The organism is Microbaculum marinisediminis, assembly GCF_025397915.1.
Classification (GTDB): domain Bacteria; phylum Pseudomonadota; class Alphaproteobacteria; order Rhizobiales; family Tepidamorphaceae; genus Microbaculum; species Microbaculum marinisediminis.
The window spans coordinates 115,344-339,505 of the sequence record NZ_JALIDZ010000004.1; the positions used below are offsets into that span (position 1 = coordinate 115,344).

The following is a 224,162-nucleotide window of genomic DNA, read 5'->3' on the forward strand; positions in this document are numbered from 1 at the left end:
TCCAGTCCATCAGTTCGTGCACGGTATCGGAGTCTATGACGATCATGCCGCGGCCACCTTCCTGTCGTTCAATGTCGTTTCAGGCGGCGGCAGGATAGGCGCCCGGATCGCGCCGGGACAAGAGAGACCGGCCGTGGCGTGGACCGATGACGGCATTCGCGCGTCATACGAAATTGTTAAGGTCCAGTCGGGCATAGCGGGGCGACGACTATTCGGGGAGAATCGTAATGACGACACGCCGCCGGCTTCTTTTCGGCATCCTTTACGCGACCACATTCGGCCTGTTTCCAGGTTCGCTCCTGGCCCAGGAAACCGCCGACAAGATTTTCCTCGGCGGCCCGATCCTGACGATGAACGACGCCCAGGCGCGCGCAGAGGCCGTCGCCGTGAAGGACGGCCGCATCCTCGCGGTCGGCGCGGAGGCCGACGTCCTGAGCCACAAGGGTGCGGACACCGAGACGGTCGATCTCGGCGGAAAGACGATGCTGCCCGGCTTCGTGGACGCCCATGGCCACGTCTTCGCCATCGGCATCCAGGCGCTGTCGGCGAACCTGCTGGCCCCGCCGGACGGCAAGGTGACGGATATCCCCAGCCTGCAAGCGACCTTGAATGACTGGGCCGAGGCCAATCCGGAGCGGGTGAAGGCGATCGGCGCGATCGTCGGTTTCGGCTACGACGACAGCCAGCTCGCCGAGCAACGCCATCCGACGCGCGAAGACCTCGACGCGGTGTCGACTGACGTGCCGGTCTACATCATCCATCAGTCTGGACACATCGGCGTGGCCAACTCGAAAGCGCTCGAGGCCGTCGGCTTCAACGCGGATACCAAAGAGATGCCCGGCGGCGTCATCCGGCGCGAGGCGGACGGCGAGCCCGACGGCGTGCTCGAGGAAACGCCGCACTTCTTCGCCCTGACCAAGCTGCTCGGCAACGTCGACGCCAAGGGCTCCGCCCATATCTTCAAGGAAGGCACGAAGCTGATCACCAGCTACGGCTATACGACGGCGCAGGAAGGCCGGTCGATGCCCGGCCAGGTCAAGCTCATGGAGGCCGTCGCCGACCGCGGTGAGCTGGACATCGATGTCGTGTCCTATCCGGACGTTCTCGTCGCCAGGGACCTGATCGCGGAGAAAGCGAGCCGCGAGTACAAGAACAGGTTCCGCGTCGCCGGCGCGAAACTGACGATCGACGGGTCGCCGCAGGGCTTCACCGCCTGGCGCGACCGCCCGTATTACGACCCGCCCGCGCACTACCGCGCCGACTATGCCGGGTATGCGGCGGTCAAGCCGGACGAGACCTTCGACGCCATCGACTGGGCCTTCAAGAACGACATCCAGATCCTCACCCATTCCAACGGCGAAGCGGCGACCGATCAGTTGCTCGCGGCAATCAAGACCGCCGAAGAGAAATACGGTCCGGCCGACCGGCGCCCGGTGCTGATCCACGGCCAGTTCCTGCGCGAGGACCAGATCGATACCGTGAAGGATCTCGACATCTTCCCGTCGCTGTTCCCGATGCACACGTTCTACTGGGGCGACTGGCACCGTGACCGCACGGTCGGCCCGGAGCTGGCCGACAACATCTCGCCGACCGGCTCGGTCCGCAGACGCGGCATGATCTTCTCCAGCCATCACGACGCCCCCGTCGCCTTTCCGGATTCCATGCGCATCCTCGATGCGACGGTGACGCGGCGGTCCCGGTCCGGCGACATCATCGGCCCAGACCAGCGCGTCGACGTGGTCACGGCGTTGAAGGCGATGACGATCTGGCCGGCCTATCAGCACTTCGAGGAAGGCCGGAAGGGCTCCATTGAGGTGGGCAAGCTCGCCGACTTCGTCGTCCTGTCGGACGATCCGACCGCCATCGATCCGGAAACGCTGGATACGCTGACGGTCCAGGAGACGATCAAGGAAGGCCGGACGGTGTACACCAGGCCGCAATAGGCGCGGCCGCCACAACAACACCCGATCGGGGGCTGCGGCGCGGACGACCGTTCGAGCCGACAGCCCCTGCGGGCAATGGACGCATCGCCGTCACCGAGTCATAGTGCGCCGGCCGGGGGCGGCCGGTTTTTTTGGGAGGCACGCATGTCGTTTTTCCAGGTAACGGTCGTTTCACTTCTGACGGCCCTGGTGACGGGGCTAGGTCCCGCAAACGCCCAGGCCCAGCAGACCGAACGGCGGATCGTCGCCGTCGAGGACGCCGACTACTACGGCCACGACTACGCGACCCTGAAGAACGTCACGCTGGAGGCCTGCGAGGCGGCGTGCATCCGCGATACGGCCTGCCAGGCCTTCACCTACAACACGTCCGCCCAGTGGTGCTTCCTGAAGAGCGGCGTCGGCGCACTCAATACCTTCGCCGGCGCGGTCGCCGGCAAGGTGGTCCAGGTCGCGGTCCAGACCGAGGCCATGCCCGCGCCCGATCTTTCGTTCGTACAGGACTGGCTGATCGAGGACGCCGGCCGCTTCGCGACGCGGCTTGCCGCGCGCAAGCCGCAGAACGCCAGTTTCGACATGCTCGTGTCGCGCGGTCAGAGCGCGCTCGCCCAGGGCGACGCGGGCACGGCCGCGCGGGCCTTTCGCGGCGCGGCGGCGCTGAACAGCGACGGCGGCGAAGCCTGGCTCGGCCTTGCCCAGGCGGTGCTGGCGATCGAGCCCGCGGACGACTCCGAGCGCTACCGGCTGCGCGACGAAGCGGTCTCGGCGGCGATCGAGGCGGTGAGGACGTCGAAGGCGACGGCAACGCGCGCCGCCGCCTATGCCGCGCTCGCCGACGCCCTCGAACGGCGCGACCTGCATCGCCCCGCCCTGCAGTCCTACAAGGCAAGCCTGGCGTTGGTCGCCTCGCCCGATGTCCAGGCCGCCTTTGACGCGCTGCATGAGCAGTACGGCTTCCGCGTCGTCGACTACACAGTCGACTCCGACGCGGCCGCGCCTCGGATCTGCGTCCAGTTCTCCGAGGAACTGGAAGCCGGGCGGTTCGACTTCACGCCCTATGTGACGCTCGACGGACAGACCCCGCCGGCGGTCACCGCGTCGGGCGAACAGCTCTGCGTCGATGGCGTCGCGCATGGCGAGCGCTATCAGGTCACCGTACGCGCCGGCATCCCCTCCGTCGTCGACGAGACGCTGGAGAAGGCCTCGACCTTCGACATCTACGTGCGCGACCGCAGCCCCTCGGTGCGCTTCTCGGGCAACGATTTCGTGCTGCCGCGCGTCGGCTCCAAGGGTGTTCCCGCCGTCACCGTCAACACCTCCGAGATCGAGATCGCGCTCTATCGCATCGGCGAGCGCGGCCTGGCTGGCGCCGTCGGCGACGGGCCGTTCCTGCGCCAGCTCGACCAGTGGGACGCCGAACGACTCGCCGAGGATACCGGCGTGAAGATCTGGTCCGGCACCATGGCGGTGAAGAGCGCGCTCAACGACGAGGTGACCACGATCTTCCCCGTCGACGACGCGCTGCCCGAACGCCGGCCCGGCGTCTACGTGATGACGGCGAAGACCACGGACGGCAAGCAGGAGTACTGGGAGCCGCTCGCCACGCAGTGGTTCATCGTCTCCGACATCGGCGTCACGACTCTGCTCGGCAACGACGGATTGCACGTCTTCGCCCGCTCGCTGGAAACGGCGGAGCCGCTCGAAGGCGTCGCCGTGCAGCTGATCGCGCGCAACAACGAACTGCTCGGCGAGGCCGTCACCGACGCGCGCGGCATGGCGGACTTCGGCGCTGGCATGACGCGCGGCACCGGCGGCCTGGCGCCGGGCGTGCTGACCGCGGCGGTGGCGGACACGGACTTCACCTTCGTCGACCTGACGCGTTCCGGCTTCGACCTGTCCGACCGCGGCGTCGCCGGCCGGCCGGCGCCGGGTCCGCTCGACGTGTTCCTGTACACCGAGCGCGGCGTCTATCGCCCGGGTGAGACCGTCTATCTCACCGCGCTCGTTCGCGACGACACCGCCGATGCCGTCTCCGGCCCGCCGCTGACGCTCGTCGTCAAACGCCCTGACGGGGTGGAGGACCGGCGCATCGTCAGCCGCGAGGACTCGCTCGGCGGCCACGTCTTCAACCTGCCGATGATCGGCGCGGCGATGCGCGGCAGCTGGACGGCGGCCGCCTACTCCGATCCGAAGGGCAAGCCGGTCGCCGAGATCGACTTCCTGGTCGAGGACTTCGTGCCCGACCGCATCGAGTTCGACCTGACGACGGCGGCGACGGCGCTGCCGGCCGAACAGCCGATCGACGCCAGCGTCGACGGCCGCTTCCTCTATGGCACTCCGGCCGCCGACCTCAGGCTGGAAGGCGATATCACCGTGTCGCCGACGTCGACGCTGCCGGCCTGGCCGAACTATCGCTTCGGCCTCGACGACGAGGAGGTGACGCCGGTCCGCGAAACCTTGACCGGGCTACCGCGTACCGACGCCGACGGCAAGGCGACCTTCCCGGTCGCCGCCCCCGCGCTGCCGGAGACGACGCGGCCGCTGGAAGCCAAGATTGCCGTGCGCATGCGCGAGGCTGGTGGGCGCGCGGTCGAGCGCGACCTGACGCTGCCGATCACCCAGACCGGCCCGATGGTCGGCGTGCGGCCGCTGTTCTCCGACGACAGCGTGCCGGAGCGGTCGACCGCCAGCTTCGACGTGATCGTGGTCGGCGCCGACGGTGGCCGTGTCGCCGAGACCGGCCTGCGCTGGGAACTGACGCGCATCGAGCGCAGCTTCCAATGGTATCGCGGCGACGGACGCTGGAGCTACGATCCCGTCACCTATTCGACGCGGATCGCCTCGGGTACCGTCGACGCGACGACCGACGGGGCCGCGCGCCTCGCCGCCGATGTCGACTGGGGCCGCTACCGGCTCGAGGTCGCCTCGGCCAGCGCCGCCGGACCGGTGACGTCGATCGAGTTCACCGCCGGCTGGTACGTGGAAACAAGCGAGGCCGACAGCCCCGACACGCTGGAACTCAGCCTCGACAAGCCGTCCTACGCGGTCGGCGACACCGCGACGGTGACCATCGCGTCGCGCTTCGCCGGCAAGGCGATCGTCAACGTGATCGGCGAGACGCTTCTGGAAACGCGCGAAATCGACGTCACAGACTCCGGCACGACCGTCCAGCTCACCGTCGGCGAGGACTGGACGCCCGGCGCCTATGTGACCGCCACCGTGATCCGGCCGATGAACCAGGACGGCACCCACATGCCGGCTCGCGCCATCGGGTTGTCATGGCTCGAGGTCGACACCGTCGAGCGGACGCTCGACGTTGCGCTCGACCTGCCCGAGGTCGCCCGGCCGCGCGAAACCCTGACGGTTCCCGCATCCATCGCGGGCCTCGAGGCCGGCGAACAGGCCTATTTGACGGTTGCCGCCGTCGATGTCGGCATCCTCAACCTCACGAGCTACGAGCCGCCGGCGCCGGAGGACTGGTACTACGGCCAGCGCGCGCTCTCGACCGAGATCCGCGATATCTATGGATCCCTCATCGACGGGCTCAACGGCGAAACCGGCCGGATCCGCTCCGGCGGCGGCGAAGCCGGCAAGGGCCTCGAAGGCTCTCCGCCGACACAGGAGCCGGTGTCGCTGTTCTCCGGCATCGTCACCGCGGATGCCGACGGCAAGGCGACCGTGTCCTTCGACATCCCCGAGTTCAACGGAACGCTGCGGGTGATGGCGGTTGCCTGGTCGAAGGACGAGGTGGGCCACGGCGTCAAGGACGTCATCGTCCGCGACCCGGTGGTGATGGTTTCGAGCCTGCCGCGCTTCCTGGCGCCCGGGGACGATTCGCGCCTGCGCCTTGACATCGACAACGCCGACGGGCCGGGCGGGTCGTGGCGTCTCGAGGTCGCGTCGGCCGGCGTCGTGACCGCGGGAACACCCGAACCGGCGACCATGTTCAATCTGGCCGAGAAGGCGCGCACCGCTGTGACGGTGCCGCTCGCCGCCTCGCGGATCGGGCAGGACCGGCTGACCGTCTCGCTTGTTCACGAGAGCGGACTGACAATCTCGCAGAACCTCAACATCGGGGTTCGCGGCGGCGAACCGCCGGTCGTGGAGCGGCGTGTCGTGTCGCTCGAGCCGGGCAAGTCGCTGACGCTCGACGGCGCGCTCGTCGCCGACCGAGTGGCTGGCAGCGGGTTCGTCAACCTCTCGATCACGCAGGCCGGCGCGCTCGACGTGCCGTCGATCCTGGCGGCGCTGGACCGTTATCCCTATGGCTGCGCGGAACAGATCACGAGCCGCGGCATGCCGCTGCTCTACCTCTCCTCGGTCGCCGGCGAACTCGGCCTGAGCACCGAGCCGGAACTGCGCGAGCGGGTAGAAAAGGCGATCGCAGGGGTGCTCGCCAAGCAGTCGGGCTCCGGCAGCTTCGGCCTGTGGGGTCCCGGCCAGGGCGACCTGTGGCTGGACGCCTATGTCACCGAGTTCCTGACGCGGGCACGGGAAGCGGGCTACTCGGTTCCCGATCTCGCCTTCACCCAGGCGCTCGACAGCCTGTCGAACACGCTCGCCTATACCGACAACATCGAGGACCAGGGGTCGTCGATCGCCTACGCGCTCTACGTGCTGGCGCGCAACAAGCGGGCGGCGATCTCGGACCTGCGCTACTATGTCGACACGCAGCTCGACCGGTTCTCCTCGCCGCTCGCCCAGGCGCAGCTCGGCGCAGCGCTTGCCTTCTACGGCGAGAACGGCCGCGCGCGGAACGCCTTCGACGCGGCACTCGGCGTCCTGGAGGCGAACGCGGATTCCGACGGCTACCGCACCGACTACGGGTCGCGTCTGCGCGACGGCGCGGCGACGCTGACGCTGATCGCGGAGAGCGGCATCGATCCCGAACCGATGCCCGCGTTGATCCGCATCGTCGATGCCGAGCGGGCCGGCCGCCGCTACACCTCGACGCAGGAAGACGGCTGGATGCTGATGGCCGCGCATGCGCTGCTCGCCGAAACCGCCTCCCTTGAGCTCGAGGAAGACGGCGTCGCCGTCGACGGCAACCTGATGCGCCGCTACTCGGGCGAGCGCCTCGACGGCCAGCCCGTCACCGTCACCAACAGGGGCGACCGGGCCATCGACGCGGTGATCACCGTGTCCGGCGTTCCGCTCGCTCCGCGCGGCGCCGAAGCGAACGGCTTCACCATCTCGCGGACCTACTACGACCTCGACGGCAACGCGGTGCCGGTCGGATCGGTCGCCCAGAACACGCGTCTCGTCGTCGTCCTCGACGTCACCGAGCAGAACGCGTGGCCAAGCAGGGTGCTGGTCGTCGACATGCTGCCGGCGGGCTTCGAGATCGACAATCCGAACCTCGTCAACAGCGCCGATCTGTCGGCCTTCTCATGGCTGCCGGAGGACGTCAATCCGGCGCATGTGGAGTTCCGCGACGACCGGTTCGTCGCCGCCTTCGCCGAGGATTCGCGGTCCGAGCGCGGCTACAAGCTGGCCTATGTGGTGCGGGCCGTATCGCCCGGCGCGTTCGTTCATCCTCCGGCCTATGTCGAGGACATGTATCGGCCGTATCTGAACGCGCGCGGCGAGGGCGGACGGATCGAGGTGCTCGGAGCGCGGCCGTAGGCGGGGCCGGATCGCTGCACCGGATAGTGCCGGGTGCGTCGCGTGGCCGGGCCTGACCCGGCCCCCATGGGGTCGGACGACTGGCAGCCACGTCTGCGGACGACATGCGGATGAAGGATCGGCAGAACCAGGAGATATCGGCGCCGCAAAGGACACGGCGCCGCGATATCGTCAGATCGGTTGCCGGCGCGGTCTTCGCGGTCGCGCTGGTTGGTGCCATCGTGGGCGTCGGCGGATTCCTCACCTCCCGCGACGGCGCTGCCGTCATCGAGCGCGCCCGCGCGATCGACGTGTCGCGCGAACTGACCGACCGCGACGGCACGCTGCTCAATCCCTTCGCCATCGAGGACGGCCGCTGGCGCCTGAAGGCGGATCTCGCCTCCGTCGATCCGCGTTTCGTTCAGATGCTGGTCGCCTACGAGGACAAGCGCTTTCGCGACCATGCCGGCGTCGACCCGCTGGCGCTCGGCCGCGCCGCCTGGCAGCTCGCGACCAACGGACGGATCGTCTCCGGCGGCTCGACGCTGACGATGCAGGTCGCCCGGCTGCTCAGTCCGCGCGGAGAGCGCAGCCTCGGCGCCAAGCTCAGGCAGATGCGCGACGCGATCCGTCTCGACCTCGCCTTCAGCAAGGACGAACTGCTCAGGCTCTATCTCACGCTCGCGCCCTACGGCGGCAATCTCGAAGGCGTGCGCGCGGCCTCCCTGGCGTATTTCGGACACGAGCCGCGCAAGTTCAGCCTCGCCGAGGCCGCGCTGCTTGTGGCGCTGCCGCAGTCACCGGAAGCGCGCCGCCCGGATCGCGATCCGCAGGCCGCGCGGGCGGCCCGCGACCGCGTGCTCGACCGGCTGGTGACGGCCGGCGCGATCCAGGCCGACGAGCTTCAGCCCGCGCTTGTCGTTCGCATTCCTGCCGCGCGGCAGGACATGCCGAACCTCGCCCCGCATCTCGCCAGGCTGGTCTCGACCCAGACACCGGACGCGCCGGGCTGGCAGGTCAGTCTCGATGCGCGCCTGCAGGCCGACCTCGAAGCGCTGGCCCAGGACAGCGCGACGGCTCTCGGGCCGGTCCAGTCGGTGGCGATCCTGGTGGCCGATCACGGGACCGGCGAGGTGCTGGCCGAGGTCGGGTCGGCCGATTTCTTCGATGAACGCCGCGCCGGACAGGTCGACATGGTGCGCGCGATCCGCTCGCCCGGCTCGACGCTGAAGCCGCTCATCTACGGCCTCGCCTTCGAGGCGGGTCTAGCCCATCCCGAGACGCTGATCGACGACCGACCGACGAACTTCGGCGGCTACCGGCCGCGCAATTTCGATTTCGGCTATCAGGGCACGGTCAGCGTGCGCGAGGCGCTCGAGATGTCGCTCAACGTGCCGGCGGTCCGTCTCCTCGAAGCGGTCGGGCCGACGCGGCTGGTGGCGCGGCTGAAGCGCGCCGGCGCCGACCCGGTGCTGCCGCGCGGCGACAAGCCCGGCCTGCCGATCGGGCTCGGCGGCGTGGGACTGAGCCTCGACCAGCTCGTCACGCTATTCGCGGGCCTCGCCGAGGGCGGCGCCCCGGTCTCCCTGCATCGCACGCTCGAATCGCCGGCACGCGCATCCGGCGAGTTCCTCGATGCGCGGGCGGCCTGGCAGGTCGGCGACATCCTCGAAGGCACGCCGCCGCCGGCCGGCCACGCCTCGGGCGGCTTCGCCTACAAGACGGGAACCTCCTACGGCTATCGCGACGCCTGGTCGGTCGGCTACGACGGGCGGCACGTGATCGGCGTCTGGGTCGGCCGGCCGAACGGCGCGCCGATTGCCGGCCTGTCGGGGCGCATCACCGCCGCGCCGATCCTGTTCGACGCCTTCGAGCGGCTCGGCCCGAAGCGCGTGCCGCTTCCCTCCCCGCCGAAGGGGACGCTCATCTCGCGCGCGGCGGACCTGCCGCCGGCGCTGAGACGCTTCGCACCCGGCGAGACATTGACGGGCGGAGCGACGCGCGAGCCGCCGCCATCGATCGTATTCCCGCCGAATGGTGCCCGGGTCGCGCTGGAGGAGGATGGCGAAGGCCACCTCCGCCCGCTTGTGGTCAAGCTCGATGGCGGACGGCCGCCGTTCCAGTGGTTCGCCAACGGCGCTCCGATCGACGGCGCGGACCGGCGGCGCAACGCGACCTGGCAGCCGGACGGGCGCGGATTCTCGACGGTTTCGGTGATCGACGCGGACGGCCGCTCGGCCAGCGTGACGGTGTTCGTCGAGTGACGGCGGCAACTGCCGGTACGGATCGTTAAGGTTTACGCGAAACTCAGTCCCGGTCTTAACCAACCTTTGAAGGCGGCCGTGGTCGAATGCATCCAACGAATTGGGACGTCAACAGGCCACTTCCATGTCCGCGAATGCAGGCTCCGCCGCGCGCGTCAACGAGACGCCCGTCAGCGAAATCCCGGTCCCGCTGGTTCTCGACCTCGACCGCAGCCTGATCCGCTGCGACATGCTGCACGAGACGGCGCTGGCTTTCCTGCGGCGCAACCCGCTGGGCGTGTTCAAGCTGATGCGCTGGCTGATGCAGGGCCGTGCCGCGCTCAAGCGCAAGCTCGCGGAAGCCGTCACCGTCGATGTCGATTCCCTGCCGGTGAACCATGAGCTGGCCGACTATGCCGCCGCCGAGAAGGCCAAGGGGCGAACGGTCGTGCTCGCCACCGCCTCCGACCGGTTCGTCGCCACCCGGATCGCCAAGCGCTTCGCCTTCATCGACCGCGTCGTCGCCTCGGACGGCGTGACCAACCTGAAGGGCGCGGCCAAGGCCGAGACGCTCTGCAAGCTGTTCCCCGACGGCTTCGCCTATGCGGGCGACTCCGCGGCCGACCTCGCGGTGTGGAAGAGGGCGGCTTCGGTCGTCGTCGTCGAGGCGAGCCCCGCGGTCGCGCGCAAGGCGGCGCGCCTCGGGCCCGTCGAAGCCTCTTTCCCGCGTCCGAGTGTCACCCGCGCGATGGTGAAATCGGCGCGGCTGCACCAATGGGCCAAGAACGCGCTGGTGTTCGCACCGCTTGTGCTCGGCGGCCAGTTCGCCAATCCCGCCGCCTGGGCCAATGCCGCGCTCGCCTTCGTGGCGATCGGCGTGCTCGCCTCCACCACCTATCTTTTAAACGACCTGTTCGACCTGCCCGACGACCGCAAGCACTGGTCGAAACGCAAACGTCCACTGGCGAGCGGGCGGCTGCCGGTCGTCACCGCGGTCGCGGCGCTGCCGGTCGGCTTCGCCGTGGCATTCGCGCTGGCCGCATTGGTCGGCATGAAGGCCGTCGGCGTGCTCGCGGTCTATCTCGTCGTCACCGTCGCCTATTCGATGCAGCTGAAGCGTCAGCCGATCGTCGACGCGTTCACCTTGGCCGTCCTGTTCACGCTGCGGCTCGGCCTCGGCGTCGTCGCCGCGAGTGTCGTGGTTTCGCCCTGGCTGATGGTCTTCTCGATGTTCCTGTTCGCCTCGCTGTCGTTCGCCAAGCGGCACACGGAAGCGGAGCGGATGGCCACCCTCGGGGAATTGCGCATCGCCGGCCGCGGTTATCTGTCCAGCGACGGGCCGCTGATCCTGTCGATGGGTGTCTCCAGCGGTCTCGGCGCGGTCATGATCATGGTGCTCTACCTGATCAACGACGCCTTCCCCGGCGGGCTCTACGCCAATCCGGTGTGGCTGTGGGCATTCCCGCCGATCCTGTTCCTGTGGATCGGGCGCATCTGGCTCCTGTGCCAGCGCGGCGAGCTCAACGACGATCCGGTCGCCTTCGCGGTGCGCGACCGTACCTCGATCCTGCTGGGCCTCGGCATCGTCGCCGCCTTCCTGGCCGGCTGGTACGGGATCGGCGCATGATCCGTTTCATCGCCGGCTCGCAGGTCTTCCGCTTCCTGCTGCTGGGCGGGCTGGCGGCGGCGATCAACTGGCTGGTGCGATTCCCGCTGTCGCTGGTCCTGCCGTTCTCCTGGGCGATCCTCGTCGCCTACGCGATCGGCATGACGGCGGGCTTCACGCTCTATCGGGCCTACGTGTTCCCCGGCTCCGACCGGGCGATCGGGCCGCAGGTCGCGATCTTTCTCGCCGTCAACCTCATGGGCGCGGTGATCGTATGGAGCGTGGCGATGGCGCTGGTCGAACGGCTGTTCCCGGCGATCGGCTACACGTTCATGCCGCTCGCCACCGGCCACGGCATCGCCATCGGCGTCGGCGCGGCGGCCAACTTCGTGGGCCACAAGTTCCTGACCTTCCGGATCAGCCACGCCGCCAGGGCGCCGTCGGCCTGACGAACTCCGTCTTTCTGGTCACACCTTTCTTGGCGCCATCCTTCGAGACGCGGCTTCGCCGCTCCTCAGGATGAGGACAGGTGGGTGTGGTCGCGGCGGCGACCCGGGAAAACCTCACGGGTGAGGAGGGCTCAATAAGCCCGAAGCCGAGGCCCCAAACGACCGCGTCACCCGCCCGTCGTCAGCGCCAGCATGACCATCGTCACGACATTGAGCCCGATCGCGTAGGTGACCAGCACCTGCAGCGCCGGGCGCAGGCGATCGGTCAGCGCGAAGGCGAGGATCACGAACAGGATCGGCAGCCAGTCCAGCGCGTAGCGCTGGACGTTGTACTGGGAGAAGCCGTTCGAGTGATAGAACAGCATCGGCACGGCCATCACCGCGATCATCACAAGGCCGATCACCACGGCGCGGCGCATCGGCGCGAAGACGGCAAGCAGCACGAACGGGCTTGCGGCGAGCAGAGAGGTGCCCGCCGAGTCCATCGCTTCGGGCACCGTCAGGGTCTCACCGCCGAACTGCAGGTGGAAGCCCTGGACGAACAGGTACAGCGCGTTGAACAGCACGTAGGCCGAGCTGAACAGGCCGTATTCGTCGATCCGGCGCGTCGACATGGTCTCGGCACCGGCAGAGGGTGGCATCATGTAGCCGTAGCCGGTGTCGGTCGGGCTGCCGAAGCGGACATAGTTGTAGGCGAAATAGATCAGCACGGCGGCGGCGACAGGCAGGCCGAGCGCGAGCGCCCGGCGCCAGTGCGGCCAGCGGAACGAGATCAGCGGCTCCTCGGAGCGCAATGCCAGCGCGAACAGGAACGGCAGCATAAAGATCGACATCTGACGGCTGAGAAACGCCACGCCGATGGCGACGCCGGCCAGGACCAGGCTGCCGCCGCGCACGGTCTCATGGATCGCGACGGCGATGCCCAGGAAGGCGACCGTCTGGGCGAAGAACCAGACGCCGTCGCCGCGGATCGTGACGTAATAGAGCGGCGTTGCGAAGGCGAGGGCGAGGACAAGCCAGACGGCGGTTTCGCGGTCGAGTCCCAGATGACCGAGGATCCGCCACCAAAGGGCGAGCGAGATCCCCGTCAAAAGCATCGCCAGCAGTATGAAGCCGGAAAATCCAGGTCCGAACAGCGCGACGAAGGGCATGACCAGAACCGCGGGGGCCGGCGGGAAGATCACCCACATCCTGTCGGCGTAGATCGCGCAGTCCTCGTCGAAACAGCCGCTGACGTCGAGCCGACCATTGAGGAAAGCCTCGGCGAGCAGCGCGTAGGTATTGGCTTCGCCCGCCTCGCCGAGGGCGCGCATGGCAAGCCCGGCGACCAGCAGGGCCGCCATCAGCGCGGCGAAAGCCAACAGTACCAGGCCGCGACGGCGCAGAAGGCCGTCGCCCGCGGATTTCAGATCGGTGATCGCGCTCATGGGAAAACCGCCATAGAAGTCTGCCTGATCGCCCGGACCTTACCGGTGCCGGGTTACCAAGCGTTTGAGATCTTCCGCGGGGCAGTTCAGTAGCCGGGCAGCACCAGCACGGTCGGCTGCACAGGCAGGGAATCGCGCGACAGCGTGACGGACGGCGTGTCGCTCAGCACCACCTCGTAGTGGTCTCCCATGCGGGTGAGGAAACGGTTCAGCGTCGTCGGCCCGAAATAGTGCATAGGGATCACCAGCGGCACCTGCAGCTTCTGCAGGGTCTCGATCATGCCCTCGACATCGAGGGTATAGCTGCCGTCGACCGGGGCGAGCACCACGTCGATACGGCCGAGCGCCTTCAGATGATCGTCGGTCAGGACGTGGTGGAGATGGCCGAGATGCAGGATGCAAAGGCCCGCCACCTCGAAGACGAACATGGAATTGGCGTCCCGGGTGACGCCGGCCGCGCCGCCACGGATATTGGTGGTGACGTTCCTGAGCCAGACGTCGTCGACGGTCAACTCCCACTTCGCCGGCTCGCCGTCCTGGCCCCAGCCGGGCAGCAGGTGTTCGATGCCCGGATCGGGACTGTAGGAGCGATGCGAGGAATGGGCGATGTTCATGGTGGCGATGCGCGGGGTCACCGGCGGACGTACGCCGTCGTTGTAATCCGTGGCGATGGTCACGCCGGCGGGGCTTTCGATGAAGAACGTGGAATGGCCGACATAGGTAAGCCGCACCGTGCTTTCGCCCTGCTCGGTGCCCTGCGCCAGCCGGAGCGCGGCGGGAACGACCGGCAGCGCCTCGAAGGCGATCAGGCGCGGACAGCGTTCCGGCTCCGTGTCCTGTGCGAGCGCCCCGGAAACGGCACCCGAGAGAATCACGAACGCGGCGAACCCCTTCGCGACGAAACCCAGCGCGAACATCGCGCGCTCCCTGTCGGTTGGCCCGGTACCCGCCGCAGTGTCTCACGCGATCTTCGCCCGGGCCATCCCGGCATGGTGAAATTCCCGTGATCCCTGGGGTTTCAGGCACTGTTGCCGCAGTGCCACGCATCCCGGTTCAAAGACGGATTGCCATTTTCTCAACCTTAACTCGCCCTTAAGCGGCCGAAATTAGCTTGCCATTTGCGTGCGGATGCAGCCGGCTGATGTTCGGTAGTGCGTTTCGGCCGGCAGCACCCGCACCATACCGTTCCCTCTGAAAAGCGAACGGGTATCGGGCGTACTCGACCCTACTGAACTGCCGTGCCCGTCGGGGCGCGATCGACAGGACGCGCATGAGCCCCTACGACCTCAGACTGAGCCCCGAAGACCGGCCCGGCGGACCGACCCATCGGTCGAAGCCGAAGTCGTCGAAAAAATCCGGGAAGGCTCCGGCATCCACCCGCCGCGCCAAGCCGCGCAAGGCCAAAAAGACCAAGCGCGCCGCGGCCCGCGGCGGCATAGGCCGCACGATCGGCCGGATGGCCTACTGGACCGCGGTGCTTGGCGTCTGGGGTCTGATCGCCGTGATGGGCGTCGTCGGTTATTTCGCGATGACCCTGCCGCCGCCGGAGGAACTGGCGGTGCCGGACCGCCCGGCCAACGTCATGGTGGTCGCCGCCGACGGCACGGTCCTTGGCAATCGCGGCGAGACCGGCGGCGAGGCGGTGCGCCTGTTCGAACTGCCGCCCTATCTGCCACAGGCGGTGATGGCGATCGAGGACCGCCGCTTCTATTCCCATTTCGGCGTGGACCCGATCGGGCTCGCCCGCGCGGCCGTCACAAACTTCACCGCCGGCGGCGTGGTGCAGGGCGGCTCGACGCTGACCCAGCAGCTCGCCAAGAACCTGTTCCTGAAGCCCGAGCGCACCATCCGCCGCAAGGTGCAGGAGGTGCTGCTGGCGCTGTGGCTCGAGCACAAGTTCTCGAAGGACCAGATCCTCGAGATGTACCTGAACCGCGTCTATCTGGGCGCCGGCGCCACCGGCGTGGAGGCCGCGGCGCGGACCTATTACGGCAAATCGGCGCGCGAAGTGACGGTTTCCGAAGCCGCGACCATCGCCGGCCTGCTCAAGGCGCCGTCGCGCTATGCGCCGACCAGCAATCCCGATCTTGCCGAACAACGGGCCCAGACCGTGCTGAGCGCCATGGTCGAGGCCGGCTACCTCACCGACGACGAAGCCAAGCTCGCGCTGATCAGTCCGGCCGAGGTGAAGCCGCGCACGCCGGGCGAATCCGCCGGCTACGTCGCCGACTGGATATGGGAACAGGTGCCCTCGTTCATCGGTGAGCTGCGCGGGGACGTGGTCGTCGACACCACCATCGACATGCGCATGCAGGAAGCCGCCGAGGCCGCGCTCGTCAAGGTGATCGACGAGCATGGCAAGGAGAAGGGCGTCTCGGAAGGCGCGCTGGTCGCCATGGACACCAGCGGCGCCGTGCGCGCCATCATCGGCGGCCGCAACTACACGAAAAGCCAGTTCAACCGCGCGGTGAAGGCGAAGCGCCAGTCCGGCTCCTCGTTCAAGACATTCGTCTATGCCGCCGCGATCGAGGCGGGCCTCTCGCCCGACACGTTGCGCACCGACGGACCGATTTCCTTCGGCAACTGGTCTCCGGGCAACTACAACGGCAAGTATCGCGGTCCGATCACCCTCACCGAGGCTCTCAAGGACTCGATCAACACGGTCGCCGTCAGGCTGACGTCGGAGGTCGGGGTCGACAAGGTCATCGACGTCGCCCACAGGATGGGCATCCGCTCGGACATCCCGGAAAACATGTCGATCGCGCTCGGCACCTCGGACGTCACGCCGCTGGAGCTGGTCGGCGCCTATGTGCCACTCGCCTCGGGCGGCTACGGGGCCGTGCCCTACGTGATCCGCCGCATCCGCACCGCCGACGGCAAGGTCCTCTACGAGCGCAACGGCGACGGTCCCGGCCAGGTCCTGTCGTCGGAGACGGTCGGCGCCATGAACTACATGCTGAAGCAAACCGTCGAGAACGGGACCGGACGGCGCGCGGGCTTCGATGCCTGGCCGGCGGCCGGCAAGACCGGCACCAGCCAGGAATACAAGAACGCCTGGTTCATCGGCTACACCGCCTATCTGGTCACCGGCGTCTGGCTCGGCAACGACGACGGCAAGCCGACCAAGAGGGTGACCGGCGGCAACCTGCCGGCAACGGTCTGGCACGACTTCATGGCCGATGCGCACGAAGGGCTCGCCATGGCCGACCTGCCCGGCGAGTACATCCCCGGCACCGGCACGCAGTACGCCGTCGACGAGACGCTGCCGTGGCTGCAGGGCAACCCGGGTCCTCAAGGCCCGACCTACGATCCGAGCAGGCCGGTGCAGGCGCAAGCGCCCCAGCAGGGCGGTGGCGGCGGCCTGTTCGGCCAGAACGGCTTCTTCAAGAAACTGTTCGGCGGTTAGCCGGGCCGGCTACTCGCCCGCGCGCGCGGCCGCGCGAACCTTCCAGCCGCCCAGATACACGGCCGCCGCGGCAAGACCGAGGGCAGCCAGGGCGACGGCGAGCGGCATCGCCTGGTTGGCGAACAACCCGGCGTCCAGGATGCCGGCGACGAGCACGCCGGCGAGCGCGGAAAAGGTCATCTGGCAGACCCCCATCAGCGAGGACGCCGCGCCGGCATTGCCCGGAAACGGCATCAGCGCGCCGGCCATCGACTGGGCCAGCGCGGCGCCCACGCCGGCAAACACGACCGTCGACATGCCGACGACCGAATAGACCCCGCCGACATCGGCAATCACGACCGCGAGCGTGGCGACGCCGCCGAGCGCCATCAGGGTGATGCCGACGGCGATGCCGGCGTCGATGCCGAAACGGCCCGTGACGTGGCGACCGGCGATCGTGCCGCCGATGTAACCGAGACTGCACAGGCCGAAGGAGACGCCGAATCCGATCGGCGACAGGCCGTAGAGGCCCTGCAGGATGAAGGACGACACCGAGATGAAGACGAAGATGCAGCCGTAGCTCAGGCAGACCAGCGACACGTAGACGAGGAAGCGCGCATCGCGGATCAGTCGGCCGAAGATGCGGATCATCCCGAGCGGCGTCGACGGCGCACCGCTGTCGGGTCGCGTCTCCGGCAGGCGCAGGGCGACGGCGGCGAACAGGATGAGGCCGATCGCGGCTGCCACGATGAACGTCGAGCGCCAGCCGAAGGTGATTTCGAGCACACCGCCGATCGCCGGGGCGACGGTCGGGACGATGCCCATGATCGAGGCCATCATCGCCAGCTCCTGGCCGGCCCGGCGGCCCGAATAGAGGTCGCGGGCGATCGCGCGAGCAAGCACGATCGGGCCGGAGGCGCCGAGCGCCTGGGCGAAACGCGCCGCGATCAACAGCGGCATCGACTGGGCGATCGCACAGAGAACGGTGGCGAGGACGAAGATCGACAGCCCGACGAGGAGCGCCGGGCGGCGACCGTAACGGTCCGACAGCGGGCCGTAGAAGATCTGCGTCGAGGCGAAGCCGATCAGAAAGGCCGACAGGGTGAGCTGCCCTTCCGTCGGCGTCGAGCCGAGCTCGGTCGTCAGCGACGGCAGCGACGGCAGATACATGTCGGTCGACAGCGGGCCCAGCGCGGTGAGCAGGCCGAGCAGGGCCGTAAGCGCGATCGTGTCGGGCCTGAACGTCATCGGACTCTACTCGCTGCGGACCGTATCAACGGGGCTCGTCGATCACGGAATTCGACAAGGTGCCGATCTCGGGAACGGCGACGGCGACGACATCGCCGGGCGTGAGCCAGCGCGGCGGATCGAAGCGGGCGCCGGCGCCGGTCGGCGTGCCCGTCAGGATCATGTCGCCGGGCTTCAGGGTCGCGAACGTGGTGATGTATTCGATCAGGCGGGCGAACGAATACATCATGTTTGCGGTGGTATCGTCCTGACGCAGTTCGCCGTTGACGGTGGTGGTGAGGTGCAGGGGCGCGGCCAGATCGATCGCGTCGGACGTCACCATCCACGGGCCGATCGCACCGGTGCGGTCGAAGTTCTTGCCCTGGGTGACGTTGAACTTGGCGTGGCGCGTCCAGTCGCGGATCGTGCCTTCGTTGGCAAGCGTCGCGCCGGCGACATGGGAGAGCGCCCTGTCGGCCGGGATGCGGCGCCCGGCCCTGCCTATCACCAGCACGATCTCGCCCTCGTAGTCGAGCTGATCGGAGACAGGGGGACGCTCGATCGGCGTGCCGTGGCCGACGAACGAATTGGGGAAGCGCACGAACATGCTCGGATAGGACTTCTCCTCCGCCCCGTCCTTGTACTCGGCGTTGCGATTGGCGTAGTTGACGCCGATGCAGAGGATCTTCTCGGGATCGGTGACGGGCGGCAGCAGCGTGACCGCGTCGAGCGCCAGATCCGGCGTGGCGCCCTCGAGGGCGGCGTGGGCCTTGTCGAGGGCGTCGGCTTCGAGCAGCGCACGAACCGTGGGAAACGCCGAAAGCCGCGCGGCCAGGTCGACGATGCCGCCATTGACGACGGCCCCCCAGGACATCCGTCCACCGGACGAGAAACTGACGATACGCATGACGGTCTCCAGATCGGTCCGGCGTACGGGCTGCGGCCGAGACCTCCGCTCGGGTCTGCGAGGCCTTCCCGGACACGCTTAGGAAACCGGCCCGCCCGCGTCAATTCGGTTTGCGAACAAACGATTTTGCCCGGCAGGGCGGTTTCCATACTCCACGCGGCGCTGCCGCCGGTGTATACACGGCCCGGAATTCGGAAGCGCCGACCACGTGAACCGGAGCGCACAATGGCCAAGCTGCTCGTCCCCGCCGCCACCCCCATCGACGCCGACAGGCGGATCGATCTGGAACGACTCGCCGCCCACTGCCATGCTTTGCTGGCCGACGGCGCCGACGCCATCGCCCTGTTCGGCACGACCGGCGAGGCCACCTCGTTCTCGGCGCCCGAACGGATGGCGACATTGGAAGGGCTGATCGCGGCGGGCATCCCCGCGGACAGGATCATGCCGGGCACGGGCTGCCCGGCGGTGACAGAAACGATCGCGCTGTCGCGCCACGCCTTCGAGCAGGGCTGCGAAACGGTGATGACGCTGCCGCCCTACTACTACAAGGCGGTCAGCGAGGACGGCGTCTTCGACGCGATGGCCTGGCTGGTCGAAGAGCTGAAGCCCCTTCATCCGCGCATCATCCTCTACCACATCCCGCCGGTCGCCCAGGTCGGCTTTCCGGTACCGCTCGTGCGGCGGCTGGCCGACGCCTTCCCCGGCATCATCGTCGGGGTCAAGGATTCGTCTGGAGACTTCGCCAACACCGAGGCGCTGCTTGCGGCCTGCCCCGACCTCGACATCTATCCGGGATCGGAGACCTTTCTGCTGCCGGGCCTGCGGAAGGGCGGGGCGGGCTGCATCACCGCGACCGGCAATCTCAACGCCAGGGCGATCCGCGCCGTCATCGACGAAACCGATCCCGGGCGCGCCGACGACCGCCACGCGGAAATCGTCGCCTATCGCAAGACCGTCGAGGCACGACCGCTGATCGCGGCAATCAAGGCCGTGCTGGCGGATCGCTACGGCGCGCCCTCGTGGCGCGCGGTGCGGCCGCCGCTGAGGGCGCTGCCGGACGACCAGATCAAGCCACTGCTGGAGGATCTGGAGAGGCTGTCGTCATAGCCGACATCGCGCACCGGCTGCTTTGGGAGGAAGCATGAAGAAGCAGGACAAAGTAATCATCACCTGCGCCGTCACCGGCTCGATCCACACGCCGACGATGACGCCGCACCTGCCGGTCACGCCCGGCGAGATCGCCGAGGCCTCGATCGGCGCGGCGGAGGCCGGCGCCTCGATCATCCACCTGCACGCGCGCGACCCGCAGGACGGCAAGCCGACGCCGGATCCCGACGTGTTCATGCAGTTTCTGCCGCGCATCAAGCAGTCCACCGACGCGGTGATCAACATCACCACCGGCGGCGGCCACGGCATGACCGTCCAGGAGCGCCTCGCCGCGCCCCTGCGCGCCAGGCCCGAGATGTGCTCGCTCAACATGGGGTCGATGAATTTCGGCCTGTATCCGATGCTCGACCGCTATCCCGACTTCGAGCACGCCTGGGAGCGGCAGCATCTCGAGAACTCGCGCGACTACATTTTCCGCAACACCTTCAAGGACATCGAATACATCCTGAAGGAGCTCGGCGACGCCCACGGCACCCGTTTCGAGTTCGAGTGCTACGATGTCGGCCACCTCTACAATCTCGCCCACTTCCTCGACCGCAAGCTCGTCAAGCCGCCGCTGTTCGTGCAGACGATCTTCGGCATCCTCGGCGGCATCGCCGCGGATCCGGAGAACGTGATGCATATGCGCCGGATCGCCGACAAGCTGTTCGGCGACGAGTGGTGCTGGTCGATCCTGGCGGCGGGCCGCAACCAGCTGCCGTTCTGCTCGATGGCCGCGACGATGGGCGCCAACGTCCGCGTCGGTCTCGAGGACTCGATCTATCTCGGCAAGGGCACGCTCGCCGAGACCAACGCCGCGCAGGTCGCCAAGATCCGCCGCATCATGGAGGATCTGTCGCTTCAGATCGCCACGCCGGAAGAGGCCCGCGTCATGTTGGATCTCAAGGGCGCCGATAGGGTCGGGTTCTAGGGTATTCCCCAGCTCACGCGGCCGGATTTGGGAACTTTCGGCCGTAGGTCGCGTTGTCCGGGCGGCCGCGTGGACGTCGGCGCGGACGTCTGTGCGTGTCCAGCTCCGTCACCCGCGGGCTCGCGCGCCGGGCATAGGAGCAAATGGGGCATAGGAGTAATTTAAGCCCGTTCGGCTATAATCACCGCCAATGCAGCGGCAAGGAACAAGGGAGTGTCGTCATGAGTGCCCAGAAGGCCAGCGCCGGCAGCAAATCGGCTTCGAGCGAATCGGTTGCCGAAAACTGGGATCGGCTGACCGACCGGCTCGCGCGGCTGCGCGAGGATCTATCCGAGATCAATTCCGCCGCCGGCGACCTCGCCAGGGCCGGCGCCGGTGAAGGCCGGGATCGCATTCTCAATGAGATCGACGAGCTGTCGCGCCGGGTCAACACGCTTGCCGAGGATCTCAGCGCGCGCGGCCACGATAGCGTTCGCCACGCCGGCGAACGCGCCAGCGCGATCGGCCACGAGCTGGAGAGCACGATCAATCGCAATCCGCTGACGGCCGTCCTGATTGCGGTCGGCCTCGGCTTCCTGATCGGCATGGCCTCGCGGGGCCGGAACTAGTGCCGATCGCCAGTCTGGTCAGGATGGCGACATCGACGGCCGTGGACATGGCCGCCGATGCCGCCCGTCCCGTGGTGCGCGATGCCGTCCGGCGCGCCGTGTTCCTCGGGATCGCCCTGGTCCTGTTCGCCGGCGTCATCGTGTTCGCGGAACTCGCATTCTATTTGTGGCTGCGCACCCAGACGGCACCGTATATCGCCGCCCTGATCGTCGCCGGCGTCACGCTGATCCTGACGCTGATCGCCCTCCTGATCGCGGTTTCCGGCGGTTCGCACAGGCATGGCCGTCCGGCGCGCACCTCGGATCAGGGTCGCGCGGCAGCAGGCTCGTCAAACCGCAATGCCAACGACGACATCGCACGGCTGGCGGCGGAGGCCGAGGCAGTCGGCGCGATTTTCGGCAAGGACGCAAAGGGTTACGAGCTGGTGCTCGGCGCCTTCGTCGTCGGCATGATGATGGGGCGGGGCAAGTAGCCCCCGGCCGTTCGGCCACCCGGGAAATCGCCTGACCGTCCTTGCAAGCCTAAAGTCGGTCCGTTCGCCTCTCAGCGGCTGTCCATGGCGATTTCGATGTGCCGGACCGCCCGTTGCAGGGCGGGAAGGAAGCGTTCGACCATGTCGTCGGCGGAGACGCGCGCGGCCTGCGCGGAGATGTTGATGGCGATGTTGGAGCGCGCGTTGCGGTTCCTTACCGGCACCGAGATCGAGCGCAGGCCGAGTTCTAGCTCTTCCGATACGATGGCATAGCCCCGGTCCTGCACCTCGTCGATGCGTTGGCGCAGAGCGGTCCGCGTGGTCAGGGTGTGCGGCGTGAGCGGCGTTAGCTTGGCCTTGCTCAGGTAGATCTCCAGTTCGCGCGGCTGCATCAGCGACAGAAGCGCCTGGCCCATCGACGTGGCGTGGGCCGGCAGGCGCGTGCCCAATCCCAGGCCGATGGTCATGATCCGGTGGCGGGCCGGCGCGCGGGCGACATAGATGATGTCCGTGCCGTCCATCATCGCCGCGGACGCGGATTCGTCAAACTGCTCCGACAGGCCGCGAAGCACATCCTGCACGATCTCCAGCTCACTCGCAGACGAGACGTAGGACTGCGCCAGCTCCAGGATCGCCGGCGTGAGCTCGTAATGCTTGCCGTCGCTCCTGGCCAGGCCGGTTTCGCACAGGGTGATCAGGAACCGGCGGGCGGCGGCGCGCGTCAGGCCGGTGCGGGCGGCGACATCGGTTATCGTCTGATGGCGATGACCGGCGTCGAAGCTGCGGATAACGGCGATCCCCCGCACGAGGGACTGAACGGTTTCGTCACGGACGGCCACGGCGCCTCCCATAAGTTCGGATGACGAACATATTATCGATATGCGAACTCGGCCGTTGACGCAACGGGTCGTCGGAAGCTCAAATCAGTTTGGCCATGTCGGCCGGAAAACTCGAGGGAAGATCCGTGGCTGCAATCACGTCTCTGTCCGAGGCGATACGAACAAACGTCCGTGACGGCGACAGCGTCGCGATGGAAGGCTTCACCCACCTGATCCCCTACGCGGCGGGACACGAGATCATCAGGCAGGGGCGCAAGCGCCTGACGCTGTACCGGATGACGCCGGACCTGATCTACGACCAGCTGATCGGAATGGGATGCGCCGACAAGCTGGTCTTCTCCTGGGGCGGCAATCCCGGCGTCGGCTCGCTGCATCGCCTGCGCGACGCGGTGGAGAACGGCTGGCCGCATCGCCTCCAGATCGAGGAGCACAGCCACGCGGCGATGGCGAACGCCTATGACGCAGGGGCGGCGAACCTGCCGTTCGCGGTGTTCCGCGGCTATGTCGGCACCGACCTGCCGAAGGTGAACCCGACGATCCGGCATGTCACCTGCCCCTATACCGGCGAGGAGCTCGCGACCGTTCCCGCGATCCGGCCCGATGTCGCCATCGTCCACGCGCTGAAGGCCGACCGGGAGGGCAACGTCCTGTTCGAGGGCATCGTCGGGGTGCAGAAGGAAGCCGTCCTGGCGGCGAAGCGTTCGGTCGTCACGGTCGAGGAAGTCGTCGACGATTTCGGCGATATCTCCCCCAATTCCGTGATCCTGCCGCGTTGGGCGGTCACGGCGATCGCCGAAGTGCCGGGTGGCGCCCATCCGTCCTATGCGCACGGCTACTACAAGCGCGACAATGCGTACTACAAGGCATGGGATCCAATCGCGCGCGATCGCGATACATTCCTTGCCTGGATGAAGGACAACGTTCTCGACAAGGGGCCCGAAGCCTATGCCCGCTACGCGGCCGACGGATCCACGGCACGGGGAGCCTGAACGATGGATCATACCGCGAACGAGATGATGACGATCGCCGCGGCACGGCCTCTGCGGAACGAGGACGTCTGCTTCGTGGGCATCGGCGCGCCGTCGGCGGCCTGCAACCTGGCCCGGCTGACCCATGCCCCGAACATCACGCTGATCTACGAATCCGGCACGATCGGCACGCGGCCGGACGTGCTGCCGCTGTCGATCGGCGACGGCGAACTGTGCGACACCGCGCTGACGACGGTCTCCGTGCCGGAGATGTTCCGCTACTGGCTGCAGGGCGGCCACATCACGCTCGGCTTCCTGGGCGGCGCGCAGATAGACCGCTTCGCCAACCTGAACACGACCGTGGTCGGGCCCTACGACGCACCGAAGGTTCGCCTGCCCGGCGGCGGCGGCGCGCCGGAGATCGCCGGCCACTGCGGCGAAATCTTCATCACCATGGCGCTGTCTCCGCGCGGCTTCGTCGATCACCTCGCGTTCATCACCTCGATGGGCCACGGCGAGGGCGGCGACCATCGCCAGCGCCTGGGCCTGAAGACCAAGGGTCCGACCAAGGTGATCACCGACATGTGCATCCTGGAGCCCGCCCCGGAGACGAAGGAACTGACCGTCGTCTCGATCCATCCGGGCGTCGCCAGGGACCAGATTACAGAGGCGTGCGGCTGGCCGATCCGCTTTGCGGAGACGGCTGTCGAAACGCCCGCCCCGACGGCAGAGGAACTGGAAACGCTGCGCGCGCTTCAGGAGCGCACGCGCCGCGCCCACGCCGCCTGACAGGCGTCCGGCCCGATATCGCCGGGGAACGATATCGGCCGCAACGAGGAGGAGCAGCAACCGATGAGCGACGCACCAGGATACCGCCTCATCACGCCGGACAGCGCGCCCGCGCATCCATTTCCGGACTATCGGTCGAACCCGCTGCGCGTGCCGAAGCGACCGTTGATGATCCTTCCGCACACGCTGAGCGAGATCACCGGCCCGGTCTACGGCCACGAGGGCGTCAGGCCGGAGGAGGCCGATCTCACCCGTCAGCACGGTGGGGAGCCGCTCGGCGAGCGGATCATCGTGCACGGTCGCGTCCTCGACGAGGACGGCCGCCCGGTGCGCAACAGCCTGGTCGAGATCTGGCAGGCCAACGCGGCCGGCCGCTATATCCACCAGCGTGACCAGCATCCCGCACCGATCGATCCGAACTTCACCGGCGCGGGCCGGTGCGTGACCGACGATGACGGCTATTACCGCTTCGTCACCGTCAGGCCGGGCGCCTATCCCTGGCGCAATCACCACAACGCCTGGCGACCCGCGCACATCCATTTCTCGCTGTTCGGGACGAGCTTCATGCAGCGTCTGGTGACGCAGATGTATTTCCCCGGCGACCCGCTGTTCCCGTTCGACCCGATCTTCAATTCGGTCACCGACGAACGGGCGCGGCAACGGATGATCTCGAGCTTCGACCTCGACGCCACCCAGCCGGAATGGGCGCTCGCGTTCAAGTTCGACATCGTGCTTCGTGGCCGCGAAGCCACACCGATGGAGGACTGACCATGTCGAAGACGACACCGTCGCAGACGGTCGGGCCGTTCTTCCATTTCGGCCTGACCGACACCTACGAGGCCGACGATCTGGCCGGAACCGAGTCCGAGGGCGAGCGCATCGTCATCGAAGGCCACGTCCTGGACGGGGACGGCGAGCCCGTGCCGGACTGCATGATCGAGATCTGGCAGGCCAACGCGGCCGGCAAATACGACCATCCCGAAGACGATCAGGACAAGCCGATCGATCCCGGGTTCCGCGGCTTCGGCCGCGTGGCCACCGATCCCGAAGGCCGCTTCCATTTCCGCACGGTGAGGCCGGGTCCGGTATCAGGCCGCGGCAACGCGCTGCAGGCTCCGCATATCCTGGTGCAGGTCTACGCCCGCGGATTGCTGAAGCAGCTCGTCACCCGGATCTATCTGGAAGGCGAACCGCTCAACGACACCGATCCGCTCCTCAACGTGATCGAGGACGCGGCGGCGCGGCACAGCCTGATCGCCAAGAACAAGGGCGACGGCCACTATCACTGGGACATCATCCTGCAGGGCGGGAACGAGACGCAGTTCTTCGAGGCGTAGGCGTCAGCCGAACAGGCGGACCAGCAGCGGCACGATCACCGCCGTCGCCAGCGCGTTGAGGCCCATGGCGATGCCGGCGAAGGCGCCGGCAAGCTCGCTGACCTGGAAGGCCCGTGCCGTGCCGATCCCGTGGGAGGCGACGCCGACGGCGAAGCCGCGCGCGGCGTAATCCTTCAGCCCCAACAGATTGAGCAGCGGCGTCGCGGTCATCGCGCCGATGATACCGGTCAGGATGACGAGCACGGCGGTCAGCGACGGCAGGCCGCCGATTTTCTCGGCGATGCCCATGGCGATCGGCGTCGTCACCGATTTCGGCGCCAGCGACAGCACGCTTTCGCGACTGGCGCCCAGCATCGCCGCGATGCCGACCGCACTGACGACAGCCGTGAGCGAACCGGCTAGGAGGGCGGCCGCCATCGGCAGGACGGCGCGCTTCACGCGTTTCCATTGCGAAAACAGGGGCACGGCCAGCGCCACCGTCGCGGGGCCGAGCAGGAAATGCACGAACTGGGCGCCGTCGAAATAGACGTCGTAGGCCGTGCCACTGACCAGCAGCACCGCGACGAGAAGAACGATGGCGACGGCGACGGGCTGTACCACCGGGTTGCGGCCGAGCCGGCCGAACAGCGTGACGCCGATCAGATAGGCGACAAGCGTCGCCGTCAGCCACAGGAGTGGAGTGGCGGACAGATAGACCCAGACGTCGCCGAGGGGCCCGGTCATCGGGGACCCTCGTCCTCGGGCGCATCGGCATCGGCGCCACCGACCATCCTCGCCACGCCGACGAAGACCAGCGCGGACACGGCGATCGTCGCCCAGGTCGACAGCAGGAGAGCGGCGAGCAGCGCCAGCCATTCCGTACCGATGCGCTCGAAATGCAGCATGACGCCGACGCCGGCCGGCACGAACAGCAGCGAGAGGTGCGACAGCAGGCCGGTCGCCGTTTCGCGCAGATCCTGCGGGATGCGACCTGTGACGCCGATACCGGCCAGAAGGATCACCAGTCCCAATACGGGGCCGGGAACAGGCAGGCCGGTCAGCCAGACGAGGACCTCCCCGGCGAGCTGGCAGGAGAGCAGGATGGTGAGGGCGGCGATCATGGCCCCGCCCCCAGCATCGGACTACACGTCCAGGTTCGACACGTTCAGGGCATTTTCCTGGATGAAGCGCTTGCGCGGCTCGACGACGTCGCCCATCAGCTCGGTGAAGATCTCGTCGGCGTCGGTCGCCTCGCGCACCTTGACCTGCAGGAGCGTACGGGCGTTGACGTCGAGCGTCGTCTCCCAGAGCTGATCCGGGTTCATCTCGCCGAGGCCCTTGTAGCGTTGCAGCGTGAGCCCCTTCGAACCAGCCGTCATAATCGCCTTGAACAGCGCCGTAGGCCCGCGGATCTCGCTCTCGGCGTCCTTGCGGCGGAAGACGGCCGCCTTGCCGAACACTTCCTGGAGGAAGCCGGTGTGGGCGTCGAGCCTTCGGGCGTCGGCCGAATTCAGCAGCGCCAGGTCGATAAAGGAGGCTTCCTTGACACCGCGGACCTCGCGTTCGAAGCGATAGCCGCCATCCTCGGTCGGAATGCCTATCCAGCCCTGCTCGGTCTCGTCGGAGAGAAGGTCGAGCCGGCGCGCGACATAGGCCGCGGCTTGCTGGCGCTCTTCCTCCGACTTCGCGGTGTCGGCGTTGAGGATGCCGGCGATGGCGGCCTGTTCGACCGTGGTACGGTGGTAGCGGCCGTGCAAACCTTCAACAGTCTTGGCGAGCGAACGCGCTTCGTCGACCGCCGCGCGCAGATCCGCGCCCGACCGCACCTCTCCGCTCGCCAGAGTCAGCGAGGCGTCGTCCAGGCCGCTGCCGATCAGATAGTCCTCGAGCGCGCGCTCGTCCTTCAGGTACTGCTCGGACTGGCCACGCTTGACCTTGTAGAGCGGCGGCTGTGCGATGAACAGATGGCCGTTCTCGATGATCTGCGGCATCTGCCGGTAGAAGAAGGTCAGCAGCAGCGTGCGGATATGGGCGCCGTCGACGTCGGCGTCCGTCATGATGATGATCTTGTGGTAGCGCAGCTTGGCGATGTCGAAGTCCTCGCCGATGCCGGTGCCGAGCGCGGTGATCAGCATGCCGACCTGGTCGGACGACAGCATCTTGTCGAAACGGGCGCGCTCGACGTTGAGGATCTTGCCGCGCAGGGGCAGCACCGCCTGGTTGGCGCGGTTGCGGCCCTGTTTGGCGGAGCCGCCGGCCGAGTCACCCTCGACGATGAACAGCTCGGACTTTGCCGGATCGCGCTCCTGGCAATCGGCGAGCTTGCCGGGCAGGTTGGCAATCTCGAGCGCCCCCTTGCGACGTGTCAGCTCGCGCGCCTTGCGCGCGGCCTCGCGGGCGGCAGCGGCCTCGACCACCTTGGACACGATCGTCTTGGCATCGGCGGGATGTTCCTCGAACCAGGTGCCCAGGGCCTCGTTGATGACGTTCTCGACGACCGGGCGCACCTCCGAGGAGACCAGCTTGTCCTTGGTCTGGCTCGAGAATTTCGGATCGGGAACCTTCACCGACAAGACGCAGGTCAGGCCTTCGCGGCAATCGTCGCCGGTCGGCGAAACCTTTTCCTTGCGCAACAGCCCGGAGGAATCCGCATAGCCCGTGACCTGGCGGGTCAGCGCGGCGCGGAGGCCGGCCAGATGCGTACCGCCGTCACGCTGCGGGATGTTGTTGGTGAAGCACAGCACGTTCTCGTGGTAGCTGTCGTTCCACCACATCGCCGCCTCCGCCACGATCCCGTCGCGCTCGCCACGAACGACGATCGGCGCTCCGATGAGCGGCGACTTGGCGCGATCGAGCCAGCGCACGAACTCCTCGATGCCGCCTTCGTAGAACATCTCCTCGCGCTTCGGCTCGACGCCGCGATTGTCGACGAGCGCGACGGTAACGCCGGAATTGAGGAACGCGAGCTCGCGCAGGCGATGCTCGAGCGTGTGCCAGTCGAACTCGGTCATCGTGAAGGTGGCCGGGCTCGGCAGGAAGGTGACCTCGGTGCCGCTCATGCCGTCGGCGTCGCCGACCACGGCCAGCGGCGCCTCGGCGGTGCCGTCGCGAAACACGATCACGTGCTCCTTGCCGCCGCGCCAGATACGCAGCGTCAGCTTGGACGACAGGGCGTTGACGACGGACACGCCGACGCCATGCAGGCCGCCGGAGACCTTGTAGGAATTCTGGTCGAACTTCCCGCCGGCGTGCAGCTGGGTCATGATGACTTCCGCAGCGGAAACGCCTTCCTCGTGCATCTCGGTGGGAATGCCGCGGCCATTGTCGCGGATCGTCGCGGACCCGTCCGGATTGAGGATCACGTCGACGCGGTCACAGTGCCCCGCCAACGCCTCGTCGATGGCGTTGTCGACGGCCTCGTAGATCATGTGGTGCAGGCCGGACCCGTCATCGGTGTCGCCGATATACATGCCCGGACGCTTGCGGACAGCCTCCAAACCCTTGAGAACCTTGATGGATTCGGCGCCGTAATCGGAACTGCGCTCAGTTCCGGGCTCGTTTTCCTGCATTCTTTGTTCCGTGTTCCTGTTCGGGGCGCTGTGCTTCAGTCGGCCTGAGCCGCGAGGCGCACCGGAAGGTGATTTAGAATCAATGACATCCTAGCATTTCGGGGGGTCGTTTGCCGAGCCCCGCCGGATGAAATTCGCTGATTGATATATGGGGATTCAGGCGGATTTCGGCAAACCCCCGGAACGCATATCGACGGGTTACGAGCGAGTCGCGATCGCTGCCGCCGCGCCCATCATGGTGACGCCGGCGACCCGGTTGAGGATGCGGCGGGCGGCCGGGCTCTCGAACAGCAGCCGGGCACGCGCGGCCAGCGCGGCGTAGCCGCCGATAACACCGAGCAGAACCACCGCCACGACCGCCGACAGCTCAACGAATCCCAGCGCCGTCAGGCCACCCAGATCGATGATGGTCGGCAGCAGGGCAAGGTAGAACAGGATCACCTTGGGGTTGCCGAGCGTGACGAACAGGCCGGCGAGGAAAGCCCCGGACCGCCGCCCGCCGCGGACCGGCAGCGCCCCGGCTTCCGGGCGGGCGAGAAACAGACGGATCGCCAGATAGACCAGATAGGCCGCGCCCGCCCAGCGGATCAGCGTGAACAGGCCACCGAAGGTCGCCGCGATGACGCCGAGGCCGAGAGCGGCAGAGGACAGATAGACGAGATCGCCTGCGATCAGGCCGAGGACCATAGGCACGGTCGGACGAAAGCCGGCACCGAGGGCGCGGGCGATCACGGCGGCGACGCCGGGCCCGGGAATGGCCGCGGCAAGCGCAAGCGCCGCGGCGAAGGTGAGAAGGCTCGTCCAGTCCATGACGACCTTGCTACAGCAAAATCCGTAGCCGGAGAAGCGCCACGGTGCCGTGGCGGGGTCGCGATGCCCCTATACCCCATGGAGGCAACCCCGGTCCCGGTCGGGAACCGGGGCGCCGTCGCCGCCCTGTCGGCGACGCCATCAGCCGCGCACGACACGCGCCGGCGGCCTATAGCGGACATCGCGGCTAGATTGCCGACAAGGCGCCGTTGGCGACCTCGAACCCCTGGGAGTCGGCGGCGATATCCGTGAACAGCGCGCGATCGGTGCCCGTCATCCAGGCCTGGGAGCCGAGCGCGAGGATCTCGGCGAACAGGGCGGCGCGCCGCATGTCGTCGAGATGGGCGGCGACCTCGTCAAGGAGAAGCAGCGGGGCGACACCACCGGAGGCCTCCCGCACCAGACGGGCGTGGGCGAGGATCAGGGCGATCAGCAGGCCCTTCTGCTCGCCGGTGGAGGCAAGCGCCGCGGGAACGTTGCGGGCGCGGTGGGCAACGGCGAGGTCGCAGCGGTGCGGACCGAGCAGCGTGCGGCCGGCCGCGGCGTCGCGGCGGCGGGCACCTTGCAGCGCCGCCCGGTATTCTGCTTCGACATCGACGGCGGCACGGCCGTCGAGGGTGGCCTCGAAGTCCCCCACGATGGCGATATCGGGATCGGGAAAGACGCCGCCGGCGCGTTCGTTCAGGGCGTCGGTCAGCCTTGCCATCGCCTGGGCGCGCGCGGTAGCGACCGCCACGGCGAGCTCGGCCATCGCCTGCTCGATCCCGTCGAGCCAGCGCGCGTCGGGACGCTGGTCCTCGAGGAGACGGTTGCGCTGGCGCATCGCCTTTTCGAAGTCGCCGACGCGGGAAGCGTGCCCCGGATCGAGCGTCAGAACCAGACGATCGAGGAAGCGGCGCCGGTCGGATGCCGGGCCGGTGAACAGGCCGTCCATCGACGGGGTGAGCCAGAGGGCGCGAACGAGCTCGGCAAGCGTGCCGACAGCGGGCGCGGGCTCATGATTGACGCGGGCGACACGGCCACTGTCGCCACGACGATAGCCGGTGCCGATGTCGATCTCGCCGGGTTCATCGGGACCGATGGGACGCGAAATCGTCGCGGCGACCGCGAACGCCTCGGCGCCCAAGCGGATCACGCTGTCGAGTTGGGCGCCGCGCATCCCGCGGCCGGCCGTCAGGTAGGATACGGCTTCGAGCAAATTGGTCTTGCCGGCCCCGTTGGCGCCGGTCAGCACGACGGGGCGAGGATCGAGGTCGAGCCGCAGATGCGCGTAGTTGCGGAAATCGGTGAGCGTCAGGCGGACGACCGCAACCCGGTCGCGGCCCGAACCGCTATCGGCTTCGCCCAAGGAGAATCCGGACGTCGAAAAACCTGAACTCGGCAGGGCCGGTGCCCTCTCTTCTGCCCGTTTCGGCGGGCGCTCCGGCGCTTGGCGTCAGGCCGCGCGCGCTTTTCGCCCGAAACGCGATGCGTTTCCTGCGCGATGCGGACCGCGCCTCACACCCGCATGGGCATCAGCACATAAAGCGACGACCGGTCGTCCTCGTCACAGATCAGCGTCGGCGAACCGGGATCGGCCAACTCGAAGCGGGCCTCGCCGGATTCGAGCTGCGAGGTGATGTCGAGCAGATAGCGGGCGTTGAAGCCGATTTCGATGGCATCCGCCGAATAGCCGACGGAAATCTCCTCGGTGGCGCTGCCCGAATCGGGGTTGTTGACGGTCAGCACCAGGCGCTCGTCGCCGATCGCGAGCTTGACCGCGCGGCCGCGCTCGCTCGACACGGTCGACACGAGGTCGACCGCCCGGGCGAACGACTCGCGGTCGACCTTCATGATCTTGTCGTTGCCGGTCGGAATCACGCGCCCGTAGTCGGGGAAGGTGCCGTCGATCAGCTTGGACGTCAGCACAATCTGGCCGATGGTGAACCGGATCTTGTTGGCCGACAACTCGATGCCGACCGTCTCTTCCGGGTCCTCCAGAAGCCGCTGCAGCTCCTGCACGGTCTTGCGCGGCACGATGATGCCCGGCATGCCGTCGGATCCGTCCGGCGCCTCGGTCTGGACACGGGCAAGGCGATGGCCATCGGTCGCCACCGCGCGCAGCATCAGGCCTTCGCCGTCGTCGACGGTGTGCAGGTAGATGCCGTTCAGATAGTAGCGCGTCTCCTCCTGGGAGATGGCGAACTGGGTCTTGTCGATCAGCCGCTTCAGCGCCGACGCCGGCACGACGAAGCGATGGCTGAAATCGCCGGCGGTGATGTCCGGGAAGTCGGATTCCGGCAGCGTCTGGAGCGAGAAGCGCGCATGGCCGGCCGACAAGACGATCGTGCTCGAATCCGGCCCCGATTCCAGCGCCACCTGCGCGCCGTCGGGAAGCTTGCGGACGATGTCGTAGACGACATGGGCCGGCACGGTGGTGGCGCCAGCCTGCGAGACGTCCGCGGCCGCCGTCTCGACCACCTCGATATCGAGATCGGTGGCCTTGAGCTGCAACGCGGCGCCGTCGCCTCGGATCAGCACGTTCGAAAGAATCGGTATCGTGTTGCGCCGCTCCACGACGCGGTGCACGTGACCGAGCGACTTTAGGAACGCGGCGCGTTCGAGCGTGACACGCATGATCAGGAATCCTGTCGTCTCGCCAACCGATCGGGAAACCGGCCGGCGTGTTCACCCCATGCCCCTACGGGGAAAGGGAAGTGAACTTGCCCAGAATGCGCGGCTTTTGCAAGAGCCGGAGAGGTAAAGGGAGGGCTTCAGCCCTCCCCGTCCTCGATCCGCCGCCTGAGCGACTCGATATCGCGGGCAAGCGACTGGTCGCGACCGATCAGGCCTTCGATCTTGCGGACCGCGTGCAGGACCGTTGTGTGGTCCCTGTTGCCGAAGCGGCGGCCGATTTCCGGCAGGGATCTCGGCGTCAGGACCTTGGCGAGATACATGGCGATCTGCCGCGGCACCACGATGGCGCGGGTGCGCCGGCTGGATACCAGATCGGAGCGGCTGACCTGATAGTGGACGGCGACGACCCGCTGGATGTCCTCGATACGGATCTGCGGACGCTCCTGGGCGGCGACGAGATCGCGGATCGCCCGCTCGGCGAGCTCGACCGTGATCGGCAACCCGGCAAAGCAGCTGTAAGCGGCCAGCCGGTTGAGCGCGCCTTCGAGCTCGCGGCCATTCGAGGCGACGTTGCGCGCCACGAAATCGAGCACGTCGACAGGCAGCTCGATCTTCTGGCCGCGCTCGGCCAGCGTGGTGACGCGGGCCTCGAGAATCTGACGCCGCAGCGGCAGCTCCTGATTGCCGATGCCGGCGACGAGCCCGCCGCCAAGGCGCGAGCGGGTCCGGTCGTCGAAACCGTCCAGCTCGGAGGGCGGCCGGTCGGCGACGATGACAACCTGACGGCAGCCCTCGATCAGCGCGTTCATGGTGTGGCCGAACTCGCGATGGGTGGCCTTGCCCTGCAGGAACTGCAGGTCGTCGATCAGCAGCAAGTCGATCGAGCGCAGCTTTTCCTTGAAGCCAATGGCCGAGTCCGAACGCAGCGCCGTGACGAAGCGGAACACGAACTGGTCGGCGGACATATAGAGGATACGGCGCCCGGGATTGGCCTCCGCGGCCTTCCAGGCGATGGCATGGAGCAGGTGCGTCTTGCCGCGACCGACGCCACCGTGGATGAACAGCGGATTGAACATCGACCCTTCGGCGCCGGACGCTGCGACGGCCAACGCCGTGTCGTGCGCGATCTTGTTGGAGACACCGACCGCGAAGGAACCGAACTGGAAGCGCGGATCGAGCGGGGCGCTCTCCAGCGCGCTCTCTGCGGCGGCCGAAACGGCGCCGAGCCGGGCCCCGGCGGCCTCGACGGGGCGCTCCTCCTTGGGCCGGCGCACCAGCGCGGGCATCGCCGGCTTTTCGCCGGGCTGAACGGTCTCCACGCCGCGCACCCGAATGTCGATGCGCTCGATGCCACCGTTCTCCGCGCGCCACAGCGCAAGCAGACGGTTGCCGTAGTTGGTTCTGATCCACATGCGCAGGAAGGGGGTGGGAACCGAAAGCACCACGGTCATGCCGGACAGCTCGACGAACGCCAGCCCCCGGAACCAGCTCCGGTAGATGTCTTCGCCGAACTCGGCGCGTAAACGCTGGACTATGCGCCCCCAGGAATCACCATGATCGCCGCTGCCCTTGCCCACAGTCCGCCCCTCGTCGCCGTTGTTGGATCCGTCCGCCCCCTCGAGAGCGACGCTGCCGGCATGCGCTGCCGGATGGTCGAACTCATCGACCTCCTGACGGCGCGCTGAGGCGCCACGTCCTCGCAAGTCCATCTTCCTTCCTTTCTCCAACCACACCCCAGAAATCGGGACCCTGTTATCCGAACGCCGGGCGTCCTCAGGATTGAACCCAAGGCAAACCCGAAGCCTTCCAGCCTTCTACGGCCCCGCGGTGCCGAGTTCCGTCGAGACGTCCCTCGAAACCGTCCGCCACATTGAAGCAGTTGCGGTAGCCGGCGGCCGTCATCGCCGCGGCAGCCGCCGCACTGCGACCGCCGGACCGGCACAGGAAATACAGTGCCGTGTCCTCACCAGCTCCGCGCCCGCCGAGCGCGCCGCGAAGCTGGGCAACGAATTCCGCGTTCCTCAGCATGCCGGGGTAACGCTGCCATTCGAGCAGGAGCGCTTCCTTCCCGATCGACGAAAGATCGGGGACACCGACAAACATCCACTCGGCCTGGCTGCGCACGTCGATGAGGAGCGCATCATGATCCTCGGAAAGCCTGCGCCAGACTTCGCTGGCCGGCACATCCGCCTGGTAACCGCCAACCGACATCCACACACAGCCCCGCATTCCACCGGAGAGGCAATCACGCCCCCGGCCTCGAACCACACTACCGATTTCAAGCAATACCCGTTCGGCGGATCGCCGGACGGGCCGATATCAGGCTAAAAACACGCCTGTTCCGCCCACACACTTGCTAGGCACAAATACTATCTCAACCGAAAGTATAGACACGACAAAAGCTCTCCGCCGCTTGTTTACCAAGCCCTTAATTCTTGCCAAAAAGGTTGAGTACTCTACGGCCGCCCCGATGACTTGGACTTTACACAGGGGGCCCGATAAGGGCAACCGCTGCGGCGTCAAAAATCTGCGGCATAGACGACGCATTCCCGCATGGCGCGCCACTGCGCCGAGACCAACCAACTGACGAGTCAGCGAAAACCGGACCGCCGTTACTTCGCGGCCACTACCGGAAAATTTGCCATCGCGCCCGTACCCGGCCATCGTTCCGCCACCCGGGCCTCAGCGGGAATCCGGCCCTGCCGACCGTCGTGTCGCCAAGCCCTTGAAATATCAACAGAACGACTGCGCGAAATGACGATGCCCGCTCTGCCACAATGCGCACGACGTGCGTTCCGCCATAAGGCATTGAAAAACCGGCCATCCTTGCGCCAGAGGCAATTGCCGACGCCAAATCCTGCCGCGCCGGCCGCATCTGGACAAAGAAAAAGGCCCGGCGATCGGCCGGGCCTCTCGATCCCACTGACCGCAGTGTCGGCGACGGCCTATCAGGCCGGCAGCGCCTTAACCCGGGCAGAAAGCCGCGACACCTTCCGGGACGCGGTATTGGCATGCATCACGCCCTTCTGGGCAGCGCGCATCAACTCCGGCTCGGCGGCGCGGAGCGCCTCGGTCGCCTTGGTGCGGTCGCCGGCGGCGATCGCCGCTTCGACCTGCTTAACGAACGTGCGCACGCGGCTCTTGCGCGTCTTGTTGATGGCCGTCCGTCGCGCGATCTTGCGCGCCGCCTTCTTGGCCGACGGGGTATTCGCCATAAAGCATCTCCGAAACTGGCCGGCTCGGGGTCTAGTCCCGCCACGCCGCGCCAAAAACACCAAAGGCGGCAGGCACGCAATCCCACCGCACGTCGGCGGGTGTATAAACGGTTCCCCTTCGCCCCGTCAACCGGGCTCAACGGTTGCGGAAGTTCGGGCTGCGCTTGTCGATGAAAGCCTGCATGCCCTCGCTCTGGTCCTCGGTGGCAAACAGCGAATGGAAGACCCGCCGCTCGAAGCGGACCCCCTCCGACATCGTGGTCTCGTAGGCGCGGTCGACCGACTCCTTGATCATCATCACGGCGGGAAGGGACATGTCGGCGATCTTGGCCGCCACATCCATTGCCGTGTCGACCAGCTCGTCGGCCGGTACGATGCGACTCACCAGCCCCGAGCGCTCCGCCTCAGCGGCATCCATCATCCGGCCGGTCAGGCACATGTCCATCGCCTTCGACTTGCCGACGAAGCGCGTCAGCCGCTGCGTGCCGCCGGCGCCGGGCATGACACCGAGATTGATCTCGGGCTGGCCGAACTTGGCGGTATCGGCGGCAATGATGAAGTCGCACATCATGGCGAGCTCGCAGCCGCCGCCGAGCGCGTAGCCGGCCACCGCCGCGATGATCGGCTTGCGGTTGCGCGAGACGCGCTCCCAGGGGGTTATCAGGTCGGTCAGGTAGGCTGTGACCGACGTGTAGGGCTGCATCTCCTTGATGTCGGCGCCGGCGGCGAAGGCCTTCTCGCTGCCGGTCAGGACGATGCAGCCGATGTTCTCGTCGGCCTCGAAGCTATCGAGCGCGGCGTTCAGATCGACGAACAGGCCGGAGCTCAGCGCGTTGAGGGCCTTGGGCCGATTGAGCGTAATCAGCGCGACGCGGCCGCGCGTCTCGACCAGGATGTTCTCGTAGGCCATTTTCACTCCCCGGGCTGACGTTGCGTTCGGGCGATAGCGCTACAGGAGCGCCAGCCCGTCTGCAACCCGACCGCTGGTCGCAGGCGAGGATCGCACGCTCAGCGCTGACAGCGGGGGCAGTAAAAGGTCGAGCGGCCGGACTGGACGATGCGCCTGACGGTGCCGGTGCAACCCGGCGTCCGGCAGGGCTCGCCCTCGCGATCGTAGACGCGGAAGGTGTGCTGGAAATAGCCGAGCGAACCGTCGGTATGGACGTAGTCACGCAGGCTCGAGCCGCCGGCTGCGATCGCTTCGGCGATGACATCGCGGATCGCCACAACCAGTCGCTCGGCGCGGGGCCCGGGCTTCTTCCTGGGGCGCGCGGAGGATAGTGTGCCGGCCGGGCGGGTCGGCGACAGGCCGGAGCGATGCAGCGCCTCGCACACATATATATTGCCGAGGCCGGCGATGATGCGCTGGTCGAGCAACGCCGCCTTGAGCGGCGTCACCTTGCCGCGGAAGGCGGTCTCCAGGTAGGCCGCATCAAGCGTATTGCCGACCGGCTCGACGCCGAGATTCCTGAACAGGGCGTGTTCCGTCAGTTCGGCCCGCGGGATCAGCGACATGAAGCCGAAGCGGCGCGGATCGTTGTAGGTGATCCGCGTTCCGCTCGACATATGAAAGACGACATGGTCGTGCGCGGTCGCCTTGGACCGGGCATGGTGGAAGGCGCCGGGCGTCGCCTCGTCTCCTTCCGCCTCGATGCGGAACGAACCGGACATGCCGAGATGCATGACCAGCACCTCGCCGTCGTCGAGATCGGCCAGCAGGTATTTCGCCCGCCGGCCCAGACCGACAACCGTCCGGCCCCTGAGGCGCGCGCCAAACGCCATGGGAAAGGGAAAGCGCAAGTCCGGGCGGCGCACCTCTATGTCGTCGATGCGCGCGGCGCTCATCGCCGGCTCCAGGCCGCGGCGCACTGTCTCGACCTCGGGCAGTTCGGGCATGGTCTTCTGTTCGCAGGATTTTCAGTAACCGATCAGGGTCGCGAAGATAGCGCGCGGCAAGGCCTTGCGCTATGGTCCGCGCCATGACGAGGCGAGGCACAGACGCGAGCATGGCCCGCGATACGCATTTCGGGTTCGAATCCGTCCGCGAGGACGAGAAGCAGGGCAAGGTCGACGCGGTGTTCGACCGGGTCGCCCGGCGCTATGACCTGATGAACGACATGATGTCCGGGGGCCTGCACAGGCTCTGGAAGGACGCGATGATCGCCTGGCTCAATCCGCCCAGGGGCGGCGCGGGCTGGTCGGTCCTCGACGTCGCCGGCGGCACCGGAGACATCGCCTTCCGCATCGCCGAGGCGGCGCCGGCCGCCGAAATCACCGTCCTCGACATCAATCCGAACATGCTGGACGTGGGCGCGGCGCGGGCTGAGAAGCGCGGGCTCGCCGATCGCCTCACGTTCGTGGAAGGCAACGCCGAGGATACGGGCCTGCCTGCTTCGAGCTTCGATGCCTATACGATCGCCTTCGGCATCCGCAACGTGACGCACATCGACCTGGCCCTCAAGGAGGCCTACCGGGTGCTGAAGCCCGGCGGGCGGTTCCTGTGCCTCGAGTTCAGCCAGGTCGAGATGCCGATGCTCGACAAGATCTACGACCTGTATTCGTTCAATGCGATCCCCGCCATGGGCAGGATCGTGGCGGGTGATGCGGACTCCTATCGCTATCTGGTCGAGTCGATCCGCCGCTTCCCCGACCGCGAAACCTTCGCCGACATGATCCGCGAGGTCGGTTTCGAGCGGGTGCAGTGGCGGGCGCTCTCGGGCGGCATCACCGTGCTGCATTCCGGCTGGCGGATCTAAGGGTCGCGTCCGGTGTTTTCTTCAATCGTGCATCTGAGCCGGCTCGCCCGGGCGGGTTGGGCCCTGACCCGCGAGGGCGCCTTCGCGCTGGTGGATCCGACCGACCTGCCCGCCGGACCGGCGATGGCGATCCGGCTGGGACGCCTCCTCGGGGCCGTCGTCGGACGGCGCAATCCGCAGGACGCCCGCCTGGCCGCAGCCTTCTCGCGCCTGGGACCGAGCTGGATCAAGCTTGGCCAGTTCCTGGCGACCCGGCGCGACCTGGTCGGCGACGCGATCGCCAGCGACCTGTCGCAGCTTCAGGATCGTCTGCCGCCCTTTTCTGACGCGGTTGCCCGCAACGCGATCAAAGCGGCGCTCGGCCGTCCGGTCGAGGACGCCTTCGACGAGTTCGGCCCGCCCGTCGCTGCCGCGTCCATCGCCCAGGTGCACAAGGCGCAAGCCGACGAGGGCAGCCTCGCGGTCAAGGTGCTGCGACCGGGCATCGAAAGGCGATTCCGCCGCGATCTCGATACCTTCTTCTTCGCCGCGCACACCATCGAGCGCATCGACCCCGAAGCCCGGCGGCTGCGCCCGGTCGATACGGTCGAGATCCTCGACCGCTCGGTGACGATTGAGATGGACCTCAGGATGGAGGCCGCCGCGATCTCGGAGATTGCGGAGAACACCGCCGAGGATCCGGGGTTCCGCGTGCCGAAGGTCGACTGGAGCCGCAGCGCCAAGCGGGTGATGACGCTCGAATGGATCGACGGCATCCCGATCGCCGACCGCGACGCGCTGGAGGAGGCCGGTCACGACCTGAAGCGCCTCGGTGCGCTGGTCATGCAGTCGTTCCTGCGCCATGCCCTGCGCGACGGCTTCTTCCATGCCGACATGCATCCGGGCAACCTGTTCATCGACGACGAGGGCAATCTGGTTGCCGTCGACTTCGGCATCATGGGCCGGCTCGGGCCGAAGGAGCGGCGCTTCCTGGCGGAGATCCTCTGGGGCTTCATCCGCCGCGACTATCACCGAACGGCGGAGGTGCACTTCGAGGCGGGCTACGTGCCCGACATCCATTCCGTCGACGATTTCGCCCAGGCGTTGCGCGCGATCGGCGAACCGCTGCGCGACCGCACCGCCTCCGAGATATCGATGGCGCGGCTGCTGACACAACTGTTCGAGGTGACCGAGCTGTTCGACATGAAGACACGGCCGGAGCTGCTGCTGTTGCAGAAGACGATGGTCGTGGTCGAGGGTGTGGCCCGCCATCTCGATCCCGAGCTCGACATGTGGACGACCTCGGAGCCGATCGTCGGCGAATGGATCCGCAAGAATCTGGGGCCTGAGGGCGCGCTGCATTCGGCCGCGGAGGGAGCCGGCAACCTAGGTCGCCTGCTGCTGGCCGCGCCGGAGTTGCTGGTGCGTGGGGAGCGGATTGCCGCCGGTCTCGCGACAATGGCGCGCGACGGCTTCCATCTCGACCGGGAAAGCGTCGAGGCGATCGCGGCGGCGGAAGCGCGGCGTACCCGCTCCGGACGGGTGGCGCTCTGGATTTCGGCCCTGTCCTTGGCAACGATTGCCGCGGCGTTGTGGTGGTGACGCCGCCATGGAAGGTTGGGCGCCCGGTCGGTAGACTGTACCCGACGGACCCAAACGCAGCGGGAAACGGATGAAACGCATCCTTCTCATCGTCGGCGGCGGCATCGCCGCCTACAAGTGCCTCGAACTCGTGCGCCGGGCGCGCGACAGAGGCATCGCCGTGCGTTGCGTGATGACGGACGCCGCACAGCAGTTCGTGACGCCGCTGTCGTTTGCGAGCCTGTCGGCCGACACCGTCTATACCGACCTGTTCTCCCTCAACGAGGAATCCGAGATCGGCCATATCCGCCTGTCGCGCGAGGCCGATCTCGTGGTGGTGGCGCCCGCGACCGCCGACCTTCTGGCGAAGCTCGCCAACGGCATCGCCGATAACCTCGCCGGCGCGGTGCTGCTGGCCACCGACAAGCCGGTGCTCGTCGCGCCCGCCATGAACCCGCGCATGTGGTCGCATCCGGCAACACGGCGCAATGTCGAGCGGCTCAGGGACGACGGCCTTCGTTTCGTCGGACCGAACCGCGGCGAGATGGCGGAATCGGGCGAGGCGGGCGAAGGCCGGATGGCCGAGCCCGCAGAGATCCTGGCGGCGATCGAAGCCATGCTGAGCGCCGACAAGCCGCTTGCCGGCAAACGGGTGATCGTCACGTCCGGGCCGACCCACGAGCCGATCGACCCGGTGCGCTACCTCGCCAACCGCTCCTCGGGAAAGCAGGGTCATGCCATTGCCGCGGCGGCGGCCGCCGCCGGGGCGCAGGTGACGCTCGTCAGCGGTCCGGTCTCGATTCCCGATCCGCAGGGCGTGACGACGATCCATGTGGAGACGGCTCGCGAGATGCTCGCCGCCGTCGAGGAGACGCTTCCCGCCGATATCGCCATCTGCGCCGCCGCCGTCGCCGACTGGCGGCCGGACAGCGAGGGCGCCCAGAAGATGAAGAAAGAGGGCAACAAACAGGCGCCCGAACTTTCGCTGGTCGAGAACCCGGATATCCTGCGGACCCTCGCGCAGCACCACACGTTGCGGCCGACGCTGGTCGTCGGGTTCGCGGCGGAGACCGAGACGGTGGTCGACCACGCCAGGGCGAAGCTCGAGCGCAAGGGCTGCGACCTGATCGTCGCCAACGACGTCTCGCACGCCACCGGCATCATGGGCGGCGACCACAATACGGTGCATCTGGTCTCGCCGGCCGACGTGGAGAGCTGGGAAGACATGCCGAAAACCGAAGTCGCCGCGCGGCTCGTCGCGCGCATCGCCGAGATCCTGAAGGCGCACCGCTAGAATGACCGTCACCGTCCGTATCAAGCGCCTGGCGCACGGCGCCGATCTTCCACTACCCGCCTACGAGACAGACGGCGCCGCCGGCCTCGACCTGCGCGCGGCGATCGCGACGCCGATGATCCTGGCACCCGGCGGCCGCGCCCTGGTGCCGACAGGGCTCGTCTTCGAACTGCCCGGCGGCCACGAGGGGCAGGTCAGGCCGCGGTCCGGGCTTGCCGCGAAGCACGGCGTCACCGTGCTCAACACACCCGGCACGATCGACAGCGACTATCGCGGCGAAGTGAAGGTGATCCTGATCAATCTCGGCGCCGAGCCGTTCGCGATAGAGTCGGGCAGCCGCATCGCCCAGCTTGTTGTCGCGCCGGTGACCCGTGCGATGCTGGTGGAAGCCGATGCCTTGAGCGACAGCGCCCGCGGCGAAGGCGGCTTCGGCTCGACGGGACGCTGATCCGGGCAGGAATGCGTTTTCGCCGAAGGCGCAATCGGCCGGCCGTCGAGAATTGGTTTTCTCTGAATCGTTCGTTTTCTAGGACTGCATTCCGCAGTACCGGTCAAATTGGAATGCGCAGGGCCTCGCGGGGAGACTGTGGGGCGACTACGTTGAGGACCGGTCCAACGAGTAAGCGGCGGCAGCCGCATCAAGACGCCAACGGAGCACATTCATGAGCCAGGCCACCGCCCCCAAGCAGGACCTCGACCGCCAGCCCGGTCGCGGCCGCATCTACGACTCCATCACCGACACCATCGGCGACACCCCGCTGGTACGGCTGGACAAGCTGGCCAAGGCGAAGGGCGTAAAGGCCAACCTGCTGGCGAAGCTCGAATTCTTCAACCCGATCGCCAGCGTCAAGGACCGTATCGGCGTCTCGATGGTCGATGCGCTTGAGGCCGAGGGCAAGATCGACAAGGACACCGTGCTGATCGAGCCGACCTCCGGCAACACCGGCATCGCGCTCGCCTTCGTCGCGGCCGCGCGCGGCTACCGGCTGATCCTGGTGATGCCCGAGACGATGTCGATCGAGCGGCGCAAGATGTTCGCCTTCCTCGGCGCCGAACTGGAGCTGACCGAAGGGCCGAAAGGCATGAAGGGCGCGATCGCGCGTGCCGAGGAGTTGCACAAGGAGATTCCCAATTCGGTGATCCCGCAGCAGTTCCAGAATCCCGCGAACCCGGCGATCCACCGCAAGACGACGGCCGAGGAGATCTGGAACGATACCAACGGCGAGATCGACGTGTTCGTTTCCGGCATCGGCACCGGCGGCACCATCACCGGCGTCGGCCAGGTGTTGAAGCCGCGCAAGCCGGACCTGCACATCGTCGCCGTCGAGCCCGAGGCGAGCCCCGTCCTGTCCGGCGGCGAGCCCGGCCCGCACAAGATCCAGGGCATCGGCGCGGGCTTCATCCCCGACGTCCTCGACCGCGACGTGATCGACGAGGTCGTCCAGGTTTCGAACGAGGAAGCCGTCGAGACCGCGCGCGAAGTCGCCCGGACCGAAGGCATTCCGGTCGGGATCTCGTCGGGCGCCGCCGTCGCCGCAGCACTCAAGGTGGCCTCACGCCCGGAAATGGACGGCAAGAACGTGGTGATCATCATCCCGTCGTTCGCCGAGCGATACCTCTCGACGGTGCTGTTCGAGGACCTCTGATTCGAGCATTCCGCGAACCCGTTCGCCGGCGGCAACCCCGCATTGCCGCCGGCGGATGGAATACTTGGTTCGACGGTTTTTTTGGCCTATCGTTTTCGCCAGGGACGGAGGCGAAGGAGGCTGCGCCATGAGTTCGAGCGCGCGAATTGGCCTTGTTCTGGCGCTACTGTCCAGTGTCGTTACGGCTGAGGCCGGCGACATCTCGGAGCATCGCATCCTCGGTTTCTCGCCCAACGGCAGTGTCTTCGCGTTCGAGGAATTCGGGGTTCAGGATGGCTCCGGCTTCCCCTATGCCAATATCTACGTCGTCGATACGAATACGGATTCCTGGGTGCCGGGATCGCCGGTGCGCGTGCGCATCGACGAGGAGACGGCACCGCTCTCGATGGCGCGCGCGCAGGCCCGTCAGCAGGCCGCGCCGATACTCGAACAGTTCGCGGTGGAAGACCGGGCGCTGACGCTTGCCGCCAATCCGCTCGGCGAACTGGGCGCCGATCCGGTCAGCGTCGATTTCGGCCAGCCGTTTCCCGCCAACCCGCTTCGCGACATCGACCGGCGCTACAATGCCAGCCTCGATATCTATGATGCCGAGACTCCCGGCGAGGCCTGCGAGACCTATATCGGCGACAAACCGAAGGGCTTTCGCCTGACGCTCAGGAACCTCGCGACCGGCGTCGAGACGGTGCTGCACGAAGACGTGCAGATCCCGCAATCGCGCGGCTGCCCGATCACCTACCGGATCGACGCGGTGACCGTGCCCGACGGCTACCCGGCGGATAAGGTCGCCGTCGTCATGAGCATATTCCAGCCGGGCTTCGAGGGACCGCAGCGCCGGTTTCTTGCCGTCACCGGAGACCTGCCGCGATAGACAGTTCAGGAGGCCAATCCCAGCCGATGCTCGTGCCGACGAAACTCAGTGATGAAGAACTGGAGCGCTATGCGCGGCACATCGTGCTTGCCGAGATCGGCGGGCCGGGCCAGCAGAAGCTGAAGCGTGCGCGCGTCCTGATCATCGGCGCCGGCGGCCTCGGGGCACCGCTCCTGCTGTATCTCGCCGCCGCCGGCGTCGGCACGCTGGGCATCGTCGACGACGACACGGTGGCCCTGTCGAACCTGCAGCGGCAGGTGATCCACGACACGGACGCGATCGGAGCAGCCAAGGTCGACAGCGCGGCGGCGGCGATCAAGCGCATCAACCCGCATGTCGAGGTGGAGACCTACCCGCTCAGGATCACGCCCGACAACGCACCGGGGCTCGTCTGCGGTTTCGACATCGTTGCCGACGGATCCGACAATTTCGCCACGCGGTATGCGGCGGCGGATGCCTGCGCGGCGTGGCGGCGGCCGCTGGTTTCCGCGGCAGTCGGTCGATTCGACGGCTCGGTCACGACCCTGAAGCCCTACGAGATCGGCAAGGACGACCGTCCCAATCCGAGCTATCGCGACCTTTTCCCCGCGCCGCCGCCGGACGGCATGCTGCCGACCTGCGCGGAAGCCGGAATCCTCGGCGCGCTGCCAGGTGTCATCGGATCGATTATGGCGCTGGAAGTGATCAAGCTGATCGCCGGTGTCGGCGAGCCGTTGATCGGCCGGCTCATGCTGTTCGACGGCATGTCCATGCGCGTCGAGACGATCGGATACAGCGCCGGCTAGCGCCGTACCCGATCGCCGGGATCCTGTTCAGGACTAGATCAGTAGTAGCCCGGCGGGCATTCGACGACGATGCGGTTCCCGTAACGGTCGCGGGCATAGCAATAGCCCGGACGATTGGCGACGGCACCGATGATGGCACCGGTCGCACCGCCAATGGCGGCACCGACCGCGGCGCTCGACGCCGAACCGCCGATGATCGCGCCGGCGACCGCGCCGGTTCCCGCACCGATCGCACCACCGGTGAGCGCACCGCGCTCCTGGGGCGTGGTCTGGCAGGCGGCGAGCAGAGCCGTCGACAGGACGATGGCAGGCAGTTTCCACATGAATTCGTTCTCCTCTTCGCTGCCATGCGATGATGAAGGCCACTTACTAAATAAAGAGACAAGCGGCAGATTGGTTCCGAAAAGCAGCGGGATTGGGGCGGGGACAGTCCCGGTTGCGCCGCAATCAGGACTTGAAACGGGTTACGACGCGCGCGTTGAAATCCGGCGCGCAACAGACAGATTGTAGTCGCGGATCCAGCCCGGAATCAATACTGCGTCGATCACCCACCACAGCGCCCAGAGGGCCCAGAACGCCCAGCCGATCAGGATCCACATGGTCAGCCAGCCGAGACCCCACAGTAGGAACTGAAGAATGCCCGACAGAACACGGGCGGAATACAGCCGATGCGCGCCGAGGAAACCGAGAAAGAACCACAGGATGTAGGCTAGCACTGCCGATTTCGACAGGGCGTCGTATTCCATCATCTGGCGGGACTGACTCGTGTCGGTCATGACTGTCCTGATCGGTTCACTGTGCTCGCCGTAATGTGCGTGCTCGGGTGCGCCGGCGCAAGGTCAACCGCCCGACGGCGCAGCCTTGCCGCAGATGTGGTCGACGGTGGCGGCGGCGAAGGACTCGAGCATTTCGCGGCTTTCGCCAAGGCGCGAGCGGATCGCGATGTAACCAACGACCGAGGCGACCATCCGGCCAAGCGTCGCGCAGTCCGTATCGGCAGGCAACTCGCCGTCGCTGACGGCTTTCGCGATCCGTTTCTCAAGCATCCGATCGAACCCGCGAAATGTCTCGGCAAGCAGCTGCCGAATGTCCGGGTCCGTCGCCGCCTCAGGCACAGCGGTCGAAATCATGAAGCAGCCGCGCGGCTGACCGTCCTCCGGGAAATAGATTGCGAGATAGAACGCGAAAAGCCGCGTCAGAGCCTCTCGAAGCGGGGCATCGGGGGCAAGCGCCAGCCGGACTTCGTCCCGCATCTGCTCCCGATAGCGTTCCAGCACGGTCCGGTAGAAGGCCCGCTTGTCGCCGAAGGCGCCGTAGAGGCTCGGCCGGTTCATCCGCGTTGCCGCGCTCAGCTCGTCGAGGGATGTCGCCGCAAAGCCCTGCACCCAGAAAACGTCCCGCGCCCGGGCCAGCGCCTTGTCGGGATCGTATGCGCGCGGCCGTCCGCGCTTTGCGGTCTTATTTTGTACCATTTCGCAAACAATCCTTGCCGCCGCCTATTTTCGTGCGATACGGTACAAATATCAAATCACGGAGGATCGCCCCCATGGATCTGTACTTTTCGCCGCTCGCCTGCTCGCTCGCCACCCGTATCGCCCTCTACGAATCCGGTACGCCCGCCAACTATATCCGCGTCGACCGTCTCTCGAAAAAGGTCGAGGACGGTTCCGACTATTACGCCGTGAACCCGATGGGGCAGGTTCCGATGCTGCGTACGGATTCCGGCGAGCAGCTGACCGAGACCTCCGCCATCCTGCAATATGTCGCCGATCTCGACGAGGACGCCGGCCTGGCACCGAAATCCGGACTGGACCGCTACCGCCTGCAGCAGTGGCTGAACTTCATCACCACCGAGCTGCACAAGGCAGTCTTCTATCCGCTGTTCTCGCCGGACAGCAACGACGGCGCGAAAGCCTTCGCGCTCCAGATCGCCGACAAACGGTTCGACTACGCGGACAAATACCTTTCCGGCCGGGCGTTCCTGCTCGATCGATTCACGGTGGCCGACGCCTATCTCACCACAGTTCTGGGCTGGACGCGGGCGGTCGGCATCGATCTCGACCGATGGCCAGCGCTCAAGGCCTACGCCTCGCGGATGCGCGCGCGTCCGGCGGTCGCCCGGGCGCTTGCCGAGGAGTACCCGCTCTACGAGGCACAGGCGGCCGGGCAGGGAACGGCGTAATCATTCGGGCAGATGGCAAACCGCCTCGATGCGGTTTCCGTCGGGATCGCACAGGAACGCCGCATAGTAGCTGTCGTGATAGTGCCGCCTCAGGCCCGGCGCGCCCTCGTCACGGCCGCCGGCGGCCAGCCCCGCGGCGTGGAACGCATCGACGTCGGCGCGGCTCCTGGCCTTGAACGCCCAATGGCGTCCCTGGATCCGGCCGGCATCGCCGACGCGGATCGACAGGTAGGTTCTGTCGGGATGGTCCGCGCTGGCGCGCTCGCCGTAGCCGAGCCGGTTCGGCCCGCGGACGACCTTGGGAATGCCCAGGGCGCCGAAAGCCGCATCGTAGAAGCGTTCGGCCCGATCGATATTCGAGACGGTTACGGAGACGTGGTCGAGCATGGCCGCGCCTCCACCCGGCTATAGCATCGAGGGCAGAACGCGGTCCGGCGGCCGGTGGCCGTCGGCGAAGGTCTTGATATTGATGATGACCTTCTCGCCCATGTCGACGCGGCCTTCGATCGTCGCCGAGCCCATGTGCGGCAGAAGCAGCACCTTGTCCGACTTGGCAAGCTTCGGATTGACCGAGGGCTCGTGCTCGAACACGTCGAGGCCGGCACCGGCGAGCTCGTCGGCCTCCAGCATCCGTGCCAGCGCATTCTCGTCGATCACCTCGCCACGCGCCGTGTTGACGATATAGGCCTCCGGGCGCAGCAGCTTGAGCCGGCGCGCCGACAGAAGATGGTATGTCGCCGGCGTGTGCGGGCAATGGACCGAGATCACGTCCATGCGGGCGAGCATCTGGTCGAGGCTGTCCCAGTAGGTCGCCTCCAGCTCTTCCTCGACCGCCGTGGGGACGCGGCGGCGGTTGTGGTAGTGGATCTGCATGCCGAAGGCGCGCGCGCGCCGGGCCACGGCCTGTCCGATCCGGCCCATGCCGACAATGCCGAGCCGCTTGCCGTTAATGCGATGGCCGAGCATCCAGGTCGGCGACCACCCCTTCCACTCGCCCGTCTCCATGACCCGGATACCGTCCGCCAACCTGCGCGGCACGGCGAGAATCAGCGCCATCGTCATGTCGGCCGTGTCCTCGGTGAGGACACCGGGCGTATTGGTGACGGAAATGCCGCGCTTCGTGGCGGTTTCCACGTCGATATTGTCGACGCCGTTACCGTAGTTGGCGACGAGTTTCAGCCGCGGTCCGGCCTGGGTGAGCACTGCGGCGTCGATGCGATCGGTAACCGTCGGCACAAGCACGTCGGCGTCGCGCACCGCCTCGATCAGTTCGGCCTGGCTCATCGGCCGGTCGTCGAGATTGAGGCGGGCATCGAACAATTCGCGCATCCGCGTCTCGACAACGTCCGGCAGCTTGCGCGTGACGATGACGTGCGGTCGCGTCTTTGGCATGGGCGACGATCTCCCTCTCGATGCTCATTTTCTCCCGGCGCCCCGGTTCACCGGTCGTTTACCACGAAGGTGATAGGGATCGGTCCGGGGATTCGGGCGGACTTCGCGGACTCTCTAGCAGACGGTCCGGCAAACACAAAGCAGATCGGCGCGGCGTCCTGTCCCGTTGACTTCGAATTGGCGTGATTTATGTGCATACGCCTCGGCGCCGAGGTTGCCATCGGGGCGCTGAGGATGCCATCGGAACAAATATGATCGCCTTACCGGTTCGTCAGCGCCTTGCGGTCGCGTGCCTCTTCGGAATCCTGAGCTTCGCGGTCCCGCACGCCCATGCGGCGGCGCAGGCGGGCGCAGGCGCGCCATCCGGCGCCCAGGCCGCGACCACCCAGACCGGCCCGAGTGGGCTGCCGCTTCCACGCTTCGTCAGCCTGAAGTCCGACCGGATCAACGTGCGCGCGGGACCCGGACAGGATCACCGTGTCGCCTGGATCTTCGCAAAGGCCGGGCTTCCTGTCGAAATCATCGCCGAATACGAGAACTGGCGACGAATCCGCGACAGCGAGGGGGCGGAGGGCTGGATTTTCCACTCTCTGCTATCTGGACGGCGCACAGCCGTGGTCGCGCCGTGGTCGGAGGAAGACACGCTGGCGCTGCGGCGCAATCCCGGCCAGAACGGCGGCCTGGCCGCACTCGTCGAGCCTAAGGTTCTGGTCGACCTCAACAAATGCGACGGCACGTGGTGCCGCGTCACGGTGAACGGCGTCTCCGGCTGGATCTCGCAAGAAATGCTGTGGGGCGTCTACCCCAGGGAAATCGTCGAATAGGCGGAATACCGGCGCGCGTTCAGCGCTTGCGCGCCTGCTTCACCCGAACGACGACATCGATATGGGTGATTTCCGTGCCTTCGGGGGTGTCCGGCAGGCCCGTCACCGCGATGCTGCCACCGGCGATGTCGATCAGCCGGTTTTCGTCCTCGAGATAGAAGTGATGATGATCGCGGGTGTTGGTGTCGAAATAGGACTTCGCACCGTCGACCGCGACCTCGCGCAGCAGACCTGCATGGGTGAACTGATGCAGCGTGTTGTAGACGGTTGCGAGGGACACGGGTACGGAGGCGCGAATGGCCTGTTCATGCAGCATTTCCGCCGTCACGTGGCGGTCGACGCCGTCGAAAAGCAGCGCGCCCAGCGACAGGCGCTGGCGCGTCGGGCGCAGGCCGGCCCCGCGCAACAGCTCGGTGACGTCGCGCTCGCGCTTCAGAGTGCCCGCGCGCGTGCCGTCAAACGGTCTTCCGTTCATCATGAAGATGATCCGACAATTCGTTGCATTCGCTACCAATATACGTAAGGCGCCTAGTAACGGCAAGCGCCGGAACGCTTCGGGAATAATGGTCTTTCGCGCCCTTTCGAGGCCGAAGAAGCTATGTTAGTTAAGCCTCCGGCGTTCGGGGACAATCCAGACGACGTCGCTGCCGTTCGGCGCAAACGGAATGGCATTCAGAAAAAAGAGTGAGGCGAATGACCGAACGGCGGTCCAGTTACGAATATGACGACCTGCTCGCCTGCGGGCGGGGCGAACTTTTCGGTCCCGGCAACGCGCAGCTGCCGCTGCCGCCGATGCTGATGTTCGACCGCATCTCGTCCATTTCAGAGGACGGCGGCGAGCACGGCAAGGGCGCGGTTCGCGCCGAGCTCGATATCAGGCCCGACCTGTGGTTCTTCCCATGCCATTTCAAGGGCGATCCGGTGATGCCGGGCTGCCTCGGGCTCGACGCGATGTGGCAGATGGTCGGCTTCTTCCTCGGCTGGTCCGGGGCGCCGGGCCGCGGCCGCGCGCTGTCGACGGGAAGCGTCAAGTTCTCCGGCATGGTCCTGCCGACCAACAAGGTCGTCGAGTACGGCGTCGACCTGAAGCGGGTGATCCGCCGCAGGCTTACGCTCGGGATCGCCGACGGCTGGGTCAAGGCGGACGGCGAGACGGTGTTCGAGGCGCTCGATTTGCGGGTCGGCCTGTTCACCACGGAGTCGGAAAGCGCGGCGTCGTAATCCGGCGGCGGAAAATCGCCTGATTTCGGCACTAGTCGCACACGCGATACAAGATTGTTCTTTCAAGAGGCTGCCATGAGACGCGTAGTTGTCACCGGCATGGGGATCGTCTCGAGCATCGGCAACACCACCCAGGAAGTGGTTGCGTCGCTGCGCGAGGCCAAGTCTGGGATCGTCAAGGCTGACGATTACGAGCGGCTCGGTTTCCGGTCCCGTATCCACGGCGCGCCGACGCTCGATCCGTCCGAACTCGTCGATCGCCGGGCCATGCGCTTCCACGGCGCAGGCACCGCCTGGAACCACGTCGCGATGGACCAGGCGATCCGCGATTCCGGCCTCGAGGACAGCGAGATCAGCAACGAGCGCACCGGCATCATCATGGGCTCGGGCGGCCCGTCGACGCGCACGCTGATCGAAGCCGCCGATATCGCGCGCGAAAAAGGCCCGAAGCGCATCGGGCCGTTCGCCGTGCCGAAGGCGATGTCGTCGACCGCATCGGCGACGTTGGCCACCTGGTTCAAGATCAAGGGCGTCAACTACTCGATCTCCTCGGCCTGTGCGACATCGTCGCACTGCATCGGCAACGCCGCCGAAATGATCCAGTGGGGCAAGCAGGACGTCATGTTCGCCGGCGGCTGCGAGGAGCTCGAATGGTCGCTGTCGATGCTGTTCGACGCGATGGGCGCCATGTCGTCGAAGTACAACGACACGCCGCAGACAGCGTCGCGGGCCTATGACGTCAATCGCGACGGCTTCGTCATCGCCGGCGGCGCCGGCGTGCTGGTCCTCGAGGAGCTGGAACACGCCAAGGCGCGCGGGGCCCGGATCTACGCCGAGCTTGCCGGCTACGGCGCCACCTCGGACGGCTACGACATGGTCGCCCCCTCCGGCGAGGGCGGTGAGCGCTGCATGCGCATGGCGATGGCCGATCTCAAGGAGCCGGTCGACTACATCAACCCGCATGCGACCTCGACGCCCGCGGGCGACGGACCCGAGATCACCGCGATCCGCAACATCTTCGGATCGGGCGACAAGTGCCCGCCGATCTCCGCCACCAAGTCGCTGACCGGCCATTCGCTGGGTGCGGCCGGCGTCCAGGAATCCATCTATTCGCTCCTGATGATGAACAACGGCTTCATGTGCGAATCGGCGAATATCGAGGAGCTCGATCCGGATTTTGCGGACATGCCGATCCTTCGCGAGCGACGCGACAACGCGGAAATCAATACCGTGCTGTCGAACAGCTTCGGGTTCGGTGGAACCAACGCAACCCTCGTGTTCCGCCGTCTCGACGGCTGAGAAAGCACCAAGAACCAGAGCCGGAAAGGCAGGATTACAGATGAGCGACGGGCTGTTGGCCGGCAAGCGCGGCCTGATCATGGGAGTGGCGAACGACCACTCCATTGCCTGGGGCATCGCGACGGCGCTGGCCGGCCAGGGTGCCGAGCTCGCCTTCACCTATCAGGGCGACGCCTTCGGACGGCGGGTCCGCCCGCTGGCGGAGTCCGTCGGCGCCAATCTGGTGCTGCCGTGCGACGTCGAGGATGTGGCGACCGTCGACGCGGTCTTCTCCGAGCTGCAGACGGCTTGGGGCAGCCTCGACTTCGTGGTTCATGCCGTCGCGTTTTCCGACAAGGCGCAGCTCAAGGGCCGCTACGCCGACACGACGCGCGAGAATTTCGTGCGCACGATGGTGATTTCCTGCTTCTCCTTCACCGAGATCGCCAAACGCGCCGCGGCGATGATGCCGGACGGCGGATCGCTGCTGACGCTCACCTATGCGGGGTCTACCCGCGTGATGCCGAACTACAACGTGATGGGCGTCGCGAAGGCCGCGCTGGAGGCGAGCGTACGCTACCTGGCCGCCGACTATGGCCCGCAGGGCGTCCGCGTCAACGCGATCTCGGCCGGCCCGGTGCGCACGCTGGCCGGCGCGGGCATCACCGACGCGCGGCGGATGTACAACTTCCACAAGACACACGCGCCGCTGCGGCGGGCGACGACCATCGAGGACGTCGGCGGATCGGCGCTCTATCTGCTGTCGCCGCTGTCGGCCGGGGTGACCGGCGAGGTCCATTTCGTCGATTCCGGTTTCCACGTGGTTTCCATGCCCAAGCCGGAAGACATGAAGGCCGATCTCGGCAATGGCGACGGGGAAAACCTGAAAGCCGCCGAGTAAGGCGGCCCCTTCCCCGAACGCGACGGCCTCGACTGCTCAATCCGCGATCCAGACGATCCCGGTCTGTTCGCTACGAACTGAGGCCGAAACACCCGACGTCCTGTCCGGGATGGCATCGTCCCGCGTTCGTCCCGTCCCGGTCGTCCTGCGACCGGGAGGCGACGGCATTGCGGCCGCTTCGTTTGGCATCGTAGAGGGCCCTGTCGGCGCGACGCATCAGCGCTTCTATATCGGCGTCGTCGCACTGCGCCGCGCTGACCCCGAAGCTGGCCGTTATCGCGGCGCCGCCGAGCAGGGGCATCGGCAACGAGATCATGCGTTGGCGCAACTGCTCGGCTATGGCCACGGCGTCGTCAAGCGGCGTGTCGGGCAGCATGATCGCGAACTCCTCGCCACCGATGCGCGCCAGGGAGTCGCGTCTGCGCAGCGCGGATGCCAGTAGGTCCGCAACCAGCTTCAGAACCTCGTCGCCGGCGGCATGGCCGTGGGTGTCGTTGATCCCCTTGAACCGGTCTATGTCGAGGATGACCAGCGACAGCGCCTCGCCGCTTCGGCGCGTGTCGTCGAGATCGCGAAGACCGCGCCGCAGGAAGCGCCGGCGGTTGGCCACACCGGTCAGGGGATCGGTTTCGGCGCGGTGCAGGAGGTCGGCGCGAACCATCTCCGCCGACACGATGGTACGGCCGATCTCGCGCATGAGCCGGCCGGGCTCGTCGTCGTAGTATCCCGGGAGCAGAGGCAGGCACCGATCGCGGCGATAGGCGTTCAACGCGTCGAGCGACAGACGCACCGGCTTCAGGGCCAGTCGCAGGCCGAGGAACATGAGGCCGATGCCGACGGCGTCGCCGACAAGCGCGGCGGCGAAGATGGTCGGCGTTTCGATCGGCCGGTCGTCCAGATATGCAACCAGACCGAGACTCGCGAACAGCGGCACGCTCAGCGCGACCGCACAGACGAGCAGCAGCCGGCCGAGATAGGTTCCAGGCCAGGAGAGGCTGTTCAGAAACCGGTAGAATCCCAATTCGCGCGGGCCATTCCGGTCAGCACCCAGTTGCGACGCAGGCATCGCAATCCCCTCGCAAACAGACCACGCGAACATCGCGGCGATCGTCACAACCTAATGGTGCGAGCCGTTTCGGGGTTCTGAAGAAATTGCCGAGATTTTTATGGAAGACGCCAACCGATTGAGCCGGCTTAAAAAGAAACGGCCCCGTGGTTATCCACAGGGCCGTTCCAAGCAGTAATCCGAGGGTCGGAGATCAGGCCGCCTGGCCCGCATCGTCCTCTTCGCCGGTTTCCTGATTGACGACCTTCATCGACAGGCGGACCTTGCCGCGCTCGTCGAGGCCGACCAGCTTGACGTAGACCTCGTCGCCTTCCTTGACCACGTCCGTGACCTTCTCCGGACGGCCCTTGGAGAGCTGGGAGATGTGGACGAGGCCGTCGCGCGGACCGAAGAAGTTCACGAAGGCGCCGAAGTCGACGACCTTCACGACCTTGCCGCGATAGATGGCGCCGACTTCCGGCTCGGCCACGATCGACTTGATCCAGTCGAGCGCTGCCTTGATGGCCTTGGCGTCGGCCGAGGCGACCTTGATGGTGCCGTCGTCCTCGACATTGATCTTGGCGCCGGTCTTCTCGACGATCTCACGGATCACCTTGCCGCCGGAGCCGATCACGTCGCGGATCTTGTCGACGGGGATGGTGATGACCTCGATGCGCGGGGCGTGCTCACCGAGCTCCGGCCGCGCCTGGGTGATGGCCTTCGACATCTCGCCGAGGATGTGCATGCGGCCACCCTTGGCCTGGTCGAGGGCGACCTGCATGATCTCCTCGGTGATGCCGGCGATCTTGATGTCCATCTGCAGCGAGGTGATGCCCGCGTCGGTGCCGGCCACCTTGAAGTCCATGTCGCCGAGATGATCCTCGTCGCCGAGAATATCGGACAGGACCGCGTAACGGCCGCCTTCCTCGAGGATCAGGCCCATAGCGATACCGGCGACCGGCCGCTTGAGCGGAACGCCGGCGTCCATCAGCGCCAGCGAGGTGCCGCAGACGGTGGCCATGGAGGACGAGCCGTTCGACTCGGTGATCTCCGAGACGGCGCGCAGGGTGTAGGGGAACTCGGTATGGTCCGGCAGGATCGGATGGATCGCCCGCCAGGCGAGCTTGCCGTGGCCGATCTCGCGGCGGCCGGCGCCGCCCATGCGGCCGGTCTCGCCGACCGAGTAGGGCGGGAAGTTGTAGTGGAGCAGGAACCGCTCCTTGTAGGTGCCGGACAGCGAGTCGACGAACTGCTCGTCCTCGCCCGTGCCGAGCGTGGCGACAACCAGAGCCTGGGTCTCACCGCGAGTGAACAGCGCCGAGCCGTGGGTGCGCGGCAACAGGCCGACCTCGGCGACGATGGGGCGAACCGTCTTCAGGTCGCGGCCGTCGATGCGATGGCTCGTCTCGATGATCGAGCCGCGCACGATCTTCTTCTCGAGCTTCTTGAAGACGTCGGCGACCTTCTGCTTGTCATGGCCCTCGCCGTCGGCGGCGTCATCGGGGCAGAGCGTCGCCATGACCATGTCCTTGACGGCGGCCACGGCGTCCTGGCGCTCGGTTTTGGCCGCGATCTTGTAGGCGGCGCTGAGGCCCTGGCCAGCGATCTCGGCGACCTTCGCCTCGAGGTCGGAATGATCGGCGGCGGCGAAGTCGCGCGGCTCCTTGGCGGCGCGCTCGGCGAGGCGGATGATTGCCTCGATCACGGGCTGGAAGCCCTTGTGGCCGTGCATGACGGCGCCGAGCATGACGTCCTCGGGCAGTTCCTGGGCCTCGGACTCGACCATCAGAACGGCGTCGCCGGTACCGGCCACGACCAGATCGAGCGTCGATTCCGGCATCTCGTCGAGCTGAGGGTTGAGAACGTACTCGCCGTTGATGTAGCCGACGCGGGCCGCGCCGATCGGGCCCATGAACGGAGCGCCCGACAGCGTCAGGGCGGCAGAGGCAGCAACCATCGCCACCATGTCGGGATCGTTCTCGAGGTCGTGCGACAGGACGGTCGCGATGACCTGGGTGTCACAACGGAAGCCTTCGACGAACAGCGGGCGGATCGGCCGGTCGATCAGGCGGGAGACCAGTGTCTCCTTCTCGGTCGGGCGACCTTCGCGCTTGAAGTAGCCGCCAGGGATCTTGCCGGCCGCGTAGTACTTTTCCTGGTAGTGGACGGTCAGCGGCAGGAAGTCGATGCCGGGCTTGGGCTCCTTGGCGGCGACGACCGTGGCGAGTACGGTGGTGTCGCCATACTTGGCGAAAACCGCGCCGTCGGCCTGACGGGCCATCTTGCCGGTCTCCAGGACCAGCGTGCGGCCGCCCCATTCAATTTCTTCGCGATGGATATCAAACATACCTATGTGCCTCATGGCTCGTGGGATGCAGGGCGAGCCATGGGCAAGATGGCGAGGCGCTTCGTGCCCGAAAACGTCCGGAGGTGAAGCGTCCGGCTATCCTCCCCATGGCCACCAAGCCTCCGGGGTGGTGCGCGGCGGCCTGAAGCCGCCGCGAAAAAGAACGTCAGCGGCGGATGCCGAGACGCTCGATGAGTTCCCGATAGCGTGCCTCGTCCTTCGCCTTCACGTAGTCGAGGAGCCGGCGGCGCTGCGAAACGAGCTTCAGGAGCCCGCGCCGGGAATGGTTGTCCTTCTTGTGCGTCTTGAAATGCTCGGTCAGGTTGGAAATGCGCTCCGTGAGGATCGCAACCTGGACCTCGGGCGAGCCGGTGTCGGCGGAGCCCTTGGCGTATTCCTTGATCAGTTCCTGCTTGCGTTCGGCAGTAATCGACATAGCGACATCGTCTCCAAATCGTTGCGCCCGGTTCCTATCCGGGCAGGTTGAACACGCGCTTCGGGTGCAACTCGCCGCGGTCCGCCTCGACGAGCGCGACAAGCTGTCCTTGCGTCGTCGCGTAAACCAGACCGCTCAGCACGGGTGCATCCCGCCCGCGCAGCAACACCGCTTGTCCATTCCTGAGGCGGGTTGCGTCCGTCCGGCTGATGGCCAGCGCCGGGATGTCGTCCAGCGCGGTCTCGACCGGTCGTAGGAAATCAGTCAGAGTCTCCCCGCAGGGTTCATCTGAGCCGGGGGCTCTATCGCACAACTCCTGTAATTTATCCAGAGGAATCATGTCCTCCTCGTCGAAGGGTCCGACGGCGAGGCGGCGCAGCGCGACGATGTGGCCGCGGCTGCCGAGCATGCGGCCGAGATCGCGGGCGATCGCCCGCACATAGGTGCCCTTGCCGCATTCGCATTCGAATTCGGTCTCGTCGTTGGCCGTCGGGCCGACGCGATCCAGCCGGAGGATCTCGACCTGGCGCGCCTTCAACTCGACCGCCTCGCCCTCGCGGGCGAGGTCATAGGCGCGCTCACCGGCGACCTTGATCGCGGAGTAGCGCGGAGGGACCTGCTCGATTATCCCGACAAAACCCGGCAAAGCCGCATCGATCTCGGCATCCGACGGCCGGACATCCGAGGTTTCGATAGCTTTTCCTTCAGAATCGTCGGTATCGGTCTCCACGCCCCACCGCACGGTGAACCGGTAGACCTTCAGCCCGTCGACGACGTAGGGCACGGTCTTGGTCGCCTCGCCGAAGGCAACCGGAAGGCAACCGGACGCGAGCGGATCGAGGGTGCCGGCGTGGCCGGCCTTGCGGGTGCCGAACAGACGTTTCAGCCGCGATACGGCCTGGGTCGACGTCAAGCCGACCGGCTTATCGAGGATCAGCCAGCCGTGGACGTTGGATTCGCGCCTGCGCCGTCCCATCAGACGATCGCCCCCATCAGTCGGCATCCTCGTCGTCGGGCCTTTCGAGATCGCGCGCGACCTCGGGGCTGCGCAGCAGCTGGTCGATGCGGTCGCCTTCCTCGAAGCTGCGGTCGATCTCGAAGCGCAGGTCGGGCATGTATTTCAGCGTCACCTTGCGGGCGAGTTCGCCGCGCAGGAATTTCTTGTTGCGCTCCAGCGCCTTGACGACTTCGTCGACATGCTGGCCGCCGAGCGGCATGACGTAGCAGATCGCATGGCGCAGATCGGGCGTCACCCGCACTTCCGGCACGGTGACGACGGCTGTCTCCAGCAGCGGGTCGGAGATGTCGCCGCGTTGGAGGACCTGCGCCAGCGCATGGCGCAGCATCTCGCCGACGCGCAGTTGGCGCTGGCTCGGTCCGTGACCGGCGGCGTGAGATTGGCGGCGGCTCATCGGCGCCCCTCCGCGTCCGGCGAAAAGACTATCGCAACGCGCCGACGCAACGGCGCGGGAGCCGGGCGGAAGGCCCGGCGACTGCCTGATGTCATCACGTAATCCTCGACGGTTCGGCGCGGGCTTGGACCGCGCCGGACTCATCTAGCGTTCGATCACAGCGTGCGCTGGATCTCTTCGACGTTGTAGCACTCGATGACGTCGCCCTGACGCATGTCCTGGTAGTTCTCGAAGGCCATGCCGCATTCCTGACCGGCCCTGACCTCGCGGACCTCGTCCTTGAAGCGCTTGAGCGTCGACAGCTTGCCCTCGTGGATGACGACATCGTCGCGGATCAGGCGGACGCTGGCACCACGCTGCACGACACCGTCGGTGACGCGGCAGCCGGCGACCTTGCCGACCTTGGAGATGTTGAACACCTCGAGGATCTCCGCGTTGCCGAGCATCTCCTCGCGCAGGGTCGGCGACAGCAGACCCGACATCGCCGCCTTCACGTCGTCCACCAGGTGGTAGATGACGTTGTAGTAACGGATCTCGACCCCGTCGCGCTCGGCCGCCTCGCGGGCCTGCCGGTTGGCACGGACGTTGAAGGCGAGAATGACCGCGTTGGAGGCGGCCGCCAGCGTCACGTCGGATTCGGTGATGCCGCCGACACCGGACGACAGAACCCGGGCGCCGACTTCGTCGGTGCCGAGCTTGTCGAGGGCGGCGACGATCGCTTCCGAGGACCCCTGCACGTCGGCCTTGAGCACCAGCGGGAACTCGGCGCGGCCCTGCTCCTTGAGCTGGGACATCATCTGTTCCAGCGAGGTTTTGGCACCGCCGCCGCGCGCCTGCAGGCGCTCGCGCTTCTTGCGCTGGCGATAATCACTGATCTCGCGGGCACGCGCGTCCGAGTCGACGACGGCGAAGCGATCGCCGGCTTCCGGCGTGCCGTCGAGACCGAGCACCTCGACCGGCGTCGCGGGGCCGGCGGACTGGATGCTGCGGCCGTGGTCGTCGACCAGGGCGCGCACCTTGCCGGGTTCGGCGCCGCACACGAGAATATCGCCGACATTCAGGGTGCCACGCTGGACCAGCACGGTCGCGACCGGGCCGCGGCCCTTGTCGAGCTTCGCCTCGATGACGATGCCCTCGGCGGGACGGTCCGGATTGGCCGTGAGCTCCAGAACCTCGGCCTGAAGCTGGATCGCCTCGAGCAGCTTCTCGAGGTTCAGGTGCTTGAGTGCCGAAACCTCGACCTCGAGCGTGTCGCCGCCCATCGATTCGACGACGATGTCCTGGCGCAGGAGATCGTTGCGCACACGGCTCGGGTCGGCTTCCGGCTTGTCGATCTTGTTGATCGCCACGATGATCGGCACTTCCGCCGCGCGGGCGTGATTGATCGCCTCGACCGTCTGCGGCATGACGCCGTCATCGGCGGCGACGACCAGCACGACGAGGTCGGTGACCTTGGCGCCGCGGGCACGCATCGAGGTGAAGGCCTCGTGGCCCGGCGTGTCGATGAAGGTGATGACCTGGCCGTCGGGCGCCTTGGCCTGATAGGCGCCGATATGCTGCGTGATGCCGCCGGCCTCGCCGGAGACCACGTTGGCCTCGCGGATCGCGTCGAGCAGCGAGGTCTTGCCGTGGTCGACGTGGCCCATGATGGTGACCACCGGCGGACGCGGCTTCAGGTCGGCGGGATCGTCGTCCGCGCCGTACAGGCCTTCCTCGACATCGGCTTCGGAGACGCGCTTGACCGTGTGGCCCATCTCGGTGGCGATGATTTCGGCGGTATCGGCGTCGATGACGTCGTTGATCTTGAGCATCTGGCCCTGCTGCATGAGCAGCTTGATCACGTCGACGGCGCGCTCGGCCATGCGATTGGCGAGCTCCTGGATGGTGATCGTCTCGGGCAGGACCACCTCGCGCGCGATCTTCTCGCCGAGCTCGCGCGGCCCGGCGGCACGCTTCTCGCGCTCGCGGCGGCGGCGCATCGCGGCCATGGAGCGGCTGCGCTCGTTCTCGTCGAGGGCGTTCGAAATGGTGAGACGGCCACGCCGACGTTCCTCGCCGCGGCGTACCGGCTTCTGCTCGGCCACCTTGCGCTTGGCCTTGGCGGCCTCGGCGGCCTCCTCGGCAGCTCGGGCTTCGCGCGTGGGCGCGGCCGACGCCGCCGCAGGCGCCGCCGACGCGGGTGCCGCCGCGGGCGCGGCAGCAGCTTCCGGCGCGCGCTTCGCTTCTTCCTGCTCGGCCTGCTCGCGCGCGGCTTCCTCGGCTTTGCGCCGCTCGTCTTCCTCGAGCTGGCGCTTCTCCGCTTCCTCGCGTTCCTTCTTCAGACGCTCCTCTTCGACGGCACGGCGCTTGGCTTCGCTCTCGGCGACGCGGCGCTCCTCCTCCTCGCGCACCTTCGCCTCGGCGAGCGCAAGGGCGCGGGCGTCCTTCTCCTCATTGGTCAGCGTGCGCAGCACGACACCGCCGCGCGCAGCCTCGGCCGGCGCAGGCTTCGGTGCGGGCGCCCTCTCGGGCTTCGGCTTGGGCGCTTCCTGAACCGGTGCGGGTTCGGGAGCCTGCGCTTCCGCCTCGCCGCCAACGATGGTGCGGCGCTTCTTCTTCTCGACAAGAACCGGCTTCGATCGGCCACGCGGAAAGTTCTGCCTGACCGTGCCCGACTCGACCGTGCGGCGCAGGCTGAGCGTCTTGCGCCCGCCAAGCGTCAGCGTCTTGTCGTCCGGCTGCTTCGTGTCGCTCATTCGGTCCTTCCTGCGAATTCGTCCGGTGACAGGTCCGCCGCCCCTTCGACTTCGCCAAAATAGCGGTCTACAAGGCGGCAACGCGCGATCACCGCGCCACTGGCGCCGCCCTTCTCAAGGGCAGCATGTATCACATTCCCACGGCCTAAGGCCAAACTCATTTCCGCCGAGGTGAATGCCCGGCATCGATAGGGCGCCTCAGCACCGGCCCTGGCCCCCGCGTACGCCGCCTGGTCGAGCTTGCGCACGCCGTCTGCGGCGGCGTCGGAGGCGTGCAGCACGAGTGCCGCGCGGCCGCCCCGCAGCATCGCGTCGACTTCGGCGAACCCGACCGCCAGCCGACCAGCCTTTCGCTCAAGGCCCAACCGGCCGAGCGCCAGGTCCTTCGCCTGCTTCCCGACGCTATCCGCGAGGTCGTCGGTCGTCCGCGACTCCGCCCGGAACGCCCGGGAAAACAGCTTCTTGCGCGCGGCCTCGGCAACCGCCCCACGATCCGCCGTCACCCATACGCCGCGGCCGGGAAGCCTGCGACGCAGATCGGGAACGACCGACCCATCCGGCCCGCGCGCGAACCGTATCAGATCATCGACCGGCAGCGACCGACGCGTGACGATACAACGGCGCTGCGGCGCCCGGTCCCGCGGGCCCGCGTCGGTGGCATCGGCGGCGACGTCGTCGACCGCCGTGTCCGCTTCGCGCGCATCAAGCCGATTCGCCAGTGTTATCCTCCTCGGCCGCCACCTCGGCGCCCTCCTCGGCCGGCTCTTCCTGCATCGCTGCAAGATCGGCCTCGGAGACCCAGCCCGCCTTGAGACGGGCGGCCATGATCATCGCCTCGGCTTCCTCGCGCGACAGGTCGAAACCATCAAGGAAACCGGCGAAGCGCTTGCTCTCGCCGTCGACGCGCTCGAACCAGCCGGTAAGGTCGTCGGTGGCGCAGCCGGCCAGATCGTCGACCGTCTTGACGTCGTTCTCGCCGAGCGAAACCAGCATCGCGGTCGACACGCCCGGCACCTCGGCCAGCGCATCCTCGACGCCGAGCTCGCGGCGCTTGGCCGTCAGCTCTTCCTCGAGACGCTGCAGATATTCCTTGGCGCGAAGCTGGATTTCCTCGGCCGTCTCCTCGTCGAAGCCCTCGATGCCGGCGACTTCGTCGATCGGCACGTAGGCGACTTCGTCGACGCTGGAGAAGCCCTCCGAAACCAGGAGCTGGGCGACGACCTCGTCGACGTCGAGCGCGTCCATGAACATTTCGGTACGCTCGGCGAACTCCTTCTGCCGGCGCTCCGACTCCTCCTGCTCGGTCAGGATGTCGATATCCCAGCCGGTGAGCTGCGAGGCGAGGCGGACGTTCTGGCCGCGACGGCCGATGGCCAGCGAAAGCTGGTCGTCGGGCACCACCACCTCGATGCGCTCGGCGTCCTCGTCGAGCACCACCTTGACCACCTCGGCGGGCTGCAATGCGTTGACGATGAAGCTCGCGGCGTCCGGCGACCACGGAATGATATCGATCTTCTCGCCCTGCAACTCGTTGACGACGGCCTGGACACGGCTGCCGCGCATGCCGACGCAGGCGCCGACCGGATCGATCGAGGAGTCGTTCGAGATCACGGCGATCTTGGCGCGCGATCCGGGATCGCGGGCGACCGATTTGATCTCGATGATGCCGTCGTAGATTTCCGGCACTTCCTGACCGAACAGCTTCGCCATGAACTGCGGATGGGTGCGCGACAGGAAGATCTGCGGCCCGCGCTGCTCCGAACGCACGTCGTAGACATAGGCGCGGACGCGGTCACCGGGGCGGTAGGTCTCGCGCGGGATCAGCTCGTCGCGGCGGATGATCGCCTCGGCGCGACCGAGGTCGACGATGACGTTGCCATATTCCACGCGCTTGACGACGCCGTTGACGACATCGCCGATGCGATCCTTGTACTCGTCGTACTGACGCTCGCGCTCGGCCTCGCGCACCTTCTGCACGATGACCTGCTTGGCCGACTGGGCGGCGATGCGTCCGAAGTCGAGCGGCGGAAGCGGCTCGGACATGAAGTCGCCGACCTGGGCGGCCGGATTGCGCTCGCGCGCGTCCTCGACCGAGATCTCGGCGGAGGGGTTCTCGAGCGTCTCGACCACCTCACGCAGGCGCGTCAGCCGGATCTCGCCGGTCTTCGGGTTGATCTCGGCCTTGATGTTGGTCTCGCTGCCGTAGCGCGAGCGGGCTGCTTTCTGGATCGCGTCTTCCATCGCCGAAATGACGATCTGGCGATCGATCACCTTTTCGCGCGCCACCGCGTCCGCGATCTGCAGAAGCTCGAGCCTGTTGGCACTAACAGCCGTCGCCATTTGGTTCTCCGTTGCTATTGCTCGGCGCTGTCGCGCCGGCGCGCCTTTTCGCCCTTCAGGGCCTCGGCAATCAATGAATCCGTCAGCACCAGCCGCGCCTCGGCGATATCGTCGATCGGGATCGCCACGAGCGCCGGACCGGTCTCGTCCTTGCCCTTCTCGAGAAGCTCTACCTGGATAGCGCCGTCGTCGATACCGACGAGGCGGCCACGGAACCGCTTGCGGCCGTCGACGGCAACGGCGAGCTCGATTTTGGCCTCGTGCCCCTTCCAGCGCTCGAAGTCGCGCCGGCGCACCAGCGGCCTGTCGATTCCGGGCGAGGAGACCTCCAGGTGGTAGGCCCGGTCGACCGGGTCCTCGACATCCAGCACCGGCGACAGGGCGCGCGAGAAATCGGCGCAGTCGTCGACCGTCATCTCGCCATCGGGGCGCTCGGCCATCACCTGCACGGTGCAGCCGTCCCGTCCGCTGACCTTGACGCGCACCAGATCGAAGCCGAGATCGGCGGCGACCGGTTCGGCGATCGCGGCAACCCGCGCGGCAAGGCCGGTCTCGCGCACGATGCGCGGATCTTCCCCGACCTCCGGCCCGTTTCCGGGCGCCTCGGTATCGTTCGCCGGATTCGCCTGCATGGACGCTCTGTCAAAGCCCTCGACTACGAGGCCGGTAGCACCTAAAGGAGCGGGCCCCCGAAGGACCCACTCTCAATCCGTCACCGACATCATGAGATTGGAATTACCCAAGTAAATATACGTGTGGCGGCATCTGCGCAAGGGTTACGCGGCGAATCATCCTTGCTGCGGCCTTCGGATCAGACCCGGCGGAATGTCAGATAGCACGGGAATCGGCCGGCCTTGACGGCCTTTTCCTCGTAGCGAGTCCCCGGCCAGGGCTGCCAGGGATTGCGCCAGTCGTCGCCGCGTTCGGCGGTCCACACGAAATCGTCGCGCTTCGCCAGCAGCCGCAGGGACCGGTCGGCGTAGTCGTCGATATCGGTGGCGAACCGCAGCTCGGCGCCGCACTTCATCACGCGGGCCAGCGCATCGAGGTTCCCGCCCGACAGGAAGCGGCGCTTGCGGTGGCGGCGCTTCGGCCAGGGATCGGGGTAGAGCAGCCAGACGCAATCGAGCGAACCGGCCGGCAGCCAGTCGATCACCTGACGGGCATCGTCGTCGTGGACGCGGATGTTGTCGAGGCCGCGCTCCTCGATCTCGACGAGCAGCTTGGCAACGCCGTTGACGAAGGGCTCGCAGCCGATGAAGCCGACGTCGCGGTTCTCGTCGGCACGGAAGCCCAGATGCTCGCCGCCGCCGAAGCCGATCTCCAGATGGACGGCCTCGACGGGCGCGGGAAACAGCGCGCGCGGGTCGGCCGGGCAGGGCCCGTCGAGCGGCAGCGCCAGGCGCGGCAGCAGCGTCTCGAGCAGTCCCGCCTGGCGGGGCCGCAGCTTGTGTCCCTTATGCCGGCCGTAAAGCAGCCGGCGTGCGCGATCTTCAGGCAAATGCGCTCTTGAGCTCGTCGGCGAGATCGACCTTCTCCCAGGAGAACCCGCCATCGGGCTCGGGCTCGCGGCCGAAATGGCCGTAGGCGGCGGTGCGCGCGTAGATCGGCCGGTCGAGCCTGAGGTGTTCGCGAATGCCGCGCGGCGACAGATCCATGACCTCGGAGAGCACCGTCTCGAGCCTGGCCTCGTCCACCTGGCCGGTGCCATGCAGATCGACATAAAGCGACAGCGGCTTGGAAACGCCGATCGCATAGGAGACCTGGATGGTGCACCGGTCGGCGAGACCGGCGGCCACCACGTTCTTGGCGAGATAGCGGCAGGCATAGGCGGCGGAGCGGTCGACCTTGGTCGGGTCCTTGCCGGAGAAGGCGCCGCCGCCGTGCGGGGCCGCGCCGCCATAGGTGTCGACGATGATCTTGCGTCCGGTCAGACCGCAGTCGCCGTCGGGACCGCCGATGACGAACCGGCCGGTCGGATTGACGTAGAATTCCGCCTCCGGGCACATCCAGCCGTCGGGCAGGACGTCGAGCACGAAAGGACGGACGATCTCGCGGACCGCCTCGGTGGACAGCGATTCGCCATGCTGGGTCGACACGACGATCGACGTGGCGCCGACGGGTTTGCCGCCGGCGTAGCGCAGCGTGACCTGGCTCTTGGCGTCGGGCTCCAGACCGGGCTGGGCGCCGGAATGGCGGGCGTCCGCCATCGCCTTCAGAATGTTGTGAGCGTAGTAGATCGGCGCGGGCATGAGCGCGGGGGTCTCGCGGCAGGCATAGCCGAACATGATGCCCTGATCGCCGGCTCCCTCGTCCTTGTTGCCGGCGGCATCGACGCCCTGGGCGATGTCGGAGGACTGCGAGTGGACATAGACCTCGACGGCGGCGTCGCGCCAGTGGAAACCGTTCTGCTCGTAGCCGATCTGCTTGACCGCCTCGCGGGCGATCTCCTCGAGATGGCTGTGGGTAATGGTGTCGGGACCGCGGACCTCGCCGGCGAGCACGATGCGGTTCGTGGTGACCATGGTCTCGACGGCGACGCGCGCGTCCGGCTGGGCGCCTAGATAGGCGTCCACGACGGCGTCCGAGATCCGGTCACAGACCTTGTCGGGATGGCCTTCGGATACGGATTCGCTCGTGAAAAGATAGTCGCTGCGCGCCACGGCCTGCCGGCTCCCTGTTATCGATACGGGACACACTCCGGGGAACGGTCCGCCCCCCGGCGACCGGTTTGTGACAGCCCGCCCCGATCCCGTCAAGCAAGACGGGGGAGCAGCGAGGAACGCCTAGTCGGTGTCGGTCGAAATCGCCTGAACCAGCTCGACGACCTTGCGACGCACCCGCGGATCGGAGATCCGCAGGAAGGCCTTGTTGAGCTGCAGCCCTTCGGCGGAGGAGATGAAGTCCACCACATAGCGCTCGGACTGGGTTTCCGAAAAGCCCTGATCCTCGGGGTTCTGGCCGGGGATGTCCTCGAAGAAGAACGAGACCGGCACACCGAGAACCTGCGCGATCCGATACAGCCGGCTGGAGCCGATGCGGTTGGTCCCCTTTTCGTATTTCTGGACCTGCTGGAAGGTGATGCCGAGCTGCTCGCCCAGCTTCTCCTGGCTCATGCCGATCAGGACGCGACGCAGGCGGACGCGGCTGCCGACATGGACGTCGATAGGGTTGGGTGCCTTACGATTCATCAGATCTTGTCTTTAGGACGGACGCGTTTGCCGCGCCGTCTGGTTTGGATCAAGACGCCGCCTTCGTTGGGTGGCGCCGGTTGCAAGTGCCACAGTCGGCGCACATTGCGCCAAGGGTGAACCGAGGTCAAATGACCGACCATCCAGCCTGCGGCAACAACGACCTTATAACGGATTCCCAGTCATTGTTAGCCGGTTTTGCGGCGCAGCACACCTAATGTGAACAACCCGATCAGGCCGAGTAGAATCCAGTTCCCGTAGGTAAGGAACGGCGTCGGCGGCAACGCCTCGGGCAATTTCGAATCGATGACGCCACGTACGTTCAGGCCCAGCCGCTTGACGAACCGGCCATACGGATCGATGACGGCGGAGATGCCCGTGTTCGCCGCCCGGACCACCGGCAAGCCTTCCTCGACGGCGCGTACCCGCGCCTGACGCAGATGCTGCCAGGGACCGGGGCTGTCGCCGAACCAGGCGTCGTTGGTCACGTTCAGAATCCATCCGGGGCGCTCGTCCATGGAAACGAACGCACGGGGGAAAATGATCTCGTAGCAGACGAGCGGCAGGAACGACGGCGCACCGGGAACCGACAGGAGCTTCGGCCCGGGACCGGCCGAAAATCCGCCGACGACCTGCGTCAGCTGCCGGAAGCCGTAGGACTCGAGGAGGGCCTGAAACGGCAGGAACTCTCCGAAGGGCACAAGCCAGGCCTTGTCGTAGACGTCGGTGATCTCGCCGGCATCGTCGATGGTCATGACGGCGTTGTAGATCCGGTAGCCTTCGGGCCGGGAGGCGTCGCGGACGAGGCGCTGCATGCCGGTGACGAGCGTCGTGCCCGGCGGCAGCAGGGCGGCGATCGCCGGCAGGGCCGCCGGCTCGGAATCGAAGACGAAAGGCAGCGCGGATTCCGGCCAGATCAGAAGATCGGCGCTCGATACCCCGACCGCCTCCGGAGAGGCCGCCATGTCGCTCAGAGCGAGATAGTCGGTGAAGATGTTGTTGCGGTTCTCGGGCTTCCACTTGTCGGCCTGGCGGATCGCCGGCTGCACGATCCGCAATTCAAGGTCCGGAACCATCGCGGTGCCGGCCTGTGCCAGACGCAGGGCCCCGAAGCCGGCCAGCCCGCCGAGCACGGCGAGGCCGAGCACCGGCATGGCGATGCGGGCCGTGCGCGAACCGGCGCCGGACAGGGCGGCGGGGCTCGCGAAGACGAAGGCGGCAAGGGCGGTCAGTCCATAGGCGCCGAAGACGGCGGCGGCCTGCATCATCATCGGCGTGACCGTCAGGGCATAGCCGAAGGTGTTCCAGGGAAAGCCGGAGAGTATGTGACCGCGGGCGAACTCGGCGAGCGTCACGCCGAGCGCCAGCGCGAAGACGCGGCGGGGGCCGGCGCTCCAGAAGAGGCGGGCGACGAGGGTGGCGGCGGCGGCGAACAGCGCGAGGCCGGCGGGAAGCGCGGCGACGGCGAACGGCAGCATCCAGCCGAACACGTCGGCGTCGACGAGGAAGGCGTAGCCGACCCACCACAGACCGGCGAGGAAATAGCCGAAGCCGAAACACCAGCCGATCAGCGCGGCGGCAGCCAGCCCCCGGATCCGGCCACGGCCCAGGGTCCCGTCGATCAGCCAGACGAGAACGGGGAACGTGACGAACAATACCGGGAAGGCGTCGAAAGGCGGCATCGCCAGGGCGGAGGCGGCGCCGGCGACGAAGGCGAGCAGCAGGCGGCGCCATCCCCACAGCACGACGACGCGGCTGGCGATTGCATCGAGCATGGTGGATCGCGCCTCCGCTAGTGGTCAGGCGGCATCCGAACGATCGCCGTCCGGACGCCCGGCGTCGGTGCGCTCCTTGTCGGTCCGTTCGCGCCGGGTGCTTCGGACCGTCCCCGCGGCTCGCCTGTGTATGCGCACGCGCTTGATGCGGCGGGGATCGGCATCGAGGATCTCGAACTCGTAGCCGCCGGGGAAACTGACCAGCTCGCCACGAACGGGGACATGACCCGCCCGATCGAAGACCAGACCGCCGAGCGTGTCGATGTCCTCGACCAGATCGCCGATCTCGATCTCCTCGCCGAGCAATTTGCTGACCTCCTCGATCGGCGCGCGCGCATCGGCGATGAAGCCGCCGTCGTCGGTGGGCACGATCATCGGCGCCGTCTCCTCGTCGTGCTCGTCCTCGATCTCGCCGACGATTTCCTCGACCAGATCCTCGATCGAGACGAGACCGTCGGTGCCGCCGTATTCATCGACGACAATGGCCATGTGGATGCGAGTCGCCTGCATCTTCACCAGCAGATCGACGGCGGGCATCGAGGGCGGAACGTAGAGCACCTGGCGGACGAGCTCGGCCTCGGCCAGCGACGTCTTGAGCGGAATGCGGCTCATGTCCAGATCGCCGGACTTCCCGGCCTCGTCCGCGGAGGCACCGTCCTGCGACAGCAGCGCCCGTTCCGTCATCCAGCCGAGCAGATCCTTAATGTGAATCATGCCGCACGGCTCGTCGAGGGTCTCCTTGTAGACCGGCAGGCGCGAATGGCCGGCGTCCCGGAATTCCCTGATGAGCTCGGCGATCGGGACATCGGTCTCAACCGCGTCGATGTCGGCGCGCGGCACCATCACGTCGTCGACGCGCAGATCCCGCAGCCCGAGCACATTGCGCAGCATCGACCGTTCCTTGGCGGAGAACGGGTCGGTGGCGACGCCATCGGCTTCGTCGAGCGCGCCGGCGAGGCTTTCGCGCAGCGACGACGAGGTCTGGCGATGGCCGAACAGATGTTTCAGCTTCCGGATAAGGGTTTCGCCGCCGGAGTGGCTACTACTGGCGGGTTCTTCGGGGCTGGGAGTCGGTTCGTCAGGCATCGGAGGGTTCAACGGGGTTCGCTGTCGGCGATAGCGGGTTCGGCATAAGGATCGTCGATACCGAGGTCGGCGAGGATCGCCGTCTCGAGGCATTCCATGCACTCGGCGTCATCGTCTGATTCGTGATCATAGCCCATTAGGTGCAGAATGCCGTGAATCACCAGATGGGCAAAGTGATCGCCGACCGGCTTGCCATCGGCGTCCGCCTCGCGGCGCAGCGTCTCGATCGCCAGGATCACGTCGCCGATATGGGTGTCGGCGCCGCCGGTTTCACCGGAGGGAAACGACAGAACGTTCGTCGGCTTGTCCTTGCCGCGAAAGCGCCGGTTCAGATCGCGAACCATCGCATCGTCGGCAAGCGCCAGCGCGACGGTTCCTTCGGCGTCGCCGACCCTGGCGGTCAGCGCCTTGACGACGGCATCGATCCGTTCGGCGACGCCGACATCGCTCCAGTTGCCGGCTTCTTCGGCGATCTCGATTCGCAGGTCGGCCGGCAATCCGGGTCGGGAGGCTGGATCAGGCACCATCGCCATCATGTCCGCGTGACGCCGGCCGGGCATCCTCGGCAGCCGCCGGCTTGGCCTCGGCCGCCTCGTAGGCGCGGACAATCCGCGCCACCAGCGGATTGCGCACCACATCGGCCTCGCCGAAGGCGATCTGACCGATGCCGTCGACGCCCTTGAGCAAAGACGTCGCCTCGGACAGTCCGGAGCGCTGCCCGGGCGGCAGATCGACCTGGCTGGGATCGCCGGTGACGATCATCTTCGAGCCGTCGCCGAGACGGGTCAGGAACATCTTCATCTGCATCGGCGTGCAGTTCTGCGCCTCGTCGAGGATGACGGCGGCGTGCGAGAGGGTGCGGCCGCGCATGAAGGCGAGCGGGGCGATCTCGATGACGCCGGTCTGCATGCCCTTCTCCACCTTTTCCGGCGGCATCAGGTCGTAGAGCGCGTCATAGAGCGGACGCAGATAGGGATCGACCTTCTCGCGCATGTCGCCGGGCAGGAAACCGAGCCGCTCGCCGGCCTCGACCGCCGGCCGCGACAGGATAAGCCGGTCGATCTGGCCGCGCTCGATCATCGAAGCGGCATAGGCGACGGCGAGATAGGTCTTGCCGGTTCCCGCCGGGCCCATGGCGAAGACGAGGTCGTTCTCGGCCAGCGCGCGCAGATAGAGATCCTGACGCGGCGTACGCGCGGTGACCGTGCGCTTGCGCGTGGACACCTGGGCGAGGGCCGAAAGGCCCGGCAGATTGTCCTGGTGATCGGGAAGCGCGGTCGCCACGCGGATCGCGCCGTCGACGTCGCCCAGCGTTATCTGCTGGCCGCGCACCAGACGCTGGTACAGGCTGTCGAGAACCTCGGCCGCGTCGGCGCAGGCCTCCGGGGCGCCACGCAGGGTGACGTGATTGCCGCGCGCGCTCGTCTCGACGCCGAGCCGCTGTTCGATCAGGGCGAGGTTCTGGTCGTACTGGCCGTAGAGGTCGCTGGCGAGCCGGTTGTCCTCGAACGTCATGACCCGTTCGGTGACAGCCGCCGCCGCAGCCGCCGCACGGCGGTCCGAAACGGGACGGCTGACGGGGGTGTCGTTCAAGAAACCGCCTCCATCGCGGCCCGCCCGGAATCCGTCCGACCGGAATCCGTCCCCTCGGACTGCGTTCCGCCGCCGACACGCTCGGCGAACAGGCTGTTCGGCCCCGCCGACGTCACCCGGACCTCGACGATCTGGCCACGCAGGCTTTCCGGCGCATCGACGTTCACCGGCTGCAGATAGGGCGAGCGGCCGACGAGCTGTCCGGGCTTGCGGCCGGGCTTCTCGAAAAGCACCGGGATCGTGCGCCCGACCATCGCGGCATTGAACGCCTTCTGGCCTTGGTCGATCAGGGCCTGCAGCGCGGCAAGGCGCTCCTTCATGACCGGCTCGGGCACCTGATCGTCCATCGCCGCGGCGGGGGTGCCGGGGCGCGGGCTGTATTTGAACGAATAGGCCTGCGCGTAGGCGACCCGGCGCACGAGATCCATCGTGTCCGCGAAGTCGGCGTCGGTCTCGCCGGGGAAACCGACGATGAAATCGCCCGACATGGCAATATCGGGACGGACGGCGCGGATCCGCTCGATCAGGGCGATGTACTCGTCGCGGCGGTGCTTGCGGTTCATCGCCGCGAGAATGCGGTCGGAGCCGGACTGCACGGGCAGGTGCAGGTAGGGCATCAGCTGCGGGATGTCGCGATGGGCGGCAATCAGGTCGTCGTCCATGTCGCGGGGGTGGCTCGTGGTGTAGCGGATGCGCTCGATGCCATCGATACGGCTGAGCGCCTCGATCAGTCCGGCAAGACCGACGGTCCGCAGACCCCCGTCCCGATCCGCGCCGTGATAGGCGTTGACGTTCTGGCCGAGCAGCGTGATCTCGCGCACGCCGGCCCCGGCGAGGTGGCGGGCCTCCTCGAGGATCGCGCCGACGGGGCGCGACACCTCGGCGCCGCGGGTATAGGGCACCACGCAGAAGGTGCAGAACTTGTCGCAGCCTTCCTGGATGGTCAGGAACGCGGTCGGCCCGCCCATGCGCAGTCGCGTCCCGGTGGCGGCGGGCAGGTGGTCGAACTTGTCCTCGACCGGGAATTCCGTCTCGACGACGGCCCTGTCGCGGGCCTGCGCCAGGAGTTCCGGCAGGCGGTGATAGCTCTGCGGGCCGACGACCATATCGACCACCGGGGCGCGGCGGACGATCTCCTCGCCCTCAGCCTGGGCGACGCAGCCGGCGACACCGATCATCGTGTCCTTGCCGGATTGCGCGCGCGCCTCCTTCACCGCGCGAATGCGGCCGATCTCGGAATAGACCTTCTCGGCAGCCTTCTCGCGGATATGGCAGGTGTTGAGGATGACGAGGTCGGCCTCGTCGATGGAATCGGTGGACTCGAAGCCTTCGCCGGCCAGCGCATCGATCATGCGGCCGGAATCATAGACGTTCATCTGGCAACCGAACGTCTTGACGAAGAGCTTCTTTCGGGAAGCCGTCATGGGTTAAGTGGAGCGCCTGTCGGTCAATTCCGCCAATGTTTTCCGCTGTTTGCCGGTCACACCGCGCATCCTGGCACGGTCGTTTCGCGGGGTTCCCGTCTCATATAAGCGGTTTTCGCCCGTTTCCCTAGCCTGTTTCGGCGGCGACGGGAAGCGGGGCCTTTCTTCTCGACGATACGTCGCGGCCGGCCAGCAGGGCCGTCGCCATGCCGCGCACGGTGTGTTCCGCGCGCCCGGCCACCGCCTTGCGCTCGGCCGCGCAGGTGAGCGGGATCGGCTCTCCGAAGGCGACGGTGACGTCGATCGCGCCGGATTTCAGCAGCCGCCACAGGTGCGGGGCAAGCTCGATATCGCCGTGCCAGGCAACCACCGGGCGATGCTGGTGCCCCATCGGCAGGCCGTTCAGGTGGGTATAGGCGACCGCCACCGGCTGCACGTAGATCGCCGGCGTCTCGCCATCGTCGCTGGCCAGCTCGTGCGCCGCGCCCAGCAGCGCCGAACGGAACGGCAGAACACGGTTGCCGTCGCTGGACGTGCCCTCGGCGAACAGCACCATGACGTCGCCGTCGGCGAGGCGGCTGCCGATGGCATTGTTGACATGATGGGTATGGGCGCGGCGGTTGCGGTCGACGAAAACCGTGCGCTGCAGCCTGGCGAGCCAGCCGAACACGGGCCAGCCCGCAACCTCGCTCTTAGCGATGAAGGAAAGCGGCGCGATCGAGCCGAACACGGAGATGTCGAGCCAGGACACGTGGTTGGCGGCGACAAGCAGCGGCCGCTGCTCCGACAGGGCACCCTCCTGGCGGACGCGCACGCCTAGCAGGAAACAGACGAGGCGGTGATAGGCCACCGGCACCCTGCGCGCCGCGCCGGACTTCAGCGCGACCAGCACGAACTGGATCAGCATCAGCGGCGGCGTCACGACCGCGAGCACGAGGAGAATGAAGATGGCGCGCACCGTTCCCATGACAGGACTCAGCTGTCCTTGTCGCTGAGCGGCACGCCGTAAAGCTCGAGCTTGTGGTCGACGAGGCGGAAGCCGTACTTGCGGGCGATCGCCTCCTGCAGGCGCTCGATCTCCTCGTCGCGGAACTCGATCACCTTGCCGGTCTTCAGGTCGATCAGGTGATCGTGGTGCTCGTCGGGCACCTGTTCGTAGCGCGAGCGGCCATCGCCGAAATCGTGGCGGGCCAGGATGCCGGCGTCCTCGAACAGCTTGACGGTTCGATAGACCGTGGAGATCGAGATCCTCGGGTCGATGGCGGAGGCGCGCTTATAGAGTTCCTCCACGTCGGGATGGTCGGCGGACTGCGACAGTACGCGCGCGATGACGCGGCGCTGCTCGGTCATCCGCATGCCGCGCGCCTGGCACTGATCCTCGATGAGATTGGACTCGTCCGCCATATGTCTCGCAATCCCGCCCAATGACATCATCCTAGGTAGCGTGCCGGCCATCGTCCAGCGCCGGGCCCTTGCGCATCGTCAGCGCGTCCTGAGATCCGCCCGGGCGCCGGTAATATCCGCGTCGGCGCCCGATCTCAACGAACCCGGCGGCGCAATACAGCGAAATCGCCGCCGCGTTGTCGGTGGCGACCTCCAGAAACGTGGCTTTCGCGCCGCGCCGGGCCACGTCTTCGAGACCGCTGTCGAGCAGCCGCCGGCCGATGCCGCGGCCGCGCGCGGCTTCGGCGACGATGACCGTCAGCACCTCGGCTTCGTCGGCGACGACCCGCAGCAGAATCGCGCCGATCAGCGCATTTTCGACCGCGCCGAGACCGATGACGAGCGGATCGGCCAGGAATTTGGCCCAATCCGCCTCGTTCCAGGGTTCCGGCATCACCGCGTGCAGACTGGCCGCGGCCGCCGCGTCGGCTGGCTCCAGGCGGCGAATCGAGACGCCGGCCGTCATCGCCGGTCGATCGCGGCGTGCGCCTGCGGCTTGGCGTCGGGGGCACGCAGATACAGCGGCCTGACCGGGCCCTCCGGCGCTCTTTCGCTGGCGATCCGGGCGATTTCGAGGGGATCGGGGGCCGAATCGGTGCCGAGCACCCGCGCCTCCCGTCCCGCCGCCCGCGCCGCGTCCGCGACCATCTCCGCGGCCGAGCCGACTACGGCCATCCCGGCGGCCGTCCCGGCGTCGGCCAGCCCGTCGATTAGGTCGTCCAGGCGTCGGATCTGCGGTCGGCTCGTCGGCTCGCCCTCGGCCGAAAAGGTCTGGGCGTAGATTTCGTCGCGGCGGGCATCCATGGCGACCAGCATCGCCACCGCCTCGCGGCGGCGCGCGGTCGCCGCCAGCGCCTCCAGCGTCGTCACGCCGACGGCGGGCCGGCCGGTGGCAAGCGCGAGCCCGCGCACCGCTGCCACGCCGACGCGGACGCCGGTGAAGGTGCCCGGACCGACCGTCACCGCGAACCGGTCGATGGCGCCGTAGCCGATACCGGCCTCGGCGAGCGCATCGGCGAGCATCGGCATCAGCGCCTCGGCGTGGCCGCGCGGCATCGGCTCGCAGCGCACGACGGCGCGATCGCCCAGAAGGATGGCGACCGAGCAGGCCGACAGCGCCGTATCGACGGCAAGGATGTTCATGGCGTCACGAGCGGGACCGCGGGCGTTCGTTCATTCGACGCGATGCGGTCTAGTCGGCTTTCGGCCCGGAGAAAACCCCGGGCGGGCGCAAAACCGGTGGGAACGGCCCCTGCGGGTCCGGCGGCCCCTCGGATCAGCCCGGTCAGATCGGGCGGACTTCCTGGACGTCGGGCACGAAATGGCGCAGCAGGTTCTCGATGCCGTGCTTGAGCGTCGCCGTCGAGCTGGGGCAGCCGGAGCAGGCGCCGCGCATGTGCAGGAACACCACGCCGTCGCGATAGCCCTGGAAGATGATGTCGCCGCCGTCGGAGGCCACCGCCGGGCGCACGCGCGTCTCGATCAGCTCCTTGATGGTGGCGACGGTTGGCGCGTCGGCCTCGTCGAAGAATTCCTCGTCCGCCTCGCCGGTGTCGGCGCCGTCACCGGCGAACAGCGGCGCGCCGGACATGAAATGCTCCATGATCGCGCCGAGAATCGCGGGCTTGAGATGCTGCCATTCGCCGTCGTCCTTGGTGACGGCGATGAAATCCGCCCCGTAGAAGACGCCGCTGATGCCGTCGATCTCGAACAGGCGCTGGGCCAGCGGCGAGCAGACGGCGTCCTCGGCCGTGCGGATGTCGCGCGTGTCGCCGGGCAGGACGGGCCGTCCGGGAATGAACTTCAGCGTGGCGGGATTGGGCGTGGCTTCGGTCTGGATGAACATCGACGATCCTCTTCAGCGCGCTGGCTGTCGGGAAAACGGGAAAACGTGTCTTGCGCCCGAATATAGGGTCGCGACGCCCCGCTCCCAGTGGCGCTCCCTGTAGAAACTTAGAAATATTCTATCATGGCTGCGCGAACAGGCAACGCGCGAATCGCGCGCCTGCGGGCCAAATCGGGCCGGGCCAGGCCTGTCAGGACACCGCCTGAATTTCCTCGTCCGACAGCGAGCCGGGAACGATCGTGATCGGTATGGGGAAGGTCGCCGCCGCCTTGGTGGCGATGGAGGAGACCAGCGGGCCGGGGCCCTCCTTGCCGGTCGCCGCGGCCAGAACCAGGATCGAGACGTCGGCGTCCTCGTCGATCAGATTCACCACCTCGTCGGCGCGATTGCCCTCGCGAATCACCATTTCGGGCTCGACCTCGGCCCATTTGCGGGCTTTTTCCGCGAATTCACCCAGCACCCGGCGCGCCTCGTCCTGGGCTTCGGCGCGCATGATGTTCTCGACGCCGAGCCAGTGCTGGAAATCGCCCGGCGCGAGCACATAGAGCATCAGCAGCTTGCCCCCGGTGTTCTGGGCGCGGCGGCTGGCGTAATAGACGGCCCGGTCGCACTCGGGCGAGTCGTCGATGATGACGAGGAACTTGCGCCGATGGCCGGGCTCCCCGCTGCGTCGTTTGCTGTTCATGACCGGCATGCTGCCACCTGCCATCCGGCCCGGCAAGCCGGCATTGTATTCGCCGTTTCGTGACTCTGGGGCAGGTTTTCCCCATTCTGGCCGGATTTCCGGGATCACCTCGAGACGCGGCAAACCACAGGGGACCAACGCCGATGCGCGGCGAATCGACGCTCCCGGAACGCTCTCGTCCGTCCCGCCTGTCCGAATCGGCGGTGGCGCTCCTGTTCGCGGCCCTGCTCGGCGCGGGCGGCGCGCCGGCGGCCGCGCAGACCCTCAAGGCCGTGCCGGTCGGGGCCTTCGACGCCCCCGTCCACGTGGCCGTCGCGCCGGGCTACCGGAAGCTCGTCTTCGTCGTAGAGCGGGCCGGGCGCATACGGGTGCTGCGCAACGGGCAGACGCTGGCCAGGCCCTTCCTCGATATCCGCAAGCACGTGTTCGGGCCTCCCGACTCGGGCGCCGGTGGCGAACAGGGCCTGCTGTCGGTGGCGTTTCCGGCGTCCTACCGCAATTCCCGGCGCTTCTACGTCGCCTACACCAACGGGAAGGGCGACCTCGTGGTCGCCGAGTTCCGGCGCAAGAAGAAGCGGGCGGTCCGGGCTTCGCGCAAGTCGCGCCGGGTGGTGCTGCGGGTGCCACATCGCGACGCGCGCAACCACAATGGCGGCCAGCTTCAGTTCGGCCCAGACGGCCGCCTGTATATCGCCACCGGCGACGGCGGCGGCGGCGGCGACGGATTCGACAACGCCCGCAAGCTCGACCGGCTGCTCGGCAAGATCCTGCGCATCAACCCGCGGCAGACGCGGACGGGCGCCTACCGGATCCCGAAATCGAATCCCTTCGTCGGCACGCCGGGCCGGGACGAAATCTTCGCCTACGGGCTGCGCAATCCGTGGCGGTTCGCCTTCGACGGCAACCGGCTGCTGATCGGCGATGTCGGCCAGGGCGCGTGGGAGGAGGTGAACATCCTCACGCTCGCAGAGGCCCGCGGGGCGAATTTCGGCTGGCCGCAATACGAGGGCAACGCGGTTTACGACAACGATCGCCCGGGCCCCGACACGCCGACCTTCCCGGTCTTCGTCTACGACCATTCCGGCGGGCGCTGCTCGATCACGGGCGGCCATATCGTGCGCGATCCGGCGATCCCGGCGATGACCGGGCGCTATGTCTACGGCGATTTCTGCTCTGGCGAGGTGCGCAGCATCGCCGCCGACGGCACCGACGACCAGCCGACCGGGATCGGCCTTCCCGGCCTCAGCAGTTTCGGGCTCGGCGTCGACGGCCAGATCTACGCCGCGCAACTGGGCGGCACGGTTTCCCGGATCGCGGCGGCCACCGCGTCCGCCCCGCGCTGAGCGATTGGAGCTGATTGATTGGCTCGAGGACATAGAGCATCAGCAGCTTGCCCCCGGTGTTTTGGGCGCGGCTGCCATCTGGTCCGGTAATCCGGCATTGTATTGGCTGTTTCGTGACTCTGGGGCAGGCTCCCGCATTCAGGCCAGCACTTATAACTTTTGCGCCCACGCCAGTACGGAATGCTGATCTCACCTAGCGTTATTTCCATCGGAACATATCGGGAACAAAGATTGGATTCCTCGGAAAGAATCGCTTATGGTGTGCAGCTTACGGCTTACAACCTTCAAACAACAGGAGAACGGGGCATGACCAGGACAGGCCTAGCGAGATCAAGGGGATCAACAAGAGATGCAGTACGCATTACAGGTGTTTGAGTACGAAAATCTCGACGAGTTCAGGATTTACGACGTCAACGGAGAGCCGTGGTTCGTTCTTATTGATGTTTGCCGAGCGCTTGATATCAAGAACTCCAGAGACGCAGCTTCTAGACTGGATGATGACGAAAAAGGGGTTACTCAGACTGCCCCCCCTGAGGGTCGCAAGAACGTCAGGATAATCAACGAATCCGGCCTTTACTCGTTGATTCTGAGGTCAGACAAGCCGGAAGCCAAACGCTTCAAAAAGTGGATAACGTCCGAAGTCTTGCCGAGCATCCGCAGAACTGGCGGATATCAGCTGCGGCCGAATACCCCTTCCTTTATTCGGCGCTATAACGCCAATTGGGACCGAGTGGATATTGGGTATTTCTCGGTTATCTCAGAGCTGGCAATCCGGGTCTGGGGCAGGTTGGAACAGGTAGGTCACGTCATGGCAGATAAAGCGCCTGATGGGACCGAGATAAGACCGGATGTGTCGGTCGGAAAGCTTTTCGCAGACTGGCTGCGGGACGAACATCCTGATCACGCCTATAACTTTTCCTATTACAGGCATTGGACGCCGGAAGGCGAATTCGAAGCCCGACAGTATCCGAACGAGATCTGGCCCATGTTCGTGCATTACGTTGATACTGTTTGGATACCAGAACACGCTGAACGCTATTTCGGAGCCCGCGATGTAGCGGCGCTGCCGCATCTCCCAAAATTACTGCCAGCCCCGGATAAGCCAAAACCGGGAATGATGAGAGCCAGGACGGTGCGCAGATTGAGACCTACCGCATAGGCTTTTTCTTTTTCGGATTTGCGCTTCCGTGGTTCGGCCTTGCGGATCCGCGGGAGCGCAGTCTACGAAATCGACTGGCCTAAGCAGCGTCAAAACCGCCGGTTCCGGTCAGTCCGTATTTTCTATCGATCGCGTAGACTGTTCGTAAACACATCTACTGTACTGACGCGGCGTCAGATCGGCATCGATTCCGTATGTCTTGCGTATTGCCGTTTTGGCTTTCGACAAAACGACACGCGCGGACAGTATCGATGACCTTCATGACTTGCCCACGCCTGCCCCGGGGACTGCGGCTTTCGACAGTTGTCTTCGGCCTCGCCGTCGCAGTCTCGGCCGGACCGGCCGATGCGGCCGAACTGAACGGAACGGTGAGGACCGGCACCCTGCCGGTCTCCTATGCAAAAGTTATCCTCTACCAGGCTGGGACCACGGCCGGCGGAACGGCGACCCTGCTCGGCACCGGAAGAAGCGATTCGCAGGGCGGGTTCCGGGTCGCCTATGCGGAACCGGCCGACGCCAACGCGGTGCTCTACGTCGTCACCACGGGCGGCACGGTCGACATATTCGGGCTGAAGCCCCGGCAGCGACAGCTCCGGTTCGCGACCGTGCTGGGCCCGGGCACGCCACCGTCCCAGATCACCATCAACGAGCGGACGACCGTGGCGACGGCCTACGCGTTCGCGCAGTTCCTCGACGGCATGCAGATCTCCGGCGTCCATCCCGGCCCGAAGAACGCCGCCCTGACCCTGCGCAACCTCGTCAACAGGCGCAGCGGCGCGGTCGGCCATGTCCTCGCGACGAAACCGAACGGCGCCAGCACGCAGACGATGCGCGAGTTCAATTCGCTCGCCAACATGCTCGCCACCTGCGCGCGCGGCCTGGCCGACGGGGGCTGCAAGTCGCTCTTCAAGCTGGCCAAGGCGCCCGGCGGCAAACGGCCGAAGAACACCCTGCAGGCGGCCGTCAACATCGCCCATTATCCGGGCCGCAAGGCGAAGAAGCTGTTCGGGCTGTCGCAGCGCGTCGCCGTCTATGGTCCGGCCCTGACGAGCCCGATCGCCACCTGGACGCTGACCCTGCTCTACGACGGCGGCGGCGGACAGCTGGACGGGCCGGGCAACATGGTCTTCGACAAGGAGGGCAACGTCTGGATCGGCAACAACTACCAGTACCAGCGCCGCGCCAAGACGCCCGCCTGCGGCGATACCCACCTGATCCGGCTGACGCCGGACGGCCGGAACTATCCTGGCGCGCCCTATACCGGCGGCGGCATCTACGGCGTCGGCTTCGGCATCGCGATGGATCCCGACGAAAACATCTGGCTGGGCAATTTCGGTTTCTCGGGCCGGGGCTGCGACCAGCCGCTGGGCGACGACCAGACCGTCTCCCTGTTCAATTCCGACGGCGTGGCGCAGGCGGGCAGCCCCTACGCCGACGGCGACGTCAACCGGGTGCAGGGCCTGGCCACCGACGACGACCGCACGGTCTGGTTCGCCAATTGCGGCGGCGACAGCGTCACCGTCTATCCCCTCGGCGATCATACGGCGGCCGTCAACCACGCGCCCTGGGGCCTGGAGAAGCCGTTCGGCGCGGCGGTCGACAGCCAGCACCACGCCTGGTTCACCGCCAACAACACCAACCGCGTGTTCAAGCTCGACCGGCTCGGCAACGTCCTCGTCCGCACCGAGCGCGGCGAAAACGGGATCAAGCGCCCGATGGGCATCGCCGTCGACAGCCTGGACAACGCCTGGGTGTCGAATTCCGGCGCCATCGCGGCGCCCTGCTATTTCCGCAAGACGCTCAACATCCCGGACAAGGCGGATGCGTCGGTGTCGATGATCACGCCGGACGGCACCGTCAGCAAAGCCTACACCAATGGCGGCGTCTTCCTGCCCTGGGGCATCGCCGTCGACGGCGACGACAACGTCTGGGTGGCGAATTTCGGCGGCTTCCGGGTCGGGCACCTCTGCGGCGCGCGCCCTGAAAACTGCCCGCCGGGCGTGAAGACGGGAGAGTCGATCGCGCCGAAGAAGACGGGCTACGCGTTCGATGGCCTGGTGCGGGTCACCGCCGTGCAGATCGACGCGTCGGGCAACGTTTGGCTGACCAACAACTGGCTGACCTATCCCTATCAGACCAATCCCGGCGGCAAGACCATGGCGGTGATGATCGGGATGGCTGCGCCGGTGAAGACGCCGATGGTCGGCCCGCCGCAGAAGCCGTAGGGCCTCCGGACCGTCCGGCACCAAAAAACGCCGGGTCTCGACGAGGCCCGGCGTCTTCGTGTCCGTCGATGCCCGTCAGCGCAGGAAGCCGACGATGTCCTTGACCGCGTGCATCACCGGGGCGGCGATGTCGCGGGCCTGGTCGGCACCGCGCTTCAGGACGCCGTCGATATAGCCGGGGTCGGCGGTCAGCCGGCGCATCTCGGCGGCGATCGGCGCCAGCTTGGCGACCGACAGGTCGGCCAGCGCCGTCTTGAAGATCGAGAACTGGGCGCCGCCGTATTCCTTCAGCACCGTCTCCCTGTCGGCCCCGGCCAGCGCGGCGTAGATGCCGATCAGGTTCTCGGCTTCCGGGCGGCCTTCCAGGCCCTCCGCCTCGCTCGGCAGCGGCTCGGGATCGGTCTTCGCCTTGCGGATCTTCTGGGCGATGGTGTCGGCGTCGTCGGTCAGGTTGATGCGGGCATAGTCGGACGGGTCCGACTTCGACATCTTCTTGGCGCCGTCGCGCAGGCTCATGACGCGGGTCGCCGGGCCCTGGATGATCGGCTCGGGCAGCGGGAAGAACGCGTCCTCGCCGGTGACCCGCGCGATCGAGGCGGCGAAGTCGCCGTTGAACTTCTGGGCGATGTCGCGCGACAGCTCGAGATGCTGCTTCTGGTCCTCGCCCACCGGCACGTGGGTGGCGCGGTAGACCAGGATGTCGGCGGCCATCAGGTTGGGATAGGCGAACAGACCGACCGAGGCGTTCTCGCGATGCTTGCCCGCCTTCTCCTTGAACTGGGTCATCCGGTTGAGCCAGCCCATGCGGGCGACGCAGTTGAACACCCAGGCGAGCTCGGCGTGCTCGGCGACCTGGCTCTGGTTGAAGACGACGTGCTTGTCCGGGTCGATGCCGGCGGCGATGAAGGCGGCCGTCACCTCGCGGGTGCTCTTGCGCAGCTCCTCGGGGCCGCCCCAGACGGAGACCGCCTGCGTGATCGCGTGCATGTCGACCACGCAATAGATGCAGTCATAGTCGTCCTGCAGGGCGACGAAGCGCGTGATCGCGCCGAGATAGTTGCCCAGATGCAGGTTTCCCGTCGGCTGGACGCCGGAAAAGACGCGCTGCTGGAACGCCGCCATTAGACCCTGTCCTTGCTGAAAGCGCTGGAGTGCCCGGGCCTTATGGCTGATCGGGGCGCAGGTTTCAAGCCGAAGGGGCTTCGGGTTTCGTCTCCGATTTCGAGAAGGCGCGGGCCAGATCGGCGCGGGTCATCACGCCGGTCGTCACCGCGAGGGCGGCGAAGACGACGACGCCGACGCCGACCAGGATCAGCAGCGTGGCGATGGCGCCGAGCGAGCCGTGGGCGGCCAGCGGCGCGAGCAGCCAGTCGGTCGCCACCAGCGCCGCCGACATCCACGCGGTGGCGTGCAGGGCGAGCAGGGTGCGGCGCTTGAGGCGCGCGTCGGGCACCAGATGGCCGGTGCGCCACAGCGTGTAGCCGAGCAGGCCGGAATTGATCCAGCCGGCGATCGAGGTGCCGGCGGCGATGCCGACATGGCCGAAGGCCGGGAACAGGGCGAGCGAGAAGGCGATGTTGGCGGCGACGTTGATGCCGGCATAGTACATCGGCGTGCGGGTGTCCTCGCGGGCGAAGAAGGCCGGCGCGAACACCTTGTTGAGCACGAAGGCGGGCAGGCCGACGGCGAAGGCGGCGAGCGCGGCGGCGGTCGCGGCGGTGTCCTCGGGGCCGAAGGCGCCGCGCTCGAACAGGCCGCGGATGATGGCGTCGGGCACGAAGAACAGCGCGGCGGCGGAGGGCAGCGTCAGGGTGAGCGCGAATTCCAGCGCGCGGTTCTGGCCGTTCATCACCGCCTCGTCGTCGCCGGCGCGCAGGCGGCGCGACAGCTCGGGCAGGAGCACGATGCCGATGGCGATGCCGATGGTGCCGAGCGGCAGCTGGTAGAGCCGGTCGGCGTAGTAGAGGAACGACACCGCCCGGTCCTGCAGCGAGGCGATCATGGTGCCGACCATGATGTTGATCTGGGTGATGCCGCCGGCGATGACGCCGGGAATGCCGAGGGCGACGAGCCGCTTCACGCCGGGCGTCCAGCGCGGCCGGACCAGCGTCAGGCCCATGCCGGCGCGGCGGGCGGCCCAGCCGAGCATGAGAAGCTGGGCGACGCCGGCGATGAAGACGCCGATCGCCAGGTAGACGCCGGCGGTCTCGCTGCCGTCGGCCTGGACCGCGTGGATCGTCAGCAGGGCGCCGATCAGCACCGCGTTGAGCAGGGCCGGGGCGAAGGCGGCGGCGGCGAAGCGGCCGAGCGCGTTGAGCACGCCCGACAGGAGCGCCACCAGCGAGATGAAGGTGAGATAGGGAAAGGTGATGCGGGTCAGCAGCACCGAGAGGCCGAACTTGCCGGGATCCTCGACGAAGCCGGGCGCCAGCACCAGCATGAACACCGGCATGGCGATCTCGGCGAGCGCGGTGAGCACGAGCAGCGCGAACAAGAGCGCGGCCAGCGATTCCTCGGCGAAGCGGCGGGCCTGGCGCGCGCCCTCGCCTTCCAGCGCCTTGGCGAACAGCGGCACGAAGGCGGCGTTGAACGCGCCCTCGGCGAAGATGCGGCGGAACAGGTTGGGCAGGCGGAAGGCGACGAAGAAGGCGTCGGCGACCGGCCCGGTGCCGAGCGCGGAGGCGGTCAGCACGTCGCGGGCGAAGCCGAGAATGCGGCTTACGATCGTGCCGCCGCCGACAGTCGCGAAATGCCGTAACAGTGCCATGGAAAACCCTTCAGGCGCGTGAGCGCGGGACACTATCCGAAACGGGACGCGCCGTCATCGGCGGCGTCATGCCGCCTCGCCCGCCCTGGCGCCGGACCTAGCCCCGTCCTTGCCACCGTCCTTACTGGTTTCCTTACTGCCTTCCTTCTGGGGCTGGAAGACCTGCAGCAGGCGGCGGCGGATCGCCGCCTGGCGGTTGGCGTTGGTGATCTTCTGGCCGGTCAGGTCGGTCACGTAGAAGACGTCGACGGCGCGCTCGCCGAAGGTGGCGACATGGGCCGAGGCGATGTTCAGGTTGAGGCGCGCGAGCACGTCGGTGAGCTGGTAGAGCAGGCCGGTGCGGTCGAGGCCCGACATCTCGATGACGGTGTAGCGGTTCGACCAGGTGTTGTTGACGAGCACGTCCGGCTCCACCGAAAAGGCGCGGATCCGCCCCTTGGCGACGGCGCGCTGGCCGACGAGATCGCGCAACTTCACCTGGCCCGCCAGCGCCTGCTCGATGACCTTGCCGATCCGCTCGGCGCGGCGGCGCTCGTCCGCGTCCTCGGGCAGCGCGCGCGACACGAAGATGGTGTCGAGGGCATAGCCGTCGGAGGTGGTGAAGATCTGCGCGTCGACGATATTGGCGCCCGAGGCGGCGCAGGCGCCGGCGATGATGGAGAGAAGCCGCGGGTGGTCGGGCGCGAACACCGTGATCTCGGTGATGTCGCGGAACTCGTCGGGGCGGGCGCGGATCGCGAGCTTGCCACCCTCGCCGTCCATCGCATGCAGCAAGCGGGCGTGCTCGATCTGGCGGGGCAGGTCGGTGCGCACCCAGTAGGCGGGATAGTGGCGCTCACAATAGGCGTCGAACTCGGCCTGCGGCCAATCGGCCAGCTCCTCGCGCAGGCGGGCGCGGGCCGACTCGATGCGGAATTTCCGCTGCTCCTGGCTGTGTCCGCCGGCGAGCACCGGCTCGGTCTCGTAATAGAGCGTGCGCAGGAGCTGGCCCTTCCAGCCGTTCCAGACGCCGGGGCCGACGGCGCGGATGTCGGCGACGGTAAGGATCAGCAGAAGCTTCAGCCGCTCCAGGCTCTGCACCGTGGCGGCGAAGTCCTCGATGGTCTTGCGGTCGGCGAGATCGCGCGACTGGGCGATCATGCTCATGTCGAGATGGTGCTCGATCAGCCAGGCGACGGTCTCGGTGTCGGCGGCGGAGAAGCCGAGCCGCGGCGCGAGCCGGCGGGCGACGCGGGCGCCAGCGATCGAATGGTCCTCCGGGCGGCCCTTGGCGATGTCGTGCAGGAACAGCGCCAGATAGAGCACGTCGCGGCTGCGGATCGTGCGGATGATCTCGTTGGCGAGCGGATGGTCGTCGGCGAGGCGGCCGTGATCGATGTCGGCCAGAAAGCCGACGGAGCGGATCAGGTGCTCGTCGACGGTGTAGTGGTGGTACATGTTGAACTGGACGAGCGCGACGATCTTGCCGAAATCCGGGATGAAGCGGCCGAGCACGCCGGCCTCGTTCATGCGGCGCAGCACCACCTCCGGATCGTTGCGGGAGGTAAGGATCTTGAGGAACAGCGCGTTGGCCTCCTCGTTCTCCCTGAGCTTCGGACCGATCAGCTTGAGCGAGCGCCGGGCGATCTTCAGCGCCTCGGGGTGGAACGGGATGTTGTACTTGTCGGCGAGATGGAACAGCCGGATCAGATTGACCGGATCGCGCTCGAAGGCGAAGTCGTCGGCGATGTTGAGGCGGTCGGATTCGATGACGAAGTCGTCGCTGTCCGACAGCTTGCCCGGCCGGCGGCGGCGGAAGCGCTGCATGAACCGCGACAGCACCTGCGTGCGCTTGACGTGCTGCACCTCCAGCGCGTTGCAGAAGATGCGGGTCAGGTCGCCGACGTCCTTGGCCACCAGGAAATAGTGCTTCATGAACCGCTCGACGTCGCGGACGCCGGGATGCGGCAGGTAGCCGAGCCTCGTCGCCATGCCGCGCTGCAGGTCGAAGGTCAGCCGCTCCTCGGCGCGGCCGGTCATGAAGTGCAGGTGGCAGCGCACCGCCCAGAGGAAATCCTCGCACTTGCGGAACAGGCGGGATTCGGACTTGTCGAAGACGCCGGCCTCGACCAAGTCCTCGCCGCTGTCGGCGCCGTAGAAGTACTTGCCGATCCAGAACAGCGTCTGGAGGTCGCGCAGGCCGCCCTTGCCGTCCTTGACGTTGGGTTCGACGAGATAGCGGGATTCGCCGGAGCGGGTGTGGCGGGCGTCGCGCTCGGCGAGCTTGGCCTCGATGAACTCCGGCCCCGTACCGGCGACGACATCGGCCTGGAAGCGATCTTCGAGCTCGTCGAACAATTCGCGGTCGCCGCAGATGAAGCGGGCGTCGAGGATCGAGGTGCGGATGGTCATGTCGGCGTTCGACAGACGCACGCAATCATCGACGGTGCGCACCGCGTGGCCGACCTTCAGCTCCATGTCCCACAGCGTGTAGAGCATCTGCTCGCAGACGCTCTCGCTCCAGGCGGTCTTCTTGTAGGGCAGTACGAACAGGAGATCGACATCGGAGCCCGGCGCCATGGTGGCGCGGCCGTAGCCGCCGACCGCGATCACCGACAGCCGCTCCGACGACGAGGGATTGGTGACGGGATAGAGATGGCTGGTGGTGAAGGCGTAGATGCCCTGGATGATCGCGTCCTGCAGCGCGCCGATGCGGCGCGCGCAGTCCAGGCCGCGACCGTCCTCAGACAGCCATGTCTCGATCGTCTCGTGGCCGCGCGCCCTGAACGCCTTCAGGTGGGCGAGCATGGCGGCGCGGAAGTCGTTGCCGGCGCCGTGCTTTTCGAACAAGTCCGCCAGCTCGCCGGCCAGGGCGTCCGGATCGGCGATTTCGGCGAGGTTGCGAGCCGACTTGTTCGTCAAGCGCTTGTTCATCCGGCGTCCTGACCGTCCCCTCCGGTCTCGGCGAGACGTTTCAGCTCATATAGCATCTCGAGCGCCTGAAGCGGCGTCAGCTCGTCGGGCGAGACGCCGCCCAGCCTTTGCACGAGCGCGGCATTCGCGGGCGGCACCGGCGCCGCGGCGGCCGATCGCACGTGGGTGGCGAACAGCGGCAGATCGTCGGTAAGGCCGGCGGCGCCGGCGCGGCGATCGGTCTCCTCCAGCCGCTCCAGAACCTCGCGGGCGCGGCTCAGCACCGGCGCGGGCAGGCCGGCGAGCTTGGCGACCTGGATGCCGTAGGAGCGGTCGGCGGCGCCGGGCACCACCTCGTGCAGGAACACCACCTCGCCCTTCCACTCCTTGACCCGGACGGTGGCGTTGTGCAGGCGCGCCATGGTCTCGGAGAGCGCAGTCAGCTCGTGGAAATGGGTCGCGAACAGCGCGCGGCAGCCATTGACCTCGTGCAGATGCTCGATCGTCGCCCAGGCGATCGACAGGCCGTCGAAGGTGGCGGTGCCGCGGCCGATCTCGTCGAGGATCACCAGCGCGCGGGGACCGGACTGATTGAGGATCGCGGCGGTCTCCACCATCTCGACCATGAAGGTCGACCGCCCGCGGGCGAGATCGTCGGCGGCGCCGACGCGGGAGAACAGCCGGTCGACGACGCCGATATGCGCCGTCTCCGCCGGCACGAACCCGCCCGCCTGGGCGAGGACGGCGATCAGCGCGTTCTGGCGCAGGAAGGTCGACTTGCCGGCCATGTTGGGGCCGGTGATCAGCAGGATCCGGCCGGCCGCGGCATCGCCCGAAACGTCATCGGGCGGCGACAGGTCGCAGTCGTTGGCGACGAACGGGCCGCCGCCGTCGCGGGCGAGCGCCTGCTCGACGACGGGGTGACGGCCGCCGACGATGTCGAAGGCGAGATCGTCGCTGACGACCGGCCGCACGTAGTTGCGCTCGACGGCCAGCTCGGCGAAGCCGGCATGCACATCGAGCTCGCCGAGCGCCGCGGCGGCTGCCTCGAGCGCCACGCCGTCGCCGGCGATGCGGGCGACGAGCGCGTCGAAGATCTCGTTCTCGAGCGCCATCGCGCGCTCCGCCGCCGATGCGATCCGGCCCTCCAGATCGGCCAGTTCGGCGGTGGAGAACCGCACCTGGCTGGCGAGCGTCTGGCGATGGAAGAAGGTCTCGTTCAGCGGCGCCGCCAGCATCCGGTCGCCGTGCTGGGCGGTGACTTCGACGAAATAGCCCAGCACGTTGTTGTGGCGCACCTTCAGCGACTTGATGCCGGTGGCCTCCTGGTACTTGGCCTGCAGGCCGGCGACGATCTGGCGGCTCTCGTCGCGCAGGCCGCGGGCCTCGTCCAGCTCCGCGGCGAAGCCCGCCTGGATGAAGCCGCCGTCGCGGCGCAGATGCGGCGGGCGCTCGACCAGCGCCGTCGTCAGCTCGTCGAACAGCGCCCGGTCCGGGCCGTCGAGACGGGCGGCGATGTCGGCGAGGATCGGCGGCATGTCGGCTTCGGCGGCATTGTCGGGGCCACCGTCGGGACGCAGCCGGGCGCACAGCGCGTGGACCGCGCCGATGCCGTCGCGGATGCCGGCGAGATCGCGCGGGCCGCCGCGCGCCAGAACGATGCGGGCGCGGGCACGGGCGATGTCCGGGGCGGCATGCATCGTCTCGCGCAAGCCCCGGCGCAGAGCGGGACGCTCGGCGAGCCAGGCCACCGCCTCATGGCGCGCGGCGATCCGGGCCGGATCGGTCAGCGGCGAGGACAGGCGGCGGGCGAGCTCGCGGCCGCCGGCGGCGGTGACGGTGCGGTCGACGGCCTCGGCGAGGCTGCCGCGCCGTTCGCCCGACAGCGTCGCGACCAGTTCGAGGTTGGCCCGGGTCGCCGGATCGATCGCCATCACCGCGCCGCGCATCTCGCGCGCCGGGATCTTGAGCGGCGGCTTCTCGCCCATCTGGGTGCGGTCGATATAGGCGATGACGGCGCCGGCCGCGGCGATCTCGGGGCGGGCGAGCGGGCCGAAGCCGTCGAGGGTGGCGACGTCGAAATAGTCGCGCAGACGCCGTTCGGCGGCGGTCGAATCGAACACCGCGGTGGGCAGCGGCGTGACGGCCGATCGCATCTCCCGCCACAGGTCGCGCAGGTCGCCATCGTCGTAGAGCGCATCGGAGACCAGCAGCTCGCCGGGATCGACGCGGGCGATCAGGGCCGGCAGCTCGGCGCGGGTCGCCTCGATGACGGCGAACTCGCCGGTCGAGATGTCGGCCCAGGCCAGGGCGAAGCCGTCGTCGCCGCCGGCGCGCAGCCGGGCGAGTGCGGCGAGGAAATTGTTGCGGCGCGAATCGAGGAGGTTGTCCTCGGTCAGCGTGCCCGGCGTCACCAGCCGCACCACGTCGCGGCGGACCACCGACTTGGAGCCGCGCTTCTTCGCCTCGGCGGGATCCTCCATCTGCTCGCAGACGGCGACGCGATGGCCGAGCGCGATCAGCCTCTGCAGGTAGTCGTCGGCGGCATGGACCGGCACGCCGCACATCGGGATGTCGCTGCCCAGATGCTTGCCGCGGGTCGTCAGGGTGATGCCGAGGGCGCGGCTCGCGACGACGGCGTCTTCGAAGAAGAGCTCGTAGAAATCGCCCATCCGGTAGAACAGCAGGCTGTCCGGATTGGCGGTCTTGATCTCGAGGAACTGGCGCATCATCGGGGTGACGCGCGCATCGGCCGCCGCCGCCTCGGATCCAGGCACGGATTCGGGGGCGGGTGCGGGCGTGTCCACGACCGCCGAAACAGGGGTGGGCGCTGTTGCTGGCGTGGACGTGGGAATATCTGCAGGTCGGGCCGTCATGGCGCGGACCCTAGCAGAACAAATGCGCGGTTTCACCGGCCGTTATCCGGAAGGCGACTTGAGCACACATCGGGGCCCTTATAAGGTCCGGGTCCCGCCGGCGGCGGACCTCAACAACGCGTTCAAGGACAAAACGGCACATGCCGAAGCAGGGCAAGACGGCGGACAGCCGGCCGACATTCACCGATCAGGAAGCACTCCAGTTCCACCAGCAGGGCAAGCCGGGCAAGCTGGAGATCACCCCGACCAAGCCGATGGCGACCCAGCGCGACCTGTCGCTGGCCTATTCGCCGGGCGTGGCGGTACCGGTCCGCGCGATCGCCGAGGATCCGGGCCGTGCCTTCGACTACACGACGCGCGGCAACCTGGTCGCGGTGATCTCGAACGGGACGGCGATCTTGGGCCTGGGCAATCTCGGCGCGCTCGCCTCCAAGCCGGTGATGGAAGGCAAGGCGGTGCTGTTCAAGCGCTTCGCCGACGTCGACGCCATCGACCTGGAGGTGGACACGCTCGACGTCGACGAGTTCATCAACTGCGTCAAGCCGCTCGGCCCCTCCTTCGGCGGCATCAACCTGGAAGACATCCGCGCGCCCGACTGCTTCATCATCGAGCAGCGGCTGCGCGAGCTGATGGACATCCCGGTGTTCCACGACGATCAGCACGGCACCGCGATCATCGCCGCGGCCGGCCTGATCAACGCGATGGAGCTGACCGGACGCGACATCAAGACGACCAAGCTCGTCTGCAACGGCGCCGGCTCGGCCGGCATCGCCTGCGTCGAACTGATCAAGGCGATCGGCTTTCCGCAGGACAACGTCATCCTCTGCGACACCAAGGGCGTGATCTACAAGGGCCGCGAGGAAGGCATGAACCAGTGGAAGTCGGCGCACGCCGCCGACACCGACGCGCGCACGCTGGAGGACGCCATGCGCGGCGCCGACGCGGTGTTCGGCCTGTCGGTGAAGGGCGCCTTCACGCCGGAGATGATCGGCTCGATGGCCGCCCAGCCGATCATCTTCGCCATGGCCAATCCGGACCCGGAGATCACCCCGGAGGAGGTCTCCGAGATCCGCGACGACGCCATCGTGGCGACGGGACGCTCGGACTATCCCAACCAGATCAACAACGTGCTGGGCTTTCCGTATATCTTTCGCGGCGCGCTGGACGTGCGCGCGACGACGATCAACGACGACATGAAGGTCGCCGCGGCGCGGGCGCTGGCGGAGCTCGCCCGCGAGGACGTGCCCGACCAGGTCGCCGCCGCCTATCGCGGCTCGCGGCCGAAATACGGGCCGGAATACATCATCCCGGTGCCGTTCGATCCGCGCCTGATCAGCGCCGTGCCGTCGGCCGTCGCCGCCGCGGCGATGGAATCCGGCGTCGCGCGCCAGCCGATCGTCGACATGGAAGGCTACCGCCAGGAGCTCTCGGCCCGGCTCGATCCGATCGCCGGCACCCTGCAGCGCATCCAGTCGAAGATCCGCCGCTCGCCGAAGCGCATCGTCTTCGCCGAAGGCGAGGAGGAGCAGGTGATCCGCGCCGCCTTCGCCTTCGCCAACAGCGGGCTCGGCCGGCCGGTGCTGGTCGGCCGCGACGAGCAGGTGCGCGAGACCATCGCCGCGCTCGGCCTCGACCTGCGCGACGACATCGACATCGTCAACGCGCGGCTGTCGCGCCGCAACGCCGAATACGCCGAGTTCCTCTATGCCCGGCTGCAGCGGCGCGGCTACCTGTTTCGCGACTGCCAGCGCATGGTCAACACCGACCGCAACACCTTCGCCGCCTGCATGGTGGCGATCGGCGACGCCGACGGCATGGTGACGGGCGCGACGCGCAACTATTCGATCGCGCTGGAGGAAGTGCGCCGCGTCATCGATCCGAAGCCCGGCCACAGCGTCATCGGCGCCTCCATCGCGCTGTGCCGGGGCCGCACCGTGCTGATCGCCGATACCGCGATCCACGACATGCCGACGGCGGAGGAGCTGGCGGCGATCGCGGTCGAGGCGGCCGGCGTCGCGCGGCGGCTGGGCTACGAGCCGCGGGTGGCGCTGCTCGCCTACTCGACCTTCGGCCATCCCAGCGGCGAGCGCTCGGAGCGGCTACGTGAGGCGGTGAAGATCCTCGACAAGCGCCATGTCGACTTCGAGTACGACGGCGAGATGGCCGCCGACGTGGCGCTCAACCGCGATGCGATGGCCGCCTACCCGTTCTGCCGCCTGTCGGGCCCGGCGAACGTGCTGGTGATGCCGGCCATCCACTCGGCGTCGATCGCGACGAAGATGCTGCAGGAACTCGGCGGCTCGACGGTGATCGGTCCGCTGCTGGTCGGGCTCGACAAGCCGGTGCAGATCGTCAGCCTAGGCGCGACCGACAGCGACATCGTCAACATGGCCGCGCTCGCCGCCTACAACGTCAGCGGCTGAGGACGCCCGCCCTACCCTCTATCCCCCCGGCGCGCCGGGGGGTGCCGGGTCTACGGGGAGACGGGTCCGGTTTTGCCGAGCTTTAGGACGCCAAGCGTTCCTTCGGCGCGCCGAAATGGCCGTAGTAGCGCGGATTGATCGCCGAGACCGGCAGCACGATGCAGACATCGGTGGTGCCGAACTGGTGGTCGACCACAGCGCCGTCGCCGATATAGGCGCCGAGCCGGAGATACCCCTTGATCAGCGGCGGCAGCTCGTTGAGCGCGGCGCGCATGTCGATCTGGTCCGGCGCCATGCGGTTCATCGGCACGTAGCGGGACGGCACGGCGCGGATGCGCCATTCCTCCGGCGCGGCGGCATGGTGGTGCAGGAAGGACAGCGGCAGCGACAGCCTGCGCGGCTCGATGCCCTCCAGGCTGGCGCAGCCGATCATCACGTCGACCTCGTGATGCTGCACATAGGCCCAGTTGCCGGCCCACAGCAGCTCGACGGTGCGCTTGTTGCGGTACTCCTTGAGCACGCAGGAGCGGCCGAGCTCGAGAAACCGCTTCGGCCGGTGGCGGGCGACGAGCGCGTCGATCTCGTATTCGCCGGCGGTATAGAACCCGCCGAACTGCTCCGCGACCTCCTGGCGCAGCAGCCGGTAGGTGCCGACCACAGCGGGCTTGCGCTTGCGCCGCATGCCGCGGAACAAGGCCGGATCGGGATCATGGTCGATGACGAGCAGGTGATCGCAGATCGAATCGAAGCCGTCGATGTCGCGCCGCCACAGCTTGCCGGTGGCGCCGGCCTGGGCCGACATCTCGCGATAGAAGACGCGGTAGCGCAGCGCCTGCGCCAGCCGCACCTCGCGCGCGTTGCGGGCAAGCCGCACCTCGAGCGAGCCGATCCGCTTCAGCGGCTCCGCCAAGGGGGCGCGACCGAAGCCGGCACCGTGGACCGCGTGCCCGGCAATCGGACCGCCCGGAACGAAACGCCGCACCAACCGTGTCGGCCGGAACTTGTCCGTCAAACGCATCTGACCTCGTTGGCGCATACCGGCGCCTCCCCCATGCAAAGACCAGGATGTCTCGGAATGCCGCCCGAATCGGGCTGACCTCACGTCCCCGCCTTCGACTTAAGAATCATAGTTCGGAGACGGTTCCATGACAATTGCGACACGATCAAGCGCGTCGCAGACGGGGCTTGCTTCGGGACTGGGTGGCCGGCGTGAATTTTTTCAGGCCCTCCGCCAGGACCTCGCGGTCGACGGGCTTGGCCATGAACATGTCCATCCCCGCCTCCAGGCAGGCTTCGCGATCCTCGGCGAAGGCGTTCGCCGTCAACGCGATCATGAAGACCCGGCCCCCTTTCGGGGTGTCGCGTTCGTGGGCGCGGATCTCGCGGGCCGCCGACAGGCCGTCCAGATTCGGCATGTGGACGTCCATCAGCACGATGTCGAAGGGGCGGGCGCGGTCACGCGCGGCACGGACCTTCGCGACCGCCTGCAGGCCGTCGCGCACCCGGGTGATGCGGTGGCCGAGCCGGCGCAAGAGCGCTTCGGTGAGCATCGCGTTGAGGTCGTTGTCCTCGGCGAGGAGGACGTCGAGAGCCGGGCCGACCGGCTCTTCCTGCGGGATCGGCACGGCGGGCCTGCCTTCGCGATTGGCGGCAACGCCAAGCCGCGCGAGCAGCGACTGGCTGCGGATCGGCTTGATGAGATAGCCGGCGAAGCCCCGCTCCATCAGGTCGGACAGGATGCCGCGATCACGCGGCGCCAGCAGGACGATCATGGGAAGCGGGCCGGGTTCGACCGTGTCCGCGAAGGGAAGATCGACGAGGACGGAGTCGAACTTGCCGTTCCCGGCAAGCCTGCGGGCGTACGTATCGGCGCGGGCGACGACGTCGACGCGGGCGCCCTCGTCCTCGAGCACCGATTTCAGCGACTGCCGCAGGATGGGCGAGGGCGAGGCGACGAGAATGTGCCGTCCGACCAGCATGCGCGGCGGCGCCGGGACCCGCTCGGAGGCGACCAGAGGCAGGCGGACGGTGAAGGTGCTGCCGCGGCCGGGATTGCTCTCGACGGTCATTTCGCCGTTCATCGCCGCGACGATGCGCTTGCAGATGGCAAGCCCGAGACCGGCGCCGCCATGCCGGCGCGCGGGGCCGACGTCGGCCTGCTCGAACTCGTCGAAGATGCGACCGAGCGCGTCGTTCGGAATGCCGATCCCCGTGTCGCGGACGCTGATCTGAATACCGCCGGTCTTAGGACCACCGGCGGCGGATATCGCGGTCGCTTCGGACCGGACTTCGATCAGGACACCGCCGCGATCGGTGAACTTGATGCCGTTGCCGGCCAGGTTCACCAGCACCTGGCGCAAGCGGTCGGCATCGCCGCGCATCACGGCGGGCACGTCGCGGGAGACGAAGGCGGCGATCTCCAGGCCCTTCTCGCCGGCGCGCGGGCCGAACAGCTCGGCGACGTCGCTGATGACCTTGGCAAGCGAGAACGGTGCGTCGGCGAGCTCGATGCGGCCGGCCTCGATGCGGGAGAAGTCGAGGATCTCGTCGATCAGGCCGAGCAGCGCCTCGGCCGAGCCGTGCACCGCGCGCGCGTAGGTGGTCTGTTCCTGGGTCAGCCCGCTGTCGAGCAGCAGGTCGGCCATGCCGATGATGCCGTTCATCGGCGTGCGGATCTCGTGGCTGACGGCGGCGAGGAACCGCGACTTGGCCCGGCTCGCCTGTTCGGCGGCGTCGCGGGCGCGGCGCAGGGCGTCTTCGGTGTCCTTGCGGATGGTGATGTCGCGGCCGACGCTCTGGATCTCGACGACGCGGCCGGTGGCGTCGCGGATCGGCGTATCCTGCCACTGGAACCAGCGGTCGCCGACGGCGGTCCGATAGCGGGCATCGAAGGTCAGGCGCGGCATGTCCGGGGAGACGGACGCGTCGCCGGGGTCCTGTGCCGGCTCGAGCGGCACGGGCATGCCGATGGTGCCGACCACCTCCGCCCTCTCGAAGCCGAAGATCCGGCAGAAGGCATCGTTGGCGAAGGTCAGTCGGCCATCGGCGTCGCGGCGCACGATGGCGTCGTCCTGCGCGTCGACCAGGCCGCGCTGGCGGGCCAGGCCCTCCGACAGCTCCCAAATGCGATCCTGGGCGTCCTCGAGCCGGTGCGAAAGCCGCGCGACGGCGGCGTCGGAGTCGGTGCGGCGGCGCCGGTCCCGAGTGACGGTGCGCAGCAGCGCCAGCGACAGCCCGATCAGGCCGGCGGCGGCAATCCAGGGAAGCGGTCCACCGAGGATCAGCGTGACCGGCAGCATCACGGCCAGGGTCAGCGTCGCCGCGTGGATCAGCCGCGCACTGCGGATCCTAGGCGGCCGTGCCGGTAGGCCGGCCTCGGTGAGATCGGGTTCGGTCATTGACGCCACGGCGGTCCTGTCGCTCGGATTCTTCGTCCGAATGGGGCCGATCGTGACGGATCGCGATTAAGCTCAGGTGAGTCCGATCGTATAAAGCCGGGGCAGAGGATTCAGATTTTGGGAAGAAAACGCCTGCGAAACCGTCGCTTTTGCGTAAACGCGCGGCGAGCCCCGCCTCACGCCGCCGCCAGGAGGCCCGAGCCGGCCGCGCGCATGCCGACGGCCTCGGCGATATGGAGGCGGCCGACGGCCTCGGCGCCCTCGAGGTCGGCCAGCGTGCGCGCGACGCGCAGGACGCGATGGAAGCCGCGCGCCGACAGCTTCAACGACTCCGAGGCATCGCGCAGAAGCGCCAGGCCGTCGGCATCGGGCCGGGAGACGTCCTCGAGCAGGCGCGCGGGACAGCCGGCGTTGGTGCGAACGTCGTCGAGGCCGAGGGCGGCGTAGCGTTCGGCCTGCAGCGCCCGGGCGGCGGCGACGCGGGCGCCGACCTCGGCGCTGCCCTCGCTGGGCGGCGGCAGGATCAGATCGGCGGCGGTGACGGCGGGCACCTCCAGACGGATATCGATGCGGTCGAGCAGGGGACCGGAGACGCGAGCCTGATAGTCGGCGGCGCAGCGCGGCCCGCGCCGGCAGGTGTGGCCGGGCTCGCCGGCCATGCCGCAGCGGCACGGATTCATCGCCGCCACCAGCTGGAAACGCGAGGGATAGGTCACCCGATGCATGGCGCGGGCGATGACCGTCTCGCCGGATTCGAGCGGTTGACGCAGCGAATCGAGGACCTGCGGCGTGAATTCGGGCAGTTCATCGAGGAAAAGCACGCCGTTATGGGCAAGCGAGACCTCGCCCGGCCGCGCCTTGGGGCCGCCGCCGACCATCGCCGCCATGGAGGCGGAATGATGCGGCGCGCGGAACGGCCGATCCGCCGACAGGCGGCCGCCGGCGATGACACCGGCGATCGACTGGATCATCGAGACCTCGAGCAGTTCGGCCGGGTTGAGCTTCGGCAGGATCGAGGGCAGGCGCTGGGCCAGCATCGACTTGCCGGCGCCGGGCGGGCCGACGAACAGGAGATTGTGGCCGCCGGCGGCGGCGAGCTCCAGCGCCCGCTTGGCCGTCTCCTGGCCGCGGATCTCGGCGAGGTCGAGCATCGGCCCGGCCTCCTCGCGGATCGCCGGCCGGGGCCGGGAGAGAACCTGCGTGCCCTTGAAATGATTGACGATCTGGATCAGGTCGGCGGGCGCCAGAATCTCCATGTCCGGGCTCGCCCAGGCGGCTTCGGCGCCGCCTTCGGCCGGGCAGATCAGCCCCAGGCCCGCCGCGTTGGCGCCGATCGCCGCAGGCAGCACGCCGCTGACCGGGGTCAGGCGGCCGTCGAGGGCGAGTTCGCCGAGGACGCACCAGCCGGCCAGCGCATCCGCCGGCATCGCCCCGATCGCCGCCATCAACGCAACGGCGATGGGCAGGTCGAAGTGGCTGCCTTCCTTGGGCAGGTCGGCGGGGGCGAGATTGACCGTGATGCGTTTCGGCGGCAGCGCCAGACCGACGGCGGTCAGCGCCGCGCGGACCCGCTCACGGCTTTCGGCGACCGCCTTGTCGGGCAGGCCGACGATGGCGAAGGCCGGCAGCCCCGGCGCGATCTGCACCTGCACGTCGACGCGCCGGGCCTCGATCCCGACGAAGGCGACGGTGGCCACACGCGCAACCATTCCAATCACCCCGCTGTACATCTGGTGTACATCTGGCGCGCCTGTTGACGCAGCGGGAAGCCTACAGCGGGAAACGGCCTCGATCAAGAACAATGAGAGAACATGGCGCGGACGCATGCCGCCCGGCGTAGGCGACCGCCCCGCCAGGCCGCGCCGTCAGCCGACGAGTTCGTCGCGGCGGCGCTTGTATTCCGCTTCCATGACCTCGACGTGGCCGAGCACGTTTTCCAGCGCCTCGCGCTTGGAGTCGTCCTCGCCCTCCTCGGCCCACTGGGCGAACTCCTCGCGCAGCTCGAACAGGACCTCGAGCGCCCCGTTCAGTTCCGCGATCTGCGTCTCCCGGCTCTTGCTGTTCATCGAAGTCCCCCGATCCTCATCGGTTGCAATCCGTTGCCCGGGCCGGCCCGCTCAACCGTCACAGGCGCTGTTCGAGTTCCTTGTAGCTGACCGTCAGCACCTGGAACAACACCGCCGTCGACCAGCCGAACAGCAACACGCCGTTCATCGCCGTCATCGGCCCGAGCAGCTCCCATTGCGGCACGGGCACGATGTTGCCGTAGCCGAGCGTGGTGTAGTTGACGAAGGCGAAGCCGAAATCGTTGGCCTCGCCCGGAGTCGCGCCGACCCACTGGTACAGCGCGCTCCAGACCCCGACCTCGACGATATGGGCGGCCATCAGCACCGCAACCGCCGTCACCATCACGATGACAAGGCGCGCCAGGGCATTGCTGTGGATCGCCTTGACGAAGCGCGAGCCGACGGCGTGAACCAGCACCGCCATCGCGCCGGCATGGATGGCGATATTCAATAAACTGACGCCCGTGCCGACGAGAAGCACGACCAGCATCGGCGCGGTCCTTCCGGTAAACCGTCTCAGGTCGCCGGCAGGTCCTTGGCGGCGAGCGCCGTCATGGTCAGCGCAATGCCGGCGAACAGGAGGTTGATGCCGACCAGGAGCCCGATCGCCCAGGTCGCCGTGTCCGGCCAGCCGGCGAAGATCAGCACCGCCAGCGCGATGTCGATGACGCCGGAGATGATCAGCCAGATCCAGCTCGACGCCAGCGCCTTGCGGAACTCGATGCCTGCGATGAACTGGAACACGCCCTCGACCAGGAACAGGATGATCAGCGCCATGGTCAGCGTCAGCACGCCCTTGAGCGGGTTGGCGACGATGATGAAGCCCACGACCACCGCGAGGATGCCGATCAGGAGCGACCACCAGAACCCCGGCGCCGACCGCGACTGGAACGTGGCGATAACACGGATGATGCCGCCGATGATGAACAGCCAGCCGACGAAGATCGTGGCCGCCAGGGTGGTGACCTGCGGGAGGACAATGGCGATGATGCCGAGGATCACCATGACGATGCCCTGGACCAGAAACAGCGTTCGATGCTTGCGGATCGCATCGCGCGTCTGGGCGGCAAGTTCTTCCTGCGTCGGCAGACCGGCTTCAGGTGCAGACATGGTTTGGCCTCCATTTCCCAGTGATTCGCGCAGACTCTCACGCCGGGGCGCGAGCGTCCAGACCCAATGGCAGCCCGGGCGGCAGCCCGGCGCGGCCGCGCGGCCAAGCTATTCCGGCCCGATCGGGGGCTTTTCGGCGGTCTGAGTTATCGGGTCAGGTCGGCGCCAGAGCGGGCCGGGGCCGAGCCGGTCCGGTGCCAGTGGTTGCCGGGGCGGTGGTGATAGAAGCCGTTGCAGAAGGGGCCGGGAAGATCGAGGCGGCCGATGCGCGCCATCGCCTCCGGCACGTCGATGGCGCGATCCAGCGCGGCGCGGAAGATTTCGGCGACGGCGACCATGTCGCAACTGTGCGGCGACAGGCGGAACCGCGACACGCCCGCGACCCTCAGGTCGGCGAGCTCACCGACGAGATTGAGATATTCGCGCGACAGGGTCTGGATACCGTTGATGGCGAGGAAGGGGCTGCCTTCCAACGTCTTCAGCTCGAGGCCGTCGGGGTCCTTCTCGCAGACGAACAGGCAGCTGTCCCGGGTGCGGTCGTAGACGCGGGCGTGATAGCAGCGCGCCGACAGCGCCAAGGGCATCCGCCCGAACACCTGCGCCTCCAGCGCCACGCCGAGGCCGGCGGCCGTCTCGCCCATCGCCCGGATCGCCTCGGCGGGCAGCTCCGCGGGGACGCAGACGCCGTCGGCGCCCTTGCCGGCGAGGAAGGCCAGCGTGGCCTCGTTGTAGACGTTCATGAACGGGCCGATCCGGTGCGCCCGGCCGGCCAGCGACAACAGCGCCGCGGTGTCGTTGGCCTCGACCGGGAACCGGGCCTGCGCGCACATGGCGTCGATCTGTTTGCGGTCGAGCGCCAGTACCACCTCCGACAAGGTGGACAGCACCACGGTCTTGCCGGCGGCGTCGAGCCGGTCGAGGACGGCGCCGCGGCAACGGTCGAACAGCGGGGCGCGCTTCGAGCAGATCGCCTCGCCGACATAGACGGTGTCGACCGGCGCCTCGTCGGCGATGCGGAAATAGAAGTCCCGCCATTGCTCGGGCTGCCAGTTGAACAGCACCGGGCCGAGTGTGATCTCCGCTTCGTCGCCGCGCACCGCTACCTCCACGTCTTGCCCGCGAACGCCCCCTCGGTCTGCCGGTGGCCCTCGGTCAGGGCCAGCAGCTCGGCGAGCTGCGCGTCGCGGCCGGCCATGATGTCGTCGACGGCGCGTCGGAACGCGGCGACGACCGACCTGACATAGGCGCGGCTGCGCTGTCGACCCTCGATCTTCAGGGCGGTGACGCCGGCGCGCATCAGGTCGGGCAGCAGCGCCGACAGGTTCAGGCTGACCGGCTCCTCGAAGGCGTAATAGGCGCCGTCGCGCGCGCCGCACAGGTAGCGCCCCTTGCAGATGGTCGGGTAGCCGGCGCTTTCGCCGGCGGCGAAGCGATCGATGACGAACGGACCGAGCCGCGTCGTCAGGGTGTGCCGGGCGTCTTCCTCGTAGCGCACGTCGGCGGCCGGCGAGCAGACGCCGTCCATGTTGGTCGACACGCCGGTCACGTAGTTGGTGAGGCTGCAGCGGCCCTCGGCCATCATGCCGATATTGCCGAAGACGAAGGCCTCGATCTCGCAGGGAATCTGGTGGTGGATCGCGGCGATCTCGGCCACCGTGAGGATGCGCGGGAGCACCACGCGCTTGACGCCGACCTCCCGGCAGAAGAACCGGATCGCCTCCGGCGAGGAGGCGCCGGCCTGGACGGAGAGGTGCAGCCGAAGATCGGGATAGGTGCGGGCGGCGTAATCGGCCACGCCCATGTCGGCGACGATGAGCGCATCGATGCCGAGGCGGGCGCCGAGATCGACCGCATCGCGCCAGATCGCGAATCGCCCGGCCGGCGGGAAGGTGTTGACGGCGAGAAGAACCTTGGCGCCGCGGGCATTGGCGTAGTCGACCGCCGATTCCAGCTCCGCCGGGGTGAAGTTCAGGCCGGGAAAGTTGCGGGCGTTGGTCTCGTTCTGCAGCCCGCAATAGACGGCGTCGGCGCCGGCGTCGACGGCGGTCCGCAACGCCGCCGGCGTGCCCGCCGGGCACACCAGATCGGGGCGGACGAAGCCGTCGGTCATGCCTGTCTCGGAACTCGGCGCTTCACTCATGCCTGCTCCCTTGCCTGTTTCGGGCGGCAAGCGCGCGCAGGGCGGCGACGGCGGTGGCGGCCGGCCGCGACAGGAGCCCGAAGGACGACAGCACGCTGTCGAGCGCGCTGCCCTCGAAATCGTCCAGCGCGTTGCGCAGCGCCACCACCGCCTCGGTATCGCCGCCGATCCGGAGATCGCGGGAGAAGAACAGCGCGTCGCCGTCGAGCGAGCCGTCGATCATCTCGAGCAGATCGAGGAAGGTCCCGGCGATCACGGCGTCGTGGTGCGGGTGCTCGTGCCGCCGGTGGGCCTTCAGATAGGGGCTCGTCGCATCCGGCCGCAGCACCAGGACGAACGGCAGGTCGCGCGGATCGATCAGGTAATATTTCCCGGTATGGGGGCCGAGACGGGCGAACAGCTCCGGGCGGGTGCGGGCGACATGGGCCGCGATCCGGTTGAACAGCGGTTGCAGCACGGCGAGAGGCACCGCGGCGAGCAACACCGCCGGGATATCCCTGACGAAGGCGGGCAGAGGCGGAGACGAGGACTGGGCGCGCGCCGGAACCGACATGGACGGCAGGCTAGCCAACGCATCGGCCGGCGCACTTGACCGAAGTCAAGCGGGCGGTCCGGCGCGGACCGGACCGCCTATTTTCCCTTGCGGATCGCCTCGATGCGGTCCCACACGAGGGCGGCCGCATCCGGTCCGCCGAGTTTCTTCACCGCGCGCACGCCGGTCGGCGAGGTGACGTTGATCTCGGTGAGATTGCCGCCGATCACGTCGATGCCGACGAGCAGGAAGCCACGCTCCCTCAGCGCCGGGCCGATGCGCTCGCAGATCTCGCGTTCGCGCGCGCTCAGATCGGTCGCCCGCGCCGCGCCGCCGCGCACCATGTTGGAGCGCAGGTCGTTCTCGGCGGGCACGCGATTGACCGCGCCGGCGAACTCGCCGTCGACCAGCAGGATGCGCTTGTCGCCGTCCTTCACCTCGGGCAGGAAACGCTGGACCACCCAGGGCTCGCGGAAGGTGACGGCGAACAGGTCGTAGAGCGAGCCGAAGTTCAGGTCCTCGCGGGTGATGCGGAACACCGCACCGCCGCCGTGGCCGTAGAGTGGCTTCATCACGATGTCGCCGAACTCGGCGCGGAACGCCTCGATCTCGGCGCGGTCGCGGGTGACCAGCGTCGGCGGCATCAGGTCCGGGAAATTCATCACGAAGAGCTTTTCCGGCGCGTTGCGGACATGGGCCGGATCGTTGACCACCAGCGTCTTCGGGTGGATGTGCTCGAGCAGATGGGTCGCGGAGATGTAGTGCATGTCGAAGGGCGGATCCTGCCGCATCAGGATCGCGTCGAAGTCGCTCAGGCTGCGCCGCTCGTAGTCGCCGAGGCCGTAGTGGTCGCCTTCGATGTCGCGCACCTCGACGGGGGCGACCAGGGCCGAGACCGCACTGTCGCGCATCGCCATCGTATCGGGATTGTAGTAGCTCAGGGCGTGCCCGCGCGCCTGGCCTTCGAGCATCAGCGCGAAGGTGGTGTCGCCCTGGATCTTGATCGTCTCGATCGGATCCATCTGCACCGCGACTTTCAACATCATGACCCTTCCCTCACGCTTCCGCCTCGAACGCGCCGGCGATCCGCCGCGGCCACGACCACGGCGACCACAGCACCACGTCGAAGCGGACCGTGTATCGGGCATGATCGGGGTGGCGCGCAAGCCACCAGCGGGTGGCATCGAGAATTCGCCGCCGATTTCGCGCCGTGATCGCGAAGGCCGCGTCGGCGGCGGTGGCGCGCAGCTTCACCTCGACGGGCACCAGCGTCCTGCCGCGCAGCACGATGAGATCGAGCTCGCCGACGGGGGTGCGCAGGCGGCGGGCGAGCGGCCGGTAGCCGCGCGAAAGATAGAGCAACACGGTCGCGGTCTCCGCGAGCCGGCCGAACCGTTCCGAGCGCCGGCGATCAGCCGTCGTCCTGGCCATCCCGGCCCTTCCCATCCCGACCCTTCCCATCTGGGCCATTCCCATCTGTGCCCTTCCCTGGCACACGGCCCCCGGCGCCCAGGTCGAGGGCCCGGCGATAGAGATCGGCGCGTTTGCGACCGGTTTCGGCGGCAAGCTCGGCGGCGGCGCGCTTGACGCCGATCTCGGCCGCGCGGGCGGCGAGCCGGTCGTCGATCTCGGCGTCCGACAGCGACGGCACAAGGCTTCCCGGCGCGGGCGGGCCGATGATCAGCACGATCTCGCCCTTCGGCGCGCCGTCCTCGGCGCGTTGCGCCGCCAGGTCGGCCAGCGTGCCGCGCGCGACCGTCTCGTAGCGCTTGGTCAGCTCGCGGGCGAGCGCGGCCGGGCGGGGCCCGAGACCGTCGGCGAGATCGGCAAGCGCGGCGGCGACCCGGTGCGGCGCCTCGTAGAGGACGAGGGTGCCGTTTATGCCGGTAAGGTCGGCGATGCGGGCGCGCCGGGCCGCCTGTTTCGGCGGCAGGAATCCCTCGAACCAGAAGCGGTCCGCCGGCAGGCCGGCGACGACGAGACCGGCGAGCACCGCCGAGGCGCCGGGCACCGCGTAGACCTCGCGCCCCCCGGCGCGGGCGGCCTCGACCAGCCGGGAACCGGGGTCGGACACCAGCGGCGTGCCCGCGTCGGTGACGAGGGCGACGATCTCGCCGGCGGCGAGCCGGGCCATCAGCTCGGGCCGGCGCGCCTCGGCATTGTGCTCGTGATAGGACAGGAGCGGTGTCGACAGGCCATAGCGGCTCATCAGCTTGCGGGTGACACGGGTGTCCTCGCAGGCGACGACGTCGGCGCGGGCGAGGATGCGGAGCGCGCGCAAGGTGATGTCGGCGAGGTTGCCGATCGGCGTCGCCACCACGTAGAGGCCCGGCGGGTCGGAGGGTGCGTTGGCGATCGCCGCCAGCACCGACGCGGAGTCCGGAGACCGGCGTCCGGCCGCGCTGTCCTGCTCCTGATCCCGCATTCTCCCGTCCCGCTTTCTCTCGCGCCCGGATCCCACGCCGGCCGCGAACCTAGCATGCGCGGCACACGGCGTCGCATTCCCACAACGAGGGTTTGATTCCAAGCCCTTCGCCACTACCATTGGCACGGGACAAACGTCACGACCGCCGCCAAGGGCGGGCACCGTGACAGCGGGGATTTCACGCAGGGGATTTTGCGTACAGTGTTTGCGTTCTTCAAAGGGAGCGCCGCTCGCGGCGGCGCCATCTCGCGGCGAGCCTTCGGCGGCCTGGCGGTCGCCGCCAGCCTTGCCGTGCTCACCGGGTGCGGACAGGGTGTCGGACCGGGGCTCGGCCCGACCATGCAGCCGACGGGCGATGCGATCGGCAGCGGCTCGATCAAGGTGGCGCTGCTGTTGCCGCTATCGGCGACCGGCAATGCCGGGACGACCGCCAAGGCGATGCAGAACGCCGCCGAGCTGGCGCTGTCCGAGATCCCCTCCGCCGACATCCAGCTCGTGCCGCTCGACACGCGCGGCACGCCGGAGGGCGCGCGCAGCGCCGCCCAGACGGCGGTGGCCGGCGGCGTCAGCCTCGTCGTCGGCCCGCTGTTCGCGGCGGAAGTGAGCGCGGTCGCGCCGATCACCAAGGCGGCGCGCATCCCGGTTCTGGCCTTCTCCTCGGACGCCAACGTCGCCTCGCAGGGCGTCTATCTCCTGAGCTTCCTGCCGGAGACCGACGTCGACCGGGTCGTGTCCTACGCCGCGCGGCAGGGCAAACGTTCCTTCGCCGCGCTTCTGCCGCAAGGCGCGTACGGCTCGGTCGTCGAGGCCGCCCTGCAGCAATCGGTCTCGGCGAATGGCGGCCGCGTCGCCGCCGTCGTGCGCTACGACACCGGCGCCGAGGCGCTGAAGGCCTCGGTCGCGCAGCTCGGCGGAGTCGTCGGCGGCACCAATCCGCAGGCCGACGCGCTGCTGATCCCCGAAGGCCACGCGGTCTTGCCGACGCTGACGGCGGAACTCGCCAATGCGCAGATCTCGTCGCGGCGCGTGCAGCTGCTCGGCTCGGGACAGTGGAACGACGAGACCGTGTGGCGCCTGGCCGGCCTCAACGGCGGCTGGTTCCCGGGGCCCGACCCGGCCGGCTGGCAGGCGTTCGTGGCCAAGTACCGCGGGCGCTACGGCGTCGTGCCGCCACGCAACGCCACGCTCGCCTACGACGCGGTGACGCTCGCCGCGGCGCTGGCGCGGATCGGCGGCACCGCGGGCTTCAGCGACCAGACGCTGACCAATCCGGACGGCTTCTCCGGCGTCGACGGCATCTTCCGCTTCCGCGCCAACGGCACCAGCCAGCGCGGCCTGGCGATCTTGGAGGTCCAGAACGGCTCGGCCACGATCCGCCAGCGGGCGCCGGCCTCGTTCGGGGCTGGCGGCTAGGCCTCGGCTAGGCCGCCAGATCGGCGACCACGGCGTTGAGGACGGCGAAGCCCGCGGGCGTGGCCCGCAGGCGATGGCCGGGCAGCTCCTCGAGCAGGCCGTAATCGACGAGATCGGCGATGCGGTTCGGATTGAACGGCTTGCCGGCGAGAACCCGGTAGCGGTCGACGTTGACGCCGTCGATCAGCCGCAGCCCCATGACGAGGAATTCGTCGGCCACCTCGGCGGGGGTGAGCGGGGTCTTGTCCTCGATGCCGTGACCGTGCGCCTCGACGGCGGCGCGCCAGGCTTCCGGCGACCGGATGGTCGACACCGCGCTGCGGCCCATGTCGAGATTGAGCCGGCCGTGCGCGCCGGGGCCGACGCCGGCCCATTCGCCACCGCGCCAGTAGACCAGATTGTGCCGGCACTCGGCGCCGGGGCGGGCGTGGTTGGAAATCTCGTAGGCCGGCAGGCCGCGCGCCGCGGTCGTCTCCAGCGTCACGTCGTAGAGGCCGCGGGCGGCATCGTCCTCGGGCACGACCAGCCGGCCCCTGGCCTGCAGCGCGGCGAACGGCGTCTCCGGCTCGATGGTGAGCTGGTAGAGCGACAGGTGCTCGCCGGCGAAGCCGCAGGCCTCGTCCAGCTCCTCCCGCCATTGCGCCTCGGTCTGGCCGGGACGGGCATAGATCATGTCGAAGGAGACGCGCTCGAAGGTCGAGCGAGCGACCTCCAGCGCGGCCAGCGCCTCGGCGCGGTCGTGCAGACGGCCGAGGAATTTGAGGACGTCGTCCCGGAGCGCCTGGACGCCGAGCGAGACCCGATTGACGCCGGCCTGGCGATAGGCGCGGAATCGGCCGGCCTCGACGCTCGTCGGGTTGGCCTCCAGCGTGACCTCGACGTCGTCGGCCACCGGCCAGCGCGCCGCGATCGCCTCGAGCACCGTCGCGACGGTCTCGGGCGCCATCAGCGACGGCGTGCCGCCGCCGAAGAAGACCGAGCCGACCGTGCGCCCCGGCGCCAGCGTCGCCATGTGGGCGATCTCGGTGGAAAGCGCCCGGGCATAGGGCGTCTGATCGATGCCGCGGCGGACATGGGAATTGAAGTCGCAATAGGGGCACTTGGCCGCGCAGAACGGCCAGTGAACGTAGACGCCGAACCGTCCCTCCTCGTCCAGCATCCCGTATGCGCGGCCCGGTTCGATCATCCGTTGTCCGTATCGATATGCGCCTCGACCAGCGTGGCGAAGGCGCGGGCGCGATGCGACAGCGGCGGGTTGTCGGGATCGTCCGCCTTGCCGCCGTGCTTTTCCTGCGCGCTCATCTCACCGAAGGTCCGGTCGAAACCGTCGGGCAGGAACATCGGATCGTAGCCGAAGCCCTGCGTCCCGCGCGGCGGCCACACCAGCGTGCCCTCGACCTCGCCGCGCACCGTTTCAATATGGCCATCCGGCCAGGCGATCGCCAGTGCGGCGACGAAGCGGGCGGTCCGTGCGTCGGGGCCGGTCGCGCCCTTCTTCTGCAACTCCTCCTCGACATTGCGCATGGCGCGGGCGAAATCGCGGTCGGCGCCGGCCCAGCGGGCCGAATGGATGCCCGGCGCCCCGTCGAGCGCGTCGACGGCGAGGCCGGAGTCATCGGCGAGCGCCGGCAGGCCCGAGGCCTCCGCGGCGGCGCGGGCCTTGAGGATCGCGTTGTCCTCGAAGGTGGCCCCGGTCTCCTCCGGCTCCGGCAGGCTGAGCTCGCCCGCCGACACGGTATCGAAGCCGAAGGGCGCCAGCAGCTCGCGGATCTCCCTGAGCTTGCCGGCGTTGTGGGTCGCGACCACGAGCCGGCCCGGTTCGAGGCGCCGGGGTTCGGGGCGCCGAGGTTCGGGGCGGGCAGGATCGCTCATGCGATCGCCATCTTCTGCAGGTCGACCAGGCGGGAAACGCCGCCGCGGGCCAGCGTCAGCAGGCGCAGCAGCTCGTCCTCGCTGAACGGCGCGCCCTCGGCGCTCGCCTGCACCTCGACGAGGTTGCCCGAGCCGGTGATGACGAAATTGGCGTCGGTGCCGGCTTCGGAATCCTCGGGGTAATCGAGGTCGAGCACCGGGGTGCCGGCATAGATGCCGCAGGAGACGGCGGCGACGTGATCGACCAGCGGGGACTCCTGCACCATGTCGCGCGCCTGCATCCAGCGGACGCATTCGTGCAGCGCCACCCAGCCGCCGGTGATCGCGGCGGTGCGGGTGCCGCCGTCGGCCTGCAGCACGTCACAATCGACGGTGATCTGGCGCTCGCCGAGCTTGACGAGATCGGTGACGGCGCGCAGCGAACGGCCGATCAGGCGCTGGATCTCGAGGGTGCGGCCGCCCTGCCGGCCGGAGGCGGCCTCGCGGCGCATGCGCTCGCCGGTGGCGCGCGGCAGCATGCCGTATTCCGCCGTCACCCAGCCGCGCCCCGCCCCGCGCAGCCAGCCGGGCACCTTGTCCTCGAGGCTAGCCATGCACAGGACCTCGGTGTCGCCGAACCGCACGAGGCAGGAGCCCTCGGCGTGGCGCGACACACCGCGCTCGATTCGGACGGGACGCAGTTCGTCGGGGGCGCGTTTGGACGGTCGCATTCATCTCTCCAATGGGGGAACATCGACCGGGCGGCCGTAAGCGGCCCGGATCGCCGGCTTTCTAACCGCTTCGCCGCCCGTTCGCCACCCCGTTCGCCGCCAGGCCCAGGCCTGCATGCCCGCCTTGACGCTCGTCCCTCCCGACCGCACATAATGAGCCATCATGAACGATATTCGCCCAAGCGGCACACGCGCCCCGGAAGCGGGGCTCAGCAAATCGGGGCTCGCCGAGCTCAACGCGCGCTCGCGCGAGATCTTCCGCCGCATCGTCGAAGCCTATCTGGAGACCGGCGAACCGATCGGCTCGCGCAACATCGCACGCGCGCTGCAGCTGTCGCTGTCGCCGGCGTCGGTGCGCAACGTGATGAGCGACCTCGAGGTGCTCGGCCTGATCTACGCGCCGCATACCAGCGCGGGCCGGCTGCCGACGGAACTGGGCCTGCGCTTCTTCGTCGACGCGCTGCTCGAGGTGGGCGACCTGTCGCCGAACGAACGCCAGTCGATCGAGGCCCGGTTCGGGCCGCAGCCGCAGCAGCGCTCCATGGAAGGCGTGCTCGACCAGGCCTCGAGCCTGCTGTCGGGCCTGTCGCGCGGCGCCGGACTGGTGCTCACCAGCAAGACCGACATGCGCATCCGCCACATCGAATTCGTGCGGCTGGAGCCGCGACGGGTGCTTATCATCCTGGTCGGCGACGACGGATCGGTGGAAAACCGCGTCGTCGAGATCGACGAGGACATTCCGCCGTCGGCGCTGGTGGAGGCGGGCAACTACCTGAACGCGCGCCTGCAGGGCCGCACGCTGACGGAAGTGCGCGAGGAGATCGCCCGCACGCGCTCCGCGCTGGAAGCCGAGCTCGACACCCTGAGCGCGCGCGTGGTCGAGGCCGGGCTCGCCACTTGGTCGGGGGTGGCCGACGACCGGCCGCGCACGCTGATCGTCCGCGGCCAGGCCAATCTGCTCGAAGACCTGCACGCGCTAGAGGATCTCGAACGCATCCGCGTGCTGTTCGACGATCTGGAGAAGAAGAACGACATCATCGAGCTGCTCGGCCATGCCGAGCGAGCGGACGGGGTGCGCATCTTCATCGGCTCGGAGAACAAGCTGTTCTCGCTGTCCGGCTCCTCGGTGGTGGCCGCGCCCTATCGCGACGCCAACGACAAGATCGTCGGCGTGCTCGGCGTCATCGGCCCGACCCGGATCAACTACGCGCGCATCGTGCCGGTGGTCGACTACACCGCGCAGCTCGTCAGCCGCCTGCTCGACTAGCGGCGTCCTCGACCCTTTCAACGGTTGATTTTTCCGCCTCGAGCCCTGATATCGGGGCCGACCCATTCATGGAATGCACAGATTCCGCCTTGTCCGAGGACAATATGAGCGACGAAACCAGACAGACCGCCGCCGCGAACGAGGCCACCGAGGCCGAGAACCGGGCCACCGAGAACCGGGCCGACGGGACGCCAGCTACCGAGATGCCGAACGCCAAGATGTCAGACGGTGGGGCGACCGCGCCGGAGCCCGATCCGATCGAGACGCTGAAGACCGAGAACGCCGACCTGCGCGACCGGCTGTTGCGCACGGTCGCCGAGATGGAGAACCTGCGCAAGCGCGCCGAGCGCGAAGTCCGGGAAGCCGGGCAATACGCGATTTCGCGCTTCGCCCACGACCTGCTCGGCGTCGGCGACAACATGCGCCGGGCGCTTGAGGCCGTCGGCGGAGAGGCCCGCGAGGCCGCCGACAGCGTGCTGATCGGCCTGCTCGACGGCGTCGAGATGACCGAGCGCGAGCTGTTGAAGACGCTGGAGAAGCACGGCGTCACCCGCATCGCGCCTCAGGGCGAGAGGTTCGATCCGAACTTCCACCAGGCGATGTTCGAGGTGCCGGACGAGAGCGTGCCGTCGGGCACCGTCGTGCAGGTGGTGCAGTCGGGCTACAAGATCGGCGAGCGCTGCCTGCGGCCGGCGATGGTCGGCGTGTCCAAGGGCGGCCCGAAGGCGGCGAAGCCGGAATCCGCCGAAACCGCGCCGGACGGCCCGCCGCAGGTCGACAAGACGGCCTGATCCAGCCGGACCGGTTGCGGCAACGGAACCGATCCGGACCCATCGCGTTGGCTCGGACACAACCCGAACGAGGGAGTGATGAGCCAACGACATCCGCCGTCCGAACCGCAGATCCGGGAAACCGCCGAACAGGCCCGGCAGGGCCGTCCGGGCCGGCCCGTCGGGGTGGTGCTCGTCGTCTCGACGGCGCTGGCAGCCGCCCTGCTCGCCATCCTGCTGGTCTATTTCGCCGCCGGCGCGGACGCCGCCACGCTACTCCTGTGACCCGACCACAGGCCTTCGCGGCGCACGGGCTCGCCCGAAACGATCCGGAATCGGGCGACACGGTGCCGATCCCGGGGTCTTTTCATGATCGGCGATCACATTCGCCGTAACACAGCGCGCCGGGCGCGATCCGGCCACAAAGACGGCACCTCTTGAGCGGGCGGGCGCGTTCAACCGCGCGAGAGAAAAGAGGAGACCGTCATGACCACATCCAGGATCCTGCCTGCCCTCGTCCTGGCGACGACGCTTGGCGCCGCAAGTGCGCTGGCGACGGCCAGCGCCAACGCCCAGACGAGCGAACCATCAGGCGAACCGTTGGGCGCCCCGGCGGGCGAACTCACCCCCAACCAGGCCATCGAACAGCAGGTCGAGCGCAATACGCTCGGCGAGGCGGCCGCCACCGCCCGGTCGCAAGCCTCGGGCGAAGCACCGGTCGGCTCGGGCGCCACGATCGAATGGATCGGCAGCCCGATCGCGGCGATCGACGGCACCGAGGTCGGCACCGTCAGCGACGTGATCGTCGACGGCAACGGCGCGGTCACCAAGGTGCGGGCCCGCGTCGGCGGCATCTTCGGCCTGTTCTCCCGCGAGGTGGCGATCCCCGCCGAGCGCATCATCCTCGAACAGAACGGCATTCTTGTCGCTGAAATGTCGGTCGAGGAAATCCGACAGGCGCGGCCGGCCAGCAGCTAGGGTCTGGTGACCCGCCGCAGGGTGAGATTGATGCGGCCGCCGCCGGGCAGCCAGTCGCCGAACAGCGTCGAGGAGCCGGCAAGGATGCGGTCGACGCCGTGATAGGCGAGACGGCTGTCGCCGCCGAGCACTACCGCGTCGCCCGACTCAAGCTTCACCGAGCGGGTCGGCCCCTTGCGCGTCGTCCCGCCGACCCGGAAGACGGCGGTGTCGCCGAGAGACAGCGACAGGACGGGGGCGGCGAAATCCTCCTCGTCCTCGTCGCGATGCAGACCCATCTTCGCCGCCGGCCGGTAGTGGTTGACGAGGCAGGCCTCGGGGGGATGGGGATAGGCGGACAGCAATCGCCAGGCTTCCAGCAGCATGTCCGGCATCGGCGGCCACGGCCGGTCGGTCTCGGGATGGCTCGCCTGATAGCGATAGCCGCCTTCCCTGTCGGAAACCCAGCCCAGCGGGCCGCAATTGGTCATGGCGACGGAAAACGGCTTGCCGGTACGCGGCATCCTCGGGGTGAAGAACGGGGCCTCGGCGACGATGCCGCGCAGGGCGGCGACAAGGTCGTGCTGCGCCGACCGGTCGAGGAAACCCGGCACATAGCGGCAGCCGGGCATAATCTCGACCGCCTCGGGAACTTTGGCCTCAGACAAGCGACTTGGCGACATCACGAATGTGATCCCAGGCCTCCAGCACGTGGCGGCGTTCCGTCAGCAGATTGCCGACCGACACCCGCACCGCGACGCGGCCGTCGACCAGCGTCCGGGTCAGATAGGTGAAGCCAGTCTCGTTGACGGTCGCGATCAGACGGTCGTTCAGCGTGTCCAGCGCCGCGCCGTCGCGCCCCTCGGGCGTCAGCCGGAAGGCAACCAGGGCAAGGCTGCGCGGCGCGGCGAGCGCGAAGCCCGGTTCGGCGGCGATCAACCCTTCCAGCTCCTCAGCCCAGGCGACATGGCGGCGGATCATGTCGCGGATCGCCTCCATCCCGTAGCTGCGCAGCGCGAACCACAGCTTCAGCGCCCGAAAGCGGCGGCCGAGCGGGATCGTCCAGTCGCGGTATTCCGGCCCGGCGCCGCTGCCGTCGGAGACCAGATAGGCCGGCAGGATCGACAGCGCCTTCCTGAGCACCTGCGGATCCTTCACGAAATGGGCCGAGCAGTCGAAATTGACGCCCATCCACTTGTGCGGATTGAAGACGAGGGAATCGGCCAGCTCGATGCCGTCGCCGAGCGCGCGGAACTCCGGGCAGACCAGCGCCGATCCGGCCCAGGCGGCGTCGACATGCAGATAGACGCCGTGGCGGGCGGCGATCGCGGCGACTTCGCGGACCGGATCGACGGCGCCGATGCCGGTCGCGCCGACGGAGGCGACGACGGCGGCGGGCAGACGGCCCTCGGCCCTGTCCAGCGTCATCATCTCGTCGAGCGCGTCCGGCTTCATGCGGAAATCGGCGTCGGTCGCGACGCGGCGCAGGCCGATGTCACCGTAGCCGGCGATCCGGGCGGCCTTGTCGATGGAGGAATGGGCCTCCGCCGAGGCGTAGACGGTCAATGCCGGCTTGTCCGACAGGCCGTCGGTGTTTCCGGACCATTGAAGCGCCTTTTCCCGCGCGGCCAGCAGGGCGCAGAGCGTCGCGGTGGAGGCGGAATCCTGGATCGTGCCCTTGAATGCGTCCGGCAGGCCGATTGCCTTGCCGAGCCAGGCCATGGTGACGGCCTCCAGCTCGTTGGCGGCCGGCGACGTCTCCCACAGCATCGCCTGCTGGCCCAGCCCCGCGGCGAGGACCTCGCCGAGCACCGCCGGCGGACTGATATTGGCGGGAAAATACGCGAAAAAGCGCGGATGCGCCCAGTTCGTTAGGCCCGGATCGAGAATGCGGTCGAAATCTGCGAGGATCCGGTCGAATCCCTCGCCCGTCTCGGGCGCCTCGGCGGGCAGCGCGGCGACGATATCGCCGGGTTTCGCCCTGGAGCGGACCGGGCGGTCCTCGATGCCGTCCCAGTAGTCGGCGATGCGATCGATCAGGGCGTGACCGAGGCGGCGGAATTCGTCGGTGTCCATGTCGGCTCCATTCGCGGGGCGTGCCGCCGCCATCCTGTTGAACCGATCGGCGGCGTCAACCCGGTTCGCTGCGGCCTCAAACATACGCCTGCCGCCTTGCGGCGCAGTGGCCGTCTCCTTATATCAGCGCCGAACACGTCCTCGCGTCCCCCGCGGGGCAAACACCATTGTTCGTTGGGGGCCGTTCCGTGACCCCGTTCATCGGGAAGACCGGATCAGGGGTGCCTCGCAATGAGGGCTCCAGCGGCCTGCCGGAAAGAGAGGTTCGAAAATGGGTAAGGTCATCGGTATCGACCTCGGCACCACCAATTCGTGCGTCGCCGTGATGGAAGGGTCGAATCCCAAGGTTATCGAAAATGCCGAAGGCGCGCGCACCACGCCTTCGATGGTCGCCTTCACCGAGGACGGTGAGCGGCTCGTCGGCCAGCCGGCCAAGCGCCAGGCGGTCACCAATCCGGAAAACACCTTCTTCGCCATCAAGCGTCTCATCGGTCGCACCTACGACGACCCGATGACCGAGAAGGACAAGGGCCTGGTGCCCTACGAGATCGTCAGGGCCGAGAACGGCGACGCGTGGGTCGAGAGCCGCGGCGAGAAGTACTCTCCCTCGCAGATCTCCGCCTTCATCCTGCAGAAGATGAAGGAAACGGCCGAGGCCTTCGTGGGAAGCAAGGTCGAGCAGGCCGTCATCACGGTTCCCGCCTACTTCAACGACGCCCAGCGCCAGGCCACCAAGGACGCCGGCAAGATCGCCGGCCTAGAGGTGCTGCGCATCATCAACGAGCCGACCGCGGCCGCGCTCGCCTACGGGCTCGACAAGAAGGACGGCAAGACCATCGCGGTCTACGACCTCGGCGGCGGCACCTTCGACGTGTCGGTGCTGGAGATCGGCGACGGCGTGTTCGAGGTGAAGTCGACCAACGGCGACACCTTCCTCGGCGGCGAGGACTTCGACATGCGCCTCGTCGGCTACCTGGCCGATGAGTTCAAGAAGGAACAGGGCATCGACCTGCGCAACGACAAGCTGGCGCTGCAGCGGCTGAAAGAGGCCGCCGAGAAAGCCAAGATCGAGCTGTCGAGCGCGACGCAGACCGAGATCAACCTGCCGTTCATCACCGCTGACCAGTCCGGTCCGAAGCATCTGACCATGAAGCTCACCCGCGCCAAGTTCGAGGCGCTGGTCGACGATCTGGTGCAGAAGACCGTCGCACCGTGCAAGGCGGCGCTGAAGGATGCCGGGCTGTCGGCCGGCGAAATCGACGAAGTGGTCCTGGTCGGCGGCATGACCCGCATGCCCAAGGTCCATGAAGTCGTGAAGCAGTTCTTCGGCAAGGAGCCGCACAAGGGCGTCAACCCGGACGAGGTCGTCGCCATCGGCGCGGCGATCCAGGCCGGCGTGCTGCAGGGCGACGTAAAGGACGTGCTGCTGCTCGACGTGACGCCGCTGTCGCTCGGCATCGAGACGCTGGGCGGCGTGTTCACGCGCCTCATCGACCGCAACACCACGATCCCGACCAAGAAGAGCCAGATCTTCTCGACGGCGGAGGACAACCAGACCGCCGTGACGATCCGCGTCTTCCAGGGCGAGCGCGAGATGGCGGCCGACAACAAGCTGCTCGGCCAGTTCGATCTCGTCGGCATCCCGCCGGCGCCGCGCGGCATGCCGCAGGTCGAGGTGGCCTTCGACATCGACGCCAACGGCATCGTCAACGTGTCGGCCAAGGACAAGGCGACGGCGAAGGAGCAGCAGATCCGCATCCAGGCGTCCGGCGGCCTCTCCGACGCCGACATCGAGCAGATGGTCAAGGACGCCGAGGCGCACGCCGACGAAGACAAGAAGCGGCGCGCGCTCGTCGAGGCCAAGAACCAGGCCGAGGCGCTGGTGCATTCGACCGAGAAGCAGCTCGAGGAGTTCGGCGACAAGGTGCCGGAGTCCGACAAGAGCACCATCGAAGCGGCCGTTGCCGACCTGAAGTCGGCGATGGAGGGCGACGATCCGGAGGCGATCAACGCCAAGGCGCAGGCCGTGGCCGAGGCGGCGATGAAGCTGGGCGAGGCGATGTATGCCGCCTCGCAGGCCGAAGCCGAAGGCGCTGCCGAGGGTGGCGCCGAGGCGACATCCGCCGACGAGGATGTGGTCGACGCCGACTTCGAGGAAGTGAAGGACGACGACGAAAAGAAGTCGGCCTGACGAAAAAGCGACTGAAGGATTGGCCCTCGTTCGTCGAGACGTGTAACGCTCGCCGGATCGGGGGCCGTCCCGTTTAAAGACCAGTGAACCGGCGGGCGGGGTGCCCTGAAGACCGTGCCGCCGGGGCACAAACCGAGCCGCAAGACCAGAATCCATGTCCAAGCGCGACTTTTACGAGGTATTGGGCTGTAGCCAGTCGTCTACGGACGCAGAGCTGAAGAGCGCATTCCGCAAGCTGGCGATGAAGTTTCACCCGGACAAGAACCCGGGCGACGCCGAATCCGAGCACAAGTTCAAGGAAATCAACGAGGCCTACGAGGCGCTGCGCGATCCGCAGAAGCGGGCGGCCTACGACCAGTTCGGCCACGCCGCCTTCGACGGCATGGCCGGGCAGCACGGCTTCGGCTCGGATTTCGCCTCGTCGATGTCGTCGATCTTCGACGACCTGTTCGGCGACTTCGTGGGCGGGGGCCGCGGACGCGGACGCTCCGGGCGCGGACGCGGCGCCGATCTGCGCTACAACATGGAAATCACGCTGGAGGAATCGTTCTCCGGCAAGGCCGCGCAGATCCGCGTGCCCACCAGCATCACCTGCGAGACCTGTTCGGGCTCCGGCGCCAAGCCGGGCACCAGCCCGACGACCTGCACCACCTGCGGCGGCGCCGGGCGCGTCAGGGCGAGCCAGGGCTTCTTCGCCATCGAACGCACCTGCCCGCATTGCCAGGGCCGCGGCGAGATCATCGAGGATCCCTGCGCCGATTGCGGCGGGGCGGGGCGGGTCACGCGCGAGCGCAACCTGTCGGTCAACATCCCAGCCGGCGTCGAGGACGGCACCCGCATCCGGCTCGCCGGAGAGGGCGAGGCGGGCGTGCGCGGCGGACCGGCCGGCGACCTCTACATCTTCCTGTCGGTGAAGCCGCACGAGATCTTCCAGCGCGACGGCGCCGACCTGTTCTGCCGGGTGCCGATCTCGATCACGACGGCGGCGCTGGGCGGCGACATCGAGGTGCCGACGATCGACGGCGGGCGCAGCAAGGTCAAGGTGCCGGCCGGCACCCAGACCGGCAAGCAGTTCCGCCTCAAGGCCAAGGGCATGCCGGTGCTGCGCAGCCCGCAGCACGGCGACCTCTATATCCAGGCCGTGGTCGAGACCCCGGTCAACCTGACCCGGCGCCAGCGCGAGCTTCTGGAGGAATTCGAGCAGGTTTCCTCCGAAACGACAAATCCGGAATCCTCGGGTTTCTTCGCCAAGGTGAAGGAGTTCTGGGACGATCTGAGCGGCTGATCCGGACCGCACTGCTTATGCGCGCCGCAACTTTGAGTCTGTAACAGGAGCCGGCCAGACATGTTCTCAGGCAATTCCGAAACCCGCAAACGGACGATCCTCGACGAGTTGATCTTCCTGCGCGAGTGGGCGGGGAATCCGCTGCGCACCGGGGCGGTGAGCCCGAGCGGGCGCTGGCTCGCGCGCGCGATGGCGGCGGAAGTCGATGCCAACGACGAGGGGCCGGTCATCGAGCTCGGTCCCGGCACCGGTGTCTTTACCAAGGCCCTGATCGATCACGGCGTGAAGCCGGAGCGGCTGACGCTGATCGAGTACAACGCCGATTTCTGCCGGCTTCTGGCCAAGCGGTTTCCCGGCGTGACCATCATCCAGGGCGACGCCTACGCGCTGAAGAGCCATCTCGACGCGCATGCCATCACCGGGCTGTCGGCGGTCATCACCGGCCTGCCGCTGCTGAACCGGCCGATGGAACAGCGCATCGCGCTGATCGAGGCCGGCATCAACGCGCTCAAGCCCGGCATGCCGCTCGTCCAGTTCACCTACGGGCTGCAGGCGCCGGTTCCCGCCCAGGTCGGCAAATTCGACACGCGCCGCGGCCGCCGCGTTCTGATGAACCTGCCGCCGGCGACCACCTGGATCTATTCGCGGGACTGATCGTTTCCTTCTGGACTGGTAGCACGCCGGCGGCGCCCTAGGTCGCCGGTTGCACCGCTGTTTTCGCAAGGAGATTTCCCGTGACCCGCCCCGCCATCCTCGTCTTCGCCGGAAGCATCCGTACCGGCTCGATCAACGAGAAGCTTGCCGTCCGCGCGGTCGAGGCGATCGAGCAGGCCGGCGGCGCCGTCACGCATATCTCGCTCGCCGACTATCCGATGCCGATCTACAACGGCGATCTCGAGGAAAACGAGGGCGTTCCCGAGACCGCCACGCGTCTGGCGGAGACAATGATCGCGAGCCAGGGCATCTTCATCGTCGCGCCGGAATACAACGGCGGCATCACACCGCTGTTGAAGAACACGATCGACTGGGTGTCGCGGCCGAAGACGACGGACCACCGGCCGGGCCCGTTCAAGGGCCGCGTCTTTGCGCTGGGGGCGGTCTCCAACGGCCAGTTCGGCGGCTATCGCGGCCTGCTACAGCTGCGCCATTCGCTGGAGAACGCGCTGGGCACCCTGATGGTGCCGGAAATGATCTCTGTGCCCGCCGCCAACACCGCCTTCGACGAGTCCGGCAATCTCGTCGCCGAGCGACCCGCGAAGATGCTGACAACGGTCGCAGAGCGGCTCGTGTCGATGGCGAAGACCTTCGCCGCGCCGGTCTAGGTCGCGTTCGGCGTTCCGGCGCATTGACAGGCGGCGTCGCGGCATCCAAAACCGCTTGGCGCCAGCCCGTTCCATTGCATGGCGGGTCGTTTCCGTGACCTCGCCCCTTACCCTGACGAGGAGCAGCCCATGACGTCCGAGACCATCGCCGCGCGCGACCGGCTGATCGTCGGGCTCGATCTGTCTTCGCAGGCGGAAGCGGAACGGATGGTCGCGACGCTCGGAGACGCGGTCGGCTTCTACAAGATCGGCATGCAGCTGAGCTTCTCCGCGGGCCTGGGGTTTGCCCGCGAGCTCGTGCAATCGGGCAAGCGCGTCTTCCTCGACATGAAGCTGCTCGACATTCCCAATACCGTCGCCCACGCGGTCGAGGCCATCGCCGACATGGGCGTTACCTTCACGACGATCCATGCCTATCCGCAGGCGATGCGCGCGGCGGTCGCCGGGCGCGGCGGGTCCGGGCTGAAACTCCTCGGCGTCACGGTGCTGACCAGCCTCGACGACACGGACCTCGTCGAGACGGGCTATGCCAGCGGCGTCGGCGACCTGGTGCTGCGCCGCGCGGCGCAGGCGGCCGATATCGGCATGGACGGACTGATCTGTTCGCCCGTCGAAGTCGCGGCGATCCGCGCGACGACCGGCAACGCGCTCGAGCTGATCACGCCGGGCATCCGGCCGGCGGGTGCCGACCACGGCGACCAGAAGCGGGCGGCGACGCCGGCGAGCGCCGTTCGCAACGGTGCCGACCGTCTCGTCGTGGCGCGTCCGGTAATCCAGGCGGAGGACCCGCGCGCGGCGGCGGAGCGGATCGTCGCCGAAATCGAATCGGTAACGAAATAGAGTCGTAGACGAAACGACCGGCAAGGAGAGTCAATCCGACCGCAGGGAGAGCGAACCATGGTCAAGGGATACTGGGTAGCCCACGTCACCGTCCAAGACCCGGAGCGCTACGAGCGCTACAAGGCGGCCAATGCGGCGGCCTTCAAGAAATATGGCGGCCGCTTCCTGGTGCGCGCCGGCCAGTCCCGGTCGATGCTCGGCGCGCTGAAGGACCGGCACGTCGTCATCGAATTCCCGAGCTACCAGGCCGCCCTCGACTGCTACGACTCGCCGGAATACCAGTTCGCCATCGCGGAACGGGGCGAGGCCGGCGACATCGATCTCGCCATCGTCGAGGGTTACGACGGCGACCAGCCGGCCTGAGCCGAACCAGGGCCTGCATCCAACCCGGGACGGAAACGACCTTTTCCCGCGTCCGCGGCCTTGCGGGCGCGGTCCCGCCTGCTATACCGGCTCCATGACACGGCACCCCTTATAGGGGGCCCCTGACACGGACGTGTCGAAACCGGGAGTATCGGATGTCCGACATGCGGTTGATCGTCACCGGCGCCAGCGGGCGCATGGGGCGGGAGCTGATCCGTACGGTCGTCGAGACCGACGGCGCGGTGCTCGTCGGCGCGATCGAACGCGACGGCGCGGCCGAGATCGGCGCCGATGCAGGCGAGCTGGCCGGCATCGGCCATCTCGGCGTCCCCGTCACCGACGACGCACTGCCGGTGTTCGCGCGGGCCGACGGCGTCATCGACTTCACCGTGCCGGTGGCTACGGTGGCCTTCGCCGAACTGGCCGCCCAGGCGCGCATCGCCCATATCGTCGGCACGACCGGCCTGAGCGAGGACGACGACGCCAAGCTGGCCGCCGCCGCCCGCCATGCCGCCGTGGTCCGCTCGGGCAACATGAGCCTCGGCGTCAACCTGCTGGCGGCGCTGGCGAAAAAGGTCGCCGCCGCGCTCGATCCCGACTTCGACATCGAGATCGTGGAAATGCACCACCGCAACAAGGTCGACGCGCCGTCCGGCACGGCGTTGATGCTGGGCGAGGCCGCGGCCGAGGGCCGCGAGGTGGCCCTCGACCAGCACGCGGTGTGGACCCGTCACGGCCAGACCGGCGCGCGCAAGCGCGGCGACATCGGCTTCCAGGCGCTCAGGGGCGGCACCGTCGTCGGCGAGCACACGGTGATCTTCGCCGGCCCGCACGAGCGTATCGAGCTCAGCCACCGGGCCGAGGACCGGGGCATCTTCTCGCGCGGCGCGATCAAGGCCGTGCTGTGGGCGCGCGGCCGCAAGCCGGGCCTCTATTCCATGGCCGACGTGCTCGGCCTTTCCGACTAGACTGGAGTAACGAATGGACCGCCTTCTCGCGCTCGTCCGCCACGGGCAGAGCGACTGGAACCTGAAGAACCTGTTCACCGGCTGGGAGAACGTCGGCCTGACCGAGAAGGGCATCGCGGAAGCGCATGCGGCCGGCAAGATGCTCAAGGCCGCCGGCCTGACCTTCGACGTCGCCTTCACCAGCGCGCTGACGCGGGCGCAGCACACGCTCGACATCATCCTCGACGAGATGGCGCTGACATCGATCCCGATCATCCGCGACGAGGCGTTGAACGAGCGCGACTACGGCGACCTGACCGGGCTGAACAAGGACGACGCACGGGCGAAGTGGGGCGAGGAACAGGTGCATATCTGGCGCCGGTCCTACGACGTCTCCCCGCCCGGCGGCGAGAGCCTGAAGGACACCGTCGCCCGCACCCTGCCCTATTACGTGTCGGAGATTCAGCCGCGCGTGCTGCGCGGCGAACGAGTCCTGGTCGCCGCACACGGCAACTCGCTGCGCTCGATCGTCATGGTGCTCGAGCGGCACAGCCGCGACACCATCGTCAAGCGCGAGATCGCGACCGGCGAGCCGATCGTCTACCGGCTGGCCGCGGATTCGACCGTCGCCGAGACGCTCGATCTGACGGCGTGAGATCTTCGGCCCGCGCGTTCCCGCACAAGCGGCGATGCGCGGCTGAGGCGCCAGGGCCTTTAGATATCCGCGCCCGCCAGCCCGGCTTCCCAGCCGAGGATCGCGCGTTTGCGCGTCAGGCCCCAGTGATAGCCGCACAGGGAGCCGGATTTGCCGAGCACCCGGTGGCAGGGCACCACGAATGAGATCGGGTTGCGGCCCACCGCCGACCCGACCGCGCGGGCGGCGGTCGGCTTGCCGAGCGTTTCGGCGATGTCGGAATAGGTGGTGGCGCGGCCGAGCGGGATGCGCAGCAACGTCTCCCAGACCCGGATCTCGAAATCGGTGCCGATGAAGACCACGCGCAGCGGATCGTCCGGGCGCCACAGGTCGGGATGGAACACGCGCCTGGCGTAATCGGCGGTCGCGGCGGCATCCTCGTGGAAATTCGCCCTGGGCCAGCGCGCCGTCATGTCGGCAAGAACGCGGGCGCGGTCCGCCTTGTCGTCGGCGAAGCCAATGCCGGCGAGGCCACGCGGCGTCGCCATCACCAGCGCGTCGCCAAAGGGCGAGGGATGGAAGCCCCAGGCGATGTCGAGGCCGGCGCCGCGGGCGGCATATTCGCCGGGGCTCATCGCCTCGTGGCTGACGAACAGATCGTGCAGGCGTCCCGGGCCCGACAGGCCGACTTCGTAGCTCGCATCCAGCACGGAGGCGGAATCGCGCAGCAGGTCGCGCGCCGTGTCGAGCGTGATCGCCTGGACGAAGGCCTTCGGCGTCAGCCCGCACCAGCGGCGGAACAGCTTCTGCAACCGCGTCGGCTCCATGCCGACATGCGCGGCCATGGTCTCCAGCGAGGGCTGATCGCGCCAGGTCTCGGTGATGAGCTCGACGGTACGGCGCACCGCGTCGTAGTCGGACGGGGTGGCGTTCAGCGGCTCGGCGGCAAGGGTGTTCGGATTCGTCATCATGGTCATCATAGCGCGCCTCCGGACTTCGGGTCGGCGCAAACTCTAGGCCCGCGGGACCCGGCGCGACACCCGATTCCGGATCGTCTTCGGAGCCGGCGACCGGAGACCGTCGGGCCGGCCCCGACAATGGCGCGGGACCGGAACTAGGCCGGCAATCCGCGGCGGGCGGTGGCCAGCGCCGCCGACAGCGCGGCGAGGAAATCGGCCTTTTCCGGCGGCGAAAGCCAATAGCCGATCTCGAGCTTGCTGCCGTGCGAGGTCAGCGACACGGTCTGCAGGTCGCCGTCATGGTCGCGGCCGACATCGATGCGCACCCAGTAGGGATTGAAGCGCCATTCGGCCATCGCCCCCTTCGCCGAGATGCGGCGCACCAGGAGTTCGGATTCGGTGATCCGGATCACCTCGCGGGCGCGCCCCGATATGTAATTGGCGCGGAACGCCAGGAAGATCAGCAGTACGTCGAGGCCGAAGAAGCCGAACACCGGCCAGGCGCCCATCGACAGGAAGACGAGGCCGGTGGCGAAGCTGACACCGCCGACGGCGGCCATGAAAATCAGGAACCCGCGCCGCGACAGCGAGCGGTGCGGAGCGATCACCGCGGAAAAGATCTCGCGGTCCGTTTCCGGATTGGCAGGGTTCATGGGCCCCAATATAGAGGATGAATGTCCAAGATTCAGCCCACACCGAAACGTCCCGCCCGGAAGACCGCCACCGGCACGGCAACGGCCCGGTCCGCCACCGCCAAGCCGGCCCCGCGCAAACGGACGGCGAAACGGCGCAAGACGCTGCTCACGCCCGAGGAGATCGACCGGCTGTTCGCGTCGCTGCAGAAGACCGATCCGGAACCCAAGAGCGAGCTCGAATACGTCAATCCGTTCACCCTGCTCGTCGCCGTGGTGCTGTCGGCGCAGGCCACCGACGCCGGCGTCAACAAGGCGACGCGGGCGCTGTTCGCCGAAGCCGACACGGCGCAGAAGATGGCGGCGCTCGGCGAGGACGCGGTACGCGAGCACATCAAGACGATCGGCCTGTTCCGCAACAAGGCCAAGAACGTCGTCGCCCTGTCGAAACGGCTGGTCGCGGAGACCGGCGGCGACGTGCCGCGCGACCGGGACTATCTGGAGACGCTGCCCGGCGTCGGGCGCAAGACCGCCAACGTGGTGCTCAACGTCGCCTACGGCGAGCCGACGATCGCCGTCGACACCCATATCTTCCGGGTCTCCAACCGCACTGGCCTGGCGCCGGGCAAGGATCCGCTGGAGGTGGAACGCGGCCTGGAAGCCGTGGTGCCGGACACGTACCGGCTCTACGCCCATCACTGGCTGATCCTGCACGGGCGCTACATCTGCAAGGCACGCAAGCCGGCCTGCGACCGCTGCGTGATCCGCGATATCTGCAAGTATCCCGACAAGACCGCCTGAGGCGGGGCGCAGACCGCCGAACGGGGCTGCCTAGACGGCCCCCTGCGCCGAAGTCCGCCCTTGCGCCGAAATCCGCTTGTGCAGCCGCACCATGAAGGCGGTGGCGAACAGCGGCGTGGCGAGGTTGACGATCGGGATCATCACGAACAGCGCGACGATGAGGCCGCCGCCGAAGACCTGGCCGGCATAGGCGCGGCGCAGCGTGCGGGCCTCGTCATAGGGGCGGAAGCGTAGCGCGGCGAGCTCGAAATATTCCCGGCCGAGCAGATAGGCGTTGACCAGCAGGAAGGCGACCAGGTTGATGCCCGGCAAGAGCAGGAGCACCAGCGCGATCAGGTTTGCCAGGATCACGACGCCGAAGAACTTCACCGAGCTGACCAGCACCTGCGGCAGCGGCAGCGGGCTGCCGACGGGATCGGACGGAAACGCCGTCCGCTCGACCTTCTCGGCGATCTCGTCGAGGAACAGGCCGGCGACCAGCGAGGAGACCGGGGCGACGAGGAACACCATCGCAACGACGAAGCCCGCGCCGGCGATGATATCGACCGTCGTCTCAGCCCAGCCCCAGGGCAGCGTGACGAAGTGGTTGAACACCCAGACAAGGATGATCCACAACGCGATCAGCCCGGCGAGCGTGAAGCCGAGGGTGCGCAGCAGGATCGCGCGGAACGGCTTCGACACGACGTCGGACAGCGCGGCAAACGCATCTGCGATCATCAGGCGGCCTTTCGGAAATTCCTTTGGCGAAGACAGGGCGACGACAGGGGCGACGACAAGGGCACGTCACCGCCTCGCGGACGTCCCTTGAGATAGGCGGGTGGGCGGCGATCCGCAACGAAGGCGTCGAAAAGGGTGGGCGAAATGGGAAATTTCCCTTGAAATATCGGGAGTTAACAGGGGTTGCCGCAGCGGGCTCACAGCTTATAGTGCACAGGCTCCACAACAGAGAACATTTCATATCATGGCCGAAACAAAATACGACGTCGTCGGCATCGGCAATGCCATCGTCGACGTGATCGCCCGCGCCGAGGACGATTTCCTCGTCAACGAGAAGCTCGTCAAAGGCTCGATGAACCTGATCGACGAGGCCCGCGCCGGTACGCTCTACAACGCCATGGGCGCGGCGACGGAGATGTCCGGCGGCTCCGGCGCCAACACCATCGCCGGTCTCGCCTCCTTCGGCGGCCGCGGCGCCTTCTTCGGCAAGGTCGCCCAGGACGGTCTCGGCCGGGTATTCAGCCACGACATCCGCGCGCTCGGCGTGCATTTCGAGACTCCGGCGCTCACCGCCGGGCCGTCGACGGCGCGCTGCCTGGTCATGGTGACGCCCGACGGCGAGCGGACCATGAACACCTTCCTCGGCGCCTGCCAGATGTTCGGGCCCGACGACGTCGACGCGGACGTGGTGGCGCAATCGAGCGTGCTCTACATGGAAGGCTACCTGTGGGACCCGCCGCAGGCCAAGAAGGCCTTCGTGCACGCCGCCGGCGTCGCCAAGCAGCACGGGCGCCAGGTGGCGCTGACACTGTCGGATTCCTTTTGCGTCGATCGCTATCGCGCCGAATTCCTCGACCTGATCCGTTCGGAGACCGTGACACTGCTGTTCGGCAACGAATCCGAGTTGCACGCGCTCTACGAGACCGCCGACTTCGACACCGCGCTGGCAGCGCTGGAGAAGGACTGCAGGTTCGCCGTGGTGACGCGTAGCGAGAAGGGCGCGGTGGTGCTGAAGGACGGCAAGCGCTTCGCGGTGCCGGCGGCGCCCGTCGAGCGCATCGTCGACCTGACCGGCGCCGGCGACCTGTTCGCCGCCGGGTTCCTGTTCGGCCTCGCCCGTGGCCAGGATCCGGAGACCTGCGCGAAGCTCGGCGGCCTCGCCGCGGCCGAGGTCATCAGCCATATCGGCGCGCGGCCGCAGGTGAGCCTGAAGGACCTGGCCGAACAGAACGGCCTGCCGGTCTAGGGCACGGCCCTGTCCGATCCGTGGCACGGTCCCGGGCCGGCGGCCCGGGACCGTGTCGATATCGATCGGCGCGGCAGGTGCCGTATCGTCTTTTCCCGCCAGGGTTTCTCAAGATCACGGCAGATCGGAGCGACTATCGAATGTGTACACGGGTTCTCTACGGAACGGGCGCCAACACCTTCCTGACCGGCCGGAACATGGACTGGAGCGACGTCCACATGCAGACGGACCTCTGGGCCTTTCCGCGCGGCATGGCCCGCGACGGCGGCACCGGGGACGGAACCGCGCGATGGACGTCTTCCTACGGCTCCGTCGTCGTCGCGATCTACAACCTCGCCACGTCCGACGGCCTGAACGAGGCCGGGCTCGCCGGCAATCTGCTCTATCTGGTCGAATCGGATTTCGGCGATCCGGCGACGCGCGACAAACCGACGATCTCCGTGGGCGCCTGGCTGCAATACATGCTCGACAGCTACGCCACCGTCGCCGAGGCGGTGGCGGGAATGCAGGACGACCCTCTGACGGTTATCTCGGCCGACGCGCCCAATGGAAAGCCGGCCACGGTCCATATCGCACTCTCCGACGCCTCAGGCGATTCGGCCATTTTCGAGTTCATCGACGGCGCGCTGACGATCCACCACAGCGCCGAGTACCGGGTGATGACCAACTCGCCGGTCTACGAGCAGCAGCTCGCCATCAATGCCTACTGGGACCTGATCGGCGGACAGCATTTCCTGCCAGGAACGATCAGCGCCGCCGACCGGTTCGCGCGGGCCAGCTACAATCTGAAATCAACGCCGCAATTCAAGGATCAGCGGGCCGCGCTGGCGGCGATCTTTTCGCAGATGCGGGCCGTCAGCACGCCGCTCGGCCTGAACGATCCGGAGAAGCCGAACATCGCGTCCACGCTCTGGCGCACCGTCATCGACCACGACGCCCGACGGTACTTCTTCGATTCTGTGATCAATCCGTCGGTGGTCTGGGTCGATCTCGACAAGATCGACCTGGCCGAGGGCGCGGCGCCGGCGCGACTGGCCTTCCAGGGCCTCGAGGATGCCGGCGGAAACATCTCCGACCGGCTGGTTCCCACCGAACCGTTCGAATTTCTCGTCCCCTGAGGCAGGGGTTTGCCGGCGGCAGGGCGCGCGTTCGGCCTGCCGCCCCGCCCACCGGTCCGGGTGACTGGTTAGGTCGACGTCACAGCTTTCTCAGCCACACTTCCTCGATCTGGTGGTTGCCGCCCTTCTTCAGGATCAGGTCGGCGCGCTGCCGGGTGGGCAGGATGTTGTCTTCCAGATTGAGCAGGTTGATGCGCCGCCAGATGTCGAGCGCCGTCTCCTCGGCCTTCTCGTCGGACAGCGTGGAATAGCGGTGGAAGTAGGCGCCGGGATCGCGGAAGGCGGTGCGGCGCAGCGTCATGAAGCGCTCGACGTACCAGCGCTCGACGGTCTCGGTGTCGGCGTCGATATAGACCGAGAAGTCGAAATAGTCGGAGACGAACGGCACCGCCTTGCCGTCCCTGGGCATGCGGCCGGGCTGCAGCACGTTGAGGCCCTCGACGATGAGGATGTCGGGCTGATCGACGACGACGACCTGGTCCGGCGGCAGCACGTCATAGGCGAAGTGCGAATAGAGCGGGGCCTCGACATTGCGCTCGCCGGCCTTGATCCGCGACAGGAAGTTCAACAGCGCGGCGACGTCGAAGCTCTCGGGAAAACCCTTGCGGTGCATCAGGTTGTCGCGCTCGAGCACCGCGTTGGGAAACAGGAACCCGTCGGTAGTGACGAGATCGACCTTGGGGGTGTTCGGCCAGCGGGTGAGCAGGGCCTGCAGCACGCGCGAGGTCGTCGACTTGCCGACCGCCACCGAGCCGGCGACGCCGATGATGTAGGGCACCTTGCCGTCCCTGGCGCCGAGGAAGTAGCGGGTCGCCTTGAACAGATCCTGGGTGGCGTGGACGTAGAGGCTCAAAAGCCGCGACAACGGCAGATAGATCTGGACGACGTCATCGATCGACAGGCGCTCGTTGAGACCGCGCAGCCGAAGCACCTCGGCCTCGGTCAGCGTCATCGGCGTGTCGGCGCGAAGCTCCGCCCATTCCTCGCGGGTGAAGATGCGATAGGGCGAAGGGACCCGGTCGTTTTCGGCCGGAACGTCGCCGGTAACTGCCAGGCTCTGCGGGTTCATGTGCCGCGTCTCGCCTTTTCCACGATGCCCGACGTGCCTTCGCGCCGGCCGAGCTCGGCGTAGATATCCTCGAGCTCCACATCGGCGGCGGCAAGCAGCACGACCAGATGATAGAGCACGTCGGCGGCCTCGGAGCAGATCGCCTGCTTGTCGCCGTCCATCGCGGCGATCACGGTCTCGACGGCCTCCTCGCCGAATTTCTTGGCACACTGGCCGACACCGCGATCGAGAAGCTTCGCGGTATAGGAGGTGCCCGGATCGGCCCCTTTTCGGGATTTCACGATCTCGGCGAGGTCGTCGATGCTCAGTCGCGCTACAGCCATGTCTTCTCGTTCCAGCCCGGTGACGCTAGGGATCGAGCCGCATCGGAATGCCGGCGGCGGCCATGTAGTCCTTCGCCTCGCGGATCGTATGCTCTCCGAAGTGAAAGATCGAGGCGGCGAGCACGGCGGTGGCGCCGCCGTCGCGGATGCCCTCGACCATGTGCTCCAGCGTGCCGACGCCGCCCGACGCGATGACCGGCACGTGGACGCGGTCGGCCACCGCCCGGGTCAGCGCGATGTCGTAGCCCGCCTTGGTGCCGTCGCGGTCCATGGAGGTGAGCAGAATCTCGCCGGCGCCCAGCGCGACAACCTCCTCGGCGAAGTCGAGCGCGTCGATGCCGGTCGGCTGGCGGCCGCCATGGGTGAAGATCTCCCAGCGCGGCGGCTGGTCGTCGGCGGAGACGCGCTTTGCGTCGATCGCCACCACGACGCACTGGCTGCCGAATTTCTCCGCCGCCGCCCTGACGAAGGCGCGATCCTTCACCGCGGCGGTGTTGATCGACACCTTGTCGGCGCCGGCGCGCAGCAGCACGCGGATATCGGCGACGGTGCGCACTCCACCGCCGACGGTCAGCGGCATGAAGCAATGCTCGGCGGTGCGGGTGACGACGTCGAGCAGGATGCCGCGGTCCTCGTGGCTCGCGGCGATGTCGAGGAAGCACAGCTCGTCGGCACCGGCCGCATCGTAGGCGATCGCCGCCTCGACCGGGTCGCCGGCATCGATCAGGTCGACGAACTGCACGCCCTTGACGACGCGGCCGTCCTTGACGTCGAGGCAGGGAATGACGCGGGCCTTCAGCATCAGGAGACCTTCCCGGCGGACTTGATCAGGGTCAGCGCCTCGGCCGGATCGAGCCGGCCGTCGTAAAGCGCACGGCCGGAGATCGCCCCTTCGAGGATGGCGCAGTCCGGCTGGAGCAGGCGCTTCACGTCGTCGATGGCGGCGAGCCCGCCCGACGCGATGACGGGAATGGACACCGAACGGGCCAGCTCCAGCGTCGACTCGATGTTCAGCCCGGTCAGGATGCCGTCGCGGTCGATGTCGGTGTAGACGATGGCGGCGACGCCGGCGTCCTCGAACTTCCGCGCCAGATCGACCGCGGTCATTTCCGACGTCTCCGCCCAGCCTTCCACCGCGACCCTGCCGGCGCGCGCGTCGATGCCGACGACGATGCGGCCGGGAAACGCCGCACAGGCATCGCGCACGAGGCCGGGATCGCGCACCGCCACCGTGCCGAGGATGACGCGGCGGATGCCCTTCTCCAGCCAGGCGGCGATGCCGGCCATGTCGCGGATGCCGCCGCCGAGCTGGATCGGCATGGAGACGGCCGCAATGATCGCCTCGACGGCGGGGCTGTTGACGCTCCTGCCCTCGAAGGCGCCGTTCAGGTCGACCACGTGCAGCCAGTCGAAGCCGGCGGTCTCGAAGTCGCGCGCCTGGGCGGCCGGATCGTCGTTGAAGACCGTGGCGGCGTCCATGTCGCCCTTGACGAGCCGCACGCAGCGCCCGTCCTTGAGGTCGATGGCGGGGAAAAGGATCATGAACCTGGCCTCACGGTGCCCATTTGAGGAAATTGCCGATCAGGGCCAGGCCGAGCTTCTGGCTTTTCTCGGGGTGGAACTGGGTGCCGGCGCGGTTCTCGCTGGCGACAAGCGCCGTGACCGGGCCGCCGTAATCGGCCTCGGCGACGATGGCGTCGCGGTCCTTCGCGGACAGGTGATAGGAGTGGACGAAATAGGCGTGGAGGCCGTCGTCCCCCGTCGCGATCCCCTCCAGCAGCGGGTGGTCGGACAGGACGCGCAGCGTGTTCCAGCCCATGTGCGGGATCTTGAGGCCCGGATCGGCGGGCTTGAGCCGCACCACGTCGCCGGAAATCCAGCCGAAGCCTTCCGCGACCTCGTGTTCGCGACCGAAATCGGCCATCAGCTGCATGCCGACGCAGATGCCGAGGAACGGCCGGCCCCTGTCGTCGACGGCCTCGACGAGCGCCTCGCGCAAGCCCGGGACCGCCTCGAGCCCGCGCTTGCAATCGGCGAAGGCGCCGACGCCGGGCAGGACGATGCGGTCGCAGACGCGCACCAGGTCCGGATCGTTGGTGACGCGGATCTCGGCGGCAAGGCCGGTTTCGCGGGCGGCGCGCTCGAAGGCCTTTTCGGCCGAGCGCAGGTTGCCGGAGCCGTAATCTAGGATGGCGACGCGCATGGGATCAGGTCGGACTACGCTTTACTCGGGTTGCGGAAACAGGCCGATGACCGGCCGATCGGTCGTGGATGCCGCCGGACGCGGGACCGGCGGCAGATGGGGCGCGGCGGAGCGCGACGGCGCGCGCGCGACCTTCAGCGCCAGGTAGCGGCGGAAGAAGGACTGCTCGGCCTCCTCGCGATCGCGGCCGGCGGCGATGCCGAGCATGCGCCAGCCCTTGCGGCCGAGGCTCCAGCGCCGGAGCACGTTCGCTTCCAGGGCGAACCAGAACGAGAACAGAAGGCTCGCCACCCCGACGATGAACGCCACCTCCTCCACCAGCTCGCCCAAGACGGCGAGGCCGGTGCTGATCGCCAGCCAGCCGAGCAGAACCCACCACATCCGGTGCCAGAGCAGCCAGAGCATCGGCACGAACAGCGCCGGCCAGCAGAACCCCTCCTTGACGAAGAGGATCCTGTCGGCGCTGTCGCCGTCGCCTTCCGGCGGTTCGTGGACGGTGTAGACCTTCATGGTACACCCTTGCGGACAGACGGACTTGTTGTCGCTACAGGCTGCCCTTGGTGGACGGCACCCGGGCGCCCTCGCGCGGATCGATGGCGATCGCCGCGCGCAGCGCGCGGGCGAGCCCCTTGAAGCAGCTCTCGGCGATATGATGGCTGTTGTCGCCGTAGAAGCACTCCACGTGCAGCGTGATGCCGGCGTTCATGGCGAAGGCCTGGAACCACTCGCGGAACAGCTCGGTATCCATGTCGCCGACCTTCGGCGCGGGAAACGCGACGCGCCAGACCAGGAACGGCCGGCCCGACACGTCGACCGACACGCGGCTCAGGCACTCGTCCATCGGCAGATGGGCGGTGGCGTAGCGGGTAATGCCGCGGCGCTCGCCGAGCGCCTGGCGCACCGCCTGGCCGAGCACGATGCCGACATCCTCGGTGGTGTGGTGCATGTCTACATGCAGGTCGCCCTTGGCGACGACCGTCATGTCGATCAGGCCGTGGCGCGCGAGCAGCTCGAGCATATGGTCGAGGAAGCCGATGCCGGTCGCAATGTCCGACTTGCCCTCGCCGTCCAGGTTGACCGAGACCGTTACATCGGTCTCGGCGGTCTTGCGCGCGATTTCCGCGCTACGCGCCTCGCTCATCAGCTCGACTTCCGATAAGGATTTGACAGAAGGGGCCTTTTATCAGGCGATCGGCGCAGATGAAAGCGCCGGAACCAAAACGTTGAATCGGACCCGCAACGGCATACATGAGGCCCCGGGTGCCCGGCCGATCGATTCGGCTGCGATATAGGACAAGTGCATGAGCTCCAATTCCGACAACCAGTGGCACGCGACGACGATCCTGACCGTGCGCAAGGGCGGAAAAGTGGTCGTCGCCGGCGACGGACAGGTGTCGATCGGCGACACGGTGATGAAGCACACCGCCCGCAAGGTGCGCCCGCTCGGCGACGGCTCGGTGATCAGCGGCTTCGCCGGCGCCACCGCCGACGCGTTCACCCTGTTCGAACGGCTGGAGAAGAAGCTCGAGCAGTATCCGAACCAGCTGATGCGCGCCTCGGTGGAACTGGCCAAGGACTGGCGCACGGACCGTTATCTCAGGCATCTGCAGGCGATGATGATCGTCGCCGACTCGAGCGTCAGCCTGGTCGTCACCGGCAACGGCGATGTGCTGGAGCCGGAAAACGGCCTCGCGGCCATCGGCTCGGGTGGCAACTACGCGCTCGCGGCCGCCCGCGCGCTCGCCGACACCGACATGAGCGCGGAAGAGATCGCCCGCAAGGCGATGGCGATCGCCGCCGATATCTGCGTCTACACCAACGACAAGGTCGTCGTGGAAACGCTCGATGCCACTGCGTGACGATATCACGGCCGCCACGGCCGAAGGGATCATCGACCCGGACCGCGCGGAAAGACTGATCGCGTTTCTCGAAGCACGCAGGCGCGGCGAAGCCGACAGGGCGGCCGATCGCGAGGAGGTGCGCTTCGCACGCGGCTTCCACGACGTGTTCCTGACGATCGGCATCGTCATGCTGTTCATCGGCCTCGGCACCATGATCGTGCCGGTCGCGGGGCTGCTGCCGACCGCTTTCCTGGCGACCATCCTGTCGTGGGCTCTGGCCGAGTTCTTCGCGCGCAGGCGGCGGCTCGTGCTCCCGTCCATGGCGCTTGCGATCATCTTCGTCGTTCATGCCGGCGTGGTCGGGATGGCGATCTTCGGTCTAACCGTGATCAGCGTGGATGTGCTGTTCGAGCGTTCATTCGCGCTTCTGTTCGGCGCCCTGGTGGCGCTCGTCTCCGGCGGCGCCTTCTTCCTGCGCTTCCGCCTGCCGTTCACCCTCGCGGTAACCGCGGCGGCGGCCGTCGTCGCCTTCTTCAGCGCCGTGCACCTGGCCGCGCCGGGTGTCTTCGACACGGACGGTCCGCTGCTTCTCCTGATCGCCGGGCTTGCCGTCTTCGGTGTGGCGATGGCGTTCGATCTTTCCGATCCGCAGCGACGCACGCTGCGCAGCGACAATGCCTTCTGGCTGCATCTTCTCGCCGCGCCGCTGATCCTGCGCGGCGTGTTCCATTTCGTCCTCGCCGGTGGCGATCTCGACGCCGGTTCCGCCCTGATCATCGTCGGCACGGTCGTGCTCTTCGGCCTGCTCGCCGTCGTGATCGACCGGCGGGCCCTGCTGGTCGCCGGCCTCGTCTATCTCGGCTATTCGCTGTCGGAGCTCATCCGCGCGGCCGATCTCGGCGGGTCCAGCTCCGCCGCGCTCACCCTTACGCTGATCGGCGGAATGGTCATCCTGCTCGCCGTGGGCTGGCAACAGACGCGCTCGGCCCTTATCTCAGCGCTGCCGCTACCGGCCAACCTCGTTTCTCGTCTCCCCGTCATTCCGGAGCGCCCATGACCGATTTCTCCCCCCGCGAGATCGTTTCCGAGCTCGACCGCTACATCGTCGGCCAGAAGGATGCCAAGCGCGCCGTCGCGATCGCCCTGCGCAACCGCTGGCGGCGCCAGCAGCTCGAAGAGGGCCTGCGCGAAGAGGTTCTACCGAAGAACATCCTGATGATCGGCCCGACCGGCGTCGGCAAGACGGAGATCTCGCGCCGGCTCGCCAAGCTCGCCAATGCGCCGTTCATCAAGGTCGAGGCGACCAAGTTCACCGAGGTCGGCTATGTCGGCCGCGACGTGGAGCAGATCATCCGCGACCTGGTCGAGGCCGCGGTCGGCCTGGTGCGGGCCCGCCGGCGCAAGGAAGTGCAGGCGAAGGCGCATCTGGCCGCCGAGGAACGCGTGCTCGACGCGCTGGTCGGCCCAGGGGCCGGCCCGTCGACGCGGGAGGCCTTCCGCACCAAGCTGCGCGACGGCGAACTCGACGACAAGGAGATCGAGGTCGAGGTGCGCCAGAGCTCCATGTCCATGCCGCAGATGGACATTCCCGGCATGCCCGGCGCGTCGGTCGGCATGATCAATCTCGGCGACATGCTGGGCAAGGCCTTCGGCGGCCAGACCAAATCGCGCAAGGTGAACGTGAAGGATTCCTACGAACTGCTGATCGCCGAGGAATCCGACAAGCTGCTCGACGACGACCAGATCGTCCAGGAGGCGATCCACATTACCGAGAACAACGGCATCGTCTTCCTCGACGAGATCGACAAGATCACCGGCCGCTCCGAGCGCGTCGGCGGCGCCGACGTCTCCCGCGAGGGCGTGCAGCGCGACCTGCTGCCGCTGATCGAGGGCACGACCGTGTCGACCAAGCACGGGCCGGTGAAGACCGACCACGTGCTGTTCATCGCCTCGGGCGCGTTCCATGTGGCCAAGCCGTCGGACCTGTTGCCGGAGCTGCAGGGCCGCCTGCCGATCCGCGTCGAGCTGCGCGCGCTGACCGAAGAGGATTTCCGCCGGATCCTGACCGAGACCGAGGCGAGCCTGATCAAGCAGTATATCGCGCTGATGGGCACCGAAGGCGTCGATCTCGACATCACCGACGACGCCATCGCCGAAATCGCCAGGATCGCGGTGGAGGTGAACGGGTCGGTGGAGAATATCGGCGCGCGGCGTCTGCAGACCGTAATGGAACGGGTGCTCGACGAGATCAGCTTCGAGGCCCCCGGCAAGTCCGGGCAGACCGTGACGGTGGACGCGAAATATGTGCGCAAGCACATCGGCGACCTCGCCAAGAACGCCGATCTCAGCCGCTACGTGCTGTAGCGCGCCTGCAATTCCCCGGGCGTCCTGTCCGCGAGATGTCCGCAAGACCAGGACCGACGCCCGGGCGCGCGCGCCTACCGCTTGTCGCCGGTCGCGTGTTTCAGCCGCTGCACCAGGTCGGCGGCGTCCTCGCGGCTGAGCTTGCCGATGTCGCGGGCGATCCGGTTGGCGAGCTCCGTCGCCTCCGGCGCGAGCCCCGAGGTATCGACGGTAATGCGCGGATGCGACAGCTCGGCGAGGCGCGTGAGCTCCTCGGCTTCGTCCCAGATCACGTTGAAATAGGCGATGACGCCCTGGACCAGATACCAGGACGGGCGGCCGCGCTTGCCGTGCTCCAGGGCCGAGAGATAGGCCGACGAGACGCCGAGTGCGCCGGCCATCTGAGACAGGGTTATGCCGCGCGCCTTGCGCATCGCGCGCAGTCTTGCCCCGAACGGCGTCATCGCTCGCCCGCGCCCGGCTTGTCGGCGCGGCGCAGCTGCACGTAGAGCGCGCCGTCGCCGCCCTTGCGCGCATGCGCCCGCTCGTACCCGACCACCATCGCCCGGAACGGCGGCGTCGCCAGCCATTCGGGCACCGAGCGGCGCAATACCCCGCGCGTGCCCTCCTCCCACCATTCGGCCGCGCCCTCGCTCTTGCCCTTGCCGGTCACCACCAGCACCAGCCGGTGGCCGCGGGCGCGCGCGGTCTGCAGGAAGGACAGGAGACGCGCGTGTGCCTCGCGCTGGTTGAGGCCGTGCAGATCGATCTTGGCGTCGACGGATCGCGATCCCCTGGCGATGCGGCGGGTGAGCTTTCTGTCGATTGGAGAGAGCGTTGGAACCGGCGGTGGCGGCGGTGGTTTCGCGACGGCGGGGGCGCGGGATCGCGGCGCCGGCGAGACTGCCTTCGCCGGTGCGGTGGGTTCGGTCCCCGGCTCATCGGGTGGGACAACGGTACTTTTGCCGGACTTGACGGTCTTGCGGAGCGGACTGACGGTTTCGGTGACGCTGCGCCACAACGCCCGGTCCTCCGCGTTCAGGTCCCTCGTTTTCCGCGACGCCATCGATCCGGCCTCACGGCTTCGGCACGAAGACGAAGAAACTCCCGTCGGCCTTGATGCCGCCGGCCATCGAGCCTGCCTCACGGCCGGTGCCCCAGAACAGGTCGGCGCGCGCGGGGCCCTTGATCGCCGAGCCGGTATCCTGGGCGATCATCAGGCGGCGGAACGGTTCGCGGGCGCGGTCCTTGCCGATTGGCAGCTCGGCGTCGACGAAGACCGGGGTGCCGTAGCGATGATAGGCGGTGTCGACGGCGATCGACCGCCCCGCGGTCAGGGGCACGCCCTCGCCGCCGATCGGCCCGAGGTCCGGGGCGAGGCCGGCGATCTCGCGGAAGAAGATATAGGAGCGGTTTTCCTGCAGCAGAGACGGCGTGATGTCCGGATTGGCACGGAAGTAGGCGCGCATCGCATCCATCGAGAAGCCGCCGTCCGGCACGATGCCCTTGGCCTGCATCGCCTTGCCGACCGACGAATAGGGATGGCCGTTCTTGCCGGCGAAGCCGACGCGCATCAGCGCGCCGTCGGGCAGCGCGATGCGGGTCGAGCCCTGGATGTGGATATAGAAGGCCTCGACGGAATCCTCGACATAGACGAGCGGCTTCACCGCGCCGTCGAGGGCGCCGCCGTCGATCTCGGCGCGGGTATAGAAGGGCTCGAAGCCGCGTTCGGTCCTGCGGCCCCAGGTCAGGGTCTCGTCCCAGCCTTCGGGACGAGTCTTGCCGGTGACCGGCTCGAGACCGGCGGGCAGCGGATAGAGCGGTGTCGCGAAACGTCCGGTCTTTACGCGCGAGCCGGGAACGACGGGCTCGTAATAAGCGGTATAGACCGCCGCGCCGTCCTTCGGCTCGACGCGGTAGGGGCGGAAGTTCCCGACGAAGAAGGCGCGAACGGCGTCGGCGTCCGGGTCGGACAGCGCCTCCGCCTTGAGACAGACATCGGCGAGCCGGCTTTCGTCGCGGCCATGGCCGCAGGAGCGCAGGAACGCCGCGAAGGCCTCGGACGGATCGTCGGCGGAAAAGCCGGGCAGATCCTCGAAGCCTACGGCCACCAGACGGTGACCGGCCTTGACGGCGGGATGGTCGGCGATCGACCGGTCGCGGCCGGGCAGCGCGAACACGAGCGCCACCACGGCCGCGAGCGCGACAGCGCCGGCCACGCAGGCCAGCTCGCGGCGCCAGCGCGGACGCGCGGTGAAGCGGGCGATCAGCTCAGTCGGCAGACTCGGTGGCAACGAGCTTCCAGTTCGGATCGCGCGATCCGAGGTCCCGGGCGAAGGTCCAGATGTCCGTCACCTCGGTGACCGCGTTGGGATCGCCCTGGATCACCGCGCCGTCCTTGTCGCGTGTGGCGGTGATGAGCTGCGAGACGAACCGCACGGTGACGTGGGCCGTGCGCCCGCGCAGCTGCGCCTCGGTGATGTCGGCCTTGTCGATCGAGACGAAGTTCGACATCGCGGTCTCGCCGCGGCTCTCGCGATCGGCGATGGCGCCGACGAAGCCGTCATAGACCTCCCGGGACAGAAGGTTCTTCAGCATCTTGCGGTCGCCATCGGCGAAGCCGGTGACGATCATCTCGTAGGCCATCCTGGCGCCGTCGACGAATCCTTTCGGATCGAAGGCCGGATCGGTCTGCCTGATCGCGGACAGGCCCTGGGCGAGATCGGAGCCGCGCGGGGCGATATCGCCGAAATCGTCGTTGGCGGCGTTCGCGCGCGGCGCACCCGATTCGGCGCGCGGCGGCAGGTTGACGACCTTGTCGGATGCAGCCGACCCGCTTTCCTTCGGTGCCGAGAAAGGATCATACGGCTGGCGCTCGTTGCCGGTGCGCCGGCCGAGCACGCTCCGCAGCCGCAGGAAAATCACCACGGCGAGGACCAGGAAGAGGATCGTGTAGATATCGAATATGCCGTTCATCAGCACCCGTTTACCGGGATTTGCCCGGTGCGCCAAGAAAGAAGGCGGGATTGGCCAGTGCTTACTATGTAAGGATTGATCCGGCGCGGTCCAGTGCATCGCGCCCGGATCGACCGTAAAACACCAACGGGGTTAAAACGACAGACGATGGGTTTGGTTCTCTTCGCCCTGTTTCTGGGCATTCCGATCGCCGAAATCGCGCTGTTCGTCGTCATCGGCGAGCAAATCGGCGTGCTGGCCACCATCGCGATCGTGATCCTGACCGCGATCGCGGGCGCCTGGCTGGTCCGCCGGCAGGGGCTGGAAACGCTCGCCAAGGCGCGTGCCGACATCGACCGCAACGTCTTGCCGACGGACGCGATGAGCGAGGGCCTGGCGATTCTCGTCGCCGGCGCGCTGCTGCTGACGCCCGGCTTCCTGACCGATGCGATCGGCTTCACGCTGCTGGTCCCGCCGGCCCGGCGCGTGATCGTCTCGGCAATCGCCGGCTGGCTCGCCGGCCGCGTCACCGTCGTCGAGATGGGCGGCGGGGGACCGGGTGGGCGGCCGGGCGGACACCCCCGCGGCCGACACGGACGGCGGGACGACGTCATCGATGTCGAGGCCTACGAGATAGAGATCGACACCGACGGGGCCGAAGACTCCGGGCCGGGCGATGCCGGAACTGGCGATACCAAGTCCGGCGACTCGTCTGGCGGCACGTCCTCGCGCGGCGGGCCGTCGCCATGGCGCAATCCGTGAGGGTGCGCCGAGCGGTGTCGGTTCCGCGCCGCTTGCCCGCCTCGGGGGTGACGTGTTAGCCAGCGGCCCGACACGCTAAAGAGCCACCGGGAGAGCCCGCAAGACTGCGAAGACCGGCTCGACATCCTTTAGCGCCCCTTGAAACCGATCTGTGGATCAACGCAAGCTCCGGAGCGACATTCCATGACCAATGAACCCACCAATGGCGGCGGCGCGGCCGGAAGCGAGGGCGGTGCGGCCGCGACTGGCCAGCAGGCCGGCCCGAGCATCGAGGTGCTTGCCCAGTACATCAAGGACCTGTCTTTCGAGAACCCGCGCGCACCGGCCTCGATGACCGAGCAGCGCACCGGCCAGCCGCCGATCAACTTCAACATCCAGGTCAACGCCAATCCGGCCGGCGACGACCAGATCGAGGTCGAACTCAAGCTGGAAGCGCGCGCGGGTGACGAGACGACCGTGATCTTCGCGCTGGAACTCGTTTATTGCGGCCTGTTCCGGGTCCGCAACATCCCGCAGGAACATTTCCAGCCGTTCGTCATGATCGAGTGCCCGCGCCTGTTGTTCCCGTTCGCGCGGCAGATCGTCGCCGACACGATCGGCGCCGGCGGATTCCCGCCGGTCATGCTCGGCCTCATCGACTTCGCCGCACTCTACCAGCAGCGCATGGCGCAGCAGCCGGCGGCTCAGGCCTGAGATCCCGGCCAGCCTCGCGCTTATCCGGAACTCCGATGGCCGGTCCCCAGGGGCCGGCTAATCCGGGACCGGCTATTCCTCTGGAAGGGTGCGGTATTTGCGCCAGATGGAGTCGGGTCCGAGTTTGGCGATAAAGGCGGCGTGAGCCGCCTTTTCCGTTTCGCTGATCAGCGGGGCCAGCGGAACCGGGCGGGCTGCGCGCGTTTCGTCGGCGCCGCCGCCCGAGCCGGAGACGGTCTCGACCAGGGAAAGCGCGGCCTGCCGGCCACCGATCAACTCGATATAGACTTCGGCGAGCAATTCGGCGTCGAGCAGTGCGCCGTGCTTGTCGCGGCGCGAATTGTCGATGCCGTAGCGACCGCACAGGGCGTCGAGATTGTTCGGACCGCCGGGATGGCGGCGGCGGGCCAGCATCAGCGTGTCGACCGCCTGGGTATAGGGGATCGGCGCGCGACCGAGCGTCTCGAGCTCGTGGTTGAGGAAGCCCATGTCGAACGAGGCGTTGTGGATGATGAGCTTCGAATCGGCGACGAACTCGACGAACTGGTCGGCGATGTCGGCGAAGACGGGATAGTTGGCCAGGAACTCGATCGACAGCCCATGCACGGCGAAGGCCTCGGCGGGCATGTCGCGTTCGGGATTTATGTAAAGGTGCAGGTTCCGGCCCGTCGGGATGTGATTGAGCAGCTCGACGCCGCCGATCTCCACCACCCGGTCGCCGCCGGCCGGATTCAGTCCGGTGGTCTCGGTGTCGAGCACAATCTCGCGCATCGGCGCGCCGATCCTCCCCTCTGGCTCCCGGACCGCGCCGCCCGGCAGGTCCCTGGACTGGTCATGCCGGGTCCGGGCTCAGCCCCAGCGTCTTCGTGCATAGGCCGCGCCCGGTGAGGCGGCAAGGGCCCGCATGATATCGTCCACCTGTTTCTCCGCGAAGCCGAAGCCGCGGCTGGTGTCGACGACGAAGTGGGCGCGCCTGCGTTTTTCGGCGTCGGGCATCTGCCGGGCGAGGATCTTCTCGAACTTCTCCGCGCTCATGCCGCCGCGCTTCAGCACGCGTTCGCGCTGCACCGCGGCGGGAGCGGAGGCGAGAACCACCGCGTCGACACGCGCATCGCCGCCGACCTCGAGCAAAAGCGGCACCTCGGCGACGGCGAAGCGACGGCCTCCGGCGAACGCCGCGTCGAGAAAGGCCGTTTCCCGCGCCTGCACCAGCGGATGGACGATCTTCTCCAGCCGTTTGATCGCCTGATCGTCGCCGAGCACCAGTTTCGACAGCCGGTCGCGGTCGACCCTGCCGTCCACGATCGCATCGGGGAAGACGTCGCCGATCGGACCGACGGCCTCGTTCGCATAGAGGCGATGGACCTCCGCATCCGCATCGTGCACCGGCGCGCCGCGGGCGGCGAACATGCGCCCGGTCGCCGACTTGCCCATGCCGATCGATCCGGTCAGGCCGATTATGAACATCAGGTCCCCTCGATATCCTTGACGAGAACGGCGCGCAGGTCGGAAGTCACATCCGGGCGCACGCCGAACCATTTCTCGAAGCCCGGCACCGCCTGATAGAGCAGCATGCCGAGACCGTCGACGGCGTTCAGATCGCGCGCGCGCGCCGCTTTCAGGAGATTGGTCTCGAGCGGCACGTAGACGATGTCGTTGACGATGGCCTCGGCGGCGAGCGGTGCGAGATCGATCTCGAGCGGCGGATTGCCCTGCATGCCGAGCGACGTCGTGTTGACGAGGAGGCGCGCATCCTCGAGCACCGTATCGATCTCGTCCCAGCCGCGGGCGATCACCGCCGGGCCGAAAGCGTCGGCCAGGGCCGCGGCCCGATCGAGGGAGCGGTTGACGACATCGATGCGGCCGACACCGCGGGTCAGCAGTCCGTGGACGATGCCGCGCGCCGCACCGCCGGCGCCAAGCACCACGGCGCGGTCGAGGCCCGCGTCCCATCGCGGCGCGCCGGCATCGAGATTGGCGAGGAAGCCGTAGACGTCGGTATTGGCGCCGACGAGGTCTCCGTCCTGGTACCAGACCGTGTTCACCGCACCGAGGCGCGCCGCGGTCTCGTCACGCCGGGCGACGAGACGGGCGGCCGCTTCCTTGTGCGGCAGCGTGACGTTGCAGCCGACATAACCGTGCGCGGAAAGATCGGACAGGAAGGCCTCGAAATCCTCCGGCTCGATTTCCTCGATGACGTAGTCGCCGGCGATGCCGTAGCGCCGAAGCCAATGACGGTGGATAAGCGGCGAGCGTGAATGCCTGGCCGGCCAGCCGATGACGCAGGCCTTTGGTATATCGTTCATTTTTCGACGACGCCGAGCTTTCTCAATTCAGCCAGAACGGGCAGGAGGGGCAGGCCGAGGATGGTGGCGTGATCGCCGTCGATGTGCTCGAAGAGCTGCAGGCCGAGACCCTCGACCCGGTAGGAGCCGACACTGTCGAGCATGTCTTCACCGGCGGCGACCGAATAGCGGCCGAGGAACTGCGGGGTGAAGTCGCGCATGGTCAGCGCCGCGGTCTCGAGCGTCGACCACAGCTGCTCGCCATCGCGCACGATCGCGACGGCGGCATGAAGCAGATGGGTCTTGCCGCGCAGACGCAGGAGGTTCGAACGGGCCTGTTCGATGCTCTCGGGCTTGACGAAGAGTTCGCCGTCGAGCTCGAGCGTCTGGTCGGCGCCGATGACGATGGCACCGGGACGGTTGGCGCTTACGGCATCGGCCTTGGCGGCGGCCAGGACCGAGGCGACATCGGCGGGCGGCAGATCCTCCTCGGTGTCCTGAACTATCGCGTCGATCATCGCGCGCTCGTCGAGACCCGACGGAACGGCCTCGACGTCGAGGCCAACGGCCTCGAGCAGGCTGCGGCGGGTACGGCTGGCGGATGCCAGAACCACCGGTTTCAGGGCAAGCGGACGGTCATGCGTCATTGGCGTGCTCCTTATAGTGGGCGAGGATCGCCGCGGCCGTTTCCTCGATGGAACGGCGGGTCACATCGATCAGCGGCCAGCCCTGGCGGGCGCAGAGCTTGCGGGTAAAGGCGATCTCGGCTGCCACGCTCGACTTGTCCACATAGGCGGTGTTGTCGTCGGCGTTCAGCGACAACAGGCGATTCTGGCGGATCTGGACGATACGCTCGGGGCTGGCGATCAGGCCGACGATCAGCGGCTTCGTCACCTCGTCGAGCTGCGGTGGCAGGGGGATGCCGGGCACCACGGGGATATTGGCTGTCTTTATGCCGCGGTTGGCGAGATAGATGCTGGTCGGTGTTTTCGACGTGCGCGAGATGCCGACGAGGACGACGTCCGCCTCGTTCAGATCCTCCGGCATCTGCCCGTCGTCGTGCAGCAGCGTGTAGTTCAATGCGTCGATGCGGCGGAAATATTCCGTGTTGAGTACGTGCTGTCCGCCGATACGCGGCGTCGACTCGGTGCCGAGATAGGAGCGGAACACGCCGAGCACCGGTGCGAGCACCGATACGCAGGGCGTGCCGATCTCCTTACAGCGCTTTTCCAGCCGCTCGCTGAGCTCGGCCCCGATCAGCGTATAGAGGACGATGCCCGGCGCGTCCTCGATGTCGGTAATGACGCGCTCGAGCTGCTTTTGCGAACGCACCAGCGGATAGACGTGTTCGATCGCGCGCACCGAAGCGTATTGCGCGGCCACCGCGCGCGCCACCGCGATCAGCGTCTCGCCCGTCGCATCGGAGACCAGGTGCAGGTGAACGTAGCTATGAATGCGATCCGGCATCGGCTTGTTGAGACCTGTGGAGAACCTGGTCGTTATCCCACGCTCTGGGGCGCGGTCGGGAATCCTATCCGCTGACTTAGCGTTTGACCCGCTCGGTCATCAACAGGTTCTTCCGTTCGAGGAGGGGATCGGGGATGTCCGGTTGATTTCGTTAATAATGGGTAAACATGCTGAGCCGGTTTTCGGACCGAGCCGGTGGGGCCTTGAAATTATTAATGAAATCTTAACGGGCCGGGCCGCGACGAAATGCGGCTTGTCAGATCATTCTGGGACCGGTGTTGTGGACAGAGTTTAATCCCGCTAGTTGGCTCTCTAAGAATCGGAATCGAAGGAATCCTCTCTCTTTGACTCTATTGAAAGAAGACCATCGGCCTGTTGATCGTCGCGTGGCGAAGGTTCTGGCAGGCGAGCGATACGACGTGCCGCCCGTCTGGATGATGCGGCAGGCAGGACGGTATCTGCCGGAGTACCGGGACGTGCGGGCGCGCTATCCCAGTTTCCTGGACCTGTGCTACACGCCGGAGGCTGCGACCGAGGTGACGCTGCAGCCGATACGGCGGTTCGGGTTCGATGCGGCGATCCTGTTCTCCGACATCTTGGTCGTGCCGGATGCACTCGGACAGCCGGTGCGGTTCGAGCAGGGCGAAGGGCCCAGGCTCGCGCCGCTATCGGGAGGCGCGGCGATCGCGGCGCTGACGCCGGAGAGGATCGCCAGCCATCTTGCCCCGGTGTTCGAGACGGTGGAACGGGTGCGGGCGGGATTACCCGACGAGGTGACGCTGCTGGGCTTCTGCGGGGCGCCGTGGACGGTCGCCACGTATATGATCGCCGGTCAGGGCACGCCGGATCAGAGACCGGCGCGGATGATGGCCTATGGCGAGCCGGAGCTGTTCCAGCAGCTGATCGATATTCTGGTCGAGGCGTCGGCCGACTATCTGATCCGCCAGCTCAGGGCCGGCGCGGACGCCATCCAGATCTTCGATACCTGGGCGGGGGTGCTCGACGAAGACGGCTTCAGGCGCTGGGCGATCGAGCCGACGCGGCGGATCGTCGATGCGGTGCGGGCCGAGATCCCGGGGACGCGGGTAATCGGTTTCCCGCGCGGGGCCGGCGCGCGTGCCAAGGCCTATGTCGAGGGTACGGGGATCGACGCCATCGGTCTCGACTGGACGATGCCGCTGGCGTTCGCCCGCGACAGCCTGCAGCCGGTGACGGCGGTTCAGGGCAATGTCGATCCGCTGGCGCTTCTGTCCGGCGGCAGGGCGCTGGACGAAAGCGTCGACCGGATCCTGGAAACGCTGTCGGCGGGGCGGCTGATCTTCAACCTGGGCCACGGGATTCTGCCGGAGACGCCGATAGCCCACGTCGAATCGATGCTGAAGCGGGTGCGGAAGGGGACGGGGTGAGCGACAGTCCGCGCCGCACGCTTGTTCTGAGGGCCGTCGTCGGCGTCGCCGTCGCGGCGGCGCTGTTCGGCGGACTGGCGCTCTGGCAGCCGTCGGGGCTGTATCTGTGGCTGAAGGCGTTTCACCTGATCGCGGTGATCTCGTGGATGGCCGGCATGCTCTATCTGCCGCGGCTGTTCGTCTATCATTGCGAGGCGGCGCCGGGATCGGCGCAGTCCGAGACGTTCAAGGTGATGGAGCGCAGGCTTCTGCGGTTCATCATCAACCCGGCCATGGTTGTGACCTGGGCGCTCGGATTGTGGCTTGCCTGGGACGGGGGCTGGTGGACGTCCGGCTGGTTCCATGCCAAGTTCGCGCTGGTAATAGCGCTTTCGGCGGTGCACGGCATGTTTTCGGGCTACGTTCGTGCCTTCGCCGAGGACCGGAACCGGCATTCGGCACGATTCTTCCGGATCATGAACGAGGTGCCGACCGTATTGATGGTCATCATCGTCATTCTCGTGATCGTGAAGCCGTTCTGAGCGAAACCGAAGCGGAATACTTGTGGCGTCTTGTGACGCGGTATATATAATCGCCCGACTCACCTAATCGAGCGTAGGACATCGATCCGCCCGTCTCGGGTGCGAGTTCCAGCCTCGTTAATCTCCACAAAAACGATGGACCCGATCTTTTCGCCGGTCCACACCCCCCGAACCACTCAGGCGTATACCGCCACAGGAGTTTACCGCCGATGCGGGAAATGAAGCTTCAGGAGCTCAAGGCGAAGTCGCCTCCGGAGCTGCTCGCCTTTGCCGAAAGCCTGGAAGTCGAAAACGCGAGCGGCCTGCGCAAGCAGGAGCTGATGTTCGCGATCCTCAAGCAGCTCGCGGCCCAGGACGTCGAAATCGTCGGCGAAGGCGTCGTTGAGGTGCTGCAGGACGGATTCGGCTTCCTGCGCTCGCCCGACGCGAACTATCTGCCGGGTCCGGACGACATCTATGTGAGCCCGAGCCAGATCCGCCGGTTCAGCCTGCGCACCGGCGATACGGTGGAAGGCATGATCCGCAGCCCCAAGGAGGGCGAACGGTATTTCGCGCTGCTCAAGGTCAACACGATCAATTTCGAGGACCCGGAGAAGGCGCGCCACAAGATCAATTTCGACAACCTGACGCCGCTTTACCCTGAAGAACGCTTCAACATGGAGCTCGAGGTTCCGACGGGAAAGGACATGTCGGCGCGGGTGATCGACCTGGTCGCGCCGCTCGGCAAGGGCCAGCGCGGCCTGATCGTCGCGCCGCCGCGGACCGGCAAGACGGTTCTGCTTCAGAACATCGCCCATTCGATCACGACCAATCATCCCGAGTGCTATCTGATCGTTCTTCTGATCGACGAGCGGCCGGAAGAAGTGACCGACATGCAGCGGTCGGTGAAGGGCGAGGTGATTTCCTCGACCTTCGACGAGCCGGCGGCGCGCCACGTTCAGGTGGCGGAAATGGTGATCGAGAAGGCCAAGCGCCTGGTGGAGCACGGTCGCGACGTCGTGATCCTGCTGGATTCGATCACGCGCCTCGGCCGCGCCTACAACACCGTGGTGCCGTCCTCGGGCAAGGTTTTGACCGGTGGTGTCGACGCCAATGCCCTGCAGCGGCCGAAGCGGTTCTTCGGCGCGGCGCGCAACATCGAGGAGGGCGGCTCGCTGACGATCATCGCGACCGCGCTGATCGATACGGGCAGCCGCATGGACGAAGTGATCTTCGAAGAGTTCAAGGGTACGGGCAATTCGGAAATCATCCTCGACCGCAAGGTGGCCGACAAGCGCGTGTTCCCGTCCATGGACATCACCCGGTCGGGCACCCGCAAGGAAGAGCTTCTGGTCCCGCCGGACAAGCTCAAGAAGATGTACGTGCTGCGCCGCATTCTCAATCCGATGGGGACGGTGGACGCCATCGAGTTCCTGCTCGACAAGCTCAGGCAGACGAAGAGCAACGACGAGTTCTTCGATTCGATGAACACCTGAACACCGGTTTGCTTACGGTGAGATATGGAGGCCGGGCCCCGCGGGGTCCGGCCTTTTCGTTTGAGCGGCCGATCGGTGATGCGGGCGGTGTCGTTTGGCCGGAGTTACTTAAGGGAATGTTTGGTAATTGTTTAGGTTTCCCCGTAGCAATGGATCTAGATGGGAGAACCTGTATGTCTTTCGGGGGGAGGGCGTTTCGGCGCCCGCAGGACTTTTCTGCCTTGTAATGGCGGTGGCTGCGATGATGATTTCCAGTTCGCCTGCGTCCGCCAAAAGGGTGTCCTTTTCGGTTCCCATCAGCAGCACCGCCATGTTCGGTGCCGTGGAATACGAGGCGGGTGGATACACGCGCGTCCGCGTCGGTGAAATGGGCGGCTACGACGGCGATCCGACATTCCTGCGTCCGCGCGGCGGGCCGTTTGTAAGTGTGGCGCATCCTTGGGTTGGCGTTCGCAAGGTGTTCATTCTCGGTTCGGATGGGATCCTGAGCGATCGGAAGCCCGGCGACATGATTGGGCTGGAAATGGAGCGGTATAACTCCGACGCTGCCGATACCTGCGGCAACGTGCTCCTCTCGGGATTACGATTAAGTACAAGGTGAAGAAGAAGTAGCGCGCTCAGGCCGGATTGAGCGCGTCCTTCAACCGATTCGGATCCGTTACGGGGAGCGAGCAGGTGTCGCCGCGGCAGACATAGGCGGTGGCGGATCCGTCGACCTGGGATTTCCCCAGCGCGGGATGGCCGGCGGGCAGATCGTCGCCTGGTGACAGCGTTATCAGGCTTCGATTCGGGTCCGGAACGCTATTGACGGCGGAAACGAGCGCTTTCATGGCCGGATCGCCGGCATCCCCGATGACCACGATCTGGACGCCGGCGGTCCGCAGAGCGAGGGCGGACAGCAGGCTCGCGTGGCCGACGGGATTTTGCGCCGCATCGGAAGCAAAGGCGGCGAGAAGTCGGTCGGCGCGGGCGAGGAAGGGACCTTCGCCGGTGATGTGATACAGACGGACGAGGACGGTGGCGGCGATGCCGTTTGGATTTGCGGTGGCCTCATCGACGCCGGACCGCATCCGGATGGTCACGTCGGCGGCATCGGAGGCGGCGAGGCGGTAGGTGCCGTCGTCGCCCACGTGCCAGGTCTCGAGGCAGTCCGCAAGCGAGATGGCATCATCGAGATAGGGACGATCGCCGGTGGCGTCGAACAGGGCGAGGGCGGCGGAGGCCATCGCGGCGTAGTCGGAGGATAATCCCGGCCATGTCATTTTGCCGTCGCGATAGGCATGGGCGATACGGCCGTCGCGCGTCATCGAGTCGGTGACGAAACGATAGGCGGTCTCGGCGAGAGCGATCCAATCCGGGCGCTCGAATGTCCGTCCGGCATAGGCGAGGGCGGCGATCATCATGCCGTTCCAGTCGGCGAGGATCTTGTCGTCGCGGCCGGGATGAACGCGCGGTTCGCGGGCCTCAAACAGGATTGTCCGGGCTTCGGCCAGATGGGTTTCGTCGGCTTCGGATAGGGGGAACGGATCGTCGAGGCGATTGAGGATGGTCCGGCCTTCGAAATTGCCCACTTCGGTAACGTCGTAGGCCTTGGCGAACAGGGCGGCTTTATCGCCGAGGAGGCCGTCTATCTCGGCCTTGTCCCAGACGTAGAAGCGGCCTTCCTCGCCTTCCGAATCCGCGTCGAGGCTGGCGGCAAAGGCGCCGCCCTCCGCAATCATCTCTCGTGTCAGCCAGTCAACGGTTTCCTCGATTCGGGTGCGGAACAGCGGATTTCCGGTCCTGAGCCAGGCCGTGGTCATCAGCTCGATGAGCTGGGCGTTGTCGTAGAGCATCTTCTCGAAATGCGGCACCAGCCAGCGCTCGTCGACTGCGTAGCGGGCGAAGCCGCCGCCGAGATGATCGTAGATGCCGCCGCGGGCGATCCTCGAAAGGGTGTGCTCGACGGTTTTGAAGAACCGCGTCTGTCCGGTCATCAGGCCGGCGCGCCAGACGAGATCGAGGATAGGGGCCTGCGGGAATTTCGGCGCGCCGTTGAGGCCGCCGTTCACGGGGTCGAAGATCTCGATCAGCTTGCCGGCGATCGCCGGGACGATGTCCGGCGACAGCTGGCCGGGTTCGCCTGCGGGCGGCGTCAGGCGGGCGGTGATGGCGGCGCGGTTCTGCTCGATCTTGTCCGGTTCCTCGCGGAAGATCCGGGCGATGTGCTTGAGGACGTCGACGAAGCCGGGCCGGCCGTAGCGGGCGGTCTTGGGGAAGTAGGTTCCGCCCCAGAACGGGTCGCCGTCCGGGGTCAGAAACATGGTCAGAGGCCAGCCGCCCTGCTCGCCCAACTGGTGTAGCGCTGCCATATAAAGCTGGTCGATATCGGGGCGTTCCTCGCGGTCGACCTTGATGTTGACGAACAGATCGTTCATCCAGCGGGCGGTTTCGGGATCCTCGAAGCTTTCGTGGGCCATGACATGGCACCAGTGGCAGGCGGCGTAGCCGATCGACAGAAGGATGGGCTTGCCTGAAGACCTGGCTTCGGCGAGGGCCTCGGCTCCCCAGGGGTGCCAGTGCACCGGATTGTCAGCGTGCTGGAGGAGATAGGGGCTGGTTTCGTGGCTGAGGCGGTTTTCGGTCATGCCGGTTCTGCGGTTTCCATGAAGGTATCTAAGGCGGTGGTGGAGAAGTGACAGGGCGGTGTGATCGGGTGGAGACCGACACGATCTTCGCGGTCTCGAGCGGCGCGGGCAAGGCCGGTGTCGCGGTGGTGCGGGTGTCGGGTCCGGCGTCGGCTCGGTCGGTTGAAAGTCTGGCCGGGTCGGTTCCGGCTGCGCGCATGGCGTCGTTGCGGTCGATTCGGGGGCGGAACGGCGAGGCGATCGACAAGGGGCTCGTGCTGTGGATGCCGGGTCCGGCGAGTTTCACCGGCGAGGATTGCGTCGAGTTCCATGTCCATGGCGGCCGGGCGGTCGTGGCGGGATTGATCGAGGCGCTGTCCGGGCTCGACGGTCTGCGCGTGGCCGAGGCGGGTGAGTTCGCCAGGCGGGCGTTCGGCAACGGCAAGCTCGATCTGACCGAGGTCGAGGGTCTTGCCGATCTGATCGACGCGGAGACCGAGGCGCAACGGCGCCAGGCCCTGCGCCAGCTCGAGGGCCGGGCCGGGCGGGTGTACGACACCTGGCGGGAGCGGCTGATAGGCATCCTGGCGTTGTGCGAAGCGGGCATCGATTTCGCCGACGAGGACGATGTGCCGGCAGGGGTGAGCCAGCAGGTTGGGCCGGAGATCGCGGAGCTCACCGCGGAGATGGGGCGGGAACTCGCCGATGGCGGGCGAGGCGAGATGATTCGCGACGGCCTTACCGTGGTCATCGCCGGTGAACCGAATGTCGGAAAGTCGAGCCTGATCAACGCTTTGGCGCGCCGCGACGTGGCGATCGTCTCGGAGGTGCCGGGGACGACGCGCGATGCGATCGCGGTGCGGCTCGATCTCGCCGGGGTTCCGGTAACGGTGGTGGATACGGCGGGAATTCGGGAAACGGCGGATGCGATCGAGACGGAAGGGGTACGGCGCGCGCGCGATCACGCGTCGCGGGCCGATCTGGTGTTGTGGCTGGTCGAGCGGGGCACGGATCCGATGGCGGGTCCGGGGCTTGATGGATCGGGGGGTGCGACGGCCTGGATCGTGGAGACCAAGGTTGACGTAAAGGGCGGAGACGCGGGGCGGCTGGCGGATAATCGGTTCGGTATCTCGGCGAAGACGGGCGCCGGCATTTCTGCCCTGATCGAGGCGTTGACGGATTGGATTCAGGATCGAGTCGGATCCGGAACGGAATCCGTGATCACGCGGGCGCGGCATCGCAGCGAAACGATGGCGGCGCTTGCCGCGTTGGAGCGGGCGGGGCGGCTCGACTATGTGGCGGACGGCGATCTGGTTGCCGAGGAGTTGCGGGCGGCGGCGAACGCGCTTGGGCGCATAACCGGCCGGATCGATGTGGAGGATGTGCTCGACGCGATCTTCGGGCAGTTCTGCATCGGCAAGTAAGAATAAGCGGTGATGCGAATTGGAATGTTTCACGTGAATCACGGTTAACGCCTCGGCAGACCGCAGCCGGGGATTCACGTGAAACAGGTTCGGCGCGCAATCGGACCTTGGCAGCGGCGGGGCAATCACTGTAATCAGCGCGTCTCGGGATGCGGACAATGACGCAGATAAAGATATACGACGTCGTGGTGATCGGCGGTGGCCATGCGGGGTGCGAGGCTGCGGCTGCGGCGGCACGCGCCGGCGCGACCGTGGCAATGATTACCCAGGACCCGGCCAAGATCGGCGAGATGTCCTGCAATCCGGCGATCGGCGGGGTCGGCAAGGGCCATCTCGTCCGCGAGATCGATGCGCTGGACGGGGTGATGGGCCGGGTCGCAGATCGCGCCGGCATCCAGTTCCGTCTCCTGAACCGGCGGAAAGGCCCTGCCGTGCGCGGACCCCGCGCGCAGGCAGACAGGAAACTGTATCGCGTGGCGATGCAGGCCGAGCTCGGGGGCATCGTTAATCTCGATATCATAAGCGGCGAGGTGGCCGATCTGATTGTCGAGTGGAATCGAGTCGGTGGCGTAACGACCGTGGATGGCCGGCATTACCGGTCCGGCGCCGTGGTGGTGACGACCGGAACCTTCCTGCGCGGTCTGATCCATCTGGGCGAGAAGACCTGGCCGGCGGGTCGGGTGGGGGACAAGCCGGCGGTAAAGCTGGCCGAGCGAATCGAGGCTTTCGGCTTCCGGCTCGGGCGGCTGAAGACGGGAACGCCGCCGCGGCTCGACGGGCGGACGATCGACTGGGCGGCTCTGCAGCGCCAGCCGGGCGATGCCGAGCCTGTCCCGTTTTCCTTCCTGACCAACAAGATCGAGACACCGCAGATCGACTGCCACATAACCCGGACGGTCGCGCGGACGCATGCGATCATAGAGGCTAATCTCGGCCGATCAGCGATGTATTCCGGGCGGATTGAAAGTCGGGGTCCGCGTTATTGTCCCTCGATAGAGGACAAGGTCGTCCGCTTCGCCGATCGCGACAGCCACCAGATCTTCCTGGAGCCGGAGGGCCTGGACGACGACACGGTCTACCCGAACGGGATATCGACGTCGCTTCCCGAGGATGTACAGACGGCGATCGTCGCATCCATGCCGGGTCTGGAGCGGGCGGTGATCCTGCGGCCTGGTTATGCGATCGAGTACGATTTTGTCGATCCGCGCGAACTCGAGCCGACGCTGCAGACGAAACGGGTGGCGGGTCTGTTCCTTGCCGGCCAGATAAACGGCACAACCGGATATGAAGAGGCGGCCGCGCAGGGGCTCGTGGCCGGGCTCAATGCGACTCGATTCGCATCCGGAACGGATGGGATCGTGATCGATCGGTCCGATGCCTATATCGGGGTCATGATCGACGACCTGGTCATGCGCGGGGTTAGTGAACCCTATCGCATGTTTACCTCGCGGGCTGAGTATCGGCTGACCCTGCGCGCGGACAATGCGGATCAGCGGTTGACCGCGCGGGGGATTTCGCTGGGCTGTGTCGGTACCGAGCGGGCGCTGGCCTTCGAAAGGAAGATGACGGCCCTGGACGAGGCCAAGGCGCTGGCGGGTTCGCTCAACCTGACTCCGCAGGAGGCGGCGCGCCGGGGACTGGCGCTCAACCATGACGGACAGCGTCGGTCCGCTCTGGATCTGCTGGCCTATACGGATATCGACCTGACCCGGCTGAAAGCGATCTGGCCGGAGCTCGGTGCGCTTCCGAAACAAATTGGCGAGCAACTCGAGATCGAGGCGCGCTACGCGGTCTATCTGGAGAGGCAGAAGGCGGATATCGACCGGTTCCGGCGCGACGAGACCTTGGAGATTCCCGCGGATATGGATTTCGCGGCGCTTGCCGGGTTGACGAACGAGATCCGGGAGAAACTGTCGACGGTCCGTCCGCATTCGGTCGGGCAGGCCGCCCGGATCGAGGGCATGACCCCGGCGGCGCTGCTCCTGCTTGCCGCGCATCTGCGCCGGCGCAGCGAAGGCCGCAAGAGTGCGTAGCGGGGACAAAGTCGATTCGGATGCGGATCGGGCTGCGGGCCTGGCCCTCGTGCGCGATCTCGTCGACGTTTCACGTGAAACAGAGACGAGACTGGATAACTACGTGGACGAGCTCAGAAAGTGGAGCAAAGCCAAAAACCTGGTCGGACCGGACACGCTTTCCCGCCTGTGGACAAGGCATATAGCGGACTGTGCACAGGCTGTGGCTTGTGCGCCTGAGGCCCGGCGCTGGGTCGATCTCGGCTCCGGCGCGGGTCTTCCGGGCATGGTCGTCGCCGTCGTCATGGCCGAGAAGCCAGGCGCTGAGGTGCATCTGGTCGAATCGCTTTCGGGCAAATGCGCCTTCTTGCGCGCGGCCGCCCGGCGCACCGCCGCACCGGCGACCGTGCACTGTGAACGCATAGAAACGTTCGTCGAGGCGTGGGACGAGCCGGTCGACGTGGTGACTGCAAGGGCGCTGGCGCCCTTGGAAAAGCTGTTGAAAATGGCCGCTCCGATGATCGCGCGCGGCGCGATCGCGGTTTTCCACAAGGGTCAAGATGTAGAGCGTGAATTGACCCAGGCCTCAACATGTTGGACATTCAGCTACAGACTCGTACCGAGCCGGACGCAAGCGGGCAGCGCCCTGGTCATCGTTGATGACTGTGTCCGCAAAAGCGCCTAAAGACCTGTAGATCGTTTCCGGAGGCCTGCCGCATGACACCGCGCGTCATCACCATCGCCAACCAGAAGGGCGGGGTCGGCAAGACGACCACGACCATCAATCTGGGGACCGCGCTTGCCGCCATCGGCGAGCGCGTTCTCGTCGTCGATCTCGATCCGCAGGGCAACGCCTCGACGGGCCTCGGCATCGACCGCAACATGCGAGACCGCTCCGTCTACGATGTGCTGTCCGGCGAGAGAAGCCTGGTCGACGCGATCATGGATACCGCGGTGCCGCGGCTGTCGGTGGTGCCATCGACGCTGGATCTGCTGGGCTTCGAGCAGGAAGTGATGGGCGCGCACGACCGCTCCTTCCGGCTGCGCAACGCGATCCGGCAACCGTTCGGGGCGAGGGCGCCCCACGACGACGACGATTTCGGCATCGATTACGTGTTGATCGATTGTCCGCCGTCGCTGAACCTCCTGACCATCAATGCGCTGAGCGCGGCCAACTCGGTGCTCGTGCCGCTGCAATGCGAGTTCTTCGCGCTGGAGGGCCTGAGCCAACTCCTGCAGACGGTCGAGCACGTCAAGACGGCCCTGAACCCGTCCCTGTCGATCCACGGCATCGTGCTGACTATGTTCGACCGCCGCAACAACCTGTCGGGACAGGTGGTCGACGACGTGCGGCGGCACATGGGCAAGAACGTCTACGACACGGTGATCCCGCGGAATGTGCGGGTGTCCGAGGCGCCGTCGTTCGGAAAGCCGGTGCTGCTCTATGATATGCACTGCGCCGGAAGCCAGGCGTATATTCGACTCGCATCCGAAATAATCCAGCGTGAACGCCGCCTACGGGCTGCTTGATCTCGACCCAACCGTGACTCGATTCGGATCCGCAACAATGACCATGGCGAAACCCGCAGCGACGACAGCGACGACGATGGCGAAAAAGGAAGACGGCGGCCAAGGCGCGCCCTCGCGGCTCGGGCGCGGCCTCGCCGCGCTGATCGGCGATGTCGATACCGAGAAATCCGCCCTGGACCGCGCCCGCGGCCAGCGGCGGGTCCCGATCGAGTTCTTGCGCCCCAATCCGCGCAACCCGCGCAAGCGCTTCGGCGACGAGGACCTGGCCGATCTCGCCGCGTCGATCCGCGAAAAGGGCATCGTTCAGCCGATTCTGGTGCGCGCCACGCCGGAAGATGCCGACCGGTTCGAGATCATCGCCGGCGAACGGCGCTGGCGCGCGGCCCAGCGCGCCGGCCTGCACGAGGTGCCGGTCGTCGTGCACAAGGTCGGCGACCGCGAGGCGCTCGAGATCGCGATCATCGAGAACGTCCAGCGCGCCGATCTCAATCCGCTCGAGGAGGCCGAGGGCTACCAGCGCCTCATCGACGAGTTCGCCTACACCCAGGCGGAGCTTGGCGACGTCATAGGAAAGAGTCGAAGTCACGTCGCTAACACGTTGAGATTGTTGAAACTTCCCAATCCTGTCCAGGACATGATCGCCGACGGAAGCCTGAGTGCCGGCCATGCCCGCACGCTCGTCACCCATGACGATCCCGAGAACCTGGCGCGGGAGATCATCGAAAGCGGCCTCAATGTGCGCGAGGCCGAGGCGCTGATGAAGCGGCCGGAGAAGACCGCGCACGAGTCCGCCGGGGCGCCCGACAAGGACGCCGACACCCGGGCGATCGAGAAGCGTCTGTCCGACGCGCTCGGCCTGGCCGTCGACCTGAGGCACAAGTCGTCTGGCGCCGGCGAGCTCCGGATCCGCTACAAGACGCTGGAACAGCTCGACGGCGTCATCGAGCGCCTCGTCGACAAGTAGGATTTGGGATTAGGGGGCCTATCGCCCCCTAAAATCTAGGAATCAGGGGCTAGCGCCCGCCTAAAGTTCAGGATTCGGGGGCTATCGCCCCTGCCGCGGGCCGCGCGCAGCGCCCGCAAGCGTGATCAGCGCCCGGCTGGTCATCGCGTCGGCGAGGTCGGGCTCGAGACGGACGCTTGCTTCCGTCGCCGCGATCAGCTCCAGGGCACGGCCCAGCGCCTCCGGCGACCACAGCCCGAGCTGCCGGCGGAACCCGTTCTGGCGCTTGAAGAACACCGGCGGCCGCAGCTCGCGCATGGCGGCGTCGGCGGTGGCGCCGCGATCGATCTTCAGCCTTGCCTCCGACAATTGCATGAAATGGCGCGACAGCGCGGAGACGATGCTGCCCGGCGCGGTGCCGGCGGCAAGGCAGCGGCGCAGCACGAGATCGGCCTGGCCGGCGTCGCCGAGCGCGGTGGAATCGATCAGAACGTCGAGCTCTAGCGCAGAGGCGTCGCCGACGACGGCGCCGACATCCTCGATCTCGACGCGCTCACCGCCGTGGCAATAGGTGGCGAGCTTGCGCAATTCGCCGCGCGAGGCGAGGCGGTCGCCGCCGAGAAGGCGCAGGAGCGCGGCCCGCGCGTCGGGGCTGACCTGCAGCCCGGCGGCTGTCATTTCTTCGGTAATCAGGGTCTCGACTGCGCGGGCGTCGTCGACATAGCAGGGGATGGCGACGGCCTGGTCGGACTTCTCGATCGCCTTGCGCAGCGGCGAGGACGGCTTCAGGTCGCCGCCTTCGATGACGACGATGGCCTCGCGCGGCGGATCGGACAGGAGCGGCTGCACGGCGGGCAGGATGTTCTTCGATCCGGCCGGCACGCGGATCGCCCGGCGGCCACCGAACATCGGCACCGAATGGGCTTCCTCGGCCAGGCGTTCCGGCGCGCCGGGCAGGCCGTCGCCTTCGATCACGGCGCGGGCCATGGGGTCGGCGTCCGGCCCCAGGAAGCCGTCGATGATCGCCCGGGCCCGCTCGCCGACCAGACCCGTGTCGGGGCCGTAGACGAGGGCGACCGGCTTGTCGGGTCGTTTGAGGAAACGGCCGACGGCGTCGCCCTTCAGCGCGGTCATAGCTGCGGCGCGCCGTAGGTCTGTTCCTGATCGTCGAAGATGGTGTCGCCCGTGGTCGTCAGCGCGTCGTCGTCGGGCTCTTCCGTATCGACCACCTTGTAGCTCTTGCCCGTGGCGAAGAAGGAGGCGAGGCGCAGGTGGATGTCGGCGGCGGCTTCCTTGGCGGCCCGGTTCTCCGCGTCGATCATGGCGCGATCATTGGCAAAACGCTGGTTGAAATAGTCCAACGAGGCGATCCGCGTGACCGTTCCGGTGGTCAGCGTGCCTTCCTCGCCCACCTTCTTGAGCGTATAGCGCACCTGGAGCCGCAGGTTGCGGCCGCCAGGAAGGCCGGAAATAGAGCGCGTCAGCACGTTGGTGTAGCGCGCCTGGACGTTGAGATCGACGATGTAGCTGCCGCCGGATTCAGCGCCGCCGTTCATGTAGAACAACAGATCGTTGCGGACCTGCTGGCCGACGCGGCCCTCGACCGGCGCCACGTCGACATCGGCGAGCGCCGTGGTGGTCATGCCGCCGGTGCCGGTCGCCGCCGGGCCGTACAGGGGCTTCACCTGGCAGCCGCCGACAAGCGTCGCGGCGAGGAGGCCGAGCGCGAGGGCGGCTTTGCGCGGCAATGCGAAATCAGGCGACCACATTCACGATCCTCTGGGGCACGACGATGATCTTGCGCACCGGCTTGTCGCCGATGGCGCGCTGGACGCCGGTCAGCGCCAGCGCGGCGGCCTCGATCGCAGACTGATCCGCATCGCGCGAAATGACAAGCTCATCCCGGCGCTTGCCGTTCACCTGGACCGGCAGCGTCACCGTATCCTCGACCAGAAGCGCCGGATCGACCTGCGGCCAGTCGGCCAGCGCCAGCAGGCTGTCGTGGCCCAGCACGCGCCAGGATTCCTCGGCCAGATGCGGTACCATCGGCGCGGAAATCCGCACGATGACCTCGGCGGCCTCGCGCAGGGCCCAGCCGAGATCGGCCGCGGTCGCGCCGTTGGAGGCCGAGCCGAGCACGGCCGTCACCGCGTTGACGACCTCGTAGACATGGGCGATGGCGCGGTTGAAGCGCAGCTCCTCGATATCCTTGGACACCGCCGCGAGCGCCTTGTGCGTCACCCGGCGCAGCGCCTCGGCCTCGGACCCGAACGCCTGCGGCAGGGCGGTCCCGACCGGCGGGGCGAGTTCCGCGACCTGGCCGACCAGCCGCCACAGCCGCTGGACGAAGCGCCAGGCGCCCTCGACGCCGGATTCGGTCCATTCGCTGTCGCGCTCCGGCGGAGTGTCGGAGAGCATGAACCAGCGCGCCGCGTCGACGCCGTAGGTCTCGACGATTGCCTCCGGCGAGACGACGTTCTTGCGCGACTTCGACATCTTCTCCGGCGCGCCGACCGTGACCGCAGACCCATCGGCGCGGGCGACGACGGAGCCGTCCTCGCGGTGCTCCACCTCTTCGGGGAACATCCACTGCCCCTGCGTGCCGCGATAGGTCTCGTGGGTGATCATGCCCTGCGTGAACAGGCCCCGGAACGGCTCTTCCAGGGTGGTGTGGCCGGTCTTCTTCATGGCGCGCAGGAAGAAGCGCGAATAGAGCAGATGCAGGACGGCGTGCTCGATGCCGCCGATATACTGGTTGACGGGCAGCCAGTCGTCGACGGCTTTGCGGTCGACGACATCGGTGTCGCGCGGCGAGCAGAAGCGGGCGAAGTACCACGAGGAATCGACGAACGTGTCCATCGTGTCGGTTTCGCGCCGCGCCGCCTTGCCGCAGGACGGGCAGTCGACATGCTTCCAGGTCGGATGGTGGTCGAGCGGATTGCCCGGCTTGTCGAAGGTCGCGTCGTCGGGCAGCAGGACCGGCAGGTCGGCCTCCGGCACGGGGACGATTCCGCAGGAATCGCAATGGATTACCGGTATCGGGCAGCCCCAGTAGCGCTGCCGCGAGATGCCCCAGTCGCGCAGGCGGAAATTCACCTTCCGCGCGCCGGTGCCGGCGGCTTCCATGCGGTCGGCGATCTCCTCCTTCGCCTGCGGCACGCTCATGCCGTTCAGGAATTCGGAGTTGATCAGCACCACCGCCTCGCCGTCCTTCTCGACGAAGGCCTCGTCGCCAACCTCGAAGGTCGCCGGATCGGCATCGGCCGGGGCAACGACGGGAATGACCGGCAGGTCGTACTTGCGGGCGAAGTCGAGGTCGCGCTGGTCGTGCGCCGGGCAGCCGAAGACGGCGCCTTCGCCGTAGCCCATCAGCACGAAGTTGGCGACGTAGACCGGTAGCCTCACGTCGGGCCGGAACGGATGAACCGCATAGAGCCCCGTGGCAAAGCCCTTCTTCTCGGCCCGCTCGATGGCCTCCTCGCTGGTGCCGAGCGCGGCGCATTCGCGCCGGAAGGCCTCCAGCTCCGGATTGGTTTCGGCAAGCCGCTTGGCCAGCGGATGATCCGGCGAGACGGCGCAGAAGCTCGCCCCGAAGATGGTGTCGTGGCGGGTGGTGTAGACGACGAGCGGCTCGTCGACGGCCTTGCCGTCGCCGTCGACCATGTCGAAGGAAAAGCGCAGGCCCTCGGACCGGCCGATCCAGTTGCGCTGCATCAGGCGCACCTTGTCGGGCCAGTTGTCGAGCGTGTCGATGGCGTCGAGCAGCTCCTGGGCGTAGTCGGTGATCTTGAAGAACCACTGCGCCAGCTCGCGCTTCTCGACCGGCGCGCCGGAGCGCCAGCCGCGCCCGTCGATAACCTGCTCGTTGGCGAGCACGGTCTGGTCGACCGGATCCCAGTTGACCAGCGAGGTGTGGCGCTCGACCAGGCCCGCCTTCAGGAACTCGACGAACAGCAGCTGCTGCTTGGAATAATATTCCGGATCGCAGGTCGCCAGTTCGCGGTTCCAGTCGATCGACAGGCCGAGCAGCTTGAGCTGCGCCTTCATCGTCTCGATGTTCTCGTAGGTCCATTCCTTGGGATGGACCTTCTTCTCGATCGCGGCGTTCTCGGCGGGCAGGCCGAAGGCGTCCCAGCCCATGGGATGCAGGACGTTGAAGCCCTTGGCGCGCTTGTAGCGCGCGACCACGTCGCCCATCACATAGTTGCGGCCGTGGCCGATATGGATCTTGCCCGACGGATACGGGAACATCTCGAGCACGTAGTACTTCGGCCGCGGGTCGTCGTTGTCGGTCGTGAAGACCTTCTCGTCGTCCCAGACTTTCTGCCAGCGTGCTTCGGATTCGCGGGGATTGTAGCGTTCGTTCGCCATCACGTGAGCCGGATTTCAGGGGTCGACGGGTAGATGGACTGAAACCGGGGGCGGGGTCAACTGGGGACTGGAAACGAAGCGGTATCGGGCATCCGCTTGGCGTCTGCTACGGTTGTTGTAGTTTTGTATCCCACATTTGCCCGTGCTCCTGCCTCGCGTATTCGACAAAGGGATTTCATGGCTTTCGGCGTCTTCATTCACCGGTTCGATTCAATCTACGACGATAGCCCAGCGGAGCGATATCAGTTCCCAAAGCAGTATCTTAGTCGCGTCAATTCCTGTGTCGGCGATTGGATCGTCTACTATGAGCCCCGCAAAGTTCCCGACACGCGTGGATACTTCGCTATCGCGAGGGTGCTCCAAGTAATACCTGACCCCGGCGTCGATGGAATGTTTATAGCCGTAATCGAGCCCGGGAGTTACCTGGAGTTTCCTAATCCAGTACCGTTTTCCGATGTTGAGGGTGTTGTCGAACGTGGACTCCTTAACAACGAGGGGCGTGTTTCGGGGCGCGCGCAATCGGCCGTACGCGACCTCTCGCCAGACGATTTCGCCAGAATCGTCACGATTGGCTTAAACGACGATTCTCCCGTTCTCCCTAGAGGTATCGAAGAAGAACTCAATGTTCCTGGCTTCGAAGAAGCGCAGGCGCCCTTCGAGTATGAAATCGAACGGAACCGTACGACGTTTCTTTCATCGAGGATCGTTCGGGACCGAATATTCAGGCGAATTGTTCTGCGCGCCTATGACGAACGGTGCGCGATCGCAGGGTTGAAATTCATCAATGGTGGCGGGCGGGCCGAAGTTGCCGCAGCTCATATCCGGCCAGTAGAGGCCAACGGGCCGGATACCGTTAGTAATGGCATTGCTCTTTCCGGAACGGCACATTGGATGTTCGATCGCGGTTTAATAAGTCTATCCGATGACCTCGAGATCCTCATTTCTCGGCAGGTCAATGATCAGGAGTCCATTCGGACATTTATTAACAAGAGCGGTCGTGCACTTTCCCCTTCCCGACCTTCCGACCGGCCCCATCCCGCGTTCCTCAAATGGCACCGCGAAAACTGCTTCAAGCACTGACGCGTGACATCTTCATAGATTGATGCCGGATGGCACCACCACCTGTCGTCCTTAGACCGGTAGACCTTTATGTAGCTTTCTGCGCACGCCCCACGGTTGTCATCCCGGCCGACAAGGGCGCCCTGATCCCGGATAGATTCTCTGCAGCTTCCGGGATGACGAAGGAGAGGCTGATTGGGGGTTGCACAAGCAGGCACCGGGAACGCATCGTGTGGCGCGCACAATCGAATCGACCTCAAACCATGACAGCCACCGATCGCCTCACCGAAGTTCTCTCCAATATCCGTGCGGCGGAGGCCGAGGCCGGGCGTCCGGACGGGTCGGTGACGCTCGTCGCCGTCTCCAAGACCTTCGAGGCCGATGCCATCGAACCGGTCATCGCGGCCGGTCAGCGCACCTTCGGCGAGAACCGCGTGCAGGAATCCCAGGCCAAGTGGCCGGCGCTGAAGGCCGCGCATCCGGATATCGAGCTGCACCTGATCGGCCCGCTGCAGACCAACAAGGTGAAGGAGGCCGTCGCGCTGTTCGACGTGATCGAGACCGTCGACCGCGACAAGCTGGCCCGCGCGCTGAAGACGGAAATGGACGCGCAGGGCAGGACCTTGCGGCTCTTCGTCCAGGTCAACACCGGGGCGGAGCCGCAGAAGGCCGGCGTCCTGCCGGAGGACGCGGCCGCGTTCGTCCGGCGCTGCCGCGAGGAGCACGGGCTTGCGATCGAGGGGCTGATGGCGATCCCGCCCTTCGACGAACCGCCGGCGCCGCATTTCGCGCTGCTCGCCAAGCTTGCCGGGGAAATCGGCCTGAAGACGGTTTCGATGGGCATGAGCGCCGACTACGAGATCGCGGTGGCGCACGGGGCGACGCATGTGCGGGTGGGCAGCGCGATCTTCGGAACGCGGCCGAAGCCGGCGTGAGCGCGCCTGGGGGCTGATTACCCGCGTCCGTGCCTGATGCGCGGCATCGTGGGCCCTGGATCAAGTCCAGGGCACCGGTTTGTTCAAGTGGCACGGCCGTGCTCCGCATCGCAGAAACGATTACTGGTGCCGGGCGTCTTTGCAGCGCGCTTTCGCGAAAGGCGACGCATGTGCGGGTGGGTAGCGCGATCTTCGGAACGCGGCCGAAGCCGGCGTGAGCGTCGCGATCTGACATGTAGCGTCCGTGCCTGATGCGCGGCATCATGGGCCCTGGATCAAGTCCAGGGCACGGGTTTGTTCGTGTGGTACGGCCGTGCTCCGCATCGCAGAAACGATTGCTGGCATGGGCGTCTTTGCACCGCGCTTTTGCGGAAGGCGACGCATGTCCGTGCCCGTTGCGCGGTTTCCTGGACCCCGGACCACGTCCGGGGCGCGGGTTTGTTCAAGTGGCACGGTCGTGCTCCACATCGCAGCGGCGTGCCCTGGACTTGATCCAGGGCCCATGGCGGTACCGCCGGAAACGAGCCTGGATATCCGTCCTACCCATCCGTCACGTCCGGGCCTGTTTCAGGCAACGCGTGTCCATGCCCGAGATTGCCGGGTCACGCCCGGCAATGACGTAAGGGCGGGCTCGGTTGGAAGGCGAGCGCTGGGGCGTTGCCACTGCGGCAACCGCCGCTAGCCGATCGCGATCACCGTTTCCGGCCCGAGTCGCGGCAGCAGGCGAATCATGTCGGCGCGCCGGAGCGCGACGCAGCCCTCGGTGGGCCGGAAGCCCGGTTTCGCCAGATGCATGAAAATCGCGCTGCCGAAGCCTTTTCGCGGCGGGGCGTCGTTGTGGCCGATCACAATGACGAGATCATAGAGGTGATCGTCGCGCCACATGCGTTCGTGCCGGGCGGCGAACGGCAGGAGCACGGGCCTGTTGTAGAACCCGCTCTGCGGGTCGTCGCACCAGCCGAGATCCGGGGTAATCGTCTCGATATCGAGCCCGGTTGGCGGAACCGGACCCCGATCGGGGCGGAAATAAAGCTTTCTCAAGGGAAATTCGCCGCGCGGACTGGCGCCGTCGCCCTCGCGCTTGGTGGTCGTGATGCCGCCGCGGCCGAGCGCGCAGGGGATCGCGAGGCCATCGGTGGAGAGCAGGCCGGCGTGCCGATCGGGGCCGGTCTTGTGGACCCGCAGCCGTCTCAGGTATCGCCTTGCCACCACTATCCCTCTCCCGCCCCGGAGTTGAGCCGCCTTGCGGTCCGTAACCAACGTGTTCTACACCGGTGACGGGGCCGGTGCGACATTTCGGAGAACGCATTGATGAGCACGGCGAAGCATATCCTGATCGTCGACGACGACGCGGATCTGCGCGAGGCGCTGGTCGAGCAGCTGGCGCTGCACGACGAATTCTCGACCGCCACGGCGCAGTGCGCCAAGGACGGCATGGCCATGGCCAAGGCCGACCGGGTCGACCTGATGATCCTCGATGTCGGCCTGCCCGACATGGACGGGCGCGAGGCCTGCAAGATCCTGCGCAAGCACGGCTTCAAGGCGCCGATCATCATGCTGACCGGCCAGGCGTCGGATTCCGACACGATCCTGGGGCTCGAATCCGGCGCCAACGACTATGTCGCCAAGCCGTTCCGCTTCGCGGTGCTGCTGGCGCGCATCCGCGCGCAGCTGCGCCAGCACGAGCAGAGCGAGGACGCCGTGTTCTCGATCGGGCCCTATACCTTCAAGCCGGCCCTGAAGATTATGGTCGACGAGACGGGCTCCAAGGTCCGCCTGACCGAGAAGGAGACCTCGATCCTCAAGTTCCTGTACCGGGCCGGGGAAAAGGTCGTGACCCGCGACGTGCTGCTGCACGAGGTGTGGGGCTACAATTCCGGCGTCACCACCCACACGCTGGAAACGCATATCTATCGGCTGCGGCAGAAGATCGAGCGCGATCCCTCCAATGCCGAGCTGCTCGTCACCGAGGCCGGCGGCTACAAGCTGGTGCCCCGGGGGGCTGTCGGGAGCGCACAGGCGTGACTCTCGATCAGGACGTCGATTTCCTGCAATCCATCCCGATTTTCGCGGATTTTTCGTCCGAACAGCTTCGCCTGATCGCGTTTTCCGCCGAACCGCTGCGTCTGCCCGAGGGAACGACGCTGTTTCGCGAGGGCGCGGAGGCCGACGGCGGCTATGTGGTCGTCTCCGGCGCGGTGGCGCTGTCGAGCGAGCGCGCGGGCGGGCGGCGCGAGGAGGCGATCGTCGGGCCCGGCGCGCTGATCGGCGAGCTGGCGCTGCTGTGCTCCACGACCCGGCCGGTCACCGCCGTCACGGTGGAGCCGACCGACCTGATGGCGGTGTCGCGGCGCCTGCTGCGGCGGGTGCTGGAGGAGTATCCCGACATGGCCGCGCGGATGCGCATGTCGCTGTCGGAGCGGCTGGCGCAGCTGACCACCGAGCTCGGCCACACCCGCGAGCGGATCCTGGCGCTGGACGGGCCGGAGCCGGACGAGCCGGCGTAAAAGACTCCTCGGAATCAGATCGCTGCCGCCGTGCCCTCAAATTCGGACTACGCCGCGCGGCGGTGACCGGCCCGTGATCATTTAGTCCCGCGCGGCGCTTCGGAACGCCGCCGAAAGCTCGCCGAGGATCGCCGCCGACCGGCCGTCGCGGACGCGCGAATGCAGAACGATCGGCAGGCGCGGCAGGTCGGGAAGGCCAAGCGCCGGCCCGACGTCGACGACACCGAACGGCAGCATCCGGGGGGCCAGCGCCGCGACGCCGAGTTTCGCCGTGACGGCGGCGGACACCGCCGCGACGCCGCCACCGATGAAGATCTCGGTCCAGTCGATACCGGCGTCATCGAGACGCCGGGAGGCCAGGCTGCGGACGCCGCACGGCTCCGGCATCGTCGCCACCGGGATCGGCTCGCCGTGCCGGTGGCGCCAGTCGGAGGCCGCGAACCAGCCGAATTTCTCCTCGGCGACGACCTTTCCGTCGTCGCGGTCGTCGTGAAAGCGGACGATGGCCGCGTTCAACTCCCGCCGATCGAAGGCCTGCAGAAGCTCGCCGGTGGACCCGATCCTGATTTCGATCAGCACGCCGGTATCGCGGGCATTCATGCGGGAAATCAGGGTCGGCAGCTCCGGCCCCGCGACATGGTCGCTGATGCCGATCGCAAGCCGCTGCCGCGACGCCCCGAACGCGCCGAGCACGCGGTCATGCGCCGCAACGAGGTCGCGGGCCCGTTCGAGGAAGATCGCGCCTGGCGCCGAGAGCCGCACCGAGCGCGGTGTGCGTTCGAGCAGGCGATGGCCGAGCCGGGTCTCGAGGCGCTGGATCTTGAGACTGATCGCGGATTGCGATGTCCCCATGATCTCGGCGCAGCGTGTAAAGCTACCGGTGTCGGCGACATGGACGAATGCCCGCACGGCATCAACGTCCAGGGAGCGTTCAATCATTACAATCCGTCATTATTGATATATCGACCGATAGCATACCAATATCGCCTGCCGGTCCATACCCTGAAAATCCGTTTTGGCCCAAGACACCATGAAAGGATCAGGGATGCCGATCTCGCACGTTTCGATGCGCGCCGGAAAACCGGAGAGCTACCGTGAGGCGATCCTGGACAGCCTCTATCAGGCGCTGCGCGACACCCTGGATGTGCCCGAGGGGGACCGCTTCATGACCCTCACGGAACACGACGCGGCGAACTTCCGCCATGGCGACGCCTTCGGAATCGCGCGCACCGACGACCTCGTCTATATCGCGATAACGCTGTTCAACACGCGGACCGTCGCCCACAAGGCCGCGCTGTTTCGCCGGATCGCGGAGCTGCTGGCCGAACGCCCGGGCATCAGCCCGGAGAACATCTTCGTGACCATCTACGACACCCCGAAGGAGAACTGGTCGGTCGGCAACGGCGAGATGCAGTTCGGGCCGGGAAAGCCATCGCATGGCTGAGCAGCCCCGCCTGAGGTGCCCCGGCTGAGGCGCCCCGGCTGAGGCGCCACGGGACTGGCGCGCCGGTCCCGGCGGGCGATCGGGCGGGCTAGACGTCGAGCCTGACGATGATCGGTACGTGATCCGACGGGCGTTCCCAGCCACGGGCCTCGCGCAGTACCTCGACGCGGTCGCAGGCGTCCGAAAATCCGTTCGACAGCCAGACGTGATCGAGCCGGCGGCCCTTGTCGGCGGCGGCCCAGTCCTTCGCCCGGTAGCTCCACCAGGTATAGAGCTTCTCGGGCGGGGGAATGTCGCGGCGCACCACGTCGACCCAGTCGAGGGCGCGGCGCACCTGCTCCAGCCTCTCCGTCTCCACCGGCGTGTGGCTCACCACTCTCAGAAGCTGCTTGTGCGACCAGACGTCGTCCTCCAGCGGGGCGATGTTGAGATCCCCAAGGACGATGGCGCCGTCCGCCGGGGCGACGGCTTCCGTTTCGGTGCCGAACCAATCGGTCATCTCGTCCAGGAACGCAAGCTTGTGGGCGAACTTGGGGTTAACCTCGGGATCGGGCTCGTCGCCGCCGGCGGGGACGTAGAAATTGTGAATCCGGACGCTGCGGCCGCCCCTGGCCTCGACGTCGACGGCGATGTGGCGGGAATCGCCCATGTCGCAGAACGGCCGCGCCACCACTTCCCGCATCGGCCGGCGCGACAGCACGGCGACGCCGTGATAGCCCTTCTGGCCGTTCACGGCGATGTGCGTGTAGCCGAGCTTCTCGAACGCCTTGGAGGGGAAACTGGCGTTCGGGCACTTGGTTTCCTGCAGGCAGATTACGTCCGGGGCCTTTTCGGCCGCCAGACGGGCGACCAGGTCCTGGCGCAGACGCACGGAATTGATGTTCCAGGTGGCGATGGTCAGCGGCACGAATATCGATCCTGCGGGCGTGGCTGGGTTCGCTCTAACGCGTGCCGGCCGCAACGGCAACCGGGGAGCAAACTACAGAGTGCGGGACGTCGCAATGGTGCTCACCCGCGATGGCTTCAAGGAAGCTTCGGCACCTCCCCAATTGGTCCTAATCGGCGTCACTAAGTCTGGCCCGCGCGGCGTCGGCAAGGAATGTGGCGCGCGACTGCCCGGCCAAGGACGCGGCCTTGTCTACCTGCCTGAGCAAACGATTCTCGATCGAGAGCTCCACCCACCTGGAATCGCGCGGCAGGTCGACATCCACCAACATGGCGATCCCGCCGTTCGCCAGGTCCTCTTTCACCTCTTCCGTCGCAAGCCATTCATCGGGGGTCCGTGGTTCAGGAATGGCCTCGCCATCTTCTACCATGCCCTGCACATGAAAATTGAGGCCGACGGCGCCGCGATACACAACCTCGGCCAGTGTCGATCCGCCGGAAATGCATCCCGGGTAATCGGGATAGTGGATGCCGTAGTTGCCGGCTTCAGTGTGGACGATGGCAAAGACATATTCTCTCGGCATTTCTGAAGTCCTCGAAGCGGCATCATACGGGGCCGCGATCATCGGTCCCGGCCCGCATGCGGGACACCGGATTCGATCGGTTTGAATGGGGGGCGTACCGGACGCGGTGCTCGTTCGGCTCTAGCGTGTTGTTGCCGCGACGGCAACCGGAGCGCAAAAACAAAGCGCCCGGCTCTCGGGGGGAGAAAGCCGGGCGCCGTCCGCGTTTCAGGCGGAACGCCGGGAGGGAACGCCGGCGTCAACGGCAAGGTCATTTCGGCGAGACGGGGGCGTTACCGAAACACTTGCCTTGCCGCTACTATGTAGAAAGATGGGATCGACTCCGGGGTGCTTCAAGGCTTTTGGCGGAAAACACGGATTCGTGAAGTAACGCTAAGTCAGCGCGCGTTACTGCCGCCGACGTCGAGGATGCGATGCTCGATGATCCGGAACTTCGACGGGTCGATCGGCTCGCCCGCCACCGTGTTCTCCAGCGACACCGAGGTGTCGAGGCCCTGGACGTCGGTCACCGTCCAGCGCGTCAACTTGTTCTCCGCGGTATCGAACATCAGCGTCAGCGTGCCGGGCGCCTCGCCGGTGGTCTCCTCGATCGAGAGGGTGACGAGATCGGTCTCGGGAAATACCGCGAGGATCTTGGCGTCGCGCATCAGGTCGACATTGTCGGACAGGATCATGCGCAGCGGCGTGGTGACGAGCGGATACTTCTCGGTCGTCTTCAGCTTCTTGTCCTGAACCGCGACCCACAGGCCGTCGGAAACGATCTGCAGCTGCGCCGGCGGGGCGTATTCGAAACGCAGCCGGCCGGGCTTCTCGATGAAGAAGCGGCCCTGGGTGACGCCGCCGTCCGGCGCGGTCTGGACGAAATCGCCGGTCAACGTGGTGATGGTGTTGAGATAGGCGCTGACCTGGTCGATGGCGGCGATCTGCTCGATCGAGAACTGCGAGGCGTCGGTCTTCGCCGCATGGGCCGCCGGCGCCAGGCTCAGGGCGGCGGCGAAGGTCGCGATCATCAAATTTCTGGCCAAAGCCATGTTCCAGTCTTCCTGTATCCGGGGATGTTTCCCACAGTTTCCGGTCGTGGCGGCATCCACTGCCATCGCCATGTGGCGAAACCGCGACCGGGGCTTCCGGCGGGTCGATCGGGCGTACGCGAGCGGGCGGTCCCGACCCGTTCGGCGATTACCCGCCCGGCGATTATCCGTCCGCGCCCTCGCCGATCAGGATTTCGCGCTGGCCCTTTGAATTGGGCCTGGAAATGATGCCTTCCTCTTCCATCCGCTCGATCAGGGTGGCGGCGCGGTTGTAACCGATCGACAGGCGGCGCTGGACGTAGCTGGTCGAGGCCTTGCCGTCGCGCAGAACCACCTCCACCGCCTTCCTGAACAGATCGTCCGCCTCGCCCCCGGATACAAGACCCGGGATCTCGACACCGCCGTCGTCGGTCTCCTCGGTGATCTCCTCGAGATAGTCGGGCGTGCCCTGCTGCTTCAGGAAGGCGATGACGTCCTCGACCTCCTCGTCGGAGCAGAACGGCCCGTGCACGCGGGTGATGCGGCCGCCGCCCATCATGTAGAGCATGTCGCCCTGGCCGAGCAGCTGTTCGGCGCCCTGCTCGCCGAGGATGGTGCGGCTGTCGATCTTGGAGGTGACCTGGAAGGAGATGCGGGTCGGGAAGTTGGCCTTGATCGTGCCGGTGATGACGTCGACCGAGGGGCGCTGGGTGGCGGTGATCAGGTGGATGCCGGCGGCGCGCGCCATCTGGGCGAGGCGCTGGACGGCGCCCTCGATGTCCTTGCCGGCGACCATCATCAGGTCGGCCATCTCGTCGATGATGACGACGATGAAGGGCATCGGCGAAAGGTCCATCTCCTCCTGCTCGTAGACGGGCTCGCCGGTCTCCCGGTCGAAGCCTGTCTGCACGGTGCGCACCATGGTCTCGCCCTTGCGGCTCGCCTCGGCGACGCGGGCGTTGAAGCCGTCGATGTTGCGCACGCCCATCTTCGACATCTTGCGGTAGCGGTCCTCCATCTCGCGGACCGTCCACTTGAGCGCGACGACGGCCTTGCGCGGATCGGTGACGACCGGCGACAGCAGGTGCGGGATACCGTCATAGACCGACAGTTCCAGCATCTTCGGGTCGATCATGATCAGCTTGCAGGCGTCGGGGCCGAGCCGGTACAGCAGCGACAGGATCATGGTGTTGACGGCGACCGACTTGCCCGAGCCGGTGGTGCCGGCGATCAGCAGGTGCGGCATGCGGGCGAGGTCGGCCAGCACCGGCTCGCCGCCGATGGTCTTGCCCAGACACAGCGGCAGCTTGGCCTTCGACTTCTCGAACACCTCGGAAGCGAGGATCTCGCGCAGATAGACCGTCTCGCGGAAGGAATTCGGCAGCTCGATGCCGATGACGTTGCGGCCCGGCACCACGGCGACGCGCGCGGAAATCGCGCTCATCGAGCGGGCGATGTCGTCGGCGAGGCCGATGACCCGCGAGGACTTGGTGCCCGGCGCCGGTTCCAGCTCGTACAGCGTCACCACCGGGCCCGGGCGCACGTTGATGATCTCGCCCTTGACGCCGAAATCCTCGAGCACGGTCTCGAGCAGCCGGGCGTTCTGCTCCAGCGCCTCCGTGTCGTTGGCGGTCTTGTTGCGCACCTTCTTGGGCTCGGCGAGCAGGCGCAGCGGCGGGAACTCGTAGCCCTGGCCGAAGAAGGAGGGCTGGGCTTCCTTGGAGGCGCGGCGGCCCTGCTTGAGGCGCTGCTTGGCCGGCGTGACGCGCTGGGCCGCCACCTCTCCATCCTCGCCGTCGTCCTCGCCCCAGCCGCCGTCGTCCCAACCGCTGTCGGTCTGGCCGCCCTCGTCCTGGCCGCTATCGTCCCAGCCGCCGTCGTCCCAGCCGTCCGCGGGCTCCTGCGCCGGCGGCGCCCAGGGATCGTCGCCGCCGAACCGCGGCTCGACACGGCCGGTCACGGGTACGGCCTCCAGCGGTTCGTCCTCGACGAGACGTCGCCACAGGCTTGTCAGGGTGCCGCCCGCGGCCTTGGAGCGCGTTGCCCGGGCACTGCCCGGGGCGGGCTTCAGACCGACCGTGCGACGCAGGCGCGCCTTGAAGCTCAGCCAGCCGTGCTGGACCAGGCCGAGCGGGACGAGGCCGGCCGGGTCGTGCTCATCGCCCTCGTCCTCATGGCTCTCGTCGTGGCCGGCGCGGCGTCCGCCATCGCGGCGCGTCCGCCAATCGCGTTCGTCAACGCGTTCGTCGCTATGCTCGTCGTCGTACCCGTCGTGGTCGTCGGCGCCGCGGCGACGCAGGCGCGGCAGGGCGATGTCGCCGGCATAGGCGAGCAGGACCGTGGCGCCGACGCCGGCGGCCAGGCCAGCGGGCACCGCGGCGAGCCCGCCGAAGATCGGCGACAGCAGGAACCCGGTGACGTAGAGCTGCGCATCGCCGACGAGCCCGCCGAGGCCGGACGGCAGCGCCCAGCCGGCGGGGGCGGGAATGGCGGCGAAGAACGCGCAGGCGAAGGCCGAGCCGAGCAGCCAGGCGACCAGGCGGCGGGCGACCGACCCGACCGGATTGTCGGCGATCAGCCGTACCGCCCAGGCGGCCACGGGAATCAGCATCGCGCCGGAGGCGAGCCCGAGCATCTGCATCATCAGGTCGGCGATCGCGGCGCCGGGAAAGCCGAGCAGGTTGACCGGCGCGGTCTCGGTGGCGTGGGACAGCGAGGGATCCTGCACCGACCAGGTGGCGAGCGCGAGCACGATCGCGCCGACAAGCGCAAGCACGGCCAGGCCGGTCGCCTGGGTCGACAGGCGTTCGGCGGCGTCGCGCAAGCGCTCGGCAAGACTGACTTCGTCGCTGAACGGCGATCCGGTCGCGCTCATGGGTCCTGGTTTCCATCCCGTCCGGGCTGCCGGACGACGTTCCACCAGACGCTATTCGGCGCGGGTAAAGAGGTCATTAACCTTGAAGGTCGGGCCGGCTCTCCTCGGGCGCGACAAAACGCCCGCGCGGGGGGCCGCGCGGGCCGAAACGGCAGGACGACCGCGGTCAGTGCACGACTTCGCCGTGCAGATTGACGTCGAGGCCCTCGATCTCGACGTCCTTGGAGACGCGAATGCCGATGGCGAGGTCGATCACCTTGAGGATGACGAAGGCGCCGAGCCCGGACCAGATGACCGTCGCGGCGATGCCGACGATCTGCGTCCAGACCTGGCCGGCATTGCCGTAGAGCAGGCCCGCGGCGCCGCCGATCTCCGGCGCGGCGAACACGCCCGTCAGCACGGCGCCGACGATGCCGCCCACGCCGTGGATGCCGAAGACGTCGAGCGAATCATCGTAGCCGAGCCGGCCCTTCACCCAGGTCACCATCCAGAAGCAGACGAGGCCGGCGATCAGGCCGATCCACAGCGCGCCGGAGGGGGTGACGAAGCCCGAGGCCGGGGTAATGGCGACGAGGCCGGCGACGGCGCCGGAGATGATGCCGAGCACGCTCGGCTTGCCGCGGGTGACCCATTCGATGACCATCCAGGCGAGCGCGGCGGCGGCGGTGGCGACCTGGGTGACGGCCATCGCCATGCCGGCAAGGCCGTTGGCGGCGACCGCCGAGCCGGCGTTGAAGCCGAACCAGCCAACCCAGAGCAGCGACGCGCCGATCACCGACAGGACCAGATTGTGCGGGGCCATGTTCTCGGTGCCGAAGCCGACCCGCCTGCCGATAACCAGGGCGGCGACGAGGCCGGCGATACCGGAATTGATGTGCACGACCGTGCCGCCGGCGAAATCGAGGACGCCGTCGTCGGCGAGGAAGCCGCCGCCCCACACCCAGTGGGCGACCGGGCAATAGACCACCAGCAGCCAGGCGCCGACGAACCAGAGCAGCGCCGAGAACTTCATGCGGTCGGCGAACGCGCCGCAGATCAGCGCCGGCGTGATGATCGCGAAGGTGAGCTGGAACATCGCGAACACGGTCTCGGGGACGGTGCCCGACACCGACTCGACGCCGAGGCCGGCGAGCATCAGCCGGTCGGAGCCGCCGATCCAGGCGTTGAGGACGCCGCCGTCGGTGAAGGCGATCGAATAGCCCGCCACCATCCACAGGACGGTGGCGAGGCAGGCGACCGCGAAGCTCTGCACGATCGTGGCCAGCACGTTCTTGCGCCGGACCATGCCGCCGTAGAACAGGGCGAGGCCGGGAATGGTCATCATCAGGACCAGCGCGGTCGCGGTGAGCATCCAGGCGGTGTCGCCCGAATCGATCGGTGATCCGGTCGTGTCCTGGGCAGCGGCCTGGCCGAGCGTGGCCAGCCAGATCGCGGCGGCGCCAAGTCCGCCGCGGTGGAATCGCTTCATGATCGCAGTCCTCCGCACACTCGCGCCGGCAGGGGTCGACGGTCGGGCCGGCAGTATCCCGCCGGCTTCATTTCAAGCCGTGTGCCAACAGTTTCGGCAGATGCATCGTATTGATTCACATAGCGAATCCACGAATCTGGCGATTCGCGGAGCTGCCGCGCAACTGGGCACATGCCCGGTTTTTGGGCTGTGTCCGGATCCGGGCACGCGGGCACCCGGGCACGCAGGCAAAAAAACGGCCCGGGGAGGACCGGGCCGTTCAGGAGGACGCCTTGGCCAGGCGCCGGGAGGATACTCGCGGGTCCTACAGCCGCTGGCTGCCGGTCCCGAACTCGGGATAGGCCTCGACGCCGATCTCGGCCAGGTCGAGGCCGTTGGCCTCTTCCTCCTCGCCGACCCGGATGCCGACGGTGGCCTTGAGGATCGTCCACACGATCGCCGAGGCGACGAAGGTGAAGGCGCCGATGGCGACGATGCCGATGATCTGGGTGCCGAAGCCGGTCTCGGCGTTGGTGATCGGCACCGCCAGCGTGCCCCAGATGCCGGCGACCAGGTGCACCGGAATGGCGCCGACGACATCGTCGATCTTCAGCCGGTCGAGCAGCGGGACGACGATGACGACGATGATGCCGCCGATGCCGCCGATGATCAGCGCCATGAACAGGCTGGGCGCCAGCGGCTCGGCGGTGATCGAGACCAGTCCGGCGAGCGCGCCGTTGACGGCCATGGTGACGTCGACCTTCTTGTAGATCAGCTGGGTGAGCAGCATCGCGGCGATGACGCCGGCGGCGGCGGCCATGTTGGTGTTGACGAAGATGCGCGACACCGCCGAGGCGTCGGCCGCGGAGCCCAGGGCGAGCTGCGAGCCGCCGTTGAAGCCGAACCAGCCGAGCCACAGGATCATCGCGCCGAGCATGACGAGCGGCATCGACGAGCCGGGGATCGGGTGGACCTTGCCGTCGGCGCCGAACTTGCCCTTGCGCGCGCCGAGCAGGATGGCGCCGGAGAGCGCCGCCCAGCCGCCGACCGAATGCACGATCGTCGAGCCGGCGAAATCGGAGAAGCCGAGCTCGCTGAGCCAGCCGCCGCCCCACTGCCAGGAGCCCGTGATCGGGTAGAAGATGCCGGTCAGGATCACGGTGAAGATGAGGAACGGCCACAGCTTGATGCGCTCGGCCAGCGTGCCGGAGACGATCGAGGCGGTGGTGGCGCAGAACACCAGCTGGAAGAAGAAGTCCGAGGCCGCCGAATAGTCGCCGGGATCGGCGTCCGGGGCCGGGATCATCTTCGGCAGGAAGGAGCCAATATAGCCGCCGTCGACGCCGTCGTACATCAGGTTGTAGCCGACGATCCAGAACATGATGGTGGCCACCGAGTACAGCGCGATGTTCTTCACGAGCTGCATCGAGACATTCTTGGTGCGCACCATGCCGGCTTCGAGCATCGTGAAGCCGGCCGCCATGAACATCACCAGGAAGCCGGTGACCAGGAACAGGAAGGTGTTGAAGATGTAGGCCGTCTCGGCGGATACGCCGGTGGCGGCCACCTCGGTCACCTCGACGGCGGTTTCCGTCGTCTGGGCGAGGCTCGGCTCGATCACGAGGGCGCTCAGTGTCGCGCCCCCGGCGAGAATGTAGAGTAGCTTACGCAGATTCATCGGATCTGATCCCCTGAACAATCTGTTTCGCGGGTTTTTCGACGCCCTGGGGCCGCGCCCTAGAGCGCGTCCGCGTCGGTTTCGCCGGTGCGGATGCGCACGGCGCGGTCGATGCCGTGAACGAAGATCTTGCCGTCGCCGATCTGGCCGGTGCGCGCGGCTCCGGAGATCGCATCGACGACCGTGTCCACCTGGTCCGAAGGCACGACCACCTCGATCTTCAGCTTCGGCAGGAAGCTGACGGCGTACTCGGCGCCGCGATAGATCTCGGTGTGTCCCTTCTGTCGTCCGTATCCCTTCACCTCGGTGACGGTGAGGCCCTGCACGCCTACGGCGGTGAGGGCCTCACGGACGTCATCCAGCTTGAAGGGCTTGATGATAGCCATGACGATTTTCATGTCGGCTCCCTGTCCTGTTCCGACCTGCGTCGGCGGCGCGTGCCGCGAACGCTGACGAAGAACCGTGTCCGGGTGGTCCACCCGGCGGGCGCCGGAGGGCGACGCGGACAGGTCTCGACGGCCGTACAAAACAAGAGCCGTGCCAGTTGCCGCCATGGCGGCTAACTGGTTGTTTTCACGTGCGTTTGGGAATCGTCGGCGCAGCCCGGCCAGGGAGCCGGGGCGGGAAGTGCCTATAAATTAGGCGCGATATAAGGTGTGTATAAAATATAGGCAGAGCGTTTGCGGGGCGGGAAAGCGCCGAATTCTGAATCACGTGTCCCGCGTCACCTGGCGAATCAGGCCTTCCTGAACGGTGGAGGCGACGAGGGTGCCGTCGCGGGTGAAGATCAGGCCGCGATTGAAACCGCGCGCGCCCTGGCTCGACGGGCTGTCCTCGGCGTAGAGCAGCCAGTCGTCGAACTTGCAGGGGCGGTGGAACCACATGGCGTGGTCCAGGCTGGCGACCATCATGTCGGGCTCGAAGACGCTGCGGCCATGGGCCACCAGCGAGGTGTCGAGCAGCGTCATGTCGGAGGCGTAGGCGAGCGCGCAGCGCTGGATCTCCGGCGAATCGGGCAGCGGTGCGGTGGCGCGGAACCAGAGCTGCTGATACGGCTCCTTCTTCGGCGCGCCGAGATAGCGCGACAGATCGACCGGCCGGAACTCGATCGGTCGCTCGCGCTGCCAGTATTTCAGGATCGGCTCGGGAATCATGTCGGGGAACTTGGAGACGAGTTCGGCTTCGCCGGGCAGGGTCTCGGGCTGCGGCACGTCGGGCATCTCGAACTGATGGTCGAGGCCGGGCTCGTCGAGGTGAAAGGAACAGGACATGGAGAAGATGGCGCGGCCGTGCTGGATCGCGACGACGCGCCGGGTGGTGAAGCTGCCGCCGTCGCGGATGCGCTCGACCTCGTAGATGATCGGCACCTTGGGATCGCCGCCGAGCATGAAATAGCCGTGCAGCGAATGGGCGAGCCGGCTCGCGTCCACCGTCCGGGAGGCGGCGACGAGCGCCTGGCCGATCACCTGGCCGCCATAGACGCGCTGCCAGCCGTCCTGCGGGCTGCGACCGCGAAACAGGTTGTCCTCGAGCCGTTCAAGGTCGAGGATCGAAATCAGGTTCTTGACCGCAGTCGACATGCGCTTACACCCTCCGGACGATGCGCGAAGGTGCCGGGGGTGCCGCCGCCAAGTCAAGTGAGCGCGCGCTGAACACGGGTCCATTCGGGGCAGAGCTGCCATGAGCGAATTCGATATCACCATCGCCGGGGCCGGATACGCGGGCCGCGTGCTGGCGCTGGCGCTGCAACGGACAAGCGGGGTCGACCTCGAAATCGGCCTGGTCGACGCCGCCCCGGCGCATATCGCGCCTAACGACACCCGCGCCTACGCGATGGCCGCGAGCACGGTGCGGATGCTGGAGGAGCTCGGCATCTGGCAGCGGCTCGACGGCAGGACGCAGGTCTGCACCGCCATGCCGATCACCGACAGCCGCGCCGCCGAACTGGTGCGCCCGGTATTCCTGACGATCGCCGGCACGGTCGGCGAGGGCGAGCCGTTTGCCCATTTCGTCGATGGCCGCGACCTGCAGCGGGCGATCCTGGAGGCGAGCGACGAGGCCGGGCTGGCGGTCGAGAACGACTTTTCCGTTGATGGCGTCTCGGTCGACACCTATGGCGTGCGGATCGCCGGCGAAGCGGTGTCCTCGCGGCTTCTGGTCGGCGCCGACGGGGCCCGGTCCGCGGTGCGCAAGGCGGCCGGCATCCGCACCGTTGGCTGGTCCTACGGCCAGGCCGCCATCATCACCATCATCGAGACGGAAGTCCCGCATGACGGCGAGGCGATCCAGCACTTCCTGCCCGGGGGGCCGTTCGCCATGCTGCCGCTGCCCGGCAACCGGCGCGGCATCGTCTGGACCGAGGCGTCGGACGAGGCAGCCCGGCTCGCCCGCCTGGATCCCGACGGCTTCCTCGCGGAACTGGAACAGCGCGCGGGGCCGGAGGTCGGCGACATCGCCGTCGTCGAGGCGCCGCGCGTTCATCCGCTCGACCTGATCCTGGCCCGCGCCTTCGTCGCCCCGCGCATCGCGCTCGTGGGCGATGCCGCCCACCGGCTGCATCCGCTGGCGGGTCTCGGCCTCAACATGGGGCTGCGCGACGTCGCGGCGCTGGCGCAGGTCGTTGCCGAGGCGGCGCGGCGCGGCGAGGACATCGGCGCGCTGACGGTGCTGGAGCGCTACCAGCGCTGGCGGCGGTTCGACACGGTGCAGCTTGCGGTCGCCACCGACGCCATCAACCGGCTGTTCTCGAACGATCTCGGGCCCCTGAGGGCGCTGCGTGACGTTGGCCTCGGCCTCGTCGACCGGATCGCGCCGCTGAAAAAGCTGTTCGTGACGGAAGCCGCTGGCGACTCCGGCAGCGCGCCGCGCCTCATGCGCGGCGAACCGGTGTAAGGCTTCAAGCCCGTCTCACGCCGCTCATCCCCGCGCAGGCGGGGATCGGCCTGATTGCGGCACGGCCGGACCCCATCGCCCCCCGATTCCTCCCTTCGCGGGACTGACCGGGGACAGCGCAGCGTCACACTCCGGCTGTCATTGCCGGACTTGTTCCGGCAATCCATGAACCCGAACGGTGACGAATGCAGTCATGGGTGCCCGGAACAAGTCCGGCCATGACGGTCGTCGCTCGTGGCGCTGCTTCCGCTCGTGTTCGCGGCATCACCCCGGCGAAGGCGGGGATCCAGTATCCGCCGGCCAGTATCCACTGGGCTGTCGGCCCCGGCACACGATACGCTGTGCGCCATCGGCTCAGACCAGCGGCCGCTTGCCGAGATCGGAATAGAAGCGGAACAGATAGCCGCCCGGGCCCTAAACCCGGAGCTGGCGATCGCGAGTTCTATGGCTTCCGCCTGAGCTCGTCCTCGTCGAGCTGCCGGGCTTCCTCCGCCAGCATGATCGGGATGCCGTCGCGGATCGGGTAGGCGAGCTTGGCGGCGCGGCTGATCAGTTCCTGGCGCTCCGCATCGTATTCGAGCACCGTCTTGGTCAGCGGGCAGACGAGGATTTCCAGGAGCTTGGGGTCGATCGAGGTGCGCGCGGTCATTTCAACGTCTCTATTGCAGGGAGGGGCCGGGCTCGTCGCCGGCACGCGCCAGCGCCATCTCGGTGACCGCGATCAGCACCTCGGCGCGGGTGTTGAGATCGGCGGCCTCCAGCAGCGCCTGCTTTTCGCGCGGGCCGTAGGGGCTGAGCATGGACAGGGCGTTGACTAGCGTCTCGTTGGAGGCGCGGTTGATCGATTCCCAGTCGGTCTCCATCTCGTTGGCCTCGAGGAAATCACGCAGGGTGGCCAGCAGCTTGTCGCGGTCGACGGCCTCCTCGCCCTGATGGGCGGCGAAATCGGCGGCGAACGGCTCCGCGGTAACGCGGCACTGGCGATACGGCGTGTCGACGTCGGCCTCCTCGACCACGCGGAAGCGCACGATCCCGGTTAGGGTGACGAGGTAGCGGCCGTCGCCGGTTTCCTGAAACGCCGTCAGCCGGCCGGCGCAGCCGATCTGCGACAGCGCCGGAGGATCGGACTCGTCGACGCCGTCGGGCCCGATATACGGCTGGATCATGCCGATCAGCCGGTCGCCGGCCAAAACGTCGTCGATCATGGCGAGATAGCGCGGCTCGAAGATGTTGAGCGGCAACTCGCCGCGCGGCAGCAGCAGCGCCCCGGCAAGCGGAAACACCGGGATCACCGGCGGCAGGTCGCCGGGGGCATGGTAGCCTTTGCTGATCGCCATCCGCCGGCCTCCCGACCGGGCTCTACGAGAACAGCACCGAGGACAGCTTACGCCGCGCCTCGATCGTCATCGGGTCCATCGGCCCCCAGGCCTCGAAGAACTGCAGCAGCTGCTTGCGGGCGGCCTCGTCGTTCCAGTCGCGCTTGCGGCGGATGATCTCGATGAGGTGGTTGACCGCGTCCTCGCGGTCGCCGCGCGCATTCAGCGCCAGGGCCAGGTCGAAGCGGGCCTGGTGGTCGTTGCCGTCGGCCTCGAGCCGCTGGGCCAACTCGCCGAGATCGCCGATGTCGGCTGTCTGCTCGGCCAGGTCGAGCGCCGCCTTGGCGCCGGCCACCAGCGGGTCGGCCTCCTTGCCGGGCGGCACCAGCGCCAGCGTCTGGCGGGCGCGGTCGAGCTCGCCGGAGGCGATCAGGCACCGGGTGAGGCCGGAAATCGCGGCGAGGTTCTCGCGGTCCTCCTGGAGCACGGCGGCGTAGATCTCGGCGGCGCCGGCGACGTCGCCCTCGTCGAAGGCAGCCTGCGCCGAAGCGAGCACGTCCTCGAGCCCGGCTTCCTCCGGCGTCGGCCCGGCGATGCGGGCGATGAACTCCTTGATCTGGCTTTCCGGCAGCGCGCCCATGAAGCCGTCGACCGGGCGGCCGTCGACGAAGGCGAACACGGCGGGAATCGACTGGACGCCCATCTGCTGGGCGATGGCGGGATGCTCGTCGATGTTCATCTTGACGAGCTTCACCTGGCCCTTGGCCTCGGTGACGACCTTCTCGATCATCGGGCCGAGTTGCTTGCAGGGGCCGCACCAGGGCGCCCAGAAATCGACGAGAACCGGCTGGTTCCGCGATTCCTCCACGACGTCCTTCATGAAGTCCTGGGTGGTGGTGTCCTTGATGAGGCCGCCGGGCGCGCCGCCATTGGGGCCGCCGCCGTTGCCACCGCCGGGTGCGAGCGATGAAAGATCCATGTCTGAGCCGTCCTGTTGTTCGGTTTCCGAGGCCACGACACCGGCCGAGGCCGGTCCGGTCCGATTGGCGCCTAAGATGGGGCGTGACGCCGCCAAGTGCAAATCCGCCGCGCGGGCACGATCGGTCAGTCCGCCGCGTCTGCGCCCGAGACCGCGACGATGCGGGGCTCGTGGCCGCAATCCTTCAGGAAGGCGACCAGGTCGTCCCGGCGGATCGTTGTCGTCGCTTCGTTGGTGAGCGGGTGGAAATTGAGGAGGTCGTGCGCCATCAGCGCTTCGTCGAGGACGACGATGACGCGGCCGTCGCGATCGTTGATCGCGCCGAACGGCGTCACCGAGCCGGGCTTCACGCCGAGCAGCGCCTCGAGCAGGTCGGGCTTGCCGAAGGACAGCCGCGCCGATCCGATGCGCGCATGCAGGCGCTTCAGGTCGATGTCCGCGTCCTCCTCCGCGACGACCAGCCAGACCTGGTCCTTCTTGTCCTTCAGGAACAGGTTCTTGGAATGCCCGCCGGCGATCCTGCCGCGCAGCGCCTGCGATTCGGCGACGGTGAACAGCGGCGGGTGCTCGACGGTGGTCGTCTCGATCCCGAGCGCGTCCAGGCGGGCGAAGAGATCGTCGGGGGAAAACGGCATGAAATGCGGCGTCCTGGGCTGAGAAGTCGTCGTTCGACCGCTTCTAGAGACCGTGACGGATTATCACAATCCCACCATTGCCCGCATTCGAACGCGAAGGCCATTGCAATCGGTCCGGCTGTTGTGCATATAAGGCGCCCGAACGCCGGAAACGGCGACGCCAGAGCGGGCGTAGCTCAGGGGTAGAGCACAACCTTGCCAAGGTTGGGGTCGTGAGTTCGAATCTCATCGCCCGCTCCAAATTTTCTCCAAAAATCTCGATTTCGGTATCGCGGGTGCGTCGGAAACGCACCTGAAACGCGTTTTCCGCCGCTGAAACGGTCCGGAAACAGCGCCGACATGCGACCGGAACCGGCCGCCGTTACGTCTTCGTTCCACAATCACGATTGCTGGATCACGGAGCGACACGCGATGGCCAAGTACCGTAATGCCCTGCCGCAGATGTCGGGCGAGATGTTTCTGACCGACGGCGGGATCGAAACCTGCCTGATCTTCCACGACGGGCTGGAACTGCCCTATTTCGCCGCGTTCACGCTGCTCGACGGCGCCGCGGGCCGGCAGGCCCTGCGCGACTATTTCGGCCGATACGCGCAGCTCGCCGTGGACGGCGGCCACGGGTTCATTCTCGAAAGCCCGACCTGGCGGGCCAGCGCCGACTGGGGCGAGAAGCTCGGCTACGACGCCGAGGCGATGGCGCGGGTGAACCGGGACGCGATCGCCCTGATGGCGGAGCTGCGCGATCGCCACGAGACGCCGGCGTCGAAATTCGTCGTCAGCGGCTGCATCGGTCCGCGCGGCGACGGCTACGATCCCGGCGCGCCGATGGATGCCGGGGAGGCGCGCGCCTATCACGGCGCCCAGATCGCGGCGTTCGCCGAGGCCGGGGCCGACATGGTCACCGCGATCACCATGACGAACGTTCCGGAAGCCACCGGACTGGCGCTTGCCGCGCGCGACGCCCGGATGCCCTGCGCGATCTCGTTCACGACCGAGACCGACGGGCGGCTGCCGTCGGGCGAGGCCCTCGGCGCGGCGGTGGCCGCCGTCGACGCGGCCACCGGCGACGGGCCGGCCTACTACATGATCAACTGCGCGCATCCGAGCCATTTCGAGGACGCGGTGACGGCCGGCGGGGCGTGGCGCGAGCGAGTGCGCGGCGTGCGCGCCAACGCCTCAACCAAAAGCCATGCCGAGCTCGACGAATCGGAGACCCTCGACGAGGGCGATCCGGATGATCTCGGCCGGCGCCTGCGCGCGCTCGCCCGGATCATGCCCAATCTCACCGTGTTCGGCGGCTGCTGCGGCACCGACCACCGGCACGTGGCGACAATCCGCGACGCCTGCGTGCAAGCGCGGGCGGCCTAGCGGCCCGGTGGCCATCCGTCGGCGGCCGCTCTCCGGCGGCGGTCCCGGGGCTATTCGTAAGCATTTTGTTAACTCTAGAAGAGAAGCCGCTCTTTTCGCAGCACTAAATGTATACGTTCCGCCATCATGGTGTGCGCCGTTACGCCGAAGAAGAATGAGCCTTTCGGTGGCGGGCGGGCGCAAATGGAACAGACATCGATATCGGAAGCCGATGGCTATCGGCTCGGCGCGGTTCTCGACAGCCTATTCTCGTTCATAGGCATCTTCGCCGTCGACGGGACGTTTCTCGAGGTGAACAGGCGACCGCTCGACCTCGCCGGCCTGCGCCGGGAGGATGCCATCGGCAAGCGGATCTGGGACAGCTTCTGGCTGTCGCACTCGCCGGACCAGCAAGACGTGCTACGCGCGGCGTTCAGGCGGGCCGCCAAAGGCGACACGGTCCGCCTGGACCTAACGATCAGGGCCGACGCGGACCAGATCGTCGCGATCGACGGCACCCTGGTGCCGCTTCTGGACGAAAGCGGACAGGTGACCGCGATCATCGGATCGGCGGCGGACGTGTCGGACCGGGAGACAATTCTCAAGCAGCTCGAACAGGAAAAGGACTTCGCGGAAAACCTGGTCGAAATGGCGCCCGTCATCGTGCTTGTCCTCGACAAGGACGGCAAAATCACCCACGCAAATCCCCATTTCGAGCAGTTGACGGGCTATTCGATCGCCGAGATACACGGCAAGGACTGGTTCACGACCTTCCTGCCGGAGCGCGAGCGGGAGCGCGTCGAGCGGGTGTTCCGACAGGCCCTGTCCGGCAGACCTTCCCGCGGCAACACCAACGCCATCCTGACGCGCGACGGCCGCGAGATCGAGGTCGAGTGGCACGACCAGGCCATCCGCGACGAGACCGGCCGGCCGGTCTCGCTGCTCGCCGTCGGCCAGGACGTCAGCGAGCGCCTCGCCGCGCAGGCGGCGATGGCCGCCAGCGAGGCGCGGCTGAAGGAGGCGCAGAGGATCGCCGGCCTGGGGAACTGGGAACTCGACCTGCGTACCGGTGCGCTGCACTGGTCCGAGGAAATCTTCCGGCTCTTCGAGCTCGACGCCTCGGTGTTCACCCCGTCGTACGAAGCGTTCCTCGACGTCGTCCATGAAGACGATCGCGCGCTGGTTGACGCGGCCTACAACCGATCGCTGACGGATCGCATGCCCTACGAGGTCATCCATCGGCTGCGAATGCCCGATGGTCGCATCAAGTACGTCCACGAGCGCGGCGTGACGGACTTTTCAGACGACGGGACGCCGCTCAGATCCGCGGGCACCGTGCTGGACATCACCGAGCAGCGGCTTGCTGAAAACGCCCTGAAGGAGGCCGAGCGGCGATCGGCCGACCTGGTCGCCGAGCTCAAGACGACGGTCGCGACGATGGCGCGCCGTGATCGCGAGCGGGTGCTGCTCAACCAGATGCTAGAGATGCTGATGTCGTGCGTTCGGGGCGAGGACGCCCTGGATGTCGTGCACGCGTTTTCGAAGCGGATCTTCAGGGGGCGCTACGGCGCCATCTCGATCCACGGCGATCCGGGAAGCGGAGAGCTGAGAGGCGTCCGCTGGTGGGGCAGGGACACGCTCGACGTCGACATGCGCGCGGCGCTGGCGGACTCGTCGCACGCCGCCTGTCCCGCGAACGAGGCCACCGCGCCGTCCGGATTCCACGAACGCTGCCGCGGCTGCAACCCGAAGAACCTCGTCTGTGTCCCGCTGGTCTGCGACGGTGACACGTTCGGGGCGCTGGTGGTCGAGCCGAGTCCGGGCGATCGGGACGACGGCCCCCGGAGCGTCGGGGCCAGGAACGACGGGGCCAGGAACGACGAGGCCAGAAACGACCGGGAGCTGGCGGTGGCGGTCGCCGAAGCCTTGTCGCTGGCGCTCTCGAACGTGGAGATGCGCCGCCGGCTGGAGCGGGAGTCGACCAAGGACCCGCTGACCCAGGTCTACAACCGGCGCTTCTTCCTGGATACCGTCGCCGAGGCGATGGCGCAGAACGCGAAGGACGGCACCCGGTTCGCGGTGCATGTCCTGGATCTCGATGATTTCAAGGCGGTCAACGACCGGTTCGGACATCCTTGTGGCGATACGCTGATCGAAATGGTCGCCCAGCGCCTGACGGCCACGATCCGCAGCGGCGACACGGTCGCCCGGCTCGGCGGCGACGAATTCGCCATCCTGGAGCGCCTGGGCAGCGGCCTTCGCGACGACGCCGCCAGCCTGGCCAAGCGGATCCTGCGTCAGGTCGGCCAGCCCTTCCACCTGTCCGGCCATCAGGTCCGTGTCGGGGCAAGCATCGGCATCGCGCTCGCGCCCGAGCATGGCGTCGACGCCGACGTGCTGCTGCGCAGCGCCGACCTGGCGCTCTACAAGGTGAAATCGGAAGGCCGGCGCGGATTCCGCTTCTTCGAGTCCGAGATGGACGAGGAGGTGCGTTCGCGCCGGGCGTTCGAGGCGGATCTCATGGCGGCGCTGTCGAGGGGCGAACTCGAACTGCACTACCAGCCGATCGTCGCCGCATCGACGCGCGAGCCGGTGAGCTTCGAGGCGCTGGTGCGCTGGAACCACCCCGGCGCAGGCCTGCTGTCTCCGGACCGCTTCATCCCCATCGCCGAGGACACGGGGCTGATCGTCCCGATCGGCCGGTGGATCCTGCGAAAGGCCTGCAGCGACGCGATGTCGTGGCCCGCGCACATCAAGGTGGCGGTGAACATCTCGCCGGTCCAGTTCCGCACCGGCGACATCGTCGATGTCGTCGCCTCGGCGCTGCGCGAGACCGGTCTGGAACCCGGACGGCTCGAGCTGGAGATCACCGAATCCGTCCTGCTGCAGAAATACGATTGGGATTTCAGCCTGCTGCACAGACTCCGCGATCTCGGCGTCGCCGTCGTCCTGGACGATTTCGGCACCGGCTACAGCTCGCTGGGCTACCTCAAGGAATTCCGCTTCTCCAAGATCAAGATCGACCGATCGTTCGTCGCCGAGGTCTCCGGAGCAGGCGACAGCGGCGCGATCGTCTGCGCCGTCGCGGGGCTCGCCAGGACCATGGGCATCGACACCACCGCAGAAGGCATCGAGACCGAGGAGCAGCTCCAGCTGCTGCGCGTGGCGGGATGCACGCAGATGCAGGGCTATCTGTTCGCGAAGCCGCGGCCCGTCGGCGCGCTCGATTTCAAAACCACCGGAATCCGCCGGCGCCACCGCGCCACCGCTTGAGCCGTATCCAACTAGCCGGCGGAGCCCGAATCCGGCCCTTAGGCGCGGGGCGATGCGACCAGGGCGCTACCGGGGCGGCGGTGCCGTCAACGGCTGAGGGTGCGGCGCACCGCGTCGTTCCATCGGGCGATCCGCGCCGCGCGCACATCCGGGTCCATCGCCGGCTCGAAGCGCCGGTCGCGGCGCCAGGACGCGGAAAACCCCTCCATGTCCGGCCACACGCCGGCGCCCCGGCCGGCGAGCCAGGCCGCGCCCAGCGCCGTCGTCTCGAGCACCACGGGCCGATCGACCGGCGCGTCGAGGATGTCGGCGAGGCGCTGCATGGTCCAGTCGCTCGCGACCATGCCGCCGTCGACGCGCAGCACGGTGTCGGCGTCGTGGCCGGGCAGATCGCGATGCATCGCCTCGATCAGGTCGAGGGTCTGGAAGCAGACCGATTCGAGCGCGGCATGGGCAAGCTCGCGCGGCCCGGTCGCCCTGGTGATCCCGTAGAGGGCACCGCGCGCATCCGCGTCCCAGTGCGGTGCGCCGAGCCCTGTGAAGGCCGGCACCAGCACGACGTCGTGGCTGGGATCGGCCTCGGCGGCGAATTCGCCGGACTGGTCGGCATGGGCGATGACGCCGAGCCCGTCGCGCAGCCACTGGACGGCGGCGCCGGCGATGAAGATCGAGCCTTCCAGCGCGTAGGTGGTCCGGCCGTCGAGCCGGTAGGCGATGGTGGTCAGCAGCCGGTTCTGCGAGGCGACCGCCTCCGGTCCGGTGTTGAGCACGGCGAAGCAGCCGGTGCCGTAGGTGGACTTGACCATGCCCGGGGTGAAGCAGGCCTGGCCGACGGTCGCCGCCTGCTGGTCGCCGGCGATGCCGCGAATCGCGATCGCCCCGCCGAACAGGTTCGGCACGGTCTCGCCGAAATCGGCGGAGGAATCGCGAACCTCCGGCAGGAGCACGCGCGGAACGTCGAGGGCGGCCAGCAGCTCATCGTCCCAGTCGCCCTTGTGGATGTCGAACAGCAGCGTGCGCGACGCGTTGGTGGCGTCGGTCGCGTGCACCGTGCCGCCGGTCAGCCGCCACAGCAGGAAGCTGTCGATGGTGCCGAAGGCGAGATGGCCGGCCTCGGCGGCGGCGCGCGCGCCGTCGACGTGATCGAGGATCCAGCCGATCTTGGTGCCGGAGAAATAGGGATCGAGCAGTAGGCCGGTCCTGGCCGCGACCGTCGGCTCGAGGCCGTCGGCCTTCAGCCGCGCGCACCGGTCGGCGGTGCGCCGGTCCTGCCAGACGATGGCGCGGTGGATCGCCTTGCCGGTGCGCCGGTCCCAGATCACGGTGGTCTCGCGCTGGTTGGTGATGCCGAGCGCAGCGATGGCGCCGGGCCCCCCGACCTCGGCGACAACGGCCTTCGCGGTGCGCAAGGTCGTGTCCCAGATGTCCTCGGGCTCGTGCTCGACCCAGCCGGAAGCGGGGAAGTGCTGGGCGAATTCCTCCTGCGCGACGGCGATGTTGCGATAGTCGCCGTCGAACACGATGGCGCGCGACGACGTGGTGCCCTGATCGATCGCCAGAACGTTTGCGCTCATGCCTTGCCTCCCCCAATGGCCGTGCCGCGTCCGGGCCGGCCTCAATTACGGCCCGGCACCCGTCACGGCTTGGCCCCTGTCATAGGCTGTCCGGCTTCCGATTGCACCCGCGCCATCCAGGATTGCAGGCGGGCCGCCTCGTCGGCGCTCAGGCGCAGGCCGAGCTTGGAGCGCCGCCACAGAACGTCGTCGGCGGTGCGCGCCCATTCCCGGTCGATCAGGAACCGGACCTCGGCCTCGTACAGATCGGCGCCGAAACAGGTGCCGAGCGCGTCGAGCGACTTGGCGTCGGCGAGAATGCGCCGGGCCTCGGTGCCGTAGTTGCGGACGAGGCGATGGATCAGCGGCCGCGGCAGGGCAGGATGACGGGCGCCGATATCGTCGACCAGCCGGTCGAAGGTCATCGCCCGGAAATCACCCCCAGGCAGGGCGGCCGACGATGTCCAGGCGGGCCCGCGCGTGCCCAGGATTCCCTCGATATCGGCCATGACGGCCTCGGCGAGACGGCGATAGGTGGTGATCTTGCCGCCGAAGACGTTGACGAGCGCGCCGGTCTCGGCGTCGCCATCAATCTTCAATACGTAGTCGCGCGTCGCCTCCTGGGCCTTCGAGGCGCCGTCGTCATAGAGCGGGCGGACGGCGGAATAGGTCCACACCACCTGGTCGGGCGTCACCGGGTTGGCGAAGTACTCGCTGGCGGCCGCGCACAGATAGGCGACCTCGTCGCCGGCGATCGCCACGTGGTCTAGATCGCCGTCGAAGTCGCGGTCGGTGGTGCCGATCAGCGTGAAGTCGTTCTCGTAGGGGATGGCGAACATCACCCGGCCGTCGGCGTTCTGGAAGATGTAGCAGCGGTCATGGTCGAACAGGCGCGGCACGACGATATGGCTGCCCTGGACGAGGCGGATGTTGTGCACCCGGTTCAGGCCCGCGACCCGGGTCAGCACCGCGTCGACCCAGGGGCCGGCGGCGTTGACGACGAGGCGGGCGGTGACCTGGCGGGTCGCGCCGGTTCGGCGGTCCTTGAGGGTGATGCGCCAGCCGCCGTCCTCGCGCTGCAGCCCGGTGCATTCGGTGCGGGTCATGATGTCGGCGCCGCGCGCGGCCGCGTCGCGGGCGTTGAGGGCGACGAGGCGGGCATCCTGCACCCAGCAGTCGGAGTATTCGAAGGCCTTCGAGAAGCCGGGCTTGAGCGGCTTGCCGGCCGGATCCGTGCGCAGGTCGATGGTGCGCGCCGGCGGCAGGCACCTGCGGCCGCCGATGTAATCGTAGAGGTACAGGCCGAGGCGCAGCATCCAGGCGGGCCGCAGGCCGGCCTGATGCGGCAGCACGAAGCGCAGCGGCCAGATGATGTGCGGGGCGTTCAGCCACAGGACCTCGCGTTCCACCAGCGCCTCGCGGACGAGGCGGAACTCGTAGAACTCGAGATAGCGCAGGCCGCCGTGGATCAGCTTGGTCGAGCCGGACGAGGTGCCGCTGGCCAGATCGTCCTTTTCGGCGAGCCCCACGGAGAAGCCGCGGCCGGCGGCGTCGCGGGCCACGCCGGCGCCGTTGATGCCGCCGCCGATGACGAAGACGTCGTAGTCGAGATCGGAGGTGAAGTCGGAAGCCGCCATGTGCTCAGGCCGCCTCGCCGGTGTCTTCCACGGTGTCGACCCCGGCGACCTCGATGCGGACCTGCGCCTCGCGGCAGATCTCGGCGATCGGCTCGGGCGGCGCCTGGTCGGTTACCAGCACGTCGATGTCGGAGAGATGGGCGATCCTGACCGGCGCGTTGCGCTCGAACTTCATGGCGTCGGCGACGAGAATGGTCTGGCGGGCGTGCCGGACGATCTCGCGGGCGACCCGCACCTCGCGGTAGTCGTAGTCGAGTATGGTGCCGTCGAGATCGATCGCCGAGGCGCCGATCACCGCGTAGTCGACCTTGAACTGCCGGATGAAGTCGACGGTGGCCTCGCCGACGATGCCGCCGTCGGACTTGCGCACCAGGCCGCCGGCGATGACCACCTCGCCGGACGGCGCCTCGCGCAGGATATGGGCGACGTTGATGTTGTTGGTGATCGCCATGATGCCTTCGCGAAGGCGCAGTGCGCGGGCGACCTGCTCCGTCGTGGTGCCGATGTTGAGCATGATCGAGACGTTGTCGGGAATGAGCGATGCGGCGCGTATGCCGATGCGCCGTTTCTCCTCGGCGGCCAGCATGCGGCGCGAGTCATAAGCGTAGTTCGACGCGCCCGACGGATAGATGGCGCCGCCGTGGATCCGCTGCAGGAGCCGGCGCTCGCACAGCTCGTTCAGATCCTTGCGGATGGTTTGCGGGGTGACGTCGAACTGAAGCGAAAGCCCCTCGACCTCGACGCGCCCGACCTGCCGTGCGCGGCCCAGGATGTCGGCCTGACGCGGCGTAAGTGGCTGCATTTCCATTCCTTTCGGTTATTTTCGCATGTGCGAAATTGCCGGTTAGCGCCTCAATATTTTTCGCTAAACCAGCCAATAAAACAACGATATTTTCGTATTGACGTTCGGTTTCTTTCGTTTGATAGTTTTTTGGCATTCCACATGGGAGGAAGCCAATGAAACGCGAAATGATGGCTGCCGTAGCAGCCACGGCCCTTCTCGCGCTGTCCGGCCCGGCCTTCGCCGGCATGGCGGAAGCGGAGAAGTGGATCGACAGCGAGTTCCAGCCTTCGGTGCTCTCCAAGGAGGAGCAGATGAAGGAGATGGAATGGTTCATCAAGGCCGCGGAGCCGTTCCAGGGCATGGAAATCAACGTGCTGTCGGAGACGATCCCGACGCACACCTATGAATCGGAAACCCTGACCAAGGCCTTCGAGGAGATCACCGGCATCAAGGTCAACCACCAGCTCCTCGGCGAGGGCGAAGTGGTCCAGGCGGTTCAAACGCAGATGCAGACGAACCGCAACCTCTATGACGCCTATATCAACGACTCCGACCTGATCGGCACGCATTCGCGTCTGCAGAGCGCGGTGAACCTGTCCGACTGGATGAACGGCGAGGCCCAGGACGTCACCAACCCGATGCTCGACATCGAGGACTTCATCGGCATCTCGTTCACCACCGGCCCGGACGGCAAGGTCTGGCAGCTGCCCGACCAGCAGTTCGCCAACCTGTACTGGTTCCGCAAGGACTGGTTCGACCGTCCCGACATCAAGGAGAAGTTCAAGGCCAAGTACGGCTACGACCTCGGCGTGCCGGTGAACTGGTCGGCCTACGAGGACATCGCCGAGTTCTTCACCAACGACATCAAGGAAATCGACGGCGTCCGCGTCTACGGCCACATGGACTACGGCAAGCGCGCGCCGGATCTCGGCTGGCGCATGACCGACGCCTGGCTGTCGATGGCCGGCTCCACCTCGCCGGGCCTGCCGAACGGCCGGCCGATCGACGAGTGGGGCATCCGCATGGAGGAAGGCTCGTGCAATCCGTCCGGCGCCTCGGTCGCGCGCGGCGGCGGCACCAACGCGCCCGGCTCGGTCTACGCGATCCGCAAATGGGACGAATGGCTGCGCAAGTACGCCCCGCCCGGCGCCGCCGACTACGACTTCTACCAGTCGCTGCCGGCGCTGGCCCAGGGCAACGTCGCCCAGCAGATCTTCTGGTACACCGCGTTCACGGCCAACATGGTCGCGCCCAAGAGCGAGGGCAACAACACCGTCGACGACGACGGCACTCCGCAGTGGCGGATGGCGCCCTCGCCGCACGGGCCCTACTGGAAGGAGGGCATGAAGCTCGGCTACCAGGACACCGGCTCGTGGACGCTGTTCAAGTCGACCCCGGTCGACCGGCGCAAGGCGGCCTGGCTCTATGCCCAGTTCGTGGTCTCCAAGACGGTCGATACCAAGAAGAGCCACGTCGGCCTGACCATCATCCGCGACTCCACGATCAACCACGAGTCGTTCTCGGAACGCGCGCCGAAGCTGGGCGGCCTGGTCGAGTTCTACCGCTCGCCGGACCGGGTGGCGTGGACGCCGACGGGCATCAACGTGCCGGATTATCCCAAGCTCGCACAGCTGTGGTGGCAGCAGATCGGCGACGTCAACTCGGGCGCGTTCACGCCGCAGGAGGCGATGGACCGGCTGGCCGGGGAGATGGACCAGATCATGGCCCGCATGGAAGCCGCCGACAAAGCCAACAACACCTATGGCGGCTGCGGACCGCGCTTGAACGAGGCCAAGGACCCGTCCGACTGGCTCGGCAAGCCGGACGGTCCCGCGGCGAAGCTCGACAACGAGAAGCCGCAGGGCGAGACCATCTCGTACGACGAGCTGACCGCGCGCTGGGCGGCCCAATAACAGGGCCCCGATAAAACCGGGCCAGCGGCCGGCGCATCGGCCGGTCGCCGGACCGGAACGGCGATCCTCCCGACGGCCAGACGCCGTCGACCGGACGGGACGTATCTCCGGGACGCATCCCGGCATGCGTCCCGTCCCCACCGCCCTACGGGGTTGCGCCCTAGCGCTTCCTCAAGCAACGCTGTCGACGGCCATGACACTTGAACTCAGGAACGTGACCAAGCGCGTCGGCGCGGACGTTCACATCCATCCGACGGACCTCACGCTCGAGCCGGGCAGCTTCAACATCCTGCTCGGCACGACGCTGGCAGGCAAGACGACCCTGATGCAGCTGATGGCGGGGCTCGACCGGCCGACCAGCGGCTCGGTCTGGTTCAACGGCGTCGATACGACCGGCATGCCCGTGCAGAAGCGCAACGTGGCGATGGTCTATCAGCAGTTCATCAACTACCCGAACCTCACGGTCTACGAGAACATCGCCTCGCCGCTGCGGGTGGCCCGCGTCGGCAAGGCCGACATCGACGCGCGGGTGCGCGAGATGGCGGCGCTTCTGAAGCTGACGCCGATGCTGGACCGGCGCCCCGGCGCGCTGTCGGGCGGCCAGCAGCAGCGCACCGCGCTCGCCCGCGCGCTGGTCAAGGACGCCGACCTGGTGCTGCTCGACGAGCCGCTCGCCAATCTCGACTTCAAGCTGCGCGAGGAGCTGCGCGACGAACTGCCGAGGCTGTTTTCGAACCGCGCGGCGATCGTCGTCTACGCGACGACCGAGCCGACCGAGGCGCTCCTGTTCGGCGGGCACACGGCGACGCTGTTCGAGGGCCGTGTCACCGAATTCGGGCCGACCGCCGCGCTCTATCGCCATCCCCGCGACCTGACCACGGCGAAGGTATTCTCCGACCCGCCGATCAACGTGGCGCCGGTGAGCAAGGCGGGACACACGTTCACACTGGGAGATGCGGCGACCTGGCAGGCCACGGGACCGCAGGCGGACCTGACGGACGGGGACTACGTGCTGGGCGTCAGGCCCCACCAGGTCACCCCGGCGGAGCGGGGGGATCATCCGGTGCCGATCGAGGGCCGGGTGCTGGTGACCGAACTGAGCGGATCGGAGAGCGTCATCCATTTCCGCGTCGGCGAGGCGACCTGGGTGTCGGAATCGCACGGCATCCATCCCTTCGAGGTCGGTTCGCGCGCGCCGCTGTTCATCGACGTCTCCCGGGCGATGCTGTTCGCGGCCGACGGCCGCCTCGTGGCGTCATGAGGGGCTAGCGGAGCGATGGCCAAGATCACGCTGAAGGGGCTGCGCCACAGCTACCTCGCCAATCCGGCGAGCGAGGCGGACTGGGCGCTCAAGCGCCTCGACGTCGACTGGCAGGACGGCGGTGCCTACGCTCTGCTCGGGCCGTCGGGGTGCGGCAAGACGACGTTGCTCAACATCATCTCGGGACTGTTGCAGCCGACCGAGGGCCAGGTGCTGTTCGACGGCACCGACGTGACCGCGCTGCCGCCGGACAAGCGCCACATCGCCCAGGTGTTCCAGTTCCCGGTCGTCTACGACACCATGAGCGTTTACGACAATCTGGCCTTTCCGCTGCGCAACCGCGGCGTCGCGGAAGCCGACGTCGATGCCCGCGTGCGCGAGATCGCCGGCATGCTCGACCTGACCGACACGCTCGATCGGCGCGCGGCGGGCCTGACCGCGGACGGCAAGCAGAAGATCTCGCTGGGGCGCGGGCTGGTGCGCTCCGACGTCAACGTCATCATGTTCGACGAACCGCTGACGGTGATCGATCCGCATCTGAAGTGGCAGCTGCGCTCCAAGCTCAAGGAGCTGCACCAGCGGGTGCGGGTGACGATGATCTACGTCACCCACGACCAGACCGAGGCGCTGACGTTTGCCGACCAGGTGGTGGTGATGAACGAGGGCGAGGTGGTGCAGATCGGCGCGCCGCAGGACCTGTTCGAGCGGCCGCGCCACACCTTCGTCGGCCATTTCATCGGCTCGCCCGGCATGAACGTGCTGCCCTGCGAGGTCCGGGACGGAACGGCCTATCTCGACGGGCTGGCGGTGGAGACGAACAACGCGCGGGCCTGGACGGGCGGCGCGGGGCGGCTGGAACTCGGCGTCCGCCCGGAATTCGTCAGCCTTTCCGACAGCGGCATCCCGGTGCGGATCACCAAGGTCAGCGACGCCGGCCGCTACCGCATCGTCGACACCGTGCACGCCGACACGAAGATCAAGCTGCTGATCGGCGAGGGCGTCGAGGTTCCCGGCGAGGCGGCGCATCTGCGTTTCGACCCCGCGCACACGCAGGTCTACGCCGACGGCTGGATCGTGGAATGAGGCTGGAGCGATGAACAAGACCGAGAACCAGAAGGCCTGGCTGTTCGTGCTGCCGGTGGTGGCGCTCGTCGCCTTCAACGCCATCATCCCGCTGATGACGGTGGTCAACTACTCGGTGCAGGAGACCTTCGGCGACAACACCTTCTTCTGGTCGGGCATCATCTGGTTCGAGCAGGTGCTGACATCCGAGCGCTTCCACGACGCGCTGGGCCGGCAGATGCTGTTCACCTTCCTGATCCTGGTCATCGAGGTGCCGCTGGGCGTGGCGATCGCGCTGGCGATGCCGCGCAAGGGGCCGTGGGTGTCGGTCTGCCTGGTGCTGATGGCGCTGCCGCTGCTGATCCCGTGGAACGTGGTCGGGGCGATCTGGAACATCTTCGCGCTGCCCGACATCGGCCTGCTCGGCCGCATGCTCAATGGCCTGGGCTTCGACTACAACTATACCCGCCAGCCCCTTTCGGCCTGGTTCACGCTGATCCTGATGGACGTGTGGCACTGGACGTCGCTGGTGGTGCTGCTCACCTACGCCGGCCTGGTCTCCATTCCCGACGCCTACTATCAGGCCGCCAAGATCGACGGCGCGCGCGGCTGGGCGATCCTGCGCTATATCCAGCTGCCCAAGCTGAAGCGCGTGCTGACCATCGCGATCCTGCTGCGCTTCATGGACTCCTTCAACATCTACACCGAGCCGTTCGTGCTGACCGGCGGCGGGCCCGGCAACGCGACGACGCTGCTGTCGATCGACCTCGTCAAGATCGCGCTCGGCCAGTTCGATCTCGGGCCGGCGGCGGCGATGTCGCTGATCTACTTCCTGATCATCCTGCTTCTGAGCTGGGTGTTCTACACCCTGATGATGCGCAACGAGCCGCAGCAGTGAGGGAGGTTTGGCAATGAGACAGATGCGCTTCCTCGTCCCGACCCTCTACATCCTGTTCCTGATGCTGCCGATCTACTGGCTCGTGAACATGTCGTTCAAGACGACCAACGAGATCCTCGGCTCGTTCACGCTGTGGCCCGCGGACTTCACCCTGGAGAACTACGAGAAGATCCTGACCGACCCGACCTGGTACATGGGCTACGTCAACTCGCTGATCTACGTCACCATCAATACGGTGCTGTCGGTCGGCGCGGCGCTGCCGGCGGCCTACGCGTTCTCGCGCTATCGCTTCATCGGCGACAAGCACCTGTTCTTCTGGCTCCTGACCAACCGCATGGCGCCGGCGGCGGTGTTCGCGCTGCCGTTCTTCCAGCTCTATTCGGCGGTCGGCCTGTTCGACACCCACCTGGCGGTGGCGCTGGCGCACACGCTGTTCAACATTCCGCTGGCGGTGTGGATCCTCGAAGGCTTCATGTCGGGCGTACCCAAGGAGCTCGACGAGACCGCCTATGTGGACGGCTATTCGTTCGGCCGCTTCTTCACCCGCATCTTCATTCCGACGATCGCCGCGGGCATCGGCGTGGCCGCGTTCTTCTGCTTCATGTTCTCCTGGGTCGAGCTGCTGCTCGCCAAGACGCTGACGGCGGTGGACGCCAAGCCGATCGCGGCGACGATGACACGCACGGCCTCGACATCGGGCTACGAGCTCGGCCTCCTGGCCGCCGCGGGAACGCTGACCATCATTCCCGGCGCGTTCGTCATCTATTTCGTGCGCAACTATATCGCCAAGGGCTTCGCCCTCGGGCGGGTTTGAGCGGGAGGCGACGATGGGCCTGAGCTGGATGGCGTGGACGTGGCCGACGGCGGCGTTCTTCGGCTTCATCGCGCTGTGCCTGGTGACGATGACGGTGTGGGAGCTGAAGTCGCCGGGCGGGGCGCCGCGGCACGGCATTCTCGGCCTCGATACCACCCGTGGCGACCGGCTGTTCATCTCGCTGCTCGGCTCGGCCTTCATCTTCCTGGCCTGGCTCGGGCTGATGGGGCCGCCGCTGTGGGCGCCGCTCGCCATCGCCATCGTCTGGGCGGTCCTGGTGTTTCGATACGTCTGAACGTGAACCTATGAAAGTTCCGGCGCGCCTCGGGTTGCCCGATAGTACGCCGGCGGTGTTGCCGTGAACCCGGCCCGGCGCTAGCCTCTGGGTCATCGGCTCCCACGAGCGGGACAGGATATCCCATGAAATTCGGTATTGGCGCCTCGCTGCGACGCAAGGAAGATTCCGCGTTCATCACCGGAAAGGGCAGCTATCTGGCCGACAGGGTTCCAGACGGCAGCGCCTGGGCGCAGCTGGTGCGCAGCCCGATCGGCCATGCACGCTTCCGGATCGAGAACCTCGACGACGTCAAGGCCATGCCCGGCGTCGATGCCGTGCTGACCGCCGCCGACATCGCCCACCTCAACCCCAGCCCCTGCGTCGGCCAGGCGCCGAATTCCGACGGCTCCAAGCTCGAGGTGCCGCCGTTCCCGATCCTGGCGATCGACACGGTGCGCTATGTCGGCGACGCGGTGGCAATGGTCGTCGCGCGCACGCCGGCGGAGGCGCGGGACGCCGCCGAGGCGCTGATGGTCGACTACGAGGAGCTGCCCGCGGTGGCCGACATGGCCGCGGCGCTGAAGGACGGCGCGCCGCAGATCTGGCCGACGCGCAAGAACAACATCGCCTACGACGCCCATGTCGGCGACAAGGACGCGACCGACGCCGCCTTCGCCAAGGCGGACAGGATCGTCACGCTGGAGCTGGTCAACAACCGGCTCGTCACCAACTACATGGAGCCGCGCGGGGCGATCGGCAGCTACGATCCGCAGAGCGAACGCTACACACTGATCTGCGGCTCGCAGGGCGTCGGCTTGGTCAAGACCGTCCTCGCCGGGATGATCTTCAAGGCCGACAAGGAACGGTTCCACATCATCACGCCGGATACCGGCGGCGGCTTCGGCACCAAGCTGTTCGTCTACCGGGAATATCCGCTGGTGCTGGTGGCCGCCGAGATGATCGGCCGGCCGGTGACCTGGATCAGCGACCGCAGCGAGCATTTCCTCGCCGACAGCCACGGCCGCGACAACCTCACCAGGGCGGAGCTGGCGCTCGACGCCAAGGGCCGGTTCCTGGGCCTGCGGGTCGACACGCTGGCCAACATGGGCGGCTATCTCGCCCAGTTCGGGCCGTTCGTTCCCTATGTCGGCGCAGGCATGATCCCCGGCCTCTACCGGTTCAAGGCCGTCCACGGGCGGGTGCGCGGCGTCTACACCAACACGGTGCCGACCGACGCCTATCGCGGCGCGGGCCGGCCGGAGGCCGCCTACATGATCGAGCGGCTGGTCGACAAGGCTGCGCGCGAGCTCGGCATCAAGCCGGACGCCCTGCGCCGCAAGAACTTCGTCACGCCCTCGGCGATGCCGTGGAAGACGCCGACCGGCAAGGTCTACGATTCCGGCGAATTCGACGGCCACCTGCGCCAGGCGATGGCGCAGGCCGACTGGACTGGCTTCAACGCGCGCCTGCGGACGAGCCGGAAGGCCGGCAAGCTGCGCGGCATCGGCCTTGCCACCTATATCGAGGCCTGCTCGGGCGGCGCGGCGGAAACCGCCCGCGTCGCGCTCAACGGGGACGGCGGCGTCACGGTCTTCGTCGGCACCCAGTCGACGGGCCAGGGCCACGTCACCGCCTATGCCCAGATCGTCGCCGAACGCCTCGGCCTCGATCCGCAGAACATCTCCGTGGTGCAGGGCGACTCGGATGCCTATGAGCACGGCTCGTTCACCGGCGGGTCGCGGTCGATCCCGGTCGGCGGCGCGGCGGTCTCGGTGGCCGCCGTCAATCTCGGCGAGCGGATCAAGGCGAAGGCGGCCGACATGCTGGAAAGCGCGGTCGGCGACCTGGAATTCCTCGACGGCACGATCCGCATCGCCGGCACCGACCGGGCGGTGGGCTTCGCCGAGGTCGCGGAAAAGGCGGCGGCGGACGGCGACGACATGAAGGAGACCGACAGCTGGGCGCCGCCGGAGGCAACCTATCCGAACGGCACCCATGTGGTCGAGGTCGAGGTCGATCCGGACACCGGCCATATCGACATCGTCTCCTACACGGTGGTCGACGATTTCGGCGTGCTGCTCAATCCGATGCTGCTCGCCGGCCAGGTGCATGGCGGCATCGCCCAGGGGATCGGCCAGGCGATGCTGGAGCGCACGGTCTTCGACGAGAGCGGCCAGCTTCTGTCGGCGACCCTGCAGGACTACGCCCTGCCGCGCGCCGACGTGATCCCGGACATCGGCTTCGAGACCCGCAACGTGCCGTGCAAGACCAACCTTCTGGGCATGAAGGGCGCGGGCGAGGCAGGCACCATCGGTGCCTGCCCGGCGGTGGTCAATGCCGTCGTCGACGCGCTGCACCGCGCCGCCGGCATCACGCATATCGATATGCCGATGACGCCGGAACGGGTCTGGCAGGCGCTCAAGGCGGCGCAGGCGGCATAGGGACGGGCCTGTATCAAGGGGAGAGTTGCGCGGCACGGTCGCCTGGGCCCTGGATCAAGTCCAGGGCACGCGGTCCGTGGCGCCGGGGGCGCCGTGCCACAGGACCGGCCGCGTGTGGTTCGCGTAGAGGCCGAATTCCACGGCGAAGGCGCGTGATACGGCCCGAGATTGCCGGGTCATGCCCGGCAATGACGTGGGGGATGGCTAGGCGCTCGCGCCCTTTGCACGTCATGCCCGGACTTGATCCGGGCACCTCCATGCCGTTCGTCTAAAGCGAAAATTCCGCGACCATCGGGGCGTGCAGCGATTCCGGCGGTTGCGCGATGCGGCCGAAGGCGACGAGCTCGTCCGCCAGCATCTCGTTGTGGATCCGGACCTCGTCGAGATGGCCGAACAGGGCGCGGCTGGCCAGGATGTGGTCGAGGACCTGCGGCCGGCCGTGATGGAGCACGGTGAAGCGGCGATCGGCGGCAAGCCCGCGCTCCACCGGCGTCAGCACCCGGCTCGCCAGGCGGCCCGAGCCGGTATCGTCCTCCGCCGCGCAGGCGATGCGCAGGGCGGTGTCGTGATCCTCGGCGTTGAAGTCGCCGCAGACCGCGATCAGGGCGTCGGGATCGGCATCGAAGATCCGCTCGACCGCCAGCCGCAGCTCCAGCGCCTGGCCGCTGCGTTTCATGGCCGCCAGGAAGAAGCCCTCGGCCCAGCCGGATATCGATTTCCAGGCGAAGGGGCCGGATTTCTGCCCCGGCACCGCGGCGGCCAGCGGCGCGCGCAGGTGGAGGTTGAAGACCGTGAGTGGCGTGCCGCCCGGCAGTTCCACGACGAGGCGCTGGATCGGCCGGTCCCAGCCGACCGGGAAGGGCGCGGTGTCACACGGCTCGGCGGTGGTGCGGATCCAGGTCGGCGGCGTCACCAGCGACTGGCGGATCTCCTCGCGCTCCAGCACGGGGTAGCGCGAGAGGATCGCCAGATTGTGGACGTCGGCCGGCCCCTTGCCCTTGAGCCCGGCGGTGATGTCGAGCGTGTAGTCGGCGTAGGCGGTGCCCTCGATCAGGCGGACCAGGTCGACCGGCCGGCGCACGCCGGCGACCTTCTTCTTGGCGTTGATCTCCTGCAGGCAGAGGATGTCGGCGCGCAGCCGCTCGAGCTGGGGCCTCAGCACCGCGATGCGCTCCTCGATCGGGGCGGCATCGTCGTCGTCGCTGCCGAGGTTCTCGATGTTGAAGGTGGCAAGGCGCATGCGGGCGGTCCGGATTTGTGGCGGCTGGCAGCCTAGTCCGAGTTGGCGACGGATTGAATCTCGGCTTCAGTGGAAATTGCGTCCCTTGGGCAGGACGGCGTGGGTCGCCCGGGCGAGTTTCTCCAGATCGCCGCCAAGCTCGGGCGCGTCGGCGAGCAGCCGGCCGAGGCGGGAGCGGCGGGCGACCTTCTCGTGGATGTCGGGAACCGGCCGGCGCACCTCGTCGCAGCGGGCGAGCGCCTCCAGGTCGGTGCCGTCGTCGCCGAGGGTGGCGAGCAGCGGCGTCAGGTCGTCGATGCGCTCGGCGACCAGGTGGATGACGTTCTGCTCGTTCTGCAGGCGCCCGGTGGCGGCGATCAGGCGCGCGCCGATCACCTGCGCGCGGAAGCGCTCGAACACCTTCGGCCAGACGATGACGTTGGCGACCGCCGTCTCGTCCTCCAGCGTCATGAAGATGACGCCCCTGGCCGAGCCCGGCCGCTGGCGCACCAGCACGAGGCCGGCGACCGTCAGCCGCCGGCCCGGCCGCGTCGCCCGCAGGGTCTCGTGGCGCACCGCGCCGAGACGGGCGAGACGCTGGCGCAGGAAGCTCGTCGGGTGCGCCTTCAGGGAGAGCTTGAGGAAGCGGTAGTCGTTGACCACCTGCTCGCCGAGCGGCATCGGCGGCAGGTCGACATCCGGCTCGCGGCGCAGCTCCGCGTGATCGGCCGCCTCGAACAGCGGCAGGCGTCCGGTCTTTCCGCCGGCGGCAGGCCCCCTGTCGAGGCCGCGCGCCGCCCACAGCGCGGCGCGTCGGTCGAGGCCGATCGAGCGGAAGGCGTCGGCATCGGCGAGCCGTTCGATCGTCCTGGCCGGCAGGCCGGTCCTGAGCCACAGGTCGCGCAGCGAATCGTAGCCCGCGCCGCGCTTCTCCTCGATCAGCCGCGCCTCCTCCTCGCCGATCCCCTTTATCTGCCGCAGGCCGAGCCGGATCGCGTGGTCCGACCAGATATCGGCGCGCATGTCGGCGTGCAGGGGGTGGAGACGCGCCGCGGCGGAGCGGGCGTGGCCATGCGCTGCGAAGTCGGGACTTGCGGCCCCGCCTTCGCGACCCCCCTCCCCGTCCCTCCCCCGCACGGGGGGAGGGGGTTCCGCGTCGCCGATGGTGGCGGGCATCTCACTCATGCCCTGACCAGCAGCGTCCGTCGGGGATGCAATTTCGGGATCGCCGGGCGGCATATGCCCCTCTCCCCCCTTGCGGGGGAGAGATGGAGAGGGGGGTGGCGGCACGAGATGTTCGTCCGGCGTGTCCGGGCCCTCGGGTTCCAGCGTGTTGTCCCAGCCGGACAGGTTGATGTCGACGGGGCGGACGCGGACGCCGTGCTCGATGGCGTCGCGGACGATCTGGGCCGGGGCGTAGAAGCCCATCGGCTGGCTGTTGAGCAGCGCGGCGGCGAAGACATCGGGGTAGTGGCACTTGAGCCAGGCCGAGGCGTAGACCAGCAGGGCGAAGCTCGCCGCGTGGCTCTCCGGGAAGCCGTATTCGCCGAAGCCCTCGATCTGGCGGAAGCAGCGCTCGGCGAAGTCGCGGTCGTAGCCGCGCCGGACCATGCCCTCGACCATCTTGGCCTGGAACGTGCCGATGGTGCCGACCCGGCGGAAGGTGGCCATGGCGCGGCGCAGGCGGTCGGCCTCCGATGGGGTGAAGCCGGCGGCGACGATGGCGATCCGCATCGCCTGCTCCTGGAACAGGGGGACGCCCAGCGTCTTGCCGAGTACCTTTTCCAGTTCGTCGGGCGGGCCGTGCTCGGGCGACGGGGCCGGGAACGCGACCGGCTCGAGGCCCTGGCGGCGGCGCAGATAGGGGTGCACCATGTCGCCCTGGATCGGGCCCGGCCGGACGATCGCGACCTCGATGACGAGATCGTAGAAATTCGCCGGCTTCAGCCGTGGCAGCATAGTCATCTGGGCGCGGCTCTCGACCTGGAAGACGCCGATGGAATCGGCCCGCTGCAGCATGCGGTAGACGGCGGGGTCCTCGGCGGGGATGGTGGCGAGCGTCAGGTCGCGGCCGTAGTGGCGCCTAAGCATGTCGAAGGCCTTGCGCACGCAGGTCAGCATGCCCAGGCCCAGCACGTCGATCTTCAGGATGCCCAGCGCGTCGAGATCGTCCTTGTCCCATTCGACGACGGTGCGGTCCTTCATCGCCGCGTTCTGGATCGGCACGGTCTCGTCGAGCCGGTCCCTGGTGATGACGAAGCCGCCGACATGCTGGGAGAGATGGCGGGGAAAGCCGACGATCTCGCGCGACAGCGCCAGCATCTTTGCCAGCGCGGCATCGGCGGGGTCGAGGCCGCGGCGGCGCACGTCCGTCTCGGTGATCGCGGAGTCCGACCAGCCCCAGATCGCGCCGGCGAGCCCGCCGACGGCATCCTCCGACAGGCCGAAGGCCTTGCCGACCTCGCGCACCGCCGAGCGGGCGCGGTAGCTGGTGACGGTGGCGGCGAGGCCGGCGCGCGCGCGGCCGTACTTCTCGTAGATGTACTGGATCACCTCCTCGCGGCGCTCGTGCTCGAAATCGACGTCGATATCGGGCGGCTCGCGCCGTTCCGCCGAGATGAAGCGCTCGAACAGCAGGTCCATGCGGGCGGGATCGACCTCGGTGATGCCGAGACAGAAGCAGACGGCGGAATTGGCCGCCGAGCCCCTGCCCTGCGCGAGGATGCCGCGCGCGCGGGCGAAGCGGACGATGTCGTGGACGGTGAGGAAATAGGGGGCGTAGTCGAGCTCGCCGATCAGTTTGATCTCGTATTCGATTAGGTGGCGTACTTTATTGGGCGTTCCATCGGGATAGCGCTGCCTGGCGCCTTCCTCGGTCAGGCGGATCAGTGCCGCCTGCGGCGTCGGATCGGTGCCGGTGGGTTCGTCCGGATAGGCGTAGCGCAGTTCGTCGAGAGAAAAAGATATATGGCTAAGTACTATGGAAATTTGTGAGATGGCTTCGGGATAGTTCCGGAACAGACGAGCCATCTCGGCCGGCGGCTTGAGGAACCGTTCGGCATTGGCCGTAAGCAATAAGCCGGCTTTATGAATTGGCGTGTGATTTCGGATGCAGCTCACTACGTCCTGCAGATGGCGGCGGCCCGGCGCATGATAGAGCACGTCGTTGATGGCAAGCAGCGGTGTGCCGCAACGCGCGGCGAGATCGGCCTGAAACGCCAGTTTTCTGCGGTCATCGCCGTCATAGGCAAAGCGGGCGGCGAGATGCACGGCACCGGGGAAGCGCCGGACCAGTTCCCGCAGTGTAGTCTCGAGCAAAGAAAGTTTATTTTTAGCCGGCGTCTTTTTTTCTCCAAATAAAGATAAGCCGTCGTAACTGGAGCCGCCGGGAACCACCGCCAGAAGGATCCCTTCACCCCATTCCGACAGATCGGCGAGCGTCAGCCGGCAATCGCCCTTGTCGGCGCGGCGGTTGCCGACAGTGAGCAGCCGGCACAGCCGGCCATAGGCGGCGCGGTCCTGCGGCCAGGCGAGGATATCGGGGGTGCCGTCGCAGAACACGAGACGGGTGCCGACGACGATGCGGAGGTTGCGCTCCTTCGCCGCCACATGGGCGCGCACCACGCCGGCGAGCGAATTGCGGTCGGCGATGCCGAGGGCGGCCAGCCCCAGCGCGGCGGCGCGGTCGACCAGCTCTTCGGGATGCGAGGCGCCGCGCAGGAAGGAGAAGTTGGTGGCCGCGGCAAGCTCGGCATAGGGCGGCGCCATCATCCGAACAGCCCGTGCAGATACCAGCGCGGCGTCACCACCTCGCGGTCGTACAAGCCCGCGCGATAGACCCAGTAGCGGCGGCCCTCCTCGTCCTCGACGCGGAAATAGTCGCGGGTGAGCGCCTCGGCCTCGCCGTTGAACAGTTTCGGGGCCCACCATTCCGGGGCGATGCGCTCCGGTCCCTCGATGCGCGCGACGCGGCGCAGCACGCGGCGCCAGCGAAAGCGCACCGGCGGCCCGTCCGGTATCTCGGCGATCGCCTCGATGGGTTCGGGCCGGTCGAGCAGGCGCAGCGGCCGGTCCGGCGCGCGCCCGGGGTCGTCTCCGGAGCCGTGCCCGGGGCCGAGATCGCACCCGGCGGCGGGCTGCGGCCATAGGGCGGCGCCTGCTCCGACCCCGGCCACGGCGGGGCGTGCCGAGACCGCAAGCTCGGGGATATGGCTGTCGTGACGCACCAGCCGCACCACCCGGGTGTGGCCGAGCCGGGCGGTCAGCCGGTCGGCGAGGCGGGCGAGCGCCTCGGCATCCTCCGCCCTGCTTTCTCCGGCGAGATCGCCGGCGGCGGTCTGGGCGGCCTGCAACGGCTCCACGGCCTCGGCGGCGAGGCGGACGCGCTCGATGCCCTCGCCGGTATCGAGATCCTGCTCGAAGGTGCCCAGGCGCTCAATCAGCAGGCCGGCCATGCGGGCGGGGTCGCGGCTTGCCCGGCTCAGGCCCACCGCGATGCGGAAGGCCTTGTTGTCGACGCGGAACAGGGTGAGCGCCAGCCGCCGCGCGCCCTGGCCGTGCCGCGACAGCGGCTCGGCGAGGCCCTCGCCAAGCGCCCGCGCCACCCGCTCGATATCCTCGACAAGCCGGATCGGCTCGGCGAAGACGCGCTCGACGAGGAAGACCGGTGGCGGCCTGAGCGGCGACAGCGGCTCGTCGGCGCGGCCGAGCGCGCGGTCGAGACGCGTGAGCAGGTCCGCGCCGAAGCGGGCGGCCAGGGTGGATCGCGGCATGTCGACGAGCTGGCCGATGCGCTTCAGGCCGAGCCGTTCCAGCATCGAGACGGCTTCCGGTTCGGCGTCGAGCATCGCCACCGGCAGCCCGGCGACGGCGCGCGCGTTGCCGCCCGGCGGGACGACCGTGCCGGATGCCGTCCTGGCCACGGCACGGGCAGCGGCGGGTGTGTCGGCGACGGCCGCCTGCACCGTGAGGCCGCGCCCTTCGAGGCGTCCCGTCAGGTCGCCGAGCAACGCTTGTTCGCCGCCAAACAGATGGGCGCAGCCGCTGATGTCGAGGACGAGGCCGCTTGTCCCGCCGGGGGCGTCGAGGGCGACGAGCGGGGTATAGCGCCCGGCCCATTCGGCGAGGGCTTCGAGCGCGCGGCGGTCGCCGTCGGGATCGGCCTCGACGGCGTCCAGCGCCGGCACGCGCGCGCGGGCGTCGGCCAGCGTCAGGCCGGGCTCGAGGCCGGCATCGGCGGCGGCCGTGTCGATCGCCGTCAGCCGGGTGGCGTTGCCGACGGTCGCGATCGTGGCACGCGGTCCCGCGCCCGACAGGCTAGCCGGTTCGGCGGAAGCGGAGGACGGTGGTGTCCTGCGCGACGGTTCCCTTCCGAGTCGCTCCACCGGCAGGCGCGGCAGGCGCAGGGCGAGGAAGCGCCGGCCTGATGTCTCCGGCGTCGGCGGAAGCGAAGAGGCGTTCATCGGGTCTCCAGGTCAGGGCGAAGCGGCCGCCGGGGCGGGTGGCGTTGCGTTCGAGATCGACCGCCCAGGCGGGTGGGGGCAGGGCGAACGCGGCGGTATCCGGTCCGGCCAGGGCGAGGGGCTCGATGCGCCAGCGGGTGCGCGCCGCGCTCAGGCCGTCCATGGTGCCGGGGCGCACGAGCAGCGCGGTGCCGCCATTCCGGGCGGCCCGGAGCGCCAGCCGCCGCGTCGCGGTCAGGTCGACGGTGGCCGGGTCGCCGCGGATTTCGGCGACGACGGCCGACAGCGCCCGGCTCGCAAGCCCTTCCTCCGCCGCCCACAGCGCCTCGCGCGGTCGGCGCGTCTCGACGAAGAGCAGCCCGTCCGGATCGAGGCCGAAGGCGGCGAGCCCCGGCCCGTAGGGTCGGCCCCATTCGCCGGCGCCGTCGACGGTGGTGACGATCAAAGCTGGCCGGTTCGCGGCGAGGCGGCCGGCGAGCGCCAGGGCGAAGCCGAAGGCAAGCGGCCCGTCGGCATCCGCCGAGCGGACCTCGTGCAGCGCGCCGCGCCGCAGGCCACCGCCGAGCACGGCGTCCAGCTCCGCGGCCCCGAGCGGCACCGACGGCGCGACGGATGCGCGCGCCCCGGCCGCGCCGGGGGCGGATCCGGCCTCCAGCCGCGCGATGCGCGCGCGCAGGGCGCCGATATCGGCAACGGTGTTGCGATCGGTCAGCGCGCGACCGGCAACAGCGTCGCCATCGGGCGGGGCATCGGGTTCGGGTGCGCTCGACACAATGGGTCTCCGTTCCGGGCGAGCGGTGTCGCCGCCCGGTGACAAGGCAAATGTTCTATGTTTGTTCTAATATGGATTCCACCGTTTGGCGGCGGAGTCAATCGTCAGGTGGCTCAGGGAAGGGCGGGGCAGAGATCGCTCCGTCCACTCCATGTCATTGCCGGGACGCGTCCGGGCACGACCGCACAGGAATTCGGCGAAACGTGATACCAGCCTCACCAGACCGTCACGCGCACTTCGAATAGCCGCAGTCGAGGCAGGCGAGGCAGCCCTCGCGATGGTAGAGGCTGGGATGACCGCAGCGCGGGCAGGTGGCGCCGGCGCCTTCGGGAACCACGGCTTGCGCGTCCTTGTCGCCCGGGTCGCCGCGATGCGCGCCCGTCCCGATCCGTGAGGGCGCCAGGAAGCCGATGTCGATCATGTGCTTCTCGATGACGTCGGCGATGGCGGCGAGCAGGCTCGGCACGTAGCGGCCGTTCATCCAGTGGCCGCCGCGCGGATCGAACACGGCCTTCAACTCGTCGACGATGAAGGACACGTCGCCGCCGCGCCGGAACACGGCGGAGATCAGCAGCGTCAGCGCCGCCGTCCAGGCGTAGTGCTCGACATTGCGCGAGTTGATGAAGATCTCGAAGGGGCGGCGGCGGCCGTCGCGGATGATGTCGTTGATGGTGATGTAGAAGGCGTGCTCGGTGTCGGGCCAGCGCAGCTTGTAGGTGAAGCCCGGCAGGATCGTGTCGCGCTTCAGGGGTTCGGTCAGGCGCACGACGGCCGCGCCCTCGGGCGGAACCGCGGGCTCCGCCTCCCGCCCCGCCACGGGCACCGCGGGGGCGGGCAGCGGCAGGCTCGCCTGCTTGTCTTCGGCGGGCACCCCCTCGGCGGGCACCGCCTCGCCGACGCTGAGCACGGAGCCGGTCACCGGGTTCGGCCGGTAGGTGGTGCAGCCCTTCAGGCCCAGCGCGTAGGCGCGAGCATAGACGTCCTTGAAGGCCTCGAAGGAGATCTCGCGCGGCACGTTGATGGTCTTGGAAATCGAGGAATCGACATAGGGCTGCAGCGCCGCCTGCATCCTGAGATGGGCTTCGGGATCGAGCGTCTGGGCGGTGACGAAGGCCTCCGGGGGCGCGGCCGCCGCGTCCCCGCCGGCCCTGGCCCGGTAGAGGCGCCAGGCATAGTCGCTCACCTCCTCGTCGCGGCGGCTGCCGTCCGGCATCAGCACGGTCCGGCGGTAGGACAGCGAGAAGATCGGCTCGACGCCGGAGGAGACGTTGTCGGCAAAGAGCGAGATGGTGCCGGTCGGGGCGATCGAGGTGACGTGCGAGTTGCGCAGGCCGTTCGCGCGGATCGCCGCGCGCACATCCGGGTCGAGGCGGGCGACCGTCGGGCTCTTCAGGTACTGCGTCCTGTCGAACAGCGGGAAACAGCCCTTCTCGGCGGCGATCTCCGCGCTCGCGCGATAGGCCGCATTCTGGATGATGCGCATCCAGTCGCCAGCAGCCTTCGCAGCGTCTTCGCGGCCATAGACGAGGCCGAGCATGGCCAGCGCGTCGGCAAGCCCGGTGACGCCGAGCCCCAGGCGCCGCTTGGCCTTGGCCTCCTTCGCCTGCGCCTCCAGCGGATAGCCCGAGATGTCGACGACATCGTCGAGGAAGCGGATGGCGACGGCGACCGTCTCCGCCAACCGGCCGGTGTCGAGGCGGGCGGTCTCGTCAAACGGATCGACGACCAGGCGGGCCAGGTTGACCGACCCGAGCAGGCAGGCGCCATAGGGCGGCAGCGGCTGCTCGCCGCAGGGGTTGGTGGCATGGATCGTCTCGCAATAGGCGAGATTGTTCTCGGCGTTCACCCGGTCGATGAAGATCACGCCGGGCTCGGCATAATCGTAGGTCGAGCGCATGATGCGGTCCCACAGCGCCCGCGCCCGGACCGTCCGGTACACCGTGCCGGCGAAGACGAGGTCCCAGTCCGCGTCGGCCTCGACCGCCGTCATGAAGGCGTCGGTGACGAGGACTGAGAGGTTGAACATCCTGAGCCTTGCGGCGTCGGCCTTGGCGTCGATGAACAGCGCGATGTCGGGATGATCGCAGCGCAGCGTGCCCATCATGGCGCCGCGCCGGTGGCCGGCCGACTGAATAGTCCGGCACATGGCGTCCCAGACCTCCATGAAGCTCACCGGGCCGGAGGCGTCGGCGCCGATCGACCTCACCAGCGCGCCCTTCGGCCGCAGCGTCGAGAAGTCGTGGCCGATGCCGCCGCCCTGCTGCATGGTCAGCGCGGCCTCGCGCAGATTGGTGAAGATGCCGTCGAGGTCGTCGGGGATCGCGCCCATGACGAAGCAGTTGAACAGCGTCACCTTGCGGCCGGTGCCGGCGCCGGCGAGGATGCGGCCCGCCGGCAGGAAGGCGCCGGATTCAAGCGTCTCGCGGAAGCGCTTCGCCCAGGTCCTGCGGGATTTCGCCGGTTCCGCCGCGGCGACCGCATCGGCGACGCGGCGCAGGGTGTCGGACACAGTCTTCTCCACCGGCGCGCCGCTCTCGTCGCGCAGGCGGTACTTCATGTCCCAGATCTCGCCCGCGATGGGCGATGGGGCGATCGGCGGCGGGTCGGTCGGCGGTGGATCGGTCGGCGGCGGGTTGCGGGCGTCGCCGCCGGATGTCCTGCGGGCCATGTCGAACACTCATCGCGCGTCGGGACGCTGTTCCCGACCTCACCAATATCGGGCCAAAGACGTTTAAGGTCAATGAATGTTCCCGGTTTGTACCGGCCGCGCCACCGCAAAAGGCCCCGTGGGCCGGCCGAAAGGGGCCGATTTGGTGTCCCGGCCCCTCGCGCGATCCGGGACCGGCCCTATGCCACCGGCAGGCCGACCGCCTTGCGGATGTCCTCGGAGCGAAGCGAGACGTCGGTGCCGAGGAAGTCGGCCGCGCCGCCCTCGCACAGCCAGGCGATCGCCTGGCCAACCCATTCGGCGGGAATGTGCACCGAGGGGTCGAGCTGGCTGACGGGGTTGATGCCCGAGGCCTTTATGGCGACCTGCATGTCGGTCGCCACCGTGCCGGGGCTGAGGCCCACGACCTGGATGCCGTGGTCGCGGTATTCCTTGTCGGCGCATCCGGTCAGCGACAGCACAGCCGCCTTCGTCGCGCAGTAATGGCTCCAGCCCTCGAGCGGGCTGGTGGCCGCGCCCGAGCTGATGTTGACGATGGTGCCGCCTCCCTGCGCCTGCATCACCGGAATGGCGGCGCGCAGGCCGTGGTAGACGCCCATCAGGTTGACGTCGACGGCGTCCGCCCAGTTCGCCGGGTCGGAGTCGGCGATCCGGGCGATCGGCTCGATGACGCCGGCATTGTTGACGAGGATATCGAGGCGGCCGAACTCGTTGCGGCAGGTCTCGACGGTATCGACGACGCTGTAATAGCGCGAGACGTCGCATGTCCAGGCGATCGCCCTGCCGCCGTTTTCGACGATGTCCTCCGCGACGCCCGCGATCTCCCGGCTCGAACGCGCCGCCAGCACGACGGCGGCCCCGCGTCTGGCCAGTTCCCGTGCTGCGGCGGCGCCGATGCCGCGGCTTGCCCCCGTTACGATCGCGGCCTTTCCGGTCAATTCGCTCATGTGCGCACTCCCATGCAGAGGTTCGTGATGGATTTGCCGGTGGCTACCGGGCCTCGGCCTCGCCGATGGCCTGGAGCCGTTTCCTGGCCGTCTCCGGCAGCGGCGGCGGGTGGGGCGCCCGCGCAGCCTCGACAAGCAGCCGGTCCGACGCGGTCTCGATCGCGGTTTCCAGCCGCGCCAGGAACTCCTTGCGCGGCAGGCCGGCGGGCAGCACCTCCAGGAACTCCACGAGAATCGTGCCCGGATAGCGCTGCCATTTGCGGCGCGGCCAGTAGAGCCCGGAATTGAGCGCCACCGGCAGGCAGGGAACGCCCATTTCCTGGTAGAGCAGCACGACGCCGACCTTGTAGGCGGGATCGTCGCCGGGGGCGCGGCGCGTGCCTTCGGGAAAGATCAGCACCTGGCGCCCGGACTCCGCCTGCACGCGCGCGTCGCGGCCCATGTCCTTCAGCGCCCGCGCGCCCTTGTCGCGCCTGACCGCGATCATGCCGATCCTGGTGATCCACCAGCCGAACAGCGGAATGCGGGTCAGTTCGTGCTTCAGGATGAAGGCGGGGTCGGCGAAGCAGTGCAGCAGCGCGAAGGTCTCGAACAGCGACTGATGCTTGGCGGCGACCAGCAGCGGCCCGTCGAACCGCTGCGGCGCGCCGCGGACTTCCAGCCGCGTGCCGGCGACGACGCGCAGCAGCCAGATCGAGCTTTTCGCCCAGGCGTGCATGAACGGCAGCAGCGCCCGGCGCGGCAGCAAGATCAGCGGCAGGCAGACGACCATCCACAGGACGAGATTGGCATAGAAGGCCAGGTTGAAGAGGATCGAGCGCAGGGCCACGCGGAATGCCTTCGAGAACCGCCGCCGACCGGCGCTCAGCCGCCGGCGCCGGAGGCGGCGGCGCGCACGGCCTCGAGCGAGGTGTCGGGGCCGCCGAGCCGCAGACGCGCCATCGACATCAGGTATTTGACGTATTCGGCCAGCAGCAGCCGCGTGGTGCCGGGATTGTGCCACCAGTCCCCCACCTTCATCTGATCGGTGACGACCGGATAGGGAATCAGGCGGGCCTCCGGCATCTCGCGGCTGATCTCGTTGAGGCTGCGCGGCAGATGGTAGCTGGAGGTGACGACGATGAGCGAGGTGAAGCCGTTGTAGCGGGCCCAGTTGCGCGCCTCCTTGGCGTTGCCGACGGTGTTCAGCGCGGCGTGGCCGAGATCGACGCAGCAATCGAACAATTGCGCCCGGCCCGGCGTGATGCTGGCGAGCGTCTCGCGCGAGGTGCTGGGATGAACGCCGGAAATGAGCAGGCGCCGGGCACGGCCCTCGCCCAGGAGCTGGATCGCGTAGGTTATGCGGTCGGCACCGCCGGTCAGCGCGACGATGGCGTCAGCCCGTTCGGCGGCGCGCGGCGTCTCGATCGCCCCGACATTGAGGACGAAATGGACGAAGCCGATGGTGAACGCGATGACGGCGCCGATCAGAAGGCCGCCGATCGCCACCGAGGCGATACGACGCCCGCCATGCCGCCTGGGCGCGCGAACACCGTGCGCCGGACCTGCCCGGTCGGCACCCTGCAAAGGCAGTTCGCTGCGGTCGCTGTCTATCATTCCGTCCCCGGAGGATACTAAGAAATGCGGCGTGGCCACGGCAAGAGCCGCGGTGGACCGTGATTCATATGTTCTCCAAGCTCCTAGTCGAAAACCTTCAGGAAATGGAAGACGGTGAGCCGCGAGCTCATCGCCGTCAGGGCGGCCACCAGCAGGACGGTGAGGGCGATCCCGACGAAGGCGGCCCAGCCGATCGAGATGCCGCCGAACAGGGCGTCGAACTGGTCGCCGGCCGGTGTCGCGGTGAACTGGGCCGAAATCCAGCGGATCGCGGCGAAGGCGATAGTGGCGGCGATGCCGCCGGCAAGTCCGCCGCGAAAGCCCAGCCGCAGGAAATGGCGCTCGAACTCGTGGGCGATGAACGCTTCCTTGGCACCGACCAGATGCAGGACCTCGACGATGTCGCGGTTGGTGGCCATGGCGCCGCGGGTGGCGAACACGACCGACAGCACCGTGGCGACCAGGACCAGGACGAGGATCGCGGCGCCGCTGACCGCCAGCGTGTTGGCCATCACCGCAAGCCGGCCCTGCCAGAGCTGGTGATCGTCGAGGCTCGCCGCCGGCACGGCGCCGGTCAGGCGCTGGCGCAGTTCGACGAAGTCCGGCGGCGCGGCGCGGTCGATCTCGACGACGATCAGGCGCGGCACCGGCAGCTCCTCCAGATCGACGCCGGCGCCGAGCCAGGGCTCGAGCAGGTCGCGCAGCTCCTGTTCCGACAGCGCCCGGGCGGACTCGATGCCGTCCGTCTCGAGGATGACGGCGAGCGCCTTGTCGATGGCGGCCAGCGTGTCGACGCCATCGAGGGGGCGGATCTGCACCGTGATCTCGCCGGAGATGTCGGAACGCCAGTCGGCGGCGGCGGAGGCGATGACGGTGACGGTGCCGACGGTGATGCAGGCCAGGAACGACATGATGGCGAGCACGAAGAACAGCGCCCGGCCGGAGACGCCGGAGGCGGGTACGATCGCGGCGGCGGGACCGAAGCCGTCGTAGACATCGGACCGGTCGGTCTCGTCGTTCAGGTCGTCGCGTTCCGCCGGAAGGGCCATGTCAGCCGGTCCGCTCCTTGCTAGTCATAGATATGCACACGGCCTTCGTTCAGAACGAAGCGGCGTGCATCATACTGATCCATAAGGCCGATATCGTGGGTCGCGATCACCACGGTGGTGCCGAGCCTGTGCAGCTCCATGAACAGGCGCAACAGGCGGCGGGCAAGGGTCGGGTCGACATTGCCTGTGGGCTCGTCGGCCAGAAGCAGTTCCGGCTGGGTGATCACCGCGCGGGCGATCGCGGCGCGTTGCTTCTCGCCGCCGGACAGCACCGGCGGATGGACGTGCACCCGATGGCCGAGACCGACCCAGTGCAGAAGCTCGACGACGTCGGTGCGGTAGGATGTCTCCTCCTTGCCCATTACGCGCAGGGGCAGGGCGACGTTCTCGTAGGTCGACAAATGATCGAGCAGCCGGAAATCCTGGAACACCACGCCGAGCCGGCGCCGCAGCGTCGGCAGATCGGTGCGCGACAGGGTGGCGACGTCGTGGTCGAACAGCGACATCAGCCCGCGGGTGGGCTTCAGCGCCAGGAACAGCAGCCGCATCAGCGACGTCTTGCCGGCGCCCGACGGCCCGGTCAGGAACTGGAACGAGCCGCGGTCGATGACGAACGACACATCGCGCAGGACCTCCGGCCCCATGCCATAGCGCAACCCGACGTTTTCGAAACGGATCAATTCACAGGCTCCCGGCCCGAATCTTGTGGCCCCGAATCTCATGGCCCCGCCGATCTTATGGCCCCGATCGGCGTTGGGGCAGTGCCGGTGGCAGCCCTTGGGCTGCCGTTGGCGCGACCGGATCGGCGAACCTTCGCAGACCGGCCCTTAACGCTTCATTAATCATAATCCGGCGAGGTGGTCGTGCACGCCGGACGCCCGGAGCGGGCGACATTCGCCGTGCCGCGCGCGGGTTTCTATGAAAATAACCTGTCCGAACTGCAATACGAGCTACGAAGTCGACGGTGCGACGTTTCCGCCCGACGGCCGCTCGGTTCGCTGCGTCAAGTGCCGGAATGTCTGGCATGCGGTCGCCTATGCATCCGAGCCAGTGGTCATGCCGCCGGAACCGGACAAGGCCGCGCCGCCGCCGCCGAGCCGGGCCGACCGGGTTCAGGAGCCGCAGACCGGCGACCGGGCCCATGCCGAATCACAGGCCGAGCCGCTCGGCGCGCGCATCGTCGACGACGGCGGCGCTGACGCCGGTGGGGATACCGGGGAAACGCACCTCGACGCGATCGAGCACGCCGCGGAGGCGCGCGCCCGATTCGCGGCGAAACATGCCGGCAACGGGCCCCGGATCCGCTACCGGAAGCGCGGCGGACGCGGCCTCGAGGCGTTCGTGTTCGGCTGCATTCTGGCCGGCCTCGTCGCCGCCTTCCACTACCGCGAGGACGTGGTGCGGACACTGCCGTCCACAGCCGGTCTGTACTCCGCGATCGGATTTCCGGTAAACCTGCGCGGACTGGAGTTCGGCAAGGTCGCGCAGCGGCGCGATTTCGAGGACGGAGTGCCGGTTTTGATCATCGAGGGCGAGATCCTCAACATCCGCGACCGGACGATGCCGGTGCCGGCGCTGCGCTTCTCGCTGCGGACCGACGGCGGCGATGAGCTGTACGCCTGGACGCTGGAGCCGCGGCAACGGGTGCTCGACCCGGACGCGGCGATGACCTTCCGAACCCGGCTCGCCTCGCCGCCGCGGGGCGCGGACGATTTGCAGCTGCGCTTCATGGAGCGCGACCGACGGATTGTGGAGCTCGGCAATTGACGACGATCGAACGGGGCGGCCATCGCATCCGGGTGCTGTACTCGCCGGAGGAGATCGCCGCGCGCAACGGCGAGATCGCGCAGGAGATCGGCACCCGCGCCGGGCCGCGGCCGCTGGTCATCGCCATCCTCAAGGGCAGCTTCGTCTTCGCCGCCGACCTGTTGCGCGCGCTCTATACCGCCGGCCTGTCGCCGGAAGTGGAGTTCATGAGCCTGTCGAGCTATGGCGCCGGCACCGAATCGTCGGGCCGGGTCACGGTGCTGCGCGACATCGACAGCGACGTGAAGGGCCGCACCGTCATCCTGGTCGACGACATCCTCGAATCGGGGCGCACGCTCGCCTATGCCAAGGATCTGCTCGCGGCACGCGGCGCCGATACCGTCCTGACCTGCGTTCTGCTCGACAAGCCCGGCAAGCGGGCGGCCGACATCAACCCGGATTTCGTCGGCTTCACCTGCCCCGACCTGTTCGTTGTCGGCTACGGCATGGACGTGGCGCACGCGTTCCGGGAGCTGCCGTTCGTTGGCATCGTGGAAGAGCGTGCCCCGGATGATGGCGCCCCCGAGAATGGCAACGGGGGCAACGACTGACATGAGCATGGGACAGACGGAGACGGTCCTTCTGGTCGACGACGACGACGGCGTGCGCACCTTCGTGCGCCGCGCCCTCGAGATCGACGGTTATGCGGTCCAGGAGGCGACGGACGGCGCCGAGGCGCTCGACCTGTTGCGGGGGCCGGCGCGGGGCGCCGGTCTGGTCCTGTCCGATATCGTCATGCCGGTGATGGACGGCATCGCGCTGGCGCTCAACGTGGCGCGGGAGCGGCCGGAGGTGCCGGTGATGCTGATGACCGGTTACGCCAACCAGCGCGAACGCGCCGACGGGCTCGACGAGATCGTCCATGACGTGGTGCTGAAGCCGTTCACGCTCGCCGAGATCCGCGCCCGGGTCCGGGACGTGTTCGCGGTGGACATGGCCGACGGTCAGAACCGCTCGAGCAGCCTTTCCAGATAGTCCTTTTCCAGCCGCGGCCGGAGCGGATCCGACAGGCGGCGGCGCAGTTCCTCCAGAATCTCGCGTGCGCGCTGGGCGTCGATCTCGTCGGGAACCTCGACCGTCACGCCGTAGTCCGGGCCTTCGGTGCGCAGCGGGCGGCCGAAGGGATCGGTGCGCTGGCGGCCGTTCGGACCCGGCTGCCCCATGCCCATGCCCTGCGCCATGCCCTGCGCCAGCGCCTCGGCCATCGACTGGGCGCCGCGCCGCAGGTTGTCGAGCGCCCGGCCCTGCTGGTCGAGCGCGTCGCCGGTATCGCCGAGGCCGAGCGACTGTTCGGCCTCGCCCATCGCCTCGCCGGCCTGGCCGAGCTCGTTGCCGGGCTGGCCGCCGAGCTCCTTCAGCTTCTCCATCAGCTGGCGCAGCGCCTCGCGCAGCTCGCCCTGGCCCTGTCCGAGCTGGCCAAGCTGGTTGCCACCTTGGCCCTGCTGGCCTTCGCCCTGTTGTCCCTGGCCACGTTCGCCCTGGCCCTGGCCGGGCTGCTGGCCCTGCTGGTCGAGCTGGAAGGTCTGGTCCATCAGTTCCTGCTGGCGGCGGATCAGGTCGGCGAGCTCGTCGAGCATCTCGCCCATCGGGCCTGCCTGCATCTGGCCGGGCTGCATGCGGCCGTTGCGCAGGTTCTCGAGCAGGTTGCGCAGGTCGCTCAGCATCTGGCGGGCCGAATCGCGCGCGCCGGAGCGCGCCATGTTCTCGATGGCGTCGAGCAGCCGCTGCAGGTCGTTGCGGCTGAAGGTCTGGGCGTTCGGATCCATCGGCATCTGCTGGGCCTGATCCTGGTTCTCCATCGCCCGCTGGGCGAGCTCGCGCAGGAACTCGTCGAGCGCCTCGCGCAGCTCCGCCATCAGCTGTTCGATCTCCTCGTCGGAGGCGCCGTTCTCGAGCGCCTGCATCAGCCGTTCCTGGGCGGCGCGCAGGTCCTCGGCCGCCAGCGACAGGTCGCCGTCCTCGATCTGCAGCGCGACCTCCCAGAGCTGGTCGATCACGCCGCGCAGGGTCTCCTCGCTACCGTCGCCGGCACGCAGCCGCCAGAACGCGGAGCGCATGCCCAGATAGACGCCGTAGTCGCCGACATTCTTCTCCGGCTGCAGGGCCAGCGCATCGAGGGCGCCGGCGACCATCGGCACGGCATTGCGGTCCAGCGCCAGGTTGCGGCGCTGCTCGACGATGGCGCGGGCCAGCGGCTCGTAGAAGCGGCGCTGCGGCAGGGTGATCTCGACCGGATCGCTCAGGCCTTCGTGGCCGGCGTCGTCGCGGGCGATCAGGCGCAGCCGCACCTTGGAGCCGGCCCAGGGATGGCTCGACAGTTCCTTGATGGTCTGGGCCGCTCCGGACCGGGCCCGCAGCTGCGGCAGCGACAGCGGGAAATCGGGCGGCGGCACCAGCGGATCGGCGTCGGCGAGCCGGGGATCGAGCGGCTCGAAGCGGGCGTCCGCGCCGACGACGCCGTAATCGTCGCTGACGGTGTAGTTCAGCCGCAAGGCCTGGGTGGCGGTGAAGTCGGGCGGATGGGCGAAGGCGATCGACGGCGGGCGGTCGGCGATGACCTCGAAGCGCCAGCCGAGCGCCTGATGTCCGTCGAGGCTGACGCTGACCGAGCCGTTCTCGTCCAGGGCGATCTGGTACTCGGCCGGCGCGGTGGCCGCGCTTTCGGCCTCGGCGGCGGGCACAGGCGCCGATTCGGCCGTGCCGAAGGCGGCGGCGACCGCGACGGCGGCATCGGCGGGCGCGCGGATGACGAGCTGCGAGCCCTGCGGCACGGAAATCGGGGCCGGTGCGGCGCCGTTCGCGCCAAGCCCTTCCTCGGGCCGCGCGCCGCTGCCGGTCAGCAGAACGGGCGGGCGGCTGGTATAGCGCGGCGGCGACACCCAGGCATCGATGCGGGCGATCTGGGCCTCGTCCGGGCCGATAGGGGCGGCGGCCGACAGCAGGCGGCCGCGCCAGTCGGGACCCGCCCAAGCGAGCGAGACGACGAACAGCAGGACGACGATGGCGCGCAGGGCATAGGGATCGCGGGCGGCGACGCGCGGGGCGGGCATGCCCGCCGACAGCCGGCCGATGCCGGCGGCGGCGCGCGCCCGGTGGGCGGTCCACAGGCGTTCGGTGGCGGCATCGGCAACGGCGCCGGAGGGATGGGTGCCGGCGAGCCGGTCCTCGAGCGCTGTGAGCGGGCGATGGGCGAGCCCGGTGGCGGTCTCGACCCGGTGGCGCGCCTCGCCCGGGCGCGGCAGGCGCAGGCGGGCCAGCGGCCAGAGCGACGCCAGGAAGGCGAGCACGAACAGGGCGAGGCCGCCGAGACGGATGGAGGGCGGCACCGAGATCCACAGGCCGAGCCAGGAGACGATGCAGTAGACGGCGACGATGGTGACCGCCGGCAGCAGGGCGGGCCACAGCCGCTCGAACGCGATCGCCGCCGCGGCGCGGCGGATCGCGCCCTGGATCAGCCTGCGTGCTGATGTCGCCTTGTCGCCGGCGTCGCTGCGCCGGTCTCGGGAGTCGGCCAACGGTTCATCCTTCCCGGTCGCGTCGCCCCGAATGGGGATATCCCGGATCCGGGACCCCTAATCTAGGGCACGATCGGCATATGGTCACGGACACTGCTGGTCACGGACATGCGCCCGCCCGCTTTCGCGGCACAGCATCAGCATAGTCTCAAACGGCAAGATGGCGCCAATCAGGCGTTTGTGAACCCCCGGCGTGACCCGCCAGCGTGAAGCCGGTCTTGAACCCGGGCTATAGCCAGTCCGGCAGGCGGTCGAGACCAATCAGCTCCTCATAGCTGCCGCGCGGCCTGACGACGGCGAACCGGTCGCCGTTCACGAGCACTTCCGGCACCAGCAGGCGGGTGTTGTAGGTCGAGGCCTGCACCGCGCCGTAGGCGCCCGCGGACATGACCGCGAGCAGCGCGCCGGATTGCAGCGGCGGTAGCGGCCGGTCGTGGGCCAGGTAGTCGCCGGTCTCGCATACCGGGCCGACCACGTCGACGGCCTGCCGCACGGCGTCGGCCGCGGGCTCGGCGACCGGCACGATCTCGTGATGGGCTTCGTAGAGCGTCGGGCGGATCAGGTCGTTCATCGCCGCGTCGACGATCACGAAGGTCTTGTCGGCGCCGTGCTTCTCGTAGATCACGCTGGTGACGAGCATACCGGCGTTGCCGGCGATCAGCCGGCCCGGCTCGACGATGACGCGGCAGTCGAGCTCGGCCAGGTGCCGATGGATGATCCTGCCGTAGTCGGCCGGCAGCGGCGGCGGCGTGTTGCCGGCGACATAGGGAATGCCGAGCCCGCCGCCGAGATCGACATGCTCGATGACGTGGCCTTCGGCGCGCAGCGTGCCGATCAGCTCCCGCAACAGGGTGAAGGCATCCTCGAACGGGCCGAGATCGGTGATCTGGCTGCCGATGTGCAGGTCGATGCCGGTGACCCGGATGCCGGGCAGCGCGGCGGCCCGGGCGTAGACGTCGACGGCGCGGGCCCAGGGGATGCCGAACTTGTTCTCCGCCTTGCCGGTGGCGATCTTCCGGTGGGTCTTGGCGTCGACGTCCGGGTTGATGCGCATCGAGACGCGCGCCGTCTGGCCGCGGGCTGCGGCGATCTCGGAGAGCAGCTCCAGTTCCGGCTCGGATTCGATGTTGAAGCAGTAGATGTCCTCGTCGAGCGCGTGGCCGAGCTCGCGGGCCGTCTTGCCGACGCCGGAGAAGACGATGCGCTCGCCGGGGATGCCGGCGGCGCGGGCGCGGCGCAATTCGCCCTCGGAGACCACGTCCATGCCGGCGCCGAGCCGGGCCAGCGTGGCGAGCACGGCCTGGTTGGAATTGGCCTTCATGGCGTAGCAGACCATGGCCGGAACGCCCGCCAGCGCCTCGGTGAAGACGCGGTAGTGCCGTTCCAGCGTCGCCGTCGAATAGCAGTAGAACGGCGTTCCGACCGCCGCCGCGATCTCTGGCACCGGCACGTCCTCGGCATGGAGGACGCCCTGCCGGTAATCGAAGTGATGCATGGGTCTGTGTCCGCAGGTACGCTGCCCGAAAGGGCCGCTACATCAGCAGGCCGTCGAGAATGAACGGCGTGTCCGGTTTCTTGCCGTCCTTGGGCGGCGCCTTCTTGATGTTCGGATCGCGGATCTCGGAGGCCTCGGTGTCGGCCGGTGGCTGGAGCTGTGACGGCTTGACGCCGCAGCCGGCAAGCAGCAACACCGCCGTTGCGGCGGCACCCAGGATCGCGGCTCTCAAATAAGGCATCTGCACGCTCGAACTGTTCCCGATCGGCCGGAGGAAAAGACGCTGTCGGCGACGGGTAGCAGAATTCTTCGGGAAACGGAACAACCCGGCTTGCCGTGCCACGGGGGCGGGCCGCCGGGCCGTGTCACGGGGTCGGGCCGGCTCAGTCCCGGGCCTGCGCCTCGATCGCCTCCATGTCGTCGTCCGACAGGCCGAAATGGTGGCCGATTTCGTGGATCAGCACATGGGTGACCAGATGGCCGAGGGTTTCCTCGGATTCCGCCCAGTAGTCGATCAGCGGCCGGCGATAGAGCCAGATCATGTTGGGCATCTCGCCCGTATACGGCAGGCCGCGATGGGCCAGGCCGGTGCCCTGGAACAGGCCGAGCAGGTCGTAGGCGGTCTCCAGTCCCATGTCGTCGAGCACCTCGTCTTCGGGGAACTCGGCAACCTGGATGACGATGTCGCCGCAGAGCTGGCGCAATGCACCTGGCAGATTGGCGAAGGCGTCGGCGGCCATGCGCTGGACGTCATCCAGCGTCGGTGCCTGCCGGTCCTGCCAGACCGAAAAGGGATTCGCGCGCGCCATGCCGGTGTCCTTGCCTCCTTTGCCGTCCCTATGCGGGCCTACAGATAGGTGACGGAAAGGTAGATGAGGAGGCCGAAAAAAGCGATCAGCGACAGGCCGCGGCCGATCCGCCGGCCCCAGACCTCGGTCCAGTCGTCGGTCTCGGCGTCGGCGCCGGAGAAATGCGCCCTGGCCTTCTCGGCCTGGCGCACGAAGGCCGACGTGCCGAACACCTCGGACCCGGCGGCGGCGTCCTCCAGATCCTTCAGCGCCTTCTCGCGGCGCGCATCCTCGCGGTCGTGACGATCACCGGTCATGGGGCGACGCTACGGTGTCGGCGCCGGGGCGGCAAGCCCGCGGCTACCAGCCGAGATCGGGCAGCAGGTTGCCGAGGCGCTCGACGAGGCCGGGCTTCTCGGGCGCCGGCGCCGCCGGCGCGATCACCATCGGGCGGCCCGCGCTGCGTCCGACCTCGACCGGCGGGACGATATCGGCGACCTTGCTGAACTCGGTGGTCGCGGCGACCGGCGCGGCCGGCGCGGCCGGTGTGGCCGGTGCGGGCTGGGGGGCGGCCTGCGCGGGCGGCGGCAATTGCTCGACGACGACCGGGCCCGGCGTCGCCGGGCTCGCCGTGGCCGGAGCGGCCGGGCTCGCGGCGGCGCTGGCCTGAACCGCGCGGTTCGTTTCTAGGGCCGTGGCCTCGAGGCTCTCGATCCGGCGGGCCAGCTCGGCGATGCGGGCCTCGAGCGCGGCGCGCTGGTCACGGGTCACCGTGCACGACCACGCGCCCGCGTCCATGTGGCAAAGATCGAAGGCGCCGGTCTCGGTGTCGAGCCGCACGACCTTGTCGTTGACTTCCATGAGCTGATAGCGCCCGCCGTCGGCGAGGTCGTGCATCGGTTCGGCGCGCACGCCGACCGGGACGATGGCCGTCAGGGCGAAGGCAAGGAACAGGGCGGCGGCGCGCATCGCGTCGGTCTCCGGTCACGAGAAAACGATGCCGGCCGCAATGGAAGCGAATCGAAGCGAAAATGTGGACGGATCGGGGTCAAATCGCCGCCAATTGTGTCGGCGTGGCGGGTTTGACAGGGGATGTTACAAATTTGTCGCGTCACCGCGGGCCGTGGCGTCACGGCCCGGGGTGCCCGCGGAGCCGCGAGGATTGTCGCCGCGCGGCTCCGGGAGCGTATCGGGTATGGCGTTCAGACCGCCTTCGGCCACTCGCGCACGTCGACGAAATGGCCGGCGATCGCCGCGGCGGCCGCCATTTCTGGCGAGACCAGGTGGGTGCGCCCCTTGAAGCCCTGGCGGCCCTCGAAGTTGCGGTTCGAGGTCGAGGCGCAGCGCTCTTCCGGGGCCAGCTTGTCGGCGTTCATCGCCAGGCACATGGAGCAGCCCGGCTCGCGCCAGTCGAAGCCGGCGGCCCTGAAGATCTCGTCGAGGCCCTCGGATTCCGCCTGTTCCTTAACGAGGCCGGAGCCCGGCACGACCATGCCGTTGACGTCGGGATGGACCGTGTGGCCCTCGATGATCTTCGCCGCCGCCCGCAGATCCTCGATGCGCGAGTTGGTGCAGGAGCCGATGAAGACGCGCTGGGGGCGGATGTCGGTGATCTTCGTGCCCGGCGTCAGGCCCATATAGGCGAGCGCCCGGCGCTTGGCCTCGCGGCGGTGCTCATCGGCGATCTCTTCGGGATCGGGCACGGCGCCGGTGATCGAGATCACGTCCTCCGGGCTGGTGCCCCAGGTGACGATCGGCGGCAGCGCGTTGCCGTCGAGGCGGACGATGCGGTCGAACTCGGCGCCGTCGTCGCTCGGCAGCGTGTCCCAGTAGGCGCGCGCCATGTCCCAGGCCTTGCCCTTCGGGGCCATCGGGCGGCCCTCGATATAGGCGTAGGTCTTCTCGTCGGGGGCGATCATGCCGGCGCGCGCGCCGCCCTCGATCGACATGTTGCACACCGTCATGCGGCCTTCCATCGACATGTCGCGGAACACCTCGCCGGCATACTCGATGACGTGGCCGGTGCCGCCGGCGGTGCCGATCTCGCCGATGATGGCGAGGATCACGTCCTTCGGCGTCACGCCCTCGGGCAGGGTGCCGTCGACCTCCACCTTCATGTTGTGCGCCTTGCGCTGCATCAGCGTCTGGGTGGCGAGCACGTGCTCGACCTCCGAGGTGCCGATGCCGTGGGCGAGCGCGCCGAAGGCGCCGTGCGTCGAGGTGTGGGAATCGCCGCAGACGATGGTGGTGCCGGGCAGGGTGAAGCCCTGCTCGGGGCCGATCACGTGGACGATGCCCTGGCGGATGTCGTTCTCGTCGAAATAGGTGACGCCGAACTGGCCGGCGTTCCTGGCCAGCGTCTCGATCTGCAGCGCCGATTCCGGGTCGTCGATGCCCTGGCTGCGGTCGGTGGTCGGCACGTTGTGGTCGACCACGGCGAGCGTCTTCTGCGGCGCGCGCACCGTGCGGGCGTTCATGCGCAGGCCCTCGAAGGCCTGCGGGCTCGTCACCTCGTGAACCAGGTGGCGGTCGATATACAGCAGGCAGGTGCCGTCTTCCTGCTCGTCGACCAGGTGGTCGTCCCAGATCTTGTCGTAAAGGGTTCTCGGCTTGGACATGGTGCTTTCGTTCCGTCGCAAATCAGGGGTGCCCGCGGGATGACGGGCAGGCGTTGGTGATGGCCGGGAGCGGCCGTGAAACCCGGTTCAGAGGATGCCGTCGGCGGCGCGCAGCAGCGCGTGGAAACGCCACGGCAGAAGCGCATGGTCGTGCAGCGGCGCCGCGCCCGGACAACCGGGCACGAGGCCGCGTGAGCCGCGGCCACGGATGGCCCGGCCGGTGACGCTCGGTCTCCGCAAGTGCGTTTTGTTCGCGCGCATGGCCGGAAGATACTGTCGATACGGGCAAACGGCAATGTTTGGCGTCGTCAAACGATCCTGGTCGCGCCGAGCGAAAAGGCCAGCGGCGGACCGGCGGTGTCGCCGGGCATGCGGAACAGCCGGTCCTCGCCCTGCCGCATCATCGGCACGGCGGCCCAGGGCACGGCGTCGTGCTCGTGCAGGAAGTCGAGCCGCAGCCCGGCATCGACCAGCGCCGTGACGATGTCGGAGATTGGATGGATCCACTCGTAGCTGCGCGGGGTCTTCAGCGCCGTGCCGTCGCCGGCATAGGTTTCGGCGTCGTCGAATGCCAGCGGCCGGTCGACCGGAGTCTTCCAGTCCCAGGTGAGGACCAGCCTGCCGTCGACCTCCTCGAACTGGGAGAGGGACGGGTGACCCTCGGCCAGGTACAGCCGTCCGCCGGGCCTGAGCAGGCTCGCGACCACGGCCGCCCAGCGGCGGATGTCGGGCAACCAGATGATCGTGCCCCAGGAGACGTAGACCAGGTCGAAATCGCCCGTCAGCAGCGCGCGGGCCTCGTAGACGTCCCCCTCCTCGAAATCCGCCGGAATTCCCGTCTCGGCGGCAAGCGTGCGGGCCGCGGCGATGGCCGCCGGCGAGAAGTCGAGGCCCGTCACCGTGGCGCCGCGGCGGGCAAGGCTCAGCGTGTCGAGGCCGAAATGGCACTGCAGATGGGCGATCCGCCGGCCGCTCACGTCGCCGATCTCGGCGGCCTCGATCGGCATCAGCGTGTCGGCCCCGGCGCGGAAGGCCTCGATCGGATAGATCGCGCCGGCGTCGCGCAGATGGATGGCGACGCGCTCGTCCCAGTTCGCGCGGTTGGCGGCGGTGAAGGGATTGCTCATGGCGCGGGTCCGTCGTCTGCGAAAAGGCGTTCAAAACAAAACGGGCGGCCTCATGGCCGCCCGTTCGATCCGGTATCCGGAGGAGAAGGACCTCAGCCCTTCGTCTCTTCCTCGGCGGCGTCCTTTGCCGGCGCCTCGTCGACCTTGACCTCGTCGGCGGTCGCCTCGGCGATCATCGCGCGGGCCTGGCCGATCCAGTCCTCGCGCTCGATGCGGCCCTTGAAGTCCAGCACGTCATCGACCTTGGCGATGTCTTCGTCGGAGAAGTTGGCGATCTGCTCGAACTTGGTGATGCCGAGCTTGTGCAGCTTCTCGACCAGCACCTCGCCGACGCCGTTGATCTTGGTCAGGTCGTCGGGCGCGCCCTTCGGTGCCTTGAACAGCGCGGTCAGCTCGGCCGGCTTGGCCTGGGCCTTACTGCCCCGGGCGCCGGCGCGGGTGTCCACGCGCTCGGGGATGCGGGCCGACTTGCCGCGGCGCTCGCGCAGGTAATACAGCTTCGCGCGGCGCACCTTGCCGCGCCGCTTCACCTCGATCGACTCGATGTTCGGCGAGTGGATCGGAAAGACGCGCTCGACGCCCTCGCCGTAGGAGATCTTGCGGACGGTGAAGCTCTCGTTGATGCCCTGGCCGCCGCGGGCGATGCAGACGCCCTCGTAGGCCTGCACGCGGGTGCGCTCGCCTTCGACGATGCGCACGTTCACGCGCAGCGTGTCGCCGGGCTGGAATTCCGGTACCTCGCGGGCGGTTGCGAGCGCGGCGGCATGCTCTTTTTCGAGTTCCTGCAGGATGTTCATCGGATTACTTCCTTCAAAGTCTTCGCGCGTCGCGGGCACTTGGGGCCGCCGCCTGCGCTTGGGTTGGCGTTCGTCTACTTGAAACCGGTTGACTTGTCGATACTTCCCGGGCGGTCCGGGCCTCTACCGCCATCACGTTGAACGGCCTGGTAGGCCGCCCACAGGTCCGGGCGGCGCTCCCGGGTGATCCGCTCGGCCTCGGCCCGCCGCCACCTGGCGACGCGACCGTGATCGCCGGACAGAAGCACCTCGGGGATCGCCCGGTCTTCCCAGACCTGGGGCCGGGTGTAGTGGGGATACTCGAGCAGGCCCTGCTCGAAGCTTTCCTCGGATGCGGAGTCCTCGGCGCCCATGACGCCGGGAAGCAGGCGCACGCAGGCGTCGATCAGGGCGAGCGCGGCGATCTCGCCGCCCGACAGCACGAAATCGCCGAGCGAGACCTCTTCCAGCTCGCGGGCCTCGATGACGCGCTCGTCGACACCCTCGAAGCGGCCGCAGAGCAGGATCGCGCCCGGGCCTTCACTCAGCTCGCGAATCCGGGCCTGGGTCAGCGGCCTGCCGCGCGGCGACAACAGGATGCGCGGCCGTTTCGGACCCGTGACGACCGCCTCGTCGAGCGCGGCGGCGACGATATCGGCCTTCATCACCATGCCCGGGCCACCACCCGCCGGCGTATCGTCGACGGTGCGGTGGCGGTCGGTGGCGAAGTCGCGGATGTCGAGGACGTCGAGGTTCCACAGGCCGGACTCGAGCGCGCGGCCCGCCAAGGCATGGCCCAGCGGTCCGGGAAACATGCCCGGATAGATGGTCAGCACGGTGGCGTGCCATCCGCTCATTGCGCGTTCCTGTCCTCTTCCTCGTCCGACGGACCCGTTTCCTGGTCGAAGAGACCTTCGGGCGGGTCGATCGTCAAAAAGCCTGCGGCCACGTCGACGGTCGGGACGACGGCCCTAGTGAAGGGCGCGAACACCGTCCGCGGGGTTCCCTTCAGGCGGATCTCGAGAAGATCACCGCCGCCGAAATCCTGCACCGTCGCCACCGTTCCGACCGTCTCGCCGCCCGTATCGCGGACCTCGAGACCGATCAGATCGGCGTGGTACCACTCGTCCTCGTCCGGGGCCGGCATCCGGTCCCGGTCGACATAGAGGCGCTGGTTCTTCAGCGCCTCCACCGCGTTGCGGTCGGTCACGCCCTTCAGCGCGGCGATCACCACGGTCTTGGCGAACCGCGCGGTCTGGATCTCGACCGTCCGCCCGTTTTCGGTCGTCAGCGGACCGTAGGCGGCGATATCGAGCGGCTCGGCGGTGTAGCTCTTTATCCGAACCTCGCCGCGGACGCCGTGTGGCGCGCCGACCACGCCGACGCAGACCCGTTTGCCGTCCGCAGCCACCACCGTGCGCCTCGCCTCAAAGCCAAATCGGAACCGAACCGGCCGGAAGGCCGATTACTCGGCCTTCGCTTCCTCGGCCGGGGCCTCTTCCGCAGGCGCTTCGGCCGGGGCTTCGGCGGGCGCCTCGGCGGCGGCCTTGGCCTCTTCCTCGGCCTGGCGCCTCAGCTCGATGCGCTCGAGCGCCTTCTGGCCCGGCTTGCCCTTGTTCGGGTTGTTGCGGGCCGGACGCGTCATGACGCCGGCGGCATCGAGGAAGCGCAGCACGCGGTCGGTCGGCGTGGCGCCCTTGGCCAGCCAGTCCTTGGCCTTCTCGACGTCGAGGACGATGCGCTCGGCGTGGTCCTTCGGCAGCAGCGGGTTGAAGGTGCCGAGCTTCTCGATGAAGCGGCCGTCGCGCGGGCTGCGCGAATCCGCGACGACGATGCGGTAGAACGGCCGCTTCTTGGCACCGCCGCGGGCCAGTCTGATCTTCAGAGACATTTCAGGTCCTTTTCGCTTTCGTTGTCCTGGTGTTGGAGGTCGGGAAAGCTCCCGATCGTCACTTGTCCGGAGCGTGCCCCGGTCATTTCTTCTTGATGAAACCCTTCGGCAGGCCGGGCAGGCCGCCCGGTCCGCCGAGACCCGGCGGCAGGCCACCCGCGCCGAGGCCGGGCAGGCCGCCGGGCATCGGCGGCAGCTTCGGCATCGTCTTCGGCATGTCGCCCTGCTGCATGGCGGCGAGCTCTTCCGGCGAGGGGGCCGGCATGCCGCCGCCCATTCCGAACAGCTTGGCGAGGCCGCCCTTGCCCTTGCCCATGGCCTTCATCATGTCGGCCATCTGGCGGTGCATCTTGAGCAGGCGGTTGACGTCCTCGACCCGGGTGCCGGAGCCGGCGGCGATGCGCTTCTTGCGGCTGGCCTTGAGGATGTCCGGCTTGCGCCGCTCGTGGCGCGTCATCGAGGAGATGATCGCTGCCTGGCGCTTGATCACGCGGTCGTCGAGATTGGCGCCCTCGAGCTGCTTCTTCATCTTGCCGATGCCGGGCATCATGCCGAGCACGCCCTGCATGCCGCCGATCTTCTGCATCTGCTTGAGCTGCTCGGCGAGATCGTCGAGGTCGAACGCGCCCTTGCGCATCTTGTCGGCGATCGCCTTGGCCTTCTCGGCGTCGATGGTCTCGGCCGCCTTCTCGACGAGCGAGACGATGTCGCCCATGCCGAGGATGCGGCCGGCGATGCGCTCGGGATGGAAGTCCTCGAGCGCGTCCATCTTCTCGCCGACGCCGGCGAGCTTGATCGGCTTGCCGGTGACCGCGCGCATCGACAGCGCCGCGCCGCCGCGGCCGTCGCCGTCCAGGCGCGTCAGCACGATGCCGGTCAGCGCCAGGCGCTCGTCGAAGGCGCGGGCGAGATTGACGGCGTCCTGGCCGGTCAGCGCGTCGGCGACCAGCAGCACCTCGTGCGGGCTGGCGGCGGTCTCGATCTCCGCCATCTCGACCATCAGCGCCTCGTCGACGAACTGGCGGCCGGCGGTGTCGAGCATCACCACGTCGTAGCCGCCGAGACGGGCGGCCTGCATGGCGCGCTGGGCGA

The 224,162-nt window shown here is 67.7% G+C and carries 209 protein-coding genes and 1 tRNA gene (2 of these 210 cut by a window edge); 79 read left to right on the plus strand and 131 right to left on the minus strand.

Annotated elements, in window-relative coordinates; translation table 11 throughout:
- A protein-coding gene (locus MUB46_RS09435) for an ornithine cyclodeaminase family protein (RefSeq protein ID WP_261615650.1) crosses the window boundary here: on the minus strand, positions 1–46 show its start. 911 nt of this gene lie to the left of the window's left edge; the window shows 46 of its 957 coding nt (coding positions 1–46); it begins with the start codon at positions 44–46; its stop codon lies off the left edge, out of view.
- Between the two features lie 181 nt (positions 47–227).
- Here MUB46_RS09435 and MUB46_RS09440 point away from each other — a divergent pair, with 181 nt between their 5' ends.
- The 5 genes from MUB46_RS09440 (at position 228) to MUB46_RS09460 (ending at position 11,842) form a co-directional block, all read left to right on the plus strand.
- On the plus strand, positions 228–1,943 hold the full coding sequence (locus tag MUB46_RS09440; RefSeq protein WP_261615651.1) for an amidohydrolase: 1,716 nt from the start codon (positions 228–230) through the stop codon (positions 1,941–1,943).
- A gap of 144 nt (positions 1,944–2,087) precedes the next feature.
- Positions 2,088–7,565, plus strand: a complete 5,478-nt coding sequence (locus MUB46_RS09445) for an alpha-2-macroglobulin family protein (RefSeq protein WP_261615652.1) — start codon at positions 2,088–2,090, stop codon at positions 7,563–7,565.
- A gap of 110 nt (positions 7,566–7,675) precedes the next feature.
- A complete protein-coding gene (gene pbpC, locus MUB46_RS09450) occupies positions 7,676–9,808 on the plus strand; it encodes a penicillin-binding protein 1C (RefSeq protein ID WP_261615653.1) in 2,133 nt (710 codons plus the stop codon).
- A gap of 124 nt (positions 9,809–9,932) precedes the next feature.
- The gene (locus tag MUB46_RS09455; protein ID WP_261615654.1) at positions 9,933–11,414 is read left to right on the plus strand and encodes a UbiA family prenyltransferase; all 1,482 of its coding nucleotides are present in this window, start codon (positions 9,933–9,935) and stop codon (positions 11,412–11,414) included.
- Positions 11,411–11,842, plus strand: coding sequence for a GtrA family protein (locus tag MUB46_RS09460; protein ID WP_261615655.1), 432 nt, complete (start codon positions 11,411–11,413; stop codon positions 11,840–11,842). The genes MUB46_RS09455 and MUB46_RS09460 overlap by 4 nt, the downstream gene beginning before the upstream one ends.
- Positions 11,843–12,009: 167 nt before the next feature.
- Here the strand turns inward: MUB46_RS09460 and MUB46_RS09465 are convergent, their stop codons facing one another.
- Positions 12,010–13,269, minus strand: coding sequence for a glycosyltransferase family 39 protein (locus tag MUB46_RS09465; RefSeq protein WP_261615656.1), 1,260 nt, complete (start codon positions 13,267–13,269; stop codon positions 12,010–12,012).
- A gap of 86 nt (positions 13,270–13,355) precedes the next feature.
- Positions 13,356–14,186 (minus strand): MBL fold metallo-hydrolase, encoded by an 831-nt coding sequence (locus tag MUB46_RS09470; RefSeq protein WP_261615657.1) that lies wholly within the window; start codon positions 14,184–14,186, stop codon positions 13,356–13,358.
- Positions 14,187–14,539: 353 nt separating this feature from the next.
- On the opposite strand from MUB46_RS09470, the gene MUB46_RS09475 reads away from it, so the two are divergent.
- Positions 14,540–16,675, plus strand: a complete 2,136-nt coding sequence (locus MUB46_RS09475) for a transglycosylase domain-containing protein (RefSeq protein ID WP_261615658.1) — start codon at positions 14,540–14,542, stop codon at positions 16,673–16,675.
- 9 nt (positions 16,676–16,684) lie between these two features.
- Here the strand turns inward: MUB46_RS09475 and MUB46_RS09480 are convergent, their stop codons facing one another.
- Together MUB46_RS09480 and MUB46_RS09485 are read right to left on the minus strand one after the other, a co-directional pair.
- Positions 16,685–17,902, minus strand: a complete 1,218-nt coding sequence (locus MUB46_RS09480) for a multidrug effflux MFS transporter (protein ID WP_261615659.1) — start codon at positions 17,900–17,902, stop codon at positions 16,685–16,687.
- Positions 17,903–17,927: 25 nt separating this feature from the next.
- A complete protein-coding gene (locus MUB46_RS09485) occupies positions 17,928–18,788 on the minus strand; it encodes a fumarylacetoacetate hydrolase family protein (protein WP_261615660.1) in 861 nt (286 codons plus the stop codon).
- A 225-nt stretch (positions 18,789–19,013) separates the two neighbouring features.
- On the opposite strand from MUB46_RS09485, the gene MUB46_RS09490 reads away from it, so the two are divergent.
- From MUB46_RS09490 to MUB46_RS09505, 4 genes are all read left to right on the plus strand, one after another.
- Positions 19,014–19,895: a dihydrodipicolinate synthase family protein gene (locus tag MUB46_RS09490; RefSeq protein ID WP_261615661.1), complete on the plus strand. Its 882-nt coding sequence runs from the start codon at positions 19,014–19,016 to the stop codon at positions 19,893–19,895.
- A gap of 34 nt (positions 19,896–19,929) precedes the next feature.
- Positions 19,930–20,865 carry a 3,5-dioxohexanoate:acetyl-CoA acetone transferase gene (gene kce, locus MUB46_RS09495; protein ID WP_261615662.1) on the plus strand — a complete coding sequence of 312 codons (936 nt, stop codon included), beginning with the start codon at positions 19,930–19,932 and terminating at the stop codon, positions 20,863–20,865.
- A 221-nt stretch (positions 20,866–21,086) separates the two neighbouring features.
- Positions 21,087–21,473 (plus strand): ElaB/YgaM/YqjD family protein, encoded by a 387-nt coding sequence (locus MUB46_RS09500; RefSeq protein WP_261615663.1) that lies wholly within the window; start codon positions 21,087–21,089, stop codon positions 21,471–21,473.
- Entirely contained in the window at positions 21,473–21,946 is a 474-nt protein-coding gene (locus tag MUB46_RS09505) for a phage holin family protein (RefSeq protein ID WP_261615664.1), read from the plus strand. Before MUB46_RS09500 ends, MUB46_RS09505 begins: the two co-directional genes overlap by 1 nt.
- A gap of 71 nt (positions 21,947–22,017) precedes the next feature.
- Here the strand turns inward: MUB46_RS09505 and MUB46_RS09510 are convergent, their stop codons facing one another.
- The gene (locus MUB46_RS09510; RefSeq protein WP_261615665.1) at positions 22,018–22,785 is read right to left on the minus strand and encodes an IclR family transcriptional regulator domain-containing protein; all 768 of its coding nucleotides are present in this window, start codon (positions 22,783–22,785) and stop codon (positions 22,018–22,020) included.
- Between the two features lie 125 nt (positions 22,786–22,910).
- Here MUB46_RS09510 and MUB46_RS09515 point away from each other — a divergent pair, with 125 nt between their 5' ends.
- From MUB46_RS09515 to pcaG, 4 genes are all read left to right on the plus strand, one after another.
- Positions 22,911–23,774, plus strand: coding sequence for a CoA transferase subunit A (locus MUB46_RS09515; RefSeq protein WP_261615666.1), 864 nt, complete (start codon positions 22,911–22,913; stop codon positions 23,772–23,774).
- A gap of 3 nt (positions 23,775–23,777) precedes the next feature.
- Positions 23,778–24,542, plus strand: a complete 765-nt coding sequence (locus tag MUB46_RS09520; protein WP_261615667.1) for a CoA-transferase subunit beta — start codon at positions 23,778–23,780, stop codon at positions 24,540–24,542.
- Between the two features lie 63 nt (positions 24,543–24,605).
- The gene (pcaH, locus tag MUB46_RS09525; RefSeq protein WP_261615668.1) at positions 24,606–25,310 is read left to right on the plus strand and encodes a protocatechuate 3,4-dioxygenase subunit beta; all 705 of its coding nucleotides are present in this window, start codon (positions 24,606–24,608) and stop codon (positions 25,308–25,310) included.
- 2 nt (positions 25,311–25,312) lie between these two features.
- Positions 25,313–25,879 (plus strand): protocatechuate 3,4-dioxygenase subunit alpha, encoded by a 567-nt coding sequence (gene pcaG, locus MUB46_RS09530; RefSeq protein WP_261615669.1) that lies wholly within the window; start codon positions 25,313–25,315, stop codon positions 25,877–25,879.
- A 3-nt stretch (positions 25,880–25,882) separates the two neighbouring features.
- On the opposite strand, the gene MUB46_RS09535 is transcribed toward pcaG, so the two are convergent.
- The 11 genes from MUB46_RS09535 to mutM form a co-directional block, all read right to left on the minus strand.
- On the minus strand, positions 25,883–26,602 hold the full coding sequence (locus MUB46_RS09535; RefSeq protein WP_261615670.1) for an LrgB family protein: 720 nt from the start codon (positions 26,600–26,602) through the stop codon (positions 25,883–25,885).
- Positions 26,599–26,979 (minus strand): CidA/LrgA family protein, encoded by a 381-nt coding sequence (locus MUB46_RS09540; RefSeq protein ID WP_261615671.1) that lies wholly within the window; start codon positions 26,977–26,979, stop codon positions 26,599–26,601. The genes MUB46_RS09535 and MUB46_RS09540 overlap by 4 nt, the downstream gene beginning before the upstream one ends.
- A 21-nt stretch (positions 26,980–27,000) precedes the next feature.
- Positions 27,001–29,427: a DNA topoisomerase (ATP-hydrolyzing) subunit B gene (gene gyrB / locus MUB46_RS09545; RefSeq protein ID WP_261615672.1), complete on the minus strand. Its 2,427-nt coding sequence runs from the start codon at positions 29,425–29,427 to the stop codon at positions 27,001–27,003.
- A gap of 198 nt (positions 29,428–29,625) precedes the next feature.
- Positions 29,626–30,237 carry a LysE family translocator gene (locus MUB46_RS09550; RefSeq protein ID WP_261615673.1) on the minus strand — a complete coding sequence of 204 codons (612 nt, stop codon included), beginning with the start codon at positions 30,235–30,237 and terminating at the stop codon, positions 29,626–29,628.
- A 187-nt stretch (positions 30,238–30,424) separates the two neighbouring features.
- Positions 30,425–31,585: a DNA replication/repair protein RecF gene (gene recF / locus MUB46_RS09555; RefSeq protein WP_261615674.1), complete on the minus strand. Its 1,161-nt coding sequence runs from the start codon at positions 31,583–31,585 to the stop codon at positions 30,425–30,427.
- A gap of 149 nt (positions 31,586–31,734) precedes the next feature.
- A complete protein-coding gene (gene dnaN / locus MUB46_RS09560) occupies positions 31,735–32,853 on the minus strand; it encodes a DNA polymerase III subunit beta (protein WP_261615675.1) in 1,119 nt (372 codons plus the stop codon).
- A 137-nt stretch (positions 32,854–32,990) separates the two neighbouring features.
- The gene (gene dnaA, locus MUB46_RS09565) at positions 32,991–34,562 is read right to left on the minus strand and encodes a chromosomal replication initiator protein DnaA (protein ID WP_261615676.1); all 1,572 of its coding nucleotides are present in this window, start codon (positions 34,560–34,562) and stop codon (positions 32,991–32,993) included.
- 64 nt (positions 34,563–34,626) lie between these two features.
- Positions 34,627–35,064, minus strand: coding sequence for a rhodanese-like domain-containing protein (locus MUB46_RS09570; RefSeq protein WP_261615677.1), 438 nt, complete (start codon positions 35,062–35,064; stop codon positions 34,627–34,629).
- Between the two features lie 737 nt (positions 35,065–35,801).
- Complete coding sequence (gene rpsT / locus MUB46_RS09575) at positions 35,802–36,068, minus strand: 30S ribosomal protein S20 (RefSeq protein WP_261615678.1); 267 nt, start codon at positions 36,066–36,068, stop codon at positions 35,802–35,804.
- 136 nt (positions 36,069–36,204) lie between these two features.
- Positions 36,205–36,978: an enoyl-CoA hydratase gene (locus MUB46_RS09580; RefSeq protein ID WP_261615679.1), complete on the minus strand. Its 774-nt coding sequence runs from the start codon at positions 36,976–36,978 to the stop codon at positions 36,205–36,207.
- A gap of 98 nt (positions 36,979–37,076) precedes the next feature.
- A complete protein-coding gene (gene mutM, locus MUB46_RS09585; RefSeq protein WP_261615680.1) occupies positions 37,077–37,964 on the minus strand; it encodes a bifunctional DNA-formamidopyrimidine glycosylase/DNA-(apurinic or apyrimidinic site) lyase in 888 nt (295 codons plus the stop codon).
- An 83-nt stretch (positions 37,965–38,047) separates the two neighbouring features.
- Here mutM and ubiE point away from each other — a divergent pair, with 83 nt between their 5' ends.
- The 7 genes from ubiE (at position 38,048) to moeB (ending at position 44,977) form a co-directional block, all read left to right on the plus strand.
- Positions 38,048–38,824, plus strand: a complete 777-nt coding sequence (gene ubiE, locus MUB46_RS09590; protein ID WP_261615681.1) for a bifunctional demethylmenaquinone methyltransferase/2-methoxy-6-polyprenyl-1,4-benzoquinol methylase UbiE — start codon at positions 38,048–38,050, stop codon at positions 38,822–38,824.
- 12 nt (positions 38,825–38,836) lie between these two features.
- On the plus strand, positions 38,837–40,405 hold the full coding sequence (ubiB, locus tag MUB46_RS09595) for a 2-polyprenylphenol 6-hydroxylase (RefSeq protein ID WP_261615682.1): 1,569 nt from the start codon (positions 38,837–38,839) through the stop codon (positions 40,403–40,405).
- A gap of 70 nt (positions 40,406–40,475) precedes the next feature.
- Positions 40,476–41,678 (plus strand): bifunctional phosphopantothenoylcysteine decarboxylase/phosphopantothenate--cysteine ligase CoaBC, encoded by a 1,203-nt coding sequence (coaBC, locus tag MUB46_RS09600; RefSeq protein ID WP_261615683.1) that lies wholly within the window; start codon positions 40,476–40,478, stop codon positions 41,676–41,678.
- 1 nt (position 41,679) lies between these two features.
- Complete coding sequence (gene dut / locus MUB46_RS09605) at positions 41,680–42,126, plus strand: dUTP diphosphatase (RefSeq protein ID WP_261615684.1); 447 nt, start codon at positions 41,680–41,682, stop codon at positions 42,124–42,126.
- A 214-nt stretch (positions 42,127–42,340) separates the two neighbouring features.
- Positions 42,341–43,324, plus strand: a complete 984-nt coding sequence (gene cysK / locus MUB46_RS09610; RefSeq protein WP_261615685.1) for a cysteine synthase A — start codon at positions 42,341–42,343, stop codon at positions 43,322–43,324.
- Positions 43,325–43,451: 127 nt separating this feature from the next.
- Positions 43,452–44,192: a DUF2259 domain-containing protein gene (locus tag MUB46_RS09615; protein ID WP_261615686.1), complete on the plus strand. Its 741-nt coding sequence runs from the start codon at positions 43,452–43,454 to the stop codon at positions 44,190–44,192.
- 26 nt (positions 44,193–44,218) lie between these two features.
- Positions 44,219–44,977, plus strand: a complete 759-nt coding sequence (gene moeB / locus MUB46_RS09620) for a molybdopterin-synthase adenylyltransferase MoeB (RefSeq protein WP_261615687.1) — start codon at positions 44,219–44,221, stop codon at positions 44,975–44,977.
- A gap of 38 nt (positions 44,978–45,015) precedes the next feature.
- Here moeB and MUB46_RS09625 read toward each other — a convergent pair whose 3' ends face one another.
- The 3 genes from MUB46_RS09625 to MUB46_RS09635 all read right to left on the minus strand — a co-directional run bounded on the left by MUB46_RS09625 (position 45,016) and on the right by MUB46_RS09635 (position 46,449).
- Entirely contained in the window at positions 45,016–45,300 is a 285-nt protein-coding gene (locus MUB46_RS09625) for a YMGG-like glycine zipper-containing protein (protein WP_261615688.1), read from the minus strand.
- A gap of 141 nt (positions 45,301–45,441) precedes the next feature.
- Positions 45,442–45,753 (minus strand): TM2 domain-containing protein, encoded by a 312-nt coding sequence (locus MUB46_RS09630; RefSeq protein WP_261615689.1) that lies wholly within the window; start codon positions 45,751–45,753, stop codon positions 45,442–45,444.
- A 63-nt stretch (positions 45,754–45,816) separates the two neighbouring features.
- Positions 45,817–46,449 (minus strand): TetR/AcrR family transcriptional regulator, encoded by a 633-nt coding sequence (locus tag MUB46_RS09635; RefSeq protein ID WP_261615690.1) that lies wholly within the window; start codon positions 46,447–46,449, stop codon positions 45,817–45,819.
- A 74-nt stretch (positions 46,450–46,523) separates the two neighbouring features.
- On the opposite strand from MUB46_RS09635, the gene MUB46_RS09640 reads away from it, so the two are divergent.
- The gene (locus MUB46_RS09640; RefSeq protein WP_261615691.1) at positions 46,524–47,159 is read left to right on the plus strand and encodes a glutathione binding-like protein; all 636 of its coding nucleotides are present in this window, start codon (positions 46,524–46,526) and stop codon (positions 47,157–47,159) included.
- Here MUB46_RS09640 and MUB46_RS09645 read toward each other — a convergent pair whose 3' ends face one another.
- Both MUB46_RS09645 and MUB46_RS09650 read right to left on the minus strand, forming a co-directional pair.
- Positions 47,160–47,546, minus strand: a complete 387-nt coding sequence (locus MUB46_RS09645; protein WP_261615692.1) for a VOC family protein — start codon at positions 47,544–47,546, stop codon at positions 47,160–47,162. It lies immediately after the preceding gene.
- An 18-nt stretch (positions 47,547–47,564) separates the two neighbouring features.
- On the minus strand, positions 47,565–48,551 hold the full coding sequence (locus MUB46_RS09650) for a 2-hydroxyacid dehydrogenase (protein WP_261615693.1): 987 nt from the start codon (positions 48,549–48,551) through the stop codon (positions 47,565–47,567).
- Positions 48,552–48,802: 251 nt separating this feature from the next.
- Between MUB46_RS09650 and MUB46_RS09655 the strand changes: the two genes are divergently transcribed.
- On the plus strand, positions 48,803–49,375 hold the full coding sequence (locus MUB46_RS09655; RefSeq protein WP_425256239.1) for an SH3 domain-containing protein: 573 nt from the start codon (positions 48,803–48,805) through the stop codon (positions 49,373–49,375).
- A 19-nt stretch (positions 49,376–49,394) separates the two neighbouring features.
- Here the strand turns inward: MUB46_RS09655 and irrA are convergent, their stop codons facing one another.
- On the minus strand, positions 49,395–49,853 hold the full coding sequence (irrA, locus tag MUB46_RS09660) for an iron response transcriptional regulator IrrA (RefSeq protein WP_261615694.1): 459 nt from the start codon (positions 49,851–49,853) through the stop codon (positions 49,395–49,397).
- 215 nt (positions 49,854–50,068) lie between these two features.
- On the opposite strand from irrA, the gene fabA reads away from it, so the two are divergent.
- The 3 genes from fabA (at position 50,069) to fabI (ending at position 52,775) form a co-directional block, all read left to right on the plus strand.
- Entirely contained in the window at positions 50,069–50,596 is a 528-nt protein-coding gene (fabA, locus tag MUB46_RS09665) for a 3-hydroxyacyl-[acyl-carrier-protein] dehydratase FabA (RefSeq protein ID WP_261615695.1), read from the plus strand.
- 75 nt (positions 50,597–50,671) lie between these two features.
- Positions 50,672–51,895 (plus strand): beta-ketoacyl-ACP synthase I, encoded by a 1,224-nt coding sequence (gene fabB, locus MUB46_RS09670; RefSeq protein WP_261615696.1) that lies wholly within the window; start codon positions 50,672–50,674, stop codon positions 51,893–51,895.
- 40 nt (positions 51,896–51,935) lie between these two features.
- Positions 51,936–52,775, plus strand: coding sequence for an enoyl-ACP reductase FabI (gene fabI / locus MUB46_RS09675; protein ID WP_261615697.1), 840 nt, complete (start codon positions 51,936–51,938; stop codon positions 52,773–52,775).
- Positions 52,776–52,845: 70 nt separating this feature from the next.
- Here the strand turns inward: fabI and MUB46_RS09680 are convergent, their stop codons facing one another.
- The 23 genes from MUB46_RS09680 to MUB46_RS09790 all read right to left on the minus strand — a co-directional run bounded on the left by MUB46_RS09680 (position 52,846) and on the right by MUB46_RS09790 (position 76,133).
- The gene (locus tag MUB46_RS09680) at positions 52,846–53,841 is read right to left on the minus strand and encodes a GGDEF domain-containing protein (protein WP_261615698.1); all 996 of its coding nucleotides are present in this window, start codon (positions 53,839–53,841) and stop codon (positions 52,846–52,848) included.
- A 193-nt stretch (positions 53,842–54,034) separates the two neighbouring features.
- Positions 54,035–56,167 (minus strand): polyribonucleotide nucleotidyltransferase, encoded by a 2,133-nt coding sequence (pnp, locus tag MUB46_RS09685; RefSeq protein WP_261615699.1) that lies wholly within the window; start codon positions 56,165–56,167, stop codon positions 54,035–54,037.
- Between the two features lie 166 nt (positions 56,168–56,333).
- Positions 56,334–56,603: a 30S ribosomal protein S15 gene (gene rpsO, locus MUB46_RS09690; protein ID WP_261615700.1), complete on the minus strand. Its 270-nt coding sequence runs from the start codon at positions 56,601–56,603 to the stop codon at positions 56,334–56,336.
- Between the two features lie 34 nt (positions 56,604–56,637).
- Positions 56,638–57,606 (minus strand): tRNA pseudouridine(55) synthase TruB, encoded by a 969-nt coding sequence (gene truB / locus MUB46_RS09695; RefSeq protein ID WP_261615701.1) that lies wholly within the window; start codon positions 57,604–57,606, stop codon positions 56,638–56,640.
- On the minus strand, positions 57,596–58,015 hold the full coding sequence (rbfA, locus tag MUB46_RS09700) for a 30S ribosome-binding factor RbfA (protein WP_261615702.1): 420 nt from the start codon (positions 58,013–58,015) through the stop codon (positions 57,596–57,598). Before rbfA ends, truB begins: the two co-directional genes overlap by 11 nt.
- A 155-nt stretch (positions 58,016–58,170) precedes the next feature.
- Positions 58,171–60,750, minus strand: coding sequence for a translation initiation factor IF-2 (infB, locus tag MUB46_RS09705; RefSeq protein WP_261615703.1), 2,580 nt, complete (start codon positions 60,748–60,750; stop codon positions 58,171–58,173).
- The gene (locus MUB46_RS09710; protein ID WP_261615704.1) at positions 60,747–61,532 is read right to left on the minus strand and encodes an RNA-binding protein; all 786 of its coding nucleotides are present in this window, start codon (positions 61,530–61,532) and stop codon (positions 60,747–60,749) included. The genes infB and MUB46_RS09710 overlap by 4 nt, the downstream gene beginning before the upstream one ends.
- Positions 61,453–63,090, minus strand: a complete 1,638-nt coding sequence (gene nusA, locus MUB46_RS09715) for a transcription termination factor NusA (protein ID WP_261615705.1) — start codon at positions 63,088–63,090, stop codon at positions 61,453–61,455. Before nusA ends, MUB46_RS09710 begins: the two co-directional genes overlap by 80 nt.
- A 14-nt stretch (positions 63,091–63,104) precedes the next feature.
- Positions 63,105–63,722, minus strand: a complete 618-nt coding sequence (rimP, locus tag MUB46_RS09720) for a ribosome maturation factor RimP (protein ID WP_261615706.1) — start codon at positions 63,720–63,722, stop codon at positions 63,105–63,107.
- Between the two features lie 179 nt (positions 63,723–63,901).
- Positions 63,902–64,645 (minus strand): tRNA (guanine(46)-N(7))-methyltransferase TrmB, encoded by a 744-nt coding sequence (trmB, locus tag MUB46_RS09725; RefSeq protein ID WP_425256240.1) that lies wholly within the window; start codon positions 64,643–64,645, stop codon positions 63,902–63,904.
- Positions 64,584–65,753 (minus strand): methionine adenosyltransferase, encoded by a 1,170-nt coding sequence (gene metK / locus MUB46_RS09730; RefSeq protein WP_261615708.1) that lies wholly within the window; start codon positions 65,751–65,753, stop codon positions 64,584–64,586. The genes trmB and metK overlap by 62 nt, the downstream gene beginning before the upstream one ends.
- Before the next feature lie 123 nt (positions 65,754–65,876).
- A complete protein-coding gene (locus MUB46_RS09735; protein ID WP_261615709.1) occupies positions 65,877–66,281 on the minus strand; it encodes a helix-turn-helix domain-containing protein in 405 nt (134 codons plus the stop codon).
- Between the two features lie 188 nt (positions 66,282–66,469).
- On the minus strand, positions 66,470–68,056 hold the full coding sequence (lnt, locus tag MUB46_RS09740) for an apolipoprotein N-acyltransferase (protein WP_261615710.1): 1,587 nt from the start codon (positions 68,054–68,056) through the stop codon (positions 66,470–66,472).
- 24 nt (positions 68,057–68,080) lie between these two features.
- On the minus strand, positions 68,081–69,142 hold the full coding sequence (locus tag MUB46_RS09745) for a hemolysin family protein (RefSeq protein WP_261615711.1): 1,062 nt from the start codon (positions 69,140–69,142) through the stop codon (positions 68,081–68,083).
- 8 nt (positions 69,143–69,150) lie between these two features.
- Complete coding sequence (gene ybeY / locus MUB46_RS09750; RefSeq protein ID WP_261615712.1) at positions 69,151–69,669, minus strand: rRNA maturation RNase YbeY; 519 nt, start codon at positions 69,667–69,669, stop codon at positions 69,151–69,153.
- Positions 69,659–70,657, minus strand: coding sequence for a PhoH family protein (locus tag MUB46_RS09755; RefSeq protein ID WP_261616047.1), 999 nt, complete (start codon positions 70,655–70,657; stop codon positions 69,659–69,661). Before MUB46_RS09755 ends, ybeY begins: the two co-directional genes overlap by 11 nt.
- A 74-nt stretch (positions 70,658–70,731) precedes the next feature.
- Positions 70,732–72,159, minus strand: a complete 1,428-nt coding sequence (gene miaB, locus MUB46_RS09760) for a tRNA (N6-isopentenyl adenosine(37)-C2)-methylthiotransferase MiaB (protein ID WP_261615713.1) — start codon at positions 72,157–72,159, stop codon at positions 70,732–70,734.
- Positions 72,160–72,286: 127 nt separating this feature from the next.
- Entirely contained in the window at positions 72,287–73,126 is an 840-nt protein-coding gene (olsA, locus tag MUB46_RS09765; protein ID WP_261615714.1) for a lyso-ornithine lipid O-acyltransferase, read from the minus strand.
- 8 nt (positions 73,127–73,134) lie between these two features.
- Positions 73,135–73,563, minus strand: a complete 429-nt coding sequence (locus tag MUB46_RS09770) for a Fur family transcriptional regulator (RefSeq protein WP_261615715.1) — start codon at positions 73,561–73,563, stop codon at positions 73,135–73,137.
- Between the two features lie 31 nt (positions 73,564–73,594).
- Entirely contained in the window at positions 73,595–74,068 is a 474-nt protein-coding gene (locus tag MUB46_RS09775; RefSeq protein ID WP_261615716.1) for a GNAT family N-acetyltransferase, read from the minus strand.
- Positions 74,065–74,745: a tRNA (adenosine(37)-N6)-threonylcarbamoyltransferase complex dimerization subunit type 1 TsaB gene (gene tsaB, locus MUB46_RS09780; protein WP_261615717.1), complete on the minus strand. Its 681-nt coding sequence runs from the start codon at positions 74,743–74,745 to the stop codon at positions 74,065–74,067. The genes MUB46_RS09775 and tsaB overlap by 4 nt, the downstream gene beginning before the upstream one ends.
- 142 nt (positions 74,746–74,887) lie before the next feature.
- Positions 74,888–75,448, minus strand: a complete 561-nt coding sequence (locus MUB46_RS09785) for a NifU family protein (protein WP_261615718.1) — start codon at positions 75,446–75,448, stop codon at positions 74,888–74,890.
- Positions 75,449–75,638: 190 nt separating this feature from the next.
- Positions 75,639–76,133 carry a universal stress protein gene (locus MUB46_RS09790; protein ID WP_261615719.1) on the minus strand — a complete coding sequence of 165 codons (495 nt, stop codon included), beginning with the start codon at positions 76,131–76,133 and terminating at the stop codon, positions 75,639–75,641.
- A 143-nt stretch (positions 76,134–76,276) separates the two neighbouring features.
- On the opposite strand from MUB46_RS09790, the gene MUB46_RS09795 reads away from it, so the two are divergent.
- The 3 genes from MUB46_RS09795 (at position 76,277) to MUB46_RS09805 (ending at position 80,860) form a co-directional block, all read left to right on the plus strand.
- Positions 76,277–77,476: a PQQ-dependent sugar dehydrogenase gene (locus MUB46_RS09795; protein WP_261615720.1), complete on the plus strand. Its 1,200-nt coding sequence runs from the start codon at positions 76,277–76,279 to the stop codon at positions 77,474–77,476.
- Between the two features lie 349 nt (positions 77,477–77,825).
- Positions 77,826–78,635 carry a BRO-N domain-containing protein gene (locus tag MUB46_RS09800; RefSeq protein ID WP_261615721.1) on the plus strand — a complete coding sequence of 270 codons (810 nt, stop codon included), beginning with the start codon at positions 77,826–77,828 and terminating at the stop codon, positions 78,633–78,635.
- Positions 78,636–78,886: 251 nt separating this feature from the next.
- Positions 78,887–80,860 carry a Vgb family protein gene (locus MUB46_RS09805; RefSeq protein WP_261615722.1) on the plus strand — a complete coding sequence of 658 codons (1,974 nt, stop codon included), beginning with the start codon at positions 78,887–78,889 and terminating at the stop codon, positions 80,858–80,860.
- A 75-nt stretch (positions 80,861–80,935) separates the two neighbouring features.
- On the opposite strand, the gene trpS is transcribed toward MUB46_RS09805, so the two are convergent.
- The 4 genes from trpS to mutS form a co-directional block, all read right to left on the minus strand.
- The gene (gene trpS, locus MUB46_RS09810) at positions 80,936–81,982 is read right to left on the minus strand and encodes a tryptophan--tRNA ligase (RefSeq protein ID WP_261615723.1); all 1,047 of its coding nucleotides are present in this window, start codon (positions 81,980–81,982) and stop codon (positions 80,936–80,938) included.
- A 64-nt stretch (positions 81,983–82,046) separates the two neighbouring features.
- A complete protein-coding gene (murJ, locus tag MUB46_RS09815; RefSeq protein ID WP_261615724.1) occupies positions 82,047–83,627 on the minus strand; it encodes a murein biosynthesis integral membrane protein MurJ in 1,581 nt (526 codons plus the stop codon).
- 66 nt (positions 83,628–83,693) lie between these two features.
- On the minus strand, positions 83,694–86,540 hold the full coding sequence (locus MUB46_RS09820) for a [protein-PII] uridylyltransferase (protein ID WP_261615725.1): 2,847 nt from the start codon (positions 86,538–86,540) through the stop codon (positions 83,694–83,696).
- Complete coding sequence (gene mutS, locus MUB46_RS09825; RefSeq protein ID WP_425256241.1) at positions 86,537–89,395, minus strand: DNA mismatch repair protein MutS; 2,859 nt, start codon at positions 89,393–89,395, stop codon at positions 86,537–86,539. The genes MUB46_RS09820 and mutS overlap by 4 nt, the downstream gene beginning before the upstream one ends.
- A 140-nt stretch (positions 89,396–89,535) precedes the next feature.
- Between mutS and MUB46_RS09830 the strand changes: the two genes are divergently transcribed.
- On the plus strand, positions 89,536–91,818 hold the full coding sequence (locus MUB46_RS09830; protein WP_261615726.1) for an NADP-dependent malic enzyme: 2,283 nt from the start codon (positions 89,536–89,538) through the stop codon (positions 91,816–91,818).
- 82 nt (positions 91,819–91,900) lie between these two features.
- Here the strand turns inward: MUB46_RS09830 and olsB are convergent, their stop codons facing one another.
- The 12 genes from olsB to rsmI form a co-directional block, all read right to left on the minus strand.
- Positions 91,901–92,836 carry a l-ornithine N(alpha)-acyltransferase gene (gene olsB / locus MUB46_RS09835; protein ID WP_261615727.1) on the minus strand — a complete coding sequence of 312 codons (936 nt, stop codon included), beginning with the start codon at positions 92,834–92,836 and terminating at the stop codon, positions 91,901–91,903.
- 145 nt (positions 92,837–92,981) lie between these two features.
- A complete protein-coding gene (locus MUB46_RS09840; protein WP_261615728.1) occupies positions 92,982–95,216 on the minus strand; it encodes a PAS domain-containing hybrid sensor histidine kinase/response regulator in 2,235 nt (744 codons plus the stop codon).
- A gap of 176 nt (positions 95,217–95,392) precedes the next feature.
- Positions 95,393–96,925, minus strand: coding sequence for a YifB family Mg chelatase-like AAA ATPase (locus tag MUB46_RS09845; RefSeq protein WP_261615729.1), 1,533 nt, complete (start codon positions 96,923–96,925; stop codon positions 95,393–95,395).
- A gap of 156 nt (positions 96,926–97,081) precedes the next feature.
- Entirely contained in the window at positions 97,082–97,282 is a 201-nt protein-coding gene (locus MUB46_RS09850; RefSeq protein ID WP_261615730.1) for a hypothetical protein, read from the minus strand.
- A gap of 58 nt (positions 97,283–97,340) precedes the next feature.
- The gene (locus tag MUB46_RS09855; protein ID WP_261615731.1) at positions 97,341–97,772 is read right to left on the minus strand and encodes a potassium channel family protein; all 432 of its coding nucleotides are present in this window, start codon (positions 97,770–97,772) and stop codon (positions 97,341–97,343) included.
- Between the two features lie 26 nt (positions 97,773–97,798).
- Positions 97,799–98,392, minus strand: a complete 594-nt coding sequence (locus MUB46_RS09860) for an HdeD family acid-resistance protein (protein WP_261615732.1) — start codon at positions 98,390–98,392, stop codon at positions 97,799–97,801.
- 146 nt (positions 98,393–98,538) lie between these two features.
- A complete protein-coding gene (ubiV, locus tag MUB46_RS09865) occupies positions 98,539–99,489 on the minus strand; it encodes a ubiquinone anaerobic biosynthesis protein UbiV (protein ID WP_261615733.1) in 951 nt (316 codons plus the stop codon).
- Between the two features lie 2 nt (positions 99,490–99,491).
- Positions 99,492–100,532, minus strand: a complete 1,041-nt coding sequence (ubiU, locus tag MUB46_RS09870) for a ubiquinone anaerobic biosynthesis protein UbiU (protein WP_261615734.1) — start codon at positions 100,530–100,532, stop codon at positions 99,492–99,494.
- The gene (gene ubiT / locus MUB46_RS09875; protein WP_261615735.1) at positions 100,525–101,103 is read right to left on the minus strand and encodes a ubiquinone anaerobic biosynthesis accessory factor UbiT; all 579 of its coding nucleotides are present in this window, start codon (positions 101,101–101,103) and stop codon (positions 100,525–100,527) included. Before ubiT ends, ubiU begins: the two co-directional genes overlap by 8 nt.
- A 59-nt stretch (positions 101,104–101,162) precedes the next feature.
- Positions 101,163–102,110, minus strand: coding sequence for a glutathione synthase (gene gshB, locus MUB46_RS09880; RefSeq protein ID WP_261615736.1), 948 nt, complete (start codon positions 102,108–102,110; stop codon positions 101,163–101,165).
- A 10-nt stretch (positions 102,111–102,120) separates the two neighbouring features.
- Positions 102,121–102,495, minus strand: a complete 375-nt coding sequence (locus MUB46_RS09885) for a YraN family protein (RefSeq protein ID WP_261615737.1) — start codon at positions 102,493–102,495, stop codon at positions 102,121–102,123.
- Positions 102,476–103,489: a 16S rRNA (cytidine(1402)-2'-O)-methyltransferase gene (rsmI, locus tag MUB46_RS09890; RefSeq protein ID WP_261615738.1), complete on the minus strand. Its 1,014-nt coding sequence runs from the start codon at positions 103,487–103,489 to the stop codon at positions 102,476–102,478. The genes MUB46_RS09885 and rsmI overlap by 20 nt, the downstream gene beginning before the upstream one ends.
- A gap of 201 nt (positions 103,490–103,690) precedes the next feature.
- On the opposite strand from rsmI, the gene MUB46_RS09895 reads away from it, so the two are divergent.
- Complete coding sequence (locus MUB46_RS09895; protein WP_261615739.1) at positions 103,691–104,902, plus strand: penicillin-binding protein activator; 1,212 nt, start codon at positions 103,691–103,693, stop codon at positions 104,900–104,902.
- A 7-nt stretch (positions 104,903–104,909) separates the two neighbouring features.
- Here MUB46_RS09895 and hemW read toward each other — a convergent pair whose 3' ends face one another.
- From hemW to rph, 3 genes are read right to left on the minus strand one after another with little or no spacing between them, the layout of a single operon-like run.
- Positions 104,910–106,088, minus strand: a complete 1,179-nt coding sequence (gene hemW, locus MUB46_RS09900; protein ID WP_261615740.1) for a radical SAM family heme chaperone HemW — start codon at positions 106,086–106,088, stop codon at positions 104,910–104,912.
- Positions 106,085–106,774: an RdgB/HAM1 family non-canonical purine NTP pyrophosphatase gene (gene rdgB / locus MUB46_RS09905; RefSeq protein ID WP_261615741.1), complete on the minus strand. Its 690-nt coding sequence runs from the start codon at positions 106,772–106,774 to the stop codon at positions 106,085–106,087. Before rdgB ends, hemW begins: the two co-directional genes overlap by 4 nt.
- Positions 106,771–107,484, minus strand: a complete 714-nt coding sequence (rph, locus tag MUB46_RS09910; protein WP_261615742.1) for a ribonuclease PH — start codon at positions 107,482–107,484, stop codon at positions 106,771–106,773. The genes rdgB and rph overlap by 4 nt, the downstream gene beginning before the upstream one ends.
- A gap of 163 nt (positions 107,485–107,647) precedes the next feature.
- Here rph and hrcA point away from each other — a divergent pair, with 163 nt between their 5' ends.
- From hrcA to MUB46_RS09930, 4 genes are all read left to right on the plus strand, one after another.
- Positions 107,648–108,751: a heat-inducible transcriptional repressor HrcA gene (gene hrcA, locus MUB46_RS09915; protein WP_261615743.1), complete on the plus strand. Its 1,104-nt coding sequence runs from the start codon at positions 107,648–107,650 to the stop codon at positions 108,749–108,751.
- Positions 108,752–108,855: 104 nt separating this feature from the next.
- Entirely contained in the window at positions 108,856–109,542 is a 687-nt protein-coding gene (gene grpE / locus MUB46_RS09920; RefSeq protein ID WP_261615744.1) for a nucleotide exchange factor GrpE, read from the plus strand.
- Positions 109,543–109,620: 78 nt separating this feature from the next.
- Positions 109,621–109,806, plus strand: a complete 186-nt coding sequence (locus MUB46_RS09925; protein WP_261615745.1) for a hypothetical protein — start codon at positions 109,621–109,623, stop codon at positions 109,804–109,806.
- A 201-nt stretch (positions 109,807–110,007) separates the two neighbouring features.
- Entirely contained in the window at positions 110,008–110,499 is a 492-nt protein-coding gene (locus MUB46_RS09930) for a PRC-barrel domain-containing protein (RefSeq protein ID WP_261615746.1), read from the plus strand.
- Here MUB46_RS09930 and MUB46_RS09935 read toward each other — a convergent pair.
- Both MUB46_RS09935 and MUB46_RS09940 read right to left on the minus strand, forming a co-directional pair.
- Positions 110,496–111,110 carry an alpha-ketoglutarate-dependent dioxygenase AlkB family protein gene (locus MUB46_RS09935; RefSeq protein WP_261616049.1) on the minus strand — a complete coding sequence of 205 codons (615 nt, stop codon included), beginning with the start codon at positions 111,108–111,110 and terminating at the stop codon, positions 110,496–110,498. The genes MUB46_RS09930 and MUB46_RS09935 overlap by 4 nt on opposite strands.
- A 28-nt stretch (positions 111,111–111,138) precedes the next feature.
- Positions 111,139–112,554 (minus strand): pyridoxal phosphate-dependent decarboxylase family protein, encoded by a 1,416-nt coding sequence (locus MUB46_RS09940; RefSeq protein WP_261615747.1) that lies wholly within the window; start codon positions 112,552–112,554, stop codon positions 111,139–111,141.
- A gap of 271 nt (positions 112,555–112,825) precedes the next feature.
- On the opposite strand from MUB46_RS09940, the gene dnaK reads away from it, so the two are divergent.
- The 8 genes from dnaK to MUB46_RS09980 all read left to right on the plus strand — a co-directional run bounded on the left by dnaK (position 112,826) and on the right by MUB46_RS09980 (position 120,157).
- Positions 112,826–114,745 (plus strand): molecular chaperone DnaK, encoded by a 1,920-nt coding sequence (gene dnaK, locus MUB46_RS09945; protein ID WP_261615748.1) that lies wholly within the window; start codon positions 112,826–112,828, stop codon positions 114,743–114,745.
- A 154-nt stretch (positions 114,746–114,899) separates the two neighbouring features.
- Positions 114,900–116,030, plus strand: coding sequence for a molecular chaperone DnaJ (gene dnaJ / locus MUB46_RS09950; RefSeq protein ID WP_261615749.1), 1,131 nt, complete (start codon positions 114,900–114,902; stop codon positions 116,028–116,030).
- 60 nt (positions 116,031–116,090) lie between these two features.
- The gene (locus tag MUB46_RS09955) at positions 116,091–116,684 is read left to right on the plus strand and encodes a class I SAM-dependent methyltransferase (protein ID WP_261615750.1); all 594 of its coding nucleotides are present in this window, start codon (positions 116,091–116,093) and stop codon (positions 116,682–116,684) included.
- A gap of 80 nt (positions 116,685–116,764) precedes the next feature.
- Entirely contained in the window at positions 116,765–117,352 is a 588-nt protein-coding gene (locus tag MUB46_RS09960) for an NADPH-dependent FMN reductase (RefSeq protein ID WP_261615751.1), read from the plus strand.
- A gap of 144 nt (positions 117,353–117,496) precedes the next feature.
- Positions 117,497–118,192: an orotidine-5'-phosphate decarboxylase gene (gene pyrF, locus MUB46_RS09965; protein WP_261616050.1), complete on the plus strand. Its 696-nt coding sequence runs from the start codon at positions 117,497–117,499 to the stop codon at positions 118,190–118,192.
- A 57-nt stretch (positions 118,193–118,249) separates the two neighbouring features.
- The gene (locus MUB46_RS09970; RefSeq protein ID WP_261615752.1) at positions 118,250–118,555 is read left to right on the plus strand and encodes a DUF1330 domain-containing protein; all 306 of its coding nucleotides are present in this window, start codon (positions 118,250–118,252) and stop codon (positions 118,553–118,555) included.
- A gap of 164 nt (positions 118,556–118,719) precedes the next feature.
- Entirely contained in the window at positions 118,720–119,523 is an 804-nt protein-coding gene (gene dapB / locus MUB46_RS09975; RefSeq protein ID WP_261616051.1) for a 4-hydroxy-tetrahydrodipicolinate reductase, read from the plus strand.
- 13 nt (positions 119,524–119,536) lie between these two features.
- Positions 119,537–120,157 (plus strand): 2,3-bisphosphoglycerate-dependent phosphoglycerate mutase, encoded by a 621-nt coding sequence (locus tag MUB46_RS09980; protein WP_261615753.1) that lies wholly within the window; start codon positions 119,537–119,539, stop codon positions 120,155–120,157.
- A 59-nt stretch (positions 120,158–120,216) separates the two neighbouring features.
- Here the strand turns inward: MUB46_RS09980 and MUB46_RS09985 are convergent, their stop codons facing one another.
- Both MUB46_RS09985 and MUB46_RS09990 read right to left on the minus strand, forming a co-directional pair.
- Positions 120,217–121,113, minus strand: a complete 897-nt coding sequence (locus MUB46_RS09985; RefSeq protein ID WP_261615754.1) for a methylated-DNA--[protein]-cysteine S-methyltransferase — start codon at positions 121,111–121,113, stop codon at positions 120,217–120,219.
- A gap of 137 nt (positions 121,114–121,250) precedes the next feature.
- Positions 121,251–121,748 (minus strand): DUF2244 domain-containing protein, encoded by a 498-nt coding sequence (locus MUB46_RS09990; protein ID WP_261615755.1) that lies wholly within the window; start codon positions 121,746–121,748, stop codon positions 121,251–121,253.
- 21 nt (positions 121,749–121,769) lie between these two features.
- Here MUB46_RS09990 and nth point away from each other — a divergent pair, with 21 nt between their 5' ends.
- Positions 121,770–122,528, plus strand: coding sequence for an endonuclease III (gene nth, locus MUB46_RS09995; protein ID WP_261615756.1), 759 nt, complete (start codon positions 121,770–121,772; stop codon positions 122,526–122,528).
- Positions 122,529–122,558: 30 nt separating this feature from the next.
- Here nth and MUB46_RS10000 read toward each other — a convergent pair whose 3' ends face one another.
- Positions 122,559–123,245, minus strand: a complete 687-nt coding sequence (locus MUB46_RS10000) for a sulfate transporter family protein (protein ID WP_261615757.1) — start codon at positions 123,243–123,245, stop codon at positions 122,559–122,561.
- Positions 123,246–123,489: 244 nt separating this feature from the next.
- On the opposite strand from MUB46_RS10000, the gene MUB46_RS10005 reads away from it, so the two are divergent.
- Positions 123,490–124,491, plus strand: coding sequence for an adenosine kinase (locus MUB46_RS10005; protein ID WP_261615758.1), 1,002 nt, complete (start codon positions 123,490–123,492; stop codon positions 124,489–124,491).
- Between the two features lie 140 nt (positions 124,492–124,631).
- The gene (locus MUB46_RS10010; RefSeq protein WP_261615759.1) at positions 124,632–125,609 is read left to right on the plus strand and encodes a linear amide C-N hydrolase; all 978 of its coding nucleotides are present in this window, start codon (positions 124,632–124,634) and stop codon (positions 125,607–125,609) included.
- 79 nt (positions 125,610–125,688) lie between these two features.
- Here the strand turns inward: MUB46_RS10010 and coaA are convergent, their stop codons facing one another.
- From coaA to hisB, 7 genes are read right to left on the minus strand one after another with little or no spacing between them, the layout of a single operon-like run.
- A complete protein-coding gene (coaA, locus tag MUB46_RS10015; protein WP_261615760.1) occupies positions 125,689–126,678 on the minus strand; it encodes a type I pantothenate kinase in 990 nt (329 codons plus the stop codon).
- The gene (locus MUB46_RS10020) at positions 126,675–127,001 is read right to left on the minus strand and encodes a phosphoribosyl-ATP diphosphatase (protein WP_261615761.1); all 327 of its coding nucleotides are present in this window, start codon (positions 126,999–127,001) and stop codon (positions 126,675–126,677) included. The genes coaA and MUB46_RS10020 overlap by 4 nt, the downstream gene beginning before the upstream one ends.
- A gap of 25 nt (positions 127,002–127,026) precedes the next feature.
- Positions 127,027–127,803 carry an imidazole glycerol phosphate synthase subunit HisF gene (hisF, locus tag MUB46_RS10025; RefSeq protein WP_261615762.1) on the minus strand — a complete coding sequence of 259 codons (777 nt, stop codon included), beginning with the start codon at positions 127,801–127,803 and terminating at the stop codon, positions 127,027–127,029.
- Positions 127,803–128,543, minus strand: coding sequence for a 1-(5-phosphoribosyl)-5-[(5-phosphoribosylamino)methylideneamino]imidazole-4-carboxamide isomerase (gene hisA, locus MUB46_RS10030; protein ID WP_261615763.1), 741 nt, complete (start codon positions 128,541–128,543; stop codon positions 127,803–127,805). The genes hisF and hisA overlap by 1 nt, the downstream gene beginning before the upstream one ends.
- Positions 128,544–128,553: 10 nt before the next feature.
- Entirely contained in the window at positions 128,554–129,204 is a 651-nt protein-coding gene (hisH, locus tag MUB46_RS10035) for an imidazole glycerol phosphate synthase subunit HisH (protein WP_261615764.1), read from the minus strand.
- A 21-nt stretch (positions 129,205–129,225) separates the two neighbouring features.
- Complete coding sequence (locus tag MUB46_RS10040; protein WP_261615765.1) at positions 129,226–129,714, minus strand: DUF2628 domain-containing protein; 489 nt, start codon at positions 129,712–129,714, stop codon at positions 129,226–129,228.
- A 34-nt stretch (positions 129,715–129,748) separates the two neighbouring features.
- On the minus strand, positions 129,749–130,345 hold the full coding sequence (gene hisB, locus MUB46_RS10045; protein WP_261615766.1) for an imidazoleglycerol-phosphate dehydratase HisB: 597 nt from the start codon (positions 130,343–130,345) through the stop codon (positions 129,749–129,751).
- A 160-nt stretch (positions 130,346–130,505) separates the two neighbouring features.
- Between hisB and hslV the strand changes: the two genes are divergently transcribed.
- Genes hslV through hslU form a run of 3 tightly spaced genes read left to right on the plus strand, consistent with a single transcriptional unit; the run spans position 130,506 to position 133,409 of the window.
- On the plus strand, positions 130,506–131,063 hold the full coding sequence (gene hslV, locus MUB46_RS10050) for an ATP-dependent protease subunit HslV (RefSeq protein WP_261615767.1): 558 nt from the start codon (positions 130,506–130,508) through the stop codon (positions 131,061–131,063).
- A complete protein-coding gene (locus MUB46_RS10055) occupies positions 131,050–132,102 on the plus strand; it encodes a hypothetical protein (RefSeq protein WP_261615768.1) in 1,053 nt (350 codons plus the stop codon). The genes hslV and MUB46_RS10055 overlap by 14 nt, the downstream gene beginning before the upstream one ends.
- Entirely contained in the window at positions 132,099–133,409 is a 1,311-nt protein-coding gene (gene hslU, locus MUB46_RS10060) for an ATP-dependent protease ATPase subunit HslU (RefSeq protein ID WP_261615769.1), read from the plus strand. Before MUB46_RS10055 ends, hslU begins: the two co-directional genes overlap by 4 nt.
- Before the next feature lie 74 nt (positions 133,410–133,483).
- On the opposite strand, the gene MUB46_RS10065 is transcribed toward hslU, so the two are convergent.
- Genes MUB46_RS10065 through MUB46_RS10080 form a run of 4 tightly spaced genes read right to left on the minus strand, consistent with a single transcriptional unit; the run spans position 133,484 to position 136,364 of the window.
- Positions 133,484–133,852, minus strand: a complete 369-nt coding sequence (locus MUB46_RS10065) for a helix-turn-helix domain-containing protein (RefSeq protein WP_261615770.1) — start codon at positions 133,850–133,852, stop codon at positions 133,484–133,486.
- Positions 133,849–134,454, minus strand: a complete 606-nt coding sequence (locus MUB46_RS10070) for a Smr/MutS family protein (protein ID WP_261615771.1) — start codon at positions 134,452–134,454, stop codon at positions 133,849–133,851. The genes MUB46_RS10065 and MUB46_RS10070 overlap by 4 nt, the downstream gene beginning before the upstream one ends.
- A 10-nt stretch (positions 134,455–134,464) precedes the next feature.
- The gene (gene mltA / locus MUB46_RS10075; protein ID WP_261615772.1) at positions 134,465–135,682 is read right to left on the minus strand and encodes a murein transglycosylase A; all 1,218 of its coding nucleotides are present in this window, start codon (positions 135,680–135,682) and stop codon (positions 134,465–134,467) included.
- A complete protein-coding gene (locus MUB46_RS10080; protein WP_261615773.1) occupies positions 135,660–136,364 on the minus strand; it encodes a Tim44/TimA family putative adaptor protein in 705 nt (234 codons plus the stop codon). The genes mltA and MUB46_RS10080 overlap by 23 nt, the downstream gene beginning before the upstream one ends.
- Before the next feature lie 147 nt (positions 136,365–136,511).
- On the opposite strand from MUB46_RS10080, the gene MUB46_RS10085 reads away from it, so the two are divergent.
- Together MUB46_RS10085 and secB are read left to right on the plus strand one after the other, a co-directional pair.
- On the plus strand, positions 136,512–137,105 hold the full coding sequence (locus tag MUB46_RS10085) for an FxsA family protein (RefSeq protein WP_261615774.1): 594 nt from the start codon (positions 136,512–136,514) through the stop codon (positions 137,103–137,105).
- 183 nt (positions 137,106–137,288) lie between these two features.
- A complete protein-coding gene (secB, locus tag MUB46_RS10090; RefSeq protein ID WP_261615775.1) occupies positions 137,289–137,798 on the plus strand; it encodes a protein-export chaperone SecB in 510 nt (169 codons plus the stop codon).
- Positions 137,799–137,870: 72 nt separating this feature from the next.
- On the opposite strand, the gene dnaQ is transcribed toward secB, so the two are convergent.
- The 5 genes from dnaQ to MUB46_RS10115 form a co-directional block, all read right to left on the minus strand.
- Entirely contained in the window at positions 137,871–138,569 is a 699-nt protein-coding gene (gene dnaQ, locus MUB46_RS10095) for a DNA polymerase III subunit epsilon (protein WP_261615776.1), read from the minus strand.
- A gap of 78 nt (positions 138,570–138,647) precedes the next feature.
- Positions 138,648–139,265, minus strand: a complete 618-nt coding sequence (gene coaE / locus MUB46_RS10100) for a dephospho-CoA kinase (RefSeq protein WP_261615777.1) — start codon at positions 139,263–139,265, stop codon at positions 138,648–138,650.
- A complete protein-coding gene (locus MUB46_RS10105; protein WP_261615778.1) occupies positions 139,265–140,104 on the minus strand; it encodes a shikimate dehydrogenase in 840 nt (279 codons plus the stop codon). Before MUB46_RS10105 ends, coaE begins: the two co-directional genes overlap by 1 nt.
- Positions 140,101–140,730: a Maf family protein gene (locus MUB46_RS10110; RefSeq protein ID WP_261615779.1), complete on the minus strand. Its 630-nt coding sequence runs from the start codon at positions 140,728–140,730 to the stop codon at positions 140,101–140,103. The genes MUB46_RS10105 and MUB46_RS10110 overlap by 4 nt, the downstream gene beginning before the upstream one ends.
- Positions 140,720–141,550, minus strand: a complete 831-nt coding sequence (locus tag MUB46_RS10115) for a pyruvate, water dikinase regulatory protein (RefSeq protein WP_261615780.1) — start codon at positions 141,548–141,550, stop codon at positions 140,720–140,722. Before MUB46_RS10115 ends, MUB46_RS10110 begins: the two co-directional genes overlap by 11 nt.
- Before the next feature lie 434 nt (positions 141,551–141,984).
- Between MUB46_RS10115 and hemE the strand changes: the two genes are divergently transcribed.
- The 4 genes from hemE to MUB46_RS10135 all read left to right on the plus strand — a co-directional run bounded on the left by hemE (position 141,985) and on the right by MUB46_RS10135 (position 145,553).
- Positions 141,985–142,956, plus strand: a complete 972-nt coding sequence (gene hemE / locus MUB46_RS10120; protein WP_425256250.1) for a uroporphyrinogen decarboxylase — start codon at positions 141,985–141,987, stop codon at positions 142,954–142,956.
- Complete coding sequence (gene hemJ / locus MUB46_RS10125; RefSeq protein ID WP_425256242.1) at positions 142,953–143,477, plus strand: protoporphyrinogen oxidase HemJ; 525 nt, start codon at positions 142,953–142,955, stop codon at positions 143,475–143,477. The genes hemE and hemJ overlap by 4 nt, the downstream gene beginning before the upstream one ends.
- Before the next feature lie 209 nt (positions 143,478–143,686).
- Positions 143,687–144,952 carry a transcription termination factor Rho gene (gene rho / locus MUB46_RS10130; RefSeq protein ID WP_261615782.1) on the plus strand — a complete coding sequence of 422 codons (1,266 nt, stop codon included), beginning with the start codon at positions 143,687–143,689 and terminating at the stop codon, positions 144,950–144,952.
- Positions 144,953–145,193: 241 nt separating this feature from the next.
- Positions 145,194–145,553, plus strand: coding sequence for a hypothetical protein (locus tag MUB46_RS10135; RefSeq protein WP_261615783.1), 360 nt, complete (start codon positions 145,194–145,196; stop codon positions 145,551–145,553).
- A 16-nt stretch (positions 145,554–145,569) separates the two neighbouring features.
- Here MUB46_RS10135 and MUB46_RS10140 read toward each other — a convergent pair whose 3' ends face one another.
- Positions 145,570–147,579 carry a thioredoxin domain-containing protein gene (locus MUB46_RS10140; RefSeq protein WP_261615784.1) on the minus strand — a complete coding sequence of 670 codons (2,010 nt, stop codon included), beginning with the start codon at positions 147,577–147,579 and terminating at the stop codon, positions 145,570–145,572.
- A 68-nt stretch (positions 147,580–147,647) separates the two neighbouring features.
- Between MUB46_RS10140 and mnmE the strand changes: the two genes are divergently transcribed.
- The 5 genes from mnmE to MUB46_RS10165 all read left to right on the plus strand — a co-directional run bounded on the left by mnmE (position 147,648) and on the right by MUB46_RS10165 (position 153,488).
- A complete protein-coding gene (mnmE, locus tag MUB46_RS10145; RefSeq protein WP_261615785.1) occupies positions 147,648–148,982 on the plus strand; it encodes a tRNA uridine-5-carboxymethylaminomethyl(34) synthesis GTPase MnmE in 1,335 nt (444 codons plus the stop codon).
- Positions 148,983–149,140: 158 nt separating this feature from the next.
- Positions 149,141–151,015, plus strand: coding sequence for a tRNA uridine-5-carboxymethylaminomethyl(34) synthesis enzyme MnmG (gene mnmG, locus MUB46_RS10150; protein ID WP_261615786.1), 1,875 nt, complete (start codon positions 149,141–149,143; stop codon positions 151,013–151,015).
- The gene (gene rsmG, locus MUB46_RS10155) at positions 151,008–151,679 is read left to right on the plus strand and encodes a 16S rRNA (guanine(527)-N(7))-methyltransferase RsmG (RefSeq protein WP_261615787.1); all 672 of its coding nucleotides are present in this window, start codon (positions 151,008–151,010) and stop codon (positions 151,677–151,679) included. Before mnmG ends, rsmG begins: the two co-directional genes overlap by 8 nt.
- Before the next feature lie 32 nt (positions 151,680–151,711).
- Positions 151,712–152,524, plus strand: coding sequence for a ParA family protein (locus MUB46_RS10160; RefSeq protein WP_261615788.1), 813 nt, complete (start codon positions 151,712–151,714; stop codon positions 152,522–152,524).
- Positions 152,525–152,600: 76 nt separating this feature from the next.
- Complete coding sequence (locus MUB46_RS10165) at positions 152,601–153,488, plus strand: ParB/RepB/Spo0J family partition protein (protein ID WP_261616053.1); 888 nt, start codon at positions 152,601–152,603, stop codon at positions 153,486–153,488.
- Positions 153,489–153,569: 81 nt separating this feature from the next.
- Here the strand turns inward: MUB46_RS10165 and holA are convergent, their stop codons facing one another.
- The 3 genes from holA to leuS are packed head-to-tail and all read right to left on the minus strand — an operon-like array spanning position 153,570 to position 157,838.
- A complete protein-coding gene (gene holA / locus MUB46_RS10170; RefSeq protein WP_261615789.1) occupies positions 153,570–154,601 on the minus strand; it encodes a DNA polymerase III subunit delta in 1,032 nt (343 codons plus the stop codon).
- Positions 154,598–155,236: an LPS assembly lipoprotein LptE gene (locus tag MUB46_RS10175; RefSeq protein WP_261615790.1), complete on the minus strand. Its 639-nt coding sequence runs from the start codon at positions 155,234–155,236 to the stop codon at positions 154,598–154,600. Before MUB46_RS10175 ends, holA begins: the two co-directional genes overlap by 4 nt.
- Positions 155,223–157,838, minus strand: coding sequence for a leucine--tRNA ligase (leuS, locus tag MUB46_RS10180; protein ID WP_261615791.1), 2,616 nt, complete (start codon positions 157,836–157,838; stop codon positions 155,223–155,225). Before leuS ends, MUB46_RS10175 begins: the two co-directional genes overlap by 14 nt.
- A 177-nt stretch (positions 157,839–158,015) precedes the next feature.
- On the opposite strand from leuS, the gene MUB46_RS10185 reads away from it, so the two are divergent.
- Positions 158,016–158,918 (plus strand): HNH endonuclease, encoded by a 903-nt coding sequence (locus MUB46_RS10185; protein WP_261615792.1) that lies wholly within the window; start codon positions 158,016–158,018, stop codon positions 158,916–158,918.
- Positions 158,919–159,160: 242 nt separating this feature from the next.
- Positions 159,161–159,832, plus strand: coding sequence for a YggS family pyridoxal phosphate-dependent enzyme (locus tag MUB46_RS10190; protein WP_261615793.1), 672 nt, complete (start codon positions 159,161–159,163; stop codon positions 159,830–159,832).
- Between the two features lie 678 nt (positions 159,833–160,510).
- Here the strand turns inward: MUB46_RS10190 and MUB46_RS10195 are convergent.
- Positions 160,511–161,041: a L,D-transpeptidase family protein gene (locus MUB46_RS10195; protein WP_315902725.1), complete on the minus strand. Its 531-nt coding sequence runs from the start codon at positions 161,039–161,041 to the stop codon at positions 160,511–160,513.
- A gap of 102 nt (positions 161,042–161,143) precedes the next feature.
- On the opposite strand from MUB46_RS10195, the gene MUB46_RS10200 reads away from it, so the two are divergent.
- The gene (locus tag MUB46_RS10200) at positions 161,144–161,857 is read left to right on the plus strand and encodes a response regulator transcription factor (RefSeq protein WP_261615794.1); all 714 of its coding nucleotides are present in this window, start codon (positions 161,144–161,146) and stop codon (positions 161,855–161,857) included.
- A complete protein-coding gene (locus MUB46_RS10205) occupies positions 161,854–162,339 on the plus strand; it encodes a cyclic nucleotide-binding domain-containing protein (protein WP_261615795.1) in 486 nt (161 codons plus the stop codon). The genes MUB46_RS10200 and MUB46_RS10205 overlap by 4 nt, the downstream gene beginning before the upstream one ends.
- Positions 162,340–162,420: 81 nt before the next feature.
- Here the strand turns inward: MUB46_RS10205 and MUB46_RS10210 are convergent, their stop codons facing one another.
- Positions 162,421–163,278 carry a LysR family transcriptional regulator gene (locus MUB46_RS10210; protein ID WP_261615796.1) on the minus strand — a complete coding sequence of 286 codons (858 nt, stop codon included), beginning with the start codon at positions 163,276–163,278 and terminating at the stop codon, positions 162,421–162,423.
- A gap of 106 nt (positions 163,279–163,384) precedes the next feature.
- On the opposite strand from MUB46_RS10210, the gene MUB46_RS10215 reads away from it, so the two are divergent.
- Positions 163,385–163,783: a tautomerase family protein gene (locus MUB46_RS10215; RefSeq protein ID WP_261615797.1), complete on the plus strand. Its 399-nt coding sequence runs from the start codon at positions 163,385–163,387 to the stop codon at positions 163,781–163,783.
- 88 nt (positions 163,784–163,871) lie between these two features.
- On the opposite strand, the gene MUB46_RS10220 is transcribed toward MUB46_RS10215, so the two are convergent.
- The 8 genes from MUB46_RS10220 to tesB all read right to left on the minus strand — a co-directional run bounded on the left by MUB46_RS10220 (position 163,872) and on the right by tesB (position 173,842).
- Positions 163,872–164,690: an exodeoxyribonuclease III gene (locus tag MUB46_RS10220; protein ID WP_261615798.1), complete on the minus strand. Its 819-nt coding sequence runs from the start codon at positions 164,688–164,690 to the stop codon at positions 163,872–163,874.
- Positions 164,691–164,838: 148 nt separating this feature from the next.
- Entirely contained in the window at positions 164,839–165,252 is a 414-nt protein-coding gene (locus MUB46_RS10225) for a type II toxin-antitoxin system HicB family antitoxin (RefSeq protein ID WP_261615799.1), read from the minus strand.
- Positions 165,253–165,629: 377 nt separating this feature from the next.
- Positions 165,630–166,283, minus strand: coding sequence for a LolA family protein (locus MUB46_RS10230; RefSeq protein ID WP_261615800.1), 654 nt, complete (start codon positions 166,281–166,283; stop codon positions 165,630–165,632).
- Between the two features lie 163 nt (positions 166,284–166,446).
- Complete coding sequence (locus tag MUB46_RS10235; RefSeq protein WP_261615801.1) at positions 166,447–169,137, minus strand: FtsK/SpoIIIE family DNA translocase; 2,691 nt, start codon at positions 169,135–169,137, stop codon at positions 166,447–166,449.
- A gap of 166 nt (positions 169,138–169,303) precedes the next feature.
- Positions 169,304–170,605, minus strand: a complete 1,302-nt coding sequence (locus tag MUB46_RS10240; protein WP_425256243.1) for an ammonium transporter — start codon at positions 170,603–170,605, stop codon at positions 169,304–169,306.
- A gap of 304 nt (positions 170,606–170,909) precedes the next feature.
- On the minus strand, positions 170,910–172,262 hold the full coding sequence (gene amt / locus MUB46_RS10245; protein ID WP_261615802.1) for an ammonium transporter: 1,353 nt from the start codon (positions 172,260–172,262) through the stop codon (positions 170,910–170,912).
- Between the two features lie 59 nt (positions 172,263–172,321).
- Positions 172,322–172,660 (minus strand): P-II family nitrogen regulator, encoded by a 339-nt coding sequence (locus tag MUB46_RS10250; protein ID WP_261615803.1) that lies wholly within the window; start codon positions 172,658–172,660, stop codon positions 172,322–172,324.
- A 312-nt stretch (positions 172,661–172,972) separates the two neighbouring features.
- Complete coding sequence (gene tesB, locus MUB46_RS10255; protein WP_261615804.1) at positions 172,973–173,842, minus strand: acyl-CoA thioesterase II; 870 nt, start codon at positions 173,840–173,842, stop codon at positions 172,973–172,975.
- Positions 173,843–173,942: 100 nt separating this feature from the next.
- Between tesB and MUB46_RS10260 the strand changes: the two genes are divergently transcribed.
- On the plus strand, positions 173,943–175,154 hold the full coding sequence (locus MUB46_RS10260; protein WP_261615805.1) for an FAD-dependent monooxygenase: 1,212 nt from the start codon (positions 173,943–173,945) through the stop codon (positions 175,152–175,154).
- 442 nt (positions 175,155–175,596) lie between these two features.
- Here the strand turns inward: MUB46_RS10260 and MUB46_RS10265 are convergent, their stop codons facing one another.
- From MUB46_RS10265 to MUB46_RS10280, 4 genes are all read right to left on the minus strand, one after another.
- On the minus strand, positions 175,597–175,803 hold the full coding sequence (locus MUB46_RS10265) for a Trm112 family protein (protein ID WP_261615806.1): 207 nt from the start codon (positions 175,801–175,803) through the stop codon (positions 175,597–175,599).
- Between the two features lie 10 nt (positions 175,804–175,813).
- Positions 175,814–176,491 (minus strand): LON peptidase substrate-binding domain-containing protein, encoded by a 678-nt coding sequence (locus MUB46_RS10270; protein ID WP_261615807.1) that lies wholly within the window; start codon positions 176,489–176,491, stop codon positions 175,814–175,816.
- A gap of 22 nt (positions 176,492–176,513) precedes the next feature.
- The gene (gene trxA / locus MUB46_RS10275) at positions 176,514–177,449 is read right to left on the minus strand and encodes a thioredoxin (RefSeq protein ID WP_261615808.1); all 936 of its coding nucleotides are present in this window, start codon (positions 177,447–177,449) and stop codon (positions 176,514–176,516) included.
- A 125-nt stretch (positions 177,450–177,574) separates the two neighbouring features.
- Entirely contained in the window at positions 177,575–178,084 is a 510-nt protein-coding gene (locus MUB46_RS10280; protein ID WP_261615809.1) for a prolyl-tRNA synthetase associated domain-containing protein, read from the minus strand.
- A 165-nt stretch (positions 178,085–178,249) separates the two neighbouring features.
- Here MUB46_RS10280 and MUB46_RS10285 point away from each other — a divergent pair.
- The 3 genes from MUB46_RS10285 to MUB46_RS10295 all read left to right on the plus strand — a co-directional run bounded on the left by MUB46_RS10285 (position 178,250) and on the right by MUB46_RS10295 (position 182,701).
- Positions 178,250–178,324, plus strand: a tRNA-Gly gene (locus MUB46_RS10285).
- A 171-nt stretch (positions 178,325–178,495) separates the two neighbouring features.
- Positions 178,496–179,449, plus strand: a complete 954-nt coding sequence (locus tag MUB46_RS10290; protein ID WP_261615810.1) for a homocysteine S-methyltransferase family protein — start codon at positions 178,496–178,498, stop codon at positions 179,447–179,449.
- A 183-nt stretch (positions 179,450–179,632) separates the two neighbouring features.
- Positions 179,633–182,701 carry an EAL domain-containing protein gene (locus tag MUB46_RS10295; protein WP_261615811.1) on the plus strand — a complete coding sequence of 1,023 codons (3,069 nt, stop codon included), beginning with the start codon at positions 179,633–179,635 and terminating at the stop codon, positions 182,699–182,701.
- An 86-nt stretch (positions 182,702–182,787) separates the two neighbouring features.
- Here the strand turns inward: MUB46_RS10295 and glpK are convergent, their stop codons facing one another.
- The 3 genes from glpK to MUB46_RS10310 form a co-directional block, all read right to left on the minus strand.
- Positions 182,788–184,275, minus strand: coding sequence for a glycerol kinase GlpK (glpK, locus tag MUB46_RS10300; protein WP_261615812.1), 1,488 nt, complete (start codon positions 184,273–184,275; stop codon positions 182,788–182,790).
- Positions 184,276–184,337: 62 nt separating this feature from the next.
- The gene (gene glpD / locus MUB46_RS10305) at positions 184,338–185,891 is read right to left on the minus strand and encodes a glycerol-3-phosphate dehydrogenase (protein ID WP_261615813.1); all 1,554 of its coding nucleotides are present in this window, start codon (positions 185,889–185,891) and stop codon (positions 184,338–184,340) included.
- 4 nt (positions 185,892–185,895) lie between these two features.
- Positions 185,896–186,693: a DeoR/GlpR family DNA-binding transcription regulator gene (locus MUB46_RS10310; protein WP_261615814.1), complete on the minus strand. Its 798-nt coding sequence runs from the start codon at positions 186,691–186,693 to the stop codon at positions 185,896–185,898.
- Between the two features lie 155 nt (positions 186,694–186,848).
- Between MUB46_RS10310 and MUB46_RS10315 the strand changes: the two genes are divergently transcribed.
- From MUB46_RS10315 to MUB46_RS10345, 7 genes are all read left to right on the plus strand, one after another.
- Entirely contained in the window at positions 186,849–188,588 is a 1,740-nt protein-coding gene (locus MUB46_RS10315) for an ABC transporter substrate-binding protein (RefSeq protein ID WP_261615815.1), read from the plus strand.
- Between the two features lie 193 nt (positions 188,589–188,781).
- The gene (locus tag MUB46_RS10320; protein ID WP_261615816.1) at positions 188,782–189,849 is read left to right on the plus strand and encodes an ABC transporter ATP-binding protein; all 1,068 of its coding nucleotides are present in this window, start codon (positions 188,782–188,784) and stop codon (positions 189,847–189,849) included.
- Between the two features lie 15 nt (positions 189,850–189,864).
- A complete protein-coding gene (locus tag MUB46_RS10325; protein ID WP_261615817.1) occupies positions 189,865–190,932 on the plus strand; it encodes an ABC transporter ATP-binding protein in 1,068 nt (355 codons plus the stop codon).
- Between the two features lie 10 nt (positions 190,933–190,942).
- Positions 190,943–191,809 (plus strand): carbohydrate ABC transporter permease, encoded by an 867-nt coding sequence (locus MUB46_RS10330; protein WP_261615818.1) that lies wholly within the window; start codon positions 190,943–190,945, stop codon positions 191,807–191,809.
- A 13-nt stretch (positions 191,810–191,822) separates the two neighbouring features.
- On the plus strand, positions 191,823–192,623 hold the full coding sequence (locus MUB46_RS10335) for a carbohydrate ABC transporter permease (RefSeq protein ID WP_261615819.1): 801 nt from the start codon (positions 191,823–191,825) through the stop codon (positions 192,621–192,623).
- Between the two features lie 13 nt (positions 192,624–192,636).
- Positions 192,637–192,918, plus strand: coding sequence for a DUF2160 domain-containing protein (locus MUB46_RS10340; protein WP_261615820.1), 282 nt, complete (start codon positions 192,637–192,639; stop codon positions 192,916–192,918).
- Between the two features lie 125 nt (positions 192,919–193,043).
- Positions 193,044–195,341, plus strand: coding sequence for a xanthine dehydrogenase family protein molybdopterin-binding subunit (locus tag MUB46_RS10345; protein ID WP_261615821.1), 2,298 nt, complete (start codon positions 193,044–193,046; stop codon positions 195,339–195,341).
- Positions 195,342–195,609: 268 nt separating this feature from the next.
- On the opposite strand, the gene MUB46_RS10350 is transcribed toward MUB46_RS10345, so the two are convergent.
- The 10 genes from MUB46_RS10350 to ftsE all read right to left on the minus strand — a co-directional run bounded on the left by MUB46_RS10350 (position 195,610) and on the right by ftsE (position 209,734).
- Complete coding sequence (locus tag MUB46_RS10350; protein WP_261615822.1) at positions 195,610–196,581, minus strand: endonuclease/exonuclease/phosphatase family protein; 972 nt, start codon at positions 196,579–196,581, stop codon at positions 195,610–195,612.
- Between the two features lie 66 nt (positions 196,582–196,647).
- A complete protein-coding gene (locus MUB46_RS10355) occupies positions 196,648–200,331 on the minus strand; it encodes an error-prone DNA polymerase (RefSeq protein ID WP_261615823.1) in 3,684 nt (1,227 codons plus the stop codon).
- Positions 200,328–201,944 carry a Y-family DNA polymerase gene (locus tag MUB46_RS10360; RefSeq protein WP_261616056.1) on the minus strand — a complete coding sequence of 539 codons (1,617 nt, stop codon included), beginning with the start codon at positions 201,942–201,944 and terminating at the stop codon, positions 200,328–200,330. The genes MUB46_RS10355 and MUB46_RS10360 overlap by 4 nt, the downstream gene beginning before the upstream one ends.
- Positions 201,877–202,794, minus strand: coding sequence for an ImuA family protein (locus MUB46_RS10365; RefSeq protein ID WP_261615824.1), 918 nt, complete (start codon positions 202,792–202,794; stop codon positions 201,877–201,879). The genes MUB46_RS10360 and MUB46_RS10365 overlap by 68 nt, the downstream gene beginning before the upstream one ends.
- A 226-nt stretch (positions 202,795–203,020) precedes the next feature.
- Positions 203,021–205,462, minus strand: a complete 2,442-nt coding sequence (locus MUB46_RS10370) for an adenosylcobalamin-dependent ribonucleoside-diphosphate reductase (protein WP_315902729.1) — start codon at positions 205,460–205,462, stop codon at positions 203,021–203,023.
- Positions 205,463–205,641: 179 nt separating this feature from the next.
- Complete coding sequence (locus tag MUB46_RS10375) at positions 205,642–206,409, minus strand: SDR family oxidoreductase (RefSeq protein WP_261615825.1); 768 nt, start codon at positions 206,407–206,409, stop codon at positions 205,642–205,644.
- A gap of 43 nt (positions 206,410–206,452) precedes the next feature.
- Positions 206,453–207,238 (minus strand): lysophospholipid acyltransferase family protein, encoded by a 786-nt coding sequence (locus MUB46_RS10380; RefSeq protein ID WP_261615826.1) that lies wholly within the window; start codon positions 207,236–207,238, stop codon positions 206,453–206,455.
- 35 nt (positions 207,239–207,273) lie between these two features.
- Entirely contained in the window at positions 207,274–208,005 is a 732-nt protein-coding gene (locus tag MUB46_RS10385) for a YdcF family protein (protein WP_261615827.1), read from the minus strand.
- A gap of 83 nt (positions 208,006–208,088) precedes the next feature.
- The gene (locus tag MUB46_RS10390) at positions 208,089–209,054 is read right to left on the minus strand and encodes a cell division protein FtsX (protein ID WP_261615828.1); all 966 of its coding nucleotides are present in this window, start codon (positions 209,052–209,054) and stop codon (positions 208,089–208,091) included.
- Between the two features lie 20 nt (positions 209,055–209,074).
- Positions 209,075–209,734 carry a cell division ATP-binding protein FtsE gene (gene ftsE, locus MUB46_RS10395; RefSeq protein ID WP_261615829.1) on the minus strand — a complete coding sequence of 220 codons (660 nt, stop codon included), beginning with the start codon at positions 209,732–209,734 and terminating at the stop codon, positions 209,075–209,077.
- Positions 209,735–209,972: 238 nt separating this feature from the next.
- On the opposite strand from ftsE, the gene MUB46_RS10400 reads away from it, so the two are divergent.
- Genes MUB46_RS10400 through MUB46_RS10410 form a run of 3 tightly spaced genes read left to right on the plus strand, consistent with a single transcriptional unit; the run spans position 209,973 to position 211,835 of the window.
- The gene (locus MUB46_RS10400; protein WP_261615830.1) at positions 209,973–210,821 is read left to right on the plus strand and encodes a zinc-ribbon domain-containing protein; all 849 of its coding nucleotides are present in this window, start codon (positions 209,973–209,975) and stop codon (positions 210,819–210,821) included.
- A 5-nt stretch (positions 210,822–210,826) separates the two neighbouring features.
- Entirely contained in the window at positions 210,827–211,411 is a 585-nt protein-coding gene (hpt, locus tag MUB46_RS10405; RefSeq protein ID WP_425256251.1) for a hypoxanthine phosphoribosyltransferase, read from the plus strand.
- Position 211,412: 1 nt separating this feature from the next.
- Positions 211,413–211,835 (plus strand): response regulator, encoded by a 423-nt coding sequence (locus tag MUB46_RS10410; RefSeq protein ID WP_261615832.1) that lies wholly within the window; start codon positions 211,413–211,415, stop codon positions 211,833–211,835.
- Here the strand turns inward: MUB46_RS10410 and MUB46_RS10415 are convergent.
- From MUB46_RS10415 to ffh, 14 genes are all read right to left on the minus strand, one after another.
- On the minus strand, positions 211,805–214,375 hold the full coding sequence (locus MUB46_RS10415; protein WP_261615833.1) for a TIGR02302 family protein: 2,571 nt from the start codon (positions 214,373–214,375) through the stop codon (positions 211,805–211,807). The genes MUB46_RS10410 and MUB46_RS10415 overlap by 31 nt on opposite strands.
- A gap of 229 nt (positions 214,376–214,604) precedes the next feature.
- Entirely contained in the window at positions 214,605–215,870 is a 1,266-nt protein-coding gene (gene lysA / locus MUB46_RS10420; protein ID WP_261615834.1) for a diaminopimelate decarboxylase, read from the minus strand.
- 37 nt (positions 215,871–215,907) lie between these two features.
- Positions 215,908–216,111, minus strand: a complete 204-nt coding sequence (locus MUB46_RS10425) for a hypothetical protein (protein ID WP_261615835.1) — start codon at positions 216,109–216,111, stop codon at positions 215,908–215,910.
- A gap of 142 nt (positions 216,112–216,253) precedes the next feature.
- Complete coding sequence (locus MUB46_RS10430) at positions 216,254–216,679, minus strand: metallopeptidase family protein (protein WP_261615836.1); 426 nt, start codon at positions 216,677–216,679, stop codon at positions 216,254–216,256.
- A 38-nt stretch (positions 216,680–216,717) separates the two neighbouring features.
- Positions 216,718–216,975 carry a hypothetical protein gene (locus MUB46_RS10435; RefSeq protein ID WP_261615837.1) on the minus strand — a complete coding sequence of 86 codons (258 nt, stop codon included), beginning with the start codon at positions 216,973–216,975 and terminating at the stop codon, positions 216,718–216,720.
- Between the two features lie 43 nt (positions 216,976–217,018).
- Positions 217,019–217,627, minus strand: coding sequence for a hypothetical protein (locus MUB46_RS10440; protein WP_261615838.1), 609 nt, complete (start codon positions 217,625–217,627; stop codon positions 217,019–217,021).
- Between the two features lie 233 nt (positions 217,628–217,860).
- Positions 217,861–219,276, minus strand: coding sequence for a 3-isopropylmalate dehydratase large subunit (gene leuC, locus MUB46_RS10445; protein WP_261615839.1), 1,416 nt, complete (start codon positions 219,274–219,276; stop codon positions 217,861–217,863).
- 87 nt (positions 219,277–219,363) lie between these two features.
- Positions 219,364–219,516 (minus strand): hypothetical protein, encoded by a 153-nt coding sequence (locus MUB46_RS10450; RefSeq protein WP_261615840.1) that lies wholly within the window; start codon positions 219,514–219,516, stop codon positions 219,364–219,366.
- 68 nt (positions 219,517–219,584) lie between these two features.
- Complete coding sequence (locus MUB46_RS10455) at positions 219,585–220,403, minus strand: class I SAM-dependent methyltransferase (RefSeq protein WP_261615841.1); 819 nt, start codon at positions 220,401–220,403, stop codon at positions 219,585–219,587.
- 92 nt (positions 220,404–220,495) lie between these two features.
- Positions 220,496–221,200: a 50S ribosomal protein L19 gene (gene rplS / locus MUB46_RS24270; protein ID WP_315902730.1), complete on the minus strand. Its 705-nt coding sequence runs from the start codon at positions 221,198–221,200 to the stop codon at positions 220,496–220,498.
- Positions 221,201–221,274: 74 nt separating this feature from the next.
- Positions 221,275–222,036 (minus strand): tRNA (guanosine(37)-N1)-methyltransferase TrmD, encoded by a 762-nt coding sequence (gene trmD, locus MUB46_RS10465; protein ID WP_261615842.1) that lies wholly within the window; start codon positions 222,034–222,036, stop codon positions 221,275–221,277.
- Positions 222,033–222,590 carry a ribosome maturation factor RimM gene (gene rimM, locus MUB46_RS10470; protein WP_261615843.1) on the minus strand — a complete coding sequence of 186 codons (558 nt, stop codon included), beginning with the start codon at positions 222,588–222,590 and terminating at the stop codon, positions 222,033–222,035. The genes trmD and rimM overlap by 4 nt, the downstream gene beginning before the upstream one ends.
- A gap of 54 nt (positions 222,591–222,644) precedes the next feature.
- A complete protein-coding gene (rpsP, locus tag MUB46_RS10475; protein ID WP_261615844.1) occupies positions 222,645–223,070 on the minus strand; it encodes a 30S ribosomal protein S16 in 426 nt (141 codons plus the stop codon).
- A gap of 82 nt (positions 223,071–223,152) precedes the next feature.
- Positions 223,153–224,162, minus strand: partial view of a signal recognition particle protein gene (gene ffh, locus MUB46_RS10480; protein WP_261615845.1) — the 3' portion only. 511 nt of this gene lie beyond the right edge of the window; 1,010 of the gene's 1,521 nt are visible here — the last part of the coding sequence; the start codon falls outside the window, past its right edge; it ends in the stop codon at positions 223,153–223,155.

What these genes read in the sequence shown, in the direction of transcription:
- dut (WP_261615684.1), top strand. Translation starts at nt 41,680, where the DNA reads ATGACCGTCACCGTCCGTATCAAGCGCCTGGCGCACGGCGCCGATCTT.
- gshB (WP_261615736.1), bottom strand. Translation starts at nt 102,110, where the DNA reads ATGATGTTGAAAGTCGCGGTGCAGATGGATCCGATCGAGACGATCAAG.
- MUB46_RS09800 (WP_261615721.1), top strand. Translation starts at nt 77,826, where the DNA reads ATGCAGTACGCATTACAGGTGTTTGAGTACGAAAATCTCGACGAGTTC.
- MUB46_RS09940 (WP_261615747.1), bottom strand. Translation starts at nt 112,554, where the DNA reads ATGGACACCGACGAATTCCGCCGCCTCGGTCACGCCCTGATCGATCGC.
- MUB46_RS10215 (WP_261615797.1), top strand. Translation starts at nt 163,385, where the DNA reads ATGCCGATCTCGCACGTTTCGATGCGCGCCGGAAAACCGGAGAGCTAC.
- MUB46_RS09470 (WP_261615657.1), bottom strand. Translation starts at nt 14,186, where the DNA reads ATGTTCGCGCTGGGTTTCGTCGCGAAGGGGTTCGCCGCGTTCGTGATT.
- MUB46_RS10200 (WP_261615794.1), top strand. Translation starts at nt 161,144, where the DNA reads ATGAGCACGGCGAAGCATATCCTGATCGTCGACGACGACGCGGATCTG.
- MUB46_RS10385 (WP_261615827.1), bottom strand. Translation starts at nt 208,005, where the DNA reads ATGATAGACAGCGACCGCAGCGAACTGCCTTTGCAGGGTGCCGACCGG.
- MUB46_RS10425 (WP_261615835.1), bottom strand. Translation starts at nt 216,111, where the DNA reads ATGCCTTATTTGAGAGCCGCGATCCTGGGTGCCGCCGCAACGGCGGTG.
- MUB46_RS09850 (WP_261615730.1), bottom strand. Translation starts at nt 97,282, where the DNA reads ATGAACAGCAAGAGCCGGGAGACGCAGATCGCGGAACTGAACGGGGCG.
- MUB46_RS09445 (WP_261615652.1), top strand. Translation starts at nt 2,088, where the DNA reads ATGTCGTTTTTCCAGGTAACGGTCGTTTCACTTCTGACGGCCCTGGTG.
- moeB (WP_261615687.1), top strand. Translation starts at nt 44,219, where the DNA reads ATGCTCGTGCCGACGAAACTCAGTGATGAAGAACTGGAGCGCTATGCG.
- MUB46_RS09490 (WP_261615661.1), top strand. Translation starts at nt 19,014, where the DNA reads ATGGCCAAGCTGCTCGTCCCCGCCGCCACCCCCATCGACGCCGACAGG.
- ubiU (WP_261615734.1), bottom strand. Translation starts at nt 100,532, where the DNA reads ATGAGTGAAGCGCCGAGTTCCGAGACAGGCATGACCGACGGCTTCGTC.
- MUB46_RS10335 (WP_261615819.1), top strand. Translation starts at nt 191,823, where the DNA reads ATGAGACAGATGCGCTTCCTCGTCCCGACCCTCTACATCCTGTTCCTG.
- rpsP (WP_261615844.1), bottom strand. Translation starts at nt 223,070, where the DNA reads ATGTCTCTGAAGATCAGACTGGCCCGCGGCGGTGCCAAGAAGCGGCCG.
- MUB46_RS10390 (WP_261615828.1), bottom strand. Translation starts at nt 209,054, where the DNA reads ATGGCCCTTCCGGCGGAACGCGACGACCTGAACGACGAGACCGACCGG.
- MUB46_RS10410 (WP_261615832.1), top strand. Translation starts at nt 211,413, where the DNA reads ATGAGCATGGGACAGACGGAGACGGTCCTTCTGGTCGACGACGACGAC.
- MUB46_RS10370 (WP_315902729.1), bottom strand. Translation starts at nt 205,462, where the DNA reads ATGGCCCGCAGGACATCCGGCGGCGACGCCCGCAACCCGCCGCCGACC.
- holA (WP_261615789.1), bottom strand. Translation starts at nt 154,601, where the DNA reads ATGACCGCGCTGAAGGGCGACGCCGTCGGCCGTTTCCTCAAACGACCC.
- MUB46_RS10280 (WP_261615809.1), bottom strand. Translation starts at nt 178,084, where the DNA reads ATGCCGTTTTCCCCCGACGATCTCTTCGCCCGCCTGGACGCGCTCGGG.
- hemW (WP_261615740.1), bottom strand. Translation starts at nt 106,088, where the DNA reads ATGATCGAACCGGGCCGCGCATACGGGATGCTGGACGAGGAGGGACGG.
- mutM (WP_261615680.1), bottom strand. Translation starts at nt 37,964, where the DNA reads ATGCCCGAACTGCCCGAGGTCGAGACAGTGCGCCGCGGCCTGGAGCCG.
- MUB46_RS09820 (WP_261615725.1), bottom strand. Translation starts at nt 86,540, where the DNA reads ATGAACAAGCGCTTGACGAACAAGTCGGCTCGCAACCTCGCCGAAATC.
- infB (WP_261615703.1), bottom strand. Translation starts at nt 60,750, where the DNA reads ATGAGCGACACGAAGCAGCCGGACGACAAGACGCTGACGCTTGGCGGG.
- MUB46_RS09795 (WP_261615720.1), top strand. Translation starts at nt 76,277, where the DNA reads ATGCGCGGCGAATCGACGCTCCCGGAACGCTCTCGTCCGTCCCGCCTG.
- MUB46_RS10070 (WP_261615771.1), bottom strand. Translation starts at nt 134,454, where the DNA reads ATGGCGTCGCGGAAAACGAGGGACCTGAACGCGGAGGACCGGGCGTTG.
- MUB46_RS10430 (WP_261615836.1), bottom strand. Translation starts at nt 216,679, where the DNA reads ATGGCGCGCGCGAATCCCTTTTCGGTCTGGCAGGACCGGCAGGCACCG.
- MUB46_RS10260 (WP_261615805.1), top strand. Translation starts at nt 173,943, where the DNA reads ATGAGCGAATTCGATATCACCATCGCCGGGGCCGGATACGCGGGCCGC.
- MUB46_RS10040 (WP_261615765.1), bottom strand. Translation starts at nt 129,714, where the DNA reads ATGAAGGTCTACACCGTCCACGAACCGCCGGAAGGCGACGGCGACAGC.
- pbpC (WP_261615653.1), top strand. Translation starts at nt 7,676, where the DNA reads ATGAAGGATCGGCAGAACCAGGAGATATCGGCGCCGCAAAGGACACGG.
- mutS (WP_425256241.1), bottom strand. Translation starts at nt 89,395, where the DNA reads ATGACGGCCCGACCTGCAGATATTCCCACGTCCACGCCAGCAACAGCG.
- dnaA (WP_261615676.1), bottom strand. Translation starts at nt 34,562, where the DNA reads ATGGACTTGCGAGGACGTGGCGCCTCAGCGCGCCGTCAGGAGGTCGAT.
- MUB46_RS10115 (WP_261615780.1), bottom strand. Translation starts at nt 141,550, where the DNA reads ATGCCGGATCGCATTCATAGCTACGTTCACCTGCACCTGGTCTCCGAT.
- MUB46_RS10240 (WP_425256243.1), bottom strand. Translation starts at nt 170,605, where the DNA reads ATGAAGCGATTCCACCGCGGCGGACTTGGCGCCGCCGCGATCTGGCTG.
- dnaQ (WP_261615776.1), bottom strand. Translation starts at nt 138,569, where the DNA reads ATGCGCGAGATTGTGCTCGACACCGAGACCACCGGACTGAATCCGGCC.
- pcaH (WP_261615668.1), top strand. Translation starts at nt 24,606, where the DNA reads ATGAGCGACGCACCAGGATACCGCCTCATCACGCCGGACAGCGCGCCC.
- MUB46_RS09465 (WP_261615656.1), bottom strand. Translation starts at nt 13,269, where the DNA reads ATGAGCGCGATCACCGATCTGAAATCCGCGGGCGACGGCCTTCTGCGC.
- MUB46_RS09440 (WP_261615651.1), top strand. Translation starts at nt 228, where the DNA reads ATGACGACACGCCGCCGGCTTCTTTTCGGCATCCTTTACGCGACCACA.
- amt (WP_261615802.1), bottom strand. Translation starts at nt 172,262, where the DNA reads ATGAATCTGCGTAAGCTACTCTACATTCTCGCCGGGGGCGCGACACTG.
- fabI (WP_261615697.1), top strand. Translation starts at nt 51,936, where the DNA reads ATGAGCGACGGGCTGTTGGCCGGCAAGCGCGGCCTGATCATGGGAGTG.
- trxA (WP_261615808.1), bottom strand. Translation starts at nt 177,449, where the DNA reads ATGGATCTTTCATCGCTCGCACCCGGCGGTGGCAACGGCGGCGGCCCC.
- MUB46_RS09930 (WP_261615746.1), top strand. Translation starts at nt 110,008, where the DNA reads ATGACCACATCCAGGATCCTGCCTGCCCTCGTCCTGGCGACGACGCTT.
- MUB46_RS10330 (WP_261615818.1), top strand. Translation starts at nt 190,943, where the DNA reads ATGAACAAGACCGAGAACCAGAAGGCCTGGCTGTTCGTGCTGCCGGTG.
- MUB46_RS10355 (WP_261615823.1), bottom strand. Translation starts at nt 200,331, where the DNA reads ATGATGGCGCCGCCCTATGCCGAGCTTGCCGCGGCCACCAACTTCTCC.
- coaBC (WP_261615683.1), top strand. Translation starts at nt 40,476, where the DNA reads ATGAAACGCATCCTTCTCATCGTCGGCGGCGGCATCGCCGCCTACAAG.
- leuS (WP_261615791.1), bottom strand. Translation starts at nt 157,838, where the DNA reads ATGGCGAACGAACGCTACAATCCCCGCGAATCCGAAGCACGCTGGCAG.
- ubiE (WP_261615681.1), top strand. Translation starts at nt 38,048, where the DNA reads ATGACGAGGCGAGGCACAGACGCGAGCATGGCCCGCGATACGCATTTC.
- MUB46_RS10235 (WP_261615801.1), bottom strand. Translation starts at nt 169,137, where the DNA reads ATGAGCGCGACCGGATCGCCGTTCAGCGACGAAGTCAGTCTTGCCGAG.
- MUB46_RS10310 (WP_261615814.1), bottom strand. Translation starts at nt 186,693, where the DNA reads ATGCAGCCACTTACGCCGCGTCAGGCCGACATCCTGGGCCGCGCACGG.
- MUB46_RS10165 (WP_261616053.1), top strand. Translation starts at nt 152,601, where the DNA reads ATGGCGAAAAAGGAAGACGGCGGCCAAGGCGCGCCCTCGCGGCTCGGG.
- hisB (WP_261615766.1), bottom strand. Translation starts at nt 130,345, where the DNA reads ATGAGCGAGGCGCGTAGCGCGGAAATCGCGCGCAAGACCGCCGAGACC.
- MUB46_RS09830 (WP_261615726.1), top strand. Translation starts at nt 89,536, where the DNA reads ATGCCGAAGCAGGGCAAGACGGCGGACAGCCGGCCGACATTCACCGAT.
- MUB46_RS09460 (WP_261615655.1), top strand. Translation starts at nt 11,411, where the DNA reads ATGATCCGTTTCATCGCCGGCTCGCAGGTCTTCCGCTTCCTGCTGCTG.
- MUB46_RS10345 (WP_261615821.1), top strand. Translation starts at nt 193,044, where the DNA reads ATGAAATTCGGTATTGGCGCCTCGCTGCGACGCAAGGAAGATTCCGCG.
- hslU (WP_261615769.1), top strand. Translation starts at nt 132,099, where the DNA reads ATGACCGATTTCTCCCCCCGCGAGATCGTTTCCGAGCTCGACCGCTAC.
- MUB46_RS10065 (WP_261615770.1), bottom strand. Translation starts at nt 133,852, where the DNA reads ATGACGCCGTTCGGGGCAAGACTGCGCGCGATGCGCAAGGCGCGCGGC.
- MUB46_RS10375 (WP_261615825.1), bottom strand. Translation starts at nt 206,409, where the DNA reads ATGAGCGAATTGACCGGAAAGGCCGCGATCGTAACGGGGGCAAGCCGC.
- MUB46_RS09970 (WP_261615752.1), top strand. Translation starts at nt 118,250, where the DNA reads ATGGTCAAGGGATACTGGGTAGCCCACGTCACCGTCCAAGACCCGGAG.
- hrcA (WP_261615743.1), top strand. Translation starts at nt 107,648, where the DNA reads ATGAACGATATTCGCCCAAGCGGCACACGCGCCCCGGAAGCGGGGCTC.
- MUB46_RS10455 (WP_261615841.1), bottom strand. Translation starts at nt 220,403, where the DNA reads ATGAGCAATCCCTTCACCGCCGCCAACCGCGCGAACTGGGACGAGCGC.
- MUB46_RS09840 (WP_261615728.1), bottom strand. Translation starts at nt 95,216, where the DNA reads ATGACCGAACCCGATCTCACCGAGGCCGGCCTACCGGCACGGCCGCCT.
- trpS (WP_261615723.1), bottom strand. Translation starts at nt 81,982, where the DNA reads ATGGCGGCGTTCCAGCAGCGCGTCTTTTCCGGCGTCCAGCCGACGGGA.
- MUB46_RS10440 (WP_261615838.1), bottom strand. Translation starts at nt 217,627, where the DNA reads ATGCGCGCCGCCGCCCTGTTCCTTGCCTTCGCCCTGACGGCCATCGTC.
- hisH (WP_261615764.1), bottom strand. Translation starts at nt 129,204, where the DNA reads ATGCGCGTCGCCATCCTAGATTACGGCTCCGGCAACCTGCGCTCGGCC.
- hslV (WP_261615767.1), top strand. Translation starts at nt 130,506, where the DNA reads ATGAGCTCCAATTCCGACAACCAGTGGCACGCGACGACGATCCTGACC.
- rdgB (WP_261615741.1), bottom strand. Translation starts at nt 106,774, where the DNA reads ATGAGCGATCCTGCCCGCCCCGAACCTCGGCGCCCCGAACCCCGGCGC.
- olsB (WP_261615727.1), bottom strand. Translation starts at nt 92,836, where the DNA reads ATGCGTTTGACGGACAAGTTCCGGCCGACACGGTTGGTGCGGCGTTTC.
- murJ (WP_261615724.1), bottom strand. Translation starts at nt 83,627, where the DNA reads ATGGCACTGTTACGGCATTTCGCGACTGTCGGCGGCGGCACGATCGTA.
- MUB46_RS10295 (WP_261615811.1), top strand. Translation starts at nt 179,633, where the DNA reads ATGGAACAGACATCGATATCGGAAGCCGATGGCTATCGGCTCGGCGCG.
- MUB46_RS10210 (WP_261615796.1), bottom strand. Translation starts at nt 163,278, where the DNA reads ATGATTGAACGCTCCCTGGACGTTGATGCCGTGCGGGCATTCGTCCAT.
- MUB46_RS10270 (WP_261615807.1), bottom strand. Translation starts at nt 176,491, where the DNA reads ATGGCGATCAGCAAAGGCTACCATGCCCCCGGCGACCTGCCGCCGGTG.
- MUB46_RS10400 (WP_261615830.1), top strand. Translation starts at nt 209,973, where the DNA reads ATGAAAATAACCTGTCCGAACTGCAATACGAGCTACGAAGTCGACGGT.
- MUB46_RS10110 (WP_261615779.1), bottom strand. Translation starts at nt 140,730, where the DNA reads ATGACGCATGACCGTCCGCTTGCCCTGAAACCGGTGGTTCTGGCATCC.
- MUB46_RS09990 (WP_261615755.1), bottom strand. Translation starts at nt 121,748, where the DNA reads ATGAACCCTGCCAATCCGGAAACGGACCGCGAGATCTTTTCCGCGGTG.
- mnmG (WP_261615786.1), top strand. Translation starts at nt 149,141, where the DNA reads ATGACGCAGATAAAGATATACGACGTCGTGGTGATCGGCGGTGGCCAT.
- MUB46_RS10010 (WP_261615759.1), top strand. Translation starts at nt 124,632, where the DNA reads ATGTGTACACGGGTTCTCTACGGAACGGGCGCCAACACCTTCCTGACC.
- MUB46_RS10325 (WP_261615817.1), top strand. Translation starts at nt 189,865, where the DNA reads ATGGCCAAGATCACGCTGAAGGGGCTGCGCCACAGCTACCTCGCCAAT.
- grpE (WP_261615744.1), top strand. Translation starts at nt 108,856, where the DNA reads ATGAGCGACGAAACCAGACAGACCGCCGCCGCGAACGAGGCCACCGAG.
- cysK (WP_261615685.1), top strand. Translation starts at nt 42,341, where the DNA reads ATGAGCCAGGCCACCGCCCCCAAGCAGGACCTCGACCGCCAGCCCGGT.
- MUB46_RS10190 (WP_261615793.1), top strand. Translation starts at nt 159,161, where the DNA reads ATGACAGCCACCGATCGCCTCACCGAAGTTCTCTCCAATATCCGTGCG.
- MUB46_RS10265 (WP_261615806.1), bottom strand. Translation starts at nt 175,803, where the DNA reads ATGACCGCGCGCACCTCGATCGACCCCAAGCTCCTGGAAATCCTCGTC.
- fabB (WP_261615696.1), top strand. Translation starts at nt 50,672, where the DNA reads ATGAGACGCGTAGTTGTCACCGGCATGGGGATCGTCTCGAGCATCGGC.
- rbfA (WP_261615702.1), bottom strand. Translation starts at nt 58,015, where the DNA reads ATGAGCCGCCGCCAATCTCACGCCGCCGGTCACGGACCGAGCCAGCGC.
- MUB46_RS09770 (WP_261615715.1), bottom strand. Translation starts at nt 73,563, where the DNA reads ATGGCGGACGAGTCCAATCTCATCGAGGATCAGTGCCAGGCGCGCGGC.
- MUB46_RS10000 (WP_261615757.1), bottom strand. Translation starts at nt 123,245, where the DNA reads ATGATCGCAGATGCGTTTGCCGCGCTGTCCGACGTCGTGTCGAAGCCG.
- MUB46_RS09580 (WP_261615679.1), bottom strand. Translation starts at nt 36,978, where the DNA reads ATGGCCTACGAGAACATCCTGGTCGAGACGCGCGGCCGCGTCGCGCTG.
- leuC (WP_261615839.1), bottom strand. Translation starts at nt 219,276, where the DNA reads ATGTCCAAGCCGAGAACCCTTTACGACAAGATCTGGGACGACCACCTG.
- nth (WP_261615756.1), top strand. Translation starts at nt 121,770, where the DNA reads ATGTCCAAGATTCAGCCCACACCGAAACGTCCCGCCCGGAAGACCGCC.
- MUB46_RS09615 (WP_261615686.1), top strand. Translation starts at nt 43,452, where the DNA reads ATGAGTTCGAGCGCGCGAATTGGCCTTGTTCTGGCGCTACTGTCCAGT.
- MUB46_RS09645 (WP_261615692.1), bottom strand. Translation starts at nt 47,546, where the DNA reads ATGCTCGACCACGTCTCCGTAACCGTCTCGAATATCGATCGGGCCGAA.
- MUB46_RS09785 (WP_261615718.1), bottom strand. Translation starts at nt 75,448, where the DNA reads ATGTTCATCCAGACCGAAGCCACGCCCAATCCCGCCACGCTGAAGTTC.
- MUB46_RS09925 (WP_261615745.1), top strand. Translation starts at nt 109,621, where the DNA reads ATGAGCCAACGACATCCGCCGTCCGAACCGCAGATCCGGGAAACCGCC.
- MUB46_RS09455 (WP_261615654.1), top strand. Translation starts at nt 9,933, where the DNA reads ATGTCCGCGAATGCAGGCTCCGCCGCGCGCGTCAACGAGACGCCCGTC.
- MUB46_RS09885 (WP_261615737.1), bottom strand. Translation starts at nt 102,495, where the DNA reads ATGGCCAGGACGACGGCTGATCGCCGGCGCTCGGAACGGTTCGGCCGG.
- MUB46_RS09805 (WP_261615722.1), top strand. Translation starts at nt 78,887, where the DNA reads ATGACCTTCATGACTTGCCCACGCCTGCCCCGGGGACTGCGGCTTTCG.
- nusA (WP_261615705.1), bottom strand. Translation starts at nt 63,090, where the DNA reads ATGGCGACGGCTGTTAGTGCCAACAGGCTCGAGCTTCTGCAGATCGCG.
- miaB (WP_261615713.1), bottom strand. Translation starts at nt 72,159, where the DNA reads ATGACGGCTTCCCGAAAGAAGCTCTTCGTCAAGACGTTCGGTTGCCAG.
- MUB46_RS09550 (WP_261615673.1), bottom strand. Translation starts at nt 30,237, where the DNA reads ATGGACTGGACGAGCCTTCTCACCTTCGCCGCGGCGCTTGCGCTTGCC.
- MUB46_RS10140 (WP_261615784.1), bottom strand. Translation starts at nt 147,579, where the DNA reads ATGACCGAAAACCGCCTCAGCCACGAAACCAGCCCCTATCTCCTCCAG.
- MUB46_RS09790 (WP_261615719.1), bottom strand. Translation starts at nt 76,133, where the DNA reads ATGAACAGCAAACGACGCAGCGGGGAGCCCGGCCATCGGCGCAAGTTC.
- MUB46_RS10230 (WP_261615800.1), bottom strand. Translation starts at nt 166,283, where the DNA reads ATGGCTTTGGCCAGAAATTTGATGATCGCGACCTTCGCCGCCGCCCTG.
- rpsT (WP_261615678.1), bottom strand. Translation starts at nt 36,068, where the DNA reads ATGGCGAATACCCCGTCGGCCAAGAAGGCGGCGCGCAAGATCGCGCGA.
- MUB46_RS09775 (WP_261615716.1), bottom strand. Translation starts at nt 74,068, where the DNA reads ATGACGGCCGGCGTCTCGATTCGCCGCCTGGAGCCAGCCGACGCGGCG.
- tesB (WP_261615804.1), bottom strand. Translation starts at nt 173,842, where the DNA reads ATGTCGACTGCGGTCAAGAACCTGATTTCGATCCTCGACCTTGAACGG.
- MUB46_RS09845 (WP_261615729.1), bottom strand. Translation starts at nt 96,925, where the DNA reads ATGGTTGCGCGTGTGGCCACCGTCGCCTTCGTCGGGATCGAGGCCCGG.
- hisF (WP_261615762.1), bottom strand. Translation starts at nt 127,803, where the DNA reads ATGCTGAAGGCCCGCGTCATTCCCTGCCTCGACGTCAAGGACGGCCGC.
- rimP (WP_261615706.1), bottom strand. Translation starts at nt 63,722, where the DNA reads ATGCAGGCGAATCCGGCGAACGATACCGAGGCGCCCGGAAACGGGCCG.
- MUB46_RS09625 (WP_261615688.1), bottom strand. Translation starts at nt 45,300, where the DNA reads ATGTGGAAACTGCCTGCCATCGTCCTGTCGACGGCTCTGCTCGCCGCC.
- glpK (WP_261615812.1), bottom strand. Translation starts at nt 184,275, where the DNA reads ATGAGCGCAAACGTTCTGGCGATCGATCAGGGCACCACGTCGTCGCGC.
- MUB46_RS09985 (WP_261615754.1), bottom strand. Translation starts at nt 121,113, where the DNA reads ATGACCATGATGACGAATCCGAACACCCTTGCCGCCGAGCCGCTGAAC.
- dnaN (WP_261615675.1), bottom strand. Translation starts at nt 32,853, where the DNA reads ATGCGTGTCACGCTCGAACGCGCCGCGTTCCTAAAGTCGCTCGGTCAC.
- ybeY (WP_261615712.1), bottom strand. Translation starts at nt 69,669, where the DNA reads ATGGTGCCTGATCCAGCCTCCCGACCCGGATTGCCGGCCGACCTGCGA.
- tsaB (WP_261615717.1), bottom strand. Translation starts at nt 74,745, where the DNA reads ATGAACATCCTTGCCGTCGATACGGCGCTGTCGGCCTGCTCGGTCGCC.
- gyrB (WP_261615672.1), bottom strand. Translation starts at nt 29,427, where the DNA reads ATGCAGGAAAACGAGCCCGGAACTGAGCGCAGTTCCGATTACGGCGCC.
- rpsO (WP_261615700.1), bottom strand. Translation starts at nt 56,603, where the DNA reads ATGTCGATTACTGCCGAACGCAAGCAGGAACTGATCAAGGAATACGCC.
- MUB46_RS10105 (WP_261615778.1), bottom strand. Translation starts at nt 140,104, where the DNA reads ATGAACGATATACCAAAGGCCTGCGTCATCGGCTGGCCGGCCAGGCAT.
- coaA (WP_261615760.1), bottom strand. Translation starts at nt 126,678, where the DNA reads ATGAACCCGCAGAGCCTGGCAGTTACCGGCGACGTTCCGGCCGAAAAC.
- MUB46_RS10020 (WP_261615761.1), bottom strand. Translation starts at nt 127,001, where the DNA reads ATGGCTGTAGCGCGACTGAGCATCGACGACCTCGCCGAGATCGTGAAA.
- rplS (WP_315902730.1), bottom strand. Translation starts at nt 221,200, where the DNA reads ATGAACATCCTGCAGGAACTCGAAAAAGAGCATGCCGCCGCGCTCGCA.
- MUB46_RS09500 (WP_261615663.1), top strand. Translation starts at nt 21,087, where the DNA reads ATGAGTGCCCAGAAGGCCAGCGCCGGCAGCAAATCGGCTTCGAGCGAA.
- rph (WP_261615742.1), bottom strand. Translation starts at nt 107,484, where the DNA reads ATGCGACCGTCCAAACGCGCCCCCGACGAACTGCGTCCCGTCCGAATC.
- MUB46_RS10080 (WP_261615773.1), bottom strand. Translation starts at nt 136,364, where the DNA reads ATGAACGGCATATTCGATATCTACACGATCCTCTTCCTGGTCCTCGCC.
- fabA (WP_261615695.1), top strand. Translation starts at nt 50,069, where the DNA reads ATGACCGAACGGCGGTCCAGTTACGAATATGACGACCTGCTCGCCTGC.
- dnaJ (WP_261615749.1), top strand. Translation starts at nt 114,900, where the DNA reads ATGTCCAAGCGCGACTTTTACGAGGTATTGGGCTGTAGCCAGTCGTCT.
- MUB46_RS09745 (WP_261615711.1), bottom strand. Translation starts at nt 69,142, where the DNA reads ATGCCTGACGAACCGACTCCCAGCCCCGAAGAACCCGCCAGTAGTAGC.
- MUB46_RS09535 (WP_261615670.1), bottom strand. Translation starts at nt 26,602, where the DNA reads ATGACCGGGCCCCTCGGCGACGTCTGGGTCTATCTGTCCGCCACTCCA.
- MUB46_RS09855 (WP_261615731.1), bottom strand. Translation starts at nt 97,772, where the DNA reads ATGCTGGTCGTGCTTCTCGTCGGCACGGGCGTCAGTTTATTGAATATC.
- MUB46_RS10350 (WP_261615822.1), bottom strand. Translation starts at nt 196,581, where the DNA reads ATGCGCCTTGCCACCTTCAACATCGAGAACCTCGGCAGCGACGACGAC.
- MUB46_RS09735 (WP_261615709.1), bottom strand. Translation starts at nt 66,281, where the DNA reads ATGAATCGTAAGGCACCCAACCCTATCGACGTCCATGTCGGCAGCCGC.
- MUB46_RS10250 (WP_261615803.1), bottom strand. Translation starts at nt 172,660, where the DNA reads ATGAAAATCGTCATGGCTATCATCAAGCCCTTCAAGCTGGATGACGTC.
- truB (WP_261615701.1), bottom strand. Translation starts at nt 57,606, where the DNA reads ATGCCGACTGATGGGGGCGATCGTCTGATGGGACGGCGCAGGCGCGAA.
- rsmI (WP_261615738.1), bottom strand. Translation starts at nt 103,489, where the DNA reads ATGCGGGATCAGGAGCAGGACAGCGCGGCCGGACGCCGGTCTCCGGAC.
- MUB46_RS09570 (WP_261615677.1), bottom strand. Translation starts at nt 35,064, where the DNA reads ATGTCGGTTGGCGGTTACCAGGCGGATGTGCCGGCCAGCGAAGTCTGG.
- irrA (WP_261615694.1), bottom strand. Translation starts at nt 49,853, where the DNA reads ATGATGAACGGAAGACCGTTTGACGGCACGCGCGCGGGCACTCTGAAG.
- hisA (WP_261615763.1), bottom strand. Translation starts at nt 128,543, where the DNA reads ATGATCCTTTTCCCCGCCATCGACCTCAAGGACGGGCGCTGCGTGCGG.
- MUB46_RS09755 (WP_261616047.1), bottom strand. Translation starts at nt 70,657, where the DNA reads ATGACGTTCGAGGACAACCGGCTCGCCAGCGACCTCTACGGCCAGTAC.
- dapB (WP_261616051.1), top strand. Translation starts at nt 118,720, where the DNA reads ATGCGGTTGATCGTCACCGGCGCCAGCGGGCGCATGGGGCGGGAGCTG.
- MUB46_RS09540 (WP_261615671.1), bottom strand. Translation starts at nt 26,979, where the DNA reads ATGATCGCCGCCCTCACCATCCTGCTCTCCTGCCAGCTCGCCGGGGAG.
- MUB46_RS09520 (WP_261615667.1), top strand. Translation starts at nt 23,778, where the DNA reads ATGGATCATACCGCGAACGAGATGATGACGATCGCCGCGGCACGGCCT.
- lnt (WP_261615710.1), bottom strand. Translation starts at nt 68,056, where the DNA reads ATGCTCGATGCAATCGCCAGCCGCGTCGTCGTGCTGTGGGGATGGCGC.
- MUB46_RS10135 (WP_261615783.1), top strand. Translation starts at nt 145,194, where the DNA reads ATGATGATTTCCAGTTCGCCTGCGTCCGCCAAAAGGGTGTCCTTTTCG.
- MUB46_RS09955 (WP_261615750.1), top strand. Translation starts at nt 116,091, where the DNA reads ATGTTCTCAGGCAATTCCGAAACCCGCAAACGGACGATCCTCGACGAG.
- lysA (WP_261615834.1), bottom strand. Translation starts at nt 215,870, where the DNA reads ATGCATCACTTCGATTACCGGCAGGGCGTCCTCCATGCCGAGGACGTG.
- coaE (WP_261615777.1), bottom strand. Translation starts at nt 139,265, where the DNA reads ATGTTCATAATCGGCCTGACCGGATCGATCGGCATGGGCAAGTCGGCG.
- MUB46_RS10175 (WP_261615790.1), bottom strand. Translation starts at nt 155,236, where the DNA reads ATGTGGTCGCCTGATTTCGCATTGCCGCGCAAAGCCGCCCTCGCGCTC.
- MUB46_RS09475 (WP_261615658.1), top strand. Translation starts at nt 14,540, where the DNA reads ATGAGCCCCTACGACCTCAGACTGAGCCCCGAAGACCGGCCCGGCGGA.
- MUB46_RS09485 (WP_261615660.1), bottom strand. Translation starts at nt 18,788, where the DNA reads ATGCGTATCGTCAGTTTCTCGTCCGGTGGACGGATGTCCTGGGGGGCC.
- trmB (WP_425256240.1), bottom strand. Translation starts at nt 64,645, where the DNA reads ATGGCGGGTTCTCCTGGGAGAAGGTCGATCTCGCCGACGAGCTCAAGA.
- MUB46_RS10160 (WP_261615788.1), top strand. Translation starts at nt 151,712, where the DNA reads ATGACACCGCGCGTCATCACCATCGCCAACCAGAAGGGCGGGGTCGGC.
- MUB46_RS09860 (WP_261615732.1), bottom strand. Translation starts at nt 98,392, where the DNA reads ATGTCTGCACCTGAAGCCGGTCTGCCGACGCAGGAAGAACTTGCCGCC.
- rho (WP_261615782.1), top strand. Translation starts at nt 143,687, where the DNA reads ATGCGGGAAATGAAGCTTCAGGAGCTCAAGGCGAAGTCGCCTCCGGAG.
- MUB46_RS10225 (WP_261615799.1), bottom strand. Translation starts at nt 165,252, where the DNA reads ATGCCGAGAGAATATGTCTTTGCCATCGTCCACACTGAAGCCGGCAAC.
- MUB46_RS09650 (WP_261615693.1), bottom strand. Translation starts at nt 48,551, where the DNA reads ATGCCAAAGACGCGACCGCACGTCATCGTCACGCGCAAGCTGCCGGAC.
- secB (WP_261615775.1), top strand. Translation starts at nt 137,289, where the DNA reads ATGACCAATGAACCCACCAATGGCGGCGGCGCGGCCGGAAGCGAGGGC.
- dnaK (WP_261615748.1), top strand. Translation starts at nt 112,826, where the DNA reads ATGGGTAAGGTCATCGGTATCGACCTCGGCACCACCAATTCGTGCGTC.
- MUB46_RS10315 (WP_261615815.1), top strand. Translation starts at nt 186,849, where the DNA reads ATGAAACGCGAAATGATGGCTGCCGTAGCAGCCACGGCCCTTCTCGCG.
- trmD (WP_261615842.1), bottom strand. Translation starts at nt 222,036, where the DNA reads ATGAGCGGATGGCACGCCACCGTGCTGACCATCTATCCGGGCATGTTT.
- pcaG (WP_261615669.1), top strand. Translation starts at nt 25,313, where the DNA reads ATGTCGAAGACGACACCGTCGCAGACGGTCGGGCCGTTCTTCCATTTC.
- MUB46_RS09655 (WP_425256239.1), top strand. Translation starts at nt 48,803, where the DNA reads ATGATCGCCTTACCGGTTCGTCAGCGCCTTGCGGTCGCGTGCCTCTTC.
- MUB46_RS10435 (WP_261615837.1), bottom strand. Translation starts at nt 216,975, where the DNA reads ATGACCGGTGATCGTCACGACCGCGAGGATGCGCGCCGCGAGAAGGCG.
- kce (WP_261615662.1), top strand. Translation starts at nt 19,930, where the DNA reads ATGAAGAAGCAGGACAAAGTAATCATCACCTGCGCCGTCACCGGCTCG.
- MUB46_RS10320 (WP_261615816.1), top strand. Translation starts at nt 188,782, where the DNA reads ATGACACTTGAACTCAGGAACGTGACCAAGCGCGTCGGCGCGGACGTT.
- MUB46_RS10055 (WP_261615768.1), top strand. Translation starts at nt 131,050, where the DNA reads ATGCCACTGCGTGACGATATCACGGCCGCCACGGCCGAAGGGATCATC.
- MUB46_RS09480 (WP_261615659.1), bottom strand. Translation starts at nt 17,902, where the DNA reads ATGACGTTCAGGCCCGACACGATCGCGCTTACGGCCCTGCTCGGCCTG.
- MUB46_RS09680 (WP_261615698.1), bottom strand. Translation starts at nt 53,841, where the DNA reads ATGCCTGCGTCGCAACTGGGTGCTGACCGGAATGGCCCGCGCGAATTG.
- MUB46_RS10290 (WP_261615810.1), top strand. Translation starts at nt 178,496, where the DNA reads ATGGCCAAGTACCGTAATGCCCTGCCGCAGATGTCGGGCGAGATGTTT.
- MUB46_RS10340 (WP_261615820.1), top strand. Translation starts at nt 192,637, where the DNA reads ATGGGCCTGAGCTGGATGGCGTGGACGTGGCCGACGGCGGCGTTCTTC.
- MUB46_RS10005 (WP_261615758.1), top strand. Translation starts at nt 123,490, where the DNA reads ATGGCCGAAACAAAATACGACGTCGTCGGCATCGGCAATGCCATCGTC.
- hemE (WP_425256250.1), top strand. Translation starts at nt 141,985, where the DNA reads ATGATGCGGCAGGCAGGACGGTATCTGCCGGAGTACCGGGACGTGCGG.
- MUB46_RS09635 (WP_261615690.1), bottom strand. Translation starts at nt 46,449, where the DNA reads ATGGTACAAAATAAGACCGCAAAGCGCGGACGGCCGCGCGCATACGAT.
- pnp (WP_261615699.1), bottom strand. Translation starts at nt 56,167, where the DNA reads ATGTTTGATATCCATCGCGAAGAAATTGAATGGGGCGGCCGCACGCTG.
- olsA (WP_261615714.1), bottom strand. Translation starts at nt 73,126, where the DNA reads ATGGGAACGGTGCGCGCCATCTTCATTCTCCTCGTGCTCGCGGTCGTG.
- MUB46_RS10085 (WP_261615774.1), top strand. Translation starts at nt 136,512, where the DNA reads ATGGGTTTGGTTCTCTTCGCCCTGTTTCTGGGCATTCCGATCGCCGAA.
- MUB46_RS09935 (WP_261616049.1), bottom strand. Translation starts at nt 111,110, where the DNA reads ATGCCCGGCTGCCGCTATGTGCCGGGTTTCCTCGACCGGTCGGCGCAG.
- glpD (WP_261615813.1), bottom strand. Translation starts at nt 185,891, where the DNA reads ATGGCGGCTTCCGACTTCACCTCCGATCTCGACTACGACGTCTTCGTC.
- MUB46_RS09980 (WP_261615753.1), top strand. Translation starts at nt 119,537, where the DNA reads ATGGACCGCCTTCTCGCGCTCGTCCGCCACGGGCAGAGCGACTGGAAC.
- MUB46_RS09630 (WP_261615689.1), bottom strand. Translation starts at nt 45,753, where the DNA reads ATGACCGACACGAGTCAGTCCCGCCAGATGATGGAATACGACGCCCTG.
- MUB46_RS10185 (WP_261615792.1), top strand. Translation starts at nt 158,016, where the DNA reads ATGGCTTTCGGCGTCTTCATTCACCGGTTCGATTCAATCTACGACGAT.
- MUB46_RS09640 (WP_261615691.1), top strand. Translation starts at nt 46,524, where the DNA reads ATGGATCTGTACTTTTCGCCGCTCGCCTGCTCGCTCGCCACCCGTATC.